Here is a 227915-nt window from a genome sequence, read left to right as displayed (position 1 = left end):
GATCGCACGCTGCGCGTGGCGAACCTGGGCATCTCGGGCGCGACGTTGGGGCTTGCCATCGAGTCGGAGCTGCCGAGGCTGGCGAAACTCGACCCAGACATCGTGACGGTGTGCATCGGCGCCAACGACGTCGCGAACTTCGACGAGCGCAGGTTCGAGCGCGAGATCGCCGTGATCCTCGACGCGGTGCCCTCGCACGCGATTGTGGCCGACCTGCCCAGCTTCTACTTCACGTCAGGGCAGAAGAAGGCTCGCATCGCGAATAGGTTGATCCGGGCGGCCGCCGCCGAGCGCGAACTCACCGTCGTGAACCTGCACCGGCTGACCGACCGCCAGGGACTGTGGGGCATCACCACCCAGTTCGCGGGCGACCTGTTCCACCCCAACGACCGCGGCTACCGCATCTGGGCGGCGGCGTTCGAGCCGGCCGTGGCGCGGCGGCTGGCAGCGCTACAAGCTAGCGGCGACGCGGACGCCACAACATCGCCAACAGAAACAGCGACGCGAAGGTGAGAACGCCGCCCGTCGTGATGAGCGACACCCCCGGCCCGGGTTGGAAGTAGTCATACGAGACGAAGCCGCCATCCCCGTCTGTGAATACGCTCCGACCCGAAGTGCTGCTGACTGCCAGAGGATTCCCGACGTACTCGGCGATCGTAAACGCCAGCACCGCGATTCCAAGCAGTGCGACCGCGATGCCGGCGCCGAGAAGCGCCAGGGGCACGCGAGTCACTCCGCTGCGCGCCAACGCACGGCGTGCAGGAAGACGACGCCGACCAGTGCGGCGAGTCCGATTAGCACCATCCAGGGGCAGATCGACTGGGCGACCGCGGGAACGATGTAGCTCGTGACGACGTCAGGCCCGTTGCTGCTGAAGCCTCCGAACATCCGCGACTGCGCCCATGCCTGCCCCGCCAGGCCGCCGATGATGAACACCGGTGCGATGATCCACAGCACCCTGATCCACGGGTTTCCTACCAGTGACACGGCGGGCGATTCAGGATGCGCCTGGAGCTCGCCCACCGCTGCCGAGCGCGCATCCGGTGCGGGCGGAGCGGCCGCCGCCAGCGGCTCCGGTGGCAGGCCGACCGCCGGAGGACGCTGCACCCGATTCGGTGCAGTCGAGGCGCCCTCCACATATCCACGTTGGAACGCCGGGTCGAACCGCGGGTCGAAATCTCGGGTATCGCTCACACTGTCACCCTATCCGCGGGCATGCCGCCCCTCCAGTGTCGTCCGCCCGATCTAGGGTTGCAGCATGGCCAGAGTCACCACCAACTTCCGATGCACCGAGTGTGGCTGGCAGAGCATCAAATGGGTGGGTCGCTGCGGCGAGTGCCAGCAGTGGGGCACGGTGCAGGATTCCACGCAGCCCGCCGCGCGGGTCAATGCCGTCAGCATCCCCGAGTCGCGGGCCGCGCGCTCCATCACCGACATCGGCGCGGAGTCCGTCGCCCACTGGCCCAGCGGTATCGCGGAGTTCGACAGGGTGCTCGGCGGCGGCGTCGTACCGGGCGCGGCCATCCTGCTCAGCGGCGAGCCCGGTGTCGGCAAGTCCACACTGCTTCTGGAGGTGGCATCGCGGGCGGCGGCCTCCGGGCAGCGCGTGCTCTACGTCAGCGCCGAAGAGTCGGTCAGCCAGGTTCGGCTTCGGGCCGAGCGCACCGGCGCGCTGCAGCCGTCGCTCTTTCTGGCGGCAGAAACAGATCTCGCCACGATCCTCGGCCAGATTGACCAGGTGCAGCCCCAGCTGGTCATCGTCGACAGCGTCCAGACCGTAGCCTCGGGGCTGACCGACGGGCTCGCTGGCGGTCCGTCGCAGGTGCGCGAGGTGGCATCCACTCTCATTCGGGTCAGCAAAGACCGCAACCTGCCGGTGTTGCTCGTCGGCCACGTGACCAAAGACGGCTCCATCGCAGGTCCGCGGCTGCTCGAGCATCTCGTCGACGTCGTGTTGCAGTTCGAGGGTGACCGCCAGTCCAGCCTGCGTTTCGTGCGCGCTCACAAGAACCGGTTCGGCCCGACGGACGAGGTGGGCTGCTTCGAGATGACCGGCGACGGCATCGCCGAGGTTGCTGACCCGAGCGGTCTGTTCCTGTCCAGGGCTCGCACGCCCACCAGCGGAACCTGCGTCACGATCGCGGTCGAAGGCAGGCGCGCGCTGCCCGTGGAGGTGCAGGCGCTCATCGTCAAGACGCAGGCACCCCAGCCGCGCAGAGTCGTCAACGGGGTGGATTCGTCGAGGGTGGCGATGCTGCTCGCAGTGCTTGAGCGTCGCGCCGGTTTGCCGTTGTCGAGCTTCGACGTATACGTGTCAACGGTCGGCGGCATCCGCGTGACAGAGCCGGGCGCCGACCTGGCCATCGCGCTGGCCATCGCGAGCGCATATCGAGACAAGGCGTTCCCGGTGACACAGGCCGTGATCGGTGAGATCAGTCTCGCGGGCGAGATCAGGCCGGCATCCCATGCGAAGCAGCGGGTGGCCGAGGCGCGGCGGCTGGGCTTCTCCACCGTCATCGACTCGGAGGCGATGCATCTCCGTGAGGCGATGCGTCTCGCGTTCGCGAGCTCAACGGCCGAGCGCGTCGACGTCCCGGACTTCTAGCCGGGACGGCTAGTCTGCCGTCAGAACCCAGGAGCCCCAGTCCTGCACACGCCAGACGATCCAGCCGTTCTCGCGCTCAAGGGCAATGGAGACGGAGTCGGTCTCGCCACTCGGCTTCGACGCGACGCAGGTGAACGTGTCACCAACGAGCAACGGCGGCGACGGGCAGGCGAGGGTGATGTCGCCGCCAAGAGACATCGCGGTGGCGCGTGCCGATGCGGCCGCTTCGTCAGCAAACGGCCCCGGCAGGGCCGCGAGAAGGATGCCAGGAACCACGAGGATGCCGGCCACTACCGAGAGACTCGCTGTTGCGAACACGACGAGCGGAGCGAACCCCTTCCCCGTCTGGCGATAGGTGCGGACCGATCGGACGATGAGGTAGCCGAGTGGGGTCAGGAGCGCCCAAAATCCGTTGGCTGGCTTCACGTGGCCACGAACCTGCAACACCAGGCGATCGTACGAGGCGAGGCCCAGCACGACGAAGTAGGGAAGCGCGATGGTGGCGATGACGAGCGGCCAGTTGCTTCCCAGCCCGAGCACGGTGACGAGAACAATGCAGGCCACCACCTGGAAGAACGGCATCAGTGCGATGGCCCACACCGCCACGGTGTAGGTGCGCACCTTCTTGATCGCGCGAACCGGGGCCTCCTCGTCGGCTTCCGGCGTTTCAGCCATGGCGGAGAGAAGGGGCGTCGCCGGGAGGGCGTTGGCATGAGTGCTCGCGCGGCGCGGGCCCGGTGTTCCGTCGTCGACCGTCTCGGTGAGCGGCGGTTCGAGCTCCCGCAGGGTCATCGCGAGCAGAGGTCGGGCGCTCAGCTCGTTGCGGTCGTCGTCGACATGAAGCCCGAGATCGATCTCGACGTCCTCAGCGGATTCCGAACTCGCTGGGGTCTGCTGCTCGGCAGACGCCTGGAGCAGGTCGCCATTTTCACGGCGCTCGCGCGCACGTTGCTCGCGGCGGGAGGGAAAATCGTCACCCTCGAAATCCGGGGTACGTTCGTCGTCGCTGTCATCGTCGGCAAATCCGAGAATGGTGGTGGGATGAAGCACGATCGGTGCGCGAGCCTCGGAGGTGTGCTCCGTCCACGAGACCGAGTCCCACCAACGAAGTTGGGGGAGTCCGAGCGGATCGGGATACCAACCAGCCGCCACACCGAAGTTGTCGTCCACCAGTCCAGAATAACGGGGCGGCAACATGATAGAAACCCTGTTCTACCCTCATTGCACGCCCAGAACGGGGGACAATCCCCCCAAAACAGGCGCTCGCTGGCACACTATTCGCGTAAATCCAACAGATACCCGTTCATAGCGGCGGTGAGTTCTGAATCGACGGGAAAGGTCTCGCCATCGAGTTCGCGGATGGGTGCCACGAGCCTGACGCTGGAAACCAGCCACGCGGCATCCGCCTTCCGCAGCGCTTCGAGCGGTGATCTCCCGAACGTCGTCGTCATGCCCTGGCGCTCCGCAAAACGGAACAGGTTCGCCTGCGTCGTGCCGTCGAGAATCCCCAGGGCCGGGTCTGGGGTGATCAGCCTGTTGCCACGTTTGAAGATGAGTGTCGAGGTCGGCCCTTCGAGCAGGATGCCGTCACTCGAGAGGTAGACGACGTCGTCGGCGCCGCGACGCGCTGCCTCACGCATCGACGCCTTATTGATCGCGTAGCTCAAAGTCTTGGCACCCGCGAGCAACCACGGCGAGGTCTCGGAGACGTCGCAACGATACCCGCGATCGAGGACCGCGACCGAAATTCCGCGTGTTCGCGCCGCAGTGTGATCAGGCGACAGTTCCCCGTAGGCCCACCCGGTGGGCACACCAGACCCCTCCACCCCGCGCGACAGCACGATCTTGACGAAGGCTTCCTGGGCGGGATCGAGCTCAGCGGCTGCGGCAAGGATGGCGGCGCGGTAGGCGTCGAGATCCGGGGCGGGCAACTCGAGCATGGCCGCGGATCGTGCGAAGCGAGCCAGATGGTGATCCATGGCCTGCGGGCATCCCCCGAATACGCTCAGGGTTTCGAACACCCCGTCACCCCGGGTGGCGGCGAGATCCATGACACTCAGGTGCGGCAGGGCGACGTCGGCGAGCGCAAACGGGGCTCCGTCGGGATCGTGCGCCGGGGCATCCGTCGATGGTCGATTCAGGATGAAAAGCGTTTCGTCTGGCACCGGTTCATTCTCTCAGGGCTTGGGCGAGTCAGGGCTCCCGCTGCACGGGGATACTCGACGTGTCGTACCGCTGCACGCGCTGCGGGATGAAAAGCGAAATCATCAAACCGATCAGTACCACCGTCGCCCCCATCACAAAAACCCAGCCAAACCCTTCGCGCGTGGGCACCTCACCGCCGTCGGTGACCACCACGTGTGTTGCCAGAATGACCCCCACCAGTGTCGCCGAGAAGGTAGACCCGAGGGTGCGCATCACCGAGTTCAGCCCGTTCGCGGCGGCGGTTTCGTGTGGGGGAACCGACTGCATGATGAGGGTCGGCATGGCGGCGTAGGCAAAACCGACCCCGATGCCGGTAATGGTGGACACCAGGATGACGTGCCAGACCTGGTCGAGGAAGAAGATCGCGAGGATGAAGCCGGCGGCCACAATCGCCGAGCCGAGGATGAGGCTCGTGCGAGCCCCGCGTGCGGCCGAAAGCCGGGCGGCTACCGGTGACATGAAGAACATCACGAGACCGAGCGGCATCAGGCACAGGCTGGCGAGAATCAGCGGCAGTCCCAGACCGTAACCGGTGGCAACCGGAGCCTCGAGCACGAGCGGCAGCGAGGCGTTCACCACGAAAAAAGCGAAACCCACGGCGATCGAGGCGAGGTTGGTCAGCAGCACTGCACGCCTGGAGGCAACCCGAAGATCGATGAGTGGATTTTTCGACCGCAGCTCGAACACGCCCCAGCCGATCAGCACCAGTACACCACCGAGCAGCAGGGTGAGCGTCAACGGGCTAAGCCAACCCCACTCCGCGCCCTTGGAAACGGCCATGATGATCCCGAACAGGCCGATAGCGAGACCCACGGCTCCGGGGTAGTCGAAGGCTCCCCCGGTGCGCAGGGTGCTGACCGGGATGACCATCGCAACGGCGACGATGGCGACCAGTCCCAGCGCCGTCGCGAGGACGAACAACCAGTGCCAGTCCGCGAACTCCGCGATCGTGGCGGCGAGAGGCAGACCCACCGCACCGCCGACGCCCAGGGTGGCACTCACGAGAGCGACAGCCCCGCCCAGATTGCGGGGATGGATGACGTCGCGCAGGATGCTGATGCCCAGCGGCACCACGCCGATGCCGATTCCCTGAAACGCGCGGCCGATGACCAGCGGAATGAGGGTGCTCGAAATCGCACAGATGATCGAGCCGCCGACGAGGATGGCGAGCAGAAGCAGAAGAATGCGTCGTTTGCCGAACATGTCGCCGAGTCGGCCGCTGATGGGGGTCGAGATCACAGCGGAGAGGAGCGTGGCCGTCAGCACCCACGAGACGTCGGCGGGCTGGGCATCCAGCAAACCGGGCAGCCGCGGATAGATCGGTATGACGAGCGTCTGCATGAAAGACACCACGAGTCCAGCGCCGGCCAGCGTCGCGATGATGACCCTGTCGCTTCTGACAGTGGTGAGCGCTCGGCGTTGCCGTGCGGTGAGTGATCCTGAATCGTCGGTTGCCGCACCATCCACCACGGGCTCAGCTTACGCTCGCCCCGCCGGGCGTCAGTCAGGGAGCGTCGAGCTGAAGGGCGTCGAGCACATCCTGCGGAGCCGCCTGCATGGCGTGAGGGCCGGCGACGTCGAACCAGACCGCCTCCAGTACGCCGATGTACTCGGTCAGGAACTCACGCAGGGCTGCGGCGTCGTAGGCGAGCACCCGGTGGTCGTCCTCATCCGGAACCATCTGCCTGTATGTCTCCGGCGACGAGAACAGCAACAGCATGTAGCGGTCGGCATCGCCGCGACGGAACACGCGCACCTGCGGCGGGCCGTCGACGGGCAGCATCGGCATGACCACGTGGTCATTGCGAAGGGCAAAGGCCACGGCCGCAACATCCTGAGCCTCAAGAGCCGCCGCGAGCTGCGCGGAACCGGGCTTGGGTGTTTCGCTGGTCATTAATTCAGGATGAAGGCGCGCGAGTCGCCGGATTTTATGTCGCCGACCTTCACGTCGAGCCGATAGGTCGCACCGCTTGCGTCGACCTGGTCCCGCTCGGTGTCGCAGGTGTCGGGCGTTGAGCGGGTGCGATCCCAGGTGAGCGAGGAACCTGCGAGCGGAACACCGGGCAGCAGGGTCGCGGTGGCCTCAACCGGGTCGACCTGGCAGTCTTTCGAATTCCAGATGAGATCGCTGCCGCTGGTGATCACGAACTCCTGCAGGTTCGAGCCCGCCGAGATAGTGCACGGGTTGGTCATTCGGCTCTTGAGGCTGAAGGACAGCACGGGGTTGACCCCCGAGTCGTACTCACCGGCGTCGGTCGTCGCCTCAACGGTAACCATCGCCGGGTCGCAGACCACCGTCTCACCCGGAGCGGCCGCCGGCGGGGCTTCGGCCGTTGCGGTCGGTGACGTCGGACTGCTTGAGGTGGCGGCCGGGGTAGGCGCGCTCTCGCCAGGACGGTTCACGATGAGCAACACGATGATGATGACGGCAACCAGCCCCAGCGCCACGATGAGCCGGCGACGCCAGTACACCTTGCTGGACTGGGGGCCGACCGGTGTTCGAAACGTCGACATGCACACAGGCTAGGCGCGTACGAGCCCTGGAGGCGCGAGGGCACGCCCACTGCGACCGGATCTTCAGGCAGCTACCTTCTCGAGAAATTCCAGATGGGCGCCGAGAGTCTGCTCGGTGGTAATCGCACGGAGCACCACCTCGTCGACGTGAGGCGCATACTCGGCAACTCTCGCGGCCAGCTCACCCGGCACCGAGCCATCGATCGTCGTGTCCTTGGCGGTTGCCCCGATCCGCTCGAAGTTCGCGGCATACGCGGGATAGCTGCTGTAACGATCGGCTTCAGCGTGGAGCGCACCACGGGCATCCTCGGTCATGGCGGTTCGCACGTACAGCACGGCCCGCACATCACGACCGCGGGCGTCGCGGCGCAGCTCGGCCGTTGCATCGGCGGCGGCCGCCGGGGTGAGCCAGTTGAAGAGCACACCGCCCGCAGCTTCGGCTCCCATCCGGCGCATCCTCGGACCAAGAGCACCCACGACGATGGATGCCTCGCTGCGCTCGGTGAGCTCCCGAACTCCGCGCGCGACCACACCCAGCGGATGCCGGGCACTGCCCGAACCGACGCCGATCGACAACCGCTCCTGGGGCAGGCCCCTCATCGCGCCGACGATCTCGTTCGGCCCGCGTCTGTCGAGAGGGATCACCCCGGTGCCGAGCTTCAGCGTGCTCGTGCCAATGGCGGCAACCTCAAGCCCCGCGAGGGCGTCCCCGTCTGGGGTGTCGTTGAGCCACAGGCCGCGGAAGCCGAGCGATTCGATGACGGGCGCGAGGTGCGCGACGATCGTGTGGTCGAGCGCGCCGGGCAGCCCGATAGACATCCGTGAGAGATCCATCACAGCAGCTTCAGCATTCTGGTGTTGCCGAGCGTGTTCTGTTTGACCCGGGACAGGTCGAGGAATTCGGCAACACCCTCGTCGGGGGAGAGCGCCAGCTGAGCGAAAACCTCGGGGGCAACGACGTCCTCGGCGATCGGCGTGAAACCGTGCCTGCCAAAGAACGCGGTCTCGAAGGTCAGACAGAACAGCCGGCTGAGCCCGAGTTGTGCGGCGTGCTTCTCGATGTCCTCGAGAATGGCGTGGCCGGCGCCGGTGCCCAGCCAGTCCTGCGCAACCGCGAGTGTGCGCACCTCGCCGAGGTCTTCCCACATCACGTGAAGCGCTCCGCAGCCCACCACCTCGCCGTCGGCATTCTCGGCGATCCTGAATTCCTGAACGGCCTCGTACAGCACAACCCGGTCTTTTCCGAGCAGGATGCGCTGCTGCGCGAGCGGTTCGACGAGGCCCTGAATCAGGGGAACATCGCTGGTTCGGGCTGGTCTGACGGTAAAAGAAGCCACGCCCCATGTTAGGGGCTGCCCTCCGGGCAAGAAAAAGGGGGCGGTGGGTTTCCCCACCGCCCCCTCTCAATTTCTTACGCTTCTACCGCTTCCGGCTCCTTCTCGGGGAGGCCGGCCTGGCGGCTCGTGGTGAGCACGAACTGTCCGTCGATGTAGTCGACGTGCACGTGGTCACCGGCGTTCAGCTCGCCGTGCAGGATCTTCTCGCTCATGCGGTCTTCGATCTCGTGCTGCACAGCACGGCGCAACGGCCGGGCTCCCAGCGACGGGTCGAAACCGACCTTGATGAGCTGCTCCTTGGCCGGCAGCGTGAGCTCGACGGTCAGGTCGCGATCCATCAGCCTCTCGCTGAGGCGCTTGATAAAGAGGTCGACAATCTGCAGCAGCTCCTCCGGGCTGAGCTGCGGGAAGACGATGGTCTCGTCGACACGGTTCAGGAACTCGGGCTTGAAGTGCTTCTTGAGCTCCTCCACGACCTTGCCGCGCATCCGGTCGTAACCGGTGGCGGTGTCTGTCGCCGAGGTGAACCCGATCGGGGTGCCCGTGATGTCCTTCGTACCGAGGTTGGTGGTCATGATGATCACGGTGTTCTTGAAGTCGACCACGCGACCCTGGCCATCCGTCAGGCGTCCCTCCTCCAAAATCTGAAGAAGCGAGTTGAAGATGTCGGGGTGAGCCTTCTCGATCTCATCGAACAACACCACGGAGAACGGCTTGCGGCGCACCTTCTCGGTGAGCTGGCCGCCCTCCTCGAAGCCGACGAATCCGGGAGGAGCACCGAACAGTCGCGAGACCGTGTGCTTCTCGCCGTACTCGCTCATGTCGAGTGAGATGAGGGCGTTCTCGTCGTCGAACAGGAATTCCGCGAGCGCCTTGGCGAGTTCGGTCTTACCCACACCGGTCGGGCCGGCGAAGATGAACGAACCGCTGGGGCGCTTGGGGTCTTTGAGGCCGGCACGCGTGCGGCGGATGGTCTTGGCGAGAACCGAGATGGCCTCTTCCTGGCCGATGACGCGCATGTGCAGCGCCTTCTCCATGAAGATGAGCCTCGACGACTCCTCCTCGGTCAGCTTGAAGACCGGGATGCCCGTCGCAGCGGCGAGCACTTCGGCGATGAGACCCTCGTCAACCTCAGCGGTCGTCGACACGTCGCCCGACTTCCACTGCTTCTCGAGACGAAGGCGCTCGCCGAGCAGCTTCTTCTCCTCATCCCGGAGCGAAGCGGCCTTCTCGAAGTCCTGGTCCTCGATGGCGCCCTCTTTCTGGCCACGCACTGCCGCGATCTTCTCGTCGAATTCGCGCAGCTCCGGCGGCGCAGACAGGATCGAGAGACGCAGGCGTGCGCCGGCCTCGTCGATCAGGTCGATGGCCTTGTCTGGGAGGAAACGGTCTGCAACGTAGCGGTCTGCCAGGTTCGCCGCAGCCACGATCGCGCCGTCGGTGATCGACACCTTGTGGAACGACTCGTACTTGTCGCGCAGCCCCTTGAGGATGTTGATCGTGTGAGGCAGGGACGGCTCGTGCACCTGCACGGGCTGGAACCTGCGCTCCAGAGCGGCATCCTTCTCGAAGTGCTTGCGGTATTCGTCAAGGGTGGTCGCACCGATGGTCTGCAGTTCACCGCGGGCCAGAAGCGGCTTCAGGATGCTGGCAGCATCGATTGCGCCCTCAGCGGCACCCGCGCCGACCAGCGTGTGGATCTCGTCGATGAAGGTGATGATGTCACCGCGCGTGCGGATCTCTTTCGTGACCTTCTTGAGGCGCTCCTCGAAGTCACCGCGGTAGCGGCTACCGGCGATGAGCGAACCGAGGTCGAGCGTGTAGAGCTGCTTGTCCTTCAGCGTCTCGGGAACGTCGCCGCGCACGATCGCGATGGCGAGCCCCTCGACGACGGCGGTCTTACCGACGCCGGGCTCGCCGATCAGGACAGGGTTGTTTTTGGAACGGCGGGAGAGGATCTGCATGACCCGCTCCATCTCTTTCTCGCGGCCGATGACCGGGTCGAGTTTGCCGTCGCGCGCCGCCTGGGTGAGGTTGCGGCCGAACTGGTCGAGAATCTGGCTGCCCTTGTCCGGGGTGGCGTCGTTGCCTCCTACGGCGACGGCCTCCTTACCCTGGTAGCCCGAGAGAAGCTGGATGACCTGCTGGCGCACGCGGTTGAGGTCGGCCCCGAGCTTGACGAGAACCTGTGCTGCAACGCCCTCGCCCTCGCGGATGAGGCCGAGCAGGATGTGCTCGGTGCCGATGTAGTTGTGGCCGAGCTGCAGTGCCTCGCGCAGCGAGAGCTCGAGCACCTTCTTGGCGCGCGGGGTGAAGGGGATGTGGCCGGTCGGCTGCTGCTGGCCCTGGCCGATGATGTCCTGGACCTGCTCGCGCACAGCGTCGAGCGAGATGTTGAGAGACTCGAGGGCCTTGGCGGCGACGCCCTCACCCTCGTGGATCAGCCCGAGCAGGATGTGCTCAGTGCCGATGTAGTTGTGGTTGAGCATCTTGGCCTCTTCCTGGGCCAACACGACAACACGACGAGCTCGGTCTGTAAATCGTTCGAACATCTTCTTCACTCCTTAGGCACCGGGCAGGATTCGGTGCCGATATAAAGAGAGTAACTTCGTGACCTCCCAAAAAGACCGGTGTTCGCCCTAGGCGTGACGGTGTTGGACTCGACTGCCAAATTCGGACTCGATCCCCATCGAGAGTGCAACTCTGGTCGCTTCGGGAGCGCTATAGCGACAATTAGCGCGCACTCGATGCGCGCGGAGGGCCGGGTCAGGCCTTCGGGTCGGCGGGTCAGGCCTTCGGGTCGGCGGGAACGGCGATCTTCGCGCGCTCCTCGGCCTCGATGCGCGACCGCACCTTGCGCTCGTTGCCGTCGGCCTTCAGGATCGCGCGGATGACGAACCAGAACACGAGCCCAACGAGGATCGTCGGGGTCACCGAGTAGATCGCGTTAGACCAAAATTCCTGAGGCACCTATCCAGCGTAACTGGTGAAGATGAAAGCCACCGCAATGAGCACGAGCATCCCCGCCAGGGCGAGGCCGGTGACGAGGCGCGAAGTCTTTCGGTTCATTGGTTCGCTTTGACCAGGATCCCGATGACGCCCGAGACAATCAGGTAGAGGCCGACGCCCCCGACGATCACCCAGAGCACGATGCGGTTGAAGGAGGGGCCCTTCTTCTTGTTGTCTTCGCCAGGAAGTTTGAGGTCGCTCATCACTTCACCAGCGGGAAGAGGATCGTCTCGCGAATGCCCAGGCCGGTGATGGCCATGAGCAGTCGGTCGATTCCGAGTCCGATGCCACCGGTGGGCGGCATCCCGTGTTCAAGCGCCCGCAGAAACTCCTCGTCGAGCCGCATCGCCTCAACGTCGCCCTTCGACGCAAGCTGCGCCTGCTCGACGAAACGTTCCCTCTGGATGACCGGGTCGATGAGCTCGGAATATCCCGTGGCCAGCTCGAAGCCACGAATGTACAGATCCCACTTCTCGACGACCCCGGCGATGGTGCGGTGGTCGCGCACGAGGGGGCTCGTGTCGACGGGAAAGTCCATAACGAACGTCGGACGGGTGAGCCCCGGCTTCACGAAGTGCTCCCACAGCTCTTCGACGAGCTTGCCGTGGGTGGGGTGATCGACCTCGATGCCGACCTTCGCCGCCTCGGCGACGAGGTAGTCGTAAGGGCTGTCGGGTGTGATGTCGAGCCCGGATGCCGCGGACGCCGACTCATACATCGACACCCGGTCCCAGTCGCCGCCCAGGTCGTACTCGGTGCCGTCGGCCCACGTCACGACGAGTTGGCCGGCCACCGCAAGCGCCGCGTTCTGAACGAGCTGCTGGGTGAGGTCGGCCATGCGGTTGTAGTCGCCGTACGACTCGTAGGCCTCGAGCATGGCGAACTCGGGAGAGTGGGTGGAGTCTGCACCCTCGTTCCGGAAGTTGCGGTTGATCTCGAACACCCGGTCGACGCCGCCGACCACGGCACGCTTGAGGAACAGCTCTGGTGCGATGCGCAGGAACAGCTCGGTGTCGAACGCGTTGCTGTGGGTTGAGAACGGTCGGGCCGAGGCGCCACCGTGCATCACCTGCAGCATCGGGGTCTCGACCTCGAGGTAGTCCTGGGCGGCGAAAGTCGCGCGCAGCGATGCGTTCACCTTCGCGCGGGCGCGCACGGTGAACCGTGCCTGCTCGCGCAGGATCAGGTCGAGGTAGCGGCTGCGCACGCGCGACTCGTCACTGAGGTCGGTGTGCAGGTTGGGAAGGGGCAGCACGGCCTTGGATGCGATCTGCCACGTCTTCACCATGACGCTCAGCTCGCCGCGTCGGCTGGAGATGACCTCGCCGCTGACGAACACGTGATCGCCGAGGTCGGTGAGCTCTTTCCACTCGTCCAGCGAATCCTGGCCCACCTCGGCCAGGCTCACCATCGCCTGCACACGTGAGCCGTCGCCGGCCTGGAGCGTTGCGAAACACAGCTTGCCCGTGTTGCGGGCGAACACCAGGCGACCGGCGATGCCGACGATGTCGCCGGTGGTGTCATCCGCGACGAGGTGCGCGTACTTTTCGCGCACGGCGGGAATCGTCGTCGTGACGGGAACCGCCACCGGGTACGCCTCGCGGCCGCTGGAGATGAGCCGCTCGCGCTTGGCAAGCCGCACGGCCTTCTGCTCGCTGACCTCGGCGGCGCTCAGTTCGGCAGACTCTGGTTCGGCGGGCGTGGTGGGCGCGGTGGTTTCGTTGCTCATAGCGCTCCCATGTTACCGGGGCATTCCGCGCGCTCAGGGGGCGCAGGCGACATGGGTCGTCGCGGAAGGTCGGGCCTCCAGGCGCTCGGCCGGGATGGGCAGCCCGCAGATGACGCAGATTCCGTAGGTGCCGGCATCCACCCGCGCCAGCGCTGCGGTGAGGTCGGCCAGCTGGCGCCGCACGTCGGCGATGGTGGCATCCAGTTGTGCGCGCTCGAAGGCGATGGTCGCGCCCTCGGGATCGTGTTCGTCGTCGGCGTTCGATGCTTCGGATGCCTCGACCAGCGCCGCGCGCTCGCGCCCGAGTGTCTCCGCGAGCGCCTCGGCGTGCCGCCGGCGCTGCTCGAGTCGTGCGCGCTGCCCTGCCGCGGCATCCATGTCAGTCATCAGGCGGGCCAGCCTACGCGCGTTCCCTTCCCGCACCCGCCGTCGAGACCTCCACTTTTGTTGCCCAGGGCGCGCTGCAGGCAGCAAAAGTGGCGATCTCGGCGGGCCCGGGCCAAAAAACGGGATGTCAGTTGCGACTGATGTCAGGCTGAACTGACATCGCGGAAACGGCGGAAGGCGCCGGGCGGACCGGCGAGTACCGTCGGAGCTATGACATTCCAGCGAATTGCGCCGGTCTTTCCTGTGAGCGATCTGGCTTCCGCAATGACGCACTACGAGAAGCTCGGGTTCTCAGTCCGTCGATACGAGGGCGCTGAACCATACGCGTTTGCGGAGCGTGACGGCATCGAGCTCCACCTCGCTCAAGTCGTCAACCTGAAACCGAGAAAGAACATGAGCGCCGTGTACCTCTATGTTTCGGACGCAGATGCGCTCTATGTGGAGTGGAAGAACGCCCGTGTCGAGGGGCGACTCGTCCAACCGACAGACACGAGTTACGGCCTTCGCGAGGGCGCCTGTCTCGACCCAGACGCCAACCTCATCCGGTTCGGATCGCGTATCGACACCCCTGCCCCGCCGGCTCAGCCGATGTAGATCGACTCGTTGTCGATGAGGCGGGTTGTGCCGAGCACTGCGGCGACGATGACGATCGCGGGGCCGCGGTAGCCGTCATCCACCGGCATGAAGGTACTGGGATGCACGATCTTCAGGTAGTCGAGCTGAACGAGTGCCTCACCCATGAGTGCACCCTGCGCGGCGGCAAGTGTGGCGTCGAGCCCACGCTCCGCCGAGGATGCTGCCGCCTCCAGCGCGATGGACAGGGCTCGCGCCGCGCGGCGCTGCTTCGGGTCGAGGAAACGGTTGCGGCTGGACAGCGCCAGGCCGTCCGGCTCGCGCACGGTCTCGATGGACTCGATGCGCACCGGGAGGTTGAGGTCGCTCACCATGCGGCGCACGAGGAACAGCTGCTGCGCATCCTTTTGCCCGAAGGTGGCGACATCAGGCGCCACGATGTCGAGCAGCTTGGCGACAACGGTGAGCACACCGTCGAAGTGGCCCGGGCGGGACGCCCCCTCGTACAGCGTTCCCAGCTTGCCGGCGCTGACCTTGGTCTGGGTGAGGCCCTGCGGGTACATCTCGTCGACACTGGGAGCGAACACGTAGTCCACCCCGGCCGCCGTGAGCGCCACGAGGTCGTCGTCGAGGGTGCGCGGATACTTGTCGAGGTCTGCGGGGTCGGTGAATTGCGTGGGGTTGACGAAGATCGACACCACCGTGATGTCGGCGAGCTCGGCGGCGCGCTCGAGGTGCGAGAGGTGCCCATCGTGCAGGGCCCCGAGCGTCGCCGTGAGTGCCACAGTGCGTCCGGCGGCGCGTTCTGCGGCGAGCGCCTCTCGGATTCCACGGATCGTCTCGATCACGACAGGCCTCTGTGTTGCGCGCACCGCTGATCCTCCTGCACTTCGACCCTGAGCCCGGAGGGGCCAGCGTGGTCTCCTAGATCGTATAAGCCACCGACCGAAGCGATTGACCGCCTGATACTGTGTGTGCGTCTCCGTACCGCGACCCGCGTTTCGCGAAAACCCCTCCGGCGATGTTTTCCCCTGGTTGGAGCACGCTGTGTTTTATCGAACCTGCGACGTCTTTGTCGATGGCGGACGGCTCAGGGTCGCCGAATGGGGTCCGCCCGATGCGCCCGCGATCCTCGCCATCCACGGAATCTCCGGATCTCATCTGGTCTGGGCGGCGGTCGTCGACGCCATGCCGGAGATTCGCCTCATCGCGCCCGATCTGCGGGGGCGCGGCGCCAGCAGCGAGCTGCCGGGACCGTGGGGGATGACGCAGCACGCCGTCGACGTCATCGCGGTGATCGACGCGCTCGGGTTGGACAGCGTGGCCCTGATGGGGCATTCGATGGGTGGATTCGTCGCCAACGTCACTGCCCACCAGTACCCCGATCGCGTCAGCGGAGTGCTGCTCGTTGACGGCGGGCTCACCCTGCCGCTTCCGCGTGGCCTTTTGCTGGAGGATGCCGCGCAGGCGCTGAACCCGCCGGTGGACCGGCTCAGCCTGAGCTTTCCCGACCGTGAGGCGTACCGCGCATTCGCCGCCACCCACCCAGCGCTGCAGGAGAACTGGACCCCGCTGGTCGAGGCGTACGTCGACTACGACCTCGTCGGGGAGCCCCCAGTCATGCGCTCACGAACGTCCATCGACGCGATGAGGCGGGATGCCCCCGACTTCTACGGCCCCCCAGAGGTCCAGGCGGCCGTCGCCGCCATCCGGCCGGGAACCACGCTGCTGGTCGCCCCGCTCGGCCCACGCAACGAGCGACCAGCGCTCTACACCCCCACCGCGCTGGAGCGATGGCGCACCACATTGCCCGAGCTGAACATCCTCGTGATCGACGACGTGAATCACTACTCGATCCTCATCGAGGAACGCAGTGCCGGCATCATCGCCGACCACGCGCGCCGGCTGTTGGGGAGCTAGTCCGGCATCCCCCGCAGCAGGTCGGAGTCTCCCCCGGCCTCCTGCAGTGCTGTTTCGACTGACGACCGCAGCAGCGGGCCCAGCACCTGCGCGGCAGACTCGATACCGAGTTCGGCGAGCATGGCGGTCGACTGGCGCACGATGGACGCCGAGAAGTTCGTCGCCGTCGACACCGCTTCCGCGTAGGCAGCGCGGTCGGCCTCCGCGATGATGATCGGCTCGCCGCCCATTTCGACCACGAGAGCCTGCCCGATGGGCAGCACCGGGGTGGGCGCGGTGACGGCGAAGAAACTTTCGCGCATCCTGACCAGGTCGAGCGAGGTGCCGGTGAAGACCATCGTCGGATGCACGGCCAGCGGGATCACGCCGGCGGCAACCGCGGGCGCCAGCACCGTGTAGCCGAGACCGGGCGCCGTGTGCAGCACGAGCTGCCCCGGATGCCACGAGCCGGTGGCCGCGAGCCCCGCCACGAGTGACTCGATCTCTGCCTCCGGGATGGCCAGGATCACCAGTTCGCTGCGCTCGAGCAGCACGGGAATCTCGAGGATGGGCACGTCGGGCAGCAGCGCCCTCGCCCGATCCCGGTTGTCTTCGGAAATTGAGGCGATGCCCACGATCATGTGTCCGGCGCCGGCCAGGGCGGCTCCGACCACCGGCCCGACGCGGCCCGCTCCGATTATCCCGACGCCGAGGCGCCCCGATTGCGACGCCATCACGGCTGCTCTGCCACGGGAATCTGGGGAGGCGCTGGCGGCAGCGTCATGCGCCAGCGATGGCTCGTGTCGATCTCGGCCGAGCTGACCGCTGCCGCGCTGATCGCCCCGAACGCGTCGACGGCCTCGGACTTGTCGATCGCGCCGAGGCGTGCCACCACGGGACCCGCAACTGTGTGCACGCTCAGCGTGGCCAGCCGCAGTCGTCTCAACAGCGGACCCTGTCGCATTCCGAGACTCTGCAGTCGCGCCTGAGGCACCACCACCAGCTCGCGCCAGATCGCTCCGCTGCGGAACATCACGGCGCCGGGCACGACCGCGAACCCGTTGCGGTTCCACGAGAACCAGCGGAGGATCCGGGCACGGCGAGGCGAATTCGTGAAGCCGTCGTCGCCGCCCTTCGACAGCATTCCGCGCTCCAGCATTTCGATCGCGGCAGGGTCGACCAGACCGGGCAACACGAGCTCAAGCACCTTCATCGTGTCGGAGAGGTTACCCACGGGGAGGATCGTCGTGTTCGCCTGACCGGCCGCACCGCTCGCCGATGATGAGGATGCGCGGTTGATCTTGACTTCCCACCATCCCGCCGGACGCCATAGCAACGGTTGGCTGACCTTGACGGCGTGGATCCGGCCGGGCGGAAGCGTCTCATTGCTGGTCGACAGCAGGCCGAAGCCGACCCGAATTCCGTCGGGCGTCGAGGCGATGCTGTACCGCAGCGAGCGGGTGAATCGCGAGATGTAGAAGCCGCCCATACCGATGATGGCCGGCACGAATCCGAAGAGGAAGAACGGCTGGCGCGTCGTGGTGGTGACGACGACGAGAGCCACGATCCCGCCGATCAAAACGACGGTGAAACCGCTCAGCAGCAGGGATCCGATGAGTCGGCCGAGGTGCATCTGCACCACCGACTCAGGTGGGGCCGCGTCCGGGTCGAGCTCGGGCGAGAGCAGCTCACTGACCCTCTGCCCGATGACCCCGCCGGCGGAAGGGGCGGCGTCCGCGGCCGCGGAGTGAGTGCCGGAGGCGCGCAACAGAATCTCGCGCCTCAACTCATCTGCCGCCGCCGACCCGAGATAGGCAAGCTGCACATTCGCGTTCTGGCCCGCGACGCTGACCTCGAGTTTGGCCGCGCCGAACAGTCGCGCCAGGAAGGGCTTCGAGATATTGATGCCCTGGATGCGATCGAGGCGACCGCGACGATTGGTGCGGAACAGGATGCCGCTCTGCACCTCCACCTGCTCGTCGGTGACCCGGAACCTGTGCATGCGCCACGACAGGTAGAACCCACCGACGAACAGCAGCACGCCGGCGAGCAGGGCGAGCGCGAACAACCCGGCGAACTCGTGCTCGTAGATCCACACGAGGGGGTCGCGGTCGCTGGGAACGTCGCCACCACCGATGACGACGTCGATCAGGATGTCGCGGATGTTGACGATAATCACACCCACAATGGCCAGCAGCGCGATGCCGCCCTTCAGCACCGGTGTGGCCGGGTGAAGCCGATGCCACTGCCCGTCGGCCAGCCTCGCGCCTGGCTCGATGATGTCGCGGACCGTCACAGCCCGGCCCTCCGGCTCTCCGCCAGCTGCACCAGCCTGTCTCTCAGAGCTTCGGCATCTGCCGACGTGAGACCGGGGATGACGACACCGGTGGATGCGGCGGCTGTCACGAACTTCAGTTCGCTGAGCCCGACCGCGCGGTCAAGCGGCCCGCGATTGATGTCGACGAGCTGCATCCGCCCGTATGGCACGGCAACGAACCTCTGGAACATGAGTCCGCGCCGGAAGAGCAGGTCGTCGTCGCGAAGCTGGTATCCAATGGATCGCACCCTGCGCGGGGTGAGCGCCAGCGTGATGATGAAGATAACGGCGAGCGATGCGGGGATCGCCCACAACAGCACGTTTCCGAAGAGGAGCGCCGGCAGCGAGGTGGCCACGCAGGAGATAATCCCGAAGACCAGGGTGCCGACAAGGTCGACGACGATGTAACGGGGAGAGACTCTGCGCCACTCGATGTTGGGGATTTCCAGCCTGTGCGTCATGCGATACCTCGGAGATCCGGGCTGCCGTCATCCCTTTTCGTGTCGTCGGGTGGAATCGTGCACATGTGTTCGGCGACCAGCCCTGCCACCAGCAGCAGTATTGCACCCACGGTCGCCGTGATCGACATTGTCACGGGCGCCCCGACCACCGATCGGCTCACCAGATAGCCAACGATGCCAAGGCCGCCGCCGCCGAGAACCGCACCGCCGAGGCTGGATGCCTTTGCCAGCACCAGCACCCTCGTGGCGTAGAACGGATCGATGCGCGCGTGGGCAACGCCGCGTGCGACCCGGCGCACGGGAAGCGCCATCACCACGATGATGATGCCGATGAGCAGCAGCGCGAGGCCGAGCGTGACCGGGGGGATGATGACGGCGCGGCCGGATGCGGCAAGCGCCGTCTCGACGAACCACATCACTCCCCCGCCGAGAACGGCGAGCAGCAACAGGGTGGCGGGCGTGGTGCGCTTCACAGCAGTGCCTCCGCCGGGTATTCGGCAGGCGATTCGAGTGGGGCGAGAAGTTCGGCGACCCGGCCGCGGCCCGTGATTGTGGCATCCGGGTCAAGTTGCAGCCAGGGGGCCAGCACGAAAGCGCGGTCGGCGGCCCGGGGATGCGGAATGGTCAGGGTCGGCGTGTGCAGTTCGAGGTCGGCGAACGCGATGATGTCGATGTCGAGGGTGCGATCGCCCCACCGCACGTCTCTCACCCTGCCGTGCTCGGTCTCGATCCCGTTGAGCGCGTCGAGCAACGCCTGCGGGGCGAGCGTCGTGCGAACGGTCACGACCGCGTTGAGGTACGACGGAGCATCCAGGTCGATGCCGTCCGGCTTGATCGCCGCGGTCTCGACGATTCCGGATGCGGCGACCGCCACCACCCCGTCGAGCATCGCGATGTCGCGCACGGCCAGCCGAAGGTTGAGTTCGCGGTCACCGAGGTTGCTCCCCAGGGCCAGGATCGCAGGACTTACCGTCATCGTCAGCCGAACCCGATCGTCTGGGCGGTGGCGGGCGCGGCGCGCGTGATGGTCACGGCGACATCGTCGAAGGGGACGGTGATCGGAGCGTTCGGCTTGTGGATGGTCACCACGACGAGCTTTACCGCCGGGTGGGCGAGCACGACAGCCGCCACCCGCTCGGCAACCGTCTCGATGAGGTCGACGGGGTCGCTTTCCACGGCCGCGACGACCTCCTCGGCAAGCACCCCGTAGTGCAGTGTCTGCTCGAGGTCGTCCGTGCGCCCGGCGGCCGCGAGGTCGAGGTGCGCGACGACGTCGATGATGAACACCTGCCCGTCGCGCCGTTCGTGGTCGAAGACACCGTGGAAGGCGTTCGCCCGAAGCCCGGTGAGCGTGATGGTGTCAAGCGGATTCATGAGTCGCGTCCCGTCTGCCAGGCCGACCACACACCGAACGCGGCCACGGTGGATGCCACGTCGTGCACTCGCACCCCCCACACACCGGCGTCGGCGGCCAGCGCTGACACCACGGCGGTGGGCAGGTCGCGCGCGGCGGGGGTGGCGTCATCCGCCAGCAACGAGCCCAAAAACCTCTTGCGGGAGGCTCCAATCAACACCTTGCATCCGAGGGATTCCAGGGCGGGAAGAGCCGCGAGCAGCCGCCAGTTGTGCTCTGCAGTCTTTGCGAAGCCGAGTCCGGGGTCGATGATCACGTTCGCGAGGTCAGCCCCAGCGGCCGTGAGCGACTCGAGCCGCAACCCCAGCTCGGCCCGGACTTCGCTCACCAAATCGTCATACTCGTCGATCGCTCCTGCGCCGGCGTCGGGCGACCGCCAGTGCATGGCGATGTACTGCAGGCCTGTCTCGGCGACAACACGGTGCATGAAGGGATCGGCAAGCCCGCCAGACACATCGTTGATGATGGATGCCCCGGCAGCCGCAGCGGCGAGCGCCGTGTCGGCGTTCAGGGTGTCGACGCTCACCGGAACGCCGGCAGCGACGAGCCCCCGGATCACCGGCAGCACGCGTTCCTGCTCATGCTCGAGTTCGACGCGCGAGGCGCCGGGCCGGGTGGATTCCCCGCCGACGTCGACGACGTCAGCCCCACGCTCGTGCAACTCGATGCCGTGCCCGATCGCCTCGGCGAGGTCGGAGTACTGGCCACCATCGCTGAAGGAATCGGGCGTCACGTTGAGGATGCCGAACACCTTCGGCCTGGTGGGAGTCACGATTGGCCGCCGATCAGCGTGAGGACGCCCGCGCGCTGCACGGGGTCGGTGAGTGAACCGCGCGAGGCGAGCGTCACGGTTGAGCTGGCCGTCTGTCGATGGCCACGCGCGGTCATGCATCCGTGCACGGCATCCACCACGACGAGCACCCCCTTCGGTTCGAGTCCTGACTGTACGGCGTCGGCGATCTGCTCCGTCAGTTGCTCCTGCAATTGCGGTCGCGCCGCGACAGTGTCGACGACGGCGGCCACCCGGCCGAGGCCGATGATCCGCTCGCCGGGAACGTAGGCAACGTGGGCGACGCCGAGGAACGGCAACAGGTGGTGCTCGCATATGGAGCGGAACTCGATGTCGCGCAGCAGCACCAGCTCACCCAGTCCGTCGCTGGGAACACTGTCGGCGAGCAGGCCCGAAGGGTCGACGCCCACCCCAGCGAAGAACGTGGCGTACGCCTCGGCGACCCGTTTCGGGGTCGATGCCAGACCCGGTCGCGTCGCATCCTCACCGATAGCAGCAAGGATTTCGGCAACGGCCGCCTCGATGCGTCCGGAGTCGACAGGCATGGCCGGCCTAGGCCGTGGCGATGCCGGGCGTCTGACGCGGTCGCGCCGGTCGCGCGGCCTTGGTGTCTGACTCCACCCCGCCATCGACCAGTCCGGAGTCGACGGGAGCCTTGGTGGGCACCTGCACGGGCGGCCGGTCTGACAGCGGCCGAGTGTCGCTCGACAGCCAGAGCGGACGCTCAGGCAGCTTCTCGATGCCCACGAAGATCTCGGCGAGCTGGACGTGGTCGAGCGTTTCCTTCTCGAGCAACTCTGTGGCCAGCCGGTCGAGGGTGTCGCGGTTCGTATTGAGCACCTGCCAAGCCTCATCGTGAGCCTGGTCGATCAGCGTGCGCACCTCTTCGTCGATGGTCTCGGCGATGGTGTCTGAGTAGTCGCGGCTCGCGCCCATGTCCCGACCGAGGAACGGCTCGCCGGCGGTGAGGCCGAGCTTCACGGAACCTACCTTCGCGCTCATGCCATATTCGGTGACCATGCGGCGGGCGATCGCCGTCGCCTTCTCGATGTCGTTGGACGCCCCGGTCGTCGGGTCGTGGAACACGATCTCCTCGGCAACACGGCCGCCCATGGCGTAGGTGAGCTGGTCGAGCAGTTCGTTGCGGGTGACCGAATACTTGTCTTCGAGCGGCAGCACCATCGTGTAACCGAGTGCGCGGCCTCGCGGAAGGATGGTCACCTTCGTCACGGGGTCGGTGTTGCGCATGCTGGCGGCAGCCAGAGCGTGACCACCCTCGTGGTACGCCGTGATGAGCTTCTCTTTGTCGTTCATCAGTCGTGAGCGGCGCTGCGGGCCGGCCATGACGCGGTCGACAGCCTCATCCAGCGCACGGTTGTCGATGAGCTGGGCGTTGCTGCGTGCGGTGAGCAACGCGCCCTCGTTGAGGACGTTCGCAAGGTCTGCACCGGTGAAGCCCGGTGTCTTGCGGGCGAGCACCTCGAGGTCGACACTGTCAGCCATCGGCTTACCCTTGGCGTGCACCTCGAGGATCTGCTTGCGACCCTGAAGGTCTGGCGCGTCGACGCCGATCTGGCGGTCGAAACGACCGGGGCGCAGCAACGCGGGGTCGAGCACGTCTGGGCGGTTGGTGGCAGCGATCAGGATGACGTTCGTCTTGACGTCGAACCCGTCCATCTCGACCAGCAGCTGGTTGAGGGTCTGTTCGCGCTCGTCGTTTCCGCCACCGACGCCGGCGCCTCGGTGACGACCGACGGCATCGATCTCGTCGATGAAGATGATGGCCGGGGAGTTCTGCTTGGCCTGGTCGAAGAGGTCGCGCACCCGGCTTGCACCGACACCGACGAACATTTCGACGAAGTCGGAACCGGAGATCGTGTAGAACGGCACACCAGCCTCGCCGGCGGTCGCGCGGGCGAGCAGCGTCTTACCGGTACCGGGAGGGCCGTACAGCAGCACGCCCTTCGGGATGCGGGCACCAACAGCGAGGAACTTGGCCGGGTCTTTCAGGAAGTCTTTGATCTCTTCGAGCTCTTCGATGGCCTCATCCGCACCCGCGACATCGGCGAAGGTCACCTTCGGGGATTCCTTGCCGACCAGCTTTGCCTTCGACTTACCGAACTGCATGACCTTGTTGCCACCGCCCTGCATGCGGGTGAGCAGGAAGTAGAAGATCACACCGATGATGAGGAAGGGCAGCAGAATGCCGAGCAGGCTCGTGAAGAAGTTGGTCTGCGGCACCTCGTCGTCGAACTTCACGTCTGCCGCGTTGATGGCGGTGACGATCTCCTCGCCGCGAGGGGCGACGTAATAGAACTGCACCTGCGTGCCGTTGTCGCCGGCGGCCTTGGAGAGCGTGAGGTCGACGCGCTGCTCGCCATCCACGATCTTGGCCGACGAGACGGTGTTGCCCGAAAGCAGGTCGAGGCCCTCCTGGGTGGAGATGACCTTGAAGCCGCCGCCCATGAGCAGGGTCGACCCAATCCACACGGCGACGATAGCGAACACGATGTAAACAATCGGGCCCTTGAAGATGCGCTTAAAGTCCATGATGTTTGGGCTGCGGAGCCCAGACCTTTCCTGCTGGAGACACGTGCTGCAAGGTTACCGCTACCGCGCTGCACGGCGGCTGGATGTTCGCCTTGGGCGTTACTCAGGAATAGACGTGCGGCGCGAGCACCGCGATCCCGCGAAGGTTGCGGTACTTCTCGGCGTAATCGAGCCCATATCCCACGACAAAGGCGTTCGGGATGTCGAAACCGAAGTACTTGACGTCGACGTCGACCTTCGCGGCATCCGGCTTGCGAAGCAGCGCGAGAATCTCGAGGGATGCTGGCTGGCGGCTCTCGAGGTTGGAGCGCAGCCAGGCGAGGGTGAGCCCGGAGTCGATGATGTCTTCGACGATGATGACGTGGCGGCCGTTGAGGTCAACGTCGAGGTCTTTCAGGATGCGCACGACGCCGCTCGACTGGGTGCTGGCCCCGTACGACGACACCGCCATGAAGTCGAGTTCGACGTGCATCTTCAGTTCGCGGGCGACATCCGCCATCACCATGACCGCGCCCTTGAGCACCGCGACCAGCAGCACCCGCTCGCCCGCGTAATCCTGCTCGATGCGGCGCGCGAGTTCGGCGATCTTCTCGTTGATCTGCTGCTCAGTCAGCAGCACCTCGGTGAAGTCATCGGCAACATCGGCGAGTTCCATTGGATCCTTATGTTTCGTTCGTTCTGGCGCTGAAGTGCAGCAGCCCACTGCGACGTTCAACTGTAACGCCGGGCAGGTCGATGCGCCCCTGCCCGTGCCAGTCGGTGACCAGCCTGGCGACCTCCAAAGTATGGCTCCGGCTCAGCGAGACATGGAACTCACTCTCGACAGCCAACCGGATCAGCCGCTGCCTCAGGGCTGCCGGGTTCGCGGCGAGCGCCTTCACCGGCAGCGAGATGCCCGCCTCGGAGTGCTCGGCGAGGTCTTCCGCGATCTCCTCGGCAAAGTGGTCGAGCGCCTCGGTGTCTTCGCGCAACTGCTCGGCCGTGCGGGCCAGGGCCTCGCTGATGCCGGGGCCGAGCTCGGTCTCGAGCATGGGCAACACCGTGGTGCGCACCCGCACGCGCGTGTAGGCGGGATCGAGGTTCTGCGGGTCGTGCCATGGCGTCAACCCCGAGTCTGCGCAAAACTGCTCGGTCTGACGACGCCGGATACCCAGCAGCGGCCTGCGGTAGATGCCCGCCTCGGCGGCCATCCCGCTGAGGCTCGCCGCCCCACTGCCGCGCGCCAACCCCAGCAGCACGGTCTCGGCCTGGTCGTCGAGGGTGTGGCCGAGCAGCACCGCGGTCGCGCCCAACTCCTGCGCCGCCTCGGCCAAAGCGCGGTAGCGGGCTGTTCGGGCCGCGGCCTCCGGCCCGCCGTCCACCCCCACGGTGACGGTCTTGACGGTGACCGGGTCGAGCCCGAGGGCGATGGCCTGCTCGCGAGCCTGCGCCGCGGCATCCGCTGACCCCGCCTGCAGACCGTGGTCGACGATGACGGCGCCCGCTTTGGCACCGGCCCTGCTCGCCTCGAACGCGGTCGCCGCCGCGAGCGCCAGGGAGTCCGGGCCGCCCGAAAGAGCGACGAGCACGAGCTCACCGTCGGCGAGAGCGTCGCGCACGGCTCGACGAACATCGGCGATTGCGGGAGACAGTCTCTGACGGGAGTGCGGCATCCGATAACGTTATCGGCAGCAAACACCAGACTTTTTTAGGAGCATGAGCCATGACCGCATACGACGTCGTTGTCGAGATCCCCCGGGGGAGCCGCAACAAATACGAGGTCGACCATGAGACCGGCCGCGTTTACCTCGACCGTTACCTCTTCACCAGCTTCGCGTACCCCACCGATTACGGGTACTTCGAGAACACGCTCGGCCTCGACGGTGACCCCGTCGACGCGCTGATCCTGCTCGACGCGCCGACCTTCCCCGGCGTCGGCATCTCGGTGCGCCCCGTCGCCGTCTTCAACATGACCGACGACGGCGGCAGCGACGCCAAGGTGATCTGCGTGCAGGCGAAAGACCCGCGCTGGGCGCACATCCAGGACCTCGGCGACATCCCGGAGTTCACCCGCAACGAGATCGAGCACTTCTTCGAGCACTACAAAGACCTCGAGCCCGGCAAGTGGGTCAAGATCGATGGATGGGGCGACGCGGCAGAAGCCGACGCCGTCGTGCAGGCCGGCATCGAGAAGCTCGCCGACGCCAAGCACTAGTTTTCGCACGAACAGCAGGGCGGCCCCGGGGTTCCGGGGCCGCCCTGCTTCTGCGTGCGGGGGTGGGGTGGTGGCCGCGCCTACCGCTGCCGCGCCGCCGTCCCTGCCACCTCCGCCCCTGCCGCCCTGCCGTCGAGATTGCGCAAACTGTCGCTATCCGAACATCCATTCCGACGATTCGCGCAATCTCGGCGAGGGATGCGCGTGAAGTTGGGATGGCGGAGGGGCCTGCGGCATCGCCCATAGCCGCCGAGGTTGCGCAAACGGTCGCTATCCGCGCATCCATTCCGACAATTCGCGCAATCTCGGCGACGGATGCGGGTGAAGGACGGGTGCGGGACGCCGCGGTGGGTGATGCGGCGGGACGGCAGCGAGAGCGCGGCCGGGCGGGTCAGCCCGTCGGGCGAGCGACGTAGGACATGAGGTCGTAGCTGCGCACGGTGGCGATCTTCACGGGGATTCCCTCGTACTGGGCCTCGATCATCCTGCCGCCGCCGATGTAGAGACCCGTGTGGTAAACGTATGAGCCGTCTCCCGAGTAGAAGATCAGGTCGCCGCGCTGCATCTGGCTGATCGGCACGAGCCTGCCCTGACCGCTGAGGTAGCGATACTGGCTGGTGGATCCGTGCGCGCCGATGTACACGCCGGCCGCCGCGTACGACGCCTTCGTGAGGCCCGAGCAGTCCCAGGCGTCCGGGCCGTAGCCGCCGTACTGGTACCGGTCGCCGAGCTGGGCGGTCGCGAAGGCGATGGCCGCCTCGACGGCAGAGGGCGCCGGAGCTGGCGCGGGAGCGGGGGTCACAGGCGGCGCGACCACGGGCGGGGCGACGACCGGGGGCGTCACCACCGGCGGCGCAACCACGGGCGGCGTCACCACCGGAGGCGTCACTACCGGTGGCGCAACCACGACTGGCGGCGTGACCACGGGCGGGGTGACGCTGCCTGGGGTGGAGGGCTGCGTAGGTGTGGGCCGCGGAACACTCGGTGCGATCGGTGCCGTCGGCACCACCGGGCGCACGTCGGTCTTGCCCTCGATGTACAGCCGCTCAACCTCAGCGGTGGTGCCCTTGAGGGCGGCGAGCTGCGCGTAGAGCTGATCGGCTGCGGCCTGTTGGCTGGCGATCCTCGCGACGACGACCGCCGAGGCCGCGTTGGCGTCGTCGAACGCCGTCTGGGCATCCTGAGCCAGCGCCGTGCGGGCCTTCTCAGCAGTCTTGGCCTGGGCGGTGAGCGCCGAGGCGACGTTTTTGTCCTGGGTGGCCTCGTCGAGCAGGTGCGCGGTCTGTTCCGTGAGCTTGGTCATCGAGCCGAGGCTGCCGAGCATGTTGCCGGCGTCCGGGCTGAGCACGAGACTCAGGCTGAGGTTTCCGCCACCGGTGCGGGCGAGCTGGGAGATGATCTGCCCCGCACGACGGCTGGACTGCTCGGCTCGCGCCGCGGCATCCTGAGCCTGTTCGTCGAGGCGTTCCGCCTTGGTGGATGCCACATCCAGAGCATCACGGGCGACGTTGTACGACTCGCCCTTGATCTGAGCCGCGCGCCCGAGGTTGGCCGCCTCGGTCTCAAGGGTGACGAGGTAGCGCTCGATCTCGGCCGCCGTTGCTGCCGTGGTCGCCTGGTTCTGCCGGGCGTTCTGCACGTCATCCCATGACGGGTATTCAACTGCGGCGGCGGAACTCGCCAGCCCGAGCGTGAGCATCAGGCTTGCGGAGACGACGATAGTAAGCGCCCCCAGGGGGCGGCGACGCGCAGGCATTAGCGCTCGGAGACCAGGCCACGTGAATTAGCCAAGGCGGATTCCCTTGCCGGACATGAACGGCACTGGGTCGACAAGGTTGCCGTTGACCAGCACCTCGAAGTGGACGTGGCAGCCGGTGGAGTTGCCGGTACTGCCGATTCGCGCGATCTGGTTGCCAACGCCCACTGACTGGCCGTACGAGACCTGGATGCCGCCGTCGATGATGTGGCCGTAGCGGGTTGTCACGCCGTTTCCGTGGTCGATCATCACCATGTTGCCGTAGCCACCGTTCCAGCCCTGGGCCGCGTACACGACGGTGCCCGATGATGCGGCAAAGATGGGGCTTCCGCAGCCGGCGGCAAGGTCTATGCCCTTGTGGAAGTTGCTGCCGTAGCCGATGCTCCAGCCATACACGGACGAGAGGTAGCCGCCTGCTGGGCGAACCCAGCCGCTCAAACTGATCTCGCCGGCTTCCAGGCTGGCTGCTGCAGCAGCCGCAGCGGCCGCAGCAGCGGCTGCAGCTGATGCCGCGGCGGCGGCGGCCCTGGCCGCCTCACGCTCCCGAACACCCTGAAGGTAGCTTGCCTCGGTGACCGCGGTGGCGGCGGTGAGTGCGACTAACTGAGCCTCGAGCTCTTCTTTGTGCTTGGTCTGGGCTGCCACCGCAGCGGCGGCCGCAGCGGAGGCAGCCTGCGCCTCGATGAACAGCCTCTCGGCCTCTTCCTTGAGAACCTTGAGCTCCGTCTTGGCGACGTCGGCGGCGTCGGTTTGGGCCTGTGCCGTGTTGCGGTCGACGATGGCACGTTCGTAGATTGCGTAGGCCTGCTCGCTGACCTTGCTGGAGAGCCCGAGGTTGTCGAGCAGGTTGTCTGCGTCCTGCGCGTTGAGGAGGAGGTTGGTGGTGAGGTCTCCGCCACCGTTGCGTACAAGCTGCGCGGCCATCTGGCCGGCACGCTGCTCTGACGCTGCCGCTTTGGTACTCGAGGCGTCGGCCTGCTCCTGCAACGTGCCTGCACGTGCGGCCGCGGCAGCGAACTTGCTTTCTGCATCCTGCCAGATGGTGCCCTTGGCCTCAGCCTCGGCCTGCGTGCGCACGGCGTCAGCTTCGAGCTGCGCGAGGAGCGATCTGATCTGGTCAACCGCGGCGGCGGTGGCTGCCTGGTTGTTGCGGGCGTTCGTGACGTCCTGCCACGTTGGGTATTCGGCGGCTGACGCGGACGGCGAAGAAATGGTGGTCGCTGTGACAGCGATGCAGAACGCAGCAATGACCGCAATCACGCGATCTCGTTTCGACCGCAAAGTGATACTGGTCGCCCCCCGGCGAATGTACGTGTTTTTCATTACTCCCCAAATCGTGTTCTGCGCAGCCCCGAGTCACGCCAGTAACACTGATAACAATGTTCACAGTAGCAACGTCGAGCGCGTTTTCCCAGAAAAATCTTGAAGAGCCCACTTTGTTAAGGTTCAACAACGGATTGAAACTACCGCGCTGAGGAATGGATGCCTCGGACATCCTCACCTTTTGCCCATTTTGCCTCGGTTTGGCTTTTGCGAAATAGACCCCTATGCTTGTCCCTCGGTAGCTAAGAAAGTCTGTGACTTCGAGGCCCCATCGTTTAGTGGCCTAGGACACCGCCCTTTCACGGCGGCAGCACGGGTTCGAATCCCGTTGGGGTCACCAAACACAGAATTTAATAGCTAGGCCCTGTAGCGCAGTTGGTTAGCGCGCCGCCCTGTCACGGCGGAGGTCGCCGGTTCAAGTCCGGTCAGGGTCGCAAAGCAGAAAGCCTCTTCGAAAGGAGGGGCTTTTTGTGCAGTATGAGTGAAAACTCGTACGGCTCTGTAGCTCAGTTGGTAGAGCGCACGACTGAAAATCGTGAGGTCACGGGATCGACGCCCGTCGGAGCCACCACTAGAAGTGTCGGTCAGCTGGGTGTTTCGAGAGTTGTGCCACCGAAGGCGTTTGATGCGCACGTGTTGAATGACTACATTGCGATTGCAGCTCGCCCCCTCTATCGCTTTGTACGCCCGATTTCACGCAGAGCTTGTTAGGTGCGTTCTAACGTTTCGTGACTACATGGGTTCCAGTCCGGAGAGATGGACGCGCTGCTCATCCTGATTTTCATGGGTTTCCCCAGAACAATACGTCGACTGTAACTAGTCCGGAATTTCGCGGTGGTTCCACGGTCAGAGCTCGTGAGGTCACCGAAGGTACCGTCAAGGCAACCGGCCTTGACCTGACCCATGCCCCACTTGCCCTGTCCTCGCAATGGACGACCATCCTGATGGGGACTTGCGTGGCTCCTCGGGAGCAAATCGGAGGATCGAAGTGTGGGAGCCGGAGCAACGTCAGCATGCACTCCCCCTCCGTAGACTCTTCTATTCGCGATCGGTTTGGTTCAGTGTGGGACGCGAGATTCGAACATGTCGTGTTACCAAGATGCTGCTCAAGAACGCCGAGTCGAGGCGAATCGCTATATGCGAGCTGTCTCAGCATGCGGTTCCGGTGGTTATCGCGACGGCGATCGAGTCAGGCGACCCAGAGCTCTCCGCTGAAGCGCGAGCTTTCATGAACGAGCTCGGTGAGAGCGGAAGCTTCGGCCACGCGAAGGAGGTTCAGGCCGTTCTCGAAGGAGCCCTGAGCGAAGCTGATGTCATCGACTAGGTTCGCCGTGTGAGATCGCGGTCAGGTTAGCGCGGTCAGGCTAAAAGACCCGCAACACCAATCGCTTCTGCCGCCTGCTTAGCGCGAACCGGCATCCAATCCACAACGCGCGCGATCGTGTCCGTTTGGAGCTCGGCGGGCATGTCCGAGGCAGCGTCAGACATGACGTCCCCGATCTCAAGGATTTGCAGTGCTACAACTGACAGCAGGTCATCGCTAGCCATTCGACATTGGCGCGCTACTGTCTCAAGCTCGAATCGAGCTACGTCGCCCGCAAGATTGCTTGCCCCGAAGCGAACCGATAGTTCAATCTCGCTCGCACGTTGCCGGAGAGAGGGGTGGTCGAGTGCTGGATCGCGACCGAGATATGGAAGCACCGAAGAAGCGTCGTACATCGGTGTCAGACTTGCTCCTTCCGGTCCCAGGAAGATCGAGTAGTTCTTCGCGTGCGCGTCCGTCGAAAGAACGATCCACGAGAAGAACAGCATGGCTGCGTAACGTCTGAGGGACTCAGCATCTGCATGCTGGGAGAGCATCGCGGCAATCGAGTCGATGCCGGGACCCCCATGTTTCTCGTACTTGCGCAGCTTCGGCTGGCCGAGCGCCTGGAGTAAGTCTTCTTGGTGCAGCCGAATGGTTTGGCCGTGCTCGACGCGCCGGTCAAATCTCTCGACAACGAGGGAATGCTGACCGCCGCTTGTGAAGAGTTCCACCCTCGCGGTCGGAATCCCCAACAAGTAGGCCGTACGCATGACTAGGTATTCGACTAGCTCGCCGTCTGGGACGCCCTCGACTTGTGGCTTGAACAAGTGTGTTGAGGCATCATCGCCGGAGGTCTCGAACCAGTCTTCGCCATGTCGAGCAAGCGAAAACTTCCTCTGGGCGCCGCCGAGTGAGAATTGCCCGGGCGCCGGTTGTCGGTCGTCGTGCCATGCGGTGTCGTCACTACGGATCTCGCGAATGCGGTCCGCGATCTCGGCACCTGTAATCATGCGCCTCGTCGAGGTCACGGACGCTCCCGAAGACCGAAAGGATGCGGCACCCGCTACGTCCTGCCCGTATTCGCGAAGGAGAAGAAACGGCTCAACGCTGTCGAGCCCCGCATCGGTGGCCCATCGTTGGCGCACATCCGGATTGTCCGGAAGGAGGTTGTCGATGAAGTTGGTCAACCCTCGTCCACGGTGTTCTTTTTGAGACAGAGGAAGAGAAATGGATAGGGGCACAGATTCGTCGGCGCTCGACCAATTTTCGTCGTAAACGAGCAAATAGTCCTCGGTCGCGATTCGGGTCAGAGTCCCAACACGATAGCCATACATATGGACGTCTAGATCTTCAGTCATTCCGCACCGCTGAGTTCGATGAATCTCGGTCGATGAAATGGATCGCCTCGCGGACCTTCGAAAGCTTCGCTGAGTCCATGCGCAACTCGGACACGGTCATGTTGGGAATCAGTAACCGCGGAATTGCGTCGCCACCCGACCTGAGCGCGTCGACCCGCACGACTAGATCGAGTTCCGCGAGCACTGCAAAGGCTTTGGACAAGGCGACTTCGCTACCGCCCTTCTCGAACCGCACCAACCACTGACGAGTCACGCCCGAACGCTCCGCTAGGGCGTTCTGGGAGAGCTTTAGATCGCGCCTCCGCTGTCGCGCGATAGCACCGAAGTCGGTAGGTGTTCGAATGCGCATCTGACCCTTCTTAGCTCCAAGGCATACTCTTGTCACACTCATGTTACATCTGACGCGATGTAATACATACCGTACAAACGAAAAATAACACATACATCAGACAAATCTGCAGATATCTGGGCCAACGCTGCAGGCGAGCGAGCGCTGAGGGTCGTGTCCTATTTCGACCAACTCTTGATTCACCAACCGGGCCTCGAATCGGTAGTCAGAGCGAGCGCAATTATTGCAGACTGCCCCGCCGGGCTCGCTCTGCCTCATCTTGGACTTCGAGTTGTATTTGGTCCGGACGGGTTCGAAGTCCGAGGGGCAACACCGTCAGAGTCTTTTGTGCGGCTAGAAATTGATGGTCATGAAGACAGTGCAGGCGGCTCGGTCTGGTTGGACCGTAGCGGTACTCGTGGCGACCTGGACGACTTCATTCTTGAGCGAATGGCGATCACGGTCAGCGCGGTGGTTAATCGATCGGCCCCCAGCGGCGAAGCGGATTTGGCCGCTGGACTGGCGGACCCCGCTCTGGCTCAACTGCTCGTCAACGAAAAGGCCAACGAGGCAGAGCGGTCTCGCGCGGCCCGGCTGATGGGAATTGACCCGTCGAGTCACGTGCAGTTGATCGCAATCCAGGGCGAGTTCTCCGACTCAACCCAAGTCGAAAGACTCGGAGTGAGCCTTCGCGACGCGTGGCAGCGTCCCGCATTTACTGCTCAATTGTCGCGAGAGATCATCATCGTCGTCACGACCGGTCGAATGCCCATCAGCTGGAGCGGAGTATCGATTGACTTGCGGGCGGCAAGTAGCGGCGTCGTCGAGGTACTCGCTGCGCCCGTCGCCTGGAACCAAGCGCGCAGCGCGCTCCGCTTTGCCGGACTAGGCCGCTCCTGGCCCCGCCAACTCGAGGCCACCCAGGTTGGAGTACTTGGCGCGCTTGCGAAACTAGAGCCGGCCCTAGTCCGCGACGATCCAGACGTCCGCAAGATCGAGTCCCTCGCCGCATCTCCGGGTGGGGATGAATCCATCCGGATACTCGACACCGTGCTGCACTCAGATTCACTTCGCTCGGCGGCGCGCGACGCGAATTTCCATCACAGCAGCATTCAGTCACGACTGGCGACAATTGAACGCCGTTTCGGCCTGTCGGTGAGATCGGGCCTCGACCGCCAGCGTGTCGCGACAGCTCTACTTCTCTGGCAGCTACAAGGCGCGAGTTAGCTCTCGACCAAAGGGGTCGGCACGAGTCACCATTGAACGAACCAGGCCAGGACCTGCTTTTATGCGTCTAACCGAGTTCGCCGGGATAGAAATGGTGGAAGTAGATCATATTCACCACTTTCGCCACGCTCTGCGTCACGCCGGGGTTGGTCTCTCGAGTGAGCCCGTCTGAGCTGTACCAATTCCGATTGAACTGTCGCCCAAAATCGGGGTCAGACAGGTTCGGCAGTTGCAACTCTGCTGTATCTGCTGAGACCGGTTCGCGGGTGAGTTGAACGTACCGACCGAGGATTCTGGCTGTCGTAGTGACGAAGGTCACTCCATCGGTCTCGGCTAGGTCGGGAATCATCCGCCACAGTGCGCTGGGGTTCCAGGCCAGGCGGTGACTGTGGGTTTGAACATAGTCGGACTGGGGCCACCCACTCGCGTCCTCCCCCAAGCCATTCGTGTCGATGGATATGGACGCCCAGATCGAGTGCGCCCCACTGTCGCTCATGTCTATTGCCCCGCCCGAAGCCTCCTCGATGAAGGGGATAACGCCTGCGACGACGCTGCTGTAGTACGGTTCAGCGTCACCTCGCACAGCTACCTGGTCGCCGTTGGATACCGCGATGTACGCAGTCTCGCCCGCGCCAACCCATTGCGCGAACTGCGGAGCCTCGAAGATCTCTCGCAGCTCTTCAAGCCCAGCGACGTTCCCGCGCTGATTCATTCCCCACACGAAAACCATGCCGGCGGTTGCTGCCATGTTCTTGACCGAGGAACGGTCTTCGAGGGCAGCGAACTCCGTTTTCGAGCCCGCCAGAGCACGGTCGCCGTTGTTGTCATCGAAAGCGAGTTCCTGAAGTGCGGCTAGACCAATCGCTTCTGCATACTGCGGCAACCGCTCGTCGCCACTGAAGTAGTAGAGAAAAGGCAACTGCTGCAAGTCTTCGTCGATCAGTGCCGCATCGTTTTGGAATCGAGAAGCGTGATAGGCCACTGTGAGGTATTCAGGCCGAATATTGGCATCGATGATGGCATCACCGATGGCTGTGTATGCGGGGTCTGCAGTGATATCCGCATTCACGTATGCCGCGAGCGCGCGAGCAGTCCAGGCCCGTTCAGCGAGGCTGGAATTGGTGGTCGTGAGGATAGTGTCGTTGAGTTCGCGGATCAGCGGAACGAGGTCATCCTCGAAGGTAACGCCGGGGTCGTCCACGCTTGCAACCAACGGGTTGGCCTCAACGAGGTAGCGCTCTCTCAAGCTTTCTGGATCATCATTGCCGAGAATGGCGAGCGTTGACCAAGTGCGGTCCTGCCGCAGGTAGCGCTCGGCAAACGTCGCTACACCTGTCGATTTGCGCGTCGGGCCACTAAATGTCGCGCGCGCGCCGTTGACCCCGACCGACGTGACGGTATCGACGTTCGACCCTACGACGATTACGGCCGAGGATCCTACGGTGGAAACGACCGCCGTTGCGGTATCCAGACCCGAATCGGAGTCGCCCAGAGCTATGGAGAAATCAGTGGTGCTCAGCGCACCGCCGCCAGGCAGCGTCCACTGTCCATCCAGAACGACGAGGGAGGTCGCAGCAACTGATTCCGGGGCATCGGACACATCGGACGTTCCGCGATATTCCACGGTCTGAGAAATGCTGCTGCCGTTTCGAGGAATTCGGTACTGAACGAGTTGATAAGCCTGCCTGGGAGTACCGCTGACGACGAGCTGGTTCACCACGGTGACAATGACGACGGCAACCCCCGTCTCGACCGCGACGCTGACGTTCTGCCGAGACGACGCGGCAGAGAGAGCCGCTGCCGATGCAGCCGCCTTGTACAGGGTGACGTTGTCGAACCACGCCTTCGCCCGACCCTCCACACCGTGAACGATCTGAACCGACGCCGCGGCTGCGGGGACGGTCAGGGCCCCGGTCACTCGAGTCCATGAAGCATCGACGAAAGCGCCAATCTGCACCAGGCCAATCTCGGTGCCGCTCCCGTCGAGAAACCGTGCGGAAGTGGAAACAATGGCTCCAGGGTCCGCATTTTCTCGAGCGCCCCAGGCGTGAACGGCAAGGCGCTCACCCGGCGCGACAGCTTCCGCCTCCGAAGTCCAGGAACCACCTGGCGAGGCTGACAGTGGCAAGGGGTCTGGCACTGGCACGCCGTGCGGCACGAGCACGACAGCATCGGCCCGGTGACGCGCTGTGTCATCCAGAGTCAAAGCCACACTGCCTGCTGCACCCATAGTAAAAGTGCCGAGGAGCTGGAATGAGTTCGTGGACAACTTTTGGTTGAGCACGACTGTCGAGGTGCCGGCCGAGTGCGCAATCTCGTAGCTCGCGGTGGACGAATTGGAGCCGTTGCTGGTGCCAGCGGCAGGAACCCAGACGTAGACGTCATAGTCCCTTGGTTCCATTCCGGTAAACGACCAGGTGGCTCTCGATCCTGGGGTGATGCTGTACCGATGTGCGCTGGCAGTATTTCCGGGGTAGTTGCTCGTGGCCCACGTGCCCGTCTCCACATAGCCGGCAGAGCCTGTGTCGGCGGCGAACGATCGTGGCATGAGGGGTTGCCCGGCCGGGAGCACGAGAATTGCGTCTGCACGGGTGGTGCTCGTGCCGCCTGCCGCAAGGGCGAGGGTTGTTGCGCCGTCGAGCGCCCAGCTGCCCAGCGGCGCGAACGTGCCAATGCCCTCGCGTTGGTTGTGAGTCACCGCTTGCGGGCCGCCCACAGCCTGCACTGTGTACGGCGCGGCAGCGGGATTGTTCTGTGCGGACGAGACGCTCCCAGGGATCCAGACGTACACGTCGTAATCGCCAGTTGCGACAGTAAAGGAGAACGTCGCCGTCGACCCTGCCGTTGTGCTGTACCGGTGGCTGGGCTGCTGGTACCCAGCGAGCGCACTGTTGCGCCACGTCCCAGTCTCCACGTAGCCCCGAGAGGTGAAATCGATAATGAGAGCGTTGGGGTTGAGGTCGAGTTGGACGGCTTCCGCCGGCGTCGTATCGATCGCTAGCGAATGCGCCCCGCTCGCAAACCGGTCACTCGACCAGCTCAGCACCTCAGGACCTGAGGCTGCCGCCCCCTGCCAACCGGCCGCGCTGCCATTGTCTTCAACCTCGGCATCCGCATTGATGTCGCCGTTCATCATCCGCTCTTCACGCAGGGTCGCCCTGGCAAGCAGGTCGGTCCCGCTCACGCCGAGAGCGGGCGCCGACAAGGTCGATATCGTCCCAGCCTGTGAACCCGTCCGAGGAATGGTGACCTCAAGGTCGGCTGTCTCAATCGTGACCCCGCTCGGTACATCCACTACGTCGATTGGTGCGATGACTGTGGGTACGGATGTCGCTGCAAGGCGCAGCTCATACGTCACCTTCTCGAACGCGTCCACGTCATCCACAACGTAGACATCAGCGGCAACCATTCGCCCAGCCTCGACTCGCTGCCCTCCCACCTGGGTGGGCAGTGGATCCGATTCGCCCTCCCGAACGACGAACAGAGCGTCGGCAGTGATCTGCTCGGCAGCATCAACCACGAGAGGAAGCCGAATCGAGGCCCCTACTCGGGGTTGCCCCGCTGTCTCTGTTACGGTCGCAATTCGCAGGAGAACCCCGCTCACCGGGTCAACACCGTACGCGACAGACGTGTGAGGTGACACCACGGCTCCGATCACCAGAACGGCGAATACAGCAAATGCGGTCGCGCGCGAGCGCACGAGACCACGACGGCCAGATGTATTACTCATCAACAAATCTCCCTTGATTCATGTCAGACGCGAGACGCGAGACGTCCTAGTAGCTATGCAACCTCGGCCAATGGAGCTGCACACCAGTCGTTTCCAGGGTGCGCTGATAGTCGGAAAGAGTCTCATCTGTCGAGAGAACCGCGTGCGGTTCAGTACCTGCCCGAAGGCAGAAGGCCGCAAGTCGACCTGCCGCCTCTCCGATGTTCCACTCGACAGGATGCAGTCGGTAACAGCCATTGGTGATGTGGGTTGTGGCGATGTTCTTCGCCCCCGCAATCACGTTGCGCACCCGTTGCGGAATGAGCGCTCCGAGCGGGATCTCGAAGGGATACGCGGCAATATCGATGTAGTTGTCGCCGCCCGTTGAGGGATGCAGATCGATGCGGTAACTGCCGATGCCGACCGACGAACGCCAGCCCCGCACCCCCAGGCCGTCGCGATCGAGCGCCGAGACATCCTGCTCCACGACTCTTTCAAGGCCAAGGATGCGGCGCGATTCGCGGTGATAGGCCGCCTTGGCGAGGCCGTCGCGGGTGCCCACCACGTCACCTCGAAGCTTCAGACCCGGATAGCCTGCCTCGGTCTGCAACCAATACATGAGTGAGAGGCTTTGCTGTCGCGCCGCCTCGAGGTGAGCCGCGGCCTCCTCGGCAGAATTCTCGAAGAGGTTGCCGCCCAGATAGTCGATTGATGGCCAGTTGACGAGGGTGATATCACTCACTCCCGGCGTGGTGAGGTGTCCACGGGCGAGCACGCGCCGGAATAGCCAGGCATTCGTGCGCGCCGGGAGATCGTCGTCAACGCTCGTTGGCCCGACGGCAGGGTCGAACTCGGGGTTCGGATCGAACTTCATTGTTACGAGCTCGTGGGTAATGCGATGCGGTGCGGTGAACCCGAGTTGAGGCAATCCGCCCCAGGCGCCCGGCCGATAGTCGCGCCAGTACTCATAGTCCCGCGGGCGCTCAATCGTGTTGTCTTCGCCGGGATGGTGCGACATCGCGAAGCAGACGCTCACCGACTGCATATTCTGCGGCGCGGCGATCTGGGGGGCATGAAGCTCCCCGGTGTCAGTTTGGGACTCGGCACCAGTCACATACTCAATGCCAGCCAGGGGCAGCAGTTCGCCGATCTCCGTCGCGTCGACGAACATTCCAGAGCGGAGGCGCGTCGTGCCCCCATCGATAAGGTCGAGCACCTCAACCTCGGTAACACGGTCGCCGTCAACATGGGCGCGCACCAGTCGGTTCCTCATCAGGATCGTGAGCTTTCCGCTCGCGACCCAGGGTGCCAGCATCGCCTCGAGAACCGCGAGCGCGACTCGCGGCTCATGGGTGAGCCCGGACACACGACCCGCGCCGGGGTTGAGCGCGGCCTGGGAGGCGGCGACGGCGGTCAGCGGGTAGTTGCGGCGGTAGTAGTCGCGCACCCCGGCTCGAAATCGGCTGTACTCGCGCGTGGCGCCGAACTGCTCGATCCACGGGTGCTCATCGGGCGGCACAGCCTGGGAGGTAAGTTGCCCGCCTATCCAGTCGGTCTCCTCGGTGAGGATGACGCTGCTTCCGCCGTCGAGCGCCGCCAGAGCGGCCGCAACGCCACCCACGCCAGCACCCAGCACGATGACATCGGCATTGAGCTCGGTCATCCCTTAACTCCAGTCTGGGCAAGGCCCTGTACGAAATAACGTTGCATGAAGACAAAGACCAGCAGTACTGGCCGCACGGTGAGGGTGGCTGCCGCCTGTTGCACGTTCCAGATCGGGAGTCCGACCGAGTCCGTGTATTGGGTGAGGGCAAGCGGCAGCGTGAACTTGTCGCGACTCGAGAGAAAGACGAGTGGCTCGAGAAAGGCGTTCCACGACGCAAGGAAGCTGAGGATAGCGACGGCCGCAAGTGACGGGCGCGCGAGCGGGAGCGCAATTCGGCGGAATATTCCGAAGCGGTTCAGGCCATCCATGGATCCCGCGTCTTCGAGCTCTTGTGGAATCCCGAGGAAGAACTGCCGCATCACGAATGTACCCATCACGCTGGAGGCTCCGAAGATCGGCATGATGATGAGCGGCCAATGCGTGTTGTTGAGGTCGAGTGCTGTGAAGAGTTGGAAGAGCGGGATGATCGTCACTTCGGCTGGCAGCATGAGCCCAAGCAACACCACCAGGAAGAGCGCGTTGACGCCTGGGAACCGGATTCGAGCGAACGCATAGCCGGCCATCGCGGATACCGCGAGTGTGCCAAGAGTCACCAGCACTGCGATGTAAAGGCTGTTCCAGTACTGCAACAGGAACGGCTGCTCGAACACCGCAACGTACGCATCCAGGGTCGGATCACGCGGCAGCAGCGTGGGCGGATACTCCATGATCTGGCTGAGCGGCTTGAAGCTGGACGACACCATCCACCATGCCGGAAACAGGAAGGGAATCGTCAGAAGGATGAGCGCCGAGTAGAGGGCGATAACGGATCCGCGCCACTTCTTCGAGGCGGTGAGCGTGCGGCTAGTTTTCATTGTGAACCCACTTCGTTCTGGCGAGCCATTGCACGAGAGTCAGGCCGAGGACGACGACGAACATGACGACTCCGACTGTGCTGCCGTAGCCGAACTCCTTCACCTCAAAGGCGACTTGATACAGATAGTTGGCCAGCACGTTGGTCGAATTCGACGGACCACCACCGGTCATGATGCGTATCTGCGCGAAGACTTGCAGCGATCCGATCACTGTCACAATCGACACGAGGAGCAAGGTCGGGCTGATGAGCGGCATCGTGATCGAACGGAACACTCTGAAACGACTCGCGCCGTCAATCCGAGAGGCCTCAACGAGCTCTTCCGGTACGTCCTGCAACGCAGCCAGGAGCAGGATCATGTTGAGCCCGACGCCCTTGAACACCTGAACCACAATCACCGAGAGCATCGCCCACCCTGTGTCTTTGAGCCAGTTGGGGCCCTCAAGGCCCACCAGCGAAAAGAGGGCGTTGATGCCGCCATTGTTTTGCAGCAGGAAGGTCCACACCAGGGTCCACGCGACAAGCGAAACCACCACTGGCGAGAAAAAGATCGTGCGAAAGACGGTTGTGCCAGCGAGCTTCTGATTGAGCAGCACGGCGAGCACAAGAGCGATCGACATGTTCAGGGCGACCAGCCCGACGGAGAAGATTCCGCTGGCAATAAGCGAGTCCCGCAGAGTGGTGTCAGAGAGCAGCCGAATGTAGTTGTCCAGCCCGGAAAACTCGGGACCACCTGCGAGCGGTCGCCAATCCTGCACCGAGTACCAGAACAGCGCGACAAGCGGGTACACCACGAACACGGCGGCACCGAGAATAGATGGTGCGATCATCGCGTACGCCGTCGAGATGTCGTTCTTGCGTTGACGTGAAAGCTTCGGTCCCCGTTGGGGAGCGCCGCGCCGGGCGCTCCCCAACAGTAGTGGACGTACAGTTGACAAGGTTTAGCGCTCCAGAAGGGGTTTCATCACGCCACAAACGTCAGCCGCGATACTCGGGATGTCGGAGTCTGCCGTCCAGATTCCGTCGAACAGTGGCTGCACTGCGTTGCTGATTGCCGCGAAGTTCGCGTGCGACGGGAACGTCTGGGCGTCTGTCACCGTATCTACGACGATTTCCTGCAGCTGGTCAGCGCTGAGTACCGGGTTCACCGGACCGAGCACGTCGACGTTAGTGAGTGACAGTCGCGGCGCCGGGAAGAACTGTGCCAGTTTGGCGGCGTTCTCGGGGTTGCTGTAGTAGGCGAGGAATCCGGCCGCCTGCGCGTGGTTATCGCCTGCTTTCAGCACGCCGATGCCTGCCTGACCGATGATGTTGACTTGCCCTGCCGGCCCTTCGGGAAGCGGAAGCACGTCCCAGTCGAAGCTGCCGTCGAGCTTATTGGCCTGGCTGATACCGCCGGCATCCATGGCAGCTCCTCCGCTGAAGAAGTCGAAGTTGCTGCCGGGCTTCGGGAAGGCAGCGTCGACATAGACTCCGTCGCGGATGAACTCGAGAGCCTCCACCATCTCAGGCGAGTCGAACGTGCACTCCGTGCCGTCCTCGCTCCATGGGGATGCGCCGAATCCCTCCCAGATCAAGGCAAGGTACTGCCACACTGCCGGGTCGAGCCGCACAGGGAAGCCGGGCTTTCCCGTGGCGGCGAGGATGGCGGCACTGGAATCACGAATGCCGTCCCACGTCCAGTCACCTGCCTCCAACATTTCGCGCGCGGTCGGGATTCCTGCCGCGTGGAAGAGGTCGTTATTGACCATGAAAATCTGGGGCGTCGTCGAGAACGGGTATGCGTAGGTCGAGTCGCTTTCGGTCCACAGCTTCATCGCGCTCGGATTCAGGTCTTCGAAGTCGTAACCCTCGGTCGCACTGAGGGTCTCTGTGAGGTCAACAAGTGCGCCAGCATCTACGAACTCTGGTGCCGAGCTTTCGAACATCCAGGCAAGGTCGGGCGGGTCACCCGCCGCGATACGGGTAGTCAGCGTGCTTGTATAGGCGTCGAAGGGGATGGTCTCGAACGTGATGGACGAAACGAGGTCGGGATTCGCCTCCACGTACGCGGCGCCGATCTCGTTGAACAGGGCAAGGTGTGCCTCGTTTGCCGACCAGAGGGCGACGGTGAGGTCTACCGGTTCGTCGGGCAGTGCTGGCTCGGTAGAACAGGCCGCGAGGGCGCCCACCATGAGCATCGAAGTGAACGCGGCGCCGATCCGGCGAGCGTGTTTGGTGTGGTTAGTATTCATGTGCAGCTCCTTTGCTGTGGTTGTTTTGCGGTTCTGGTGCTGTGTGTAAACCCCCGCGCGGCCTGCATGCCGTCGCGGGGTCTCACTCCGGCGTTGCTAATAGCCCGAAACTCCTTCTGGCCATCTGCGAGGAATGCCGAAGCGTTCTGTGAGGCCCTGGAAGTCGCCGAGGAGGCGACCGTCGTGCCAGACCTGGTGTGGGGTGCGGCCCGAAAGCGCGCAGTCGGCTGCAAGAAGGCCGGCGACTTCGCCGGCGTTCCACTCAACCGGGTGTAGGCGGTAGCAACCATTCGTCACATGGGTTGTGCCGATGTTCTTGGCGCCCGCCAGCAGATTCTCCATGCGCTCGGGGATGAGAGCTCCAAGCGGGATCTCGAACGGCGACGATGCCACGTCGATGTATCCATCGCCACCCGTCGAGGGATGCAGGTCGATGCGATACATGCCGATACCGATGCTGTCTGGATAGTGCACAGCTCCATGGCCGCCGCGCACGGCAAGCGACAGGTCTTGCTCCACAACGCGGCGGAGCGGGCGGATGCGCCGACCCTCACGGTGGTACGGAGCCTGCGCCAGGCCATCGTCGGTACCAGTCACATCGGGGCGCAGGCGCAGTCCCGGCCAACCGTGACCACCGTCGAGCCTCGGAACCTCGGTTTGCAGCCAGTACAGGAGCGAGAGGCTGAGCTGCCGTGCATCGCCGATCCGGGATGCCATCGTCGCGTCATCCACATCAATGACATGCTCTTCGAGGTAGTCGATCATGCCCCAGTTCACAAGCGAAATGTCGCTGGCATAGGCTCCGGGTTCGAACATGTCTCGGGCCGCGATGCGGCGGAACAGCCACAGGTTGTCGTGACCGGCCACCACACTCTGATCGGCGTCCACGGCAAGGGCGTCGTCGCCAGGGTTCGGCTGGAAGACCTTATATTCTTTCTCGCCAGTTCGGGGATGCGGCGCCTCGAGACTGAGCAACGGCCCACCCCAGGCGGCGGGAGCCGCCGCGCGCCAGTGTTCGTACTGCTCAGGTTTGTCGATCGTGTGGTCGCCGTCGACGTGGTCGAGGGCAAAGCAGACGGTGAGGGCCTGAATATTGTCTGGTTGCGCAACGGCAGGCGCGTGTGGTTCTCCCGTGTCGTCGCGCGACTCGAATCCCGTCACATACTCGGTACCGGTCAGGGGCAGCAGGTCGCCGAGTTCGGTCGCATCGACCACATAGTTTGCGACGACCTCAACGTCACCCGCTGTCTGGCTCAGCAACCGCACGCTGGTCACTCGTGCGCCGTTGACCTCCGCCGCGACTGGCTTGGCCAATCGCACAATCGTGAGCTGGCCGCCAGAGACCCATGGCGCGAGCATTTCTTCGATAACGGCGACAGCGACCTTGGGCTCGTGGCACAGCTTGCTGACCCACCCCGCTCCGGGGTTAAGATCGCCACGGTCCCGCGCCCGTGAGTCGAGGGGAAAACTTCGGCGGTAGTACGCACGAATCCCGTCTCGCAACGCTCGGTAGGTCGCAGTGGCGCCGATGTCCTCAATCCAGGGATGCTCATCGGGCGGCACCGCCTGGGAGGTCAATTGCCCGCCCAGCCAGGGCTCTTCGCAGCTCAGCACTACGGTCGCTCCGCGCCGGACGGCCGCAATCGCCGCCGCAACCCCGCCGAGTCCGCCGCCGATCACTGCGACGTCTGCACGATATGACGTCACAGCTCCACCCCTCGAGAGCTGCTGGTCTCGCTCGACGGCGTTCGGGGCGCGGGGCCCGCGGTGGTGCCGTCGATGACGGCGCAGGGGAAAAGGCGTTGCAAATCGTCGGGGCTCGAAGTACCGTCGATAAGTTCGGCGAGCAGCCTCACGGCCTCAAAACCGAGTTCATCGCGAGGGATGTGGAATCCGGTCCAGTCCACTTCGTCGGCTATCTCGGCGTCACCCAGCTGGGCGATTGACAAGTCTTCCGGTACTCGGATGCCGCGTTCCTGGGCCTCTGCGCGCAACATGCCCGCGATGCCCGTGTTGTCGGTCACGACCGCTGTGAGCCTGTTGTCGAGAACTTGTTGGAGAACGATTGACGGCGTCGTTGTCGAGTCGATGAAGACGCCGGGTTGATCGCCCATCGATCTCATGACATCCCGGTAGACGCGCAAGCGCACATTGTTAACCTGCTCGGGATTGAGATCGCCGACGTATCCAATGCGTCCGTGTCCGTAGGCGAACATGAGATCGAGCACGTCGCGAGTCGCAGGCTCATAGTCCGGCGCTACATACGGCACGGTTCCGGCGTCGGAATGGCGAGCGCCGATGAATACGAATGGGAAGCGCTCGTTGAGCAGGGCTTCGAGGTCGCGAGCGTCGTAGTGCAAGCCGAGGAGGATGCATCCATCGGCTACCGACAGTGAGCGCGCACCGTCGGCGAGCATGCGTCGCCGACCCTCGGTTTTGGCGGCACCCGTGAAGAGCACCAGGTTCCAGCCTGCGGTTTCGGCAGCACGCTCGACACCCACGAGAAACGGGTGGTAGAAGCTGTCGGCCTCCCCCGCGAAGATGGGCTCGTAGGTGAACACACCCACGAAGCCGCTGCGACCGCCGGCGAGGCGCTGGGCGATCGGATTGACAACGTATCCCGTCAGGTCGATGGCCTCGGTGACCTTCGTGCGCAGCTTGTCGCTGACGCGTGACGTGCCGGATTCGAGGCTCGCGATGACATGCGACACCGTTGCCTGGCTCACCCCGGCGAGCCGGGCGACGTCAGCCTGCGTTACGCGTCGCGTTGACGCGTTGGCGTTCTTCTCCATGGCACCTCCTCGTGCGTTCGCCGAGAAGTATCCCGGCCGGTTTTGTAATGCGTATAAATACCGTAGCATGATTATTGACATTGCAAGAGATTTTCTTGAAATACGCAACACAAACAGTTCAATGGAGAATGACATGACAGAGTCCGCGACACTTCAGATCGGCGATCGACTTAGCGATTGGATCGAGGTTGAGCGACTCGGGGCGGTCATGACGCCTGACCCTGACGACCCCCGCGAAGCTGAGGGCGTACTCAACCCAGCATCCGCACGGGACGCAGAAGGGACGACCTGGCTCTTTCCGAGGGTGGTCGGGGGGGGCAACTACTCACGCATAGGTCGAGCGCGCCTCATCGAGACGGACGGCGTGCCCACATCGGTTGCACGCGACGGGTTCGCGCTCGAACCCCAGCTGCCCTTTGAGAAGAATGCGCGCACCGCCGGCACCGAGGATCCACGCATTACCCGCATCGACGCCATCAACATGTGGGTCATGACGTACGCCGCATACGGGCCGTTCGGGCCGCGGATCGCTCTCGCCGCGTCATCCGACCTGCTCAACTGGGAGCGGCTCGGCGTCGTCGACTTCGCGTTCGAGTCGCGGTGGTCCACCGACTTCAACCTCTATCGCAACAAGGACGCGTTGCTGTTTCCCGAGGTCGTAACCGCGCCAGATGGTCAGCCCGCCCTGGCAATGCTCCACCGGCCCATTTGGGATCTCGACGAGATCATCTCGGGTGCCGGCGAGCCGCTCCCCGCTGGCATCGAGGACCCGCGGCTGGGCATTTGGATGTCCTTCCTGCCGATCTCCCGGCGCCGCGAATCCCTCGCCTGGCTGCGCTCCTGGGAGCAGCACACCCTGGTCGCTATGCCAGAGCACGAGTGGGAGCAGCTCAAGATCGGGGGCGGCACTCCGCCCGTCCGCGTACCGGAGGGCTGGCTCACGATTCACCACGGGGTTCGCGGGGAATGGGTGAAGGGAGTCGATCAGCAGGAGAACGTCTTCTACAGCGCGGGCGCGATGCTGTTTGATGCGACGGATGTCACGAAGCTCATTGGGCGCACGGCCCTGCCCATTCTGCTTCCGGAGACTTCCGACGAGCGCGAAGGGATCGTGAACAACGTGGTCTTCCCCACCGCAATCGAGTCGAGGGCTGGAGGCTTTGATTTCTTCTACGGCATGGCTGACACCCGGATCGGTGCGGCACATCTCACCTGGCGGGGGGCGTCGGCATGAGGGTCGTGTTCATCGGCGATAGCATCACCGAGACCGGCCGCTTCGACGAAGCAGACGCACCTCTCGGCCGCGGGTATGTGCGTCTTCTCGCTGACCACCTGGGGCCGGAGACCACAGTCATCAACCGCGGGATCGGCGGCAACCGCATCGCAGATCTGCAACAGCGGTGGTCTGCGGACGCCATGACCCACGCGCCCACCCTTCTCTCGGTGTACATCGGAATCAACGACACCTGGCGCCGCGCCGAGCCAGGTGAGCACACTTCCCCCGACGAGTTCGCTCGGGCGTACCGTGATCTGCTTGATCGAGCACTCGCGAGCGGGCATCCGCGACTCGTGCTTATGGAACCGTTTCTTCTGCCTCTCACGGCGGCTCAGGAAGCGTTCACCGACGACGTCGACCTCAAGAGGGCCGTCGTCGCATCCATCGCCTCGGAGTACGGGGCGACCCACGTCGCGCTGCAAGCACCCTTAAGTGCTGCAGCATCAGGCCAGGGACCGGCGGCGATCGCGTACGACGGTGTGCACCCCACGCCGTACGGCCACTCACTGATTGCCTCGCTCTGGCGAGATGCGGTCAGCTAGATTTCAGATGCCACGATCCGTGCTGAAGATCGCGAGCCTCGAGCAGCACAGGCGGTCGGGGTCCGGCCGCGTTGCGGAAGGCGCCCATAACTGCCTCTTGAACTGCACTTTCCGCGCTCCTCAGATGTCGGGGGTCGCTGCTTGACTGTGTCTATGGAACCCCTCCTACTCGACCCGGCGAATGCAGATATCCGCGTCGAGTTCGGCATGGCCGAGGCCGAGTTCGCCCAGCGCACCCAGTGGCGGGCATCGGCGGAGGTGTTCCGCGCGATCGACGCGACTCTGCGCGAGGCGGCCGCGCATCCTGAGGTGTTCATCGACGCGGCAATGCTGAGGGGCGATGCTGTCGAGTTCGCCGAGCGAGCGGCCGCCGCGGATTTGGCCGTGCGACTCAACATCGCCGAAGCTACGGTCCGTGCCCAGGGCCACGTCGCCAGGACGCTGCGCGAGCGGCTCCCCATTCTGTGGGCCTGGTTCGCCGAGGGCGAGATTCACACTCAGAACGCCCGTGAGGCCGCCTCGATCGTCATCGAATTGCCCGCCGATTCCTGGGCCCACTTCGAGAGCCAGCTGGTGGATGCCGCCCGCACCCTCGCTCCCGCCCGCTTCCGCGCACGCGCGCAGGCCGTCGCAGAGCGGCTGCAGGCCAGCTCAATCGATGAGCGCCACGCGGCGGCGGAGTCCCGCCGAGGCGCATGGACCGAACTCGATCGCGACGGAATGGGCTGGCTGCACGCCTACCTGCCGGCCGAGAAGCTGGCGATGGTCGGCGCTCAGCTCGAGTCGCTCGCGTTCGGGTTGTTCACCGAAGCCGACGAGAAGCGCACCATGACGCAACTGCGCGCGGACGTGCTCAGCGACCTGATGATTGGCACAGGTGAACAGTCGAGCGTCGGGGTCACAGTCGCGCTCACGATTCCCGTCCTCACTCTGCTTGGGCACGACAACCAGCCGGCCGTCCTCGAGGGAATTGGTCCAATCGACATTGACACCGCCCGCCGGCTGTGCGCGACGGCCCCGACCTTCACCCGGCTGCTCACCGACCCGGTCAGCGGCACCGTGCTCCACATGGATCCTCGCCAATACCGTCCATCCGCCGCGCTGCGGCGGTGGCTCGCAATAACCCAGGTCACCTGCGACTTCCCCGGCTGCGGGCGACGGGCCGCGCAATGCGACCTCGATCACTCCACAGCGTGGGCCGAGGGCGGCCCCACCACGGCCGGGAACCTTGCTCATCGCTGCCGAAAACACCACACGATGAAGCACCAAACAAAGTGGCACGTCGAAAAACCACCGCGCGCGCAAAGAGCGGTATGGACCAGCCCCACTGGTCATAGCCGCGAAGCCGACCCGCCGCCGTTCTAGCTGGAGTCGCGAGCGTCGCTTGAGAGCGACATCACGATCCTCACTCGTAGCTCGCCTGACCGCCGCAGTCAACCGCTTCAACGAAGCTCCTCCGGCAGGTAGACCGGAGTTATGTCTGATATCTACACGCCCCGAGACCCACTGACCGCATACCCCCGCCCGCCGTTCCCGCCGCAGCAGCAGTCGGGCTCGGGCGACACCGAGAAGATGGATCCGGTGCCGGATCACGGCGAGCAGAGCTACGTCGGTCACGGACGCCTCGCTGGCCGCCGCGCACTCATCACTGGGGCGGACTCCGGCATTGGCCGGGCCGTTGCGATCGCGTTCGCGCGTGAGGGGGCGGATGTCGCGATCGGATACCACACCCAGGAGGACGACGCGAAGCAGACCGAGGCCCTTGTTCGCGACGCCGGTCGCAACGCGGTGCTGGCGCAGGCCGACATCGGCGACGAGGAGCAGTGCCGCGCCCTGGTCTCAGCGGCGGTGGAGGGGCTAGGCGGGCTCGATCTGCTGGTGATGGTTGCGGGGGCGCAGGCCACCGTCGACAGCATCGACGACCTCGAGACCGAGACTCTCGACCGGATCATGAAGACCAACGTGTACTCGTTATTCTGGCTCTCCAAGGCCGCGATGGAGCACTTCCAGCCCGGCGCGGCCATCATCACCACCTCGTCAATTCAAGCGTTCCACCCGTCCCCTCAGCTGGTCGAGTACGCGACGTCGAAGGGCGCGATCGCCAACTTCACCCGGGCCATGGCGCAGCAGCTTGCCGAGCGCGGTGTTCGCGTTAACGGTGTCGCCCCAGGACCGTTCTGGACCCCGCTGCAACCGGCCACCGCACCTACGGAGAAGCTCGAGCATTTCGGGGAGCAAGTCCCGTATGGTCGACCCGGCCAGCCAGCCGAGCTTGCATCAACCTTCGTGTATTTGGCCTCGCAGGAGTCCAGCTACACGAGCGGCGAGACTATCATCGTCAACGGCGGCGAGCCCGGGCACTGACATCACAGCAGCGGCCGGGCTACTCCGGGCTCGGCCGCTCCAGTGCCTTGGAGCGAGTCGCTCTGGGCGCATCGCCGACCGCCGATTCGAGCGGTACGTAGGTAGACCGACGCGCGGGAGTGCGGCGTTTGGAGCGAAACAATTGCAGGAATCGCAACCACGGTCGAGATTCCTCAGCCGTCTTGGGCCAGACCAGGCTTGTCGCGGCGCGCATGATATTCGCCCTTCCCGATTTCGTCCCGGGCGCCAGGCCCCGCCCGCGGATCGGGGGTTACGCGAGCGCGGCCTGGACCGGAACGATACGTATCGTGCTTACGAGCTTACGGAGGCTTTGGGGAACGAAAAGGGGGTTGATCAATCCCCCAAGTCGTGGTTAGGGCTCAGAGTGCCGGCACGGCAAGGCCGCTGACGAGACCCCGGGCCCACGCAGCGGCTCGTTCGAGTTCCCCGTCTACCAGCGGCCCTTGATAGCCATGAACACGGAACGACACCGGCTTGATGGCGACATCGAACCCTCGCGATCGCAACTCGTGCCGCGCTGCCTTCGCGGCCGATCCCGGCAGGCGGGGCGAGTTCACCCTCGTGTCGAATGCTGCGGACGGAATCGGCACCGTGACGGGGGTGAGGTCATCCAGCCATTCCCGGATGCCGCGTGCCGGCACATGCACGTCAGCATCCTGCTGCCGGGCGCCCTCACGCGTCGACTTCCTGCTCATCGAGAAGGCGTGGGTCGGGCCGCCGACGATCAGCAGGTCGTACCCCTCCACCACGTCCGGTGCGGAGTCGGTGTCCACCACGTCCACTGTCGCGATCGGTTCCAGCGCCCGGGCGACGGCCTCGGCCACCTTCCTCGTGTTGCCCCAGAGCGATTCGTGAACGACTAGAACCCGCATGATTCTCCCTCGTGTGCGTCGGTGCCCCCATCCCACCCCGAAGGCGCGGGCGACGACAGTGCCGTTGGTCCCGAGGCGTTGGATTACCGGCGGGACTTCGCCCGCGGGTAGAACCAGCGCAGCAGGCCGAGGGCGACCACGACTCCGACGAGCTGGGCCGCGATGTAGCCGGGCGCTGAGGTTGGCGCGATGCCGGCGAAGGTGTCGCTGAACATGCGCCCGACCGTGATGGCGGGGTTAGCGAAACTGGCGGAGCTGGTGAAGAAATAGGCAGCCCCGATGTAGGCGCCGACCGCCCAGGGGGTGACGCTGGCGCGATCGGTTTTGGCGAGCACGAAGATGGTCAGCAGCAGCCCGGTGGTGGCGACGATCTCGGCGAGGAAGTGGCCAGGGGTGAGCCTGTCGGTGGTGCTGATGGTGATGGCGGGGTCGCCGAACATGAGGTTGGCGAGGGCGGCTCCCGCGATGCATCCCACGACCTGGCTGGGGATGTAGGCGGCAGTGTCGCGCCACGATCGCAGCCCGGTGACCGAGTCGACGAGCGAGACTGCCGGGTTGAAGTGGGCGCCACTGATCGGACCGAAGATGAGGATGAGCACCGGCAGTCCCATGGCAGTGACGAGGGCATTCTCGAGCAGTTGCAGCCCGGTGTCGGACGGCGAGAGCCGTTGGGCGGCAATTCCGGAGCCGATGACGAGGGCCGCGAGGAGGGCGCTGCCGAGAAACTCGGCGGTCATCCGCCGGGTGAGTGCGAGGTTCACGCGGTGACGAGCAGTCGGGCGACAGAGTCGAGGGCGCCGGGCACGAGCTTGAAGTAGGCCCAGGTTCCGCGCTTGGAGCGCGTGACAAATCCGGCTTCGGTGAGCACCTTCAGGTGGTGCGACACCGTCGGCTGGCCGATGTTCAGCGGCTCGGTCAGGTCGCACACGCACGCCTCCTGGCCTTCGGAGGCGGCGATGATCGAGATGAGCCGCAACCGCGCCGGGTCGGCGATCGCCTTCAGTGACCGGGCGAGGTCGTCGGCCTGCGCCTGGGTCAGCGGGTCACGCGTCAACGGTGCGCAGCAGGCCGCGGCGTCGATCACGGGCAGCAGGGTCATCGTGCTCATAGTTTCCACCCTATCTCGAATATTGACATTCATCGATGTTCTGCGGAACACTGGATGCATCGACAGGAGTCGATATTAAAGGAGTTCCCGTGACGCTCATCGACCTCACCTCGCCCATGGTCCGCGAAGACCGTCTCGACGGCCTGCCGGTGGCGATCATCGGTGCCGGTCCCATCGGCCTGGCCGCGGCCGCGCACTTGGCCGCGCGCGAGGTGGACTTCGTCATCTATGAGGCCGGGCAGTCGATCGCCGAGAGCATGGCGTCGTGGGGTCACATCCGGCTGTTCTCGCCGTGGAGGCATCTCATCGACCCCGCCGCCCGCACCCTGCTCGAGGCTTCGGGGTGGATTCAGCCCCACAACATGCAGACCGCGCCGACCGGTGCCGAGCTGATCGAGAAGTACCTCGCCCCGCTGGCCGCGCTGCCGCAGATTGCCTCGCGCATCCATACGGGAGTTCGAGTGGATGCCGTCACCCGGCAGGGCATGGACCGCACCCGTTCCACAAACCGCGCCACCACCCCGTTCGCCCTCCGCATCACGGACAGCGACGGCGCCATCCGCGAGGTTACCGCGCGGGCCGTGATCGATGCATCCGGAACCTACACAACCACGAACAGCCTCGGATCGAACGGGCTAGAACCGCTGGGCCTGGCGGAGGTCGCAGACCACGTCACCCACGCGCTGCCCAACGTGCTGGGTCGTGACCGCGTGCGCTTCGCAGGCAAGCACATCACCGTCGTCGGTGCCGGGCACTCGGCAGCGAACACTTTGATCAACCTCGCCACGCTCATCCAGACCGAGCCAGACACCCGCGTCACCTGGGTGATTCGCAACAAGCGGGCAGAGCGGGTGTTCACCTCTGAGGATGACGAGCTGACCCGCCGCGCGTCGCTCGGCGCGAAAGTGAAGAAGCTGATGGACTTCGGCGTTGTCGAGATCGTCGACGGCTTCGAGATCACCGGTCTCGCGAAGACCGGGAACCAGGTGGACATCTCGGGGCTGCGCCACGGAAATGTGGAACACATCACCACAGACATCGTGGTCAACGCCACCGGATTCCGGCCGAACCTCGACATCCTTCGCGAGATCCGCCTCGACCTCGATGAGGTCGTCGAGGCTCCGGTCAGGCTCGCTCCCCTGATCGACCCGAACCTGCACACCTGCGGCACTGTCGAGCCTCACGGATTCGCCGAACTCGAGCAGCCCGAACCGAACTTCTTCATCGCCGGAATGAAGAGCTACGGGCGGGCCCCAACGTTCCTGCTCGCCACCGGGCACGAGCAGGTGCGCTCCATTGCCGCCTACCTCGCGGGCGACCTGGCCGCCGCGAGCAACGTCGAGCTGGTGTTGCCTGCGACCGGGGTGTGCTGCACCGACCCGGGGGCAAGCTCGCCCGCCGAGCCTATGCTTTTGGATGTGACTACCGATAAGCCCACAGTCCTGTTCGTCTGCATCCACAACGCCGGCCGCTCCCAGATGGCCGCCGGATTCATGACCGCGCTCTCCGGCGGGGCCGTGGAGGTGCGCTCGGGCGGCTCAGAACCCGGCGACCAGATCAACCCGATCGCGATCCAGGCCATGGCCGAAGAGGGAATCGACATCTCGCAGGGCGTGCCCCAACTTATGACCACCGAGCAGGTGCGCGACTCCGACGTGGTCATCACGATGGGGTGCGGCGACGTCTGCCCGATCTTCCCCGGCAAGCGCTACGAAGACTGGGCGCTGGTCGACCCCCGAGGCAAGAGCATCGAAGATGTGCGCCCCATCCGCGATGACATCAAACGACGGATCGAAGAGCTGCTCGCCGAGCTGCTGCCCGCGACCGCCTGAGAGAGGCCGGCCTGGTTTTCAGTCGATTGGTGTGTCGTCAGCATCTAGAGCGCTATCGCCCGAGGCTCGCTCGCTCAGCCACCAAAACACGTGTGCGCCGAGGAACCATGCGAACAACCCCGCCGCAGCAGGTTGAGCGAGAAGAGAGCTTCCCTGGAACGAAACCATGACCAGCCATGCGGCCAGACCTGCTGCGGCGGCGGTCGCGAACAATGTCAGCAGCCACCACAGGACGCCGCGGGATTCCTGGACGCCCTGTTCGCGCGCTGAGCGCCGTGCTGGCAGCCAACCTTGCGTCAGGACAAACGCGGCGACCAACCCCACCGCCGCGACCAATAAGGGGACGAGCAACTCCCTGGCCCACCCGGAAGTCGCTTCAGCGATCAGATGTGAGAACACGATGACTACCGTCGGCGCAATTCCCGCCAGCAGCCATCGGCGAGTGGAGCCATCCGGCCGGGGCATGTCGAGCCGTCGCGCCTTTCTCAATGATGCAATCAGGGACGCTACCGCAAGCAGCGTCAGACACACCGCCACCGGCTGTGCTCCCCTGTACACGATGGTCGCGATAATCGCGGCTGCGAAGAACGCAACCGAACCGATCCACATTCCCCAGGACCAACTGCGGCTGCTCGCGCCACGTGTGTCAAGCAGCCCTCGCAATTCTCCTCCCAGCTGGTCGTGGGGTGCCGTTACTTCTCTGATTACGGCGGGGCGCCGACGATCCAGTTGGTGAAGCTCTATCGCGCCCCGCACCAGCGCGGCCGAAAGCACAATGGCCACAATCACCAAACCGGCAACCCCCACCACGAACCCGAACTCCGGGTACGGCTGCAGAGTTGCGGGGCCCGACGCGAGGATAGCGACGACTGCTGCGACGACGAGTGCGAGAAGCGCCGCTCGCGCTGGGGCGACGACAAAGGGGAGATTCACAAGCAGCGGAGGCAGAAATGCGGTGATCGCGAGTCGGGCGATAGTCCCCCGACCCGTGCGGGCTGCGCGTAGCGCGGCGCGTGCGGCGCGTGACGCAACCGCGACGAGATATCCGTCGGAGAGGTTGCGCAGACTGTGCGCGCCAGCGGACATCCGACCGGCAACGGCAATCGGATCAACGTCATTGCAGTCCCCCACGAATGGCCGTTCACGCTCGTCTGACCGTGCGGCCTGAGACAGAATCGAAGATTGAGCTGCGCGAGCGTCAGCGGCCGCAGAGGTCGCATCGGCAGAGGCATGGTCGCCGAGAATCCGCACCACCCCTGCGGCCCCGTCAAGTCGCCCCCACCACCAGTCGTTGGTGCGCCACCAGCTCGAGAAGAAGGCGCCGAAGCTCCAGAGTGTGGTGCCTGCAAGCTTGGTAAACGGCTGAAGTCTCCGGTGCCCGGCGGCGTCAATATCCCTCGCGTCGTCGAAATGAGTTCGCGCCGCAAAGAGTTCGTCATCGTCAAGGTGCATCCATTGCTCAGCCAGATCAACGGACTGCGCGAGTTGCAGGCTGCGAAAATCTTCGTCAAGGCTGCAGCGCTCGTTTGCCGAAATCACATCGAATCGTAGAGACGACACCGGCGTTGGGATGCCGATTACCGCGGTGAACGGGGCGAGATCGATGGCCTCTGCGCCATCGATTGCCGCGAAGACCGTCCACGGCACGTCGCGTGTCATCGCCTCCGGCAGTCGATCTGAGAGTTGTTTGATGAGTGCCACGGCCTTGCCGAGTTCGGACCAGTAGATGTCACCGTTCCAGTCGTGGTTGCCGTCTATCCACGTCGCAACGACGAGCCTGGCGGCTCCGACCGCACCCAGGTGATCATCAATGCAGGTCGATATCAGCGCTGCGTTCAGGGCGAGATCGCGGTTGGCTCTGACCGCGGCGGCTATGTCATTTACCCGGCGGCGGGCATCGATGCGCTGGCGCTCGCTCTCCTCGGAAAACCATTGGTCTCTGTCGAACAGGTTTGACTCCAGCTCGCGGAGCCAGGCGATCGCGCACGCCGCGGCGTCGAGAACTGCCTGTGGCCCGAGCAGGATGGCCGCGGCGATCTGCTCGTTGTCGAGCGCCGAGGTCTCGACCCGATCGGGGTCGTAGCACTTAAAGATCTGTGTCTCGAGGGCAACGATGAGCTCTCGAGATGCGGGCGGTACCGCCGTGCGGGTCGGCAGGTCCGTGCCGAGCTGCCAGACAGCAGGATCGGTGAGGGCATCGCTCAGCAGCGACAAGTCGGCGGTTGAACGATAACGCGCGTATCCAGGTCGTGCCTTTTTCGCGTCGTAGCTCACGCCTAGCGACGCGAACGACTCGCGGCGCCCCTGCCAGAGAATCCGCTCACGCCGGAACCGCTCAAGCTGGTTGATCTCCTCATCTCCGGACTCACGAACGCCGCGCAGACTCATCGCATTGCGGATGTTGTCGATCATCCTGATGATCTTCGGCGGTGGCGGTGCCTCAGGGGAGGGTGGCACCAAAGCGGACGGCGTGGGGTCGCGCACCAGCAGCTTCGTCGGGTCGGGTTCAAGGTAGAGGATCGACCGCGAGACGAAGTCCTCGGCGGGCATCCGCTGAACGGACCGCAATGCCCGGTCTATCGGGACATTGTCGGCCACACCGCCGTCGATCACGCGGAACGGGCGCATCCGGCCGGCCTCAACCTCCGCCCGATTCGCCTGTGCCCGGTGATGGCTAAACGCGAAGTCGAAATCGATGTGCGGAGTGGATGGATCAATGCGCTCAAGGCCACCGACGGGACGTGAGAGTATTCGCGCCGGTTCGAACGCGCCCGGGAAGGAGGAGGTCGTGCGGGCGGCGTAGGCAAGACGATCGAACGCGACGTCGTTCGGGGCGTCCCCAGACGGAATCTCGCGCCCTGCTGGTGATATCGGCGCACCGGGCACGGTGGATTCGTGCGCCGGCGATTGGCTGCCGGTGAACCGGAAATGGGCGCGGCCCTCCTGGAATCCCCACTCCGGTTGGGCGTCGGCGTCCACAACGGTTCCGGACAGTTCCACCGAGACTGCCCGGGCCTGATGATCCTCGGATGCCGGCGCCTCAAGTAGCTCGTTGATCGCCCTCCTTGCCTGCCCGGCGAAGTAGTGGTCACCGTCAAGAAGCGATGTGTACTTCTTCGCCCAGGGCTTCCTGAGCAAGTTCCACACTGCACCGGCATCTAGCCAGGTCCGCAGCACTGTGTCGAATGACACTCCGGCGCGCTGCGAAACCCCAAACAAAACGGCATTGAGGCCACCGGCACTCGCACCCGCGAGCACGTCAAACTCGACCTGATCGAATTTGGCGCCAATCATCAAATCGGCATAGATCCTTGCGCGCGCAATCACCTCGTCTGACTCGTCGACTCCAAGATGCACGAGATACGCTGCCGGGTGCTCGGGGGCGCCGAGTACGCGCACCCGGCGAAGCAGATCGAGTTCGGCCACCGCACCACCGATCCAGACTGCCAAACTGATGCCGCCCTTCATCGCCAGGGCTACTCGGAGGGACCGGTTGAACGCGGGTTTCCGCGAGTCCGGGGGAGGCGCATCCCCCGCAATATTCAGCGGGATGAGGGATGCGATGCTGGGTTGCATTTGCCTCTCCGTTACTTCCGGTGGAGCTGGCCTAAGGCCATACGGCGGGTGGGTGAGGAACCTGGACGAGATCACTCTCGACCGTCTCGTGAATCACCGCTGGGTCCGGTGCATAAGCGCATTATCCACCTGCTCATGTCCCTTCGTCCAGAGGGAAAGCGGGCCTCAGCGGAACGCGGCGATCCCCGTGATCGCGTTGCCCAGCACGAGCGTGTGGACCTCGTCGGTGCCCTCGTAGGTGCGCACCGATTCCAGGTTGTTCGCGTGCCGTAACGGTGAGTAGTCCAGCGTGATGCCGTTGCCGCCGAGCATCGCCCGCGCCGAGCGGGCGACGTCGATCGCGACCCTCGTGTTGTTGAGCTTGCCCATCGAGATCTGGTGCGACTTCAGCTCTCCCCTGTCTTTGAGTCGGCCCAGGTGAAGCGCAAGCAGCATCCCCTTCTCAATCTCGAGCGCCATGTCGACGAGCTTCGCCTGGGTCAGCTGGAACGCGGCCAGCGGCTTGCCGAACTGGGTGCGCTGCAGCGAGTACTCCAGCGCCGCGCGGTAGCTGTCGCGGGCCGCGCCGATCACACCCCACGCGATCCCGTACCTGGCTTCGTTCAGGCAGGCGAACGGGCCGCCGAGCCCCTCGGCGCCGGGCAGGAGCGCATCACCGGGGACGCGCACGTCGGTCAGTTCGATGTCGCACTGGATGCTCGCCCGCATTGACAGCTTGGGGGTGATCGGCGTCGCGACGAAACCTTGTGTGTCGGTCGGCACGAGAAAGCCCCGGATGCCGTCATCCGTCTGGGCCCAAATCACGGCAACATGCGCGATGCTCGCCAGCCCGATCCACCGTTTTGCGCCGGTGAGCACCCAGTCGTCGCCGTCACGCCGGGCGAAGGTGGTCATGCTGCTCGGGTCGGAGCCGGAGCCGGGCTCCGTCAGAGCGAAGCATCCGATCACCTCGCCTTTTGCCATGCGCGGCAGCCACTCGGCTTTTTGCTGCTCGCTGCCGTGCTTGGCGATCGCGCTCATCGCGAGCGACCCCTGCACCGACACGAACGTGCGCAGCCCCGAGTCACCGGCCTCCAGTTCGGCCGCGGCAAGACCGTACTCAACCGCGGAACGGCCCGCGCATCCGTGCCCCTGAATATGCATCCCCAGCAGGCCGAGCTCGGCAAACCGCGGCACCAGCTCGACCGGGAACACCGCGTTCTCGTACCATTCGGCGATGCGCGGGCGAACCTCCTCGTCGACGAACGAGCGCACCGTGTCTCGCAGCGCGAGCTCCTCGGCCGTCAGCAGTGAATCAATCGACAGCAAGTCATAGGGGTCGGCCATTCCCTCACTCTACGAACCGCAGGCACGATAGTGATAGCGAACAGCCTCGGTAAGCTCTGGATATCCAGCAGAAGGGCCAACGATGGTCATCCCCGCGCGGCCCCTCGACGGGTTTCTCGTCGCCGACCTCACCCGGGTGCTCGCCGGCCCCACCGCCACCATGATGCTCGCCGACCTGGGCGCCCGCGTCATCAAGGTCGAGCGACCCGGCCTCGGCGACGACACCCGCCGCTTCGGGCCGCCGTGGGCCGGCTCCTCCAGCAGCTACTTCGAGAGCGCGAACCGCAGCAAGCAGTCGATCGCCCTCGACTTCTCTGACGAGACGGATGCGGCCCTGGCCCGCGAACTCACCGATCGGGCCGACATCGTGGTCGAGAACTACCGCACCGGCGCCCTCGCCCGGTTCGGGCTCGACGAGGCGAGCGTTCGCGCCCGCAACCCCAGCGTGATCTACGCCTCCATCACCGGCTTCGGCAGCGGCGACGGTGCTGGCGAACTCGGCTACGACTTCCTCCTGCAGGCGGTCGGCGGTCTCATGAGCGTCACCGGCCAGCCGGACGGCGAGCCGACCAAGGTTGGGGTCGCGATGATCGACCTGCTGGCCGCGAAAGACGCGGTGATGGGGATCCTTGCCGCCGTCATCCACCGGGCGCGCACCGGCGAGGGCCAGCACGTCGAGGTGAACCTCATGTCGAGCGCGGTCGCGTCGCTCGCGAATCAGGCATCGGCGTACCTGGCGACTGGCGAGGTGCCGCAGCGCATGGGAAACCGGCATCCGTCAATCGCCCCCTACGAGACTGTGCGCTGCAGCGACGGCTACCTCGCGCTCGCGGTCGGCAACGACAGGCAGTGGGCGGCCCTCGCTGCCCTGATCGGTGAGCCCGAGCTGGCCGACGACCCACAGTTCTCGACCAACTCGGCGCGGGTCGAAAACCACGCGGCGATGCTGGCCCGCCTCGAGGCCGGGCTCGCCTCCGCCGGCGTCGCGACCTGGACCGAGCGGATGCGCGGGGTCGGCATCCCCGCCGGCAAGGTCAACGACATCGGCGAGGCACTGGCGCTGGCCGAGCGACTCGGGCTCAGTCCGCGCATCGGGGTGGATGCGGGGCATCCGGATCAGATCCGGCATCCGGTGCGATACTCCGCCTTCGAGCCCACAACACCAACCGCGCCACCCGCGCTCGACCAGCACGGCGCCGAGTTGCGGGAGTGGCTGGCTGCACCCCCGAAACCGGCCTAGCTCTGGACAGACCCCGACCGACGCTCCTATCGTCGAAACACACCCGATCGTGAGGAACACCATGAGCTACGCCGTCGTCAACCCCGCGACCGGAGAATCCGTCGCCACCTACGCCACGATCTCGGATGCCGACCTGGCCGCCGCCGTCGATACCGCCGCCGCCGCCCACAGCGACTGGTCCCGCTCGTCAACGCCCGCCGAACGCGCGGCGCTGCTGCAGAAGGTCGCCGACCTGCACATTGAGCGTAGAGAGGCACTCGCCGACCTCATCGTGCGGGAGATGGGCAAGCCCATCGAGCAGGCCCTCGGCGAGGTCGACTTTGCCGCAGCGATCTACGAGTACTACGCCACCAACGGGCCCGAGTTCCTCAAGGACGAGCCGATCGAGCTGCTCGACGGCGACGGCTCCGCCTTCATCCGCCGCAACTCGCTGGGCGTGCTGCTGGGCATCATGCCGTGGAACTTCCCGTACTACCAGGTGGCGCGCTTCGCGGGCCCGAACCTGATGATCGGCAACACGATCATCCTCAAGCACGCGTCGCAGTGCCCCGAGTCGGCCGCAGCGATCCAGCAGATCTTCCAGGACGCCGGATTCCCCGAGGGTGCCTACGTCAACGTCTTCGCGGCATCGAGCCAGATGGAGCAGGTCATCGCAGACCCGCGCGTGCAGGGCGTCTCGCTCACCGGTTCCGAGGCGGCCGGTGCATCGGTTGCCGCGCTCGCCGGCAAGTATCTGACGAAGGTCGTGCTCGAGCTGGGCGGCTCCGATCCGTTCATCCTGCTGAGCACCGACGACATGGATGCCACGGTCGAGGCCGCGGTCGGCGCCCGTCTCGACAACAGCGGCCAGTCCTGCAACGGGGCGAAGCGCTTCATCGTGATCGACTCGCTCTATGAGGAGTTCCTGTCGAAGTTCACAGCGTCACTGACGGCCGAAGCCCCGAACGACCCCACCTTGGCCGACACCGTGCTGGGCCCGCTGTCGTCACTTGCCGCCGCGGAGGGGCTGCAGAGCCAGCTCGATCGGGCGGTGGAGCAGGGCGCGACCCTGGCTTCCGGCGGCACGCGTGACGGCGCGTTCTTCCCGGCGGCAGTGCTCACAGACGTAAAACCGGGAATGGATGCCTACCACGAGGAGTTCTTCGGCCCGGTGGCGGCGGTCTACCGGGTGAGCTCCGAGGAGGAGGCCATTACGCTCGCCAACGACACGCCGTTCGGCCTGGGCTCATACCTTTTCACCACCGACAAGGAGCAGGCGATGCGGGTGGCCGACCGCATCGACGCGGGCATGGTCTGGGTCAACATCGTGCTCGCCGACGGTGCCGAGCTGCCCTTCGGTGGCGTGAAGCGATCGGGCTCCGGGCGCGAGCTCGGCCGTCTCGGCGCCGAAGAGTTCGTCAACAAGAAGATGATCCGCATCGCCGGTTAGGGAACGGCTGGGGCCGCCCTGCGCGTCTTGATCCACCCGATCATGCCCCACGCGGCGACGATGAACCACACGGTGTTGAGGATCAGGAAGCCCCACTGCAAACCGCCCAGCGCGACAACCGCGAGGATCGCCGAGCCCGCGAGGTTGAGCAGCAATGCCGTAAGCGATCGCGGGGTGACCACTCCACGTTGAGTGAGCGTGAACGCGGCAAGAATGAGAAGGGCGCCGAGAATCTGCGCGAAGGTAGCCATGTCGTGAACGTTACAGCGCGAAAGCGCCGGCAGGGTTGTTCAGCAGGCGACCCACGTCTGCCAGGAATCTCGACCCCTGCTCGCCGTCGAGCACTCGGTGGTCGAACGACAGGCTGAGCGTCACCACGTCCCGCAGCGCCACCTTGCCGCGCCACTCCCACGGGCGTCGGGCGACAGCCCCGACCGCAAGGATGGCGGCTTCGCCGTTGTTGAGGATCGGCGTGCCGGCATCCACGCCGAAGACCCCCACGTTGGTGATGGTGAAGGTGCCACCGGTGAGGTCGGGCGGGCGAGTCTCGCCGGCCTTCGCGGTGCGGGCGAGCTGCGTGAGGGCGGAGGCGAGCCCCGCCAGGTCGAGGGTGTGCGCACCCTTCACCACCGGAACGAGCAGGCCGCGCGGCGTCGCCGCCGCGATCCCCAGATTGACGTGATCGAACCGGGTGATGCCCTGGTCGTCCCAGCGCGAATTCACCTGCGGCGAGCGCTGCATCGAACTGCAGACTGCTTTGGCGACCGCGGCAAGGAACGTCAGGCGCAGCTCGCGGAACGGCGCTGTCGAGCGCAACTCGTCGAGCAGCTCGACGGTGCGCGTGACATCCACTGTGAGAAAGACCGTGACGTGCGGGGCGGTGAAAGCACTGCGTGTCACAGCCTCAGCGGTGAGCTTGCGGATGCCCGCAACCGGCACCGTCGTGCCGTCGGGCGACTGTGCGTCAGGGGTCGGCGAGTGGTCCCCCGCCGCTGCCTCCACATCCGCGCGCGTGATCAGTCCGGCCTCGCCGCTGCCGTGCACGTTCGTGAGGTCGACTCCGAGCGACTCGGCGAGCTTGCGCACCGGCGGCGCGGCGCGGCGCTGCGGCACGGTGGCCGCCATGCTCGGCGACGGCTCCGCCGTCGGCAGGTTCCGGGCACGCCGCACGGGCTGGCCCGCCGCCTGCGGGGCAGCGCCATACCCGACGAGGTTAGGCGGGGCCTCCTCGGGGTCGGCCTCCGGTCCCGGGACGGGCTCCGGTGACGCGGGGGCGGCATCTGCGGCATCCACCTCGAACGAGACGATGGTGTTGCCGACCGCGACCGTGGTGCCCTCCGTCACGTGCAACCGGGCGATGCGCCCGGCGTAGGGCGAGGGCAGTTCGACCATGGCCTTCGCGGTCTCGACATCGGCGATGACCTGGTTGAGGGCGACCATGTCGCCCTCGGCGACATGCCATGCCACGATCTCTGACTCGGTCAGGCCCTCTCCGAGGTCGGGCAGCGCAAAATCCTTGACGGTCATGAGATCTCCAGGCCACTGAGCGAGTTGGGGCGGTCGAGCGCGCGGTCGAGACCGTCGAGCACCCGATCAAGGTCGGGAAGGTGGTACTTCTCGAGTTTCGCCGGAGGGAAGGGGATGTCGAAGCCGGTCACCCGCACCGGAGCGTGGTTAAGCGAGTAGAAGCACCGTTCTGTGATGCCGGCGGCGATCTCCGCGCCGAGCCCGCCGGACTCCGCAGCCTCGTGCACGATCACCACCCGCCCGGTCTTGCGCACCGAGTTGGCGACGGCCTCGAAATCGATGGGTGCGAGCGAGCGCAGGTCGATGACCTCGACCGACACGCCTTCCGTGCTCGCCACCTGCGCCGCCTCGACGGCAACCTGCACGAGCCCGCCGTAGCTGACGATCGTCACGTCACGCCCCTCAGACACCACGCGTGCGGTGTCCATGGCGTTCCGGCCCTGGCCACTGCTCTCAAGCTCCACGTCGCCCTTCACGTGATAGCGGCGTTTCGGTTCGAAGAACAGCACGGGGTCGTTGCTGGCGATTGCCTCCTGGATGACCGTGTACGCGTCCTGCGGATTCGACACGCTCACCACCCGCAGCCCCGAGGCGTGCATGAAGTAGGCCTCCGGGGAATCGGAGTGGTGTTCGGCCGCACCAATGCCGCCGCCGAACGGCACCCGGATGGTGATCGGCATCGTCACCGCGCCGGCGGTGCGCGCGTGCATGCGGGCGACCTGACTGACGATCTGGTCGAAGGCCGGGTAGATGAAACCGTCGAACTGGATCTCGCAGACCGGCCGGAAGCCGGCGTAGGCGAGCCCCACGGCGGTGCCGAGGATGGCGGATTCGGCCAGCGGGGTGTCCATCACCCGACGCTCGCCGAACGAATCCTGCAGCCCCTCGGTGATGCGATAGACACCGCCGAGTTTTCCGATGTCTTCACCCATCAGGATGACGCGGTCGTCATCCGTCATCGCCTGGCGCAGTCCCGCGTTGATCGCCTTGCTGAGCGTCATCACCTGGGAAGTCATGACTGCACCGCCGGTCGGGTCGGGGCGGTCTCGAACATGGCGAGGTACCGCGCGTAGTGGTCGCGTTGCCGGTCAAGACCGCGGTGCGGCTCACTGTAGACGTGCTCGAAGAGGCTCAGCGGCTCGGGATCGGGCAGGGCGAGGCATCCGGCGCGCAGTTCTGCCGCAACCCGGTCGGCGGTCTCGTCGATCGTTCCGGCCACCTCGTCGGTGAGAGCCCCCGTGCTGCGAAGGTACGCGCCGAGACGCGCGATCGGGTCGCGCTGTGCCCACTCGGCTAGCTCGGCCGGCTCGCGGTAACGAGTGGGGTCGTCTGCGGTGGTGTGCGGCCCCATCCGGTAGGTGACCGCCTCGATGAACGTCGGGCCGTCACCGCGGCGCGCCCGCTCCAGTGCCTCGCGGGTGACAGCGAGCACGGCCAGCACGTCGTTGCCGTCGACCCGCACCCCGGGCATCCCGAAGCCGGCAGCCCGGTTCACCAGCTGCTCCTTGCTCTGCAGGCCCACAGGCTCAGAGATGGCCCAGTGATTGTTCTGGCAGAAGAACACGACGGGAGCCTTGAAGGTGGATGCGAAGACCATCGCCTCACTGACGTCGCCCTCGCTCGTGGCGCCGTCGCCGAAGTAGGTGACCGACACGACATCCGACCGGTCGTTCTGCATGCCGAGCGCGTAGCCGGTGGCATGCAGGGTCTGTGCGCCGATGATGATTTGCGGGGTTGCCATACCGAAGTCGTATGGGTTCCAGCCGGACTGGGACGTGCCCCGCCAGACTTTGAGCAGATCGACTGCGGGAATTCCGCGGCAGTAGGCGACGCCGTTCTCGCGATAGCTCGCGAAGACGAAGTCTTTGTCTTCGAGCGCACGGGCGGATCCGACCTGGGCGGCCTCCTGACCGAGCAGCGGCGGCCAGAGGGCCAGCTGGCCCTGGCGTTGCAGGGCTGTCGCTTCGACATCGATGCGCCGCACAACGACCATGTCCTCGTAGCGGGCGACCAGTTGCGCGTCGTCAATATCGGTGACCCACGCCTCGAAGAGGGAGGTGGATGGGCGCGAACCGTCGGCCGTGATGAGTTGCACGAACTCCGCGGCATCGTCCGGCATCGCGGCCGATGGTGATGTGGTGACTTCTTGCTGAGGCATGGGGCCCTCATCCGTTTCAATCCGCACGGCGTTGTCCAGATTGTCTTTCAATGCTAAGAACCGCGGGTCAGATAGCGCAATACCTCGCACTGTGACTGAGCATTATGACAACTCAGGCCTCTGGACTGGCGGAGGGAAGAGGGCTAACGTTGCGCATTATGCGTACCCTCGATTCGACCGATCTGCGGCTGCTGCTCGCCCTCACCGCCAGCCCGCGAGCGACGACCGTCGCGCTCGCCGAGCAGCTGAAGCTGAGCCGCAATACCGTGCAGGCGCGACTGGCCAGCCTCGAGGCATCCGGCGCCTTTCTCTCGTTCGAGCGATGCATCGACCAGGCCGCCCTGGGGTACCCGCTCACCGCCTTCACGACCATTCACGCTCACCAGCAGCAACTCGCCACGATCACCCACGCGCTGCTTGAGATCCCGCAGGTCGTCCAGGCGCACGGGCTGAGCGGCCCGTCAGACATCATGGCGAAGATCGTCTGCCGCTCGGCCGAGGAGCTGTTCGAGGTCAACGCCCAGCTGCTGGCGATCCCCGGAGTGGAACGCACCGAAACGGCGCTGGCGATCAGCGAACTCGTGCCCTACAGAATCGCGCCCCTCATCCGCGAGGCTGCTCGCGAACTATAGCGGCGAAGCCCTCTCGCCGACCGGGCCCGCTCTAGTGTCGTCGCGCGGCGATGATGTGGCGTGCCTGTCGCAGCAGCGGCTCGTCAATCATCGAGCCCGCGAAGGCGAAGACGCCGGGAGTTGCGGCGGCCTGAGCAAGCACGGCTGTCGCCCACTGCACCGACTCCTCTGAGGGCGCGAAGGCGGCCCGGATCACGGCGACCTGGGACGGGTGGATGCACATCGAGCCGGCGAAACCGGAGCCGGAAGCATCCTCGGCCTCGGAGCGCAGCCCTGCCACGTCGGCGATGTCGAGGTGCACAGTGTCGAACGCGGGTTTGCCTGCACTCGCCGCCGCGATCAGCACCCGGGATCGGGCGTACCGCGCGACCTCACGGTAGCCGCCGTCGGCCGCCCGACTGGAGCTGCCCCCAAGTGCGGCGACGAGGTCTTCCGCACCCCAGGTCAGGGCGACGACGGAGGGATGCTCGGCCAGCGCCTCGGCATTGCGCACCCCCAGCGGGCTCTCGCACAGCGCGATCACGTCGAAGCCGTCAAGGGCGGCGAGATCGTCCTTCCTCTCTGCCTTGGGGAGCATGACCATCGTGTAGTCGGTGCGACGCAGGGCGGCCAGATCGGCGTCGAAGTGCGCGCTGGTGGCGGGATTGACCCGCACAATCGTGGTCGCTGGGTCGAGGGCAGACGCTGCCAACGCCTCGCGTGCGCTGGCCTTGTTGTCGGGGCCGACGGCATCCTCAAGATCGATGATCACCGCGTCGCCCGCGGCGGCCGCCTTCCCGTAGCGGTCTGGGCGGTCGGCAGGGCAGAACAGCAGCGCCGGGCCGAGGTTCACGCGGCATCCTCCGCCGGACGGCACAACATGAGCACCGAGCGCACGGCCTTGGCCACGATGTCGCCGCGTTGGTTGTGCGCGAGGTGCTCCAGCTGCACGATGCCCTGGCCGGGGCGGCTGCTCGACAGTCGCTTCGACAGCAGCCGGGTCTCGCTCGTCATGGTGTCACCGGCCCGCATGGGGTGCGGAAAAGCGATGTCGGTGAAGCCGAGATTCGCCACGATCGTGCCCTGGGTGAGCTGTGCCACAGAGGCACCGACCATCGTCGACAGCGTGAACATGCTGTTGATGAGGCGCTCGCCGAACTCGGTGTGGCTCGACCATTCCGCATCGAGGTGCAGCGACTGGGTGTTCATCGTGAGGGTGGTGAAGAGCACGTTGTCGGTCTCGGTGACCGTGCGGCCGGGGCTGTGCACGTATACGACGCCATCCTCGAACTCCTCGAAATACAGCCCACGCTGCACGATGCGCTTCTCGGTCATGGTGTGCCATCCTCATCGTCGGCCGGGTCTGACTCTTGCTCTGCCTCGATGGTCGCCACGACCTCGTTGGCGGCGACCTGTGCACCCAGTTCTACTCCCAGTGCCACAGTTCCCGCGTGCGGGGCGCGCAGCACGTGCTCCATCTTCATTGCCTCGATGCTCAGCACCGGGTCGCCTTCGTCGACTCTCTGACCGTCGCTGACGAAGACGGCGACCACGGCCCCCGGCATCGGGGAGCGCAGCGTCGGGGACTCCACAGACCCGTGCGCGGCGGCACGCACCAGACCGGTGTCGGTCAGCGACCAGACGGCGCCGCCCTGCTCGAGGTGAAGCACGTCGCCGTCCCGTGCGAAACGGAACGTCGTCACCACCCCGTCGAGACGAACACGGGCGACGGCGATGCCCTGGCTCGAATCCAGCGTGACCGAGGCGGGCAGTGGCGAGCCCGCGTCAACGGTGATGGATGCCGCGGACGGGGTGCCCGTGACACGCACGACGAGCGGCTCGGCGTCGGCGGCCGCCAGGCGATACACGGCGGCCGCGGCATCCCCGAGCCGCCAACCGGCGGGCTGCTGCCACGCGGCTGGGCCGGCCTGCGCGAAGCTGAGCGCGTGCAGCACGAGCGCCCCCGCGGCTGCGATGGTGGCATCCACCGGCCTGAAGGCAAGGCCGTCAAGTCGGCGCGCGATGAGCTCGGTGTCGAGGTCACCCGCGATGACATCGGGGTCGTCGATCAGCAGCTGCAGAAACTCGACGTTGGTGGTGACGCCCAGCGTCACGGTGTCGGCGAGCGCCCGCCGAAGGCGTCGCAGGGCGGCGCCCCGGCTGGGTGCCCACGCGATGACCTTCGCGAGCATCGGATCGTAGTCGGATGCCACGGCCGGCCCGTCGACAAGCGCACTGTCGACGCGGATACCCTCGCCCTCGGGCTGCTGCAGCGCCAGCACGTGACCGCCCGTCGGCAGGAAGCCGTGCTGCGGATCCTCGGCGTACACTCGGGCCTCGATCGCGTGACCGGTGAGGCGCACCGCCGACTGGTCGAAGTCGAGACGCTCCCCGGCCGCGATGCGCAACTGCCACTCGACCAGGTCGATGCCGGTCACCATCTCGGTGACGGGATGCTCCACCTGCAGTCGTGTGTTCATCTCCATGAAAAAGAACTCGTCAGGAGCGTCGGCGGAGACGATGAACTCGACAGTGCCCGCGCCGAGGTAGCCCACGCTCAGGGCGGTGTCGACGGCGGCCTGCCCGATCCGTTGGCGCGTCTCGTCGTCGAGCAGCGGTGACGGCGCCTCCTCGATGACCTTCTGGTGGCGGCGTTGCAGCGAGCATTCGCGCTCGCCCAGATGCACGGTAGTGCCATCCGCGTCGGCGAGAACTTGCACCTCGATGTGGCGGGGGCGGGAGATGAAGCGTTCGATGAAGAGGGAGTCGTCCCCGAACGACGACGCAGCTTCGCGGCGCGCGGCGGCCACCGCCTGAGGCAGCGCGGAGGCCTCCTCGACCAGGTGCATGCCCTTACCGCCGCCACCCGCAGACGGTTTGATGAGCACGGGGAATCCGATGCCCGGCGCTGCGTCGATGAGCTGCTGATCGGTCATTCCGGGCTCGGCGACGCCCGGCACCACCGGAACGCCTCGCTTCGTGACCTGCGCCTTCGCGCTGATCTTGTCGCCCATCACCGTCAGCGCCTCGACGCTCGGGCCGATGAACACGATGCCCGCCGCGGAACACGCCTGGGCGAAGGCCGCATTCTCAGCGAGGAACCCGTAGCCGGGATGGATCGCCTGGGCGCCGTGGTCGAGCGCGGCCCGCACGATCTTGTCGATGTGGAGGTAGCTGTCGGCGGCGGCCGCGGCACCGAGCCGCACGGCTACATCCGCCATCTGCACGTGCCGGGCGCCGGCATCCGCATCGCTGAAGACGGCGACGGAGCGGATGCCCAGCGCGCGCAGGGTGTCGATCACGCGGCAGGCGATCTCGCCGCGGTTGGCAATGAGAACTGTCTCGAACATGCCCGTCACATCCTGAAGACGCCATAGGAGACGTCCTCCATCGGGGCGCGCGAGCAGACCTCGAGCGCCAGGCTCACGACCGTGCGGGTGTCGGCCGGGTCGATGATGCCGTCATCCCACAGCCGGGCCGTGGCGTGATACGGATTGCCCTCGCGCTCGTACTGGTCGAGCACCGGGGCCTTGAACGCCGTCTCGTCGGACTCAGACCATGTCTCGCCGGCATCCTCAAGCTGCGCGCGTCGCACCGTCGCCAGTACGGAGGCGGCCTGCGGTCCGCCCATCACCGAGATGCGGCTGGCCGGCCACGACCAGAGGAAGCGCGGCGAGTAGGCACGCCCGCTCATGGAGTAGTTGCCCGCTCCGAACGACCCGCCCACGATCACGGTGAGTTTGGGCACGCGTGCACACGCGACGGCGTTGACCATCTTGGCGCCGTGCTTGGCGATGCCGCCCATCTCGTATTCCTTGCCGACCATGAATCCGGTGATGTTCTGCAGGAAGAGCAGCGGGATCTTCCGTTTGTCGCACAGCTCTATGAAGTGCGCGCCCTTGAGCGCCGACTCGGAGAACAGCACCCCGTTGTTGGCGATGATGCCCACCGGATGCCCGTCGATTTTCGCGAAACCCGTCACCAGGGTCGCGCCGAAGTCGTGCTTGAATTCGTGGAACTCGCTGCCGTCGACGATGCGGGCGATGATCTCGCGGGCGTCATAGGGCACGGTCAACTCGGTCGGGACGACGCCGTACAACTGTCCGGGGTCGACCACTGGATCCGCGGGCGCCGAGACTGCCCACGCTCGCTCCCGTGCCGGGGGCAGCTGGGCGACGATGTCTCGCACGATCTGCAGTGCATGCTCATCGTTGTCGGCGAGGTGGTCGGCGACGCCCGAGTGCCTGGTGTGGGTGACCCCGCCACCGAGATCCTCGGCCGTGACGACCTCGCCCGTGGCCGCCCGCACGAGCGGCGGACCGCCCAGGAAGATGGTGCCCTGATTGCGCACGATGATGGTTTCGTCGCTCATCGCGGGCACGTATGCGCCGCCCGCTGTGCTCGATCCCAGGACCGCCGCGATCTGGGCGATCCCCCGCGACGACATGCGCGCCTGGTTGTAGAAGATGCGCCCGAAATGATCCCGATCGGGGAAGACCTCGTCCTGCAGGGGCAGGAACGCGCCACCTGAATCGACGAGGTAGACGCACGGCAGCTCATTTTCGGCCGCGATCTCCTGGGCCCTCAGATGCTTCTTCACCGTCATCGGAAAGTAGGTGCCGCCCTTGACCGTCGCGTCGTTGCAGACGATCATCACCGGTCGTGAATGGATGAAGCCGATGCCCGCGATGACGCCAGCGCCGGGCGCATCGTCGTTGTACATGCCGTCCGCGGCCAACGGCGCGATCTCGAGGAAGGCGCTTCCGCGGTCGAGCAGCACATCGATGCGATCGCGCGGCAGGAGTTTGCCGCGCGAGACGTGCCGTTCACGGGCCGCGGCCGTGCCGCCGAGCGCTGTCGAGGCGAGTTTCGCCCGAAGCTCTGCGACCGCCGCACGCTGTGCGGCATCGTTGCCCTGGAACTCCGCACTGGCGGGTCGCGCCTGACTCGAGAGGGGCTGCATGATCATCCATTTCGGTTAGTGATCGCTAACAAAAATAGGTTAGCGATCCCTAACTGAAATGTCCATCAATGGCTATGGTTGTTCTGTGGCAGAGACCTGGCGGGCTGAAGCGAAGGCGCATCGACGCGAGCGCTACCTGAGCGCAGCCGGCCATTTGTTCGCCCAACGGGGTTATCACGCGGTGTCTATCGACGACCTCGGCGCGGCGGTCGGGGTGAGCGGTCCGGCGCTGTATCGGCACTTCCAGAGCAAGGAGGCGATGCTCATCGAGCTTCTCGTCGGGGCGAGCGAACGGCTTCTCGCCGGGTTCGAGGCCACCATCGCCGAGGGCCGCGACGACCTGGCCACCTTCGTAGACCTGATCGCGTTCCACGCCGACTTCGCCGTCAAAGAGCGCGACATCATCCGCATCCAGGATCGCGAACTGGCCAACCTTCCCCCCGAAGCAAACCAACAGGTGCGACGACTCCAGCGCACCTATCTCGAGGGATGGCAGCAGATCGCCGGCCGGTTGCGGCCCGAGCTGTCTGACGCCGACCTCGCGGTGCGCATGCACGCCATCTTCGGCATCCTCAACTCCACGCCATACAGCGCGGATCAGGATGCCGCGACAAACGTGCGGGCCGTGCTCACCGACGCCGCGCTCGGCGCGATCTTCGGTCACGCCTCCCTCCACGCCAAACAGAGCTAGTCACAACGCGCCACAGACAGGAACCACCATGGTCGAATACCTCGCCACCGGCAATCTGCCCGACGAGTACAAAGAGCTCGCCGATACCGTCGCGGACTTCGCGCGAACCGTCGTGGCTCCGGTCTCCGCTGAGCACGACGCGCAGCACAGCTTCCCTTATGAGGTCGTCGCCCAGATGGGCGAGATGGGCCTGTTCGGGCTGCCCTTCCCGGAAGAGTATGGAGGAATGGGTGGCGACTACTTCGCACTGTGTCTCGCTCTCGAGGAACTCGCCAAGGTTGACCAAAGCGTCGCCATCACGCTGGAGGCCGGGGTATCTCTCGGCGCCATGCCGGTGTTTCGCTTCGGCAGCGACGAGCAAAAACATCAGTGGTTGCCGCGGCTCGTCAGTGGCGAGAACCTGGCCGCCTTTGGACTCACCGAATCAGGTGCCGGCAGCGACGCGGGTGGCACCAGAACGCGCGCTGTTCTGGATGGCGACCACTGGGTCATCAACGGATCGAAGCAGTTCATCACCAACTCCGGCACCGACATCACGTCGCTGGTGACCGTCACCGCCGTGACCGGGACGGCGGCCAACGGTGCCAAGGAGATCTCGACCATCCTCGTGCCGACGCCCACGCCGGGGTTCACGGCTGAGCCCGCCTACAACAAGGTCGGGTGGAACGCCTCAGACACCCACCCGCTGACGATGGTCGATGTGCGGGTTCCCGAGGAGAATCTGCTCGGCCAGCGCGGCCGTGGCTACGCCAATTTCCTGCAGATCCTCGATGAGGGGCGCATCGCCATCGCCGCACTCAGCGTCGGCGCGGCACAAGGCTGCGTTGACGAGAGCGTGAAGTACGCGAAGGAACGCGAGACCTTCGGCCAGCCGATCGGCAAGAACCAGGGCATCGCGTTCAAGATCGCCCGGATGCAGGCCAGGGCCCATGTCGCACGCACCGCGTACTACGACGCCGCCGCCCTCATGCTCGCCGGCAAGCCCTTCAAGACCGAGGCATCCATCGCCAAGCTCGTGGCATCGGAAGCCGCAATGGACAACGCGCGCGACGCGACCCAGATCCACGGCGGCTACGGCTTCATGAACGACTACGTCGTCGCCCGGCACTACCGCGACAGCAAGATCCTGGAGATCGGCGAGGGCACCACGGAGGTGCAGCTCATGCTGATCGCCCGTTCGTTCGGGCTCTGACCGGGGCTACTGCAGCGCCATGACCGTCGCGAGAGAGCGTGCCGTCTCGTGCAGGTGGGGCACGTACTCCTCGAGTCGCTCAACAGACGCGCGGTAGGCCGGGGCTGCGGTGGCCAACGCCGCCACCACCTCGCCGTGCACGAAGACGGGAACCGCAATCGCGCGGATGCCGAGCTCGTGCTCCTCGTCGGCAATCGCGTAGCCGAGCCGACGTACCTTCTCGATCTCGACGCGGAATGCCGCGCGGTCAGTGATGGAGTTGGGGCTGCAGGCGTCGAGGGAAATTGAGGCGAGCAACTGCTCCCTCACGCTGTCGACCGCGAAGGCGGTGAGAACTTTGCCCACGGCGGTGCAGTGCAGGGGTCCGTGCCTACCGGGTTCACCGTTGACGCTGACCTGCTGGGGGCCCGCGATTGTCTGAACGTACAACTGACGATCGTTGTCGCGCACGGTGAGCAGGGATGCTTCCTTCGTTATCGCAGACAGCTCCTCGAGAATGGGACGCGTCATTCCGGCAAAGCCGTACGCCACAGACACGCTCTGCGCGAGTTCGAAGATGCGGATGCCGACAGCATACTGACGCGTCGTCTGTTCGAACTTGGCGAACCCCTCGCGCACCAGGATGCCGAGAAGCCGGTGAGCGGTGCTGAGCGGAAAGCCGGACTCACGGGCGAGCGCTGACGCCACAGCGCCGTGGGGATGCTCGCCCAGCAGTGTCAGCAGGGACAGAGCCTTGCCCACCATGTCTTGCGTGCGGCCGGCTCCATTGTCGGTTGCGTCGGTCATCATCCTTCACTTCGTCGTCGAGGGTGCTGCATCGGAACATCCGGAAATTGGTGGTGGACACAACGTACCCTTGCACTGCTATGCTCTCACACAGCAAGAACTGCTCCCATCATATGGGAACATCCCGCAGATACCAATGAAGCTACCTCTGGAGATTTACACATGCGCAAGTTCAATCTGAAACTCGCCCTCATCCCGGCCCTCGCCGTCGCGCTCCTGCTCACCGGGTGCACATCACCCACCGGCGCCTCAGCGGGTGCGAGCTCGCAGAGCCAGCTCGACAAGGTCATCAAGTCCGGCACGCTTCGCGTTGCCGTTCTCCCGGACTACCCGCCGTGGAGCGTGCAGACGCCATCGGGCGAGTTCGAGGGATACGACATCGACATCGCCACCAAGCTCGCTGAAGCCCTCGGTGTTGAGCTCGAACTGGTCGCGACAGACGGAACCGGGCGCCTGCCCCTGCTGAAGGCCGACCGCGTCGACGTGAACATCTCGGAGTGGACCGCCACGGACGAGCGCGCGAAGGAAGCCGGATTCACCATTCCTTACGTTGCGCACGGAGCGCGCGTTCTGTTCCGCGTTGAGAACCCGGTCAACGGTTACGAAGACCTCGCCGGCAAGTCCGTCTCGGTCGCCCGCGGCAGCACCAACGACAGCATCATGACGAAGTACTTCCCCGACACCAATGTCGAGCGTTTCGAGACAATCGCCGACGCGGCGGCGGCGCTGCTCGCCGGCAAGGTTGACGCTCTCGTCGAGGGTGCCTCCACTGTGAGCAACATGGCTGCGGAGAACGACAAGCTCGCCGTCGTCGACGGCGATGAGTTGAACCCCTCCCTCGTGTCGATGGGCGTGCTGCCCGCCGACCAGGTGTGGCTGAACTACCTCAACAACTTCATCCGCAACCTCAACGCCTCCGGCGCAAACGCCGAGATCTACCAGAAGTGGAGCGACGGCGAACTTCCCGCCATCGTGGGCTAGCCCTGATCGACCCGGCGGCGGTCAATCGGCCGCCGCCGGGCACCACCCCCTGCTGACATGGTGAACGAGAAAGGCCATGCATGACCCTCTACTTCGGAGACATCTTTCCGTATCTCCCCATCATGCTCGAGGCACTGTGGGTGAGCATCTACGTCACGGCGCTGAGCTTCGTCGTAGGCAGCTTCCTCGGACTGTTCATCTACCTGGCACGCGCCAGCAGGTTCCGCGCCCTGCGCTGGTTCGGCCGCGGCTACGTCGAGGTCATCCGCAACACCCCGTTGCTGGTGCAGCTGTATCTGATCTACTTCGGCCTCGGCCAAGTGGGCATCAACTTCAACCCGCTGTGGTCGGTGCTGATCGGTATGAGCCTCAATAACGCCGCATACACCGCGGAAATCTTCCGAGCCGGCATCAACGCCGTGCCGAACGGGCTCCGTGAAGCGGGTCGTGCGCTCGGGATGCGCTACGACCAGACCTTCCGGCACGTCGTGCTCATGCCCGGCATCCGGAATGTGCTGCCAGCCCTCACCAACCAATTCATCATCCTGTTCCTGTTCTCGTCGATCGGGTCGGTCATCTCGCTCGATGAGCTGACGGCCGTGCTCGAGAACCTGAACTCCCAGACGCTGCGCACCTTCGAGATCTTCACTATCGGCGCGCTGTTGTACTTCCTCACCTCGGCTGCGATCGCCTACGGCGCCCGCGCCATCGAGAAGGTGGCATTCAAATGGTAAGGACCATGAACTTCGACTTCATCGAATACCTCCCGCCGCTGCTGGTCGGGGCCGGGCTGACGATTGTGATCTGCACGGCATCCGGAATTCTCGGCAGCATCCTCGGCATCGTGTTCGGCACCGCGAAGGCGTCGCCGAGCCGGATCGCCCGCTGGGTCAGCTCGCTCTACGTGAACTTCATCCGCGGTGTGCCGATCCTCATCATCCTGCTGTTCACCTACTTCGCGCTGCCCCTGATCGTTCCGTCGCTCACGCTCGATCGTGGCGCCACCGCCGTGGTCGCACTCTCGATCTATTCGGGCGCGTACATGGCAGAGATCATGCGCGGCGGCATCCAGGCGGTGCCGAAGGGTCAGTCCGAGGCGGCAACGGCCCTGGGCCTGAACTACTTCACGTCGCTGATCTGGGTGGTAATGCCACAAGCGCTCAAGATGGCCGTGCCCCCGGGAATCGGCTTCCTCATCGCGCTGGTGAAGGCGTCTTCTCTCGTCTCGGTGATCGGCTTCGTCGATCTCACCCGAGCCGGCCGCATCGTGACGACCATCAACCAGGAGCCGCTGACGACATTCCTCGTCGTAGCGCTGCTCTACTTCATCATCTCGTTCCCCATCTCCCTTTTCGGGTCATGGGCAGAACGGAAACTCGCATGAACACCATCCCCCTGTCGATCCACGCAAACGGAGTCATCGCATGATCATTTCAGTTGAAGGACTGCACAAGAAGTACGGCCAGCTCGAGGTTCTTAAGGGCATCGACTGCACCGTGACCCAGAGCGAGGTGCTGTGCATCATCGGCCCATCCGGGTCGGGGAAGAGCACGTTCCTGCGCTGCCTGAACTTCCTCGAGACGTTCAACGTCGGCACAGTCACCATCTGCGGCCACGACCTCACGAAGTCGAAAACCAACCTGAACCTCGTGCGCCGCGACGTCGGCATGGTGTTCCAGTCGTTCAACGTCTTCCCTCACAAGACCGTGATCGAAAACATCATGCTCGCGCCAATGAAGGTGACGAAAGTGAGCAAGGCGGAGGCGCGCACGCGTGGCATGGCGCTGCTCGAGAAAGTCGGCCTGACCGACAAGGCCGACGTATACCCGCGCACACTCTCGGGCGGTCAAATGCAGCGAGTCGCGATCGCCAGGGCGCTCGCCATGGAGCCCAAGGTCATGCTCTTCGACGAGCCCACCTCGGCGCTTGACCCCGAAACTGTGGGCGAGGTTCTTGGCGTGATGAAGAAACTCGCCGAAGAGGGGATGACGATGGTGGTTGTCACCCACGAGATGGGTTTCGCACGCGAGGTGTCAGACCGAGTGATGTTCATGGATGGCGGAGTCGTCGTTGAGGAAGGCACACCCGCCGAGCTGTTCGGGGCGCCGCAACACGAGCGCACCAAGGCATTCCTCAGCAAGATGATCTGATGTCTGCGGCAACACCCGAGCGACTGCGCGTCGCGATGGCGACCCCGTTGGGCAAGCCTCAGTGTGATCGACTGCTGCAGCTGGAACCACGGATCGACCTGCTGTGGGATCCCTCACTCATGCCCGCCATGCGGCACGCGACTGACTACCGCGGAGACCCGGACTTTGCCCGGACGCCTGCCCAGACGACGGCGTTCGAGCGGCTGCTCGACTCCGCTGATGCCCTGTTCGGCATCCCCGATCTGAGCCCCGACGCCCTTCGGCGCGCGGTGCGGGCGAATCCGCGGCTGAGGTGGGTTCAGACAATGGCGGCCGGTGGTGGCGCGCAAGTGAGAGTGGCCGGTCTCGATGCCCACGAGCTCGAACGTGTCGTCTTCACGACGTCGGCGGGTGTGCATGGCGGCCCGCTCTCGGAATTCGCCCTGCTGGGGTTGCTCGCCGGAGCCAAGAACCTGCCCCGGCTGCGCTCCCAGCAGGCGGAACACGCCTGGGCGGGCTGGGAAATGAACCAGCTCAGCCAACAGACGATCGTGGTGATCGGCCTCGGCGGCATCGGCAGCGCGCTCGTGCGTCTGGTGAAGGCCCTCGGATGCCGCGTGATCGGCACCAGCCGTACCGGCCTGCCCGTGGACGGGGTGGATGAGCTTGTGCATCCCGACGAACTGGACAGCGTCGTCGCGCGTGCGGACGCCGTCGTTGTGACCCTGCCCGGCACGGATGCGACGGCCGGCCTGATCGGCGAAGGCTTCTTCGCCGCCCTCAAACCGGGAGCGACCTTCGTCAATGTCGGGCGTGGTTCTGTGGTTGACGAGACGGCGCTGACGGCCGCGCTGCGCTCGGGACGCGTCGGATTCGCGGCTCTGGACGTGTTCGAGCGGGAACCACTCGAGACGGCAAGTGCCCTCTGGGACATGCCCAACGTCCTGATCAGCCCCCACACCGCTGCCGCCTCAGGCAACGAACCAGACCTCATCATCGACCTGTTCGCGCACAACGCGGCCAGCCTTCTCGATGGCCGACCTCTCAAGAATGTGGTGAACACCGTTGAGTTCTATTGATCGCGTCGCCAGAATCGCGACGCGAAGCGGCCCCGTCGCCGTCGCCTTCTCCGACGGCGAATGGGCAGGCATCCACGATCCTTATGCGGATCGACTGACCCTGACCGGTGAGCGATTCGGCATGGATGTCGAGTTTCTCGCGCCATGTGAACCGCGGGTGATCCTCGGGATGGCGCACAACGGCCCGGGAGATCGTCATCTTCCTCCCCAGGCATTCACCAAATCAGCGCGCACCGCAGTGGGGCCGGGAGAAGCAATCCTTCTCGACAGTGCAGCCGGGATAGTAAACGCGGAGGGTGAACTCGCGGTCGTCATGCGTCGCTCATCCCGGCACCTCGCCGCCGACGATGTCGCGGAGGCAATCCTCGGCTTCACCGTCGCGAACGACGTGACGGCGATCGAGCAGGTGAGTCTCGACAGCATGATGACCCAGGCCAAGAACGGTGACGGATTCACACCGCTGGGGCCATGGATCCACCGCGGCCTCGACCCCCACGATGTGGCCATCGACGTCATCGTCAATGGCGAGCGTCGCGTGAGCGGCTCGACATCAGACCTGAGCTACGGAGTCGTCGAGCTGATCGTGTACCTGACCTCGATCATGACCCTCGGGCCCGGAGACGTGGTGCTCACCGGGGCGCCAGGCACGATGACGCCCATCAGCGACGGCGATGAGGTTTCGATCGCGCTGGATGGCCTGGGAGTACTGACCAATCCTGTTGCGAGCTTACGAAAGGATCCGATGGCGATGCATGAGGCAAAGGTGGCTCTGCGATGACGTTCCTGAAACTTCGGCCTGTCGCTGAGTGTGAGTTCGATGCTGTCTCGTTGGGCGAAGTGATGCTTCGCCTTGACCCGGGCGAGGGGCGCATCCGCACCGCGCGCAGCTTCACCGTTTGGGAGGGCGGCGGCGAATACAACGTCAGCCGCGCGCTGTCCCGCACCTTCGGGCTGCGCACCTCGGTCGCCACCTCGCTCGTCGACAACGAGGTCGGACGACTCGTCGAAAGCCTGATCCTTTCGGGCGGTGTCGACACGTCCCTGATCCTGTGGCGGCCGTTTGACGGGATCGGGCGCGCGGCCAGGAACGCACTGAACTTCACCGAGCGTGGTTTCGGCATTCGCGGTGCCATCGGAGTCTCCGATCGCGGGCACAGTGCGGCATCCCTGCTCGCTCCCGCCGAAATCGACTGGAATCATCTCTTCGGAACGCGCGGAGTGCGCTGGTTTCACGTGGGAGGCGTCTTCGCCGGACTGTCTGACTCCGCGCTCGAGACAACGCTTGCCGCCGCGACCGCCGCCAGGGCCAACGGCACCGCGGTATCGGTCGATCTGAATTTCAGGCCCAGCCTCTGGTCCGGCGCCGATGGTGCCCAGCGCTCACGAGAGGTATTCACGAGACTCGCCGAGGTCGCGGACGTGCTCGTGGGCGGCGCGACCGACTTCGTGGTCAGACTCGGCGTGAGCGCGAAGGCGACGGATGACGGGCAGTCGATTCCCGTCAGCGAACTCGCTGCTGAAGTGCTCGACAAGTTTCCGCAGCTGTCGTTGGTGGCCGCTACTCAGCGTGTGGTGCATTCCGCGTCAGTCAATGACTGGAGCGTCGTTGCGCGCACCCGCGGCGGGGGTGCGCTGGCGTCGACCCGCTACGACAACCTGAACATCATGGATCGGGTCGGGGGAGGCGACGGGTTCCTGGCCGGACTGGTCTACGGGCTTCTCGACGGGCGCAGCGCCTCGGAATCCCTGGAGATCGGAGCAGCACACGGTGCTCTCGCGATGACCACACCGGGCGACAACTCGATGGCGAGTCTCCGTGAGGTCCTGACCCTCGTCGATGGAGGATCGGCACACGTGAGCCGCTGAGCCACCGAGCCACAAGCCACAAATTGTCTCAACCATGCGACGCCGCGCGCCTCTACACTCGTGGCAAGGAGTGAATCGCATGAGCCAATACGCCACCTCAGCTGACGGAACCCGCATCGCCTTCGATCGTCTGGGCGATGGCCCCGCGGTCATCATGGTCGCCGCCGCAATGCAGTTCCGTGCCTTCGATCCGGCCACGGTCGCGCTGTCGGCAGCGCTGGCCGATGAAGGCTTTACCGTTATCAACTACGACCGCCGCGGTCGCGGCGAGAGCCCAGCGACATCGCTCGGGCTCAGTCGGGATCTCGACGACATCCGCGCCTTGATCGACGTTGCTGGCGGGAGCGCCGCACTGTTCGGCAGTTCCTCCGGCGCGGCCATCGCACTGGCTGCGGCATCCGCCGGGCTGCCCGCCACGAAGCTTGCGCTGTGGGAAGCGCCCCTGTCGCGAGCCGGTGGGGCCGAGTTCCTCGCCGGGTTGCGGGTGCGGATCGCCGCAGGCGACGGCGACGCGACCCAGGCCTACTTCATGAAAGACATGCCGCCCCAGTGGCTCGAGGGCGCCAAAAATAGCCCGGCCTGGCCCGTCATGACGGCCATGTCAGCGAGCCTCGAGGGTGACGCCGAGGCACTCGCCTGGGCCCAGTCGGCACCTCCCGCCGAACTCTTCTCACGGATCTCGCAGCCGACGCTCGTGCTGGTCGGCGAGCAACCGCTGCCGATCTTTGAGGCAGCGGCCGACACCCTCGGTACCCACCTGCCCCATGCCACGGTGCGACAGATCGCTGGCGCCAACCACAGCTGGGATCAGGCCGCCATCGTCGCGGAACTCGCGGGTTTTCTTCGCCCGGAAGCACCGCGCAGCACGACGTAACACAACAGGGCTCCTCGGTAGGCTTACGAAGTGAAATTGACCTTTGCTGCCATCCCCCTTCTCGTCGTCATCGCCCTCGCCGGTTGCGCGACTGCCGCGCCCGCAGACTCTTCGAGCCCGACTGCCGCTGAATCAGCCGCACCCTGCGAGGTCTCCATCGTGGTCGATTTCGGCGTGCTGGATGCCCCGCAGATCGAGGAGTGCGGGGCAGCCGGAGCGGCCGCAGACGCGGTGGAAGCCGCCGGCATCACGACCGAGGGAACCGTCGACTTCGGTGACCAGGTCGTGTGCCGCGTCAACGACCGGCCCGCCGCAGACGAAACCGTCACGCTCGAGGGCCAGCCCGAGTTTGTCGAAGCGTGCCAGTCAATGCCCTCCGCGAGCGCCTACTGGGCGCTGTGGGTAAAGGCCTCCCCCGACGCGGAGTGGGAGTACGCACAGGAGGGCCTCGGCACCCTTCAGCTCGCCGACGGTGAATCCATCGGACTCGTCTACACCGCGGGCACCGAGTCCACTCCACCCTCCAGCTGATGCTGCACGGGCGACTCGCACCGCTGAGAACGGCGGCACTCATCGCGGGTGCTTTCGTGCTGCTGCGAGTCGTCTACCGCGTGATGTTCGGGGGCGCGGCCGGCTCCGGCGTGACGCTCGCCGATCTGCCGCGCATCCAGCTCGAAGGGCCCTTCTCCCACATCGGCATCCTCGGCCCGATCACGACCGGCGGTTTGGGAGCGGCGGCACTCAGCGCCCTGCCATTCGCCGGGGTCATCCTCGCCTTCGGCGTGCTCGGATCCGCTGTGAACGTGCGCGCGCTGCTCACCAAAGGTGCCGTGAGGGGCCCGGTGCGCACCATCTCCCGCGCCCTCGCCATCGCCTGGGCGACGCTGCCCGCCCTCAGGGATTCGGTGCTCCGCGTGCGGGTGGCTCGCGAACTGCGCGGTGAACGCTCACTGCAGTCGCTCATCGTGCCCGTGCTCGAGCACACCGTCGAGCGCGCGCTCGCGCTCGGGGCATCCATGGAGGTGCGCGGTTTCGCGGCCACCCGCAGCGCCGAACCGGATTGCGAACGACCGGTGGTGATTCAGGATGCCGCCCTCGGCTTCGCCGGCGAACACACCCTCAGCGGCATCAGCCTCAACCTCGCCCCCGGCACCCTCACCCTCATCACCGGCCCGACCGGCTCCGGTAAGTCCACGTTGCTGCACGCCATGAGCGGCCTGTTGCAGCACTATTCCGAGGGCGAGCAGCGCGGCAGCATCGAGGTTGCGGGCGCCGACCGCGCCTCCACCCCGCCGCGCGAGACTGCCGGTTTCGTCGGGGTGGTGTCGCAGTCTGTACGCCTCTCCTTTGTCGCTGCGACCGTCGCCGACGAGCTCGGCTTCACCCTCGCCGTGCGCGGCGTCGCCCCGGTGATCGTGCGGGCGCGCGCGGAGGAGATCGCCGAACGCCTCCTCATCGCGCACCTGTTGGGTCGCCCGGTGGAGGCGCTGTCCGCCGGCGAGGCCTGCCTCGTGGCGATCGGCGCCGCGCTGGTTTCGCACCCCGTTCTTCTGCTGGTCGACGAGCCGCTGGCCGACCTCGACACCGCGGCGCGCAGTCGAATCGTCCAGACGCTCAACCGCCTCGCGCACGAGGCAGGGGTCTGCGTGGTCGTCGCCGAGCACAACATCGCCGCCTGGGACGGGGTCGTGGATGCCCGACTCGAGCTTCGCGATGGCACGGTGCATCCGGCCGATGCAGACGCGGATGCCCCCGTCACGCCCCGCGTCCCCGCCACCGAGGCGGGATCGGTTGTCGCACAGTTGCGCCACCTCCGTGTCGCCCACGGCGATCGGCTCGCCGTCGACGATGTGTCCCTCGACCTGGCCGCCGGCGAGTTCGTCGCCCTGTGCGGGCCGAACGGCGCCGGCAAAAGCAGCCTCCTGCATGCCGTCGCCCGACCCACCAAAGTTGGCAGCGTCGATGTGGGCGGGCTGGACGTGAGTACTCTGAAGCCGCGCCTCAGGCGCCGTGCCGTCGCGCTGGTGCCAGAGGAGTTCGACGACCTGCTGTTCGCGACCACGGTCGACGACGAGTTGCGGCGCGCAGGCGCCCACTCCCGCGAGGTGTTCGCGGGGTTCCTGAGCGACACCGAGCGGCTGATGTCGCGGCATCCACGCGATCTGTCGGCCGGCCAGAGGCTCTGCCTGGTGATCGCGATCCAGCTATCGGCGAGGCCCCGGGTGCTGCTGGTGGATGAGCCAACCCGCGGGCTCGATGCCGCCGCGCGACAGCTCGTGGGTTCCGCGCTGGCTCGCGCCGCCGAGTCAGGCACCGCGGTCGTCGTGGCAACCCACGACGCCGACTTCGCCGCCCGCTTCGCCACGCGCACCATCTCGATGGCGGCCGGCCGCGTCGACCGCCCGAGCCCGGCGGTGGCATCGTGAACGCGATCCGCCAGCGCTGGTCGTCGTGGTCGCTCGTCGTCGCGAGCGCAGCAGCGGCCGCCGGGTTCGCATGGCCGCTCGTCGCCTCTGCGTTGCCGACGGATGCCAGGGCCGCCGCACCCGCCGTCGCCCTCGCCGTCGTTCCAGCACTCGCCGTCGCCGTGGCACTGACCCTTGACCGGCAGTCGTACACCGCCAAGACCGTTGCGCTGCTCGGCGTGCTCGCCGCGGTCGGGGCCGCGATCCGCATCGCCGGCACCGGCGTCGGCGGGGTCGAGGCCGTCTTCATCCTGCTGATCCTCGCCGGGCGTGCCTACGGCGCCCGGTTCGGGTTCCTGCTCGGCATGCTGACCATCGCCCTGTCGTCGGTGTTGTGGGGCGGGTTCGGGCCGTGGACGCCCTTCCAGCTGTTCGCCTGCGGCTGGGTGGGCGCGGGCGCCGGGCTGCTGCCGCGCGTCACGCTGGGTGCGCCGCGCACGGCGGCGCGCCTCGAGATCCTGATGCTGGTTGCCTACGGCGTCGCGGCATCCTATGCGTTTGGTCTCGTGATGAACCTATGGTTTTGGCCGTTCGCGGTGGGCTCGGGAACCGGCATCTCATACCAGGCGGGCGCCCCGCTGGGCGAGAATCTCGCCTCGTTCGGGCTCTACTCCCTCGCGACATCCACTCTCACCTGGGACACTGTGCGCGCGATCACCACCGCCGTCGGCATCGTGCTCGTCGGCCCGGCGACCCTCGCGGCACTCCGCCGCGCGAAGCTCGGCCACGCGCACGTCACACCGAGAAGTACCGCGCCTCGGGGTGATGGAACACGAACGCATCAGTCGACTGCTCGGGATGAAGCTGCAGCTCCTCAGACAGAACCACGCCCATCCGCTCGGGCTTGAGCAGCTCGACGACCTTGCGGCGGTCCTCCATCTCGGGGCAGGCCGGGTAGCCCAGCGAGAACCGGGCTCCGCGATACTGGAGCTTGAACATCCCGGCCAGGTCGTCAGGGTCTTCTGCGGCAAAGCCGAGTTCGGCCCTGACACGCGAATGCCAGTACTCGGCGAGCGCCTCGGTCAGCTGCATGGTCAGGCCGTTGAGCTCGAGGTAGTCGCGGTACTTGTTCTCCGCGAACATCTTCGCGGTGACCGCATCGACCGCAGAACCCGCCGTCACGAGCTGCATGGCCACGACATCGATCTGTCCGGATTCCCGCGAACGCACGAAGTCGGCCAGGTTGAGGTGGCGATCGCGACGCTGGCGCGGGAAGGTGAAGCGCATCCGTTCGGTGCCGGGCACGCCGCCCGACCCGCCATCCGGGGCCAGCAGCCCCGGTGTGCCGAGCACGCCCGTCGGATCGTCACCGTGGTGGAGGATGACCATGTCGTCGCCCTCGGAATACGCCGGGAAGTAGCCGTAGGCCACCGAGGCGTCCAGCATCCCCTCGGCGAGAATGCGGTCGAGCCAGTACCTGAGGCGCGGGCGGCCCTCGGTCGCGACGAGGTCGTCATAGCTCGCGCCATCCTCGGCGCGACTCGGCTTGAGCCCCCACTGGCCCATGAAGGTGGCGCGCTCGTCGAGGAACGCTGAATAGTCGCCCAGTGCGACACCCTTCACGATGCGGGTGCCCCAGAACGGCGGCGACGGCACCGGGTTGTCGCTGGCGACATCCGAACGGGCTGGCATGTTCTCTGGCTCGGTCAGATCGAGCGTCGACTTTGCGTGGATGCGCTTCTTCAGCGGTGGCAGCCCGACGCTGTCGGGGGCGGCACCCCGGGCAATCGCGACGAGCGGCTCCATCAGGGCGAGACCCTCGAAGGCGTCCCTGGCGTAGCGCACCTGCCCGTCGAACAGTGACGCGAGGTCATCCTCGACGAAGGTGCGGGTGAGCGCGGCGCCGCCGAGCAGCACAGGCCACTTCGTGCCGAGCCCGCGGGAGTTGAGCTCGAGCAGATTCTCTTTCATGACGACCGTCGACTTCACCAGCAGCCCACTCATGCCGATCACGTCGGCGTTGTGCTCCTCCGCGGCCCGGATGAACTCGCTGAGGGGCTGCTTTATGCCGATATTGATGACGTCATAGCCATTGTTGGTGAGGATGATGTCGACCAGGTTCTTGCCGATGTCGTGCACATCCCCACGCACGGTGCCGATCACGATGGTGCCCTTGCCGGCGGCCTCCGACTTCTCCATGTGCGGCTCGAGCAGCGCGACGGCGGCCTTCATCACCTCGGCGGACTGCAACACGAACGGCAGCTGCATCTCGCCGCTGCCGAAGCGGGCACCCACGATCTGCATACCCGCGAGCAGATGCACGTTGACGATATCGAGCGCGCTCATGCCACCGGCGCGAGCCAGGTCGAGGTCGGCCTCGAGGCCCTTCGCCTCGCCGTCGATGATGCGGCGCTCGAGGCGCTCGCCCACCGGAAGGCCGGCGAGCTCGGCGGCCCTGGCATCCTTGAGGGCCGCGGAGTCCACCCCGGCGAAGAGGTCGAGCATGGCCGACAGTGGGTCGTAGGTGAGGTTGCCGTCGACGTCGTACTCGCGGCGGTCCCAGACCAGATCCATCGCGACCTTGCGCCGGTCATCCGGAACCGATGCCAACGGCACGATCTTCGCAGCGTTGACGATGGCGGAATCGAGCCCCGCCTCGACGGCTTCGTGCAGGAAGACGGAGTTAAGCACCGAGCGCGCCGCCGGATTCAACCCGAACGACACGTTGGAGACGCCCAGCGTGGTGTGGATGCCGGGGTATTTCGCGTTGATCTGGCGGATGGCATCGATGGTTTCGATCGCGTCGCGTCGCGTCTCTTCCTGGCCGGTGGCGATGGGGAAGGTGAGGGCATCGACGATGATGTCGTCGACACGCATCCCCCACTCGCCCACGAGGGTGTCGATGAGCCTGGTCGCGATGCGCACCTTGTGCTCGGCGGTGCGCGCCTGGCCCTCCTCGTCGATGGTGAGGGCGATCACCGCAGCGCCGTGCTCCTTGACGAGCGGCATGATGCGGCCGAACCGTGACGTCGGGCCCTCGCCATCCTCGAAGTTCACCGAGTTGACGACCGGGCGTCCGCCGATCAGCTCCATCCCCGCCTGCAGCACGGCAGGCTCCGTGGAGTCGACTACCAGCGGGAGAGTGGATGCACTCGCGAGACGCGAGACGAGGGAGCGCATGTCGGCGGCGCCATCGCGACCGACGTAGTCGATACACACATCGAGGAGGTGGGCGCCCTCCCGAATCTGATTGCGCGCGATGTCGATGCAGTCGTCCCAGCGCTCCTCGAGCATCGCTTCACGGAACGCGATCGAGCCGTTCGCGTTGGTGCGTTCACCGATCGCGAGGTACGAGGCCTCCTGATTGAACCCGACGTGCTGGTACAGGCTCGCGACTCCCGGGTCTTCCTCGATGGCGCGCGTGAGGGTGCGGGTGCCGCCGATGCGGTCGACGACCGCCTTCATGTGGGCAGGCGTCGTGCCGCAGCATCCGCCGACGAGACCGAGGCCGAACTCCTTCACGAACTGCTCGTGCGCGGTCGCGAGCTCGTCGGGGGTGAGCGGGTAGCTGGCGCCGTTGGCTCCGAGCACCGGCATGCCGGCGTTGGGCATGCACATCACGGGGATGTGCGAGAACCGGGAGAGGTGGCGAAGGTGCTCGCTCATCTCGGTCGGGCCGGTCGCGCAATTCAGCCCGATCATGTCGATCCCGAGCGGTTCGAGGGTGGTGAGCGCGGCGGCGATCTCGCTGCCCATGAGCATGGTGCCCGTCGTCTCGACCGTCACCTCCACGAAAATCGGCAGCCGGATGCCCGTCTCGGCGATGGCCTGCTTGCATCCGTTGACCGCCGCCTTGGTCTGCAGCAGGTCCTGCGACGTCTCGATCAGCAGGGCGTCGCTGCCACCGCGGATGAGTCCGAGCGCCTGCTCGGCGAAGGTGGACTTGAGGTTCGCGTAGGTGGTGTGACCGAGGCTGGGCAGCTTGGTGCCTGGGCCCATCGAGCCGAGCACCCAACGCATCCTGCCATCCCGGGCCTCAAACGACTCGACGGCCCTGCGGGCGATCTCGGCACCCGCGCGGGCAAGCTCCTCGATGCGATCCTCGATGTTGTAGTCAGAGAGGTTCGACCAGTTCGCACCGAAGGTGTTGGTCTCGATCGCGTCGACGCCGGTCTCGAGATATTCGCCATGGATCGCCTCGAGCACATCAGGACGGGTCACGTTCAGGATCTCGTTGCAGCCCTCAAGCTGCAAAAAGTCGTCGAGGGTCAGCTCGGCGCTCTGCAACATGGTTCCCATCGCGCCGTCGGCGATGACGACACGCTCGGTGAGCGTTGCCATGATTGCCTCTGATCGGGCAGGGCGAACGGCGTGTGAGACGTCGAGCGAAGGCTCCGGCGATGTTTCTGCAGTCGATGGCACGATCCAGTTTAACGCTCACGCCTCCAGCTGCCCCAGACTCAGGAATCAGCGCTACCGTGGAACCATGTTCTTACGCACAATCGGCGGGCTCGGCCTCGTCGCCCTCTCCGGCATCGCACTCGTGGTCATTTTGACCGCTCTCACGCTGATCGCAGCGATCGCGTTCCCGGATCTGGTGCCCAACTTCTCGAACGAGCCGATCCTCACGAAGTAGTGCCGTCGGTGGCCTCCGCCGACTCGCGAAGTTCGGGGTCGAGGTCGTCGCCCGCCTCCAGCAGCCGGGGAAGAAGCTCGCGCTCGAGCGTCAGCGCGCGATAGCTCATCTCCACGGTGACCCTGTGATCGGGACGATGGATGACGGTGATGCCGTCGCCAGCGCCGATGAAACCGGGTGTGACCACGGCCAGGTACGCACCGGGTCGCGCCGCGGCGGTAAACGTCTTCAGCCAGCCGGGCTCGTCCATCCACCCCCGGAAGGTGTTGCACGGCAGCCGCGGTGACGTCACCCGAAGCTCGACCGTGTCGCCGATTCGCCAGATCTCCCCCAGCCGCGCGCCGTTGACATCGATGCCGGAGGTGGTGAGATTCTCGCCGAAGAACCCGTTGAGCAGCTCCCGATCGAGCCTCGACTCCCAGTCGTCAAGATCCTCCCGACCGAAGGCATACAGCGCCTGCTGGTCGCCGCCGTGATGCCGATGATCCCCAATGAAGTCGCCGACCAGACCGCTGCCCAGCCCACCCTGCTTTGGCCCAGGCGCGCGCACCTCCCAGCGCCCCTCACGGGGAACCTTGTTGATTCCGGTCGCGTAGTTCTCCTTGTGCGCATTCGGCTCGGCAGTGCCGATGTTTACGGATTCGACCCTCGCTGCGGTCAAGGGTTGGCGACCTCGAAGGTGTTGCAGGCGCCCGCTCCACCGTTCAGTCCGGTGGTGAACCACTGCTGGCGCTTCTCGCTCGAGCCGTGTGTCCAGGTTTCCGGGGTCACCTGACCCTGCGTCGACTCCTGGATGCGGTCATCGCCGACGGCAGACGCGGCACTCAGGGCGTCGGCGATCTGGGCATCCGTGACCGGATCGAGGAAGGTCACGCCGTCGTCGTTTTTGATGGTGGATGCCGCTCCCACCCACGCTCCGGCGAAGCAGTCGGCCTGCAGTTCCAGTCGCACCGAGTCCGACGACGGTCCGGTAGTCTCGCGGTCGAGCCCGTCCATGATTCCCGTCGAGTTCTGGATGTGGTGGCCCCACTCGTGGGCGATCACGTACATCTCGGCGAGAGGCCCACCCGTCGAGCCGAAGCGGTTCCGAAGGTCGTCGTAGAACACGGTGTCGACGTAGATGGTCTCGTCGGGCGGGCAGTAGAACGGCCCAACCGCGCTGGTGGCGCCGCCGCATCCAGTGTTCGTCTGGTCGGTGAAGAGCACAACATTGGTGGTGCGGTAGCTCTGACCGAGTTCCGGCAGTGTGGCGGCCCAGTAGGTGTCAAGCGAGTCTGCGGCACCGGCAATCCTGCAGTCGATGCTGGAGTTGGCGGCCTCGGCGGTGGTGCACTCGGAGAGAGCCTCGCCCTGCGGCTCGCCTCCGCCGGTGGTACCGCCACCCGCGAGTCCGGTCAGATCGATTCCGAGAAACTGGGAGGCGATGAACAGCCCGATGACGAGCAGGCCACCTCCGCCACCGACGGCAATGCCGGTGTTGCGGCCGCGACGCGAGACCTTATTCGGGTTGATTCGGGCGTTGTCGTTGAACGTCATAATCTGACGCTACTACCAGCGACGCTCCGATGAGCGATGGAAATCTGCCCCAGTTGTGCCCCCGGTAAACCGGGCCGTAATTGCCAGCATTTTTCACTTTATCCAGATGTCAAGGGGTCAGGACGGCGGTGTTCTCCGGCACTACCGTTGCTGGTGAGTCAGGTCATCAGTTCCTGACACCGGAGGCCGTCATGAGAGAAACGCGCGATATCGTCCGCCAGGTCACCGTCGGCGCCAGCGCCGTCATCGCGGTGGTCGGATCGTTCATCGGTTCCGGTGCCGCTGGCGGAACTCCGATCCAGGATGCCGCTGGCGGAGCCCTCAGCGCGACCTCGACCCCGATCGCGCCAGACTCTCCCGCGTTCTCGATCTGGAGCGTCATTTACCTCGGGCTGATCGCGTATGCGGTGTGGCAGTTCTTGCCCAAGCAGTCGAGTGCCGAGCGGCACCGACGCCTCGGGTACTGGGTCGCGGCATCCCTCATCCTGAACGCGGCCTGGATTTTGAGCGTGCAGTTCGACCTGCTGCCACTCAGCCTGCCCATCATCGCCGCGCTGCTCGGCGTGCTCGGTTGGGCGTTCGTACTGTGCCTGAAATTCCGACCGAGCGGGGCGATCGACGCCCTCGTGACCGATGGCACCATCGGCCTCTACCTCGGCTGGGTCAGCATCGCGACCGCCGCCAACGCAGCGGCCGTCTTCACTGCGGCAGGCTTTGAGGGGTTCGGGCTGTCACCGGATGTGTGGGCCGTCGTCGTGCTGGCCGTGGCATCCGCCGTCGGAATCATGCTCGCGATCATCGGCCATGGCCGCATCGCCCCCGCCCTCTCGCTCAGCTGGGGCATCGCCTGGGTCGCCGTCGGGCGGCTCACCGGCGAGCTGATGTCGACCCCGGCAGGCATCGCGGCGATCGTGGCCACCGCGCTGATCATCGTGGTCACCGCCATCATCAGGCTGGTTTCATCGCGCCCCCTGCATTCGAGCGCGGTGCACCCCGGCGCTACCGCCTCCTGACTAAGGGACGGATGCGGCCGCTAGTGGCGGCCGCGCCTGCGGAAGACGCGACGCACCCGCTCGGCGACGTTTGCGGGCGGCGGCTCGTTGTACTCGTCCGCAAATTCCTGGCCACTCATGCGCTGGATCGCCTCCATGACATCGTCGGTGGCCGTGCGCCTGGCGCGCCCCGAGGCGGCCGGGCCGTGGACAGACAGGTCTATGGGCTCACCGAACTCGACCGTGACTCGTGCCAGCCGAACGAACTTCGACCCTGGCGGCTGCAAATTCTCGGTGCCGGTCAGGGCGACCGGTACGACGACACAGCCCGCTGTCAGCGCGAGCCACGCCACGCCGGTGCGGCCCCGGTAGAGCCTGCCGTCGCGTGAACGGGTGCCCTCAGGGTAGATCGCGAAGGCGCCCCCACCCTGAAGAACCTCGAGACCGCTGTTGAGAGCGTCCTGGGCAGCGTGCCCGGCGCCGCGCTCGACGGGGATCGCCCCGATGCCGGTGAAGAAGGAACGAGACATCCACCCTTTGACGCCGGTTCCGGTGAAGTAGTCGCTCTTGGCGAGGAACGAGATGGATCGGGGTGCCACGAGCGTCACCACGACGCTGTCGATGAACGACAGGTGGTTGCTGGCAAGAAGCACAGCACCGGTGGGTGGAACGTTCTGTTTGCCCAGGATGCGCGGACGGAACACCACTCGTGCAACAGGTGCGAAAAACGCCCGTGCAAAGAATTTGATCATCGAGTCAAGCCTAGGTGCGCTTGCCCTTATCGATGTTCTTCTCCTCCACCGGCGCGGTGCCCGCGTCGCGCTGTGCCCGATAGTAATCGCGAGCCTCGTCCTGGCGCGCCTTCTCCGCGCCCAGGGCGATCGGAGCACCGATGTGCTCGGGCATGAACTCGAACGCCGCGACCAGGTCGAGCGCGTGAACGCGCAACCTCGGCAGCAGCCTGTCGTCGATGTACGAGGTGATCGCCTGGGCCCGCTGGCCCGAGATCCGGCCGTGAATGAGGTACCACGCGGCGTTCTTCTCGATCAGCGACAGCCCGAACAGGTCGCGCAGCCAAGTGAGCACCTGCTTGGTTCCGGCATCCTGAACCGCATTCACACCGTCGGTGAACGCCTCCCACTGCAGCAGCTCCCCGTGGGCACGGGCCGCCTCGATGAGGGCGTTCTGGTGGGCGTTGAAGAGCGCCGCCGCGTCGATCTTCGAGAGTTTGGATGCGGGGCGAAGGCGCCCAGCGATCTCGGCGACCATGGTCTGCACCCGGTCGGTAAGCAGCTGGCGCTGGGAATCCTCATCCCGGATGTAGCCCACCGAACGCGCGGTGGAGCCGAAGTCGCGCATGCTCTGCACGAGCCCCCTGAGCCCGGTGCGGTTGATCGCGGCCTCATTGACCTGGTCGACGACGAACTGGGCCATCACCCCGGGGCCGGCGTGCGCGAACTTGCGGCTGTAGTCGGTGAGCAGCCGCTTGGCCACCAACTGCAGCAGCACGTTGTTGTCACCCTCGAATGTCGCGTAGATGTCGAGGTCGGCGCGTAGCGACGTAAGACGGTTCTCGACCAGGAAGCCCTGGCCGCCGCACGCCTCGCGAGCCTCCTGCAGGATGTCGAGCGCGGCCCACGTGCTCAGCGGCTTGAGCGCCGCGGCGATGGTCTCCAGATCCTGGCGGTCGGCGTCGGTGTCGTGCGCACCGCTGAAGACATCGTCGAACTTGGCGAGAAACACCTCGTGCGCGAACGACATCGCGTAGGTGGTGGCCAGTCGCGGCAGCAGTCGGCGCTGGTGGCGCTGGTAGTCGAGGATGACCTCCTCGTTCGACTCACTCCCGGCCGTGAACTGCCGGCGCTCAGACCCGTAGGTCAGGGCGATGGTGAGGGCGAGCTTGCTCGCAACGACGGCCGCGCCGTCGAGTGAGACCCGGCCCTGCACGAGGGTGCCGAGCATGGTGAAGAAGCGGCGACCCGGGCTCTCGATCGGCGAGGTGTATGTGCCGTCCTCCGCGACATCCCCATAACGGTTGAGGAGGTCTTCGCGCGGAATGCGCACGTCGGTGAAGTGCAGCCGGCCGTTGTCGATGCCGTTGAGGCCACCCTTGAGCCCGTCATCCTCTCCACCGATGCCGGGGAGGAATCCTTCTTCGTCCCTGATCGGCACGAAGAAGGCGTGCACGCCGTGGTTGACGCCCTGGGTGATGAGCTGCGCGAAGACGACAGCGGCCCGACCGTCGACGGCGGCGTTGCCGAGGTAGTCCTTCCACGCGGCGCGGAACGGGGTGTTGAGCACGAAATCGCCGGTGTGGGAATCGAAGGTCGCCGTGGTTCCCACCGCCGCGACATCCGAACCATGCCCGGTTTCGGTCATCGCAAACGCCCCGGGGATCTCGAGGTTCATGATGCCGGGGAGGTACTTCTCGTGGTGGCGTTCGGTGCCCAGGTGCATCACAGCGGCACCGAAAAGGCCCCACTGCACGCCCGACTTGATCTGAAGCGAAGGATCGGCGAGCACCAGCTCTTCGAAGCCCGCGATGTTGCCGCCGTGGTTCTCCTCACCCCCGACCGACTTCGGGAACGCGCGGTGAACCGCCTTCTCGGCGACGAGGGTGTGAAGCTGCTCCATCGTGCGCGCCCGGTGCTCGGTGAGCGTCTGCCCTTCGATGCGCTTGATGGCCGGCTGCGCGGCGAGCGCGCGGGCCGTGCGACGGATGCCGGCCCAGTTGCCCATCAGCTGCTCGCCGAGAGCAGCGACGTCGACGGCGGGGGTCACACTTGACTCCGTCGGCGCGTCCTCGGCATTGGCTGGCGAGGAGGTTGAGGGCGTGGTGCTGTCGGTGAGCTGGCTCATAATCCAACGGTACGTCTGAGCCTCGGAGGCCGCACTTTGTCGGTAGGGAGGCACCAAACCGGCGTCGGGACGGCATCGTGGGGGTTGTGGATACCCCACAAGTTCGCGGCGCTCGACTTGTGGGGATGCGACTGCCACGAGCGCCGCGGCCGCCGCCGGCCGCGCGTCGAGCCGCCGGAGAGGGTGGGATCGCGAACCGCGAACCGCGCCATATTGTCGGAGCGCGCAGTCACGCGTGCGATTTGCCGCAGTTCGCGGGACTTCCGGCGCCACGAGGCGCGGCATCGGCTGCCCTCCCGGTCGATTCGACCCAACGCCTAGGCTGGCAGTCGTGCACACGCGCGCGGTTCTGCCGGATCCGGTGGACGGATAGCGAAAGGCAGTCATGACGGAGCTACTGGTCATCGCGCTGGTGGTGTTCGGCTTCGCGATGGTATCCCGGAAGCTGGCGCTGTCGCCGATCACGGCTCCGATGGTGTTCACCGCGGCAGGCGTTTTGCTGGGTGTGGCCGGCGGCGAGTTCTTTCTCCTCGACCTGGAGAGCGAGGCGGTCACCGTCCTGGTGGAGGCGACCCTCGTGCTCGTACTGTTCACCGATGCCGTTCGCATCGACCTTCGGGCGCTCCGCAAGCAGATCCTGCTTCCCGCCAGGCTGCTCGGCATCGGTTTGCCGCTGACGATAGTTCTTGGTACCGCGGCCGCCGCCGTGTTGTTCGGCAACCTCACGCTCGTCGAGGCGGCGCTCATCGCGGCCATCCTCGCGCCAACCGATGCTGCTCTCGGGCAGGCAGTAGTGAGCGACAAGCGATTGCCGGTGCGGCTCAGACAGGGGTTGAACGTCGAAAGCGGCCTCAACGACGGCATTATGGTCCCGGTCGTCACGGTGTTCCTTGCCATCGCCGCGACAGAAACGGGTGCGGCGGGAGCAACCAACTGGGGCGTGTTCGCGGCCCAGCAGATCGGCTTCGGAATTCTGTTCGGCGTGCTGGTCGGAGCGCTCGGCGCCTGGGCGCTCAATCACTTTGCGCGGGCCGGGTTCGTGGACGGCATCTACCGCCAGCTCGCAACCATCGCCATTGCCGTCGCCGCATACGCCAGCGCCGGGGTGGTGGGAGGCAACGGGTTCATCGCCGCGTTCGCTGCCGGACTCGCGTTCAGCTACGTAGCGCGCGATGAATGCCGAAATGTGCAGGACTTCACTGAAGACGAGGGCGAGCTTCTCGGCTCGATCACCTTCCTGATCTTCGGGGCAGTCCTCGCGGCCCCAGTGCTTGGATCGCTGACCTGGCAGATCGCCCTGTACGTGGCGCTCTCGTTGACCGTCGTGCGCATGGTTCCCGTGCTCATCGCGCTGGCGTGGTCGCGCACCCGGTTCGAGACGCGCCTGTATATCGGCTGGTTCGGTCCCCGAGGGTTGGCATCCATCCTGTTCGCTCTGTTGGTCTTCGACCGGTTGAGCGGGGCCGTCGCAGACACGGTGTTCTCGGTCGCGGTGTGGACCATCCTGGTCAGCGTCTTCGCCCACGGGGCGACAGCCAGCCCGTGGACGTCGCGCCTCGCCCGCCGTCTGGCTTCAGCGCCGGCATCCGCACCGGAGTTGAGGGAAGTCGAGGAGATGCCCACCCGCCGACGGCTGTGACGAGGATCGCGGGGAGCGAACATCCAAACGTGGCCGCGATTGCCAACGTAGGGTGGATTCATGGCTACCGTCACACTTACTTCTGAAGCATTCGGCGACACCGTCGCGAAGTCCGGCATCACCCTCGTGGATTTCTGGGCGGAATGGTGCGGCCCGTGCCGCCAGTTCGCTCCCGTCTTCGAGGCAGCAAGCGAGGCCAACCCCGACGTCACGTTCGGAAAGGTCGACACCGAGGCGGAGCGCGAACTGTCCAGCGCCGCCGGCATCAGCTCGATCCCGACGCTCATGGCGTTCCGCGACGGAGTGCTCGTCTTCTCGCAGCCAGGGGCGCTTCCCGCTCCCGCGCTCGACCAGGTGATCGCCGCGGTGCGTGCGCTCGACATGGACGACGTGCACAAGAAGGTCGCGGAGCAGCAGGCCGCAGCAGAAGCCGCCGCTCAGTAGGACGCCATCAGGCGTCGGATGCCACGACCTTCAGCAGCGCCTCGCCGTACTGCTCGAGCTTCTTCTCCCCGACGCCGCTGATCGTGCCGAGCTCGGCCAGGGTCGACGGCTTCGTCACCGAGATGCCGCGGAGCGTGGCATCCCCGAACACAATGTAGGCCGGCACGCCCTGGGCCTGGGCCTCGGCCGAACGCCACGTTCGCAGCTGCTCGAACAGGCCGATCGCGGCCTCGGGAAGCTGGGCAACGACCGCCCGCTTGGCCGCCTTCGACCGCTTGGGAGCCTCGCGGCGCAGCAGCACTGTGCGCGACCCGCCCAGCACCGACGCCGATGCCTCGGTCAGCACCAGGATGCCGTACTCACCTTCGACGGCCAGCAACCCCTGGGCGAGCAGCTGCCGCACGACGCCGCGCCACTCCTGGTCGCTCACATCCTGACCGATGCCCCACGTCGCCAGCGCATCGTGCCCATGTTGCGCGACGCGTGGAGTCTGCTTGCCCACCAGGATGTCGATCAGGTGCCCGGCGCCGAAGCTCTGGTTGCGCTCGCGCTTGAGCCGCACGATGGTCGACAGCAGTTTCTGCGCCGGGACCGTGCCGTCCCAGGTTTCGGGCGGCGAGAGGCAGGTGTCGCAGTTGCCGCACGGGCTGGACTGCTGACCGAAATAGCCGAGCAACTGCACGCGTCGGCACTGGATCGTCTCGCACAGGGCGAGCATCGCGTCGAGGTGAGCCGTGAGGTTGCGGCGGTGGGCGAGTTCACCCTCCGACTGGTCGATCATGCGGCGCTGCTGCACCACATCCTGAAGCCCGTAGGCGAGCCACGCGGTCGCGGGCAGACCGTCGCGGCCGGCGCGACCGGTCTCCTGGTAGTAGCCCTCGACGCTCTTCGGCAGGTCGAGATGAGCGACGAACCGCACATCCGGCTTGTCGATGCCCATGCCGAACGCGATCGTCGCGACCATCACCATGCCCTCTTCCCTCAGGAAGCGGCTCTGATTGGATGCCCGCACCCTCGCGTCGAGGCCCGCGTGGTACGGCAGCGCGGTGATCCCGTTCTGCACCAGAAACTCGGCGGTCTTCTCGACCGACGCACGCGACAGGCAGTACACGATCCCGGCGTCGCCGGCGTGCTCGCTCGACAGCAGCGACAGCAGTTGCTGCAACGGCTGCTGCTTGCTCTCGATGCGGTACTGGATGTTCGGCCTGTCGAAGCTCGACACAAACTGCCGCGCATCCGCCAGGTCGAGCCGCTGCGCGATCTCGCGTCGGGTCGTCTCCGTCGCCGTCGCCGTGAGTGCGATACGCGGGATGCTCGGCCACCGCTCGTGCAGCACAGAAAGTTGCAGGTAGTCGGGCCTGAAGTCGTGCCCCCACTGCGACACGCAATGGGCTTCGTCGATCGCGAACAGGGCGATCCGGCCGCGGTCGAGCAGGTCGGTGGTGGTCGAGACTCGCAGTCTCTCCGGCGCCAGGTAGAGCAGGTCGAGCTCGCCGGCAAGGAACGCTGTTTCGACGCGCAGCCTCTCGTCGGACGACTGGGTCGAGTTGAGGAACTCGGCGCGCGCCCCGACGGCGGTAAGGGCATCCACCTGGTCTTGCATCAGGGCGATGAGCGGCGAGATGACTATGCCGGTGCCCTCGCGCACCAGGGCGGGGATCTGGTAGCAGAGCGACTTACCGCCGCCGGTCGGCATGAGCACGAGCGCGTCGCCGCCGTCGATCATGGTCTGGATGATCTCTGCCTGCTGCCCCCGGAAACTGTCGTATCCGAAGGTCTTCTCGAGAACGCTGAGGGCAGGAGTCACCCCACGAGTGTACGAGCGACGGCTGACGCAGAAACCACGAAGGGCGGACCAGCGCGAACTGGCCCGCCCCCGGCGGTGTCTAGATCTGCCTGACTAGAACCTGATCACCAGGCTCGGGCGGGAGGTCGAACCGTCCACGGTGTCGCTTCCGAGGTAGCGAGCCGTCAGCACGTGGATGCCGCGACCGAGGTCGACCGGAACCGCAATGCGCCCCTTGTCGGCCGCCGTCAGGGTGACCGTGGTGAGCTTGCTGGTTCCGTCGTAGATCGCGACGTCCCCGGTCGGAACCGCGCCGCCCTCCCCGCGCACCGTGACGGTGTACGTGATGGGCTGGTTGCCGAACACGAATGTGCGGTTGGTCGAACCGGACGTGGAGCTGCTGCTCTTCGCAACGGTCACCTCGGCCGAGGTGGCGACCCCATCGGCGAAGCCCTCCTTGCTGGCCGTGACCGTCACCGTGATCTTCGCTCCGATATCCGCGGCAACGACGGTGTACTTCGCTGAGGTTGCACCGACGATCGCCTCACCGTTCCGGTTCCACTGGTACGAGATGTCCGGCTTCTTGACGCTCCACTTGCCCGACTTCGCGTTCAACTTGTGACCGACGGCGGCCTTCCCGTTGATCTCGGGCTGCTTGACGTTCTCGATCTGGATCCCGTTCACCGTGATCTCGATCGGGACCTGGATCGACGTTCCCGCCTCCGGCACGCTCACCGTGAGCACCAGGGCGCCACCGGGGGTTCCCGCCGGGATGGTGATGGCGACGGATGACCGACCACCCTCATCCGTGGTGTCGACGATCGCAGGGTCGATCGGGGCGCTGCCGAGTTCGACGTCACCAGCGCTCACCACCACGGTCCCCGTCAGGGGAGCCGAGTTGCTGAACAGCAGCGACGACAGATCCAGGGTGACCTGGTCGCCCGGCGAGTATCCGTCGGCGTCAGGGGCCGACAGGCTCACACCCACGGCTCGCTGCGCGGGGTCGGGGCTGGCGACCGGGTTGGCCTTGAAGTAGTCGACCATGCTCTGCAGGTCGATCTTCCCCGAGTCCGTCACGCTGGCGCCGAGTGCGAATTCCCCGAAGTTGTCGCCACCGGAGGCCAGGAATGAGTTGGCCGTGACGGTGAAAACATCGGTGGGGGCGATCCGCACATCGTTCAGGTACATTCCCGTGACGGTACCCGTGACCGGCTGTCCTTCCACGAGCGGGTTCACCACGTAGGTGTACTCGAAGCCGTCAGAGACGCCGAGCTTCAGGAACGGTCGAGACGCTGCGGTTGGCTGCCACTGCTGCTCAAGCACGGTCTTGATCTGCGCTCCGGTGAGCCGCATCGTGATCAGCGTGTTGGCGAACGGCTGCACGGCCGCTGCCTCGGCGAAGGTCACGTTGCCGTCTGGATCGGTCGCACCGGTCGACGCGAACGTCAGGTCGGCACGAAGACCGCCCGGGTTCATGAAGGCGATCTGGGAGCCCGCATCCTTGGTCGCCTCGAGCTGCACGTCAGCAACGAAGTTGCCCAGCGTCGACTCGCCACCGCGGTTCTCGCTGCCCGAGGTCTGCTTGCCACGCGTGAATGAGCCGGTGATGTCACCGACCTTCACGGCTCCGAGCACCTTGGCGACTGCCACGGCGTCGGCGACGATGGCCGCAACCTCGGGGTCGGGAGCCGCAGCGCCGACGAGATCCAGGATCTCGGTGGTCATCGAGAGCAGCTCACCCGTCTTCGGATCGACCGTGAGCACGCTGCTGGCGTACTTCTCGCCGTACTGGCCAGATGAGATCACCGGACGCAGCTTGTCTGTGCCTGCGATCGGGATCAGGTGGTTGTACGCGAGGTGGGTGTGCCCGGAGACGATGGCATCCACCTTCTCGTTGGCGCCGTTGACAATTCGGCCGAACGCCGAGTTGTCTGTGGCGCTGGTGATGTTGGTGGTAGCCGCACCTTCGTGCACCAGAAGCACGATCACATCGGCCTCGCCGTTCGACGGGTCGCCGTCGCTGAGGGCGTTCGCAACGCGGTTGACCTCCGGCACCACCGGCCTCACGTCGAGCGACGCAATACCGGCCGGGCTGACCAGGCTGGGCAGCTCCTCCGTTGTCGCACCGATGAATCCGATCGTGACGTCACCGAACTTCTCGAGTGAGTACTCGGGGTATGCCGGCTTGCCCGTGGTCTTGTCGTAGACGTTCGCCGAGAGGTAGTCCCAGTCGACCGCCTTCAGGATGCGGTTGTCGAGATCTGCACGACCCTGGTCGAACTCGTGGTTACCCAGCGCACTCGCATCCAGTCCCATCGCGTTGAACGCGTCGATTGTCGGCTGGTCGTTCTGAATGAACGATGTGAAGGTGGATGCCCCGATGAGGTCACCCGCACCCACGAACACCGTGTTCGGGTTCGCCGCGCGGTACTTGTTCACCGTGCCCGCGAGAACTGCCGCGCCTGCAGCGGCTCCCGACGCCTCGAGGCGCCCGTGGAAGTCGTTGATGCTCAGCAAATCGATGGTGACGGGCGCCACAGCCGAGCTCAGCCCGACCTTGATCGGGTCGTGGTCGCTCGAGCGGAACGGTGTGCCGGCCTCGGCGGCGCCGAACTCGTATCCACGGTCAGACCACTCTGGTGAGTTGATGTTCCACACGTCGACACCGGTGACGTACTCGGCGAGCGCGGGTGAGGTGAACGCGTGGTCGAGCGAGCCGAGCTCGCCATCAAACGTGTAGGTGTACTCGGTGGTCTTGGTGGGGATCAGGTCGACGTAGCCGGCGGCGGTCAGAACCTGGGAAGGATCCTCCTGCGCGTAGGCGTTGAAGTCACCGAGAAGCATGACGTTCGGGCCCTTGGCCGGGTCGGCGATGAGACCATCGACGAACAGCTTCAGGCGGTTGGCCTGGGCAACACGTTCGGTGTTGAAGAAGCCCTGCAGGTCGGCCGGCTCGGTTCCGCCGGTCGAGGGCGGACTCTTCGACTTGAAGTGGTTCGCAACGACAGTGATGGTCTTGCCGTCGACCGTGAAGGTCTGGGCGATCGGCTCGCGTGCGATGTTCCACACTGTCTCGTCCACGTCAGCGACGCTTGCCCCGACCGGGGTGGCTGTCGCCTTTTTGTAGATGATCGCGTTGGTGATGAAGTCGGTGGTTGCGGCATCGAGCAGCGTGGTCGGCGTGGGAACGAAGGCCCAGACCGTCGACCCGGCGGCCGCGTTGAGCGCGTCGACCAGGTTGCCGAGCGCCTCGTCAGCTGGTTCGCCGAGCTTGACGGAGTTCTCGATCTCCATCAGCGCGACAACATCTGCGTCGAGAGCGTTGATGGCCGCGACGATCTTCGACTGCTGGATGGCGAAGTATTCGGCGTTGTCGGCCCCACGGGCATCCCCACCGAACGTGGTGAAGTAGTTGAAGACGTTGAACGCGCCGACCGAGAAGTCGCCTCCGACCTCAGCCGGCGCATTGGTGCGCGGATTTAGGGTTTCGAAGGTGGGCTTGAGCGCCGAGTATTCGGCGGGCGAGGTGCTGCTCAGTGGTCGCTGCGGCTGCAGGCGCCAGTCGGAGAAGCCCCAGCCGAGGATCATGCCGCCGGCGGGCGAGACGAATTTGTCGCCGTTGCGCACCACGGAGGCGGTGTCGAAGTACGGCTGCGTGCCGGGGTGGGCCGCATTGCTCACCTGGATGCTGTAGCCGTCGTCGACCAGCAGGCGGTTGGCGCGGTTGGCTGCCGCGATGGCGTTGGCGGCATCGCCAGCATCCGTCGTCTCTGTGGCCTTGACGGCGAGGGCGCCGACGTTCAGCCACAGGGTGCCGAAGTTGTAGAGCTGGTGGCTCGACGAAATGAGTGCCGATTCGGGGGTGACGAGCATCCCCTCGAATGGCTCGCGGGCGTTGCCTGTCACACTGTCGGGGAGCACGGTCGCGGCGGGAACGCCGACCCCTGCGGTGACAACCTCGTACGCCGCGTCGGTTGTGGCCGTGATCTGGGTTTGCCCGTTGAACTCGCTGGCGGTTCCGGTGACGGTGATGAGGTCACCGATCGAGACCGCGGGGTTCGCGTTGGACGAGAAGACGAAGATGCCGTCTGAACGGTCATCGGCTGGGTCCCCTGCAGGATCCTGCAGGTAGAAGCCCTTGTAGCCGCTGCCTGTGGCATTGCGGTAGTCGCCAGTGACCACGCCCTGCACCGTCACAACGGTTGTTGGGGGAAGCGTCGTGGAGGCGCCGGAGCCCTGCACGTCGGCGATGGTGGTGGTCACTTCGGCGGCGCCCGCGGGCACCGCGGAGAGGCTGGTGACGGCGAGAGCGAGGGCGGTCGCTATCGCGACGGCCGCTGTTCTGCGAGGGGTGCTGGGGAGCGTCTGCTCACCCTGCCTGAATGTAAAAGCGCGCATGACCGGGCAGTCTCCTTTTTGGGGGGGTGCAGCGTTCTACCCCCTTTTGGGGGCAATGTTGTCACCCTAGGGGGGTCCCGAGCAAAAGTCGACAGTCCGTACGAAGTGGTCACCCTACGGTCACCAGTTGGCAACCGGATAGTGTGGGGCGTTCTCGTCTGATTGGTTGCCATGCTCACTGTCATCATCGGGCTGTCGAGCGCGTTGGTTTACGGCGCCGCAGATTTCCTGGGCGGACTCGCCGCCAAGCGGATGAGCGCGGTGCTGGTGACCGCGATTGTGGCCCTCGCGGGCCTCGTCGTGCTGTTGATTGGGCTGCCGTTTTTCGGCGGAAACTGGTCGGTGCCAGCCGTGCTGCTGGGTGCGGCATCCGGAGTGACCGGAGCGATCGCCATCGGGCTCCTGTACGCGTGCCTCGCGGTCGGGCCGATGAGCATTCTGTCGCCGCTCACCGCGGTCGTCTCGGCGATCGTCCCGGTGACGGTCGGCCTCATCGGCGGTGACCGTCTCGGCACTCTCGGCTACGTGGCGCTGGGCCTCGCCTTTGTCGCGATCATCATGGTCGGCTTCGTGCCTGAGAAAGGCGCGGTACGCCCGTCACTCAAGGCGGTGCTCATGGCGGTCGGTTCGGGGGCGGCGATCGGCGCGTTCCTCATCATCATCGACGCTGCTCCGGATGATTCGGGGCTCGTCCCCCTCGTCGTGAACCGGACCGTCAACGCCACCATCATGTTCAGCATCGTGGCCGTCATGGTGATCGTGGCGCGACGCCGAGACATCGGCTCCCCGCTCGGGTCGTGGCGCGGGGGACTCACACTCGCCGTAGCGTGCGGCGTCATCGACGCGACCGCCAACGTGGGACTGCTCATCGGTCTGCGCATCGGCGACCTGTCAGTGATGGCCGTGCTCACTGCGCTCTACCCGGCGGGCACGATCATCCTGGCCGCCATCGTGCTGAAGGAGCGCATCGCGCCCGTGCAGTACGCGGGACTCGCCGTGGCCGTGACGGCCGGGGCGATGCTCGCGCTCAGCTGAGAATCGATTGCCGACCGCGCCATTTAGTGGGGAAACATCATCGCCGGGGCGCCATGGCCGACACCAGCTCGTAGGCGACATGTGCCGCGGCGACTCCCGTGATCTGCGCGTGATCGTACGCTGGCGCGACCTCGACGACGTCTGCTCCCACGATGTTGAGATGTGCCATGGAGCGAAGAATGCGCAGCAATTCTCGACTGGTGAGGCCGCCCGCCTCGGGCGTACCGGTGCCCGGTGCGTGCGCTGGATCGAGAACGTCGATGTCTACCGAGATATAAACGGGCCGGTCACCGACCCGTGCCAGCAGACGATCGATGGCCGGCTGCACACCCTCAGTCTCGATCTCTACCGTCGAGATAACGCTGAATCCCAGTCGCTCATCGTCGCGCAGGTCCTGCGCACTGTAGAGCGGCCCACGGATGCCGACATGGCAACTCGCGTAAAGATCGATCAGACCCTCTTCGCTGGCCCTTCGGAACGGTGTGCCGTGAGTGACGGGTGCGCCGAAATAGGTATCCCAGGTGTCAAGGTGTGCGTCGAAGTGCACGACCGCGACGGGTCCGTGTTGCTTGAACACACTGCGAAGCAATGGCAATGCCACAGTATGGTCACCGCCGAGCACCACGAGCCGAGCTCCAGATGCCCGCAAGGCATCGGACTGTCGCTCGATTTCTTCGACGGCCTCGTCGATCGAAAATGGATTGACCGCTAAGTCGCCAGCGTCTACCACCTGCTGTGCGTCGAACGGATGCACATCCTGCGCCGGATTGTATGGGCGCAGCAGTCGAGAGATCTCCCGAATGTGGCTCGGGCCGAACCGTGCGCCAGGGCGGAAACTCACGCCGGAGTCGAAGGGAATACCGACGACAATGATGTCAGCACTCTCGACATCCTCGATGCGCGGCAGCCGCGCGAACGTGGCGATGCCCGCATAGCGTGGCACGAGACTCGCGTCGATGGGGCCAACAGGCTTACTCATGGAAGCTCCTTGGGTTGTGCAGGCGGGAATGCTCTGTCGAGGTCGTTTAGGTAGGTGTTAACCCGCCTGGAGGCGTGGATGGCGTCGATGGGCACCGTGACGACCGCGACACCTTCGCGATCGTCGAGCAGCGCGGCGTGTCGACCGAAAGGTGTCGCGATGCAACTGTGGCCCGTGAAGCCGGGCCCACAGTGGTTCGCGTAGGCGATGACAACACCGTTCTCGAGCGCTCGGGCTGGCACCTGCAGCATCGAAGTCTGGGTGGCCGAGTAGTGCCACGCCTCTCCCATCCCTTCGATACCTTGCTCCGACTGAGGGACGGCGGTAGGAACAAGCATGACGTCGACGCCGCCGCGCGCCAGGGCACGGGCGAATTCCGGGAATTCAACGTCGTAGCAGATGCCCATTCCCCAGCGTGCGTCGCGCCACTCCCAGGATTCTCCGTAGTTCTCGGCAGCGGTAAGCCAGAGCTGCTCTTCACCGCCGAAAAGGTGACGTTTGTGCACCCGCGCTGTCTCTGTGCCGCTGTTATCCATGAACGAGGCAGCAACGTGATGGCGCGCTCCCGCGCCCCCGGGGCTCGCGGCCACGGTGTCGATCGTGGAGGCGACCAGCGCGATGTTCAGATCTCGGGCGATCTGCGAGAGAGCGGCGCGGATCTCCACTCCGTCATGCTTCCAGGCCCGATCCGGGGCATACCCGGTGGCAAAGAGTTCCGGTGTGACCACCACGTCGGCGCCCTCGGCCTGCGCGCGAGACGCCAACCGGCGCAACGTCGCGAGATTCTGGTCGACGTCGTCGATGATGGCGGCGCCCTGTGCGACAGCAATCGTGTGGATTCGTTCGCCGTCCAACCTGCGTCCCTTCACTAGGACCCGCCTCGACATCGGGGTTGACACGAGACTCTGCGGTGCCCAATGATGACACAATCGAATCGAATTTGGTTTACGCGACAAGGACGTCGCACCTGACCGGCAGGAGAATTCTCATGACCCCGACAGACAAATCCGCCGCCGATAGTGGCATCTCTGAGCGCTTCCAGAGCCAGCTGATCGAGAGTGGGATGCAGCCCGCCGTCGCTGCCGAACTCGAGCGCCGCATTGGGGTGATCGAACGGGAAGAGTTTGACGATGAATCCCGTCGGCCGCTCTCCGGACGAGAGATAGCCGTCTACGTCGGCGTCACGGTGCTCGCTGTCGCCATCGGCGCATTGGTCGTGGCACTGTGAGCGCCGATGGCCGCGGCGTGGTGGACGTCACCAGCGACCCGAAACTGTCGAAGGAGTACCTGTTCGGCACCTTCCCGCTGCTTAAGGGTGAACGCACGTGGAGCGCGCGCGACTTCACCTGGGTGAACACCGCTCTGGCCATCGCTACCTGGGCCTTCCTCGTCGGCGGTTCCACGGCTCTGTTGGTCGGCTTCCAAGCCGGTGTAGCGGCCATGCTCATTGGCAATGCGATTGGCCTGTGCTTCATGGTGTTGGCGTCAGTGGTGGCCTCTCAACGCTGGGGATCAGAGCAGTACACGTTGCTGCGGGGCGCCTTCGGTGTCGTCGGGGTCGGTGTGCTGGTGTTCACCGTCATCCTGATCACTGAGATGGGATGGTCGTCGCTGCTGGCAGTGATGGCCGGTCGGGCGACGAGTCAGGTTGCCTCGACCATGGTCGGCGCTGACCTCGGCCAATACGGCCCGGTGGTGACCATCGGAGGGTTGCTCGCAATCCTGCTGGCTTGGTGGGTGCTCTCACGGGGGCCCGTGACCATCGGCCGCCTCAACTCCGTCATCGCCCCAGGGCTTGCGGTCGTCACGGTCGGCATGATGATTTTCCTGATCGCCAACACGTCATGGGATGCCCTGCTGAGCGCGTCACCGATCGCGCCCTTCGATGACAGCGCACTCAACTTCGTGATCGCGGTGGAGTTCAACGTCGGAGTCGGTGTGTCGTGGTACCCCGTGATGGGCTCGCTCTCCCGACTGACCCGATCCCGCAAAGCTGCGCTGTGGCCCGCCTTCGGCGGGCTCTTGATCGCCACCATGGTTGCCCAAATGGTCGGATTGGCCGCAGCCCTCACGCTCGGTGATTCTGACCCCACAGTCTGGATGGTGCCGTTCGGAGGATCAATCCTCGGCGTGATCGTGCTCATCTTTATTGCGTTCGCGAACATCACCTCGATGTCATCCATCGTCTATTCCACGATTCTGGCCATAAGACAGTCATCGGGACGATTGCTTACTAAAGTGCCCTGGAAGGTGCTCACGGCGGCCTTCTTCGTACTGCCCGCAATCATGACGTTCTTCCCGCAGTTCATGTACGAGCAGTTCATGATCTTCGTCGCGCTCTCTGGTGCCTTCCTCACCGCGGTCTGCGGCATCGCGCTGGTTGACTACTTCTTCTTGCGCAAGCAACGGTTCGACCTGCGCGAGCTTCACCTCGGCCAACGCGGCACGCTGTACTCCTACCCGTTGGGGATCAACTGGGCTGGTCTGGTGGCACTCGCCGCGGGAGCCACGTTCTACCTGTGGATCTACAACCCGATGACGCTGGAGACTCAGCCGCTTTTCCTGGTGATCTCGGCATCGCTGCCAGCAGCGGTGGTCGCCGGGGTCGTGTATCTCGTGGCATCGAAACTGCTGTACGGCAAGCGCCTCAGTGAGGCTCGACAGTGACGACAACCACTACCCGCGCGGCCGTTTACATCGGAACGAATCAACTTCAGATCCGCGATGTGACGCTGCGTGAGCCCGGTCCCGGTGAGGTGCGGGTGCGGATCGGAGCATCCGGCGTCTGCGGTTCTGACCGGCACGTGATCGACGGCGAGTGGCAAATGCCAAGCCCCACAATCATGGGCCACGAGGGCGCTGGGGTTGTCGACGCTGTGGGTGAGGGCGTCACGTCGCTGGAAGCCGGCGACCACGTCATCATGACCTGGTTCTACCCGTGCGGCAGCTGCACGAGTTGTCGCCAAGGCCGAACCTGGGTGTGCACGGGCTCAAACTCAGAAGCCTGCCTGCTGCCCGACGGCACCTCGCCGCTTGAGCTCGACGGCGCCCCCGCTTATCCCTACCTCGCGGTCGGGTCGATGAGCGAGTACGTCGTCGTAGCGGAACAAGCCGCCATCCGGGTGCCAGATGAGGTCCCCTTCGACGTTGCCGCGCTCATTGGCTGCTCCATTGCCACGGGTGTGGGCGCGGTGGTCAACGATGCACGAGTGCAGCCGGGGCGCTCCGCCGTCGTGATCGGAGCCGGTGGCGTTGGGCTCAGCATCATCATGGGGCTCGCCTTGGCCGGGGCAAGCCCCATCATTGCCGTCGATGTCAACGACGATGCCCTCGAGTTGGCCCGATCGTTCGGCGCCACACACACCGTTCGATCCGGAGCCGATCTGCCCGAGCGGGTGCGCGAAATTGTGCAGGATGGGGCGGACTTCGCATTCGAAGCGATCGGGCGCCCCGAGACCATCGCGCTCATGCCAGCCACGTTGCAACGCGGCGGTACCGCCGTGGTCGTAGGGTTGCCCCCGGAAGGGCAGCCAGTGCCGATCGACGTTCTGGCGCTCGCCGAAGAGGGCAAGTCCTTGCTCGGGTCGAACTACGGCGCGACGGTGCCGGCGCGCGACTTCCCCATGCTCGCGCGCCTCTACCTCAACGGGCGGTTGCCCATCGATCGCCTGATTACCAACCGGTTTTCACTCGACGAGGTGAACGACGCGTTCGACCTGATGCGTGCCGGTGCCAAGGGCCGCAGCGTCCTGATCTTTTGAACACATGGGTAGGCCGTCGAAGAACATCCTGTCGTCGAAAACGATCGCATTGGCTGCGCTCGCTCTCGTCGACGAGAAAGGCAACTTCACCATTCCCGGTGTGGCGGCTGCGCTTGGAGTAAACGCGTCATCTCTTTACCACCATCTGCCGGGTGGCCGGATCGCCATCGTGCATCGAATTCGTGAAGAGCTGTATGCCGAAGTTGACTTGACTCCGTTAGTCGATCCATCCACGCCAGCACTTGACCGCCTTCGTGAATGGATGTTCGAGATCCGATCAGCGCTCGCACGGGTGCCCGCGATAGCCCCCATCCTCGTCGCAGCTCCCGTGGAAGATCTGCGAACACTGGAGATCTATGAGGCGCTGTTCGTCATTTTGAAGGATGCAGGGGTTCCCGCAGCCCGCCGCGCCGCATACTCCGCGATGATCGACGCGGTTATCCTGGGTTCCGCGGTTGACGCGGGCTCACCCATCCCGCTGTGGCGCTCCGAAGGTTTCGATTTGCCGGAACTTCACGCGATCGCATCCGCAGACAACCTTCAGAGGGCGAACGACGGGTTTTCTCTGGCTGTCGATGTCGTTGTGGACGCAGTGAGCAAGACAGAGTTCTGATCAGATGTAGTAGATCGCCGAGTCCGCATACGAATCGGTTGCGGCGGAGGCCCGAGGGCGTGGCACCGCGGGTGCACCCACGAGCAGCGACCCTTCGGGCGCATCCGACACCACGACCGCGTTCGCCCCGATCATCGAATGCGAACCGACGGTCACGTTGCCGAGCACCGTCGACCCGGCCCCGACCACGATGTCGTTGCCCAGGGTGGGATGCCGCTTCTCATGCTTCACGCTCGTGCCGCCAAGCGTCACCCCGTGGTACATCAGCACGTCGTCGCCGATGACCGCTGTCTCACCGATCACGACGCCCATTCCGTGGTCGATGAAAAACCGCCGACCGATGACGGCGCCGGGGTGGATCTCGATGCCGGTCAGGAATCTCGTGAACTGCGAGACAGCGCGGCCGGCGGTGTGGAGCCGGTGAGTCCACAGCCAGTGGGCGACCCGGTAGCCCCACACGGCGTGGAGGCCCGAGTAGGTCAGCCAGATCTCGAAGTTGGATCGCGCAGCGGGGTCACGACGTCGAGCATTGGCGATGTCCTCCCGGGCGCGGGAGAACGGCGCCATCAGGCGAGGTCTTCGTACAGGACGGTCGACAGGTAACGCTCGCCGTAGCTGGCGATGATGACGACGATCGTCTTGCCGGCGTTCTCGGGACGACCCGCAAGCTGCACCGCCGCCTCGACGGTCGCACCGGACGAGATGCCCGCGAGGATTCCCTCCTCGGTGGCGAGGCGACGAGCCATCGAGACGGACTGCGCAATGTTGACGTCGATGATCTCGTCGTAGACGTCGCGGTCAAGAATCTCGGGAACGAAGTTGGCGCCGATGCCGGCGATCTTGTGCGGGCCGGGGGCGCCACCGTTGAGAATCGGGGACTCCTCGGGCTCGACGCCCACGACAACAACGCCGGGCTTCTGCTGCTTGAGGTAGTTACCGGTGCCGGACAGGGTTCCTCCCGTACCGATGCCAGACACGAAGATGTCGACGGCACCATCGGTGTCGTTCCAGATTTCGGGGCCGGTCGTAGCGAAGTGGATGGCCGGATTCGCGGCGTTCTCGAACTGTTTCGTGAGCACGGCACCCGGGGTGTTCGCGACGATCTCGGCGGCCTTCGCGACCGCACCCTTCATGCCCTCGCCCGCTGGGGTGAGGATGAGTTCGGCGCCATAGGCCTTGAGCAGAGTCTTGCGCTCCTGGCTCATGCTCTCCGGCATGGTCAGGATGACCTTGTACCCGCGTGCGGCGCCGACCATCGCGAGCGCGATGCCGGTGTTGCCGCTGGTGCCCTCGACGAGGGTGCCGCCGGGCTTCAGCTCGCCCGACTTCTCGGCGGCATCCACAATTGCTACTCCCAGGCGGTCTTTGACGCTAGCCGAGGGGTTGTAGAACTCGAGCTTCGCGAGCACCGTCGCCCCGAGGCCTTCGGCCACCTTGTTCAGGCGCACGAGTGGCGTGTTGCCGAAAACCTCGGTGATGTCGTTGTGGATGCGAGCCATGAGGGCGCCTTTCGTAAGAAACCGGTGGTCACCAGACTAGGCACTTGGCCCTGGGTGAGTCCTCCGGTTACAGCGAATGACCGGCGCCCAGTATTCCCGACGACGCCCAAACTGCGATCGAGAGTGCGAATGTTGCCGCTATCGGGGAGCCATAACGACACTCTCCGCACTCTCGACGCGGCCGGAGAGGCCGAAGGGGCGGCCGCGGCGGCCGCGCCCGGTGTAGCGCTTAACTGACGATGGCACCCACCCTCTCGGGTGAGTGCCATCGATCTACTGCATGCTGTGCAGTCGTGCGGGTGTGAGTACGTTGGTGCTGGAACTACAGCGCTGCGAGCTCGGAGAGCATCGCGTCGCCCGGAGCCGCGAAGACCGAGGTGGCCTCGATCTCGGCGCGGCCGAGCAGCTCGTCCATCTTGCGACGGCGGTTGCGGTTGATCAGCGTGACGACGGTTCCGACCTTGCCGGCGCGGCCGGTGCGGCCCGAACGGTGCAGGTAGGTCTTGTACTCCTCGGGCGCGTCAGCCTGGATGACCAGCGAGATGTCATCCACGTGGATGCCACGGGCGGCGACGTCCGTCGCGACGAGCACGTTGACCCGGCCGCTGGTGAGCAGCTGCAGGTTGCGCGTGCGGCGCGACTGGTTGAGGTCACCGTGGAGGCTGGTGGCCGGAATACCGGCGTCCTCCAGGTAGTCGCTCATCTCTTCGGCGAACGCACGGGTGCGCGTGAAGATGAGGGTCTTGCCCTCGCCCCGTGCGAGCTCCTGGATGATCTCGCGCTTGTCGCGCTGCTCGATGAGGAGCACCTTGTGATCGATGGTGGATGACGCCTGGTCTTCACCGGCGACCTCGTGCACTGCAGGGTCAACGAGGAACTGCTTGACGAGGGTGGCGACACCCTTGTCGAGGGTGGCCGAGAACAGCAGCTTCTGGCCGCCGTTGCTCGTCTCCTTCAGAATGCGCTGGACCGGCTCGAGGAACCCGAGGTCGCACATGTGGTCTGCCTCGTCGAGCACCGTCACGATGACGTTGCTGAGGTCGAGACGACCCTGCTCGATGAGGTCCTCGACGCGGCCCGGGGTCGCGATGATGATGTCGACGCCACGCTGCAGAGCGGAAACCTGCTTGAACTGGGGCACACCACCGACGATCGTGGTGGTGAACAGGCCGACGGAGCGTGCGATCGGCTGCACGGTGCGGTCGATCTGCATGGCAAGCTCGCGGGTCGGGGCCAGGATGAGGGCGCGAGGTTTGCGTCCCATCTGGCGGTCCTTGCCACCGTTGTTCTCCATGAGGCGCTCCACGAGGGGCGCGCCGAAGGCGATCGTCTTACCTGAGCCGGTCTTGCCGCGTCCGAGAACGTCGCGGCCCGAGAGCACATCCGGGATTGTCGCTGCCTGGATGGCGAAGGGGGCCTCGGCACCCATGCTGGCCAGCTGGCGAACGATGTTGCTTCCCAGACCGAGGTCGGCGAAGGTCACACCCTCGACGTCAGTCGCAGTGATGACGGCGGCTTCGAGGCGCTCAAGCACGACATCCTCGACCGGTCCGGTCGTGGTGCGAGCCGTGTAGTAGTCGCTCTCGCGCTTGGGGGCGCGGTCGTCGAAGTCACGACGGGGAGCGCGGTCTGCGCGGTCGTAGCTCGGGCGCTCGGTGCGAGCGCTGTTGTACGACGGGCGCTCGGTGCGCGGGGCGCGGTCGTTGTACGCGGGACGCTCGGTGCGGGCGGGACGGTCGGCGTTGTATGCCGGACGGTCGTTGCTGCGGGCCGGACGGTCCGAGTTGTACGCCGGGCGGTCGCTGCGAGCCGGGCGGTCGTTGCCGTACGACGGGCGCTCCGTGCGGGGTGCGCGATCCGAGTTGTACGCGGGGCGCTCGGTGCGTGCCGGACGGTCGCTGCCGTAGCTCGGACGGTCGTTACCGTACGCCGGGCGCTCGGTGCGCGGAGCGCGGTCGTTGTACGCCGGGCGGTCATTGCTGCGCGCCGGACGGTCGTTGCGGTCGCCGTATGACGGGCGAGCCGGACGATCCGAGTTGTAGCTCGGGCGGTCGTTGCTGCGGGCGGGACGGTCGTTGCCGTATGCCGGGCGCTCGGTGCGCGGAGCGCGGTCGTTGTACGCCGGGCGGTCATTGCTGCGCGCCGGACGGTCGTTGCGGTCGCCGTATGACGGGCGGGCCGGACGGTCCGCGTTGTAGGCGGGACGCTCGGTGCGGCCCGGGCGGTCGCCGTATGACGGACGCTCTACTGCGGGACGGTCACCGTATGAGGGACGCGCGGGCTTGCGGTCGCCGTAGGACGGGCGGGCGCCACGTTCCTGCGCCTGGCGGTCCTGGTACGAAGGCTTGGAGTCGCGGGGGCTCCAGTCTGGGCGACGGTCGTCGCGCGCAGGGCGGGCCGAACCGGTTGAGCGGTCGCCCGTGCGAGCGGCACGGTCATCCCCGGTCCAACGCTTCTTGGGCGCACCGGTTGCGCCGCCGCGGGCGCTGGATGATGGTGTGGACTTGTAGGGCTTCTTGCCGCCAGCGGGCGGCTTGGAGTAATTGGGCATAGTTCTTCCTGGGTTCTGATGTTGTCGTGTATTAACCCGCGTGAATACGTCACGCGTGAGCAAACACAGAGCGCATGAAGGTAGAGCACCGACTGCGTTGGATAGACGCGCCATGCCTTACTGAACCCGGGCGATCTTTGACCGGGGCCGTCACATACATTCGTGTGATTGTCACCAACCCCTGCTCTCGGCAGTAGTTGGCAAACCGGCCCGCAAGACTACAAACCCATGCGCGAACGCTCGCGCTGTCTTGAGCCGACTTACCCACGTTACTCCATGCGGGCCGATACGGCTAGGGCGAGCTGCTCTCGTCCCCACCCAAGTGAAGGAAATTTCGGCCCAGACCCCCGCCGTGGGCCGCTGGGCCGCATCCATTCGAGGTTTCTCCTTCATTTGGGCGGGAATGGGCGGGAGGGGGCGGTGCGCCAGACTGTTGGAATGCAGATCGCGATCGAGCCTGCCAGGCAGCCAGACGTGGAGGAGATGCTGCGCGCGGGCGAGCAGTACGCCCTGAGTGTTTACCCCGCCGAGGAGTGCTTCATGCTCGACATCGGCGAGCTCGACCGGCCGGGCGTGACCGTGTGGGTGGCGCGTCGTGACGGGGTGGCGCTGGGCATGGCGACGCTGGTCACGGGTCGCGAATTCCCCGAGCTGAAGCGGCTGTTCGTGCACGATCACGCCCGAGGCGCCGGGGTCGCGGGCGACCTGCTCGACGTCGTCGAGAAGCATGCCCGGGATGCCTCGGCAGGCGTCATCCGGCTCGAAACCGGTGATCGGTCCGACGCTGCTGTCGCCCTCTACGAGAAGCGCGGCTACCGGCACATCCCCCGTTTCGGCGAGTACGCGGATTCGGCGTCGAGTGTCTGCATGGAGTTGACCCTGTAGCCTCCCGCTACGCCCCCACAACCTCCGGTTCGGCCGCAGCCAGCGCCGCGCGCTTGTCGTCGCGTCGCTCCTTCGCGCCCTCCACGAGGTAGTAAAGCACCGGCAACACCACGAGCGTGAGCAGCGTGGATGACACGAGTCCGCCGATCACGATGATCGCGAGCGGCTGCGAGATGAAGCCGCCGTTGCCGGTGAACCCGATCCCGAGTGGCAGCAGCGCGAAGATGGTGGCCGCCGCCGTCATCAGGATCGGACGCAGACGACGAGACGCGCCCTGCAGGATCGCCTCGCGCACCTTCATCCCTCGCGCCCGGTACTGGTTGATCAGGTCGACGAGCACGATGGCGTTGGTGACGACGATTCCGATGAGCATCAGCACACCGATGAGCGATGCGACGCCGAGCGGGATGCCAGACAGCACCTGAAGCACGATCGCACCGGTCGCCGCGAACGGCACAGACACCAGCAGCAGCAGCGGCTGGCGGAGGCTCTTGAACGTCGCAACCATCACCACGTAGACGATGAGGATGGCGACGAGCAGCGCGAGCCCCAGCTGGCTGAACGCGTCGGCCTGCTGCGAGGTGACCCCACCGAGGGTCGCGTCCGCCCCGGCCGGGAGCGTCAGCGAGTCGAGCGCCTGTGAGACCTGCGCTGACGCGGTTCCGACGTCGTCACTGTTGGGCGTCACGCTGACTGTCGCGCTGCGCTGACCCTTGATCGCGGTGATGTTGGCCGGGCCGTTCTGCTCCTCCACGGTCGCGAGATCGGAGAGCGGCACGAGGCCGGTCGCGGTCGGGATCGAGAAGTCCCGCAGCTGCTGCACCGTCGTCGGCGCAGCATCGTTGAGAATGTAGATCGAGAGTGTCTTCTCATCGATGACCACCGAACCCACCGATGACGGGTTCATCGCCGCGGTGACGATGCCGCCGACGGCGATCTCGCTCAGCCCGGACTGCGCCGCCTTGTCACGGTCGACGGCAATGGAGATGAACGGCTGGTCGTTGGACAGGTTGCTGGATGCCTCGGCAACCACGTCGAGACCCTGCATCTTCGCGAGAACGGCGTCGGCGGCATCCCGCAGCTCTGTCTCGCCTGTTGCGGTGATGTTGACGTCGATGGTGGATGACGCGAACCCTCCGCCAGCGGCCTGCAGGGTGATTTCGCCGGAGTCTGCGATTTTGGCCACCGCCTCGCGCACGTCGGCCTGCAGCTTCACCTGGTCGACGTCGGGGTCGGTCGTGAGTGAGAAGGTGGCTCCGCCTGATCCGGTGAATGCGGAGCGCAGCGAGCTTCCGCTCGAGCCGATCGAGAGCTGCACAGTCTCGACCCCGTCGATGTCGGCCAGCGCTGACTCGACCTTCATCGCCGCGTCATCCTTGGCCTGCAGGCTCGCGCCGAGGGGAAGGGTCTGGCTCACCGTCAGCGTGTTCTGCCCGCTGTCGCCAATGAAGTTGGTCTTCATGAAGGGCAGCAGCGCGACGGTTCCGCCGAGCAGCAGCACCGCGGCAAGAATGACCGCGACAGGGCGCTTGAGCGTGAAGTTCAGCACCGGGAGGTAGCCCCGCTGCAGTCGATTGGGCGCCTCGGCCAGGTCTGAGGGCTGGCCGCCAACCGGCATCGAGCCGGCGTGCTTGCTGGGCTGCTTGTTGCCGAGGAACCAGTAAGCCAGCACGGGCACGATGGTGAGCGAGACGAAGAGGGATGCCGCGAGCGCGATCGTCACCGTGAGGGCGAACGGTCGGAACAGCTCGCCCGTGATGTCGCCGACGAGGGCGAGGGGCAGGAACACCGCGATCGTGGTGGCCGTCGATGCCGTGATCGCCCCGGCGACCTCCTTGACGGCGGCGAGGATGGCGGGAAGCTTCTCCTCGCCGAGTCCGATGTGCCGCTTGATGTTCTCGATCACCACGATCGAGTCGTCCACGACACGACCGATCGAGATCGTCAGCGCCCCGAGCGTAATGATGTTGAGCGAGTACCCGGAGGCCTGCATCCCGATGAAGGTGATGAGAACGGATGCCGGGATCGAGATCGCCGTGACGAGCGTCGATCGCACCGACAGCAGGAACAACAGGATGACGAGCACCGCGAAGACGAGCCCGAGAAGGCCCTCGGTGGCGAGCGAGTTGATGGACTCCTCGATGAAGGGCGCCTGATCGAAGGCGGTCGTGAACTTCGTGTTCTGCCCGAGCGACTTCTCGAGTTCGGGGATAAGGTCACGCACATCCTGAGACACCGCGACCGTGTTGCCGGCGGGGGTCTTGGTGATCGCGATCGTGAGGGCGGGTTCGCCGTTGACGCGTGAAATGCCGGTAACGGGGTCGTCCCGCAGTTCGACGGTCGCGACATCCGTCATGGTGACGACGCCGCCGGTATTGCCGCCGAGGAGCGGGAGCGCCGCGATCTGCTCGACGGTCGACAGCCTGGATCCGGCCTGAACGGTCAGGGTCTTGTCGTCTTCGGTGATCTGACCCGCCGGCAGCAGCACGCCGTTGGCGTCGAGGGCGTCCCGGAGCGCCTGGTTGCTCAGGCCACGCGCGAACAGCTCATCCTGATTGGGTGTGATCACCACGCGCTTCGCCGTGCTGCCCAGCAGACTGACGTCGCTCACATCGTTGAGCTTCTTCAGGTCGACGATGGTCGAGTTCTCGAGCTTCGCCGAGAGGTCGTCCGGGTTCATGTCGCTCGACACGGCGATCTGGATGACCGGAAGGTCCGAGAAGTTGAACGTCAGAACCTGGGTTTGGGCAGCATCCGGCAGGTTGGAGAGCCGGTTGATGGCCAGCTGGACCTTCTGCTCCGCCGTCGCGATGTTGGTGCCGTAGGTGAACGACGCGGTCACGCTGGAGACGTTCGCGCTCGACGTGGAGCGGCTTGACTCGAGGCCGGCAACCCCCTGGATCGCAGCCTCGATCGGGGTCGACACATCCTTGTCGACGACGGCGGGGGCGGCGCCCGGGTATGTCGTGATGATGAAAATCTGCGGCAGCGACAGGCTCGGGATCAGCTCCTGCTTCAGGGAGGTCAGCGAGATGCCGCCGAAAACGCCGATGACGATGGTCACCAGGGCGATGAGCGCCCGGTTTCGCAGGCTGAACACGGAGAAAAGATGCACGGAGAACTCTCTGCTGCTGGGGGTGGCCAGATGGTTGACGACAGTCAGCACTGCTGTGTGCCTGCTATGGATTATCCCCGCGTCCGCTTTGAATTACGTACTCCGAGCGGATTATTCGGCCATCCTTCGGGTCACACCACGCTCGCGGCGAAGTCGTGCACCGGCTCCGCGATCGGATGGCGGCCCACCGACGCCCAGGCGCGCGCAAGGGCATCCACCCCTCGTTCTGTCTCGTCGGCCGAATACGAGAACGGGATGCGCAGGAATCTCTCGAAGGCGCCGTCGACACCGAAGCGGGGGCCCGCCGCGATGACCAGGCCCTCGTTTCGCGCGGCGAGGGCGAGTTGCGAGCTGACCGCGTGCCCGAGGTTCACCCAGGTCGTGAGACCGCCGCCGACGTGCGGAACCGTCCATTCCGGCAGGCGCTCGACCAGCAGTCGTTCGAGCCGCTCGCGGCCCTCGCGCAGGTAGGCCCGTCGTGAGTCGAGAATCGAGTCGAAGTCGCGCAGCAGGTTCAGCACGATCAGCTGTTCGATCAGGGGCGTGCCGAGATCGCCGGCCGACCGGGCCCTGACCAGCCGCTGGATGACCGTGCGATCCGCCCGGATCCACCCGACCCGCACCCCGCCCCACACGGTCTTGCCGACCGAGCCGACCAGGATCGCGCTGCCGTGCGCCGCGAAGGGAAGCACCGGCCCGGTGTCGAGCCCGAGCTCGCCCATCGTCTCGTCGGCGATGAGCGTCGTGCCGTGCCTGGCCGCGAGCGCGAGCACGCGCTGCTTCAGTTCGACCGACATCGAGACGCCGGTCGGGTTGTGGTGGTCTGGCATGAGGTAGCCGAGCGAGGGGCTGGTGCGCTGGATGGCCTGCTCGAGCGCGAGTTCGTCCCAGCCGCCATCCGAAGTCACGCTCACGGGCACGAGGCGCGCACCGGCCGCCTTCAGCGAGTCGATCGCGTGCGGGTATGTGGGGTTCTCGATGAGGGCGCGATCGCCGCGCGCCATGATCGTGCGGGCCACCAGCGAGATCGCGTGCTGGGCGCCGATGGTCACCATGATCTGGTCGGGATCTGTGGGCAGGCCCCTGGCCGTGTAGCGGTCGGCGAGCGCTTCTCTCAGGGCCGGGATGCCCACGGGATCGAATCCGGAATCGCCGAGGTAAGCGGGGAGCTGCTCAACGGCCTCCTGTGCAGCGGCGACGATTCCGGGGATTGCCGGGAGGGTGGCCTTGCTGAAGTCCAGATATCCGGGCTGGAACTCGCTCTGCACGGGAACCCGGTACGGAAGCTGCACCACGCTGCCGGAACCGCGCACGCTGGTGAGGTAGCCGGCATCCCGAAGCTCGGCGTAGGCGGCAGTCACGGTGGTGCGGCTGATCTGAAGTTGCGCGGCCAGTTCGCGTTCGGCCGGCAGACGGGTGCCGGCCGCCACCCTGCCGTCGAGCGCGAGCAGCCGGATGCGGCCTGCAAGCGCCGTGTACGCGACCCCGCCGTCCCGCCATCCGGTCAGCATCGAGGCCAATACGCGCGCGGAAACCAGAGTCATGACGCCACTATACGGAATTGGCATCTTGTTCACAGTCCAATCGTGCAATTGGATTGCAGTCATGCTCCTCATGTCCCGCCGCGTCGCGCAACTGCTCGTCGGCCTGTTCCTCTACGGCTTCGCCATTGCGATGATGCTCGAAGGCGCGCTCGGCGCCTCGCCCTGGGACGTGCTCAGCCAGGGGGTCGTGCTGCACACCGGCCTCAACTTCGCGATCGTGACCAACGCCATCGGAGTTGTGGTGCTGCTGCTGTGGATCCCCATCCGGCAGAAACCCGGGGTCGGCACCGTCGCCAACGTGCTGCTGATCGGCCCGTCCATCGAGGTCGGCCTGTGGATGCTGCCGGAGCCAGACTCACTCGTGGCCCAGATCCTGCTGCTCGCGGGCGGACTGGTCCTGCTGGCCATCGCCACGGGCCTGTACATCGGGGCGCGGTTCGGGCCCGGCCCTCGCGACGGACTCATGACGGGCATCCATCGGCGTACCGGCTGGCCCATCTGGGCCGTGCGCACCTCGATCGAGGTGACGGTTCTTGCGATCGGCTGGGCTCTCGGCGGCACCGTCGGGCTCGGCACTCTCGCATTCGCGCTGCTGATCGGGCCGATGGTCAACGTTGCACTGCCCCTGCTGCGGGTGCCGGGCGGAGACACCGCGGCCGGGCGCGCGCCGGCGACCTCCCCAACCGTTGGAAATTCAGGAGATCCGCTGCCGAACCCTGCCCTGGGCGCGCAAGCTCGTCCGTAGCGTCAGGATTTCCTGAATTTCCGAAGGAGGGAGGGGCTGGCGCACGTGCCGCAGATAACGGTCACGCGCTAGGCGTTGACAGCCCCGTGGCGAGGAGTAGGGTCATCCCTCGTGACGAGTGAAGCACGGTCGCCCAAGAGGTGGATCATCGGGGAGCCTCTCGCCTCCGAAAAACTTGAGGGCCAGCTGCTGCCGAAGCACCTTGCGCTGCCCATCTTCGCGAGCGACCCGCTCTCGTCGGTGGCCTACGCGCCGCAGGAACTGCTGATGATTCTCCTGATCGGCGGGCTCGCCTTCCTCTCGTTCGCGCCGTGGGTTGCCGCGGCAGTCGTGATCCTGCTCATCGTGGTGGTGTTGTCGTACCGGCAGCTCATCAAGGCGTATCCGAGCGGCGGCGGCGACTACGAGGTCGCGTCGAAGAACCTCGGCGAGAAGGCCGGGCTGGTCGTGGCGTCTGCCCTGCTGGTCGACTACGTGCTGACGGTCGCGGTGTCTGTGGCATCCGGTGTCGACAACATCATTTCGGCGATCCCCTCCCTCAACCCGTTCCGGATCGAGATCGCGGTGGGTTTCATCATCCTGCTGGCCGCCGTGAACCTGCGTGGTGTGCGTGAATCGAGCAAGGCGTTCGCGGTTCCCACCTACCTGTTCATCGGCAGCATCGCGGTGATGGTCGTGGTCGGTCTCGGTCGCACCATCGCCGGCGACCCGCCCGTTGCCGAGAGCGCTGGCTACGTCGTGCAGGCCGAGAACCTCACCCAGGCCGGCATCATCCTGCTGCTGCTGCGCTCCTTCGCCAGTGGATGCGCCGCCCTCACGGGCGTCGAGGCCATCTCCAACGGCGTGCCTGCATTCCGCAAGCCGCATATACAAAACGCGCAGAAGACTCTCGTCGCGATGGGCGCGATCGCCATCACCCTGTTCGTCGGTCTCGTCGCCCTGGCACTGATCGCCGGAGTGCACTACGCCGAAGACGCGTGCCATCTCGTCGGCTACGCAAACTGTGAGGACATCCCGCAGCGCAGTCTCGTCGCGCAGCTGGCGTCATCCACCTTCGGCAACAACAGCATCCTGTTCTTCCTGATCCAGGGCGCAACGGCAGCCGTGCTGCTGCTCGCCGCCAACACCGCCTTCAACGGCTTCCCGCTTCTGGGTTCGGTGCTCGCCACCGACCGCTACGCCCCCAAATCGCTCTCCACGCGCGGCGACCGACTGATCTTCTCCAACGGCGTGATCATCCTCGCGGTCGTTGCCGCAGTGATTCTGGTGGTGTACCAGGCCGATGTCACGGCGCTTATCCAGCTGTACATCATCGGGGTGTTCATCTCGTTCACGCTCGGCCAGATCGGCATGGTGCGGCACTGGCTCAGGATGCTGCGCGACGGCTGCGCGGATCCCGTCGGCGTGTGGCGGAGTCTCGTCATCAACGCGCTCGGGGCGACCATGACCGCGATGGTGCTGATCGTCGTCACGGTCACCAAGTTCACTCACGGCGCCTGGCTCGTCTACCTGATCATGCCCATCCTGTTCACCCTGATGCTCGGCGTGAACCGGTATTACCGTGACGTCGACAAGGAGATCGCGGCCGACCCGACCACCATGTTCGGTTCGGAGGGCGACCACGCGATCGTGCTCGTCGGCCGGATGCAGAAGCCCGTGCTGAAAGCCCTCGACTACGCGATCGCCGCCCGCCACAACTCGATCGAAGCCGTGCACGTCTCCATCGACGACGCCGCGACAGACCAGCTCGAGAAGGACTGGATCGCCCAGAACATCAAGGTTCCGCTGAACATCCTCGAGTCGCCATACCGGGACATCAGCGCACCCTTGGCCAAGTACATCCGGTTCCGCCGGGAGCACAACGGCCCCGAGGTCATCACCATCTACACACCGCACTACATCGTGGGTCACTGGTGGGAGAACCTGCTGCACAACCACACGTCGAGGCGCATCCGTCACAAGCTCGCCCTCACCCACGGCGTCGTCATCGCGCTCGTTCCGTGGCTGCTCGACTCCTCGACGCTCATCTACGGCCGCCGCTCGCGCCCACTGCCCGGACAGGATCGGCGCGGCGAGCTCCGGCGACCGGTTGCCAGAAAGCCGATGCCCCCCGCCGCCGCCGTTGTGCGGCCGAAGACCCCGGTGGGTGCCGGTAAGGCCGCAGCCTCGAAGCCCGCTGCCGCTCGGCCTGCCGCTGCGACGAAGCCTGCCGCTGCCGCCAAGCCCGCCGCCAAGCCCTCCGCCAAGCCGAAGAAGGCACCGGAATCGCCGCCCCAGTAGGTGCCGCGCGCGACCTTGCCTCCGTGATCGTGGGTGGCATGGTCGGCACCGGACTGCGCCTCGGCCTGGATGCGGTCATCCCCCACACCGACGGCTCGTTCCCCGTGTCGACGCTCATCGCAAACGTGGTCGGCGCGTTTCTTCTTGGCCTACTTGTTGCCCGGCTGTGGGAGCGGGCGCCGGTCTGGCTTCGCGCCGGGCTCGGCGTCGGCCTCCTCGGATCGTTCACCACCTTCTCGGCGTTGGCGGTCTCGCTCGTCACGCTTTCCACATCAGCCCAGTGGATGACCGCGGCCCTCTACCTCGCGCTGACCCTGCTGCTCGGCTTCGGTGCCGCTGCCGCTGGCCTCACCGTCGGCCGCGGTCGCGCACGGTGGGCCCCGATCGACGAGGTCAACGAATGAACGGGCATCCCGCGTGATCGTCATCCTCGTCACCATGCTGGCCGGCGCGGCCGGAGCTGTGATCCGCTACCTCGTCGTGCTTGCGTTCGCGGGACGCAGCGCGCTGCCCTGGGCGGTGCTGATCGTGAACGTGGTCGGCTCGGCCGCCGGCGGAGTGATCGTGGGGCTCGCTGCCAGTGGCGGCATGAGTGACGACATCCGGCTCATCCTGCTCACCGGCCTGTGCGGCGGGCTGACGACCTTCAGCACTTTCAGCGTCGAGACGATCCAGCTCGTGCACGAGGGAAAGTGGCGCGTCGCCGCACTAAGTGTGGGCCTGAACCTCGTGCTGGGCGTTGCCGCCGCCGCCGCCGGGTACCTGCTCGCGCGCTGAGGCGCCCCGCCCACTCGCTCCCTCGCTCCCTTGCTCCCTCGCTCCCTCGCTCCCTCGCTCCCAAATGAAGGAGATATGGCATCCGCGGGCGAAGTTTGCTGGCAAAACGTGCCTTCAGCCAGAAATCTCCTTCATTTGGATGCCGCGGCGCGACGGGAGCGCGGCACACGGTCGCGCAGCCACACGGGAGCGCGCGGGACTCGGCGCCCCGCCTGCCACTCCCAAATGAAGGAGATATGGCATCCACCCGCGAAGTTTGCTGGCAAAACGTGCCTTCAGCCAGAAATCTCCTTCATTTGGATGCCGCGGGGGGACAGGGATGCCGCGGCGACACGGGAGCGCGCGGCACACGGTTGCGCGGCCACACGGGAGCGCGCGGGACAGGGTTGCGCGGCGCGACGGGAGGGGCGAGCGCAGCGGGCTATCCGCGCAGCGCCTGCAGCTTGCTGAGGGTGGCGATCACCTGGCGGGCGATCATGCGGCCAGCCCGGTTGGCGCCGATCGTGCTGGCCTGGGGGCCGTAGCCCGCGAAGAACACCCGGGAGTCACCGAGGGCGACGCCCGCCGCCACCGACATCCCGCCCTCCTTCTCGCGCAGCTTCAGGGAGGAAAGGTGCCGGAGTTCGGGCCGGAAACCCGTAGACCAGATGATCGCGTCGGCCTCCTGGAAGCTGCCGTCCGCCCACCTCACACCCCGCGGCTCGATGGCGCTGAACATGGGCCGCGGCTTCAGCAGGCCGCGGTCGATGCCGGCCTGGATGCGTCGGGTGCGCGGCACGCCCGTGCCGCTGACGATGCTCGGCAGAGCACGACCGGCCCGAGCCGCCTCATCCTGCAACTTCACGGCCTCGACGCGCGCCTCGAGGTTGAGGCCGCCGTCTTCGAGGAAGTCGATGGGACGTCGGCTGACCCAGGCGATCTCGGAAGCGACATGTTCGAGTTCGAGGAGGAAGCCGATGGCGGAGGTGCCGCCCCCGACCACGACGACGCGCTCGCCCTCGAATTCTTGAGCCGAGACGTAGTCGTTGGTGTGCACGTGCCTGCCCTCGAAGGAGCGAAGCCCGGGGTACCACGGGACAAAGGGGGCTCCCCAGGTTCCCGTTGCGTTGACGACAGTCTCGGTCGTGACCTGCTGCACGTGATCACCGTCGGCGAGGGTCACGATCAGATCGGCGTTGTGATTCTCGACCGCCGTGACATCCGCTGGCCTGACGACCTGGAAGCCGTAGTGCTCTTCATAGCGCTGGTAATAGTCGGCGACGACATCTTTCGCCGGCGCCTGGCGATCGGCCGTCTCGAAGCTGATCCCGAGCTCGTCGAGCCCGGGAAGATCGTTGATTTTGTGCGCGGAACCGATGCGTAGAGCTTCCCAGCGGAACTGCCAGGCGCCGCCGGTTCCCGGCCCGCGATCGAGAAGAACGAAGTCATTTCCGGGATCGAGCCCGAGGCGCCTGAGGTAGTAGGCGACGGACAATCCGGCCTGACCCGCACCGATGACAACCACGGAGGTATCGGTGTTGGCAGTGGTCACCCGACCACGTTACTCGTCGCAGCGGGGATGGGGCATATCTGCAGCAATGTGGGATGGGTCGCATGCTAAACTGGCGGTTGGTTTTCATCCATCCCTGTTCGCTCGTTCGCCGGCCGCGTTGTTTAGCGCGAAGGCTGGTGCACCGGGACAGACATCTGAGGGGGTCTCGCATGGGACGCGGCCGTCAAAAGGCGAAGCACACGAAGGTCGCACGCGACCTCAAGTACTTCAGCCCGGATACCAACTACGGTGCTCTCGCAAAGGAGCTCGGCACGCCGGGCTCTGCGATCGACCCCAGACTCGAGGAAGACCTCGAGAAGTGGCCAGAGTTCGCAGGCGCTGCACCCGCGGATGATGACGACGACCTCTACGTGGATCGCTACGCGACCGACGAAGACGACGAAGACGAGTCGAAGAGCGCCTAAGCGTTGCGTGCGCCGGCGTCAGCCTGCGTAGGTTCCGGTCAGGCGCACTGCGCCGCCGTTGACACCCTTGGCACCCTGCTCGAAGCCGGTCAGGTCGCGTGCGGTCATACCGACGCGGCCAATCTCCCATGACGGGATGCCGTCAGCCGCCAGCTGGGCAATGACGCCGTCCGCCGCGCCGGGGCTGACCACCGCGATCATGCCGATCCCGAGGTTCCAGGTGCCCTCAGCGCTCTCAAGCGTGGAGCCGGCGAGATCAGACAGCACCCGGAAGACCGGCGGCGGCGACCAGGTTGACCGTTCGACCTCGACCCAGGATCCGACAGGGAGCACCCGGGCGAGGTTGGCGGCGATACCGCCACCGGTGACATGGCTGAGCGCGTGGACTCCCCCGGTGGGCAGCACGCGAAGCAGGGGTGCCGTGTACAGGCGTGTCGGCTCGAGCAGAACCTCACCGACTGTGCCGCCGAGGTCGTCAGACCTGTCCAGGTAGCCGATGTCGCGCGACGCGAGGATGTGCCGCACGAGTGAGAAACCGTTGCTGTGCAGGCCCGAAGATTCCATCGCGATGACGACATCGCCATCCTGCACCAGGTGCGCGCCAAGCTGGGCGTCGGCCTCGACGGCCCCGACAGCTGCGCCGGCGACGTCATAGTCGTCAGGACCCAGAAGCCCGGGATGCTCGGCAGTCTCGCCCCCGACCAACGCAGTTCCGGTGGCAGAGCACGCCCGCGCGATTCCGGCGACGATGTCGGCGATGCGGGAGGGCACCACGCGACCGCACGCGATGTAGTCCGTCATAAAAAGCGGTTGCGCGCCCACGACCACGATGTCGTCGACAACCATGCCCACGAGGTCCTGGCCGATGGTGTCGTGCTTGTCGAGCACCTGCGCGATCGCGACCTTCGTGCCCACCCCGTCGGTGGATGTCGCCAGCAGCGGCCGCTCGAAGCTCTTAAGGAACGACACATCGAAGAGCCCGGCGAAGCCGCCAACCCCACCGAAAACGTTGGGCCCGTGTGTCGCAGACACAGCAGACTTCATCAGCTCGACCGCGAGGTCGCCTGCTGCTGTGTCGACTCCGGCGTCGCGGTAGCTGGAAGTTGAGTCGTCAGTCACGCAACAAGAGTACCCGGCCACCAAGTGCACAGACGGCGGTCACAACACGACCAGGTCATTGGCGTGCGCGAAAACGACGACCTGCAGCCGACTGCGGAGGTTGAGCTTGCGGAGTATGGCCCCGACATGAGTTTTTACCGTCGCATCGCTGACATAGGCGGCCGTCGCGATCTCGGTGTTCGACAGCCCCCGCGCAACCAGGAGAAACACCTCGCGCTCCCGCGGGCTCAGCGCCTCGATGGCCCGCTGTCTCGGCGTGGATGTCGCCGCGGCGACCCCGGCAATGAGAGTGAGGGTGGCCGCGATGTCAGGAATCGCATCCCCAGCATGAACCGTCCGGATGCTCGCCAGCACCTGCTCGGTGGTGGCGTCTTTCGTCAGAAAGGCACTCGCCCCAGCCTCGAAGGCGCGCACGACAACCTCGTCCCGGCGCAGCGTCGTCAACGCGATGACGCGGGGGCGATCGTCGGCCGTTCCGCGGCCGAGCATCTCACGCGTCGCGTCGATGCCGTTGAGCCCGGGCATCCTGAGATCCATCATGACGATGTCTGGCGCGAGGTTAGCGGCCTTGGATAAGGCGTCGCGACCATCGCTGGCGGTGTCGACACACTCCATGTCGTCCTGGGCGTCGATGATCATGGAGATGCCCGAGGCGAAGAGCGGCTGGTCGTCGACGACGAGAACCGAAATGCGCTCACACACCGGCGGGCTCCGGCGTGGCCGCGACAGGTTGAGCGGGGATGAAGGCGGTCACCAAAAATTCATGCCCGTCACGCTCCGCCGTCAGCCAGCCACCAGCGAGTCGTGCCCGCTCCTTCATGCCGACGATGCCTACGCCCGGACTGACGACCGACATTCCCGCATCCCCCACCGACCTCGAGGTGATGAGCAGAGCGAGCCCCCGTCCCTGCCAATCGAGAGTCACCCGGGCCGTAGAAGTCGATCCGCCGTGTTTCAGCGCGTTCGTGAGGCTCTCCTGGACAATACGGAACACAGCAAGTTCGCGTGATGGCGTCAGCTCCCGCGGAATCCCCAGACTCTGCATGGTTGCATCCATGCCGACCTTGCGCATCCGGCTGACCACAGCATCGAGATCGAGAATCACCGGCCTGGTCAGGGTGAGGTCATCATCGTGGATGCTCTCCACCAGGCTGCGCACATCGGTCAGCGCCACCCGCCCCACTGACGCAATGTTCGTCAGCGCCTCGGTTGCAACGTCGGGCCGCTTCCCCTGCAGCGCGAGCGCGCCCTCGGCCTGGGAGAGAATCACCGCCAGTGAGTGCGCGAGGGCGTCGTGAACGTCCCGTGAAATCCTGGCGCGGTCATCGGCGAGTCTCAAATCGAAGTTGGACTTGTGCAGCCTGAACCCGATGGCGCGCTCGCGCAGCCGGCTGCGCCCGGCGACGCCGATCGCCCACATCCCGAAGAAGAAGCCGAACGCGACCAGCACCAGAAATATGAACCCTTCCCAATGTGGGCGGTTAGTCACGTTCGAGGTCGTGCCCACCCATGAGGTCCAGTAACCCTGCTGGCTCGGCAACATCATGCGAGCCGCTAACAAGATCGACGCCAATGCACCCATGGGCAGCACGAACCTGCGAACACGCCCCTCGGCACCGAACGCGACAACGAGCCCGACGATTCCTACCGCCTGATACATCGCCCAGCCATTGGCCGACGGGGGATACAGCACATTGAACAGCTGAAGCGCCGGGATGAGCGTGACGAGCGTCAAGGACACGAGGGGGAAGAATCCCGAGAGGCCGATGGCGATCGTGAACAGAACCATCACGAATGCCCCGCCACCCGTCATGCGTGACGCTTCACCAATTGACCAGAGGGTGAGGTAGACCGATGCCCCCAGGACGGGGATCCATCGGAAGTACGCGGTGACGTTCCTTGAGATGTGCGCCGAAAGATTGCTCATGTCAGCAACGCTAGGTCGTGCATCCACCCCGCACCATCGACGGCCGTCTCTTTCATCCCAAGTGATGACCGCGAACCTGTGGGAGAATAAGACGTACTCGCGCCGGGTACGTCCCCTCTAGCTCGGGAGCCCCGCTTATTCATGTGCGGCATCGTCGGAATCGTGTCATCCCAGCCTGTCAACCAGCAGGTCTACGACGCCCTGCTGCTGCTGCAGCACCGCGGTCAGGACTCCACCGGCATCGCCACTGCTGATGGCAACACCCTGCACATGCAGAAGGCCCGCGGCCAGGTTCGCGAGGCGTACCGCACCAGGGACATGCGCAACCTGCTCGGCACCATGGGCCTCGGCCACGTGCGCTACGCCACCAAGGGCAACGCAGCGGATGAGCAGGAGGCGCAGCCGTTCTACGTCAACGCGCCATACGGCATCACGCTCATCCACAACGGAAACCTCACCAACACGCGTGAGCTGACCAAGCAGCTGTTCCACATCGACCGCCGCCATCTCAACACGTCCAGCGACACCGAGCTGCTCGTGAACGTTCTCGCGAACGAACTGCAGTCGCAGGTGTCTGGCTCCGATCTCGACCCCGACCAGGTGTTCAACGCCATCTCGCGTGTGCACGAGCGCGTCGAGGGTTCGTACGCTGCCATCGCCCTCATCGCGGGTCACGGCCTGCTCGCCTTCCGCGATCCGTTCGGCATCAGGCCGCTGGTGCTCGGGCGCCGTCAGGCCGGTTTCACCGGGGACGAGTGGATCGTGGCATCCGAATCGCTGGTGCTCGAGAGTGCCGGGTACGAGTTCGTGCGCGATATCGCCCCGGGCGAGGCCGTCTTCATCGCGCCGAACGGTGAGATGACGAGCCGGCAGTGCGCGGCAAACCCCACCCTTATTCCGTGCTCGTTCGAGTACGTCTACCTCGCCCGCCCAGACTCGATCATGAACGGAATCTCGGTTTACGAGGCCCGCCTCCGCCTCGGCAACAAGCTCGCAGACACGATCGCGAAGTTCACGCCGATGGGTGACATCGACGTCGTCATGCCGATCCCGGACTCGTCCAGGCCCGCCGCCATGCAGGTCGCGCAGAAGCTCGGGGTCGAATACCGCGAAGGTTTCTACAAGAACCGCTACGTGGGCCGAACCTTCATCATGCCCGGCCAGGCCGAACGCAAGAAGAGCGTGAAGCAGAAGCTGAACGCCATGGGCAGCGAGTTCAAGGGCAAGAACATCCTGATTGTGGATGATTCGATCGTTCGTGGCACGACCTCGAAAGAGATCGTGCAGATGGCACGCGAGGCCGGCGCCAACAAGGTCACGTTCACCTCCGCCGCGCCCCCGGTGCGCTACCCGCACGTGTACGGAATCAACATGCCCTCACGGCAGGAGCTGGTGGCCCATGGCCGCAAGATCCCGGAGATCAACATCGAGCTCGGCAGTGACTACCTGATCTACCAGGAGGTTGCCGACATGCAGGCCGCCATCATCGAGGGGTCCGACGTCTCGGCGCTCGAGATGAGCTGCTTCACCGGCGACTACGTCACAGGCTCCGTCTCATCGGAGTACCTCAACTGGGTCGAGCGCACTCAGCTCAGTTAGCCGGCGGCTCTTCTGAGGGTCCGGGCTCACGCTCGGTGATGAATTCGGCTTCTGCCGACTGCGCGCGCAGCTTCGAGCGACGGTCCACGATCAGGGCGAGGATCGCGCCGAGCAGCACGCCGGCGGTGACCCCGAAGAGCGCGAAGTAGGCGAAAAGCGGCCCGAATCCGACCAGCGGATCGACCGGGAACAGCGCGGTGAGGATGAAGGTCACGATCGCACCGACCCCGCCACCCACGATCAGGAAGGCCGGGATCTTGGGCGCGCGGCGCACGGTCACCCTCTCGGTGCCAGACTCTGGCTCGGGAATCTCGGGGGTTGCGTCGCTCACGCGTCCATTCTCCCTCACCACGCTGGGCGCTGCCGCCGAGACCTCCACTTCTGCTGCCTAGACCGGCTCGGGGCCAGCAGAAGTGGAGATCTCGCGCCACACAATCGGCAGGTAGTCCGTGAGGTCGGCTCTTTGACCGGATGCCGCAACACGGCCGGCACGTACGGCATCTGCCCACGCCAGCGCTCCGGTGGCCAGGGCGAGCCAGGTGGCGGCATCCATCTCTACGACGTTGGGCGGAGTCCCGCGGGTGTGCCGCGGTCCCTGAATGGCCTGCACGGCCCCGAACGGCGGCACCCTGATCTCGACGGTGTTGCCCTCGGCGCTGTCGGCGAGAAGCTGCAGAAGGTAGCGGACGGCGGTGGCTGTGGCATCCCGCGTCGGCGCGTCGAGCAGTGCTGCGGCGACCGCGGCACGGCCGGCGGCGTCGGCTATCCGTTTGGGAGGCATACCCATACGGTACGGGCTGGGTAGTGTTGACCCGTGCGAATTCTGGTTCTCGGCTCCGGTGCGCGCGAGCACGCCATCATCACGTCTCTCCTGCGGGAGAGCCCCGCTCATCACATCACCGCGGCCCCCGGCAATGCCGGCATCGCCGCGGTCGTGCCCGTCGTGGCGCTTGACCCGACGCGTGGCGACATCGTCTCGCAGTACGCGCTCGACAACGACATCGAGCTGGTCGTCATCGGGCCGGAGGCACCGCTCGTGGCGGGCGTCGCCGACAAGCTGCGCCAGCGCGGAATCCCGGTGTTCGGCCCCGGCAAGGCCGCCGCGGCGCTCGAGGGCAGCAAGACCTTCGCCAAGCGGATCATGGATGACGCGGGCGTTCCGACCGGTCGCGCGACCAGGGCGGGATCGCTCGAGGAGGCCATCGCGGCCATCGACGAGTTCGGTGCCCCCTACGTGGTGAAGGCAGACGGCCTGGCCGCCGGCAAGGGCGTGCTGGTCACCCCCAACCGCGACGAAGCCATCGCGCATGCCACCTTCTGGCTCGCGCACGGCAGCGTGCTCGTCGAGGAGTTCCTCTCTGGGCAGGAGGTCTCGCTCTTCCTCCTGAGCGACGGCCACAACGTGCTTCCGCTGTCGCCAGCGCAGGATTACAAGCGCATCTTCGACGGCGACGAGGGGCCAAACACCGGTGGGATGGGCGCATATTCGCCGCTGCCGTGGCTGCCCGAATCCTTCGTGGATGACGTGATCGAGTCAGTAGCGCTGCCCACCATCCGTCTATTGGCCAGCGAAGACACCCCGTTCATCGGGCTGCTCTACTGCGGCCTGATCGTCACCGACGACGGCGTGCGCGTGATCGAGTTCAACGCGCGCTTCGGCGACCCCGAGACGCAGGTCGTGCTGCCGCGACTCATCACCCCGCTCAGCGGGCTGCTGCTGGCAGCGGCGTCGGGCGAACTCGGAACCCTGCCCCGCCCGGAGTTCTCGACGGATGTTGCGGTGACCGTGGTTCTCGCGAGTGAGGGTTACCCCGAGAATCCGATCACCAACCGGCCCATCACCGGCCTTGCCGACGTCGAGAACGTGACCATCGCGCATGCCGCCACCGCTCTCGTCGGCGGCGAATTCGTCGCGACGGGTGGACGCGTGCTCAGCGTCGTCGCGCTCGGAGCGGACTTCGCCGAGGCAAGGGCCCGGGCCTACGCGGCGCTCGACACGATCACTCTCGAGGGCGGCCAGTACCGCACCGACATCGCGTTGCGGGTCGCGCAGTGAGCACCGTCCCCGCCGGCTGGGAGCTGTTCTACTCGGGCAAGGTGCGTGACCTGTACCGCTCTGCCGAGCATGAGGGCCGCGTGCTGATGGTCGCCAGCGATCGCGTGAGTGCGTTCGACCACGTGCTCGAGCCGGGCATCCCGGGCAAGGGTGCCCTGCTGACCAGCCTGAGTCTCTGGTGGTTCGATCAGTTGGAAGTGCCGAATCATCTGGCGCAGGATGGCGCGACCGACCTTCCCGCGAGCGCGATGCTCGTGAAGACCCTCGAGATGTACCCCGTCGAGTGCGTCGTGCGCGGCTACCTGTCTGGCAGCGGCTGGCTCGAATACCAGCAGTCGCAGAGCGTCTGTGGAGTGCCGCTCCCCGCCGGGCTCAGCGATGGCGACCGCCTGCCCGAGCCGATCTACACCCCGGCGTGGAAAGCCCCGCTTGGCGAGCACGACGAGAACATCACTTTCGAGCGCACAGTCGAGCTGGTCGGCGCCGAGGCCGCCGCGGCCCTGCGCGACACGTCGCTGGCGATCTTCACCGCGGCGTCGGCGATCGCCGAGAAGCGCGGCATCATCCTGGCCGACACGAAGTTCGAGTTCGGCGCAGACCCGATGACCGGCGAACTGACCCTCGCCGACGAGGTGCTGACGAGCGACAGCAGCCGCTACTGGGATGCGGCCCTGTACGAGACCGGCGACCGCACGGCGAGCTTCGACAAGCAGATCGTGCGCAACTGGCTTTCGGCGAACTGGGACAAGACCGGCACACCGCCCGAGCTTCCCGCCGAGATCGTGGAGCGCACGGCCGCCCGCTACCGCGAGCTGATCGAACGCCTGACCGGGGCGTGATCGTCCGCGAGGTCGAGTGGGGGCATCCTGACTCCGTCGCGATGCGCAAAGGCCAGCGACTGGACCTGGACCAGCGCTACGGCAGCCCCGATTCCGAGCCGGGCCCGCACCCAACGGCAGCCGATATCACCATGTTCTTCGTCGCGTACGCCGACGACGGTGAGCCCATCGGCAGCGGCGCACTGAGGAAGCTCGACGACGAGCATGCGGAGATCAAGCGGATGTTCGTGCATCCAGCCCACCGCGGATCCGGTGCAGGGCCCGCCATCCTGGCCCGACTGGAACAGTTCGCCCGGGACCGGCAGTGGAAACGCCTCGTGCTCGAGACCGGCCACCGGCAGCCGGATGCCGTGCGGTTCTACGAGCGGGAGGGGTACAGCGGCATCCCGAAGTTCGGCTACTACGTCGACAGCCCGAACTCGCTCTGCTTCGAGAAGGTGCTCTGACGCCGCCAAACCGAACGGCGTCATGCTCCGAATCCTGTAACGATGGCCCGCTGGCCCAGACGGCGGGCCATCGCCATGCGCGCCGCGGAATACCCGCGGCGACAACGTGGTTGTGACGACCATGGTCGAACACACTCTCGCGGCAGACACCGCGATGGGGCCCGTCACCCTCAGCGTCGGCAACCTCGACGCCATGACGGCCTACTACCGTGATGCTGTGGCGCTTGAGGTGCTGGATGCCACCACCGACACCGTCACGCTCGGCCGGGGCGCCACTCCCGTCGTGATCCTGCAGCACTCGCCCGAGCTGAAGCACGCCAGCCCCCGCGACGCCGGGCTCTTCCACACCGCGATCCTCTTCGACACGGAAGAAGCCCTTGCTGCCTCCGTCTACTCCGTCGCGCAAAAATATCCGGCGACCTTCACCGGCAGCTCAGACCATCTCGTCAGCAAAGCGTTCTACTTCACCGATCCCGAGGGCAATGGTGTCGAGCTGTACTGGGACCGCGAGCGCAGCGCCTGGAGCTGGGTACACGGAACCCTCGAGATGGGCACGCTCTACCTCGACCCCAACCTGTTCCTGCAACAGAACCTCACCGAAGCATCCGTCAGCGCGCCGATGATCGGTGGCGCGCAGGTCGGACACGTGCACCTCCAGGTCGGCGATGTTGCGACGGCGCGCGAGTTCTACGTGGGTCGTCTCGGCTTCGACGAGACTGTCGCGATCGGCGACCAGGCGCTGTTCGTCAGCGCCGGCGGCTACCACCACCACATGGCGATGAACACCTGGAACTCGCGTGGCGCCGGCCCGCGGCTTCCAGCCCTCGGGCTCGCGCGGGTGGACATCGAGGTGCCAGCCGCAGACGACCTCGGGACTCTGGCCGAGCGGATGACGCATTTCGGCATCCAGACCAGAGATGACGGTCAGAGCCTGTCGTTCGACGACCCGTGGGCGAATCTCATCAGGGTCGGCGTCGCACCGGCCTAAGCGCGGATTCAGCCGCCGAGGCGCTCGTCGATCTGCTGGATGACCTCCCACGCGCCATCCTCGGAGTTGGAGAGCACGACCACGTCGAGCCCCTCCTCGAGGTAGTGACGCACGATGCCGGAGGCCCCGGGGTTGATGCCGTCCTTGTAGTACGAGCGCACGGTGCCGTCTTCGTTCATGTCGAACTCGAGGCCGAACCCGTACCAGGTGGCCTCGTCATGCTCGACCTGCGGGGAAAGGAACTCGTCGGTGAACTCGCTGTTGAGCAGTTCACCGGAACGCACGGCCCTCAGGAACGTCACGAGGTCGGCGGCCGTTGCCTGCGCGCCGCCGTCCGGCGAGCCGATCGGCGGGTAGCTGTAGATGTTCTGCACCCAGGTGCCGTCGACGAGATCCCAGCCCTCGGCGACCCGGGGAGCTGCGTCGCGGCGGTCGTAGAACCCGGAATCGTCCATCCGGGCCTTCGTGAAGACCTCGTCGAACACGTACTGGCGGAACGGAACGCCCGTGACCTTTTCGAGCGCGAGCCCGGCGAGGATGTATCCGGCGTTGTTGTACCGGCAGTCGACGCCGGGGGCAGCCAGCGGGGGCTTGTTCACGAACTGCGGCAGGAAGTCGCGAGTCTCAAGCACCGAGTAATTGGGGGTTTCGCGCCACAGGTCCGCGTAGTCCTCGCCGGCCTCCTCGTCGGCATCATCCGCGATGCCGCTCGTGTGGGTCAGCAGGTGCAGCAGCGTCACGTCGATGCCGATGCTCGTGCCCTCAAGGTCGACGTAGTGGTGGATCGACGTTTCGAGGTCAAGGTTGCCTTTAGCCACCTGCTGCAGCACTGCGACGCTGGTGAACAGCTTCGTGATCGACGCGGTGTCGAAGCGGGTGTTCAGAGTGTTGTGGATGCCCCAGCGCTGGGTCGCGAGCCCGGTCGCGGCCTCGTAGACCGTGCGATTGCCATCGCGAATCAGCACCACCCCCGAGAAATCCTGGTCGGCGAGAAAGTCATCGAGGCCGGAGGTATCCATGGCACGAGCCTACCCAGTGAGAATGCCCAGCGATTGAGCATGCGTGGCGATCTAGCATGGGGCAATGAATGCTTTCCGCAGGCTGAGCAGGGTCGCGATGCTGCCGGCGGCACCCGTGCTCGTTGCGCAGGGCCGGCGCCTCCGACGGGATACCCCCAGACTTCCGGATGCCGCCCAGCCCTGGCAGGGATCACTCGACGGCCCCGACCCGCTGCGGCTGCTCGTGCTCGGCGACTCCACGGCGGCGGGGGTCGGAGCCGCGACCCAGGACGACGCTCTGCCGGGCAACCTCGCGCGGCTCCTCGCGGAGCGCACCGGACGGGGCGTCCAGTGGACGGCGGCCGGCCGAAACGGCGCAACAACGCGCGACATCGTCACGGACTACCTCGACACTGTGGCAGCCCAGCGGTGGGATGTCGTGTTTCTCACGGTCGGAGCCAACGATGCGCTCGGGCTTCGGCGTCGCGCGAGCTTTGCGCGTGACATCCGGGTCATCCTGAACGCCCTCACCGCGGTCAGCCCGCTCGTGCTGATGTCGTCGCTGCCGGCGTTCTTCAGGTTCGAGCTGTTGCCGAACCCCCTGCGCTTCAACCTGTACCTGCACTCGCGCAGCCTCGAGGATGCGGCGCGATCGGTGGTCGCCACGTTCGACACCGTGCACATGTCGCCGCCTCCGCCGCCGTACACCGACGGCTTCTTCGCGACAGACCTGTTCCATCCGAGCGCGCTCGGGTACCGCGACTGGGCCGACTTCGTGATCGCGGATGCCGCGGCCAACGGTGTGCTGTGATCCTCAGCTCGTTCACCGAGGTCGTCGATCTCGTGCTCCAGGCGCGCGCGGCGACTCCTGCCGCGCGGCGCCTTCTCGTGGGAATCGTCGGACCTCCGGGCGCCGGTAAATCGACCATCGCCGCGGCCATCGTCGAGCGGCTGCCGACGGCGGCGCTGCTTCCGATGGACGGCTTCCACCTGCCCCAGGCCGAGCTGCGCCGGCTCGGCCGCCGAGAGCGGATGGGCGCGCCAGACACCTTCGACGTCGACGGCTTCGTGGCCACCCTCGCCGATGTTCGTAACTCCTGCAATTCGGTTGCGGCACCGGGCTTCGACCGCGGAATCGAGGAGCCGGTTGCGGGCGCGATCACCATTCCGCAGGAGTTATCAACCGTGGTGGTCGATGGCAACTACCTCCTGCTGTGGGAGCGGGCCGCCGAGCTGCTCGACCTGACATTCTTCGTTGAGGTTGAGCACGACACCCGGATCGATCGACTGGTGGAGCGCCACGAGCGGTTTGGCAAGACGTCCGAGCAGGCGAGAGCATGGGCGCTGGGCCCGGATGAAGCGAATGCGACTGTTATCGCGGCCACGGCGGCGAGCGCCGACCACGTCATCCGGCTGTGATCCTCAGACGAAGCGGGCCACGCGCGGACGGATGACGCCAGCGGCGCCCAACACCACGAGTACGAGCACCCCCGCGGCCCACGCAAGCCCGGCGTACCCAATCAGCGCGAGCACCGGGCCGGCCGCACCTCCGCCGACCGCGCCCGCGAGGCTCATGATCGTGTCAGTGCGACCCTGCACCCGCACACGGGTCGCGCCGGTGACCAGGTCGGAGACCAGCGCAGACCCGGCGACGGTTGTCGCGCTCCATCCGAGCCCCAACAGCACGAGGGCCACCGTTACGACGAGGGTGCTTTCCGAACCGAAGCCAATCAGTATCACCGCGGCGCCGAGCATCGCCTGGCCGCCGAGGATGACCGGCAGCCGACCCCACCGGTCGCTCGCCCAGCCGAAGGCGGGCGAGAGTCCGAACATTCCCGCCACGTGCAGGCTGATCGTGAAGCCGATGATCGTGAGACTCGCGCCGTAGTGGGTCAGGTGCACCGGCGTCATCGACATCACGGACACCATCACGGCGTGGCTGATGGCGATCGTCCCAATAGCGAACACGAGCGCCGACCGGCCGCGCACTGCTCCGACCTCCGTGACGGGCGTGGCGAGCAGCGCGCGCTCGCGCGCGAGCAGCAGCGGATCCGGGCGCAGCGCAATGACGTAGAGCAGGGCCGCAGCCAGCTGGGCGACGATCGCGATGACGAATGAGCCCGTATGTTCGGGAAGGTCGAGCGCGTCCTGGATCACCACCCCCGGGCCGAAGAGGTTGGGGCCGACGACAGCGCCAATCGCGGTCGACCAGACCACGAGCGAGAGGTCACGTCCGCGCCGCGTCGGGGCCGCGACATCCGTTGCCGCGAAGCGCGCCTGAAGCCCCACAGCGGTGCCGACCCCGAGCATGGCGAACCCGATGACGAGCAACGGGAAGAAGACCAGCCCGGTGGCCACCACCGTGACGATCGAGCCGCCGGCAGCCGTCGCCGCGCCGAGCGCGAGTGCCGGGCGGCGGCCCATTCGTTGCGCGAGCCTTGCGAGCGGGATCGCCGCGATGGCGGCACCGAGGGTGCTCGCGGTGGCGGCTGCCCCCGAAAATGCCTCGCCAGCCACCTCGTTCGCGATCACAGCGCCGATGGCAATGGTCGCCCCCTGCCCGAGCCCCGCGAGAACCTGACCGGCGACGAGCACTCGTACGATGCGCGATTGGATCGCGGTGTCGGTGCTCATCCCCTCAGTCTGTCGCATCCGGGGTGTGGGCGAATGGCGATGACCGCATGGGTGCCCCTTACGGCTTGCCGCGCAGCGCGCGTCAGTTCGAGGCGGTGGCCCGAGGCTGTTTCAGTCCGACGAAGGGGTCGAGAGCACGCGCGTACTCATCCGATCTTCCGGTCGGCACGACCGTGGCGCCGTATCCGAATTGAATGGTGGCGACCGGCCGATCGAGCTCTTCTGCCTCTCGCACGGCGTCACCCGTCGGGTCAAGCGCGCCGTCCTGAATCAGGAGCGACACCCACTGCACACCGTCGGTCGCAAAACCAGTCCACCGCCAGCACTCCTCGGCGGTGGTCCCGCACCATTCGAGTGGATCGTCGAGCACGAATTCTCCCAGCCCTTCGGCTTGAACGGCCTGGTTCGCCGCATCAAAGACGCGCTGCCATTCGCTTGCCTCCGGAGCACCCTCCGACGACAAGTCACAACAGTTGACGGTCGTGAGCATCGAGCGCCCACCGTAGCCGTTGCCCCCTTGCTCGTGCCAGTTGTCGTCATCGAACCAGCGACCTTCGGGTTCGCTCGAGGTCATCGCATACCCGGAAGCATCGGCAATCGCGGTTCGTAACTGCTTGACGAGGTCGCGAGCCACGGGCTCCAGGTCTGCCTGATCCGGGTGGCCCAGTAGCCTCTCCCCGTCGATTCCCTCATACGCCGGGTAGTCGACCCAATCCACCGTGACCTCGGTACCGGCTTCGTCGATGTACGTGGTCGTCGGCGACGGCTCAAAGCCGAGCGCACTGCACCCGGTGAGCATCACAACAGCAACGGTCACGATCCCCACGGCTTTTCGCATCACCACAGTCTTGCACCGCCGCGTCAGAGTTCGTGAACCGTCGCGAGTAGTCGACTATCCACGCACCCGGTTACGCGACGGGCGCTTCCATGCCTTCAGCGGCATACAGCAGATCCTCGCGCAGATATCGGGCGTACCCGCCGGGCGTCCGCCCGAACTTTCGGCCGGATGTCACGACCTCGCAGTCGTCGCTCGCCACAACGCGGCTCACCGCCTTCAGACGCGCGACGAGGTCGACGTCTTCGTGCTCCGGCAGCGCTTCGTATCCGCCCGCCTCCAAGTAGGTGGATGCCCGCACTCCGAGGTTCGCACCGTGCACGTGGCCATTGGGCTGGCCAGGAACGTGCCGCGCCCGCCACGCCCGCTCCTGTTCGACAGAGAGTTCGTCGAACTCGGGTCGCACGGTACCGATCATCACGTCCACGCCCGAGTTCGCCAGACGCACCTGCTCGCTCAGCCAGTTCGGCGGCACGACGGAATCGGCGTCGGTGTTCGCCATCCACACCCGTCCCGGGTCGCACGCGATCAGCTCCAGCGCCGTCCGAGCCGCAATCCCCCGTGCCGTGCCGACATTGGACGAGTCGATCTCCACGACGACAACTCCGTCGAAACTTCGCGCGATCTCGGCGGTGGCGTCGAGGCATCCATCGGCGGCGACAACCACGGTCACCGGAATGTCAACGTTCGCCCGAGCCGCAAGCACAGATTCGAGGCAACGCGCGATGAGCGCCTCTTCGTCTCGCGCGGGAATCAACACCACGAGCTCAGCTACCTGGGTCACAGCAGTCCCGTCGTCCGGGCAACCGACCGGGGGTCGCGACTGAAGACCTCGAGAATGAAGTCCTCCTCCTCGTGACGCACGATCCGGTGAAGACCGATCCCGTCAATGGCGGCATGCACGTCATCGCCGGTGAGGGGATAGTCGGCGACGGGGTGCCGCCAGTGGCACGCGACGAGGGTGCCGTGGGTCGACAGTGCCGCCCCAATCGACGCGAGGACTGTCGCCAGCCCCGAGGCGCCGAAATAGTATCCGACCTCGGACAACACCACGAGGTCGAATTCTCCGCCCGGGAAGTCACGCGTGACATCCCGCACTTCTACGGTCGCCGCCTCGCCCACCCGCTCGCGAGCGCGCTGGACGGCCGCCGCCGAGACGTCCAAGGCCAGCAGTTCGCGGCAGCGACCGGCGAGAGCCTCGGTCGTGACCCCGATGGATGAGCCGATCTCGAGCGCGGTTCCGTACTCCTGCAGCGGCAGCGATGCGAGCAGAAGCTCCCGCTTCCGTGTTTCGTACCAGCGCGTTGCCAAACCCCACGGGTCGTCGTGACGCTGATAGGTCGCGTCAAAATATTCGGCAGGCAGCGCGCCGTCTTCCACGATGAGGTACTCCTTGTCGCCGGCGAAGTGCTCGAGAAAGTCGGGCAGCAGCACGGGATGCTCGCCGCGCGTCTGCGAGCGGAAGCTGGCGAGGGCGCGCTGCTTCGTGGCATCCACGTCGATGGTCGCCATGGTCTGCCACGGGGTGGCCTCGGCGTCCGGATGCGCCCAGTGCCACATCCAGATCGGGTACTCCGCAAACCTACGACCCCCGACAAGCTCTGCGACGATCTCGCCGACGACACGGTGATCGCGGTGCCCGTCTCCCCGCCAGGGCGCCACGATGAGCGCGTTCCGGGATGAGCCGGCGATGTGCGGGCCGAGCGCCGCGGTGATCTCCGCGATGTTCTCCCGCGTGCCACCATCGGCGAAACCAAACTCGATGACCGTGATGTCCCGGCCACCCGCCGCGAGGATGTCGGTGGCTGCCGCCAACTCCCGGGAGCGTTCTGCCACGATTCCGGGCTCGCCGCTGGCCCCGCCGTCCGTCACCACCACAACGGTGACCGGGATGCCTCGGCGCGAGCAGAGCGCGATCAGGCCGCCAGCCCCCAGGGTCTCGTCGTCGGGGTGGGCGGCCACGACGATCAGCTCATCCACCCCGTGCAGGCTCAGCGACGGGCGGTCACGCATGCGGGAGTCTGCCTCCCAGGTCGCGGTGGGGGTACCGGCCAGGCTCGCGTCGAACATCACCATGGCGCTGGCCCTTCCGCGATGGCGCGGCCGAGTGACTCGTCGTCGCGCTCGGCGTGGTGCTGCCTGACGTAGAGCTGGAGGTCTGCGACCCGCTTCGCATGCGCAGGGTCGAGGGCGAGCGGCGCCGGCCCGAGCGCGTGCCCCGCGCGCACAATGATCTCTTCGCTCGCCCTGGCGACCGTCGCACGAACCCGTTTGGCGAGCAGGCGCCCGTCGGTCGATGGGTACCCCACCAGCTGGGTTGCCTCAAGCAGCGCGCGCCGGCAGGAGTGCAGCAGCTCGTCGATCGCTCCGAGATGCGCCAGCAGAAACGGGTTCGGCTTTGCCACCGCGGCCGCGTGCACGGTGCGGCCGATACCTACCGCGCCGCCGAACCAGCACGCGGCCACCCCAATGCCGCCGAACGCGAACCCCGGGCGGTCGAGGTACCAGCCCGGCTCACCGACGGGGGTGGCGGGCACAGCGGTGAACGTCACGGGTCCACTGGGAATCTCGCGGAGACCCCGCGCCATCCACGTCGACGGCTGCACCTGCACCCCTGGTTGCCTGAGGTCGACCGCGAACAGGTGGCGGCTGCCGGTGCTGGTGGTGGCGGTGACCAGCGCAGAGTCGAGACGATCGGCGAGGGAACACCACTGCTTGGTTCCGGAGAGGGTTCCGTCTGTCGATGCCGTCAGCGGTTCGTCGCCGCCCTCGGCAGCGAACACACCCCAGGTTCCTGGGGCGTCTTCGATCCCGGCCTGAGCCAGAATTCCGATGGCATCGAGATGCGGTTCCATGGCACGCACCGCGCCGAGGTCGTGGGCGGCAACCGTTGCGAAGGCCTCCCAGAGGTCACGGGTGGATGCATCGCCCGGCACCGGCCGCGACGCACCCAGTGCACGCGCGAGTTGCAGCGCGGTTTCCACGTCGGCCGGTCGCTTCATGACGACGGCCGCCGTGAGCGGTCCAGGCGCCACGGGAACAGCAGAAAAGGCAACGTACATGTCATCCAGCTTGGGTCGCCTCGCCCTCAGCGACTAGGGGCTTGCAGCGCGGCCGACAGGAGGCCTATGGTTCGCCGCATCGGGCACCCCGGCGCCCGTATTGTGGGGGTATGACGAGCGGCCCTGAGACGATCGGCCTTCTCGCCGAGGTCTTCACGATCGTCGGTTTCTCGTGTGCCGCACTGTGCTTCGTCATCCTTTGCTGCATGCTCCTCGTTCGCGGACCGTGGCAGGCCGCACCGGCGGCCATCTCCGGCGACTCCCTCAACTGGCTCACGCCTGCGGGAGATGTGCGATCGCGACCGCTCACAGACACCGAGCTCGCACTGGCCCACGACCACGACAGCCTCGAGGTGTTCCACCGCAGGCGCAGTAGCCACTGCCACTTCACCAGGTCGTCCCCCGATGAAAAACTTCTTCGCACTCTCGGCATAGTTTTCGCGGGCATCGGCGCGCTCGCGGTGGTCGCCTCAGTCGTGGTTCTCTTCGTCCCGTAGAATCGTGTTATTCGCCCACGAACTCCTGGAGTGTTTCGGTGCCCACAATTCTTGTTGAGGTCATGCCCAAGGCAGAGATTCTCGATCCACAGGGCAAGGCTGTTGCCGGCGCCCTCACCCGTCTCGGTAAAGAGCGCTACACCGGCGTTCGCATCGGCAAGCGTTTCGAGCTGACGGTTGACGGGCCGGTGGATGACGCGATGCTCGCCGAGGTTCGCGAGATCGCCGAAGACATGCTCGCCAATACCGTCATCGAGGATGTCGTCAGCATCACGGTCACAGAATGAAGATCGGTGTCATCACGTTCCCCGGCTCACTCGACGACCGGGACGCCCAGCGCGCCATCCGTCTCGCCGGAGCCGAGCCGGTAGCGCTGTGGCACGGTGATCACGACCTGCACGGCGTCGACGCCATCGTGCTTCCCGGCGGTTTCAGTTACGGCGATTACCTGCGCGCTGGCGCGATCGCCAGCCATGCGCCGATCATGGCCGAGGTCATCGACGCGGCCAACGCCGGGATGCCCGTCCTCGGTATCTGCAACGGATTCCAGATGCTGGCGGAGGCCCGCCTGCTCCCCGGCGCGCACACCCGCAACGCACACCAGCAGTTCATCCGCCGCGACCAGAAGCTGACCGTCGAGAACGCCGACACGGCGTGGACCAACGAGTACGCGACGGGCGCCGAGATCATCATCCCGCTCAAGAACGCCGACGGTCGCTACGTGGCCGACGACGAGACCATCAAGCGCATCGAAGGCAACGGCCAGGTGGTGTTCCGCTACGTCGACGTGAACCCCAACGGGTCGATGAACGACATCGCGGGGGTATCGAACGAGCGCGGAAACGTGGTCGGGTTGATGCCGCATCCCGAGCATGCCACCGAGCCGGGATTCGGCCCCGACATGACGGATGCGATGCGCTCCGGCACCGACGGCCTCGCCTTCTTCACGAGCGCGATTTCGGCCCTCGCCAGGATCTGACATGGCAAGCGCCGCCCGGGGGCACCGCTGGAGTCGACGCGTAGCAAGCCTGCGCGAGTCCATCTCGACCGAACTATGGCCGGTTCCCGTGTTTTGGATCGTCATCGCCGTCGCTGCCGGTGTTGCGATCCCGATCCTGGATCGTCTCGTCGACCAGGACATTGCAGGATTCCTGCAGGGCATCCTGTTCAGCGGCGGCGCCCCTGCGGCACGCGCTGTGCTGGGGGCGATCGCTGGCTCGCTGATCACCGCTACCTCGCTGACCTTCTCGCTCACCGTGGTCGCGCTGCAGTTGGCGAGCAGCCAGGCCAGTCCGAGGCTGCTGCGCCTGTTCGCGAGTGATCGGGCTGTGCACGCGACGCTGGCGATGTTTCTTGCCACGTTTGCCTTCGCCCTGACGGTGCTGAGGACCGTCCGTGACGAGACGGAGGCCGGGGGCGGCTTCGTGCCGCGCATCGGGGTGACCGTGGCATCCGTGCTGACGCTCGCGAGCATCGTCACGCTGACGCTGTTCCTGGCACACCTTTCGAGGCAGTTGCGCGTGGAAACCATGCTGCGGGAGGTGCACGACGAGACCAGCGGCACCATCGCGCTGGTGAGCTCGACGGAGCCAGGTGATGCCGTCGCCGTCGACCGCTCGGCGCTCGGGGAGCCTCACATCCTCACCGCACAACGATCCGGATTCATCAGCGCAGTCGACCACAGCAGCCTCGTGGACACCGCGCGCCGGTATTCGGTCGTCTTCGCCGAAGAGCACACCGTCGGTAGCAGCGTGATTGCCGGAACGGTGCTCGTGTCATGGTGGTCTGATACCGGCGAACTTGTCGACGCGGATGCCCTGCAAGCGGCGGTAAACGACGCATACAGCTTCGAGTACGAGCGCACTGCCGCTCAGGACGTGGGATTCGGCATCCGTCAGATCGCCGACATCGCGAGCAAAGCGCTCTCGCCTGGCGTCAATGACCCCACCACGGCGGTGCACGCGCTCAGCCACCTGTCGGCGATCCTCGGGGCGCTGACGGAGCTGCCTGAGCAGCGCCCTGGGCTTGTCGACGAGGATGGCAACCTGCGGGTGATCCGCGGAATTCACGAGTTCGATGATCTCCTGGAGGTCGCCCTGCAGCAGCCACGGCGGTACGGGGCCGGTGATCCGGATGTCGCGGCTCGGATGCTCGCACTGCTGGACGAAGTCGGCTACGTCGCGCGCACCCCTGGGCAGCGCGAGGCGGTGCGCGCGCAACTGGGCCGGATGGTGGCATCCATCGACGCCGCAGATTACGACCCGACCGAGCGAGCACGCTTCGCCGGGCTTGCCGCCAAAGCTGGGCTCACGCTCGCCGCACACAACCCGAAAGCCTCATGACGATCACCCCACGCTCCCTGTTCCGTACGTTCGCAGTCGCCGAGGCGATCACCTGGACGCTGCTCATCGGCGGGCTCATCCTGCGGGCCACCGCCGGACTGGATGTTGCCGTGTCGATCGGTGGGGGAATCCACGGTTTCGTGTTCCTGGCCTACGGCGTTACCGCCGTTCTGGTCGCGGTGAACCAGCGCTGGGGCGTGGGCACTTCGTTGCTCGCGATCGGCAGCGCGGTCATCCCGTACGCAACGATCCCCGTCGAGCTGTGGCTCGCTCGCACCGGTCGCCTCGACGGAGCCTGGCGTCCCGCGGCGACCGGCGACCCGCGCGACAGCCGCGTCACAGATCGCATCCTGCGCGTCGTTCTGGCGCGCCCCGTGGTGTTCGCCGCCGTCGCTGCTGTCGCCGTCGCCACCGTATTCGGGGTGCTGCTGACGGTTGGCCCACCGAAACTCGGCTAACCGCGCGCGAACCGCGCCATATCGCGCGCGGGAGACGCCGTCCGCAACATTCGCCGCGGTTCGCGGCCGCTACTGCGTCGGAACCGGCACGGTGATGGCGCCGGTGAACTCCTGACCGCGCGCCTCGGCCTCCGGGGTTCCGCTGAACAGCCCGGATTTGGTCGAGGTGTCTGCGGTAGCGCGGGAACGCGGCGTCGGCTCCTGCTCGACCATCATGACCCGGTTGCGTGGCAGGGCCGCCGGGCCCGTCTTCTGCAGCCAGTCGACCAGCTGTTCGCGCACGAGGCACCGCAGATCCCACAGGCGACCGGCGTCGGATGCGCTGACCAGAACCCGCACGCTCACGAGGCCGCCCGTGGCATCCGTCACCTGCACGTTCGCGACGCGACCGTCGAACAGTTCTGTCTCGCTGAGCACCACGTCGAGCTGATCCCGCAGTCGCCCGATGTTGACCCGCCAGTCGAGATCGAACAGGATGGCCCCGGTGAGGGCACTGCCCTTGCGGGTCCAGTTCTCGAACGGCGTCGTCGTGAAGTAGGTGGATGGCAGCACCACACGCCGCTCATCCCAGGTGCGCAGCACGACGTAGGTGAGGGTGAGCTCCTCGATGCGTCCCCACTCCGAGTTGGCGACGACCACGTCATCCACCCGGATGGCGTCACTGAAGGCGAGCTGCATGCCGGCGAACACGCTGGCGAGGGTGGACTGGGCGGCGAGACCGGCGACGATGCTGGCCACACCGGCCGAGGCCAGCAGACTTGCGCCCACGGCCTGGACCGACGGGAAGGTCAGCAGGATCGAGCCGACCGCGATGAGCACGATCACGGCTAGACCGAGACGCCGGATGATCATCACCTGGGTGCGCACCCGACGAGCGACCCGATTGTCGGGAACGTCGATGGGGTATCGGGTGAGTGAATGGTCGACGAGCAGCCCGATCACCCCTGCCAGCAACCACGCACCGGTGGAGATCGCGAGGATACGGAATCCATGGTCCACCACGGGCTGCCAGTCAGGCGCGGGGAGCGTCTGCGAGACAGCGATCCACACCCCAACGATCGCGAGCATGAGGCGCGAACGGCGGCGCACGCTGCCGATCGCGGGCCGAAGTCCGGGATATCTACCGGAGACTGCACGCACCCCGATGGACACGGCGCCGATGATGATCACCACCACGATGAGGGCGATGAGCACGGCGAGGCCGAGACCGAGCCACGACTGCCAGACGAAATCTTCGAGCACAAAACCTCCTGCGACGGCAAAACGTTCAGCCTACGACACGGCCCTGAACGCCGCATGGGAGAGCGTGCGTCTTCTGGGATGCTCTCTGCGCTAAGCAGGCGCAGTCACCCGAACGCCGGCCGCTGCGGCAGCTCGACTGAGTTCGAGGTCGTAGGTGACGATCTCGTCGACGCCCAGCCGAAGAGCCGTCGCCAGGTGGATCGCGTCGTTAGAGCGCAGCGGCGCATGTGTACCCGCAGCCAACAGGTCCCCTCGCGTGACATCCACCAGATCGATCGCATCCAGCACCGTGGTCACGGCCTCGATGGCGATGATGGTTGGATTCCTGCCGGCAGCGCAATGCAACTCGGTGTGCAGAAGCCACGACGCCGCGAGCCGACGATCCGAGCCAGTCAACTCGAGCAGCAGCGCTTCGGACTCCGGCTCCTCAACCAACAGCTTCATCGCTGCAGAGGTGTCTAAGTACGCGATCGTCACCAGCGGCCCCTGCTGTCAGCGATCAGCTCCGCAGAGGTCTTCAGCGAAACCACCCGCTTGATCGACAGCAAAGCCTCCAACCCGGTACGAGCCGGCCGCGCCTCCCCACGGGCGAGCAGCCCGTCCAGCTCGCTGCCGCCCACCGGGACGATGATCGCGGTCGGGCGCCCGTTGTTGCTCACCTGCACCGACTCTCCCGCTGCTACTCGCCGCAGGATCTCGCCGCTGCGATTGCGCATCTCGCGGTGCGTCACCATATCCATGTAGCACACTGTAGCACTCGACGATTTTGACGACGGATCTCGCGTGACCAATCGGCCCTACGGCGAGACGAGGAAGAAGCCGATGATGCCGTCGTTGCGCGCGTGCACAATGACCAGGAACACGACGAGGTCGAACAGCAGGTGCACCGTGAGCACGTACGGCAGCGACCGGGTTCGCGAGTAGATCCAGCCCTGCAGCAGGGCGAACGGGATCGTCAGCAGCGGGCCCCACGCCTGGTAGCCGAGCTCCCACAGGAACGACACGAAGATGACCATCTGCAGCAGGTTCGCCTGCCACACCGGGAAGTGTCGTTTGAAGAGCACGAAGACGGTCAGGATGAAGAACAGCTCATCCCAGGTTCCTACCGCGTTCACCCCGACGAACAGCCTGGCAATCTCGTGCCACTCGGTGACCGCTGGCCAGTTCAGATAAACCTTCGAGGTGATGAAGTAGAACGGCAGGATGAGCCAGCCGAGGAAGAGCACCAAGACGATGTAGCCCCACTGCACCCGGCTCCAGGGCCAGCCGCCCCGCCACGGGAACCGGATGACCCGGTCACCGAACACGAAGCGCGAGATCAGGTACGGAACTGCGACCGCGGCCGCGAGCACGAACCCGAGCAGGAAGAAGTTGCCCCACCCGATGTTCGCCTCGACCGAGATCGTCGACACGATCACCATGCCGGTGGCGATCAGCAGCAGATCGCGGAACAGCCCGTCGCTGCGCTGGGAGCGGTCGAACAGCCACGCGATGACCAGGGCGGCGGCGAGCATCCCGTAGCCGGCGACGGTCACCGCGATCGACGTGCCACGCAGCGAGAAGAGCAGCACCGCCGAGCTGCTCAGCAACGCGGCGGGGATGAGTCCCCAGCTCAGCGCGGGCAGCGGCGCGGCGTCGGCAGCGTTGACGTCGGGCGCGAGGGCGGGAGGCACACCCCGATTCTGTCACGAGCGCCTCTCGCGTAGAATCGTGGCATCCGGCCACCCCTTTTTTCAGGAGCTTCGTGACCCCCTCGCCGTCTATGTCAAGCCCATCTGTTCCAGACACCGTCTCCAACGCGGCAGTGACCCCCGAGAAGGAGCAGCCGTACGCGGCGCTCGGCCTCAAAGAGGACGAGTACCTGAAGATCCGCGAGATCCTCGGTCGTCGCCCCACGAGTGGCGAGCTCGCGATGTACTCGGTGATGTGGAGCGAGCACTGCTCGTACAAGAGCAGCAAGAACTACCTTCGACAGTTCGGCCAGAAGGTCAGCCCGAAGATGAAGAAGAACCTCATGGTCGGCATGGGCGAGAACGCTGGCGTCGTGGATGTCGGCGAGGGCTGGGCGGTCACCTTCAAGATCGAAAGCCACAACCACCCAAGCTTCATCGAGCCGTTCCAGGGCGCAGCGACGGGTGTCGGCGGCATCGTCCGCGACATCATCTCCATGGGAGCCAGGCCGGTTGCCGTGATGGATGCCCTGCGCTTCGGTCACATCGATGACGCCGATACCGCGCGCATCGTGCACGGCGTCGTCTCGGGAATCTCGTTCTACGCGAACTGCCTCGGCCTGCCGAACATCGGCGGCGAGACCTACTTTGACTCCGTGTACCAGGCCAACCCGCTGGTCAACGCCCTCGCGGTCGGCGTGCTGCGGCACGAAGACCTGCACCTCGCGAACGCGCGCGGTGTGGGCAACAAGGTGGTGCTGTTCGGGGCTCGCACCGGCGGTGATGGCATTGGCGGAGCATCCATTCTCGCCAGCGACAGCTTCAGCGAGGGCGGGCCCACCAAGCGCCCGGCCGTGCAGGTCGGCGACCCGTTCGCCGAGAAGGTGCTCATCGAGTGCTGCCTCGAATTGTTCAACCTCGGGCTCGTGGAGGGCATCCAGGATCTGGGCGCCGCCGGCATCTCGTGCGCCACCAGCGAGCTCGCCTCCAACGGCGACGGCGGCATGTTCATCGACCTCGAGCAGGTGCTGCTGCGCGACCCCACCCTCACCGCCGAAGAGATTCTGATGTCGGAGAGCCAGGAGCGCATGATGGCGATCGTGACCCCGGAGAAGCTCGACGGCTTCCTCGCGGTCGTCAAGAAGTGGGATGTCGAGACATCCGTGCTCGGCGAGGTGACAGACACTGGGCGCCTCATTATCAACTGGCGCGGGGAAGAGATCGTCAACGTCGAGCCGCGCACCGTGGCCGTCGACGGACCTGTCTACGACCGCCCGGTGGCGTACCCCAGTTGGATCGACGCGCTGCAGGCCGACACCACGGCCTCGCTGCCGCGCTCGACCGACCTGCGCGCCGACGTGCTCGCGCTGCTCGGCTCGGCCAACCTCAGCGACAAGAGCTGGATCACCAACCAGTACGACAAGTACGTGCTCGGAAACACCGCGCTCAGCTTCCCCGACGACGGCGGAATGGTGCGCATCGACGAGGAATCCGGTCTCGGGTTCGCCGTCGCCACCGACGCCAACGGCCGCTACTGCCAGCTCGACCCATACCGCGGCGCGCAGCTCGCCCTCGCGGAGGCCTTCCGTAACGTCGCGGCAACCGGTGCGACGCCGGTCGCCGTCAGCGACTGCCTCAACTTCGGCTCCCCCGAAAACCCCGAGGTGATGTGGCAGTTCTCCAAGACCGTTGAAGCTCTTTCCGACGGATGCCTCGAGCTCGAGATCCCGGTCACCGGCGGCAACGTGTCGTTCTACAACCAGACCGGCGACGTGCCGATCCACCCCACCCCCGTCATCGCCGTGCTCGGAATCATCGACGACGTCGCCCGCCGCATCCCGTCCGGCTGGCAGGACGAGGGCAACAACATCTACCTGCTCGGTATCACCCGTGACGAGCTCGACGGATCCGCCTGGGCCGGCACGGTGCACGATCACCTTGGCGGCATGCCGCCCACCGTCGACCTCGGCGCCGAGATGAAGCTCGCGGCGCTGATCGGCGCCGGCGGGGAGCAGAGCCTCGTGGCATCCGCCCACGACCTCGCCGACGGCGGTCTCGCCCAGGCCCTGGCGGAGGCGGTCATGCGCTTCGGCATCGGCGCCCGCGTCTGGATCTCCGAAATCATGGAACGCGACGGCGTGGATGCCACGGCAGCCCTGTTCAGCGAATCCACCGCTCGCATGCTCGTGAGCGTGCCGCGCGAAGATGACGTGCGCTTCCAGGGGCTGTGCGACGGCCGCGGCTACCCCTTCCTGCGCATCGGCGTCACCGAGAATAGCGGTGTGCTTGAGGTGCAGGACGAGTTCACGATCTCGCTCGACGAGCTTCGCGGCGTGCACCAGGCGACCATGTCGGACCGGTTCGGCGCGGTCATCGGGCAGTAGTCGGGTCGCTAGCTTTCGTCCAGCAGGCTCAGCCTGTCGGCGAGGTAGGCGTCGAGCCTGCGCGGCGGATCCGTGGCGTGCCAGCGCACCATGATCGCCCCATCCTGCAGGCCCAGGATGCCGCGGCCATCGGCGAGCGCCTCGGCGCTGAGGTCGATCGGGCTGTAGTCGAAGTTCACCACCTCCCCCTCGGCGAAATTGCCACGCGCGGCGGCCCGGCGGTCGTCACGGCGGGACTCCGCCTCGGGTGAGCGGTTCGTGACCGCGCGCAGCGGAACGATCGCGCGGGTGACCGATCCGGTCTCGTAGAGCCGCGCATCCCGGTCGATCAGCAGTACGCCCAGGCGCCACGCGCGACCGGCGCTCAGGATCTTCGTCGACGTGCCGATCGGCCCGAAACTCCGCCCCGCCTTCACGGTGCCGAGAGCCTCGTCGTGGATGCCGCGGGCCTCAAGCTCGGCGACGGTGCGCTGCAGCAGTTCCCCCAGGCCCCGGCCGCCGTCATCCATCCCCCCAGTCTGCCGCAGCCGGCCGGCCGCCGCGCCTCCGCCTGCCGCCGCCGCGCCCGACGCGTCTAACTCCGCCGAGATTGCGCATTCCGCCGCTATTTCCACCGCCGTAGCGACAGTTTGCGCAAACTCGGCGGGGTGGGAGGGGTGAGGAGAGTCACTTGGGGAGAAGTTGGGCGGCGAGGGGCGCCGTGACGGCATACTCTGCGGATGTCACGGCAACCCGCCCCGCTGCCGCCGGGCCTGCGCGACCGCCCTTTCACCACGGCGGAGGCTCGCGAATTCGCGCTCACCGATCGCCGCCTGCGCGCGCTGGACCTCGGCCGTCCGTTTCACGGCGTGCGCGCGCCCGGCACACAGGTCACCCTCGACCAGCTCGCCCACGCCTATGCGGCACGGATGCCACGGCACGAGTTGTTCACGCACACGACGGCGGCGGCCATCCACGGGCTCAGGATGCCCCGCAATTTCGTGGAACTGCAGCTGCACGTGTCGGCCGCCCCGCCCCATCCGGCGCCGCGAAGCCGTGGGGTGATCGGGCACCAGTCGGCGCTAGTGCCCACGATCGTCGGCGGGCTCAGGGTCGCGCGGCCGGTCGACGCGTGGGCTCAGTGCGCCGGCATCCTGAGCCTGGATGAGCTCATCGTCATGGGCGACGGGCTGCTGAAGCGGCACAGCCCCATCGCAACACTGGGCGAGATCGAGAGTCTCGTGGCGGCGCTGAGCGGCGCTCGCGGCGTAGTGAATCTGCGGGAGGCCGTCCTGCTCATGCGCAGCCGCACCGACTCGGCCATGGAGACCATCCTGCGGCTGCTCATCGTGCGGGCCGGATTCCCCGAGCCGGAGGTGAACGGGCCGATCCGCAACAACTTCGGGGCGGTAATCGCCCACGGTGACCTCGTGTTCCGCGCTCAGAAGGTCGTGGTCGAGTACGACGGTGGCGGCCATCGCGAGGAGCGCCAGTACTTTCGGGACATCTACCGGCTCGACGACATCATGGAGGAAGGATGGCGGGCCATCCGGGTCGACAAATTCCTCCTGGCCCGGCCGGCCACCCTGTTCGCGAAGCTCCACCGAGCCCTCGAGGGTGGATGACCACCCGCCGACCTTGCGCAAACTGTCGCTATCGCTGCCGGCGTAGCGGCAGTTTGCGCAATCTCGGCGGGATTTTGGGGACGACGGGACGGGGGGGGAGCGGGAGCGGGAGCGGGAGCGGGAGCGGGACGGGAGCGGCGGCTACACGTCGAAGTCGCGGCCGGTCCACTCCTCGGCGAGGGCCCAGATGTGCCCGCCGAACTCCGGCGACGCGCTCGTTCCGGCGGGATGCGCCAGCACGGGTCGTCCGTGCGTCAGGTACTTCGGGCCGATGAACTCGCCGCCCGTGAGCGCCGGGTCGAGGGCAGCCCGCACGGTGGGCGCCGCTCCGCGGTTCTTGCCCTGAGTTCCGAACGACGCGGCGAGGGCTGCGGCGCGCATGAGCGGGGTTCGATCCGCGATGCCGGGGCGCAGCGGCGTCAGCCCGTCGATCGCGTAGCCGGGATGCGCGAGCAGAGCCGCGACATCCGGAACCCTCCCGAAAACGGTCGACTGATTGGTGCGGCGATCGAGCTCAAGGATGAAGCCGTGCATCGCGTGCTTGGAGAACGCGTACGCGCGGAAGAAGTTGTAGCTGCGCTGGCTGAGCATGTCGCCGGGGTGCGGCGGCACCATGAAGGTGCTCAGGCTTCCGAGGCCGACGACGCGGCTGCCGGCGGTGCGGGTGAGCGCGGGCCAGGCGAGGGCGGTGAGCGCGAAGTGGCCGATGAAGTTGGTCGCCATGGTGAGCTCGAAGCCGTCGACCGAGTGCTGCCGCTCATTCGAGCCGGAGGTGACGCCCGCGTTCAGGATGAGTCCGTCGATGCGGCCGTAGTCGGCGAGCCTGGACCCGGCCTCCCGCACCGACGCGAGCGAGGCGAGGTCAACAGTGAGCGAGTCGACGGATGCCCCTGCCACGTTTCCGCGGATGGATGCCTCAGCGCGCGCCGCCCGCTCGGGGCTGCGTGTGGCGAGCACGACGTGGCCGCCCGCGCGCGCGAGCTGCTCGGCGGCGAAGTATCCGAGGCCGGCGCTGCCGCCGGTGACGACGAAGGTGCGGCCATCCTGGCGAGGAGGGTGTGCGGGGTTCCAGCTCATACTTCGAGCGTACGTGGCGATTCTGGACATCGGGCCACCTTCTGGCTACTTCTGAATTTCTGTCGTTCCGGTTGAGGCGATCTGTTCGTGATGGTGGATGACCTCAGCCACGATGAAGTTCAGGAATTTCTCCGCAAACGCCGGGTCGAGGCGGGCATCTTCAGCGAGCGCCCGCAGCCGGGCGATCTGCACCTTCTCACGCCCCGGATCCGACGCAGGCAGGCCGGTCGACGCTTTGAGTCTGCCCACACTCTGGGTGAACTTGAAGCGCTCGGCCAGGAGGTGGATCAGCGCGGCGTCGATGTTGTCGATGCTGCGTCGAAGGCTCGTGAGCTCTTCCGACGGTTCTGGGTGTTCGTCATTCATGCTCATGCGGTCAAATCTAGCGCCGGATGCCGACCGGGCGAGCGCGGCTCAACCCGCGGCGGACGCAAACTCGGCAACGCGGGCCGCGAGCGCCGCCCTGACCGCGGGCCATTCATCCACGATGATCGAGTAGACGGCGGCATCACGCCAGCTTCCATCTGCCCGGCGCTGGTCGCGCCTGGTAACCCCTTCGAACCGGGCGCCGAGTTTGGCGATCGCAGCCCGTGAGCGCGCATTCTGGGCATCGGCCTGCAGCATGACCCTGCCAAAGCCGTGGTCGAATGCCTCGGTGAGCATGAGTAATTTCGACTCGGGATTGACCCCTGTGCCCCACACGGTCGGCGAATAGGCGGTCCAGCCGATGTGAGCGCGTTCTCGCGGTTCATCGAAGTCGGCGAGGGTGGATGTTCCCACCAGCGTTCCGTCGTGCAGCCACACGCCGTAGACGTTGCCGGCGTCTCGACGGTAGAAGCGGTGCGCAAAGTCGACGAACTCGACCTCGGAGGTTGGCAGTCCCGCCACGCCGCCGCCGTAGCCGGATTCGAAGACCTCCGCGGTTCCGATTGCGCGGTAGAGCGCCGGTAGATGTTCATCCTCGAGGGGAATCAATCTGACGATGTTTCCTTCGAGCACGCGGGGCATCGGACGTTGGGCTGACATAGACCCATTATCCCGGTAACCTACGGACAGCTGAGAAAATGTCAGGCGAATGAAGATTGCTCGCCTGTCCCCCCAAGTGGAGCAAAGGTGCACCCCAATAGGGGATACCCGAGCGGGTGAGTGCACGGGTTAATGGATAGGGCTGTAGTAGTACGCCACATCACCACGACCGCACCATCATGCCCAAGGAGACCGGATGCCTCACCCGATCCGCCACGGCATCCCCAGTTTCGGCGCGGTTGCCACCACCTCGTTCGCCAGCGCCGCCCTATCGAGCCGCGTCCACATCATCCACGATGTTCCTCTCGTGCCCGTGCGCGCGATCCTTGCTGCGTCGTTGGTGTCAGACTCCTCCGACCGGGACGTTGTGTGGATCGACTTCCCGACTCCCCAGGCACAACCGTGGGAGACGATCAGGGCCGCTCTCGCAGACGCTTTCAGCCTTCCGATGACCGGCGACCCCTATGGCGCCGTCGCACACGTCACCCGGGCCCTCGAGCGGCCGCTGCTGCTTGCCGTCAGCCTGACCTCGGCAGTTCGGTCGTCTGTCGACACCGGGCTCCTCGACCTTCTCGCCTCATCCCCGCACCTGTCGATCGTGGCGATCTGTTCCGCGCGGCGCGCTCTCATGGCACGGGGGCGGATCGAGTTCGGTGCCGTCACGGCCGCACCGTCGTCGCTCGTGCTGAATCCTCACGAGATTCGCGAGACCGCGGCAGCGGCCGGCATCCTGCTGACGGAGTCCACGGCGACGGGGCTCGCCCAGACGGCCCTCGCCCAGGCGGATGTGCTGCCCGCGGTTCTGGCCATGATGGAACCGGATGCCGAGGCTGGCGATGACTCCGAAACCTACGCGATTCGCATGCGGGCAGAAACCTCGTACGTGCTCGAGTTGAGGGCGCAGACCATGTCGACCGCCGAGCTGCAGCGGGTCGCATCCCTCGCCATCGCTGGCACTTTCACCCACAAGACTCTCGCCGCCATGACGCAGGGTTCCTTCGACGACCGAGACCTCGATCGACTCGCACAGTCGCGGGTGCTGTTGCGCGACGGCCGCTTCCACCTGGAACCGACGTTGCGCCGCGCGGTGCTGGACGAGGCGGGTGCGCGCATCCCCGACGTCGTTTCCGAGCTGCATTCCGCCCTCGCGCGCGGTCTTCTCTCGTCAGGCAAGGGGCTTGAGGCGCTCACCCATTTCGTGCTCGCAGAAGACTGGGACTCGCTGATAGGCGCCATCGACGATTCGCTCGTCAAGTTCATCGCCGAGGATCAGCAGGCGCTGCAGCGCATCATCCTCGATCTCCCGCGAGCTGTCCGCGACGAACATCCGCGGTTGAGCCTCTACATTGAGTGCGAATGGAACCATGGCGACGCCCTGGCCCGCCCGTATCTCTCGCTCAGCCGCAGAACTCCGGCCACGCTCACCCGGATGCCCGACGTGATGCGGTCATGGGACCGGCTGATTACCTATCTCGCAAAGTCGTTGGTGTATCGGCTGAAGAGTGACCACACCGGCGCGCTCGAGGCCGCCGAAGAGCTCGATGAGTTGCTGGCTGGCGATGACATGATCGATCGGCCGCCTCTTGTGCTGGCCGAGGCGCACTACCAGAGCGGGATGTCGCGGCTGCTCGGCCTCGATCTCGCGGGTGCGCGCGACAGCTTCCAGCGCAGTTTCGACCTGGCGTACGGGCTCGACGACGCGATCCGCCAGTCGTCCGCGCGGGCCCTGGAGGCATTCGCCCTGACTCGTGCCCTCGAAGGCGAGGTGGAGCAGGCCTCCAACCTTCTGCGCTCGCTCGATGATGATGACAACGCCGGCAGCGCAGGCCTCGTCGCCAATGCGCTGGTCGCCATCAGCCGGCTTGACCCGAAGGGTGCGCGCCACTGGCTGGCACAGCTCGCCGACATGCGCGACAACGACGAGTTCTGGGCGTTCGCGGTGCACGCCGGCAACCGTTACGGGCTGTACTGGGGCGACCCCGTCGAGACCGATTCCAATCTTGATCGCGCCTGGGCCGAGCACAGCGACCAGCTTGTCGCTGGCTCGACGGCGCAGGTGCTGCTCACGAGCGACGCTGCAGACCTCGCTCTGCTTCTCGGCCAGCTGCCGAGGGCCGAGGCAGCACTCGACCAGAGCCCGGTTCGCAACACCTGGATCTCGGTGTGCCGAGCGAGGCTCGCACTTCTCGCGGGCAACCCGAAGCACGCCCTCCTGTTCATACTCGAGGGCCAGGGTCGCGGGCGCACCGAGCGCCACGGCCAGCTCGATCTCGCCGTCCTGCGTGCGGCATCCGAACACGCACTTGACCGCAAGGAGGACGCAGCGGCTTCTCTGCTGCGTGCCATCAACCAGTCGAACAAGTCGGGTGTGATCGTGCCGTTCCACCTGCTGCCGCTCGAGACGCTGCGCTCTCTCGCGGAACTGCATCCTGATGCGGGGGCCTTCATCGCTCGCCACGAACTGAGGGGAACCAGCTATCTGGCGCCCTACCAGACGCTTGCAGGCGCACTCAGCGAGCGTGAACTCGTGGTGCTGCGCGCCCTCGATCCCGGTGCGACCATCGAGCAGGTCGCGCGCAAGCTGTTCGTCGCCAGCAATACGGTCAAAGCCCAGCTGCGCAGCATCTATCGCAAACTCAACGTCTCCACTCGCACTGAGGCGCTACTCGTCGCTGCCGAGCTTGGCCTGCTCGACGAGGACTCCCGCAGCGCCTGATTCGGCCGCCTAGTGGTTGACGATCGACCGCGGCAGGATGATGGTGTCTTCGAGAATCTCGTCGAGGCTGGAATCCAGCTCCCGCTGACGTGATTCGAGTTGCTCCCGGATGCGGCGCTCCACGAGCTGCTGCTCGTAGGCGAGGCGTTCGTCTGCAGCCCGCTCGAGTTCACGCGACTTGAGTGCGTAGCTCTCTCTCGCAATGCGCTCACGTGACACGGACGCGGTGATGTCAGTGACGTTGGAGTAGTCACCCACTGTGACCATCCGTGGGCCGGTGCGGTGGGCATCCCTCGCGCGCGCCGCCTGACGCGCGGACGTGTCCTCACCGACATTTTCGCTCGACGGCGGCGTTTCGGCGACCGTCGAGGTGGGCGTTGGGGCAACCCCAGGGCTGCCCTCCGGTCTCGTCGAGCGGCGGGACGACACGGACGTCGCAAGCGGCGGTATTGCCGTGACGAGCTCTGTGGCGCCGCGTGGAGTGACCGACGGGACCGCGGCGCTCTCCGCTGGGGCGAAACGCGATGAGGGCACCTCGACGACCTTGCGGGATGATCGCGGGGCTGTGGGGCGCACGGCGAGCGTCGGCGCCGCCTCAACCACCGTGGGGGTTCTGACGGCCCCGACAACATCCCGCGCTGCCGAGATGAAGCGACGCGCGATAGTTGCGCCGGATGCCTGCACACTGGCCAGTCGCCGTTCGAGCGCTGAACTGGGCTGCACAGGGCGACGCGAGCGCAGGATGACGGGACTGGTGCCAACCGGAGCGGGGGTGGCTCCGGGGATCGCATCGGCTGCCGTTGGGGCTTTCCACGCCGGATCGACGGGCGACCACGATTCCGACGTCGACGGCGCCACTTTCGCCAGCGACACGGCGACACGAGTGGAGACAGACACCGCAGACGAGCGACGTCCGCGACGGCCGGTGGGAATCTTGTTCAACACGATGCCGGCGGGAACGCTTCCCCCGAGCTCGAGTGCTGCGAGTGCATCCACGACGGCGGGGCGGCTGGAGCCAACAGGCACAACCAGCAGCGTGCCACTGCCGAAGAGGGCAAACATGGCGGCGTCTGTCGCCGCAGAGATGGCGGGCGCATCGATCAGCACGACCTCGAATCTGCCCTGCAACTCTGCGAGCAGGTCGCGCATGGCCGGTGTGGCGAGCAGCTCGCTCGTGCGCGGCCGGTGTGTTCCGACGGGAAGCACGCAGACGTCGCCCGAGTCCGACCAGCGCAGCACATCGTCGATGGTGGCCTCACCCGAGAGCACATCGGTCAGACCGCGCGCGCCGCTGGCACCGAACATGGTGCTGAGACGCGGGGAGGCCAGGTTCGCGTCGATGACGACCACCGATGCAGCGGTGTTGCCGAGAGCGAGCGCAAGGTTTGCCGTCACCGTGGATGTTCCCTGGCGCGACGCGATGCCGGTCACGACGAAGCTGTTCAACTCGCCGCGAACGCGCACGTGCTCGAGGTTGGCGCGCAGCGCCCGGAACGATCCCGCGATGCCGCTGTCTGGGGCTTCGGCAACCACGAGCGGCGACATCCTGGCTTTGCGGTCGCCCCGGATGGCGCCGAGGACCGGAGCTGCAGTGATGGCGGCGACTCCGGCGCGGTTGCGGATGCGGCGATCCATCGACTCACGCAGCGACGCGCCGACCAGGCCCGCGGCGAGCCCCAGGAAGCTGCCGAGGAGCAGGATCAGCGCCGTCGAACTCGGGGCGGCTGGAGGCAGGGACGCTTTCTCGATGTTGACGATGCGGATGGGGACGACGGTCACCGGCTCCACCGGGGGCGCTGCCGGGTCGACGACTGCTGCGGGATCGACGGGAACGACTGTCAGGGGCTGCACCTGCGCGGTCACAACCTCGCTGAAAACCCGGCTTGTGGTGTTGGCGATGTCCCGGGCGCGCCTGGGCGTGGCCGCGGTGGCGGTGATGTCGATCACGAGTGTCTGGGCGGGCGCCGTCACGACGAGGTCTGCTGCCAGCTCCTCGACGGTCATGTCGAGGCCGAGCTCGTCGATAACCGGCTGCAGCACCAGACCGCTCGAGGCGACGAGCACGTAGGAGGCGATGCGCCCTTCCGCGAACGTGGTTGCCTGCAGCGACTGAGCGAGGTTGCCGGAGGTGTCCGTGGTCAACAGCTCGCGGGAGGTTGCCGTGTAGGTCGGAACCTGCAGTGTTTGCGCACCGGCGGCCCCGACGAGACCGACAAGCAGCCCGAGCGCGATGAGCGCCCAGCCGCGACGAAGCACGCCAAAGTATTCGTGGATGTCCATTGGGTGGATGGCTCCGGATTCGGGTTATGTGTGATGTAAGAGACCTCGGGTAGGTCTCAATATCGGCGGGCGATGCTTTCGGGGGCAAAGCGGTCGTCGATAGGTTTCAATCTACGGATATTACCCCAGCGGCCCAACGCGCACTTTGAGTAACCGAGCAGCGGTCTGCAGGGTTAAGAGACGGGTTAACGCTCACCTGCCGCCGCTGGGGACGGGCTCTGTTTGTGAGGGAGCCGTCGGCCGTTCGGCATCCGCGAGCTGCCGGGTCGCCGCGCGCAGCGACGCCAGCTGCCAGCCCACCATTATTGCGTTGCCGGCCACCAGCGCCCAGACCGTGTGTTCCGGAGCGACGAATTCGACGACGACGAGAAGCACGAGCGCCACCGGCACACCGACCGCAACCGACGTGACGATGACGCTGAGGCGATTGACCGCCATCAGGCCGACGTTCGAGAGGTAGGGAAACGCGATTTGGGTCATGGCGACCAGTCCGAAGGCCACGGCCGCGGCGACGGTGTAATTGACCTGTCCATGGGTCATTAATTCGCTGAAGGGGCGCAGGAACACCATGAACCCCACGCCAGCCGAGAGCGCGAGACTCGTCGTGATGGTGCCGGAGACGCGCAGCCTGCGCGCGAGCTCCCGGCCGGTGACTGCTGGCACCCAACCCTGGAAAACCTGGCCGAGCGGCGATGCCGCCATGCTGACGAATTTGGAGAGCCTGTCGGCCAACACGAACTGGGGAAGTAGCGTGGGAGATACGACCGCCACAAGTCCGAGCACGGCGGGAGTAAACAGGGAATAGATACCCGTCGCCACGACGCCATGGCGCTGCTCGAGAAGATTTCCGGCGATGACCCTGAACCGCGCTGCGGCTCGGAAGTCGAGTCCTCGCCCGTGCAAAATCACCCACGCGGATACGGCGAGTGCCACCAGCGATCCGAGGAGCTGCGCGAGCGCGAAGAGCAGCAGGTTTTGGGTAAGGATGACCAGCACCAACCCGAGGATGGTTCCCGCGACACGGGGAACCGTGTCGAGAACGAGAAAGCGCCCCGGCCTGCTCTCTCCCGCGAAGAACCAGCCAGCGGATACGCCGGCCAGAAGCATCGCGAGGCCTGCAAAAAACGCGACAGGTTTGGCGTGCGGCACGATGGCGATGGTGGCTACCGCATGCACCACGACGACCGGCAGTACGAGTAATCCCCTGGCAAAAAGCGAGTCGAGAAACAGTTGCTGGCGCAGGTGGGGCGCGAGCCTTGCCACGGTCGCCGGACCGGTCAGGCCCCAGCCGAACGCAACAAAAACTGCGAGGGCGCCACCGATCGATTGACCGGTGGCCATTGATGCCCACTGGTCGGCGCCGACGATGGCGACAACGATCGGAATGCTGACGAGGCTTACGGTGCCATTGAGAACCACCGTGAGTCCGTACAGTCCCAGCGCCCTGACACGAGTCACTCTCGCGGCATCGCGGCTCACGCGAGCGTCGCTGACGTCATGGTGGCTGCGGCACCACTGCCGGCGCGCGGCATGGTCTCTTCGACCAGCGCGAGCAGGTCATCCATCATCTCGTGCCGGATCTGCTCCCCGTAGAGGGAGTGATCCCCCACCGAATAGTTGATGATGCGAACGTCGGCGCCACGACGCGTCAGCCGGTCGACCGCCTCTGGGCCACGGCGGACGGCGAAGTTGACGGCATCCGCCGGGGTCAGTAGCACAGCGACGGTGCTGCCGGGACGGCTGGGAGCCGCGAGAAGCACGGCCGGGTCATGGAACAACTGCAGTCTCGACATCACACGCCAGAGCCAGCCCGGGATGTGCTTTTTCACGGCACCCTTGAGGGCGCGCAGCCGTGATTCCTTTCCTGCCTCGGCCGCGAGCACGGAGTAGTGCCCGGGCTTCAGCGGTGTGGTCTTGTAGTAGTTCGGGCTCATCAGCACTGTCAGCAGCGCCGGGTGCTGCTCTGCAACCCTGGCCCCCACCCAGCCACCCGCGCACAGGCCCACCATCGCGAGCCCGGTCGGAGCGAAACGTGCGAGCAACGCATGGGTATCGTCGACCCACTCCTGCGCGAACATGAGGGTGGGTTCGCCGGGCACGACCTCTGTGGTGTCGCCGGTGATCCTGCGATCGAAACGCACGGCGCGCCGGCCGCGGCCAGCGAGCTCCCGCGCGGCGAGCACCTGGAACCGACTCGGACCCACCCGGTGTTCTGACGCTCCTGGTTGCAGCACCACGAGGTTGTCATCAGCTGCCGCGCTCGTTGTCTCGATGGCGAAAAGGTCGTGCTCACCGACCCGGTGGAGCCTCTCCACGATGTCCCCACCGTCGGGTGCGGTTCCGACGACGGCCTCCGGCGTGATGACCGGAGTGAGTGCGGATGCTACAGCCGGAGCCCGCTGATCGAGCCAGTCGACCAGCGCGCCGATGTCGTCGACCGGAAGTACCGCCAACTCGCCGGGCACTTCGAGAAGGCCCTCCTGGCCATCAATCGACCTGAAATGGATGCTGTCGACCTCCGCCGCGGCGAGCCGCCCGAGTGCCGGGTTCGCCGCGTAGGCGCTGCGGCCGAGCACGAGGGTCTCGATGCCGAGGGCGGTGAGGGACGCAACCGTCGTCTCCCTGACCTTCAGCCACTCCATGGCCGTGGAATGCAGGGAGAACGCCACGAGCGCATTGCTGTCATCGGCCTGGTCCTGCGTTCCGCCCACGGCGAGTTCATACAGCGAACGCTGTTTCCGGATGAACCGCCGTCCAGACAGCTCCGGATCCCACAGCACCAGGCTTGCCACATCCTCCGTGGCCGCCGCCTCAGCCGCCACGAGGCTGCCGCTGCCCAGCCCGAGCAGCGCCACCTGCTGCACCCCTGAATCGCGGAGGTACTGGATGGCATGCCGGATGCTGGCCATCCAGCCTTCAGCGGCATCGGACGCCGCGGTGGACCCGCTCGAGTCGCCCTCGCCGAGGTAATCGAAACGCAATGCTGCGATTCCCCGTCCGGCCAGCTCCTGCCCAACGAACCGCATGGCCCGGTAGGCCTGGACCTGGTCGAAACCAAAGGGCGGGCAGATGACCACGCCACTTCGCGCGACACCGCCATCCGGGAGGTGCAGGAAGCCGAGCAGGGGGGTTTCGGGGTCACCCAGCCACGTGTCGACCATCATGTCGAGCAGAGTCCCAGCAGATCGCGCACGCCCTCGGGCCATTCGGCGGGGTTCAGTCCGTGGGTGCGCAGCAGTGCGAGGGCCGTGCGCTCCATGCCGAAGGCGACACAGGCACCGTGGGCGACGTCACCGTCGTGGGTGAGAATTCCGAATGCTGCCGTCAGGTGATCACGCTGGCAGTTGGCCGAAGCGATCGCCGTGCCCTCGTGCAGGTCGCCATAGAGCGGCACGATGATCTCGACCTTCAGGTTCTCCCGAAGCTGGGCGTTGACGAGCATGCGTCCGGCGCGCCCGAAGAACGGGTCGTTGGCGGGGACCGCATCCACGGCGAGACCCAGCGACGCGAGGGTCTCGATGGCCCGGTCGAGCCAGGAGTCCCGGTAGACCTGGGCGGCATCCGGGGTGCCCACGAAGACGAACTCGCGCATCCGGAATGACTGCATGCGCATGGGATCTTCTGACGGCTCGTGGCGGAAGCCGTAGCCAGCGAGGTCGAAGACGCCGCCTTCCTCGGGGAGCCTGCCCTCGAGGGTGGCGTAAAGGGGATGACAGATGGCGGGAGTCAGCACGACATCGGTCGGGTCGAGCCAGCCGTCCCACGCTTCGCCGTCTGCACGGGCGCTGAGCAGGGCCGCGTGCTCCTTGTCGCCGCGCTCGAAGCTCGAGACGACGCCGCTCAGGTCAGGGAACGATGCGATGTAGTCGGTGCGCTCGAAGTCGACGCGCGGGTAGACGGGCGGGAAGCGCAGCACCTGCGCGTTGAGCGGTGCCGCCATCCGGGCGAGGAGTGCGTCGAGCCCGGTGATGATCGACTCGAACGTCCCGGATCGCCCATACACGCCGGCGACCGACGACGCGATCAGGATGCCGGCGTCGAGCAGCTCATTCCTGAAGGCGATTCGGGCGGTGGCCAGCTGGGTTGCGGTGTCGTCACTGGTTGCGATGTCGGTCATGTCATGACCCCTTCTGGATGAGGATACGGTGGGCGGTGTTGGCTGTGATCCGGTCGTTGTGCACCATCAGGGCGGCTCCCTGAGCGTCGCGGAACAACCGGGAGACGCTGTACGGTCCGTCGTTGCGGAAGCCGGAGATTCCGGTGATGTTCAGGGCACGCGCCACCATGTCTGCCACCAGGGTGGATGCCGTGACCTTCAGGTTGTTCATGCTCACCACGAAGCCAACGCTGCCGAGTGCGTCTCGATCGTCGGCGATTTCGTCGAACCTGTGGGCACTCGACGCGACGAGTGATTCGAAGCGTTCAAGCTCGGCTACAAGTCCCACGAGAGCTGTCGCTCCTGCCGGAATGGTGCCGATGCTTCTGCGGGCCGTCGCCCGCACGTAGCGGCGCGAGATGTCGGTAGCCGAGCGCGCCATCCCGAGCCAGACCGCCGCCCACAGCACATGCGCGGCGGGCAGCATCGTCTCGGTCGAGATGGTTTCGTACGCGACGGGAACGACTCGCTCGGCCGCGACGGTGGCGGTGAGCAGGTAGCCGAAGCTTGACGTTCCGCGCAGGCCCATGGTGTCCCACGTTCCGGTGCGCTCCAGTGCGGTGTCTGCGCGGTCGCACACCACGAGTACCTGGTCGCCCGGGGCGCTATCGGCGTCGCGGCGGGCCGTCACCAGAATGAGGTCGGCTTCTGAGCCGTAGGAGATGACGGGGGTGTTCTTGACGAGCGTTGTCGCCCCGCCGCTTGCGTCGACGAAGCACAGGCTCGAGCGCACGTCCCCGCCGACCCCGAGTTCTGTCGTCGCCGAAGCGACCAGCAGGCCGTCGGCGGCGATGCGCGAGACGACGCGCTCTATCGCAGGCGCGCCCGCCAGATGCCTCGACAGGCTGAGCACCTGGCTGTGATGCATCGCAAACACCATTCCGGTCGACGAGCAGGCTGCGCCCAGCAGCTCAGCAACCTGTGCGAGCTCGGTCAGGCTGGCACCCTCGCCACCGAATCGCCGTGGGACCGACGCTGCGAGCAGACCCGACTCGCGGAGTGCGGCGACGGCCTCCGCGGGGAATCGAGCCGTGACATCCACGTCTGCCGCGAACTGCCCTGCAATACCTGCGGCGTGTTCGGCCCGCTCGAGCAGCGACAGCGGTGCGATCGAGATCAGTGTCATGCCGCCACCGGCGACAGCGCATCGACGGCAGCCGCGATTGCTTCGATCGTGCCGAATGTGGCCTTGGTCAGAAGTTCGTCGGGGAATTCGATCTCGAAGGCGTCCTCGAGAGCGAGCATCACATTGACGCTCGCATGCGAGGTCATTCCGTGGGCGAAGAGGTCGGCACCCGCAGGTACCGTCGCTGCCGCGGAGCCGAGCTTCCCGTGAGTGTCGAGTACGCCGTGGATGGTGTCGAGGCGGCTCATGCTGCACACTCTTCCTGTTCGATTGCGGCGGCGAACGCGAGCGCGAAACCTCCGTCGTGGGTGATGGAAACGTCGATGTGGGAGAGTCCCGCCTGCGCGGCCAGCTCGGCAGCGGGGCCCAGCAGGGAGACAGTTGGAGCACCGGATTCCTCGGCGCCGATCTCGATACTGCTCCACGGCAGCGAGGCCGAGGAAGGCACACGCAGCACTTTTGCTACAGCCTCCTTAGCGGCCCACCGGCCAGCAAGTCTCTCGGCCGAATGGGAGCCGGTACAGAGCGCCCGCTCCACGGGAGTGAAAACGCGATCAAGGTAGCGCGCGCCAAACAACGCAACGCTCTCGCTCACCTCGGCAACGCGCTGCAGATCGCAGCCCACCCGTACGCGCGGGGGTGCGACGGGTGCGCCAGCTCGGGTGCTGTGCATGTTATTCCTTAGCGGTCGCCGGGTCGACGCGCCAAGGACGCGGTCGGTCGCATTCGAGCCGTGGGTCGGTTCGATGAGACGGGCGATATTCGGGTATCGGGTGTGAGTGGGTAGCTCACCTTCAGGCTAGGGGATCGCACCGCAGCCGTGCCATGAGCGCGCCACGAACGGAGGGTGCATCCGGGGCACACACCGTCGGGTTAATCGGAGGGTTAAGCATTCGGCCGCCTCCCCGGTATGGAATGCTGGAGCCGCCCATCACCCCTGCAACGAGGAGCTGCCCGTGCCCCGCCTGAGCGTTCTCATGCCTGCGCGCAACTCCAGCGCCACCATCCGCTCGGCGGTGGTGTCCACACTTCGCGCCATGCCACCAGACTCAGAGTTGCTCGTGCTCGACGATGCCAGCACCGACGACACTGCAGCGATTGCGGCATCCACTGGTGACCCCAGAGTCACAGTGATCCCGGGCGGGAAGCAACGCGGAGTCGCGCTCGCTGGCCAGCACCTTCTCGCGCGCGCCAGCGGTGAATTCGTGGCGCGCATGGACTCCGACGATGTGAGCCTGCCCGGCAGATTCCGGGCCCAGCTGGCGGCTATCGACCAGGGAGCCGATGTCGTGTTCTCCACCTATCAGATGATCGGGGGCGGCCTTCGGAAGCCTGTTCCGCCCATCACTTTCGGGCCGGATGCCGCTGCTGCAGCTCTGCTCGTCGACTGCCCGTACCCTCATTCCACGATGCTCGCTCGCACGGATGCGCTCCGGGACGCGGGTGGCTATCAGCCATCCGCGATCGCAGAGGACTACGACCTCTGGCTGCGCGCTGCGGCGAACGGCGCCGTGCTGAGGCGCCTCGCACGGCCGACCGTGCTGATCAGGGTCAGCGCCACGCAGGTCAGCGGGGCTGCCGGCTGGCGCGAAAGTCTTGCCACAGACCCGACGCTCCGACGCTCATACCAGGCGCTGCTGCAGCGGTTGTGGGGCACAGACTCAATGCCGTGGTTCCCTGAGCTCGCGTTTACGCGCAGCGGACCCCTGACCGCGCATGGGCGCGAACTGCTCGACCCGTTCATCCACCGCTTCACGGCGTCGCTTGGCGCGTTAGCGCCAGTCGAGCGCTGGTCGCTCAGTCGGCGAGCGCGACAGGAATTGGGTAAGCGCGCCGCCTGAGATTTTCGACCTCGACCTGAGGTGGCCGCCAGGGGAACAGGCAGGCAGCGAGCGAAATCCAGATCACCGGCATCGACAGATCAGGAACCGCCACGATCGCGGCGATCAGCACACCGGCGAGGCCCCACGCGGCGGGTGACGCCACGGCGATTCGCAACGCCCTGGTGAGGGCAACGACGACGAGTGCGGCGAGCAACCCAAGACCCAGGATTCCGAGGCAACTCAGCACCAGGAAGAAGAAACTGGATGGACGGTTGCCGCCGAGGCCGATTCCGAGTCCTGCGCTCTCGATCGTGATCTGCAGTGACCGTAAGTTCGAGGCGGTCCTGGCGACGAAACTTTTGGAGTCCGCCTTGTCTTCGGCGGAACCAGCGGCGAGAGAGACCAGCAAGGGAAGCTGCGTCAGCACGAGTCCGATCGCGGCAACGCTGCCGGCGACCAGCAACGGCCGCACACGCTGCCGGGGAGCCGCCGCCAACCTCACGAATGCGAACACCGCCGCAAGCATTCCGAGCACCCCCAGGCCGAGAAGCGCCGTACCGGATTCGTTCATGGCGAAATCGATCGCCACGAGGGCGAGAGCGATCACCGCCGGGATACGACCACCAGCGCTGGGGGCGAACAGCCGCGCCACAAAATACCCGGCAGCCGCCACCAGATACAGCCCGAGCACAGACGGCTCATAAAACGTGCCGGAGAGCCGCTCTGGCGTGGCGTAGTTGAAGGTGGGCATGTTCTGCAGTAACGCGCGGGGCCAAAACGGCTCAGCGACGATCCGCACCGCGGCGAGCACTATCGACACCCACAGCGCGGTGCCGAGGATGCGACGATCGACCTGGAACATCCGGCCAGACAGCAGCAGGAACAGCACGGCAAACGTCAGATAGCCGAGCTGGGCGAGGTTGCCGAGAGACGGCTGCAACATGGCCATATTCGTCACCTGAGCGTCGACGCCCAGCTCTGGCGCGAAAACCCGCATCCCCCGAAATATTCGCGGACCGGCGATGGTGATGACGGCGGCCCACGCGACCAGCGCAAGAGCCAGACGGTCAGGGACCGTGAGCCCGCGCGAGTCGATAGCCGGCACGCGATCCGGCGCGGCGATCGCAAACAGGAGATACGGGATGCTCAGGACAGCGATCATGACGACGGCAAGGTAGAACAGCGGGAACCCGTTGCCGAGCACGATCAGTCCGGCGGTCTGCGGGAACGCCACTGCCACGCCGACCACGAACTGCATCCACTCGCGCTTCAGAAACCAGACGGCACAGACCGCTGCGATCGTAACGATGCCGAGGATGGTGATCACTGCAGTCCGCGGCCTTTCGACCCGACCCCCGAGGCGCCGGGGACGATCTGGTTGTAGAGCCGAACGATTCGGTTGCCGTGCAGGTCGAAGTCGAGGCTGCCGGCGAGTGTACGACTGCCGGATGCCAGCTCGGCTCGACGCGAGCTGCTGAGCATGGTCACCATCGCGCCGCGCAGATCGACCGCGTTCGGTTCAGCCAGCAACCCGTTGCCGCGATGCTCCAGCACGGGCGGGGCCGCGATGGTCGTGCTGATGAGGGGCAGTCCTGCCAAGACCGCCTCGGCGGCAACGAGCGGGAAGTTCTCCGGCCATAGCGACGGCACCACAAGAGCAGACGCGGAACTGAGCGCGGCGCTGCGCTGGGCGGCGTCAACCCAGCCCAAATAGCGAACCCTGCCAGCCGCCGCCGCGCGCAGCACCTCCGGTTCGAGATCGCCCGCTCCGGCAATCCAGAGTTCCGCGCCAGAGATGCCTTCTCCCCACGCCTCAAGCAGGAGTTCGACCCCCTTCGTGGTGACCAGCTTGCCGAGGTACAGAAACACGACAGGGCCGGTCTTCGGCTCAGCGACTGTGGCCTTCATGCGCCAGCCGTGCGGGATCACCTCGGTGCGCTCCGGCATCCTGAGCCCCCACGCGGCGTGCTTGTCTCGCAACCTCCCCGTGGGAAAAATCAGCGTTGCCGTGCGCGCGGTGCGGCCGATCAACGCTGCACGCAGGCGCTGCACGAGTGGGGCATCCACCTGGTTGCCATGCCGCAGCAGCATCGTCGTCGTGTCGACGAGACCGTAGTCGTGCACGGTCATCGCGACGCCGGGGTGGCGAAGAATCGCGGTACCAAAACCGTGGAGCCGGTGAACGTGCACCACGTCGGCGTCGCGCACAGCGCGGTGCAGGGTCGGCGATAGCCGCACGGTTCCGAGGAGGTCGAGCAGGTGGAACAGCACAGCGGCGGGCCGTGGCCCCTTGCGGTCTGGCGGGTAGGGCCTGCGGCTGCGCACGACAGTCACGGGGAGCCCTTCGGCCGCTAGCGACTCCTGCACCTCCGGGGAAATCCATCCGGTCATGATCGTCACGTCGTGACCCTGGTCACGCAGCCAGCGCGAGATTTCGATGCAGTATTGCTCGGCTCCACCCAGTGGTGCGAGCAATGAACTGGTGAACTGGATGATCTTCACGCGGTCACCGGCTCTTTCGCTTGAAGACCGAGGGCGCGGTCAAGAATGGATGCCGCGGTGGAGTCCCAGGAGAACCGCGCGGCGTTGCGGTACCCGCGGGCGACGAGGCGCTGCCGTTGCGCTGCGTCGAGGCCGCGCACCAGGTCAACGGCCTGCTGCGGAATCGTGGGGTCGAAGTACAGCGCGCCCTCACCCGCAACCTCGGGCACCGACGAGCGATCTGAGGCGATGACGGGGCAGCCGAGCGCCTGCGCCTCCACGATGGGCAGGCCGAAGCCTTCATACAGAGAGGGAAATACGAGCGCCTCCGCGCGGGAGATGACGAGGGCCAGTTCGGCGTCGTTCAGCCGCCCTGCGAGCCAGATTCCCGGCTCATCCAACCCGGATTGCTGTGCGTACACGCGGCTCGCGCCACCAGCACCGACAACGATCACGCTGAGCCCGGCGCGGGCGAGCGCCGTCGTCACCGGGGCGAGGTTCTTGTTCGGGGTGAGGTTGCCCACGCACACGACGTAGTCGCCGGTGATGCGAGCCTCAAGCTCGGGATTGTCGACGCCGGCCACAAGCGGGAGGTGACTCGCACCGTTCGGGGTGACGGTGAAGCGATCTGCGGGAACGCCGAGCACCTCGCTGAGCTCCGCGCGGCTGAATTCCGACACGGTGCTGAGATGACGCGAACGTCGCGAGGCCACGCGGTTCATCAGCGAATACCAGAGCACAAACGCCCGCGAGAAGGTGGCGGGGAAGCGGGCGGGCGTGGCGTCGTGCATCACCACGAGTTGCTCACGCCCGACCAGCGGCGCGGCACCCGCGAGGTTCAGCAGCATCGCGCCCCTGGCCATCCACGGCAGCGCGAGTTGTTCGAAGAGCATGCCCCGCAGCCGGGAGCGTGTTGTGCGATCGACCGGCAGCCAGTCGGGAAGCTCTGCGCCGCGAGGAACCAGAACGCGAGAGTCAGGCTCCAGGTCGAGCACGCGCTGGGCTACCTCGCCCGCGAACCGCTGCATCCCGCTCTGGCGGGCGCCCAGCCATTTGCCGTTGATCAGAATCTGCGGTCGTGTCACATACGCGCGCCGAAGGGCGGCAGCCTGCTGTTCCACGGTGTTGCCCGCGAGTAGCGTGCGCCAGGCGTCAAGGTTCCGCCCGGTGGCATCGGCGCCTCCCGCCAGAAGCTCTGCCGCGGCATCCGCCATCTGTGCCGGGGTACGGATGCCCGGGGTCGCGATCGCGCCGGCGAGGGTGGGGACCTCGCGTGCGATGACCGGGATGCCGAGGTCGATCGCCTCAAGAATCGCGAGCGGAAATCCCTCCCAGCGAGCGGTATGCAGGTACAGGCGAGCACCGGCAAGTTCGCGAAACGCGTCAGCAGCGACGAGCCAGCCCGTGGTGGCGATGCCAGCGGCCTCGAGTCTTGCGGTCGCGGCCGCATCGTCACCGGCGCCGATCCATCGTGGCTCGATCGTGTGCCCGCTGTGGCGCAGCAGGTCGACTGCGTCACGGAAGAAGTCGGGATCTTTCTGCGCCCCGACGCGACCCACGGTGACGATCCGCCGCGAATCCTGTCCCGCGCGGGGGGCAGTTGCGGGAATGCGCGACACGTTCGGTACGAAAACGACACGGCGGGATGACGCGCTGCTGGCCTCGGCGCGGGAACAGGCCGCGACCACCGAGGTATTGGCCGCGAGCGCGCGCTCGGCGACGCGCACAGCCGAGCGAACCGCCCACGGGAGATCGGTGCGTTCGAACGCAAAACAGTGCGGGCTGTACACCACCCGACGACGACGGGTGCTCCTCAGCGCGAGCCTGACCGCCATGCCCGCATGGGAAGAGTGCGCGTGCACGACATCCGGAAACAACTGCGCAGCGCGGGAGCGAACGGCCGCCATCGACGGCAACAGCCCGGACGGCAGGTCGTGGATGCTCGCAAACACGGCTTCACCATCGTCGGCGAACTCGCTGCGGGAGACGCCGCGCAGCAGGTGGTGCTCGAACTCCGGGGTCAGAGTCGCGAACTCGAGCACTGCGGCGCGCACACCGCTGCCCCAGCTTTCCACCACGTGCAGCACTCTGGTTGTCGACAAATCAGACAGCCCCGTTGTGGCCGATGACCGCCCGCAAGGTGCGCAGCAGAATGACGATGTCGCTGGTGACCGACCAGTTCTCGACGTAGTAAAGATCGAGGCGGATGCTGTCCTCCCACGAGAGGTTCGACCGGCCGCTGACCTGCCACAGGCCGCTCATCCCCGGCTTCACCGCGAGGCGGCGGCTCGACTTCGAGTCGTACATGCGCACCTCGCCATCAACCTGGGGCCGCGGGCCGACGAGGCTCATGTCGCCGAACAACACGTTGAAGAGTTGCGGCAGTTCGTCGAGCGAATAGCGGCGCAGGATCGCACCGATCGGTGTGACCCTTGGGTCGTTTGCGAGCTTGAACAGCGGCACGTCTGCCGTGCCCTGCTCCCGCAGGAGTGCGGTAAGTCTGGAGTCTGCTCCTGTGACCATGCTGCGGAACTTCAGGATCATGAACGGTGCGCCGCTCAGACCGATGCGCTCCTGGCGGTAGAAGATCGGGCCCGGTGACGACAACGCCACGAGGATGATGGTCAGCAGCAAGACCGGCGCGAGCATCACGATCAACAGGAATGACCCGACGATGTCGAACGCCCGCTTAAGGAACCGCTTGGGTCCGTCGTAGGAGGGCGTCTCGACGTGAATCAGTGGCAGCCCGGCAACGGGACGGGTGTGGATGCGCGACCCCGCGACCCCGACGAGCTGGGGTGCGACCACCAGCTGCTGCCCGGGGTCCAACTCCCAACTGAGCTCGTTGATGGTGGCTGACGAGAGGTCATCCGAGCCGACGACAACGACGGTATCTGCCGAGACATCCTGCAGTCCCTCGAACAGCGAACCGCGATTCGCTGCCCTGACCCTCACGCCGGGAATGGGATCGGGGTCAGAAACGTCCGTGATGAATGCCGCGATGACGCGGTATCCGGCATCCGGGCGCTGGGCGAGGGCCGCCATGAGTTCGCGAACGTTATCCATCGTGCCGATGATCAGCACGCGGAACGTGAAGTCACCGCGGCGACGACGCACATGCAACCAGCGGCGCAACGACCAGCGCGAGACGATCAGCAGCAGCAGTCCGAGCGGGAAAGCGGTGATGAGGTAACCGCGGGCAAAGTCGGTCTGCGTCATTGCTGCGAACACGCCGATCGCGCCGAACAGCAGCAGCGTGCCGTTGATAACTCTCCGGTACTCGGTCAGGTCAGTGCCGAGGATCTGCGGATCCCGCGAGCCGGAGGCGGCGAGCACGGTCATCCACGCGACGACCAGGAGCATTGACACCGTGAAGTAGTTGACGCCGATCGATGAGGGCGCGCTGACCATCACCTCGCGGAATCCGAACCAGGTCAGGTGCGTGGCCGTCGTGGCCATGATGACCGTCACGAGATCGCTTGCCGTCACGATGGTTGAGAACGTCCTGACCCAGCGTGCGGGCTGCACACGGGTGCGCTGCATGGGCCTGCGGGCGGAGTTGGCAGCCTGCCAGGGATATTCGCGGTGGGCGAATTGCGTCATGGGTAAGTCCAATCACCCTTCGGCTCGATGGGGGAATCGAGCCGAAGGGGATTACGGGTTTTGGGGGAACCAACCGTCAGCGTCGTACGGGGGTAAACGCTGCCGTCGGGTTGTTGGCTTTATCAGATTAGAGTCCCCACAAAGGAGGACACCGGTTTACCCGGTCGAAACGCAGGGTCATGCAGGGGTTAAGAAGAGGGTTAAGGCGTCGGATCAGACCGAGGTGGTCGCGAATCGCCCCTGATTCCTGCGCGGGATGGCGCCGAAAGGACGCAAAACGTCGCTAGAGCTCCAGCGCCACCCTCGGTCGCAGGCTCCCTCGGCGCTGGCGTCGCAAGATCGCTGGCGCGATCTTTATAGCTCCAGCGCCACCCTCGGTCGCAGGCTCCCTCGGCGCTGGCGTCGCAAGATCGCTGGCGCGATCTTTATAGCTCCAGCGCGCCTAACAAATCATGGCGGGTGATGATCGCCTCGCGGTCGGGCCCGACGCCGATGGCCGAGATGCGCGAACCGCTGATCGCCTCGACGGCGAGCACGTAATCCTGCGCGTTCTTCGGCAGCTCGTCAAAAGTGCGGGCGCCGGTGATGTCTTCGTCCCATCCGGGGAATTCTTCGTAGATGGGCACCGCGTGGTGGAAGTCGGACTGCGAGACCGGAACCTCGTCCACCCGCACGCCGTCGACGCTGTATGCAACACACACGGGGATGGTCTTCAACCCGGTGAGCACATCGAGCTTGGTGAGAACGAAGTCGGTGACGCCGTTGATGCGTGCCGAGTAGCGCGCGATCGGTGCGTCGTACCAGCCGGTGCGGCGCGGACGCCCCGTGGTGGTGCCGAACTCGAAGCCGCGCGCGCGTAGCCACTCACCCGATTCGTCGTTGAGTTCGGTGGGGAATGGCCCTGCGCCGACGCGGGTTGTGTACGCCTTGACGATTCCGATGACGCGCTCGAGGCGGTTGGGCGCCACGCCGGAACCCGTCGCCGCCCCTCCGCTGGTGGAGTTGGACGAGGTGACGAACGGATATGTGCCGTGATCCACATCCAGCATCGTCGCCTGGCCACCCTCGAAGACGACGGTCTTGCCGGCGTCGAGAGCCTCGTTCAGCAGCAGGCCGGTGTCTGCCACCATCGGGCGCAGGCGTTCGACATAGCTCAGCAGGTCTTCGACGACCTCATCGACCGCAATCGCGCGGCGGTTGTAGATCTTGACGAGCAGGTGGTTCTTGGCGTGGAGGGCACCCTCCACCTTCTGGCGCAGGATGTTCTCGTCGAACAGATCCTGAATTCTGATGCCAACGCGGTTGATCTTGTCCGCGTACGCGGGGCCGATGCCGCGGCCGGTGGTACCGATCTGGCGCTTGCCGAGGAATCGCTCAGTCACCTTGTCGAGGGTGCGGTGGTACTGGGTGATGACGTGCGCGTTGGCGCTCACCTTGAGCTTCGACACGTCGACACCTCGCGACGAGAGCGCGTTCAACTCGTCAAACAGCACCTCGATGTCGACGACGACGCCGTTACCGATGACGGGAACCACCCCGTCGGTCAGGATGCCGGACGGAAGCAGATGCAGGGCGTACTTCTGGTTGCCCACAACGACGGTGTGGCCGGCGTTATTTCCGCCGTTGAACTTCACAACATAGTCGGTGCGTTCGGCCAGCAGGTCGGTTGCTTTGCCTTTTCCCTCGTCGCCCCACTGGGCTCCGATGATGACGATTGCTGGCACGCTGAAGCCTCTCGTAGAAAACGGGATTACACCCCATTCTACCTGCCGTGCGGTGTCATGACCCCGTCTTACGAAGTTGAGCGTTTCCCGACAGTCAGCAAACTATCTTGCACAGTGCTGTGCAAGATAGTAGCGTGAAGAGCATGACCACAACGAGAGCTCCCCGCAGGGATGCCGCGGAAAACCGTGACGCGCTCCTCGCCGCCGCGCGCGTCGAACTCAACCTCGACGCCGACGCTTCGCTTGAGGCGATCGCGACACGCGCCGGACTGTCCCGTCGCTCCGTTTACGGCCACTTCGCAACCCGGGACGAGCTCTTACGCGAGCTGTTGACCAGCGGCGCCACACGCGTATCCCATGCCATGGCCGGCGTCGATCATCCTGACCCCACCATCCGACTCGCCCTCATCGCGTCCCGGCTCTGGTTCGAGGTTGACGACATCCGAGTCATGGCCGTATTCGCCGTGCGGGGTCCGCTCAAAACGCACACCGCCGCCGCACTGCAACCACTGCGCGACCGGGTGCTCGCTGCGGTCGTCGACGGCGTGGCGCTCGGCGAACTGCGTACCGACATCCCCGCAGGCCGGCTTGCCCGTCTGGTCGAAGACAGTGCACTCTCTGCGCTGGCGGCATCCTCTCGCGACAATATTGCTGCTCCCGAGGCGCACCGGCTCGCGATGTTGCTCGTGCTTTCCACAGTGGGGCTGAGTGCCACCGAGGCCGCCGCGGTGATCGACGGCACCCCTGAGCTGGCCTGGCCGGCGCGCTGATGCGTCTCGCCATGGATGCCGCGGCGATCGGCCGCGGGCTGGGCGCCGAGGTGCCACCGATGACCCTGTGGGCGGGCCCGGGTGCCCCCAGCGTTGTGCAGGTCGAGACCGCCGAGCGGCCGATGCTCGTCTCGATGATGCTCGCGGGTCGCATCGGTGCAGACACCGGCGCCATCCGCGTGGATGACCGCACCGATCCTGTCGCGCTCAGACAGCACACGGCTCTCGTCGACACCCCCGTCGTCGCCGAGCCGGTCGCCGGAGTGAGCCTCGCGGGCGTGGTCGCGGAGGAGCTGGTCTTCGCCGATCGTCCGGCAGGCCGCCGGGCCGTGCGCGCCTTCCTCGAGCAGCACGAGTTGCTGCGGTTTGCACGGGTGCCGATGCGCGCGCTTCCACCGAATGACCGGGTGCGGCTGCTGTGCGAGCTGGCCCTGCTGAGACCGGGCGTGCGGGCGATCATCCTGACCTCGCCGGAGCGTCACGGCGGCGAGCCCGACGGCTGGTACGAGTCACTCGAGGCGATCGCGTTTCGGGGAATCACCGTGGTCATCGTGACCGACGCCGTGACCGCAGAAAGACTCCTCGATCTGGGCGCGCGCGACGCGACCGCCGGACCCGACGCTGCACCATCCGAAGAAGTGGCCTGATGACAATTTTCACCCTCATTCGTTCCGAGTTCGCCCGCCTCACCGCGAGCCGCATGGGAGTGACCGCACTCATCGCGCTGATGGCCGTGCCCGTCATCTACGGCGGCATGTACCTCTGGGGTAACGCCGACCCGTACAGCCGGCTCGACCAGATTCCCGCGGCGATCGTCGTTGCCGATACCGGCGCGACCTCTGACGGCGAGCGCGTCAACTACGGCAACGAGGCGGCCGAGCAGCTTCTCGACGACCAGCGCTTCGGCTGGGTGCTCGTCTCTGCCGACGACGCCAACACCGGTGTAACTGACGGAACGTACGACTTCAGCCTCACGTTCCCCGCGAACTTCTCGAACTACCTGGTGTCAGCGGGCGGCAGCGACCCGCAGGCCGCGTCGCTCGTTCTGACCACCAACGACACCAACAGCTACCTCAGCACGACCCTTGCCAAACAGGCGGCAGCGGCGGTGCAGGTCGCACTGGTCGAGAGGGTGGGTGCCGGGGCATCCAGAACCTTGCTCGATGCCGTCGATTCATTGCGCACCGGGCTGGTCGACGCGAGCGACGGTGCATCGAGAATGGCGGATGCCATGGCCACCGCCGCGGCCGGCGCGACGTCGCTCTCCTCGGGTTCGGCGTCTCTCGCCGCCGGGGCCGCGTCGCTGAGCGACGGCCTCGCAACCCTCGACGCCAGCGCCGGAGCGCTGCCCTCGAGCGCGGCCGCCCTCGCCAGCGGGGCCTCCTCCGTGTCCGCCGGAATCGGCTCAGCGTCAGACGCCGCAACGGGGCTCGCCGCCGCCGCATCGCAGGCCGCGGCACTGTCCCCCGCGGTGCGCTCCCAGGTTGCCGCCGCCCTCGACGACGCTGGCGTCTCCGCCGCCGACCAGCAGCCGATCCTGGACCAGCTCGACGCGCTCAGTCGTGCGACGGGCGGCACCAGCGCGATTGCGTCGGCGATCGCGCCCAACATGACCGCTCTGGCCGCCGGGGCAATACAGGTCTCGACGGGAGCTCAACAGTTGAGCGCCCAGGCACCGGCGCTCGCCGAGGCGATCGACAGCGCAGCGGCTGGCGCATCCACCCTGTCTGACGGCGCTGCCAGCGCCTCGGCTGGCGCGACAACGTTGAGCGACGGCATCGCGCAGGTCACCGAGGGCTCGACGACCCTGCGTGACTCGCTCGCCGGGGGCGCTGCGGAGGTTCCCTCCACGTCGGCTGAGTCGCGAGCCGCCACCGCCGCCGCCATTTCAGACCCGGTCGCGGTCGACCAGACGGCTATCACCGAGGCGCAGAACTATGGTGCGGGGCTCGCGCCCTTCTTCATCAGCCTCGCGGCCTGGATCGGCATGTACGCCCTCTTCCTGCTGGTGCGCCCGCTCTCCCGGCGCGCCCTGACCGCGGTTCGACGGCCCATCCGCACCACCATCGCGGGCTGGCTGGCGCCCGCGATGCTCGGAACCGTGCAGATGGCCGCGCTGTTCGGGGTGGTGACCGTGATGCTCGGACTGCGGCCGGCGAATGCCGCCGGTCTCCTCGCCTTCATGATCCTCATCTCGGTGACCTTTGCGGCGATCGTGCATGCGTTGAACATCTGGCTGGGGAGCGTCGGGCAGTTCCTCGCGCTGATGCTAATGATCGTGCAGCTGGTCGTGGCCGGCGGCACATTCCCCTGGCAGACCCTTCCGGAACCGCTCGCGATGCTGCATCAGGTGCTGCCGATGAGTCACGCCGTCGAGGGTCTGCGGCAGCTGATGTACGGCGACCCGTCAAACCTCGGTGGCGCCATCCTGCCGCTTGTGGTGTGGATGATCGCCGCCCTCGCGATCAGCGTGCTCGGCGCGCTGAAGCAGGGCCGCGGCCGCACCCTGCGCGAGCTGCGCCCAACGCCGCTTGCGGGCTGACGACTCGTCTTCTCGTCGAGACCTCCACTTTTGCTGCGTCCCTCCCCCTGCAAGCAGCAGAAGTGGAGGTCTCGGCGGCCTCAGCCGCGCGGAAAGACGTGCTGCAGCACCCAGGCGTGCATGGTTACCGCTGCGGCGGCCGACGCGTTCATGCTCCTGGTCGAGCCGAACTGGCTGATCTCCAGCACCGCATCCGCCGCGTCGATCGCCTCGGGGCTGAGCCCGGGGCCTTCCTGTCCAAACAGCAGCACGCAGCGTTTGGGCAGGTCGAAGGTCTCGATGATGACGCTGCCGGGCACGTTGTCGATGGCCAGGATCGGGACGCCAGCCTCGTTCGCCCACGCGACGAAGGCCGCGACATCCGGATGATGCATCACATGCTGGTAGCGGTCGGTCACCATCGCCCCGCGCTTGTTCCAGCGGCGTCGACCGATGATGTGCACCGTGTCGGCGGCGAAGGCATTGGCGCTGCGCACGATCGACCCGATGTTCATGTCGTGCTGCCAGTTCTCGATGGCCACGTGGAACTCGTGCCGGTGCTCGTCGAGGTCGGCCACGATCGCGGCCATCGTCCAGTAGCGATAGCGATCGATCACGTTGCGCGAGTCACCACGCTCCAGCAGTTCGGGGTCGTAGTGCTCCTCGGTCGGAAGCTCGCCCTGCCACGGCCCGACGCCGTTGGTGCTGAGCTCGACGCTCGGGTTGGGTTCGGTCACGCACTCGAGGCTACCGGCGCTCGCGCACTCCGCCGCGCCCCGCGACCCACCAACCAAATGAAGGAGATTTCTCGAGCGGATGCCACGGAGCCCAGCAGCGCGGCATCCAGAGAACGGTTTCTCCTTCATTTGGGTGTGAGGGCACGGGGACCTTGGGTGTGAGGGCACGGGGACCCTGGGTGTGAGGGCACGGGGACCCTGGGTGGGAGCCGCACCCGGACATGGCGGCACCTGTTAATCTCGCAACATGGACCTGGACCTCGCCCCCGCCACACCGGGGAGCACGCCCTGGACGCCCGACGGACCCAACCTCGTCATCCACGGCGACAACCTCCCCGTGATTGCGGCACTGCCCGATGAGAGTTTCAGACTCATCTATCTCGACCCTCCCTTCAACACCGGTCGAACGCAGACACGAACCTCGATCAAGACAGTGCGCAGCACCAACGGAGTCCGCACCGGATTCCAGGGTCGAAGCTACGAGACCGTCAAGGGCACCCTGACCAAATACGACGACACATTCGCCGACTACTGGGCGTTCCTGGAGCCGAGACTCATCGAGGCCTGGCGGCTGCTGGATGACCGTGGAACCCTCTACCTGCACCTCGACTACCGCGAATCCCACTACGCCAAGGTCATCCTCGATGCCCTGTTCGGCCGCGACAACTTTCTCAACGAGATCATCTGGGCGTACGACTACGGAGCGAGGGCCACAAAGAAGTGGCCATCGAAGCACGACACGATCCTCGTCTACGTCAAGAACCCGAAGACCTACTACTTCGACAACCTGGCGGTCGACCGCGAGCCCTACATGGCGCCGGGTCTGGTCACCGCCGAGAAGGCCGCTCGCGGCAAGCTTCCGACCGACGTGTGGTGGCACACCATCGTCTCGCCCACCGGCAGGGAGAAGACGGGATACGCCACCCAGAAGCCGGAAGGGGTCGTTCGCCGCATCATCCAGGCCTCCAGTGCTCCCGGCGACTGGGTGCTCGACTTCTTCGCGGGCAGCGGCACGACGGGCGCTGCGGCGAGCGCGCTCGACCGCCGCTTTGTGCTGGTCGATGAGAATCCCGATGCGATCACGGTGATGCGGTCCAGGCTCGGCGACAGGGCAACGTTCTCGTAGGGTGCCCCCGGTACGATGGCCGCATGAGTGATCGCGGCGAGATCGAGTGCTGGCTAACCGACATGGATGGCGTTCTCGTCCACGAGAACCAGCCGATTCCTGGCGCCTCCGACCTGCTGCAGCAGTGGCGCGACGAGGGCAAGCCCTACCTCGTGCTCACCAATAATTCGATCTTCACCCCGCGCGACCTGAGTGCCCGACTACGTGCCTCCGGCCTGCACGTGCCCGAGGAATCGATCTGGACCTCCGCACTTGCCACGGCCGACTTCCTCAAGTCGCAGATGCCGGGAGGCACCGCGTTCGTCATTGGCGAGGCGGGCATCACGACGGCCCTGCACGAGGCCGGTTTCATCATGACCGAGAGCGACCCCGACTACGTCGTCATCGGCGAAACGCGCAACTACTCGTTCGAGGCCATCACCAAAGCCATCAGGCTTATCGGGGCCGGCTCCAGATTCATTGTGACGAACCCGGATGCCACCGGCCCAAGCGCAGACGGGCCCCTGCCTGCCACCGGCGCCGTCGCTGCCCTCATCACGAAGGCCACCGGCAAGGAACCGTACGTGGTCGGCAAGCCGAACCCGATGATGTTCCGCTCGGCCATGAACAAGATCGGCGCTCACAGCGAGAACACCGGCATGATCGGCGACCGAATGGACACAGACATCGTTGCCGGGATCGAGGCGGGACTGCACACGATCCTGGTGCTCACCGGCATCAGCGACCAGGCCGAGATCGACAAGTACCCGTTCCGTCCAGACGAGATCCTGAACAGCGTCGCGGATTTGCTGTCGGCAGAACCGGTCGAAACTGAACTCGACTAGCCGGGCGAGCGGTCAGGCGGTCGGTACCGCGAGTGACCCTTCCAGGTCGCCACCACCCGCGCGCGTAACGAAGCAGTACGTGTTTCGCTCGCCCGCGGCCCATGCTTTGGGGGTGGCGGGGAAGCTCGAGTCAAGCTGGATGTCGTCGTATGCCTCGGCCGCGGCATAGTCCAGAACCGTGGTTGCTGAGCATTCGAGCGTTATTCTCGACTGCAGCTCGGTCTCTGACGGGTACGTGGCCGCTGAGTCATCCGGAAGTGTCGACTTCGACAGCAGCTGGCCGGTGTGAGGTTCGGCGCAATCGATCACCGTGTAGGTGTCCTGCCACGGTGACTCATATGCCGTGAGGCATTCACCCCCAAGCAATTCGTCCCACGCATGGTCCCCGTCGGCTAATGGACCCACCGCCGGGGCGGACTGGGTCGCAATCGGCTCCGGGGCCGGGGTGGCGACGGCCTCGGTGACTGCCGATCCGCCGCCGATCCGCATCCCGAGCAGGAAAAGCGCAACGAGGGCCAGCACAGCCACCAGGCCACCAGCTGCACCAATGAGAATCTTCTGCGATCGGGGCATGACGTTCGGCGCCGCACGACGTGGCCCCTCGTACAGTGCGACAGTCGACACCGGGGACGGTGTCCCGAAGGGAAGCGGCGTGTAGGCACTCTGAAAACCCGATTGTGCGGCAACCGCGGGCCACACCTGCTCTCGCGCATACTCCGGGGGCTGAACCAGCGTGGGTGGCATCGCCGTCGTGGGGGTCGGATAACCCGAGTCGACAGGAGTGTCGTAGTTGACGAACTTCGACTCCCCGAAGATCACGTCGATGTCGGATGACTCGAGGCCCTCGTTGACGGGATCAGGCAGTCCGACGGGGTGGGCAGCCAGCAACTCGGTCACCCCGGTCATCGCACTGTCGAGAGGGGGCGGAAGCTGTCGCGCTGAGACAGGTGGCATGTAGGGCGGCGGCTGTGTCGGCGGCGCCAGGGGGAAGACGGAGCGACCGACGACGGGAGACGCAGCGGTTGGCACATCCCAATCATCCGCGGGGATAACAGCGATCGCCTGTGTGGCCTCTGGTTCGGGTGTCGGCGCCGGCGCCTCGGGTGTCGTCGCCGCTGGCTCGGGCGCTGGATCAGTGCCTTTGTGGCTCGTCGGTGTCAGGTTCCACCGGAAGCCGCCAGGTTCGTCCGAACCGTCCGTCATGGGGCGAGACCCAGATCCGCCAATCCAATGGCAGCGAGGTAGGGGTAACCGGCGGCTTCGATCCGTTCGCGAGCGCCAGTATCGCGGTCGACGACGACCGCGACCGCGGCGATCTCGGCTCCGACTTTGAGGAGGGCCTCGACGGCGGCGAGCGGGGAACCACCCGTCGTCGATGTGTCTTCCAGCACAATGACACGCTGTCCCGCAAGATCGGGCCCTTCGACCTGCTTGCCGCGACCGTGGTCCTTCGGCTCCTTGCGCACAACGAAGGCATCGTACGAGAGGCCTCGCGCAGCACCCTGGTGCATGATCGCGGATGCGACGGGATCGGCTCCCATGGTCATCCCGCCTACGGCGCTTACGTCAGCAACGTCGGCGATGAGGTCGAGCATCACCTGGCCGATGAGGGGCGCAACCCTGTGGTCGAGACTCACTCTGCGCAGGTCGACGTAGTAGCTCGCCTTCTTGCCGCTGGTGAGCGTGAAGTCACCATGGAACACGGCATCGGCCGAGATGTAGTCAATGAGCTGCTGCCTGGCGTCCGTCACGGTTCCAGACTAGCGACTGATTCCCCGCACTTCACTCGAGAAAGTCGGCGAAGACGAGCAGCAGGCTGGCGATGACGATCGCCGCGAGCGCGACAATGGTGACGACCATGGCACACTTCGTTTCCCTGCGGGTGGCGGAGGCGGAGTCGTCATCCACACGTTCTTCGCGCGATAACACGTGCTTAGGGTATGGGCGCGGTGGCCTTGCTGTCGCGGCCCAGTTAGGGGGAGGCACGGGCGTGGTTCGGCTCTCGCGCGCGCTTCCGGATACCGTTAGAGCATGCGTGTTGCCACCTGGAATGTGAACTCGATCCGAAGCCGAGCCGGCAGGGTCATCGACTGGATGCTGCGTGAAGACATCGACGTGCTCGGCATGCAGGAAATCAAGTGCAAGGAGTCACAGTTCCCGTTCGAACAGTTCGCTGAGGCCGGGTATGAGGTCGAGATGCATGGGCTCAGCCAGTGGAACGGCGTCGCATTCGCCAGCCGACTGCCCATGGAGGACGTGTCTGTCGGCTTTGCCAGTGCGCCCGGCTTCGGCCGGCCGGATGATGACGGATCACTTTCGCAGGAGGCCCGCGCTCTCGGGGTGACGGTGGCCGGTGTGCGCCTGTGGAGCCTGTACGTGCCCAACGGCCGCGAGCTCGACAATGCGCACTATCCCTACAAGCTCGAATGGCTGGCCAACCTGGCAGCAGAGACTCGCGGCTGGCTGGCCGCTCATCCCGACCAGCCCCTCGCGCTCATGGGCGATTTCAATATCGCACCATTCGACTTCGATGTCTGGGACATCGCCGCCTTCGAGGGACGCACGCATGTCAGCCAGCCGGAGCGTGATGCTTTCGCGGCGTTCGAGACCGCGGGGATGATCGATGCGCTGCGCAGCCGTGGTGTCGAGGGTTACACCTATTGGGACTACCAGCAGCTCAGATTCCCGCGCAACGAGGGCATGCGCATCGACTTCATCCTGGGATCCGCCGCGTTCGACGCGTTGGTGTCTGAGCCGAAAATTCACCGCGAGGAGCGCAAAGGCGACGGACCGAGCGACCACGTGCCCGTGAGTGTCGATCTGGCAGTGGAACTCGACGATGATGACGATCGGCCCATGTTTCTGTAGGGGCTGGGGCGACACCCATGCCTGACCGATCGGACAGGCGTGGGCCGATAACGCATATGATCAAAGGATGAACGACAGCAACGACCCGGAATTCGGGCAGGTGCCTGCTGTCATCACCACCAGCAAGGTGGTCACCACGGTCTACGATCGCATCCTCCAGGCGATCCAGAACGGAACCCTCCTCCCCGGCCAGCACATCAGCGACGGTGAGATTGCTGAACAATTCGGGGTGTCACGCACTCCCGTCAGGGAAGCGATCCAGCGCCTTCGGGAGATCGGGCTCATCGAGGCGTCGTCGGGTAGGTTCACCCGCGTTGTGGATGTGACGCCCGAACAAACCGAGCATGCCTACATCGTGTGGCGTGCCCTCTACGCGGTCCTCATCAACGAGGTGATCCCCGACGCTCCCGCCCGTGCGTTCAACGTGATGATGCGCGACAATGCGAGCTTTTTGGCCGCCGTGCCCACCCGGGACGCCCGGGAGCTCGCGAGGACGAACCTAGACTTCTTCTCCAGACTTCCGCCGGAATCATCCAACGTCGCCCTTCAGCGAGCAATCAACTCTGTGGTGCACATCCTGAGCATCGGCGGTCAGCACCTGCCCACGTTCATCGACCTTCAGGCCCTGATCCAGGCCCAGGAGTTGCTCCTCCAGGCCGTCCGCGATCACGACCTTGTGGTCGCCCGCCAGGCAATGGTGGTACTCGGCGAGATCGAGATCCCGGTCGCCTGAGCGCCGCCGACGCGCTCAGGGGCGCAGCAGCACCTTGATCGCGCGCCGCTCGTCCATCGCGGCGTACGCCTCGGCCACCTCGGCCAGCGGCAACTCCAGATCGAAGACACGACCGGGATTGATCGCTCCCGAGAGCACCTCGGGCAGCAGTTCGTCGATGTAGTTGCGCACGGGAGCCACTCCGCCGTTTGCCCCGATGTTGTTGCCGAACATGAACCCGATCGGCAGCTCGGCCCCTCCGCTCGGCACGCCGACGTAACCGACCGTGCCCCCGGGTCGCACCGATCGCAGGGCCTGATCCATCGACTCCGTCGTGCCCACGCATTCGAGCACGCAGTCGGGGCCGATGCCATCGAAGAGTTCCTTGATGCGCGCGATGCCGTCGGCTCCGCGCTCCTCCACGATGTCGGTCGCGCCGAACTCGCGGGCGACCTCCTGGCGAGCGGCGTGACGCGACATCGCGACGATCCGCGAGGCACCGAGGCGTTTGGCCGCCAGCACTGCGCACAGCCCGACCGCGCCGTCGCCAACCACCACGACGGTGCTGCCGACGGTGACTCCGGCCGAGACCGCAGCGTGGTGGCCGGTCCCCATGACATCGGCGAGGGTGAGCAGGCTGGGGATGAGGTCATCCGCGGGCTGTCCCGGCGTTGCGACAAGTGATCCGTCGGCATGTGGCACGCGCACGCGCTCGCCCTGGGCGCCATCCGCGAAACCGCCGAGCCGATCATCCCGACCCCACCAGCCGCCGTGCAGGCATGAGGGGCTCACGCCATTGAGGCAGTTGGCGCAGGTCATGTCGCAGTCGTAGAAGGGGGCGATGACGAAGTCGCCGGGCTTGATGGTCACGACGTCGGGGCCGACGGATTCGACGATGCCAATGAACTCGTGACCGATCCGGCTCGGGGACGCTGTCGGGGTTACTCCGCGATACGGCCACAGATCCGAACCGCACACGCAGGCTGCGACCACCTTCACGATGGCGTCGCCCCCGGTGGACAACTCGGGGTCGGGAACCTCTTCGAGTCGGACATCTCGTTCACCGTGGATCACTGTTGCGCGCATTATTCGAGCCTAAGCGGGAATGCGCCGACCAGAATGTGTGTTTGCCGTGATGGGTCACCGGAGCCCCACCCGCTCACTGACCCAAAGGATTGACATGACCATCACAGCTGACGACCGTCGCGCCGTCACCGCTCATCCCATCGCCGGAGTCCTCGCCGACCGGTGGAGCCCCCGCTCGTTCGACTCCACGGCCGAGCTCACCGATCAGCAACTCACCACCCTCCTCGAGGCCGCTCGCTGGGCGCCGTCTGCTGCGAATTTTCAGCCCAGGCGCTTCATTGCTGCCCGCCGCGGCACCGCGGAGTTCCACGCCATCGTGGGCATGCTCGCCGAGGGAAATCAGCCGTGGGCGGTTCGGGCCTCCGCGCTCGTCATCGGTATCGCCGTGACCGCTGACTCCGACGGAAAGCCATACCGCTGGGCCGAATACGACCTCGGCCAGTCCCTCGCTCACCTCTCGGTGCAGGCACACACCGAAGGGCTGCACGTTCACCAGATCGGCGGCTTCGACCCAATCGCCGTCGCGCAGCACTTCGAGCTGGACGACTCCCTCGTTCCTGTGAGCGTCACCGCGATCGGGTCGATCGCGGATGTTTCAGAATTGGATGAGCGATACCAGGCCCGCGAGGTTGCAGGGCGCGAGCGCGCATCGCTCGACGACCTGGTACTGGTGTTCGCCTAGCCGCGCTAATCTCCCATCCGAAGAAAGGCTCACGATGAAGTACGCACGTCTCGGCAAGTCCGGTCTCGAAGTCTCCGCGATCACCCTCGGCTGCATGAGTTTCGGCGAATCGCAGCGCGGTGGTCACCCGTGGACCCTCTCGGAAGAGCACAGTCGTCCGCTCATCAAGCAGGCCCTCGAAGCCGGCATCACCACCTTCGACACCGCCAATGTCTATTCGGATGGCAGCAGTGAGGAGATCCTCGGCCGCGCGCTGCGCGATTTCAGCAACCGGGACGACTACGTGCTGGCCACGAAGGCGCACGGGCGGATGCGGCCAGGGCCCAACGGCGCCGGGCTCTCCCGCCGCGCCATCCTGGCCGAGATCGATCACAGTCTTACCCGACTCGGCACCGATCACGTCGACCTGTACCAGATCCACCGCTGGGATCCGCTGACCCCGATCGCAGAGACCATGGAGGCACTGCACGACGTGGTCAAGGCCGGCAAGGCGCGCTACATCGGTGCCTCATCCATGTTCGCGTGGCACTTCGCCACGGCGCAGCACACTGCCGACCTCGGAGGGTTCACCCGGTTCGTGTCGATGCAGGATCAGTACAACCTGCTCAACCGGGAGGAGGAGCGTGAAATGCTCCCGTATTGCCTCGACCAGGGCGTGGGCGTGCTGCCCTGGAGCCCACTGGCCCGCGGCAGGCTCACCCGAGATTGGGATGACTCCACCTCCCGCTCCGAGACCGACGAGTTTGGCAAGTCGTTGTACAAGCAGCAGGAGGCCGGCGACCGCAAGATCGCCGACGCGGTGGCCCTGATCGCGCGCGAGCGCGGAGTTCCGCGGGCGCAAGTGGCCCTCGCCTGGGTGCGCCAGCAGCCCGCCGTGACGTCGCCCATCGTGGGCGCGACCAAAGCGAGCCACCTCACGGATGCCGTCGCCTCCGTTGAGCTCACTTTGACCGAAGACGAGCTGGCCAGCCTCGCCGCCGACTACCTCCCTCGCGCCCCCGAGGGCTTCTAGTGCCCAGTGATCGATTACTACGATGTGAGCTTGTGAACCGCGAGGCCGTCGTTGGCGGAGTTGACTTCCACCAGCACCGTGTCACCGTCACGCACATCTCCCGACAGCAGTGACTTCGCGAGCGAGTCGTCGATCTGGCGCTGCATGAGCCTGCGCAACGGGCGGGCTCCGTACACCGGATCGTAGCCCCGCTCCGCGAGCCAGCTGCGAGCACCCGGCGTCACCGCGAGCTCGAGCCGTCGTCCCACGAGCCGCTTCGCGAGACGGTCGATGTACAGCTCGACGATCTGGCTGAGGTCGTCGGTGGTCAGCGGTGAGAACACCACGATGTCGTCGAGCCTGTTCACGAATTCCGGCTTGAATGCCTGCCGGACGAGCTCGTTCACGGCCGCCTTACGCTGCTCCCACGGCAGTGCCTGATCGGTGATGTACTGGCTGCCGAGATTGCTGGTCAGGATCAGGATGACGTTGCGGAAGTCGATCGTGCGACCCTGCCCATCGGTCAGCCGCCCGTCGTCGAGCACCTGCAGCAGCACGTCGAAAACCTCCGGGTGCGCCTTTTCGACCTCGTCGAGGAGGATCACGGAGTACGGCCGGCGGCGAACGGCCTCGGTCAGCTGCCCACCCTGCTCGTACCCGATGTAGCCGGGAGGGGCTCCGACCAGCCGTGACACTGTGTGCTTCTCGCCGTATTCGCTCATGTCGATGCGCACGAGCGCCTTCTCGTCGTCGAAGAGGTACTCGGCGAGTGCCTTCGCGAGCTCCGTCTTGCCGACGCCGGTGGGTCCGAGGAACAGGAATGACCCGGTCGGGCGATCGGGGTCTGAGATGCCCGCGCGCGTGCGCCTGACTGCCTCGGAGACCGACTGCACGGCATCCCTCTGCCCGATGAGTCGCTTACCGAGTTCGGTCTCGAGATGAAGCAGTTTCTCGGTCTCACCCTGTGTCAGCTTGTCGATCGGAATTCCGGTCCACGCCGCGATGACGCTGGCGATGTCGCCTTCGGTCACCTGGTCATTGACCATGCGATCGCCGATCGGCTCAGCGGATTCGGCCTCGACGATGGCGGTCTCGATCCCGGGGATGGTCTCGTAGTTGAGCTTTGACGCTGCCTGGTAGTCGCCCTCGCGCATGGCCCGGTCGAGCCGGATTCGGGCATCGTTCAGCTGGGACTTCAGGTTGCCAACTCCGGTGAGTGACGCCTTTTCGGCCTTCCACCGCTTCTCGAGTTCCGCCAGTTTCGCTCCGCTGGTGGCGAGGTCTTCCCGCAGCTTCGCGAGCCTCTCGCGGGACGCGTCGTCTTTTTCCTTCTTGAGCGCGACCTCCTCGATGCGCAGCCTGTCGACGGCCCGCTTGAGCTGGTCGATTTCGACCGGGCTCGAGTCGATCTCCATTTTGAGTCGGGATGCCGCCTCATCGATCAGGTCAATCGCCTTGTCCGGCAGTTTGCGGCCGGTGATGTAGCGGTTGCTGAGGGTAGCGGCCGCCACGAGAGCTGAGTCGGCGATCGCGACCTTGTGGTGCGCCTCGTAGCGCTCCTTGAGGCCGCGGAGGATGGCGACCGTGTCTTCCACCGAGGGTTCACCGACGAACACCTGCTGGAATCTGCGTTCGAGGGCGGCATCCTTCTCGATGTACTGGCGGTACTCGTCGAGGGTCGTCGCTCCGATCAGCCGCAGTTCGCCGCGTGCCAGCATCGGCTTCAGCATGTTCGATGCGGCGACTGAACCTTCGCCACCACCCGCTCCCATGAGCGTGTGCAGTTCGTCGATGAAGGTGATGACCTGACCGTCTGAGTCCTTGATCTCTTTGAGCACGGCCTTCAGGCGCTCTTCGAACTCTCCACGGTATTTGGCTCCGGCAACGAGCGCCGCGAGGTCAAGAGACACGAGCTGCTTGTCTTTGAGGGAGTCGGCAACGTCGCCGGCGATGATCCGTTGCGCGAGCCCCTCCACTACCGCCGTCTTGCCGACGCCGGGCTCTCCGATGAGAACAGGGTTGTTCTTGGTCCGGCGGGTGAGCACCTGACTGATCCGGCGGATCTCGGCGTCACGCCCGATCACCGGGTCGAGTTTGCCGCTGCGAGCGATCTCGGTGAGATTCACCCCGTAAGTCTCGAGGGCGGATTTCTGTTCGTCGTCGCTGGCGGGAGCGCCCTGCATGTTCGCCATAATGCCTCCAAAAACTTGAGTTGGTTCGACTCAAGTTTACGACATGATGTCGGTCAGGTGGCGGGACCTACGTCCTGAATATCGGCCGCGGGGCGCATCACATGCGCCATCCACCACCATGACAACCACCCGATCACGGCGGTCGACGCGATGCTCACCAGGAAGGCGATGACGCCGAGCGCGACGCCCAGCGGCAGGGTTTGACTGCTGTCATTATCGAACCCGATGCCGGTGAGTTGAAACGGCACGCTGAGCACACCCGACGCGATCCAGCTCGCAACAATGGCGATACCCGCAGCGGCCCAGGTGACCGGCCATGGCTTCACAATTCCGTGGGATCTGAGGATGCGCGCGCTGACGAACAGGGCAACGGCCATCAGCACCATGCCCACCAGGACCGCAATCACCAGCGGAATCATCCACAACTCGGGGTGGAGCCTGTCTACGAAGACCGCAATCTGGCGGTACCAGTCGGAATTCCCCGACGAGCGGCCGACGGACTGGAATACCAGACTGAGGACGGCCATCATCGCAAGGACCGCGAGGGGAACGCTGAACATCCAAAACCCGAGGCTGAGCAGGAGGAACCCGATGATGCCGGCGAGGCGCGCGCCCGACTTCTGGCGGGGTAGCAGCGGCGGCTTCGGGATCGCCGGCCTCTGTGCATTGGGCTGGTAGACATTGGTCGCGTCGGCCACGGTGGCACCTTTCTCTCGCTCGGCTCCTACGGTATCGGTCAGCGCTTGCGCGACAAGGTCACCGTGAACTTCGGGGTGCGTTCGATCTGACGCGTCCCGCCGATGATGCGCTCCAGGGTCGGGCGGTAGTCCAGGTGCGAGTTGAACACCGTCCACAGTTCGCCGCCGGGCCGCAACATCCGGGTGGCCGCCTCGAAGAGTTTCGTCGAGACGCCCGAGTGGACGGCCGCCCCCGTGTGGAAGGGCGGGTTGAGCACGACGAGGTCGACGCTGCGTTTCGCGACCGTTGAGGCCGCATCATCCCTCGTCACCGTCACCGTCACCGCGAGATCGTTCGCCAGCGCGGTGAGCGTGGCGGATGCCACAGCGGCAGCAGACTCGTCGGTGGCGAGTACCGACGCCGTCGGGTTTTGCCGCGCGAGGGCTGCCGCGAGGATTCCCGTGCCGCAGCCCAGGTCGACCGCGGACTCGAACGGCGCGACGCGGTCGAGCGACCCGAGGAGCGCGCGGGTGCCGATGTCGATGGAGGTTCCGGCGAAGACACCGCCGGTCGCCACCACCCAGAGTCCGAGGTCGGCGTGAAACTTTCGGCGGGGCTCGGTGAGCGTCCCCGTCAGCGGTTGGCGAGCGATTAGTCCGCGCGACTTCTGCCGGGCGTGGGTCACATCCACGGTTCCGAAATGGCGGCGCAGCACCTCGTTCATCGTGACCGTCATGTGCTTGATGCGACCGCCGGCGACCACCACCACGTCGGGTGAGGCGTGCCTGGCGATGAGGGCCGCGATCTCGTCGAGCGCGTCGAGCGATCGCGGCAGCCGGAGCAGCACGAGCGTGGCGCCGTCCACCAGTTCCGGCGTCAGCGGCAGCGACTCGAAACTGCCCTCGAAACTTCCCTCGCTATTAGCGTGGAGCGCGAGTTCTCCCGAGAGCCGGTCCTGGTGCACACGCACGTGAGTGGCTCCACGGCCGAGAGCGCCGAGGGTCAGGGCGCCGTATTCGTCGCCGATCACCACCACAGCACCCCTTAGACGTGCCCCAGCCTCGTCGAGAATGAGGGTGTCTGCGGTATCCCAAGCCCGAAGATCCGGCGATTCGAGGTCCGGCCAGCGGCGCAGGGAATCGAATTCGAGCTCGCTCATTCTGAGCGCTGCCCCAGTTGGCGCCAGACCACGACGGCATTCGAGCGCTTGGAACGCTCCCCGGTGCGCATCGACACAACGTCACCCTCAGATCCTGCAGCGAAGACCCGGCGACCCGGCCGCGCGAGCATTTCGTTGGACAGGGCGTGCTCGAGCTCGCGCACGCGCGCATTCAGCTCGGCTACCTGATTTTCCAGTTCGAGGATGCGCCTGATGCCCTCAAGGTTCAGCCCTTGCGCGCTCAAAGCGGCGATCTCGCGCAATTGCACGACGTCGCGCATCGAGTAGCGGCGCGAGTGCCCGGCGGTGCGAGTCGGACTCACCAGCCCGATGCGGTCGTACTGCCGCAGGGTCTGCGGGTGCATACCCGCAAGCTCCGCGGCAACCGCGATCGCGAACAGGGGCGAGTACTCGTCCATCAGGCGGAGGTGGCCTTCTCGAGCAGTTCTTCGCGGGGATTGCCTCGAGGCATTGCCGCGGCGAACGCCTCGAGATGCTTGAGGGCGTCTTCCGTCAACCTCGCCGGCACGGCGACCTGCACCTCGGCAAGGAGGTCGCCGACACCCTTGGCGGATGTCACCCCCCGGTCTTTCACGCGAAGGATTCTGCCGCTCGGTGTGCCGGGAGCCACGCGGAGCTTGACCGGGTCGCCACCGAGGGTCGGCACCTCGATGGTGGCTCCGAGGGTTGCCTCGACGAAGGTGACTGGAACCACGACGCGAAGATTCAGGCCGTCCCGTTCGAAGACCGGATGCTTGCGCACCGTGATCGAGAGCACCAAGTCTCCGGCGGGGCCGCCGTCATGGCTCGGTTCGCCCTTGCCTTTGAGGCGGATCTTCTGCCCGTCACTGACACCGGCCGGAATCTTGACGTTGATCGCCTTGGCCCCGGCGGGCTGCAGTTTGATCGTCTCACCGCGAATCGCGGTGACGAAGTCGAGGGTGGTGCTGGCCGTGAGGTCGCGGCCCTTGGTGGGTCCACCAGCCCCACGAAATCCGCCGCTGGTTGAGCCGAAGCCGCCACCGCCGAACATCCCGCCGAGTAGGTCTTCGAATGACGCGCTCGACTGGGTGCCCGGGCGCTGTTGCTGCCCGAACATCCCGCCGAACACGTCTTCGAAGCCGCCACCCTGCTGGCCGCCCGCCGAGAAGCGGGCGCCACCGCCCATGGCGCGGATCTGGTCGTACTCCTTGCGAAGAGCGGGGTCAGAGAGCACCGAATGTGCTTCGCTGATCTCCTTGAACTTCGCCTCGGCCTTCGCATCGCCCGGGTTGGAATCCGGATGATACTGCCGAGCGAGCTTGCGATAGGTCTTCTTCAGGTCAGCCTCGCTGATCGTCTTGGAGACGCCGAGTACCGCGTAGAAGTCCTTATCGAACCAGTCCTGGCTCGCCATATGCGTTCCTGCCTAATCTTTGCCGCGGGCTTATTCTGCCGGAACGAACACGGCGACCTTTGCTGGACGAACCAGCCTGTCGCCGAGCACATACCCCGCCGAGATCACGTCGCCGATGGTGTTGACCGTAACCTCGGGGTTCGGCAGCTGCACGACGGCCTCGTGGAAGGCGGGATCGAAGGGCTCGCCCTTCACTCCCACCTGCTTGAGTCCGTACTTCTCGAAAGCGCCCCGAATTTTCTGGGCCACGATCGTCAGCGGCGCACCGTCCTTGAGGTCTCCGTGAGTTTCAGCGAGTGCGAGGTCGTCGAGAGCAGGCAGCAGAGATCTGATGACCTCGGCAATGACTGCGTCGCGGTTGAGCGCACGGTCGCGTTCGACCCGCGTACGGAAGTTCACAAGTTCGGCCTGTGCCCGCAGCATGTCTGATCGCATCTCGGCGACCAGATCAGTTGCCGCCTGGTCGAGGAGCACCTGATCAGCGTCTGTCAGTTCAGCGCCGTCCTCTGTGTCATCATCCGCTGCAGCGCCATCGGTGCCGGCCGCCGGGGCGGATGCCGAAGCATCCACCCCGTCGGTACCGTCACCGGCGTCGGCTGGCTCGCGAACATTGCCGGTCTCCGGGTCGACCCTCCGCTTGTCGCGGATGACGGGCTCTTCCTGGTTGTCGTCGTTGTTCTTCTTGTGAGCCATGGCTACTTCTTGGACTCTGAGTCTGTCGAAGGCTCCTCGTCGTCAACAACCTCGGCATCGACGATGTCTTCGTCGCTGCCCTCGGCCGCTGGCTCCTCGGCTGACGCACCCTCGGCGGGCGCCTCCTGCGACGCGCTGTAGATGGCCTGCCCGAGCTTCTGCTGGCTCTCGTTGAGCGTGTCGAAGGCGGTCTTGACGGCCGCCTCGTCGTCGCCGGCGAGCGCGGTCTTGAGCGCATCCACATCGGCCTGCACTTCGCTCTTCACGTCGTCGGGGAGCTTGTCCTCGTTGTCCTTGATGAGCTTGTCGGTCGAATAGGCGAGCTGCTCGGCCGTGTTGCGCACCTCAGCGGTCTCGCGACGCGCCTTGTCTTCTGCAGCGTGCTCTTCACCCTCGCGCACCATGCGCTCGATGTCATCCTTCGACAGCGACGAGCCGCCGGTGATCGTCATCGACTGCTCCTTGCCGGTGCCCTTGTCTTTCGCAGACACGTGCACGATGCCGTTGGCGTCGATGTCGAAAGTGACCTCAACCTGCGGGATGCCACGGGGTGCTGGCGCGATGCCCTGCAACTCGAACGTTCCCAGGTTCTTGTTGTCCCTGGTGAACTCGCGCTCGCCCTGGAAGACCTGGATGGCCACTGACGGCTGGTTGTCGTCTGCGGTGGTGAACGTCTCACTGCGCTTGGTCGGGATCGCGGTGTTGCGCTCGATGAGCTTTGTCATGATTCCACCCTTGGTCTCGATTCCGAGGCTCAGGGGGGTCACGTCGATGAGCAGAACGTCCTTGCGCTCGCCCTTCAGAACGCCGGCCTGGAGTGCGGCGCCGACGGCGACCACCTCATCAGGGTTGACGCCCTTGTTGGGCTCCTTGCCACCGGTGAGCTTCTTGACGAGCTCAACGACGGCGGGCATGCGGGTCGATCCACCGACGAGAACGACGTGAGCAACATCGGCCAGCTTCACGCCGGCCTCCTTGATGACGTCGTTGAACGGCTTGCGGGTGCGCTCAAGCAGGTCTGCCGTGAGCTCCTCGAACTTGGCGCGCGTGAGCGACTCGTCGAGGTTGGCCGGGCCATTCTCCGTGAGAGAGAGGTACGGCAGCTGAATGGTGGTGCTGGTCTGGCTGGACAGTTCCTTCTTGGCCTGCTCGGCGGCTTCCTTGAGGCGCTGCTTGGCGATCTTGTCCTTCGAGACGTCGACACCGGTCGAGTCCTTGAAGCGTCCGATCAGGTAGTCGACGACGCGCTGGTCCCAGTCGTCTCCACCGAGGCGGTTGTCGCCCGAGGTGGACTTGACCTGGATGGTCGAGAAGTCGTCGTCCTTGCCCACTTCGAGGAGCGAGACGTCGAACGTTCCGCCACCGAGGTCGAAGACGAGGATGAGCTCGTCTTCCTTGCCCTTGTCGAGGCCGTAGGCCAGCGCGGCCGCGGTGGGCTCGTTGATGATGCGCAGCACGTTGAGTCCGGCGATCTCACCGGCCTCCTTGGTGGCCTGGCGCTCGGCGTCGTTGAAGTACGCGGGAACCGTCACTACGGCGTCGGTTACCGGCTCGCCGAGGTACTGCTCGGCGTCACGCTTCAGCTTCGCGAGGATGCGCGCTGAGATCTCCTGCGCCGTGTACTTCTTGGTGTCGATGTCCTGCTTCCAGTCGGTGCCCATGTGGCGCTTGACTGAGGCGATCGTGCGATCGACGTTAGTGACGGCCTGGCGCTTGGCGGTTTCACCAACCAGCACCTCGCCGTCTTTGGTGAAGGCCACAACCGATGGGGTCGTGCGGAAACCTTCTGCGTTGGCGATGACGGTGGGTTCTCCACCTTCGAGGACGGCAACCACCGAATTCGTGGTTCCGAGGTCGATTCCTACTGCTCGAGCCATGTGCTCTTACTCCTTGTTGGTCTCATCGCGGCTTAGTTGAGTCGCGTTGTATCAAGTTTGCACGGCGCGAATTCGAGAGTCAAGTTGGAAACCTGAGACTTGAGTGTGAGTGACTCAAGTTTTCCCCCAGAATGTCGTTCACCCGTCGGCCACCCCCAGCCGCTAGCGTGTCAGCATGACTGACAAGACGGTTCCCACCGCGGCAAACACGGGGGCCATCGCGGCCGTCGGGCTCGATCTGCAGGAGGGAAAGGTCATCCCCCGCAAGCAGGTTTTCTCGTGGGCCCTGTGGGACTGGGCGACACAACCATTCAACTCGGTCATCCTCACCTTCGTTTTCACAGCGCTGTACCTGACAACGGACACCTTCCTGCCGCCGGAGATCGCGGCTCTCGGCGCCGGCAACACCGAGTACGACCTCGCGCTGTCACAGCTGTCGAGCCAATACGGCGTCGCCATCTTCGTCGCGGGAGCCCTGATCGCACTGCTCGCTCCCGTGCAGGGCCAGCGCGCCGACGCCTCGGGCCGACGCAAGCTTTGGCTCGCCGTCAGCACCGGGGTGCTCGTGCTGTGCATGGCCGCGCTCTTCTTCGTGCAGGCGTCGCCTCCGTTCTTCATCCTGGGCATTTCCCTCATCGCGATCGGAAGCGTCTTCAGCGAGATTGCCGGGGTCAACTACAACGCGATGCTCGTGCAGGTATCGACACGTAAGACCATCGGCAAGATCAGCGGACTCGGCTGGGGCTTCGGCTATCTCGGTGGCATCGTCGCCCTGATCATCGTCGTCGTGCTCACCCAACTCGATTGGCTAGGCATGTCGACCGAGAACGGGATGGCGTTCCGCGTGATCGCGGTGGGATGCGCCGTGTGGACTGTGCTGTTCAGCATCCCGATCTTCCTGAACGTGCCGGAGGCCGAGCCAGCACCCGGCCGCCCACAGGTCGGCTTCTTTGCCAGCTACGTCGTTCTCGTGAAGGATGTCGCCCGCCTGTACCGCGAGACCCGCCCGACCTTCTGGTTCCTGCTGGCCAGCGCCGTCTACCGCGACGGTCTGGCCGGAGTTTTCGCCTTCGGCGCGATCATTGCTGCGGTCACCTTCCGGTTCACGAGCAACGAGGTGCTGCTGTTCGGTGTTGTGGCGAACCTCGTCGCCGGCATCAGCACGATCATCGCTGGTCGCTTCGACGACATCTTCGGTCCACGTGCCGTGATCATTTTCTCCCTGTTCGGGCTGATCGTCGCAGGCACCGCCACCTTCCTCCTTCACGACGCGGGCAAGCTGGTGTTCTGGGTCGCCGGGCTGCTGCTCACCGTCTTCGTGGGTCCCGCGCAGGCCGCGAGCAGGTCGCTGCTCACCCGGGTGACCCCGGCCGGGCGCGAGGGCGAGATCTTCGGCCTCTACGCGACGACCGGCCGCGCGGCGAGCTTCCTGTCGCCAGGGCTGTGGGCGCTGTTCATCGCGATCTTCGGCTTCCAGTACTGGGGCATCCTGGGCATTGTTGTCGTGCTCGCGGTCGGGCTCGGCCTCATGCTGCTCGTGAAGCTGCCCAAGCACGTCAGGGAGCGCTAGCAGCGTCCGAAACTCGCCGGAAACTGTCAGGGCACTTCCGGCAGGCTGTGGTCATGACTAATACCGCCGCCCAGGCCGAACTCCTCCGCTCGCTGCACGTCCCCGGAACTCCGCTCATCCTCACCAACGTGTGGGATGCCGTCACCGCAAGAATCGTGGCTGGCGCTCCCGGAGTGAAGGCACTCGCGACCGCGAGTCACGCGGTCAGCTTCGCGCACGGTCTGCCGGACGGCGAAGGACTCAGCATCGAGCAGGCTCTCGACGTCGCCCGCGTGATCGCCTCGGCTGTTGAGATTCCCGTCAGCGTGGACTTCGAGAAGGGCTATGCCCAGGATGCCGCGGGGGTACAGCGCAACGTCGAGGCCCTGATCGGCGTGGGCGCCGCCGGCATCAACATCGAAGACAGCAGCGGGCCGTCGAAGGCTCCGCTCTTCGACCTCGACACCGCCGTTTCACGGGTGGCAGCGGCGCGCGCTGCGGGCGACGCCACCGGTGTCCCGATCGTCATCAACGCACGGGTCGACACGCTCGCCGGAGGGGGCGAATGGGATGACGCGATCACTCGGGCCAACGCCTACCTGGGCGCCGGCGCTGACTGCGTCTTCGTGCTCGGCCTCGGCGACGAGGCGAAGGTCGCCAGGGCCATCTCCGAGATCGACGGGAAGGTGTCGGTCATCTCCAACCCGAGCTCGGTTCCCCTGAAGAAGCTCGCGGAGCTCGGCGTCTCGCGGGTGAGCTTCGGTCCCGGCATCCTGGGCCTCACCCTCGCACACCTGCAGGCGACAGCGACCCAGCTCACCGCCCTCGGCGACTACCCGGCAGAGCTCGGATTCAGCTACTAGGCGGGCATTCACGACGCGCGGCACGCCCGGTGGGGATGTTCCCCTCGCGGCGCCCGAGGAATAGTGTCGGTTTATGGATACCTCTCGACCGATCGGATTCTGGCTCAAGCTCGTCGACCGCATGATCGACGAGCAATTCGCCTCGACACTTGAGGAACACGGCGTCACGCGGCGCCAGTGGCAACTCCTGAACGTGCTCTCCCGAGAGTCCGCGACGGTGGAGCAACTGGATGCCGCCGTGGCGCCGTTCCTGGCTGCGCCGCTCGTGTCAGCAGCCCCAAGTGACGACCCCGCCGAAACCTCGGTCGCCCACCTCGCAGAGCTCATCGAGAGCGCATGGGTTCTCGACGCGTCCGGAACCTATGAGCTGACGGAGCGCGGCAATCTTGCCTTCGAACGACTCGCACAGGTCGTGGCCACCCAACGCACGGTCATGACCGAGGGCATCACCCCTGACGAATATGACGCGACCACGAGTGCGCTCGAGCGCATGGCGCGCAACCTCGGCTGGGACGGCTAGCCGCGCGACTAGGTCGTCAGCCGCCACCAGATCATGAGCATGGTGACGAAGAATCCCGAGATGAAGTTGAGCAGCAGAAACCTGCGCCAGCCACGATTGGCGGTGTCGGCGTCGGCATCCGTCACGTTCCAGAACGGCGCGCACACCGCCGCGTATGGCAACACCAGAATGGCCGCGAGGGGGCCGGGCCACTCGGTGAACAGCAGCAGCACGCCGCCGAGAAGATAGGCGACCACCGCGAGCCTGGCCGTCGCCCGCGCTCCAATCACCGTCGCGACCGACGAGATGCCTCCCTCACGGTCGGCGATCACATCCTGCACCGCCCCAAAGGCGTGCGATGCGACCCCCCACAGGAAGAAGGCGGCCAGCAACGCCCACAGCTGGGGGCTGAATATGGCGCCCGCAAGCACGAGGCCGTACACGGCGGGAGACACGAAGTGTGTGCTGGAGGTCAGTGAATCGAGGAAGGGCTTTTCTTTGAAACGCAGGCCTTTCGCCGAGTAGGCGACGACGGCAAAAACACTGATGGCCAGCACCAGCCAGGACAGCGAGCCACCCACAACGATGAGATATGCCAGAAACGGAATGTTCGTGAGAATCGCGGCGATGATGGTCGGGCGATGCATCCGCCGATCAAGCAACGCGCCCTCGACGCCGCCCTTGCGCGGGTTGCGCAGGTCTGACTCGTAGTCGAAGACGTCGTTGATGCCGTACATCGCGAGGTTGTATGGCACCAGGAAGTAGATGGTCCCGAGCACGAGAGTCAGGTCGATCCGCTGAGTCGTCAGAATGTAGGCGGCAGCAAAGGGGAAGGCGGTGTTGATCCAACTCAGTGGCCTGGATGAGACGAACAGCGCCTTAAGCATCGCCCTGCCTCGTTCATGTCGTCCTCTCCCCAGCAACACCCACAGCGACGGCAAGCCCACGACCGCAGCGACCGCGTACGCGAAGTCCTCAAGCGGGGCAACACCGATGAACGCACCGCTGATCAGTGACTGGTTGTAGGCGACCAGCCCGATGCCGATCATCACATTGTCGAAGACGGCCGTCATCACCAGCAGCACCGCAAGCGTGATACCGAGGGCAGGCCAGTTCAGGCGACGACGCTCAACAATGGATGCGATAACCACGGTGGCAAGCACGACCGCCAGGAAGATCGCGTTGAGGGCCCAGTACGTCACGGTGCGGCCCCCGGGTTGTGCTGACGCGAGGTGAGCGCACCGTACACATTCATGGTCAGGTAGCACAGCAGCGCGAGGAAGAAGATCTCCTCGAGCGGAATCTCGGGAGCCACCTGCAGCCCCGTCATGAACGACGTCTCGCCCCGGAAGAAAATGCCGCCGCCCACGCCCGCGAGATCCCAGGCGAAGAAGAACAGCACCCCGACGGCGAGCACAACCCCGGCCCTGCGGGCATCCCGCCAGAAGAAGAGGGTGAAGCGCCGGTCGAGCATGACCATCCCGAACAGGGCGACGAGCAGCGCCGCAAGGTAGAGCAGGGTCATGATCTGGGGATGAGCGGTTCGGGTAGCGGGCCCGTCGAGGTGTCGCCGCGCAGGCGCTTCACGATCAGCTCCGCGCTGATCAGACACATCGGCAGTCCGATGCCGGGGATGGTCGAGCCACCAACGTAGTAGAGCCCGCGCACCTTCTTCGACACGTTGCCCGCCCTGAAGAACGCGCTCTGCTTGAGAGTGTGGGCCGGCCCGAGGGCGGTGCCCTTCCATGAGTTCAGATCGTGTTCGAAGTCCCCCGGGGCGACAGTGCGTCGGACCGTGATCCGCGACGCCAGGTCGGCGACACCGGTCCAGTCCGCGATCTGCTGGATGACACGGTCGGCGAGCGCCTCGACCCTCGGGTCCCCGTCGCCGCCGACACCCCCGCGACCGATCGTGGGGTCGGCCGGGATCGGCACGAGCACAAACAGGTTCTCGAACCCGTCCGGCGCGACATCCGGATCGACCCCGCTGGGCTTGCAGACGTACAGCGATGCCGGATCGGGAACCGTCGGGTTCGCGCCGAAAATCGCGTCGAATCCCTTCTCCCACTCCCGGGTGAACAGCAACGTGTGGTGTTCGAGTTCGGGCAGTGCGCCTTCGACCCCCAGGTAGAGCAACAGTGCGCTGGGGCCAGCGAGTTTCTTGTCCCAATAGTGCTCGGGATAGGTCTGCTGCCCAGGCTCGAGAAGTGTGGTCTCGGTGTGGTGCAGGTCTGCTGCAGACACCACGATGTCGGCAGCGGCCGTCGTTGTCGTGCCGTTGGCCGTGTACTCGACACCGGTAGTCGCGCCACGCTCGACCAGAATCTTTGTAGCGGCGGCGCCGGTGATGATCGTGACGCCCTCCGCGGTGGCCAGATCAGCAATGCTGCGGATGACGCTGGTGAATCCTCCCATCGGATACAGCACGCCGTCGCTCAGGTCGAGGTGGCTCATCAGGTGGTACAGGCTGGGCGTCAGGTACGGCGACGATCCGAGGAACACCGCGGGATACCCGAGCACCTGCCGCAGCTTGCGGCTCTTGAACGTGTGCGACACATACGACGACAGGGGTTGCAGCAGCAGCCGGAGGAACTTCCCGGCGCGGCCGAGAACGTCCCCATTGAACAGCGGACGGAAGTCGGCGAAGGTCGTGTACAAAAAGTGGCGCTTCGCCAGAGTGTAGGTCTCTTCGGCCGAGTCGAGGTAGCGCTCAAGCTTCTTCCCCGCGCCCTTCTCCACCGACTCGAACAGGGCGACGTTTTCGGCCCGATCCGCGAGAATGTCGAGCGGATCGGCCTCACCCTCGAAAAATACCCTGTAACCGGGATCGAGGGTTACCAGTCTGAGTTGCTCGTCGGCGGTGGTGCCCAGCAGGCGGTAGAAGTGATCGAACACCTCGGGCATGAGGTACCACGATGGGCCGGTGTCGAAGCGGAAGCCGTCACTCTGCCACGATCCAGCGCGACCGCCGACCTCGGGCCGGCCCTCCAGCAGGGTGACCTCGTGACCCTCCCGCGCGAGCAGGGCGGAGGTGGCGAGCCCCGCGATTCCCCCACCGATGACGACGACGCGGCTCATGACTGCACTCCCGTGCCGGGCCGGGCTCCCATGGCTGCCGCGAGCGCGAGGCGAGCCTTCACCGGGTTGGGCACACGAACCCGGGTGTGCACGAGTTCGGATGCCGGGGTGGCGCGCAGGCGCACCGAGAGCTCCGCGAACAGCGACTGGGCGAGGGCGACCGCGCGGCGTGAGCTGCGGGGCAGGTCCGGGACGACGGCGGCCGAGACGGCCAGGTCGGCGTCGATATCGTCGAGCAGCCGCACCTTGGTGGCCTCGTCGAACGAGTCGACCGCGACATCCGGAAAGTAGCTGCGACCGAGTGTCTCGAAATCGGCTGAGAGGTCTCGCAAGAAATTCACCTTCTGGAACGCTGCCCCCAGGGCACGCGCTCCTGTCTCGAGTCGGGCATGGTCCGTCACGGTTTCACCGACCAGGAATGCCTTCAGGCACATGAGCCCGACGACTTCGGCCGAGCCGTACACGTATCGTTCGAAGCTGGCCTGGTCGTGCACCTTCTGGCTGAGGTCTGCGCGCATCGACTCGAAGAACGGCGTCGTCAGCTCGCTGCCGAACGACACCTCCCTGGCTGTGAGCGCGAAGGCGTGCACCACGAGGTTCGCGCTGAAACCCTCCCGCATGGCTCGCTCGGTCTCCTGTTCGAGCTCGGTGAGCACGCGACCGGCGCCCGTCACGTCGAGCCCTGCGTCGTCGGCGGCGCCGTCGACAATCTCGTCGGCGATCCTCACCAGCGCATAGATATTCTCGACGTGCTGGCGAACGCCAGCGCCGAGCAGCCGGCTGGCCAGCGCGAATGAGGTGGAATAGCGCCGGATGATGACGCTCGAGGTCTCCTCGGCGACACGGTCATACAGCGAAAGCCTGATCCTGCTCGCGTCACGCCCACTCACTTGACGCGGCCCAGCACGGAGTCGGCGACCGGATGAAGTTCGGCACGCAGCGCCGGGGGGATGTGCGGCTCTGCGAGCCGCGCAAGGGCACGATTCGCGTAGTAACGCGCGAGGCCCTCAGCAAACGATCGCGCGCCGCACCCGATGAGCACATCGCGCAGCATCTGGGCCTGCTCCTCCGTCAGCTCGGGGTCGCCGAGCAGGTGCTCAACCGCAGCCCACTCGCGAGTGCTCGTCGCATACGCGATCATCACGGTGCGTTTGCCCTCGCGCAGGTCGCCGCTCGTGGTCTTGCCGGTCTCCTCTTCGAGCCCGAAGACACCGAGGAGGTCGTCAACAATCTGATACGCGATGCCAATCTCCCGGCCAAAGTCACCCAGGGTCGTGACGACATCCTCGGAGGCACCGGCGAGGATCGCGCCAGCCTGGAGGGGACACTCAAACGAGTACACCGCGGTCTTGAAGCGCTCCATGGTGAGGATGTCGTCGACGCGAGGCACCTCATCCGCGATCTGGAAGTCGACGTCGATCAACTCGCCCGCCGCGGAGGCGAACAACGCTTCATCCATCACCTCGATCAGGCGCGTTCTGGTCTGGTCTGACACACCACTGCGGTCGATCAGCCTGTACGAGTTGAACAGGGCGAGGTCACCGGCGATGACCGCCGCCGAGATTCCGCTGTGCTCGGCCACCCGAGCCGACGACCCGCCTGCCGTGGCGAGCTCGCGGTAGGTTCCCGCGATGTTGGGAACTCCGCGGCGGATGAAATCGTGGTCGATCACGTCGTCGTGCACGATGAGCGCGGTATGCAGCAACTCAAATGCGGCGCCCACGTTGGCGGCGGCTTCGAGGTCGGTGCCGCCCATCGCCTGATAGGCGCACATCACCATCCTCGGGCGAAAACGTTTGCCGCCGACGGTGTTTTTCTCCAGCGTCTCCCACAGAGCGACGTATTGCGGCCCGAAGGCTGCTGCGCGGTTCTTGGATAGGCTGAAGAAGCGCGCCAACACGGCGTCGACCTGCACTTGCCTCTCGCGTGAGAGGTCGAGCAGCCCCGATCCATCCATATAGGCAGACTACCTCGATGAACCCTCAGCACCCCGAGCAGGTGGTACTGCTTGACAACGACGCAATGCCCATCGGGGTTGCCGACAAGATCGACGTGCATACGACCGATACCGCGCTTCACCTCGCGTTCTCCTGCCACATCTACAACGCGGACGGCGAGGTGCTCGTCACGCGTCGGGCGCTGTCGAAACTTACGTGGCCGGGGGTGTGGACCAACTCGTTCTGCGGGCATCCGGCCCCAGATGAGCCGATGGATGTAGCCATCCGTCGCCGCGCGGAGTTCGAGTTGGGCATCACCGTCGATTCGCTGGAGATCGTGTTACCCGATTTCCGGTACCGTGCCGTCGACGCGTCAGGAATCGTGGAGAACGAGGTCTGCCCCGTCTACCGCGCCGTGACCGCCGATACCGTCGCACCCAACCCTGCCGAGGTTGCCGAGTTCGCATGGGTGACCCCATCGGAACTGCACGCTGCCGCGGCGGCGACGCCCTTCGCTTTCAGCCCCTGGCTCGGGTGGCAGCTCGAACAGCTGACGGCGCCGGACCCGGACTGACCGCTACTTGCCAGCCCCTGCCGGGTAGGCGAGACCCGGTCGGCGAACGGCGAGGCGAAGTCTGTCGCCCAAAGCTGGCAGTTCGAACGGCGCGATCCGCGCACGGATGACGCTCCCGTCGCTGAGCGCACAGCTCACAAGTGCGTCGTGCCCCGCATACGAGATCCCCGTGACCCGAGCATCAGCACTCTCAACGGCATGGGCGATCCATTCTGGCCGAAGGACAATCCACTCGGGTCGCAGGACGAGCACAACCACGTCACCCTCGGCAGGGTCGAAGCCCACGGCGTCGGCTTCGACCGAACCCAGCGCACACCTCACGCGGCCGGCATGCCAGCGGCCCTCAAGCTCGACCGCGTCGCCGACGAAGCTGGCCGCCCATCGTGAACTGGGTCGGTCGTAGACCTCTGACGGTGTTCCGCTGTGAACGATCCTGCCGTCGCGCATGACGGCCACCCGGTCCGCGAGGGTCAGCGCCTCCTCCTGATCGTGCGTCACGAGAATGCAGGTGGTGCGCTGGGCACCCAGGAGCTCGCTGACTTCCTGCCGCAACGAGCCGCGCAGCTGGGTGTCGAGCGCGGCGAACGGCTCATCCAGCAGCAGCACGTCGGGCTTGGGGGCGAGCGCGCGCGCCAGCGCCACTCGCTGTGCCTGGCCGCCCGAAAGCTGCGACGGAGCTCGATCGCCGTAACCGTCGAGACCGACGAGGCGCATCAACTCGGCGACTCTCGCGGTGCGCGAGGCTGCTTTTCTTCGCCCCGGCAGGCCGAATCCGATGTTGTCGGCAACACTCAGGTGCGGAAAAAGTGACGCCTCCTGTGGCATCCAGCCGACGCTACGTTTCTCGGGCGGCACGGTGGTGCCTGCCGCCGACAACTGCCGACCACCGACGCTGATCGTGCCAGCGGTGACGGGGAGGAGACCCGCGATGCTCAGCAGCAACGTGGTTTTTCCGCACCCGCTCGGCCCCAGTACCGCCACGAAGCTCGCTGGCTCGATCTCGAGATCCACGCCGGTGAGCACCTCAGTGTTGCCCTGCGAAATGTGCAGGCCGCTGATGCTGACCCCGCTCACAGGGTCTCCCGCGCGAGCCCGCGCACACCAGACAGCGCCACCGCCGGAACCGCAGCGAGCAACACGAGTGCTGCGGCATAGGGAGCCGCAGCTCCGAACTCGAAGATGACGGTTCGCGACCACAGTTCGGTCGCGAGAGTGGTGACGCCGGTCGGTCGCAGCAGCAGCGTTGCGGGCAGTTCTTTCATGGTCGCGATCGCGACGAGCATCGCGCCGACCCCCACCGATGGCAGCGCGAGGCGAGCCGTGACCCGCCACCAGGCCTGCCACGGGGTGAGCCCCAGGGTGCGAGCAACGGTGGCAAGCCTCGGAGAAACTGTGGAGATACCCGCGCGCATAGTCCCGATCGATTTGGGCAGAAAGAGCACAACATAGCCAAACACGAGCACCGCGACGCTCTGGTACAGCGAAGGAACCACCGCAAGCGCGAAGAAGACAAGTGAAAGCCCCACCACGATACCGGGGAGGGCGTGCCCGACCATGCCCAGTGATTCGATCATCGTTGCCAGCGTGCCGCGGTAGCGAGCCGCAAGAGCAGCGATGGGCAGGGCAAGGATGACGGCGACGATGGCGGCGAGCGCCGCGACCCCGAGCGTCGAACCAATCGCGGCGAACAGACGGGCGAGATCGATCTCGCGGATGGTCTCGGCCTGCAATAGCCGGGCCGCGAGACCACCCAGCGGGATGGCGACCCCCACGATCGGCGAAGCGGCAACAAGAGGGAGGAAGCCCAGCAGGACGAGTTTCGAAATCTGTCTGGGGCGCGCCCGCCGAGCCGACACCGTCGGGATGTGTTTGCGGGAGCGACGCTCACCAGCGACGACAACCAGGGCGATCGCCACCAGCAGCAGGGCCAGAAGCGCTGCCTGGTTGCGGTCAAAGCTCGCACCGTACGCGGCATTGATTCCCCAGGTGAGGGTCTGGAATCTCAGCATGGACACGAGACCGAAGTCACTCAGGGTGTACAGGCACACCAGCAGGGCGCCCGCGGCGGCAGCGGGCCGAACCTCGGGCCAGGTGGCGACAAAGAATGCACGCGTCGGGCCGTACCCGAGGGTGCGGGCGACCCCCTCCATGTCGGTGGGTGCTGCTCGCAGGGCAGCAGCGACGGGCAGGGTGACGTAAGGGGTGCAGACGGCGGTCATCAGCAACCAGGCGGCGAAGAATCCATTCATAGATGGAGACACGACGAGCCAGCCGTACGATGCCAAATACGACGGGACCGCGAGCGGAAGGGCCGAGAACAGCAGCCACGCGCGCGGGAATGGCACCCGCAGCCTCGTCAGAACCCAGGCGACCGCCGTCCCCAGCAGCAGCGACGACGCCGTCACGGCGAGCGCGAGTCCCAGCGAGTTGATGGTGAGCTGGGCGACGCGGGCACGCCCGAGGGTCTCCACGAGGGTGCCAAGTCCGGCTTCACTCGCGCGAACCGCGAGGTAGACCAGCGGAATCGCGGCGATGGCCGCAACAGCCGCGGCGGTGACGATGAGCCACAGCGGAGCGCTTCGCAACGACCGGACGGCGGAGCGCCCGGTCGTGCCGCGTTCTGCTGCCATCGGGCTAGATCAGGCCATACTGCGCGAGCAGAGCCTGCGTTTCCGCGAGAGTGGCGAGATCGGCCAGATCGAGATCGGGGTTGATCAGCGCCTCCAGCTCGGGCAGCCCCTCGGGTGCATCAACACCCGCCACAAGCGGGTACTCGAAGGTCTGCTCGACAAAGTAGTTCTGCGCGTCAGCCGAGATCAGGTAGCGAACGAATTCCAGGGCGTCGGCATCCATCGCACCGTTATTCAGGATGCCGGCTCCCGTGACATTCACGACCGACCCCGCGTCGCCCGTGGCCGGGTACGAGAGCTGTGCGCGCATTCCGGCCGCGCCCGTTTCCGCTGCCTGCGCGAACCAGTAGTAGTGGTTGATCAGGCCAGCGTCGACGACACCATCGTTGACAGCGGCGAGGATCGCCCGATTGTTGTCGAAGATCTGGGGGTTGTTGCCTGCGATCCCGGCGACCCAGGCATCTGCAGCAGCTTCGCCCTTCAGCACGCGGTATGCCGTGATGAACGACTGGAAGCTCGCGTTGGTGGGGGCAATACCGAGTCGTCCGTTCCATTCGGGCTCGGTGAAGGCGTCAATCGAGGTGGGCACGTCCTTCGAGTCCAGCGCGGTGGAGTCGTAAGCGATCACGCGGGCCCGGCCCGTGATACCGACCCAGGATCCGTCGGTGGAGGTGAGGCCGGCCGGAACGGCATCCGCGATGTCGGAGGGCAGAGTACTGAATAGTCCGGCGTTGCTGAGGGCGCCGAGCGCTCCAGCGTCCTGCGACAGGTAGACCTGCGCGGGGGTCGCATCGCCCTCCTCGATCAGCAGCGCCGCGAGCTCGGCGGTGTTGCCGTAGCGCACCTCGACCTTGATGTCGCTCGCGGCCTCAAACTGGTCGATGAGCGGCTGCACGAGCGCTTCGTCGCGACCCGAATAGAGCACGAAGGTGCCGTCGCTGGCGGGAGCAGTCTCTGAGACGTCGGGCTCGACGGCAGGGGTGCACCCGGTAAGAACCAGCGCGCCGGCCAGAGTCAAAACGAGTGCGGAGGGGCGAACAAAGCGCATGTGGAATTACTCCCGATCGAGGGTTAGGTAAGGCAACCCTAAACAATTCACTCGCATCCCGCAATTCGCGCATGGGCGCGCGACGATTACGCCCCCGGCGCACCGGCATCGGTCGAGCGCACGTCGGTGCGGTGGAAGTTTTGGAAACTGCGCGAAGCGGTCGGCCCGCGCTGGCCCTGGTAGCGAGAACCCGACGGCCCCGAACCGTAGGGGTTTTCGACGGGGGAGCTGGTTCGGATGAAGCACAGCTGGCCGATCTTCATCCCCGGCCAGAGCTTGATTGGCAGGGTCGCGACGTTCGACAGCTCGAGCGTGACGTGGCCCGAGAAACCCGGGTCGACGAACCCGGCGGTGGAGTGCGTGAGCAACCCCAGACGCCCCAGCGAGCTTTTGCCTTCGAGACGGGCGGCAACGTCATCCGGAAGCGTCACGAGCTCGAAGGTGGAGCCGAGCACGAACTCGCCGGGGTGAAGAATGAACGGCTGGTCGGCGTCGACCTCAACCAGGTGAGTGAGGTCGGGCTGGTCCTCGGCCGGATCGATGAAGGGGTACTTGTGATTGTCGAACAGTCGGAAGAAACGATCGAGGCGAACATCGATGCTCGACGGCTGCACCATGTCGAGGTCGAGGGGGTCGAGGCCGATACGGCCGGATTTCAGTTCTGCCTTGATATCGCGATCGCTGAGAAGCATGCGCCCAGACTAACGAAAAGCTACAGGTCAAATGATGGGTTTGCCGCGCGCATTGCGTCAAGAGCGGCACCCGCGATCATGCCCGAGAGACTCAGGTCGGTGCCATGAGCAACGATCCACACATCACCGGTGAACAGGTGTGTGTCAGCCCGCGATCCGATCACGGTGTCGAACGTGGCTTCCATGGCCGTGACGGTGCCCATCGTGACGCTCGAAAAGCCCTCAGCGATGAGTTCGGCCTGGATTCGAGCACCATCGACCCCGCTCCCGACGAAAAGCGTGAAACCGCCATCGGAGTTGGGCACGCCCCACAGGCACGCCCTCGCCGGTGTGGCGCCGGCGCTTGCCGCGACAAGTTCGGGGCTGGCGAGGTCGGCGAGGTAGACGGCCGTCGAGAGTTCGCCGAGATACTCGGTGAACTCACTGAACGATGCGCGAGCGAGCTCGATCGACACCATGGCCTCGCACTCCGGTATCGCCAGCGCCGCCGGCGCTCCGGTTGGGCTCGCCGTGGCCGTTGGCACCGCCGAGGCTGTGAACGGCTCGGCTGTGGGGGTGGGCGTCGGTGTCGGGCCGGATGGCGCGCAGCCAGTCAGCCCCAGCGCAACCGCGACGCCAGCGCAGGCTGCAGCCACGCGCATCCTGTTCATAGGCGCGACCATACTCCTCCTGGACGCACCCGCAACAGGCGCATGTAGGATCATTTTCTGGCGTGCAATCGCCAATGCGGATGTAGTTCAATGGCAGAACTTCAGCTTCCCAAGCTGATAGCGCGGGTTCGATTCCCGTCATCCGCTCTGATGTGAGTTCTGGTGCTTCTGGCGCTATCCCTTGGCTACCGTTCAGAATGGCGCCCGGGCGCGCCCAGCCATCGCATACAGTTATGTATGAGCTAGCGCGGCGGCGCGAGGAGGGCTGATGGCAGAAGCACAACGTGAGCGCGCGATGCGCTCGGACTCGCTGCGCAATCGCGACGCGATCCTGAAAGCGGCGGCAGAGTGCCTGACCGCGAATCCACGCGCGACTCTCGCCGACATTGCGCACGCCGCCGGCATCGCCCGCATCACCCTCTACGGTCATTTCTCGTCACGGAGCGATCTTGTCAAGGCGCTACTCAGCTCGTCGATGAATCACGTGGAGGAAGAGCTCTCGTCAGTCGATGTGAGCGGTGACCCCTGGCGCGTGCTGGAAGCACTCGTGGCGTCGTCGTGGCGCCTCATGAACAGTCTGAGCGTTTTGCGCGGAGTCGCGGAACAAGCGCTTCCTGATGAAGACATGCACGGAAGTCACGTCGACACACGGGAGCGTGTCGAGCACCTTCTTGCGCGCGGCCGCGCGGAGGGAGCGTTCCGCTCCGATCAAAGCATCAGGTGGCAGAGCTCGTGTTATTTTGCGCTCGTGCACGGCGCGGCATCGGAAATCAGGGCCGGGACGCTGACGGAGGCCGAGGTCCAGAAGGAACTCATGCCGAGCCTTCGAACTCTGCTGCAAGAACCGCCCACACCGTAGACGTCATCTCGTCAGCCACATTTGACTCTGGACGACCGGCCGCGATGCGCATCGCGCCAACGTGCATGACCGCAAGGATGCAGGCGACCTGCCATCCGACATCCTGATCTGATCGAAATGCGCCGGCATCGCGCCCGCGCTCGAGGATGCTCACGATGCCCGACATCGGTACGTTGCGCAGCCGCTCCAGCTCCTCGGCGCGGAGGTCAACCTGGGCCGCCACCAAAATGCCAGTGAAGTAGCCGAGCTCCCTCCATGAGGTGGCCACCAGTGCACCCAGGGCGTCTTGAGGCGCCAATGCCGGATCCAGGTGGGTGAACACCTCCTTGAGGGCTATCGCAGCGCAGCCCGAAGCCGCGAGCACAAGGGCGCGTCGACTGGGGAAGTGCCCGTAAAGCGTTCCTCGGCTCACGCCTGCCGCCCCGGCAATGTCGGCCATGCTCGCGAACGGCGTCTCACTCAGCGCGTGCAGAGCCGCATCGACAATCGCGACCCGATTGCGGATCGAGTCGGATCGGATCCTCCCCGCTAGCGCTGATGCCACGTCACACCCTTGACTATCTCAAACATTTGTGTTTAGTTTAGCGCAGGAAATTAGACACTGATGTATAAGTAAAGGATCAAGCGCATATGAGCAGCATCAAGCACATCCTCCGCTCGTTTCTTGCCCGTGACTCGGCGACCTTCGCCAGTCGTTGGCCCGGCAAGCTGGTTGTCGCCGCTCTTCTCGTCGGTGCGCCGGCCGCGTTACTGCTGGGCTCGCTCTACCGGGGTACCTACATCAACGACAGTTGGGTCGCACTGTTGACGCTGGTCGTGCTCGGCGTGACGTACCTGGTCTCCACGCGGCTCATTGTGTCGGTGCTCGTCTCAGCGGTCGTCATAGGGCTGACAATGTTTGGCACCGCGCCTCGGCTCGCGACTGAGCGAACTGGTGAGACGGGTGTTCTGGCGGAGTTGGACGTCGCGCGAGACCGTGGACAGCTCGCCGACTTTCGCGACGTGGCGGCGGCAGTGGTCGACCTCAGTGCGACACGTCCGGTTCAATTCGGGGGTTTCGGTGCGGATGCGACCACCCGCTTCGAAGTCGGCTCGCTGACCAAGGCAATGACGGGCCTCGTGATCGCCGATGCCGTTGCACGCGGCGACATCCGGTTGGATGTGCCGGTCGCCACCTACCTGCCGGAGCTCGCTGGAACCGAGGCCGGCACCGTCACCCTCGAGGAACTCGTCACCCACACGGCTGGCTACGCACCGTTCGGTCCGACCGCACTCGGTCGCGGATTCTGGGGCGCCCCGGTCGGCCACAACTTCTTCGCCACGGACGTCGAAGATCTCATTGCTGGGGTACGCGCAGGCACGTTGGACACCCGCGGAAGCTACGTGTACTCATCCCTGGGTGCATCCACCGCAGGAATGGCGGTTGCCGCGGCGACAGGACTGTCGTACTCCGATCTCATGCGCACCCGATTGTTCGAACCTCTCGATATGACGAACACCGCCGTGGAAGACGACGGCAATGCCGTCGACGGCGGCTGGTCGAAGTCGGGCCTTCCCGTCGAACCCTGGATCCTCGGCGCTGATGCCCCGGGCGGCGGCGTGGTGTCGACCGCAGCAGACCTGGCGAAGCTCGCGAGCGCTCTGCTCGACGGAACAGCCCCCGGCATGACGGCGATGGATCCGAACACGCCCACCGGACTGCCTCACACCAGCATCGGGATGTTTTGGCACACCACAGTCTCCTTAACGAACCAGGTCCTCACCTGGCACACCGGTCAAACCGGCGGCTACTCCACCTACTTCGGCCTCGACCGAGAAAACGGCACCGCCGTAATCCTCCTATCCGACGTCTCCAACCCAGCCATCTCGACCATCGGAATCGACCTACTCACTGAACGGAACCCCACATGACCTCCACCAGAAGCACGCGCGGTCGCGCGTGGACCCGCATCCTTCGCATCACCGCCGTGATCGTCGTGACCCTCGCCCTGCTGACGGCAGTGTCAGCCATCGCCAACGCGGCAATCACAGGCACCGAGAAGTCGACCATCACCGCATATGGCCAGAGAGTCACCATCAGCGCGGGCGACATCAACGTCTACCGCAACGGTGGATCTGGCCCGACGATGGTTCTTCTCAGCGGCTTCGGCACCCCTGCTCCCGCCATCGACTTTGCCCCGCTGATTCGAGAACTCGATGACTTCAATGTGCTCGTTGTCGAGGGGTTCGGGTACGGATACAGCGACACCGATATCGCGGACCGCACGATCGAGAACATCACGAGCGAACTCCACGAGGTTCTCCATCACCTGCACGTGGACAGCCCGGTGATCCTCGTTGGTCACTCCATCGGCGGACTCTACGCGCGCTACTACTCGGACGCATATCCGGGCGAGGTCGCTGCATACATCGGCATCGACCCCATGGTCGCGAAGCAATCCAGCCTTGAGGTCGGAACGCCATCGACGACCGAAGGTGTTCAGAACTCGCTCGGCCTTTTCCGCTTAGTGTCATCGATCGCGCCGGACCTCATCCAGCCTCCGGGAACTGCCTACACGGCCGAGGAACGCCGGCGCACGGCAGCAATGACCAACTGGAACTATGGCAACCCGTCGATCTCAGACGAATGGAGCCGCCTCGGCGCGAACTCGACGAAAGCCGCGGCCAAACCATTTTCAACGGACCTTCCTGTGCTCGAAATTCTCTCCAGCGAGAGCATCGCCTCGATCCCCGGTTGGCTGTCGAACCACACCGCGGAACTCACAGAAGTCACCACCAGTCAGCTCGAGGTGCTCGACGGATCGCACTACCTCCACTGGACTCAGTCGCCAACGCTTGCGCGAATCATGACCGACTTCATTGCGGCGCACGTCACCTCTTAGGCCTAACCATCCAATCCCGCCCAAAAGAAAGAAGAGGCCGACCATGACCAGCCGACAAGATACCGCCCGGATCTCGCACGCGGGGGTGGAACTATGACCGCGATTGCGCTCCATGGGACGCTGGCTCTGCTAGCTGGTCTCATGCTGCTGCAGATGCTTCTCATGATCGGTCTGCCGTTGGGCCGGTACGCGTGGGGCGGCCAACACCTGGTATTACCTGCGCGCCTACGCGTCGCGGCCGGGCTGGCGATCATTCTCTACGCATCGTTTGCTGCGGTTCTCATGAGCCGCGGCGGTCTCCTCGACGGCGGAAACTCAGCGCCGATCATCGTGGGGGCGTGGGTGCTGTTCGGCTACGCCGCATTCAGCGTTCTGCCCAACGTGGTGTCCAAGAGTCGCAAGGAGCGAGTCGTACAGATCCCGGTCAGTATTGCGCTCGCGATTGGGATCGGCATCGTCGCGGCCATCGGCGTCGTGTGACAAACTTTCTTCCCACAGGGCCCTCAACGGCGAATTTGGGGGACACTGGCAGGGCTGCGATTGCATATTCTTGGGTTGACATAAAGCTCTCATGTTGCGCGATATTGGAGAAAAGTTCACCGTCGCCACAGCGGAAGGGACAGGATGACCCCCCTGGTACCGATTCCCTCGCCCGGCGAGACCCTGTTCTATGGCGAGCCAGGTAACCCTGCCGTCGTGGTGATCCACGACATGTATGGCCGAATGCCGTGGCTCGACCCTTTCGCAGCCGCTGTCGCAAGCCGTGGTTTCCGAGTGGCCGTGCCCGACCTCTACAACGGCTTCTGCACGACCGATACGGACGACGCGCGCGACCTGATGCAGAAGCTCGACGTCGCGCGCGCTCTTTCGATCATCGACGATGCCGTTGAGCAGGATCAGGAAACCGGCGTCGAGCGGGTCGGGCTGGTCGGCTTCTCCATGGGCGGCTGGCTCGCGTTACTGCACGCGCAGGGCGGTGGAGCGGATGCAGTGGTCGCCTATTACGCGAGCCTCAGCGCAGCAGACCATGGAGTGATTCCCTGCGCAGTGCTTCTGCAGTGGGCGGAGTTCGACAGCTGGCGCCCTGACGAAGATCCCCTGTCGTTCGTCGAGCGACTCAAAGACCACGGAACTCCTGTCACCGAGCACACCTACGCCGGCACCCAGCACTCGTTCGCGAACGCGAGCGTGGCCGACACCGTGGATACCAGGGCCGCCGCGCTCGCGTTCGCCCGCACGGCCGTGTTTCTGGAGGCTCAGCTCATCGATTGACGTCGTACAGGTGATGGATCGGGTCGTGGATGAAATACGTCGCGAACGTTGCAATCGTGAACTGCACACCGTCACTGCGACGCCCCTGCCGCGACCAGTCGCTCACCCGGTCGAACGCATCAGCGAGCGCCTCCGCAGCCTCGGTCAGCTCCACCGAGACGACAGCCGGATCCTGTTCGTTGTAGCGCTCGGCCTCGGCCGTGGCATCCTGATCCCAGTTCGGGTACAGCGCGTTGTCTGCCGTCTGCATGAGTTCGAGGCGCTGGCCGTACAACCTGAACACGTCGCGCACGTGAGCCGCATACTCCAGCGGCGACCACGTCGACTCGTCGGGACGGGTGCGCACGTCCGGGCGCTCGAGCACCGCGGGCCAGGCTGCGGCATTCGTGCGAAGCAGAGCCGCGACATCCGTCGCCTCGAAGGTCGAGGCGTCGAATCCGCACTCAGCGCACGGCTTTTCGATGACCCAGGTCCAGTTCTTCGTATCGGGAGTGATAGGCATGCCACCATCGTCGCGCCTGCCCACCACCAAGTACCGTAGATTTCGTGCCAAACTCGCCCTCCGCCGTGTTTTCCGACGACATCGTTGCCGCGGTGCTCACCCACATGAACAGCGACCATCCCGACGACAACCTGCTCATCGTGCGTGCCTTCGGGGCGCAGGATGCCACGGCCGCCGTCATGACGACGCTCGACCATGCGGGCGGAACGTGGGTGTACACCGCGGGGGTCGAGCGGACCCTGACGGTGCCGTGGTCGAGGGATATCGCCGAGCGCGCAGAGATCCGCCGTGAGATCGTGCGGCTCTATGAGCTGTCGTGCGAGAAGCTCGGCATCACCCCGCGCCCTCACTAGCGGGGCTCACGATCGATACCCCTAGACTTAGGGTGCCCTAACCTGCCGCAGTCTGGAGTCTCGATGAGTGTCATCCCGTTCTCGCAAGCGCTTCGCGACCGCACCCGGACGAACCACGGCGAGAGCGAGGGCGCCGACTTCATGGACGACCTGATGACGGGCAGGGGCACCCGCGACGACTACATCGCCCTCGTCGCCCAGCACTACTTCATCTACTCCGCAATCGAGGCGGCTGCCACCCAGTTCGCCGGCGATCCCGTCGCGGCCCGATTCATCACGCCGCAGCTGACGAGGCTGCCGGCGCTTGAGGCCGACCTCGAGTTCCTGCTCGGAAGCGGGTGGCGCGAGGCGATCACGCCCCTCCCCACCACCGAGCGGTACGTGGGCCGCATCGCGGAGGTCACCACCGAGGGGTGGGCCGGTGGCTTCATCGCCCATCACTACACCCGCTACCTCGGCGACCTCTCGGGCGGGCAGGTGATCCGCACCCTCATGCAGCGCCAGTTCGGATTCGAAACGAACGGGGTGGGCTTCTACCTCTTCGACCAGATCGCGAAGCCGAGGGAGTTCAAAGACACCTACCGCGAGCAGCTCGACCAGGCCGGCTGGGATTCTGCGGAGCGCGACCGCGTCATCGACGAGGTGGTGACCGCATACCGCTTCAACACCGACCTCTTCGTCGACCTCGCCGCGGCCAAGTCCACCGCCGTCGCCTAGCGCTCCGGTCGCCCGCCGCGGGCCCGCGTGTCCCCCTGCCAGCTTCCCGCCCGCGACCCCGACCTTCCCGCGGCCCGACCTTCCCGCGACCCGACCTTCCGAAATGACGGAACATCGGGCATCCCGGGCGCTGTTCCGCCCGTAGTTCCGGGGCAGGATGCCGCGACATCCGTCATTTCGGAAGGGATCGGTGCCACGGCCACCGTGCCGTCCCCGCGCCGGCCCTCGCGCCCTTCCCACCCCCATATGAAGGAGATTTGCGCCGCCACGAGCAGGTTGCACGGAAGCGCGGGGGTCGGCGCCGAAATCTCCTTCATTCGGGAGGAAGCCCGGTTTGGGAGGAAGCCCGGGTTGGGCGGAAGCCCGGGACGGGATGGGACGGCGCCGGGGCAGCCCGCGGGCGCGCAGCCGCGCGGCTCAAGCCGCTGGGCCCGCGCCTAGGCCCGGATGGCCGGGATCGCCGTGACGCGCGACATGAAGCGCACGACGTTTTCGTCGACGATGATGTCGCTCGGGCGCAGCGGACGCGACATGAACAGTCCATCGAGCGCGCTGATCCGGCTCAGGGCGACATAGGTCTGGCCGGGAGCGAATGATCGCTGGCCGAGGTCGATGATCGCGCGATCGTAGGTCTTGCCCTGGGACTTGTGGATGGTCACGGCCCACGCCAGCCGCAGCGGGAACTGCGTGAACTCGGCAACGACATCCTTGCGCAGCGACTTGGTGAGCGACGAATAGCTGTACTTGAACTTCTCCCAGACCGCCGGTCGCACCTCGTGACGCTCGCCGTCGACATCCACCCACACCGTCGAGTCGATCTTGATGACCGTGCCGACCGTGCCGTTGACCCAGCGCTGGCCGCCGTTTTCGTACCCGGTGTCGTTGCGCAGAAACATCACCCGCGCCCCGGTTTTCAGCTCAAGCGCCTCGTCGGCCGGGAACGCCCGCCCGTTGAAGTCGCCGCTCACCTCAGCCTTGGCCGTGAGCACCCGCCCCGGCAGCCGCGCGAGTTCGGTCGCGTTGATGCGGGTGACCGTGCCATTGGTGGTGGCCAGCGTGATCGCGCCGTCGGTCGGCGCGGGCCGAGCGCCCACCTCGTTGAGGCGAGCCGCGATCTCGGCGGTCACCCCGCCGTGTCTCACAGCGTTGAGCATGTATTTGAACTCGGCCTCATGCTGGCGATGGATGGTCGTCAGCTCGTAAATCGTGAGGTCGGTGTCATCCCAGACCTTCGCATCAAAGAACCAGATCGAGCGGTAATGGTCCTCGAAGTAGGCTCGCTCTTCGCCCTCGCCGGGCACCGGAGCCAACTGGTACGGGTCGCCGAAAAGCACGACCTGAACACCGCCGAATGCCTCATTCTTGCGCTGCCGGGCCTGGCGCAGTGAACGATCGATCGCGTCAAGAAGATCGGCGTTGACCATCGACACCTCGTCGATGACCAGGGTGTCGGTGGTGCTGAGGAGCTTGCGCAGTTCGACGCCCTGCTCGATGTCGTGATCTGCGATCACACCGATCGGCAACCGGAACAACGAATGGATGGTCTGCCCGCCGACGTTCAGCGCGGCAACTCCCGTGGGCGCACAGATCACGATCTGCTTGGAGGTGTTCTCCGAGAGGTGGTTCAGCAGCGTCGACTTGCCCGTTCCGGCGCGCCCGGTGATGAACAGGTTCTGCTGGGTCGTCTCGATGGCATCGAACACCGCCTGCTGCTCAGGCGACAGCTGCAGCTCACTCACCGCTTCACTGTACCCGTGGCATCCGGAGCGTGGTGGCGACCATGCCGAGGCTGGGCAGTATGCGGCCGTGTCGGCCCTGTGCAATTTAGGATGGGTGTCGTGCGCCGAGCGATAATCACCTGGACCGTCGTGGCGGCGGTGGTGCTCGGCGCCTTCGCTGGCACCGTCGTCATCCTAAATTCGACCCTGTACAGCGCGAGCGGTTTCGTGAGGAGCTACCTCGATGCGCTCTCGAGCAAGAACGCTCCGGTCGCCCTGGAGCTGGCCGGCTCCGGCCAGCGCAGCACGGCCTCGCGGGCGATGCTCGATCCGGCGGCGATGGGCGACCTGGAGAACATCCAGTTCATCAGCGAGTCGAGTTTCGCCTACGGCATCCAGCGGGTCGTCTTCTCCTACGTCGCCGGCGGCAGGCCCGGCCAATCGAGTTTCGACGTGCAGCGCACCGGGAACGTCCTCGGCCTATTCTCCAGCTGGACCTTCGCGACGGCGCCGTACAGCGTGGTGCAAATGTCTGTGCTCAACTCGCAGGACTTCACCGCGAACGGTGTTGATCTGACCACTCCGGAACAGGGCACGGTGGTGCCGCTGGTGGTGTTCACCCCGAGCGCCATCACGATCACTCACGAGTCGAAGTTCCTGACGGCGAATCCTCTGATCGTCGTGGCCGCGCAGCCCGGGGCATCCGTCGTCGCGGCTCTCGATGTGCGCGCCAACTCCGCCCTCGTCGCGGCGGTGCAGGGCAAGGTCGACGACCTCCTCGACACGTGCACCACCCAGACGGTGCTTCTGCCGACGGGATGCCCGTTCGGCCAGCAGATCTCCAATCGCATCGTTTCGACACCGCAGTGGTCGATGAGCGAGTATCCGGCCGTGAGGCTGATCCCAGGCAGCGAGCCGGCCACCTGGCTGATGCCGGTGACGAACGGTGCAGCCCACCTGACTGTCGACGTGCAGTCGCTGTTCGATGGCACCACCTCATCCTTCGATGAGGATGTCCCGTTCACGGTCAGCTATCTCGTGACGTTCCTGTCGAACGACGACGTGCTGATCACTGCCCAGCGCTAGGAGTTGCGGCGGGCACGACCCGCGAGCATCTCGTTGTACTCCTCGAGTTCGGCGTCGCCATCACGCTCCGCCTTGCGGTCGTAGCGTTTGGACTCCCGCGCATCGCTTCGCGCCCACATGATCGCCACGACGATGGCCAGCGCGACGGTGGGGATCTCCCCAACGCTCCACGCGATCCCGCCACCGATCTGCTGATCCTGAAGTGCGGTGATGCCGGTCTCCCAGCCCATCGATCCGTACCAGTTCGCGAGCAACAGCCCGGTTCCCGACATCAGGGCGAGGCCGAAGAAGGCGTGGAAGGCCATGGTCGCCAGCAGAATCAGCAACCGGATGGGGTACGGCGGCCTGGACGGTGACGGGTCGATGCCGATGAGCGCCTGCACGAAGAGGTATCCGGCGAGCAGGAAGTGCACGATCATCCACTGATGACCGATGTGGTTTGTGGTGGCCCAGCTGAAGACGGGTGTGTAGTAGAACACCCAGAGCGATCCGGCAAAGATCCCGGCCGCCACCAGCGGGTTACCGAAGAAGGCGAAGAGCTTGGTGTGGGTGAGCATCAGCAGCCACTCCCGTGGTCCGCGGCTGCCGTCCGTGCGCTTCTCCATGGTGCGCAACGCGAGCGTGATGGGAGCCCCCGGCACGAGCAACACCGGGATGCCCATCCCCAGGATCATGTGAGCGAGCATGTGTTGTGAGAAGAGGTATTTCTCGTACACGTTGATGCCGCCGTTGGTGATGTAGAACAGCAGGAGCATTCCCGCGATCCACATCACGGTGCGCAGTACCGGCCATGAGTCGCCGCGGCGGCGCAGTCGCAGCACGGCCGCGACATAGAAGAAGATCCCGAATGCGCAGGCCAGCAGCCAGAGTAGATCGAAATTCCACTGGGTGAACAGTCGCTCGAACGTCACCGGCGGTGGTAACGGGCTCCCGGTCAGCAGCTCGGCCGGGGTGGGCCTCGCGAGGTCTGCTGCCGTAATCTCCGGCACGGGGGTCGCGGTCCGGGCTAGCGCCGCGGCGACGCCGGACGCGATGCCCATGAAGGCGAGCTCTGCGGTCACCACCCACCAGAAGTATCCGCGGCCGCTGCCAGGGGAGCGCTTCATCCTGCCGATAAAGAAGCGGCGCTGCATCGCGCCGAACAGGCCCAGCGCCAGGAGCGACGCCGTCTTGACGAGCACGAGGATGCCGTACGGGCTAAGGAGGTTGCCGAGCTCTTCGACCCTGATCTGCGCACTCAGGTAGCCGGACGCCGCGACGACCACGAAACTGACGAGCGCAACGGTGGAGTAGCGCCCCATCACCACAGCGAGTCTGCCCTTCTCGAGGGTCGGTTTGATCAACACGATGGTGACGAGCCCACCCAGCCAGACCGCGGCGAACAGCACGTGCAGGAAGATCGCGGTGGTCGCGGAATCGTGCGATGCGGTGCCACCAGTGTGGCCCTCGAGGGACATCGGAACCAGCCCCACCACGGCAAGCAGCGCCACGAAGAAGACGACCGTCACATTGCGCACCGCGAAGCACAGCACAGTGACCCCCGCCGCGATGAGCGTGGTCGCCAGCCAGGCCTGCCCCAACGCGGTGTCCGTCAAGAATCCTGCCAGCAGATCACCGAAGGCGTTGTCGAGGCGGATGGTCGGCTGCAACACCGTCAGAAACGTGAAGAAGGCGCTGGATGCCGCGGCCACAGCCCACAGCGCTGCTGCTCCTGCTGCGACATCCATCGCCTTCGAAAACTCGGGCCTGGTCGAGTCGAGCGCGAAAAGCGCCAGCACGAGCGAGCCGATCGCAGCGGCGGCCCCAATGTTGACGATCAGTTTCGCGATCGGCAGGCCGTATCGGGCAACGGCGCCGGGGTCGATCAGCTGGGGCGCATCGGCCCCACCGCCGAAAGCGAGTGCGGTCAGGAGTGCGAGCAACGCAACGAGGATGAGGGTCGCGGGGGCGGCGATCCGAACGAGGCGTGGCACCAGAACAGCTTACGTTGGCGGCGCAGGTAGAGAGCCGAGCGCCAACGACGAAGGGCGGCACCCTTTACGGATGCCGCCCTGACGTTGTGTAGCTACTTAGCCCTTTGCTGCGGCCTTCAGCTTGCTTCCGGCGCTGATCTTGACGCCCTTGCTTGCCTTGATGTCGATCGCTTCACCGGTCTGCGGGTTGCGGCCGGTGCGCGCTGCGCGGTCGGTGCGCTCGACGGAGATCCATCCCGGGATGGAAACCTTCGTGCCTTCGCCGACCGACTTGGCGAGAACTGAGAAAAGCGAGTCAACGATGCCGCTGACTGCAGCCTGGGTCTGTCCAGACTCTGCGGCAACTGCCGCGACGAACTCGGTACGGTTTAGTGACTTGTCAGCCATGGGATGTCCTCCTCGGACCTGATGCAGTTATAGGTGGATCTAGTGGATGATCCGGTAATAAAACGCCGGAACCGCTAGGAATCTACCAGCTTGACTTGGTAATTCCGGGCAATTCGCCCCGGTGCGCCATGTCGCGGAAGCGAACACGTGAAACACCGAACTGGCTGAGGAAACCACGGGGGCGTCCGTCGATGGCGTCGCGACCGCGAACGCGCACCGGCGAAGCGTTGCGTGGAAGCTTCTGCAGGCCGAGGCGTGCTGCCTCGCGGGACTCGTCGGTACCCGCCGGGTCGACGAGTGCCTTCTTCAGTTCGAGACGCTTGGTCGCGTAGCGAGCCACGATGACCTTGCGCTGCTCGTTGCGTGCAATTTTGCTCTTCTTAGCCATTGTTAGCGCTCCTCACGGAATTCGACGTGCTGGCGAATCACCGGGTCGTACTTCTTGAGTACGAGGCGATCCGGGTTGTTGCGACGGTTTTTGCGCGTCACATAGGTGTAGCCGGTTCCAGCGGTGGAACGGAGCTTGATGATCGGGCGTACGTCCTGAGCCTTAGCCATTAGATTTTCTCCCCACGGGCGAGAAGGTCCTTGACCACTGCTTCGATGCCACGAGCGTCGATAACCTTGATGCCCTTGGCGGACAGCTGCAGCGTGACGTTACGGCGAAGCGACGGTACGTAGTACTTCTTCTTCTGGATGTTCGGATCGAAACGACGCTTGGTGCGTCGGTGCGAATGCGAGATGTTATGACCGAAACCTGGGATGGCTCCTGTCACCTGGCATGTTGCTGCCATGGTGCTACTCCTGTTCTGGTTACCGCGAGCATCCGTTTCAGGATGCCCGCCCAAGATCACTTGTCTGCGTGCCGTGATCCCACATATTCATGGGGGCATGCGTGTGGGCGGAAATGCCCAACTTGCCTAGATTACGTGGCGGAAGGCAGTTGCGCAATCTCGGAGGCGCATTCCGCGCAGGTGCCGAACACATCGACGACGTGGTGGGCGTCGGTGAACCCGTGCTCGGCCGCGACGGAGTTGGCCCATTGCTCGACCGCATCCGCTTCGATCTCGACCGTCAGCCCACAGCGGCGGCAGATGAGGTGGTGGTGGTGCGTGCCCGGGGTGCACGCGCGGTACAGGCTTTCGCCCTCCTGCTGCAACGAGTCTGCCTCGCCCTCGACCGCGAGGTCTGCGAGCGCCCGATAGACGGTGGCAAGCCCAATGGATGACCCACCCGCCCTCAGCGCGGCGTGCAGTTGCTGCGCGCTCACGAAATTCTCGCGGGTGCTGAGTGCGTCGCGCACCGCGTCGCGCTGCCAGGTGTGGCGCTTCATCCTGTGACTCCCGCCGTCGCTGCGCGAGCGGACGGCTCACGCCGGCGGCGCAGGCGGCTGCCCTTGATGCGGCCCGCGATGCGGCATCCGATGTAAATGAGGAACGAGAGTGTGGTGACGTATGGGCTGATGGGAAGCGAACCGCCGATGGCGAGCAGCACTCCGCCCACGGCCGACACAAAGCCGAACAGCATCGCGAGCAGCGGCACGACCACGGGCGACGACGAGATGCGCAGGGCCGCAGCCGCGGGCGTCACGAGCAGTGCCAGCACGAGCAGCGCCCCGATGATCTGCACCGAGACGGCGACCATCAGACCGAGCAGGATCATGAAGACGATCGACAGCATGCCGGCCGGAACACCGCGTGCCATGGCGACATCGGGGTCGACGCTGTCGAAGACCAGCGGACGCCAGATCACCAGCAGCACAGCGAGCACGACGATGCTGATGCCGATGAGCACCCCGAGCTGCGGGATGTCGACCGACAGGATCTGACCGGTGAGCAGGCCGAACTTGTTGCCGCTTCGACCCGGATACAACGCGAGGAAGAGGATGCCAAGACCGAGCCCGAACGGCATCAGCACTCCGATGATGGAGTTGCGATCCCGTGCCCTCGCTCCCAGCACACCGATGATCGCCGCGGCCAGCAACGACCCGACGAGCGACCCGGCCACGACGTTGGCGCCGAACAGCAGCGCGCCGGCCGCACCGGCGAACGAGAGTTCACTGATTCCGTGCACCGCGAACGCCATGTCTCGCTGCATCACGAAGACGCCGATCAGGCCCCCCACGATGCCGAGGATGGCTGCGGCGATGATGGAGTTCTGCACGAGAACGAGCAGGCGACCGTAGTCGCTGAAATTGAAGATGGATGACCAGAAGTCGGTCGCGAGCACGTCGCTCATCATGCGCCAACCTCCCCGTGGTGGTGCGGAAACTCGGGAACTCCCGCGACAAACACCCGGTTGCCGGTGTGGATGACCTCGACCTCGGTGCCGTACATGTCGCTGAGCACGTCAGAGCGCAGCACCTCCTCGGGCGGGCCGGAGGTGAACTTCCCGGCCGCGAGGTACAGCACGGTGTCGACCATGTCGAGCACCGGGTTGATGTCGTGGGTGACGAAGACGACCGCGGTGCCACGCTCGTGCAGCCCCTTGTCGATGAGCTCAGCGACCCCGCGCTGGTGATGGAGGTCGAGACTCGACAGTGGTTCGTCGCACAGCAACAGCGCGGGATCACTCGCGAGGGCCTGGCCCACCCGCAGCCGCTGCTGCTCTCCGCCCGAGAGCACACCCACCGGAAGGTCTGCGTAGGCTGTCGCGCCGACCGACTCGACCAGCGCATCCACTTTCTCCCGAGAACGCCGTGACGGCCACGGCACACCCCAGCGGTGACCGTCGAGCCCGAGGCTCACCAGGTCGCGGCCCCTGAGCGCGGTACCGGCGGGCATGATCCGCTGCTGCGGGATGTAGCCGATCGCACGGTCACCACGGTGCACCTTCCGCCCCTGGAGCAGAATCTCTCCGGAGTCGATCGGGAGTTGCCCGAGGATCGCCCGGAGCAGGCTGGTCTTGCCGGAGCCGTTGGCACCGAGCACTGCCACGAACTCGCCGGGCTTCACGCTGAGGTCGAGGCCGCTCCACAGGGTGCGGCCGCCGAGCTTCAGTCCGGCCTGGCGGATGTCGAGGATGGGTCCGGTCATGGTGCGACTGCCGTCGCGACGGCGTCCAGGTTGTCGGTCATCCACGACACATACGTGGCGCCCTCTGGCAGTGTCTCGGTGAACTGCACCACCGGGATGCCGGCGGCGGCGGCGGCCTGCTGCACCCGCTCGGTTTCGGGGCTCGACGTCTGCTCGTTGTACGCGAGCACCCGCACGGCGCCGCTGGTGAACAGGTCAATCGTCTCCTCCAGCGCGAGGGGCGGTACGTCGTTGCCTTCCTCGATCGCCTCGGTGAAGTCGCTCGGGGTGAGATTCTCGAGCCCGACCGCCTCCAGCAGGTAGACCGGAACAGGCTCCGTCACCGCGGCACCCCCGCCGTCGATCTCCGCGGCCAGCTCGCTTGCCCGAGCCTCGAGCGCGCCGAGTTTCGCCGTGAGGCCTGCCGCATTCGATTTGAACGTGGCGGCGTTGGCCGGGTCGATGGTGGCAAGTTCGTCGGCGATCCGCGCGACTACCCCGGTCATGCCGCTGAACGAGTACCAGATGTGCTCGTTAAAGGTGTCAGCGCCGTCGGCATCCAGGCCCGACGCGTCGACAGCGTTGATGACGACGGCCTGGGTTCCGGATGCCTCGACCAACGCGTCCATGAACGGGTCGTATCCGCCGCCATTGGCAATCACGAGTTGGGCGTCGGCAATGCTGAGCTGGTCGCGGGCCGACGCTTCGAAGCTGTGCGGCTCGACTGTGGAGTTTCCGATGATGCTGGTGACGGTGCCGAGGTCACCAACGATGGTTTCGGCGATGTCTCCGTATACGGTCGTCGACGCGACGATCGTTATTCCACTGCTCTCGGGGGCGGGCGTAGCCGCACAGCCGGCGAGGGTGAGCGATGCGATAACGATGGCCGCCAGGGCGGGGATGGTGCGCTGCATGAAATGCTTTCTAAAGAACGGTAATGAGATTCGTTATCAACAGCGTACCTCACGAACGCGTTTCTTGAGCAGCGCGCGATCGCTAGTCGAGCAGCAGCGCTGGCTCCTCGAGCACGCTCGCGACATCTGCCACAAAGCGGCTCACCACGTCGCCGTCGACGACCCGATGGTCGAAGCTGCCGCTCAGCGTGGTCACAAATCGCGGCCGCACCTCGCCGTCGACGACCCACGGCTTCTGCTTGATGGTTCCGAGGGCGAGAATGCCCACCTCGCCCGGGTTCAGGATGGGGGTCCCCGTATCCATGCCGAACGATCCGAGGTTGGTGATCGTGAACGTGCCGCCGGCCATTTCGGCCGGCTGCGTCTTGCCGTCTCGCGCCGAGATGGTCAGCTGCTCGAGCGACGAGGCTAGCTCGCGCAGCGACAGGGTGTGCGCATCCTTGATGTTGGGCACGACCAGACCGCGCGGGGTTGCCGCCGCGATGCCGAGATTCACGTAGTGGTGCACGGTGATCTCTTTGTCGGTCCAGGTGCTGTTGACAGTGGGGTTGCGGCGCACGGCCCAGATCACGGCCTTCGCGGCGATGAGCAGTGGCGAAATCCTGATGCCCGCAAAATCCGGGGAATTCTTGAGACGCTTGACGAACTCCATGGTCCTGGTGGCGTCAAGGTCGACGAACACACTCACGTGAGGCGCAGAGAAAGCGCTGTGCGTCATCGCCTTCGCGATCGCCTTGCGAACGCCCTTCACAGGGATGACCTCTTCGCGCTCATCACCCCACTCCGGTGTCTGGATGTTGCGGAAGACGCTCGCCTGCGACGCTTGCCTGATGACGTCATCGCGGGTGACATCACCGAGGGGTCCGGTGGCCACCACGACCGAGAGGTCGACGCCGAGATCCTTGGCGAGCTTGCGGATCGGCGGCTTCGTAATGGTGACGGATGCCCCGGGCGCTGCCAGGGCGGCCGGACGCTTCGGCGCGGCGGGGGCCACCCCCTGCGCCGACGGCGTCGCGGCGGAAACGCCGCGACGGCGGGATCCCCCGTGGCCGCTGACCCCGTAGCCGACGAGCACGGCGCCCGAGCCCTCTTCCTGAGGAGCGACGGTTGCTGCCGTGTCTGCCACGATCGACTCGTCGGCACCGGCAGGTGCGGTCAGTTCAACCTCGGAACCGCCCGAGTCCACCGAGATGATGGGGGTTCCGACCTCGACGGTCTGGCCCTCCTCCACGAGCAGAGCCGACACCGTGCCAGCGAACGGCGACGGCAACTCGACGAGCGATTTCGCCGTCTCGATCTCGACGAGAACCTGGTTGACAACGACGGTGTCGCCGGCCTTGACCTTCCAGGAGACGATTTCGGCCTCGGTGAGACCCTCGCCGACATCCGGAAGTGTGAAATCTGAGTTCGCCATAGTTGCCGTGCTCCTGTTCTGAAAAGTCGTGAACCGGCCTAGAAGGCCATGGCCCTGTCGACGGCCTCAAGCACGCGATCAGCGTCGGGAAGGTAGGTGACCTCGAGCTTGGCAGGGGGGAAGGGAGTGTCGAAGCCGGCGACGCGCATGACCGGCGCCTCCAGTGAATAGAAGGCACGCTCGGTGATCGTCGCCGCGATCTCGGAACCGACAGACACGAAGCCTGGCGCTTCCTGCGCGATGACGAGCCTGCCGGTCTTCTGCACGGATGCCACGATCGGGTCGTAGTCGATCGGGGACAGCGAGCGCAGGTCGATGACCTCAAGGCTCCGACCCTCCGCGGCGGCGATCTCGGCGGCGCGCAGCAGCACGTTCACCATCGGGCCGTAGCCGAGGAGTGTTGCATCGGTGCCGGTACGCACGACCCGCGACGTGTGCAGGTCGCTGCCGCTGGCATCCATCTCGACCTCGCCCTTGGGCCAGTAGCGGCTCTTCGGCTCGAAGAACATCACGGGGTCGTTGCTGGCGATGGCCTCCTGAATCATCCAGTAGCCGTCGTGCGGGGTGGACGGGGTGACCACGCGCAGGCCTGCCGTGTGCGCAAAGTACGCCTCTGGGCTTTCCTGGTGGTGCTCGACAGCTCCGATGTGCCCGCCGTACGGCACGCGTATCACCACGGGCATTGAGAGTGAACCCTCGTGACGGGCCGTCAGTTTCGCCAGCTGCGAGGTGATCTGATCGAAGCCGGGAAAGATGAACCCATCGAACTGGATCTCGATGACCGGACGATAGCCGCGCATCGCCATGCCGATGGCCGTGCCGATGATGCCGGACTCGGCGAGTGGAGTGTCGAGCACGCGCTTCTCACCAAACTCTGCCTGCAGCCCCTCCGTGACACGGAAGACGCCACCCAACGGGCCGATGTCCTCGCCCATGAGAAGCACTTTGTCGTTGTCGATGAGGGCCTGGCGAAGTCCCAGGTTGATGGCTTTGGCAAGACTCAGTGTTTGCGCGCTCACGCGTGGCCGCCTTCCGCGCCGTCGAACGAGGCCTCGTAGGCCTCGAGCCAGGCGAGTTGGGCATCCATCACAGGGTGCGGTTCTGAATAGACGTTGGCAAACATGCTCGAAACCGCCGGGTTCTCCAGGTCATGGATGCGGCGGCGGATGTCTGACGCGGCATCGGCACCCTCGGCAGCGACGTCGGCGAAGAACTGATCGCCCTCACCCCTCGACCGGAGGTACGCCTCGAAGCGGCTGATCGGATCAGCGGCTGACCAGAACTCCACATCCTGGTTGGCGCGGTACTTCGTGGGGTCGTCGCTGGTGGTGTGCGCCCCCATTCGGTACGTCAGCGCCTCGATGAACCGGGGACCCTCGCCGCTGCGCGCGGCGTCGAGGTTCGCCCTCGTCACCGCGTAGCTCGCGAGCACATCGTTGCCGTCGATCTGCACCCCGGGAATACCAAAACCGGACGGGCGCAGATAGAGCGGAGTGCGAGATTGCCGTGTCACCGGCACCGAGATCGCCCAGTGGTTGTTCTGCAGGAAGAAGACCTCGGGGGTCTGATAGCTGGCGGCGAAGACGAGAGCCTCGCTGACATCGCCTTGGCTGGTCGCGCCATCGCCGAAATACACCATCACGGCTTCATCGGTCTCGAGGTTGCCGGTGGCCGTGGCCCCATCCATCTGGATGCCCATCGCGTAGCCAGTGGCGTGCAGGGTCTGCGAACCGATCACCAGTGTGTACAGATGGAAGTTGCCGTTCTCCTTCGGATCCCACCCGCCGTGGCTGATCCCGCGAAGCAGAGCAATCAGCTTGATCGGGTCGACTCCCCGGATGCGCGCAACGGCGTGCTCACGATAGGCGGGGAACAGGTGATCCTGCGGGCGGGCGGCGAAGCCGGAACCGACCTGGGCGGCCTCCTGGCCGAGGCTCGGAATCCACATCGCGAGCTGTCCCTGACGCTGCAGGTTCGCGGCATCCACGTCGATCATCCTGATCACAACCATGTTGCGGTGGAAGTCACGAAGCTGCTGGTCGCTCAGTTGCTCGATGTACGGGAGGTACTCGGCGGCAGCGTCGCTGGCGACGAGTTTGCCTTCCTTCGACAGGAGCTGGACCGTCGCGGGGGTGTATTGCATTGCTCTAACCTAACCCGGCAGCAGTCGAGGGGGTTCGTTGCATCCCCACAACCTCAGCCGCAGCGCTTAGGAGTTTTTCCACAGCTTCGGACTCGCCGACGCTGATCCGGAGTCCATCGACCAGGGCACGCACAACGATGGAGTGGCGTGCAAATATCTCGGCGGCCGCGGTGGTGTTCTCGCCGGTCGGCAGCCACACGAAGTTGCCATGCGGCTGCGGGATGCGCCACCCCTGAGCCGCCAAGCCGTCGACGATGCGCTGCCTCACGTCATTGAGGCGCGCGACGCGCTCGAGCAGCTCATCCTCGTGCTCGAGCGAAGCAATGGCCGCCTGCTGGGCCAGCCCGGTCACAGACAGGGGGATGGCGACGGCCCTGGCCGCATCCATCACGTACTCGGGGCCGACCGCGTATCCGATGCGGAGTCCGGCCAGGCCATACGCCTTCGAGAAGGTGCGCAGCAGCACGAGATTCGGATAGTCGGCTACGAGTGTCGCCCCCCGAACTGCCTCTGGGTCCGTCACGAATTCGGCATAGGCCTCGTCGAGCACCACGAGCACGGACGACGGCACAGCCGACATGAACTCGACGAACTGCTCGCGAGACACGACGGTGGAGGTGGGGTTGTTGGGGCTGCAGACGATGACGATCCTGGTGCGGTCGTTGATCGCCGCCAGCATCGCGGGAAGGTCATGTCCATGATCGGGGGTGTTGGGCACCTGCACGGATGTCGCGCCCGAGGTGGTGACCAGCCCCGGGTACGCCTCGAAGCTGCGCCAGGAATAGACGACTTCATCGCCCTGGGCTGCCGCCGCGGTGATCAACTGTGCGAGCACGGATACGGACCCGGCGCCGACCTGCACCTGCCCGGGCTCCACCCCGTAGCGGAGGGCCAGAATGGAGCGGAGGGCGCCAGCCGTGGCATCCGGGTACCGATTGATGGCCCCGAGCGGCAGGGAAGCGAGCACCGACGGCAGGGGCTCGAAGGGGTTCTCGTTAGACGAGAGCTTGAACGCATCGTCAGCGGCCGGCCTGCCCTGGCGGTAGGGCTCCAGCGTCTCGATCTCCGGGCGCAGTCGTACTCTCGATGAGGTCACCGCCCCAGCCTAAACGGGCGAGTGCGCCGGAGCACCTCTGCGGACTTTACGAGCTTCAGCCCGAACCGGCATAGTTGTTGCATGAAACTCTTCGTGCGCCTGCTCATCAACGCTGTCGCCCTCTGGCTGACGACCCTCCTTGTCGCCGGCGTGAGCGTTCAGGCCTTCGCTCCGGGCGGCACCCTGGAAACGGTTCTCACCTACCTGCTTGTCGCCGCCATCTTCGGCATCGTCAACGGGGTTATCGGCAACCTCATCCGGATCGTCGCGTTTCCCATCTACATCCTCACGCTCGGCCTCATCGCCCTCATCGTCAACGGACTGCTGCTGCTGCTCGCGGCCTGGCTGTCCGGGTTGTTCGGCTTTGGGCTCGTGGTCGACGGCTTCTGGTGGGGAGTGCTCGGCGCTCTCGTACTCGGTCTCATTTCCTGGCTCATGGGGATCATCCTCCGCCCGGTGGTCGGCAACGCGAATAGTCGCTGACCCCGATCAGCGCTCCGGCACTCGTTCGAATCGGTACGTGGTGCTGGTGATGGTCGATGCGCCACGACCGAACGCATCAAGGCTCCCGCTCGCCCCGGTGATTGCCTCGCTTTCGGCCTTGTCCATCAGCCTCGCGGTCTGCTCGTAGTACTCGTAATGATGGGCCGGCACGGCGTAATCCGTGGGCACGTCGCGACCCGCGAACACCTCACGCTCCACCAGCAGTGCGTGCGTGTTCACCTGCTCGCCGCCTAGTGCCGGCACCACATCGTCGGCGTGCTCAACGATCACAGCGGGAAATCCCTCCGGAAGCCGCACCTGGCCCGTGGGGCCGCCGAAGGTCGCCAGACCCTGGGTGTTGTAATCGCCGGATGCCGCCAACCGGGCCGCCGTCCCACCTCCCTGCGAGTACCCGGTGAACTGCACCGGGCTCGACGCGTCAATGCCCGCCAGTTGCATCGCCGCCGCGACGGATGCGTAACTTCCGCCGGTGACCCCGGCCGCGTTGGCCATATTGCTGGTCATGTCCCACGGCTCTGAGTCGGCCATGGGTGAGAACGTCACGGTCCCTGCCACGTAGACCTCGAACCGATCTGGTTCACCGGGGGTGGAGTACTTCTCGATGACCACCTGCGCCCCATCGGTCGCCTCCGTGTCGGGAACTCTCCCGAGCCGTTCGGCGAATCCACTCGGGCTCGCCCCGACGGCCGTTGTGTGGGAGTCGACCAATCTGACGGGGGTCTCGGCGAGTATCCCCACGAGCGAACCTGCGCCCATCATCGCCTTCGAACCGATCGCCACCCCCGCCCCACCGAGCAGGCCCAGCAGCTGTGGAGGCACCCCTGCTGCACCAGCGACCACATCACCAGAGGACTGCGATGCGATCCGCACCAGATCTACCGTGAGCGGATTGGTGATGATCTCGTTGTTCTGCCTCATCCAGTTGGACGGCCGTGGCACCCCGGGACCGCCCGATCTCGGTGCGCCTGGCGGGGGTGCTGTCGTCCCGCCACGAGGGGTGGCTCCTGCCAGCTGCCCGCCCGCCACTCCCAGCACGGCCGTTCCGCCGAGGGTCGCCAACAGCAACATCGGCGAAAACCTGGCCAGAAGCGCAGCCCACTGCCCCGTGAACTCGTGGATCATGCTTCCGACGAAGTGCTCGGCGAAGCCATACCCCTGTGCGGCAGCTCCCATGCCGAAATGCAGAGCCCTCGCCTGCACCTCGACTTCGGCGAGGGTCACCATGGCCCTGTCGATGTCGGCCTCAGCCCGAATTCCGCTCGCCGCGGCCCCCGTCGACTCGAGCTGCCGGCGGGACAGGCTGGAGTCGATCGATGCCAAATCACGATCGAGTGCAGATATTTCTCGTGCGAGTTCGAGCACGCGTTCAGCACAGGCGAAGAGTTCGTCGGTGCCGATGGCAAACGACCCGCCGCCACTGATCACCAGATCGTCACCCATGGTCGGACAGATCTGCCAGTGCGGCACGCGTCGACGAGATAGCGCTGCGAATCGCAGCGATCGCGTCGTCGAGCGTTGCCTCGAGACCGCCCACCGCCGAATCGAATGCGAGGCGTGTCAGGCCGCGCCAGAAATCGACAGGACCGGGCACAAGCACGCGGCGAGCCCGTTCGAGCCTCCACAGAAGATGGGTGAGGTCGCGAGCCTGGCTCTCGAGCGCGATCTGGACGTGATGCACCGCCGCGCCGTCATTGGCAATGGCGGCGGCGGCCTCCGTCGAAGAGTTCATCTCGTTCCTTTCACTCACTGTGCCGTTACGACGAGATCAGCGTGAGCCACCTCGTCGATGCGTGCGCGAGATACCGCCTTTTCGTGGGTATTCGTCACAATCTCCTCGTGTTGAGGAGACGAACTGCGCAACAATGAGCGGGTGAGTTTTGAGCAGACCTCGGGCGAAGCCGCGCGCTTTCGTTTGTGCTTCGTCTGTACCGGCAACATCTGCCGGTCTCCGATGGCCGAAACTGTGATGAGAAGCCTGGCCGCCCGATCGGGCCTGGGCGATCGCGTCACCATCACTTCCGCCGGCACTGGCGACTGGCACGTCGGCGAGCCGGCGGATGCACGCACCCTCGTCGCCCTCGAAAACCGGGGATACGACGCTTCTCGCCATCGGGGGCGTCAATTCGATCCAAGCTGGTTTGATGACCTCGACCTCGTTGTCGTGTTCGACCACAGCCAGGAACGAACCCTCAAATCCTGGGCATCGACAGACCAGGATCGCTCGAAAGTGCAGCTTCTGCTCTCGTTCGATGCCGAGCACTCACAGGCGAACGACGTGCCAGACCCGTATTATTCGGACGCCGCCCTTTTTGATCAGGTGCTCTCGATGATCGAGAAATCCTGCGCGGCACTCTTCCGCCAGATCACACCAGGAATCCGACAGGGAGCACTATGAGCCTGCCCGAACAACCACTGAGCCCGCTAGACGGACGATACCGACCGATGGTGGCCGGACTCGGCGACCACCTCTCTGAAGCCGGGCTCAACCGCGCCCGCGTTCACGTCGAGGTCGAGTGGCTTCTCTACCTGACCGACCACGAGCTCTTCGGATCCCGGCGCGTCGAGCACGAGCAGGCGCGCCAGCTTCGCGAATTCGCCGCCGGCTTCGGACAGCCGGAAATCGACGAGCTCGCGAGGCTCGAAGCGACGACACGACATGACGTGAAGGCCGTGGAGTACCTGGTGCGCGCAAAGCTCGCCGAGCTCGGTCTCACCGACATCGCTGAGCTGACCCACTTCGCTGCGACCAGCGAAGACATCAACAACCTCTCGTACGCCATCACGATCAGCGCCGCGGTGCGCGAGGTGTGGCTTCCGAAGTTGCGCGCCGTGATCGAGTCGTTGCGCACCCTCTCCGTCGAGCTTCGGGATGACGCGATGCTGGCGCACACGCACGGGCAGCCCGCGACCCCCACCACCATGGGCAAGGAGTTCGCCGTCTTCGTGCACCGCCTCGAGCGCATCACGGCGAAGATCGAAGCCACGGAGTTCCTGGGCAAATTCAACGGCGCAACCGGCACCTACGCCGCTCATCTCGCTGCCGATGCCGCACAGGACTGGCCCGAGATCTCACGTGAATTCGTCACGAGCCTCGGCCTCGAGTGGAACCCGCTCACCACGCAG

General features: G+C 65.7%; 220 protein-coding genes and 4 tRNA genes (2 of these 224 cut by a window edge). 87 read left to right on the top strand and 137 right to left on the bottom strand.

The annotated features are described in order from the left end of the window. Positions 1-513, top strand: the 3' portion of a protein-coding gene (locus tag QMG83_RS01680) for an SGNH/GDSL hydrolase family protein (protein ID WP_283503633.1). It extends 270 nt beyond the left edge of the window; the window shows 513 of its 783 coding nt (coding positions 271-783); its start codon lies off the left edge, out of view; it ends in the stop codon at positions 511-513. On the opposite strand, the gene QMG83_RS01675 is transcribed toward QMG83_RS01680, so the two are convergent. After that, a complete protein-coding gene (locus QMG83_RS01675) occupies positions 458-733 on the bottom strand; it encodes a hypothetical protein (protein ID WP_283503632.1) in 276 nt (91 codons plus the stop codon). The two genes, QMG83_RS01680 and QMG83_RS01675, sit on opposite strands and share 56 nt — an antisense overlap. After that, the gene (locus QMG83_RS01670) at positions 730-1194 is read right to left on the bottom strand and encodes a hypothetical protein (RefSeq protein ID WP_283503631.1); all 465 of its coding nucleotides are present in this window, start codon (positions 1192-1194) and stop codon (positions 730-732) included. Before QMG83_RS01670 ends, QMG83_RS01675 begins: the two co-directional genes overlap by 4 nt. 64 nt (positions 1195-1258) lie before the next feature. On the opposite strand from QMG83_RS01670, the gene radA reads away from it, so the two are divergent. Then, the gene (gene radA, locus QMG83_RS01665; protein WP_283503630.1) at positions 1259-2605 is read left to right on the top strand and encodes a DNA repair protein RadA; all 1347 of its coding nucleotides are present in this window, start codon (positions 1259-1261) and stop codon (positions 2603-2605) included. Positions 2606-2614: 9 nt separating this feature from the next. Here the strand turns inward: radA and QMG83_RS01660 are convergent, their stop codons facing one another. The 12 genes from QMG83_RS01660 to QMG83_RS01605 all read right to left on the bottom strand — a co-directional run bounded on the left by QMG83_RS01660 (position 2615) and on the right by QMG83_RS01605 (position 13786). Next, entirely contained in the window at positions 2615-3775 is a 1161-nt protein-coding gene (locus QMG83_RS01660) for a DUF2510 domain-containing protein (RefSeq protein ID WP_283503629.1), read from the bottom strand. A 104-nt stretch (positions 3776-3879) separates the two neighbouring features. After that, positions 3880-4770 carry an aminotransferase class IV gene (locus QMG83_RS01655; protein ID WP_283503628.1) on the bottom strand — a complete coding sequence of 297 codons (891 nt, stop codon included), beginning with the start codon at positions 4768-4770 and terminating at the stop codon, positions 3880-3882. A gap of 28 nt (positions 4771-4798) precedes the next feature. Then, positions 4799-6280: an MFS transporter gene (locus tag QMG83_RS01650; protein WP_283503627.1), complete on the bottom strand. Its 1482-nt coding sequence runs from the start codon at positions 6278-6280 to the stop codon at positions 4799-4801. 34 nt (positions 6281-6314) lie between these two features. Continuing rightward, on the bottom strand, positions 6315-6704 hold the full coding sequence (locus QMG83_RS01645; RefSeq protein WP_283503626.1) for an SseB family protein: 390 nt from the start codon (positions 6702-6704) through the stop codon (positions 6315-6317). Then, a complete protein-coding gene (locus tag QMG83_RS01640; RefSeq protein WP_283503625.1) occupies positions 6704-7324 on the bottom strand; it encodes a hypothetical protein in 621 nt (206 codons plus the stop codon). The genes QMG83_RS01645 and QMG83_RS01640 overlap by 1 nt, the downstream gene beginning before the upstream one ends. Positions 7325-7387: 63 nt before the next feature. Next, positions 7388-8158 (bottom strand): LLM class oxidoreductase, encoded by a 771-nt coding sequence (locus QMG83_RS01635; protein WP_283503624.1) that lies wholly within the window; start codon positions 8156-8158, stop codon positions 7388-7390. Then, positions 8158-8661: an amino-acid N-acetyltransferase gene (locus tag QMG83_RS01630; RefSeq protein WP_283503623.1), complete on the bottom strand. Its 504-nt coding sequence runs from the start codon at positions 8659-8661 to the stop codon at positions 8158-8160. Before QMG83_RS01630 ends, QMG83_RS01635 begins: the two co-directional genes overlap by 1 nt. 74 nt (positions 8662-8735) lie before the next feature. Beyond that, entirely contained in the window at positions 8736-11213 is a 2478-nt protein-coding gene (locus QMG83_RS01625) for an ATP-dependent Clp protease ATP-binding subunit (protein ID WP_283503622.1), read from the bottom strand. Between the two features lie 235 nt (positions 11214-11448). Further along, on the bottom strand, positions 11449-11631 hold the full coding sequence (locus tag QMG83_RS01620) for a hypothetical protein (protein ID WP_283503621.1): 183 nt from the start codon (positions 11629-11631) through the stop codon (positions 11449-11451). 95 nt (positions 11632-11726) lie between these two features. Next, the gene (locus QMG83_RS01615; RefSeq protein WP_283503620.1) at positions 11727-11873 is read right to left on the bottom strand and encodes a hypothetical protein; all 147 of its coding nucleotides are present in this window, start codon (positions 11871-11873) and stop codon (positions 11727-11729) included. Next, entirely contained in the window at positions 11873-13399 is a 1527-nt protein-coding gene (lysS, locus tag QMG83_RS01610; protein ID WP_283503619.1) for a lysine--tRNA ligase, read from the bottom strand. The genes QMG83_RS01615 and lysS overlap by 1 nt, the downstream gene beginning before the upstream one ends. Positions 13400-13432: 33 nt before the next feature. Then, positions 13433-13786 (bottom strand): TraR/DksA family transcriptional regulator, encoded by a 354-nt coding sequence (locus QMG83_RS01605; protein ID WP_283503618.1) that lies wholly within the window; start codon positions 13784-13786, stop codon positions 13433-13435. A gap of 210 nt (positions 13787-13996) precedes the next feature. Here QMG83_RS01605 and QMG83_RS01600 point away from each other — a divergent pair, with 210 nt between their 5' ends. Then, a complete protein-coding gene (locus QMG83_RS01600; protein WP_283503617.1) occupies positions 13997-14380 on the top strand; it encodes a bleomycin resistance protein in 384 nt (127 codons plus the stop codon). On the opposite strand, the gene panC is transcribed toward QMG83_RS01600, so the two are convergent. After that, positions 14368-15207, bottom strand: coding sequence for a pantoate--beta-alanine ligase (gene panC / locus QMG83_RS01595; RefSeq protein ID WP_283503616.1), 840 nt, complete (start codon positions 15205-15207; stop codon positions 14368-14370). The two genes, QMG83_RS01600 and panC, sit on opposite strands and share 13 nt — an antisense overlap. A 199-nt stretch (positions 15208-15406) precedes the next feature. On the opposite strand from panC, the gene QMG83_RS01590 reads away from it, so the two are divergent. Beyond that, a complete protein-coding gene (locus QMG83_RS01590; protein ID WP_283503615.1) occupies positions 15407-16279 on the top strand; it encodes an alpha/beta hydrolase in 873 nt (290 codons plus the stop codon). Here the strand turns inward: QMG83_RS01590 and QMG83_RS01585 are convergent. From QMG83_RS01585 to tilS, 11 genes are all read right to left on the bottom strand, one after another. Beyond that, entirely contained in the window at positions 16276-16992 is a 717-nt protein-coding gene (locus QMG83_RS01585) for a Rossmann-like and DUF2520 domain-containing protein (RefSeq protein WP_283503614.1), read from the bottom strand. The two genes, QMG83_RS01590 and QMG83_RS01585, sit on opposite strands and share 4 nt — an antisense overlap. Next, the gene (locus QMG83_RS01580) at positions 16992-18554 is read right to left on the bottom strand and encodes a PH domain-containing protein (protein WP_283503613.1); all 1563 of its coding nucleotides are present in this window, start codon (positions 18552-18554) and stop codon (positions 16992-16994) included. The genes QMG83_RS01585 and QMG83_RS01580 overlap by 1 nt, the downstream gene beginning before the upstream one ends. Then, positions 18551-19036 (bottom strand): PH domain-containing protein, encoded by a 486-nt coding sequence (locus QMG83_RS01575; RefSeq protein ID WP_283503612.1) that lies wholly within the window; start codon positions 19034-19036, stop codon positions 18551-18553. Before QMG83_RS01575 ends, QMG83_RS01580 begins: the two co-directional genes overlap by 4 nt. Next, the gene (locus QMG83_RS01570; protein WP_283503611.1) at positions 19033-19509 is read right to left on the bottom strand and encodes a DUF3180 family protein; all 477 of its coding nucleotides are present in this window, start codon (positions 19507-19509) and stop codon (positions 19033-19035) included. The genes QMG83_RS01575 and QMG83_RS01570 overlap by 4 nt, the downstream gene beginning before the upstream one ends. After that, a complete protein-coding gene (gene folK / locus QMG83_RS01565; protein WP_283503610.1) occupies positions 19506-20012 on the bottom strand; it encodes a 2-amino-4-hydroxy-6-hydroxymethyldihydropteridine diphosphokinase in 507 nt (168 codons plus the stop codon). The genes QMG83_RS01570 and folK overlap by 4 nt, the downstream gene beginning before the upstream one ends. Positions 20013-20014: 2 nt before the next feature. Next, positions 20015-20410 (bottom strand): dihydroneopterin aldolase, encoded by a 396-nt coding sequence (gene folB, locus QMG83_RS01560; RefSeq protein ID WP_283503609.1) that lies wholly within the window; start codon positions 20408-20410, stop codon positions 20015-20017. Then, the gene (gene folP / locus QMG83_RS01555) at positions 20407-21222 is read right to left on the bottom strand and encodes a dihydropteroate synthase (RefSeq protein WP_283503608.1); all 816 of its coding nucleotides are present in this window, start codon (positions 21220-21222) and stop codon (positions 20407-20409) included. Before folP ends, folB begins: the two co-directional genes overlap by 4 nt. Further along, positions 21219-21785, bottom strand: coding sequence for a GTP cyclohydrolase I FolE (gene folE, locus QMG83_RS01550; protein ID WP_283503607.1), 567 nt, complete (start codon positions 21783-21785; stop codon positions 21219-21221). The genes folP and folE overlap by 4 nt, the downstream gene beginning before the upstream one ends. Positions 21786-21792: 7 nt before the next feature. After that, on the bottom strand, positions 21793-23790 hold the full coding sequence (gene ftsH / locus QMG83_RS01545; RefSeq protein ID WP_283503606.1) for an ATP-dependent zinc metalloprotease FtsH: 1998 nt from the start codon (positions 23788-23790) through the stop codon (positions 21793-21795). Positions 23791-23893: 103 nt separating this feature from the next. Next, complete coding sequence (hpt, locus tag QMG83_RS01540; protein ID WP_283503605.1) at positions 23894-24445, bottom strand: hypoxanthine phosphoribosyltransferase; 552 nt, start codon at positions 24443-24445, stop codon at positions 23894-23896. Between the two features lie 7 nt (positions 24446-24452). Beyond that, complete coding sequence (gene tilS / locus QMG83_RS01535; RefSeq protein WP_283503604.1) at positions 24453-25442, bottom strand: tRNA lysidine(34) synthetase TilS; 990 nt, start codon at positions 25440-25442, stop codon at positions 24453-24455. 50 nt (positions 25443-25492) lie between these two features. On the opposite strand from tilS, the gene QMG83_RS01530 reads away from it, so the two are divergent. Next, positions 25493-25984: an inorganic diphosphatase gene (locus QMG83_RS01530; RefSeq protein ID WP_283503603.1), complete on the top strand. Its 492-nt coding sequence runs from the start codon at positions 25493-25495 to the stop codon at positions 25982-25984. Between the two features lie 391 nt (positions 25985-26375). Here QMG83_RS01530 and QMG83_RS01525 read toward each other — a convergent pair whose 3' ends face one another. Together QMG83_RS01525 and QMG83_RS01520 are read right to left on the bottom strand one after the other, a co-directional pair. Then, positions 26376-27740: a C40 family peptidase gene (locus QMG83_RS01525; protein ID WP_283503602.1), complete on the bottom strand. Its 1365-nt coding sequence runs from the start codon at positions 27738-27740 to the stop codon at positions 26376-26378. Positions 27741-27767: 27 nt separating this feature from the next. Beyond that, positions 27768-29000, bottom strand: a complete 1233-nt coding sequence (locus QMG83_RS01520) for a M23 family metallopeptidase (protein WP_283503601.1) — start codon at positions 28998-29000, stop codon at positions 27768-27770. A 327-nt stretch (positions 29001-29327) separates the two neighbouring features. On the opposite strand from QMG83_RS01520, the gene QMG83_RS01515 reads away from it, so the two are divergent. The 4 genes from QMG83_RS01515 (at position 29328) to QMG83_RS01500 (ending at position 30387) form a co-directional block, all read left to right on the top strand. Next, positions 29328-29403: transfer RNA gene (locus QMG83_RS01515), tRNA-Glu, on the top strand. Between the two features lie 20 nt (positions 29404-29423). Then, positions 29424-29497, top strand: a tRNA-Asp gene (locus QMG83_RS01510). A 61-nt stretch (positions 29498-29558) separates the two neighbouring features. Continuing rightward, positions 29559-29634 (top strand) — tRNA-Phe (locus QMG83_RS01505). Between the two features lie 528 nt (positions 29635-30162). After that, positions 30163-30387 carry a hypothetical protein gene (locus QMG83_RS01500; protein WP_283503600.1) on the top strand — a complete coding sequence of 75 codons (225 nt, stop codon included), beginning with the start codon at positions 30163-30165 and terminating at the stop codon, positions 30385-30387. A gap of 35 nt (positions 30388-30422) precedes the next feature. Here QMG83_RS01500 and QMG83_RS01495 read toward each other — a convergent pair whose 3' ends face one another. Then, positions 30423-31727 carry a HipA domain-containing protein gene (locus QMG83_RS01495; protein WP_283503599.1) on the bottom strand — a complete coding sequence of 435 codons (1305 nt, stop codon included), beginning with the start codon at positions 31725-31727 and terminating at the stop codon, positions 30423-30425. Further along, positions 31720-32076, bottom strand: coding sequence for a helix-turn-helix domain-containing protein (locus QMG83_RS15435; protein ID WP_502948986.1), 357 nt, complete (start codon positions 32074-32076; stop codon positions 31720-31722). Before QMG83_RS15435 ends, QMG83_RS01495 begins: the two co-directional genes overlap by 8 nt. Before the next feature lie 327 nt (positions 32077-32403). On the opposite strand from QMG83_RS15435, the gene QMG83_RS01490 reads away from it, so the two are divergent. Next, positions 32404-33282: a CdaR family protein gene (locus tag QMG83_RS01490; RefSeq protein ID WP_283503598.1), complete on the top strand. Its 879-nt coding sequence runs from the start codon at positions 32404-32406 to the stop codon at positions 33280-33282. A gap of 67 nt (positions 33283-33349) precedes the next feature. Here the strand turns inward: QMG83_RS01490 and QMG83_RS01485 are convergent, their stop codons facing one another. The 7 genes from QMG83_RS01485 to QMG83_RS01455 all read right to left on the bottom strand — a co-directional run bounded on the left by QMG83_RS01485 (position 33350) and on the right by QMG83_RS01455 (position 44536). Continuing rightward, positions 33350-37012, bottom strand: coding sequence for a golvesin C-terminal-like domain-containing protein (locus tag QMG83_RS01485; RefSeq protein WP_283503597.1), 3663 nt, complete (start codon positions 37010-37012; stop codon positions 33350-33352). Between the two features lie 46 nt (positions 37013-37058). After that, positions 37059-38654: an FAD-dependent oxidoreductase gene (locus QMG83_RS01480; RefSeq protein WP_283503596.1), complete on the bottom strand. Its 1596-nt coding sequence runs from the start codon at positions 38652-38654 to the stop codon at positions 37059-37061. After that, a complete protein-coding gene (locus QMG83_RS01475) occupies positions 38651-39511 on the bottom strand; it encodes a carbohydrate ABC transporter permease (protein ID WP_283503595.1) in 861 nt (286 codons plus the stop codon). Before QMG83_RS01475 ends, QMG83_RS01480 begins: the two co-directional genes overlap by 4 nt. Then, positions 39501-40340 carry a carbohydrate ABC transporter permease gene (locus QMG83_RS01470; RefSeq protein ID WP_283503594.1) on the bottom strand — a complete coding sequence of 280 codons (840 nt, stop codon included), beginning with the start codon at positions 40338-40340 and terminating at the stop codon, positions 39501-39503. The genes QMG83_RS01475 and QMG83_RS01470 overlap by 11 nt, the downstream gene beginning before the upstream one ends. A gap of 111 nt (positions 40341-40451) precedes the next feature. Beyond that, the gene (locus tag QMG83_RS01465) at positions 40452-41744 is read right to left on the bottom strand and encodes an ABC transporter substrate-binding protein (protein WP_283503593.1); all 1293 of its coding nucleotides are present in this window, start codon (positions 41742-41744) and stop codon (positions 40452-40454) included. A 96-nt stretch (positions 41745-41840) separates the two neighbouring features. Beyond that, complete coding sequence (locus tag QMG83_RS01460) at positions 41841-43451, bottom strand: FAD-dependent oxidoreductase (protein WP_283503592.1); 1611 nt, start codon at positions 43449-43451, stop codon at positions 41841-41843. Then, complete coding sequence (locus QMG83_RS01455) at positions 43448-44536, bottom strand: LacI family DNA-binding transcriptional regulator (protein WP_283503591.1); 1089 nt, start codon at positions 44534-44536, stop codon at positions 43448-43450. The genes QMG83_RS01460 and QMG83_RS01455 overlap by 4 nt, the downstream gene beginning before the upstream one ends. Before the next feature lie 133 nt (positions 44537-44669). Here QMG83_RS01455 and QMG83_RS01450 point away from each other — a divergent pair, with 133 nt between their 5' ends. The 4 genes from QMG83_RS01450 (at position 44670) to QMG83_RS01435 (ending at position 48718) form a co-directional block, all read left to right on the top strand. Then, positions 44670-45770 carry a glycoside hydrolase family 130 protein gene (locus QMG83_RS01450; protein ID WP_283503590.1) on the top strand — a complete coding sequence of 367 codons (1101 nt, stop codon included), beginning with the start codon at positions 44670-44672 and terminating at the stop codon, positions 45768-45770. Continuing rightward, a complete protein-coding gene (locus QMG83_RS01445) occupies positions 45767-46354 on the top strand; it encodes an SGNH/GDSL hydrolase family protein (RefSeq protein WP_283503589.1) in 588 nt (195 codons plus the stop codon). Before QMG83_RS01450 ends, QMG83_RS01445 begins: the two co-directional genes overlap by 4 nt. Positions 46355-46507: 153 nt before the next feature. Further along, a complete protein-coding gene (locus tag QMG83_RS01440) occupies positions 46508-47719 on the top strand; it encodes an HNH endonuclease signature motif containing protein (RefSeq protein ID WP_283503588.1) in 1212 nt (403 codons plus the stop codon). A 111-nt stretch (positions 47720-47830) separates the two neighbouring features. Next, entirely contained in the window at positions 47831-48718 is an 888-nt protein-coding gene (locus QMG83_RS01435; RefSeq protein WP_283503587.1) for an SDR family oxidoreductase, read from the top strand. A 380-nt stretch (positions 48719-49098) separates the two neighbouring features. Here the strand turns inward: QMG83_RS01435 and QMG83_RS01430 are convergent, their stop codons facing one another. The 3 genes from QMG83_RS01430 to QMG83_RS01420 all read right to left on the bottom strand — a co-directional run bounded on the left by QMG83_RS01430 (position 49099) and on the right by QMG83_RS01420 (position 50719). After that, positions 49099-49611 carry a flavodoxin family protein gene (locus QMG83_RS01430; RefSeq protein WP_283503586.1) on the bottom strand — a complete coding sequence of 171 codons (513 nt, stop codon included), beginning with the start codon at positions 49609-49611 and terminating at the stop codon, positions 49099-49101. An 83-nt stretch (positions 49612-49694) separates the two neighbouring features. Further along, positions 49695-50372, bottom strand: a complete 678-nt coding sequence (locus QMG83_RS01425) for an MIP/aquaporin family protein (RefSeq protein WP_283503585.1) — start codon at positions 50370-50372, stop codon at positions 49695-49697. Beyond that, a complete protein-coding gene (locus tag QMG83_RS01420) occupies positions 50369-50719 on the bottom strand; it encodes an ArsR/SmtB family transcription factor (RefSeq protein WP_283503584.1) in 351 nt (116 codons plus the stop codon). Before QMG83_RS01420 ends, QMG83_RS01425 begins: the two co-directional genes overlap by 4 nt. 89 nt (positions 50720-50808) lie before the next feature. Between QMG83_RS01420 and QMG83_RS01415 the strand changes: the two genes are divergently transcribed. Then, positions 50809-52551: an NAD(P)-binding domain-containing protein gene (locus QMG83_RS01415; protein WP_283503583.1), complete on the top strand. Its 1743-nt coding sequence runs from the start codon at positions 50809-50811 to the stop codon at positions 52549-52551. An 18-nt stretch (positions 52552-52569) separates the two neighbouring features. On the opposite strand, the gene QMG83_RS01410 is transcribed toward QMG83_RS01415, so the two are convergent. Both QMG83_RS01410 and QMG83_RS01405 read right to left on the bottom strand, forming a co-directional pair. Beyond that, positions 52570-56127, bottom strand: coding sequence for a DUF3376 domain-containing protein (locus tag QMG83_RS01410; protein WP_283503582.1), 3558 nt, complete (start codon positions 56125-56127; stop codon positions 52570-52572). A gap of 165 nt (positions 56128-56292) precedes the next feature. Further along, positions 56293-57453, bottom strand: coding sequence for an acyl-CoA dehydrogenase family protein (locus QMG83_RS01405; RefSeq protein WP_283503581.1), 1161 nt, complete (start codon positions 57451-57453; stop codon positions 56293-56295). An 82-nt stretch (positions 57454-57535) separates the two neighbouring features. Here QMG83_RS01405 and QMG83_RS01400 point away from each other — a divergent pair, with 82 nt between their 5' ends. After that, positions 57536-58693, top strand: a complete 1158-nt coding sequence (locus QMG83_RS01400) for a CaiB/BaiF CoA transferase family protein (RefSeq protein WP_283503580.1) — start codon at positions 57536-57538, stop codon at positions 58691-58693. 61 nt (positions 58694-58754) lie between these two features. Further along, positions 58755-60122, top strand: coding sequence for an NAD-dependent succinate-semialdehyde dehydrogenase (locus QMG83_RS01395; RefSeq protein WP_283504501.1), 1368 nt, complete (start codon positions 58755-58757; stop codon positions 60120-60122). On the opposite strand, the gene QMG83_RS01390 is transcribed toward QMG83_RS01395, so the two are convergent. The 4 genes from QMG83_RS01390 to pdhA are packed head-to-tail and all read right to left on the bottom strand — an operon-like array spanning position 60119 to position 63807. After that, entirely contained in the window at positions 60119-60373 is a 255-nt protein-coding gene (locus tag QMG83_RS01390) for a CBU_0592 family membrane protein (RefSeq protein WP_283503579.1), read from the bottom strand. The genes QMG83_RS01395 and QMG83_RS01390 overlap by 4 nt on opposite strands. A 10-nt stretch (positions 60374-60383) precedes the next feature. Continuing rightward, positions 60384-61649 carry a dihydrolipoamide acetyltransferase family protein gene (locus tag QMG83_RS01385; protein WP_283503578.1) on the bottom strand — a complete coding sequence of 422 codons (1266 nt, stop codon included), beginning with the start codon at positions 61647-61649 and terminating at the stop codon, positions 60384-60386. Next, a complete protein-coding gene (locus QMG83_RS01380) occupies positions 61646-62665 on the bottom strand; it encodes an alpha-ketoacid dehydrogenase subunit beta (RefSeq protein ID WP_283503577.1) in 1020 nt (339 codons plus the stop codon). Before QMG83_RS01380 ends, QMG83_RS01385 begins: the two co-directional genes overlap by 4 nt. Next, positions 62662-63807 (bottom strand): pyruvate dehydrogenase (acetyl-transferring) E1 component subunit alpha, encoded by a 1146-nt coding sequence (gene pdhA / locus QMG83_RS01375; RefSeq protein ID WP_502948985.1) that lies wholly within the window; start codon positions 63805-63807, stop codon positions 62662-62664. The genes QMG83_RS01380 and pdhA overlap by 4 nt, the downstream gene beginning before the upstream one ends. 158 nt (positions 63808-63965) lie before the next feature. Here pdhA and QMG83_RS01370 point away from each other — a divergent pair, with 158 nt between their 5' ends. Next, positions 63966-64439, top strand: a complete 474-nt coding sequence (locus tag QMG83_RS01370) for an Lrp/AsnC family transcriptional regulator (protein WP_283503576.1) — start codon at positions 63966-63968, stop codon at positions 64437-64439. Between the two features lie 31 nt (positions 64440-64470). Here the strand turns inward: QMG83_RS01370 and QMG83_RS01365 are convergent, their stop codons facing one another. Genes QMG83_RS01365 through QMG83_RS01350 form a run of 4 tightly spaced genes read right to left on the bottom strand, consistent with a single transcriptional unit; the run spans position 64471 to position 69381 of the window. Further along, positions 64471-65271 (bottom strand): HpcH/HpaI aldolase/citrate lyase family protein, encoded by an 801-nt coding sequence (locus QMG83_RS01365; protein WP_283503575.1) that lies wholly within the window; start codon positions 65269-65271, stop codon positions 64471-64473. Then, entirely contained in the window at positions 65268-65753 is a 486-nt protein-coding gene (locus QMG83_RS01360) for a MaoC family dehydratase (protein ID WP_283503574.1), read from the bottom strand. Before QMG83_RS01360 ends, QMG83_RS01365 begins: the two co-directional genes overlap by 4 nt. Beyond that, complete coding sequence (locus QMG83_RS01355; RefSeq protein WP_283503573.1) at positions 65750-67768, bottom strand: ATP-binding protein; 2019 nt, start codon at positions 67766-67768, stop codon at positions 65750-65752. The genes QMG83_RS01360 and QMG83_RS01355 overlap by 4 nt, the downstream gene beginning before the upstream one ends. A 5-nt stretch (positions 67769-67773) precedes the next feature. Continuing rightward, entirely contained in the window at positions 67774-69381 is a 1608-nt protein-coding gene (locus QMG83_RS01350) for a carboxyl transferase domain-containing protein (RefSeq protein ID WP_283503572.1), read from the bottom strand. Positions 69382-69466: 85 nt separating this feature from the next. On the opposite strand from QMG83_RS01350, the gene QMG83_RS01345 reads away from it, so the two are divergent. Beyond that, positions 69467-70072 (top strand): TetR/AcrR family transcriptional regulator, encoded by a 606-nt coding sequence (locus tag QMG83_RS01345; protein WP_283503571.1) that lies wholly within the window; start codon positions 69467-69469, stop codon positions 70070-70072. A 28-nt stretch (positions 70073-70100) separates the two neighbouring features. Further along, complete coding sequence (locus QMG83_RS01340) at positions 70101-71264, top strand: acyl-CoA dehydrogenase family protein (protein ID WP_283503570.1); 1164 nt, start codon at positions 70101-70103, stop codon at positions 71262-71264. Between the two features lie 6 nt (positions 71265-71270). Here QMG83_RS01340 and QMG83_RS01335 read toward each other — a convergent pair whose 3' ends face one another. Beyond that, a complete protein-coding gene (locus QMG83_RS01335) occupies positions 71271-72053 on the bottom strand; it encodes an IclR family transcriptional regulator (RefSeq protein ID WP_283503569.1) in 783 nt (260 codons plus the stop codon). 159 nt (positions 72054-72212) lie between these two features. Here QMG83_RS01335 and QMG83_RS01330 point away from each other — a divergent pair, with 159 nt between their 5' ends. From QMG83_RS01330 to QMG83_RS01280, 11 genes are all read left to right on the top strand, one after another. Beyond that, entirely contained in the window at positions 72213-73031 is an 819-nt protein-coding gene (locus QMG83_RS01330; protein ID WP_283503568.1) for a transporter substrate-binding domain-containing protein, read from the top strand. A gap of 80 nt (positions 73032-73111) precedes the next feature. Further along, entirely contained in the window at positions 73112-73765 is a 654-nt protein-coding gene (locus QMG83_RS01325) for an amino acid ABC transporter permease (protein WP_283503567.1), read from the top strand. Between the two features lie 5 nt (positions 73766-73770). Further along, a complete protein-coding gene (locus QMG83_RS01320) occupies positions 73771-74415 on the top strand; it encodes an amino acid ABC transporter permease (RefSeq protein WP_283503566.1) in 645 nt (214 codons plus the stop codon). Between the two features lie 40 nt (positions 74416-74455). Beyond that, complete coding sequence (locus QMG83_RS01315) at positions 74456-75181, top strand: amino acid ABC transporter ATP-binding protein (protein ID WP_283503565.1); 726 nt, start codon at positions 74456-74458, stop codon at positions 75179-75181. Further along, the gene (locus QMG83_RS01310) at positions 75181-76239 is read left to right on the top strand and encodes a D-2-hydroxyacid dehydrogenase (protein WP_283503564.1); all 1059 of its coding nucleotides are present in this window, start codon (positions 75181-75183) and stop codon (positions 76237-76239) included. Before QMG83_RS01315 ends, QMG83_RS01310 begins: the two co-directional genes overlap by 1 nt. Further along, on the top strand, positions 76226-77017 hold the full coding sequence (locus QMG83_RS01305; RefSeq protein WP_283503563.1) for a fumarylacetoacetate hydrolase family protein: 792 nt from the start codon (positions 76226-76228) through the stop codon (positions 77015-77017). The genes QMG83_RS01310 and QMG83_RS01305 overlap by 14 nt, the downstream gene beginning before the upstream one ends. Next, positions 77014-78105 carry a sugar kinase gene (locus tag QMG83_RS01300; protein WP_283503562.1) on the top strand — a complete coding sequence of 364 codons (1092 nt, stop codon included), beginning with the start codon at positions 77014-77016 and terminating at the stop codon, positions 78103-78105. Before QMG83_RS01305 ends, QMG83_RS01300 begins: the two co-directional genes overlap by 4 nt. 79 nt (positions 78106-78184) lie before the next feature. Next, positions 78185-78979 (top strand): alpha/beta fold hydrolase, encoded by a 795-nt coding sequence (locus tag QMG83_RS01295; RefSeq protein ID WP_283503561.1) that lies wholly within the window; start codon positions 78185-78187, stop codon positions 78977-78979. A 30-nt stretch (positions 78980-79009) separates the two neighbouring features. Further along, positions 79010-79510: a hypothetical protein gene (locus QMG83_RS01290; protein WP_283503560.1), complete on the top strand. Its 501-nt coding sequence runs from the start codon at positions 79010-79012 to the stop codon at positions 79508-79510. After that, positions 79510-81405 carry an ATP-binding cassette domain-containing protein gene (locus QMG83_RS01285; protein ID WP_283503559.1) on the top strand — a complete coding sequence of 632 codons (1896 nt, stop codon included), beginning with the start codon at positions 79510-79512 and terminating at the stop codon, positions 81403-81405. The genes QMG83_RS01290 and QMG83_RS01285 overlap by 1 nt, the downstream gene beginning before the upstream one ends. Next, positions 81402-82292 (top strand): ECF transporter S component, encoded by an 891-nt coding sequence (locus tag QMG83_RS01280; protein ID WP_283503558.1) that lies wholly within the window; start codon positions 81402-81404, stop codon positions 82290-82292. The genes QMG83_RS01285 and QMG83_RS01280 overlap by 4 nt, the downstream gene beginning before the upstream one ends. On the opposite strand, the gene metH is transcribed toward QMG83_RS01280, so the two are convergent. Beyond that, positions 82180-85725, bottom strand: a complete 3546-nt coding sequence (gene metH, locus QMG83_RS01275; protein ID WP_283504499.1) for a methionine synthase — start codon at positions 85723-85725, stop codon at positions 82180-82182. The genes QMG83_RS01280 and metH overlap by 113 nt on opposite strands. 145 nt (positions 85726-85870) lie before the next feature. Between metH and QMG83_RS01270 the strand changes: the two genes are divergently transcribed. Then, positions 85871-86020 (top strand): hypothetical protein, encoded by a 150-nt coding sequence (locus tag QMG83_RS01270; RefSeq protein ID WP_283503557.1) that lies wholly within the window; start codon positions 85871-85873, stop codon positions 86018-86020. Here QMG83_RS01270 and QMG83_RS01265 read toward each other — a convergent pair. Beyond that, the gene (locus tag QMG83_RS01265; RefSeq protein WP_283503556.1) at positions 86010-86681 is read right to left on the bottom strand and encodes an MOSC domain-containing protein; all 672 of its coding nucleotides are present in this window, start codon (positions 86679-86681) and stop codon (positions 86010-86012) included. The two genes, QMG83_RS01270 and QMG83_RS01265, sit on opposite strands and share 11 nt — an antisense overlap. After that, positions 86678-87556, bottom strand: coding sequence for a KPN_02809 family neutral zinc metallopeptidase (ypfJ, locus tag QMG83_RS01260; RefSeq protein WP_283503555.1), 879 nt, complete (start codon positions 87554-87556; stop codon positions 86678-86680). Before ypfJ ends, QMG83_RS01265 begins: the two co-directional genes overlap by 4 nt. A gap of 191 nt (positions 87557-87747) precedes the next feature. On the opposite strand from ypfJ, the gene QMG83_RS01255 reads away from it, so the two are divergent. Next, on the top strand, positions 87748-88569 hold the full coding sequence (locus QMG83_RS01255) for a TspO-related membrane protein (RefSeq protein ID WP_283503554.1): 822 nt from the start codon (positions 87748-87750) through the stop codon (positions 88567-88569). Between the two features lie 20 nt (positions 88570-88589). Here QMG83_RS01255 and QMG83_RS01250 read toward each other — a convergent pair whose 3' ends face one another. Together QMG83_RS01250 and QMG83_RS01245 are read right to left on the bottom strand one after the other, a co-directional pair. Further along, positions 88590-89300 carry a lysophospholipid acyltransferase family protein gene (locus tag QMG83_RS01250; RefSeq protein WP_283503553.1) on the bottom strand — a complete coding sequence of 237 codons (711 nt, stop codon included), beginning with the start codon at positions 89298-89300 and terminating at the stop codon, positions 88590-88592. Between the two features lie 10 nt (positions 89301-89310). Further along, positions 89311-91407, bottom strand: a complete 2097-nt coding sequence (locus QMG83_RS01245) for an acyl-CoA dehydrogenase family protein (RefSeq protein ID WP_283503552.1) — start codon at positions 91405-91407, stop codon at positions 89311-89313. Positions 91408-91792: 385 nt separating this feature from the next. On the opposite strand from QMG83_RS01245, the gene QMG83_RS01240 reads away from it, so the two are divergent. Then, positions 91793-93046, top strand: a complete 1254-nt coding sequence (locus tag QMG83_RS01240; RefSeq protein WP_283503551.1) for a cation:proton antiporter — start codon at positions 91793-91795, stop codon at positions 93044-93046. Positions 93047-93106: 60 nt separating this feature from the next. After that, complete coding sequence (gene trxA / locus QMG83_RS01235; protein ID WP_283503550.1) at positions 93107-93490, top strand: thioredoxin; 384 nt, start codon at positions 93107-93109, stop codon at positions 93488-93490. Positions 93491-93497: 7 nt separating this feature from the next. Here the strand turns inward: trxA and recQ are convergent, their stop codons facing one another. Then, positions 93498-95297, bottom strand: a complete 1800-nt coding sequence (recQ, locus tag QMG83_RS01230) for a DNA helicase RecQ (RefSeq protein ID WP_283503549.1) — start codon at positions 95295-95297, stop codon at positions 93498-93500. Positions 95298-95390: 93 nt separating this feature from the next. Then, positions 95391-99674 carry an ExeM/NucH family extracellular endonuclease gene (locus tag QMG83_RS01225; RefSeq protein WP_283503548.1) on the bottom strand — a complete coding sequence of 1428 codons (4284 nt, stop codon included), beginning with the start codon at positions 99672-99674 and terminating at the stop codon, positions 95391-95393. Positions 99675-99845: 171 nt separating this feature from the next. Here QMG83_RS01225 and QMG83_RS01220 point away from each other — a divergent pair, with 171 nt between their 5' ends. After that, positions 99846-100709 (top strand): EamA family transporter, encoded by an 864-nt coding sequence (locus QMG83_RS01220; protein WP_283503547.1) that lies wholly within the window; start codon positions 99846-99848, stop codon positions 100707-100709. A 37-nt stretch (positions 100710-100746) separates the two neighbouring features. On the opposite strand, the gene speB is transcribed toward QMG83_RS01220, so the two are convergent. Both speB and QMG83_RS01210 read right to left on the bottom strand, forming a co-directional pair. Then, a complete protein-coding gene (gene speB / locus QMG83_RS01215) occupies positions 100747-101688 on the bottom strand; it encodes an agmatinase (protein WP_283503546.1) in 942 nt (313 codons plus the stop codon). Next, positions 101685-102542 carry a nitrilase-related carbon-nitrogen hydrolase gene (locus QMG83_RS01210; RefSeq protein ID WP_283503545.1) on the bottom strand — a complete coding sequence of 286 codons (858 nt, stop codon included), beginning with the start codon at positions 102540-102542 and terminating at the stop codon, positions 101685-101687. The genes speB and QMG83_RS01210 overlap by 4 nt, the downstream gene beginning before the upstream one ends. 134 nt (positions 102543-102676) lie before the next feature. Between QMG83_RS01210 and QMG83_RS01205 the strand changes: the two genes are divergently transcribed. From QMG83_RS01205 to QMG83_RS01190, 4 genes are read left to right on the top strand one after another with little or no spacing between them, the layout of a single operon-like run. Then, positions 102677-102916 (top strand): hypothetical protein, encoded by a 240-nt coding sequence (locus QMG83_RS01205; protein ID WP_283503544.1) that lies wholly within the window; start codon positions 102677-102679, stop codon positions 102914-102916. Beyond that, entirely contained in the window at positions 102913-104355 is a 1443-nt protein-coding gene (locus QMG83_RS01200; RefSeq protein ID WP_283503543.1) for a cytosine permease, read from the top strand. Before QMG83_RS01205 ends, QMG83_RS01200 begins: the two co-directional genes overlap by 4 nt. Then, positions 104352-105449 (top strand): alcohol dehydrogenase catalytic domain-containing protein, encoded by a 1098-nt coding sequence (locus QMG83_RS01195; RefSeq protein WP_283503542.1) that lies wholly within the window; start codon positions 104352-104354, stop codon positions 105447-105449. Before QMG83_RS01200 ends, QMG83_RS01195 begins: the two co-directional genes overlap by 4 nt. A 4-nt stretch (positions 105450-105453) precedes the next feature. After that, complete coding sequence (locus QMG83_RS01190) at positions 105454-106062, top strand: TetR/AcrR family transcriptional regulator (protein ID WP_283503541.1); 609 nt, start codon at positions 105454-105456, stop codon at positions 106060-106062. On the opposite strand, the gene epsC is transcribed toward QMG83_RS01190, so the two are convergent. From epsC to QMG83_RS01175, 3 genes are all read right to left on the bottom strand, one after another. Continuing rightward, positions 106063-106629, bottom strand: coding sequence for a serine O-acetyltransferase EpsC (gene epsC, locus QMG83_RS01185; RefSeq protein WP_283503540.1), 567 nt, complete (start codon positions 106627-106629; stop codon positions 106063-106065). Next, positions 106629-107561, bottom strand: a complete 933-nt coding sequence (gene cysK / locus QMG83_RS01180) for a cysteine synthase A (RefSeq protein WP_283503539.1) — start codon at positions 107559-107561, stop codon at positions 106629-106631. The genes epsC and cysK overlap by 1 nt, the downstream gene beginning before the upstream one ends. 322 nt (positions 107562-107883) lie before the next feature. Further along, positions 107884-110112 carry a DEAD/DEAH box helicase gene (locus QMG83_RS01175; protein WP_283503538.1) on the bottom strand — a complete coding sequence of 743 codons (2229 nt, stop codon included), beginning with the start codon at positions 110110-110112 and terminating at the stop codon, positions 107884-107886. A 438-nt stretch (positions 110113-110550) separates the two neighbouring features. Between QMG83_RS01175 and QMG83_RS01170 the strand changes: the two genes are divergently transcribed. Then, positions 110551-110997 carry a GNAT family N-acetyltransferase gene (locus tag QMG83_RS01170; RefSeq protein WP_283503537.1) on the top strand — a complete coding sequence of 149 codons (447 nt, stop codon included), beginning with the start codon at positions 110551-110553 and terminating at the stop codon, positions 110995-110997. Positions 110998-111004: 7 nt separating this feature from the next. On the opposite strand, the gene QMG83_RS01165 is transcribed toward QMG83_RS01170, so the two are convergent. Next, the gene (locus QMG83_RS01165) at positions 111005-114112 is read right to left on the bottom strand and encodes an efflux RND transporter permease subunit (RefSeq protein ID WP_283504498.1); all 3108 of its coding nucleotides are present in this window, start codon (positions 114110-114112) and stop codon (positions 111005-111007) included. A 131-nt stretch (positions 114113-114243) separates the two neighbouring features. Continuing rightward, complete coding sequence (gene yczR / locus QMG83_RS01160; RefSeq protein WP_283503536.1) at positions 114244-115656, bottom strand: MocR-like transcription factor YczR; 1413 nt, start codon at positions 115654-115656, stop codon at positions 114244-114246. Positions 115657-115726: 70 nt separating this feature from the next. Here yczR and yczE point away from each other — a divergent pair, with 70 nt between their 5' ends. The 4 genes from yczE to crcB all read left to right on the top strand — a co-directional run bounded on the left by yczE (position 115727) and on the right by crcB (position 119458). Further along, positions 115727-116401 carry a membrane protein YczE gene (gene yczE, locus QMG83_RS01155; protein ID WP_283504497.1) on the top strand — a complete coding sequence of 225 codons (675 nt, stop codon included), beginning with the start codon at positions 115727-115729 and terminating at the stop codon, positions 116399-116401. 111 nt (positions 116402-116512) lie between these two features. Next, positions 116513-118681: an APC family permease gene (locus QMG83_RS01150; RefSeq protein WP_283503535.1), complete on the top strand. Its 2169-nt coding sequence runs from the start codon at positions 116513-116515 to the stop codon at positions 118679-118681. A gap of 23 nt (positions 118682-118704) precedes the next feature. Then, positions 118705-119085: a fluoride efflux transporter FluC gene (locus QMG83_RS01145; RefSeq protein WP_283503534.1), complete on the top strand. Its 381-nt coding sequence runs from the start codon at positions 118705-118707 to the stop codon at positions 119083-119085. A gap of 13 nt (positions 119086-119098) precedes the next feature. Next, positions 119099-119458, top strand: a complete 360-nt coding sequence (gene crcB / locus QMG83_RS01140) for a fluoride efflux transporter CrcB (protein WP_283503533.1) — start codon at positions 119099-119101, stop codon at positions 119456-119458. 421 nt (positions 119459-119879) lie between these two features. Here the strand turns inward: crcB and QMG83_RS01135 are convergent, their stop codons facing one another. Beyond that, entirely contained in the window at positions 119880-120989 is a 1110-nt protein-coding gene (locus tag QMG83_RS01135; RefSeq protein ID WP_283503532.1) for an NAD(P)-binding domain-containing protein, read from the bottom strand. A 170-nt stretch (positions 120990-121159) separates the two neighbouring features. Here QMG83_RS01135 and QMG83_RS01130 point away from each other — a divergent pair, with 170 nt between their 5' ends. Then, positions 121160-121414 carry a DUF3073 domain-containing protein gene (locus QMG83_RS01130; RefSeq protein WP_283503531.1) on the top strand — a complete coding sequence of 85 codons (255 nt, stop codon included), beginning with the start codon at positions 121160-121162 and terminating at the stop codon, positions 121412-121414. A gap of 18 nt (positions 121415-121432) precedes the next feature. On the opposite strand, the gene purM is transcribed toward QMG83_RS01130, so the two are convergent. The 3 genes from purM to QMG83_RS01115 are packed head-to-tail and all read right to left on the bottom strand — an operon-like array spanning position 121433 to position 124460. After that, entirely contained in the window at positions 121433-122533 is a 1101-nt protein-coding gene (gene purM, locus QMG83_RS01125) for a phosphoribosylformylglycinamidine cyclo-ligase (protein ID WP_283503530.1), read from the bottom strand. Positions 122534-122572: 39 nt separating this feature from the next. Continuing rightward, on the bottom strand, positions 122573-123235 hold the full coding sequence (locus tag QMG83_RS01120) for a response regulator (protein WP_283503529.1): 663 nt from the start codon (positions 123233-123235) through the stop codon (positions 122573-122575). Next, the gene (locus QMG83_RS01115) at positions 123228-124460 is read right to left on the bottom strand and encodes a sensor histidine kinase (protein ID WP_283503528.1); all 1233 of its coding nucleotides are present in this window, start codon (positions 124458-124460) and stop codon (positions 123228-123230) included. The genes QMG83_RS01120 and QMG83_RS01115 overlap by 8 nt, the downstream gene beginning before the upstream one ends. A 141-nt stretch (positions 124461-124601) precedes the next feature. Between QMG83_RS01115 and purF the strand changes: the two genes are divergently transcribed. Beyond that, positions 124602-126059, top strand: a complete 1458-nt coding sequence (gene purF, locus QMG83_RS01110) for an amidophosphoribosyltransferase (protein WP_283503527.1) — start codon at positions 124602-124604, stop codon at positions 126057-126059. On the opposite strand, the gene QMG83_RS01105 is transcribed toward purF, so the two are convergent. Continuing rightward, the gene (locus QMG83_RS01105) at positions 126052-126390 is read right to left on the bottom strand and encodes a hypothetical protein (RefSeq protein ID WP_283503526.1); all 339 of its coding nucleotides are present in this window, start codon (positions 126388-126390) and stop codon (positions 126052-126054) included. The genes purF and QMG83_RS01105 overlap by 8 nt on opposite strands. A 57-nt stretch (positions 126391-126447) precedes the next feature. After that, on the bottom strand, positions 126448-126840 hold the full coding sequence (locus QMG83_RS01100) for a sterol carrier family protein (protein ID WP_283503525.1): 393 nt from the start codon (positions 126838-126840) through the stop codon (positions 126448-126450). A gap of 33 nt (positions 126841-126873) precedes the next feature. Between QMG83_RS01100 and purD the strand changes: the two genes are divergently transcribed. The 4 genes from purD (at position 126874) to QMG83_RS01080 (ending at position 130388) form a co-directional block, all read left to right on the top strand. Beyond that, a complete protein-coding gene (gene purD, locus QMG83_RS01095) occupies positions 126874-128115 on the top strand; it encodes a phosphoribosylamine--glycine ligase (RefSeq protein ID WP_283503524.1) in 1242 nt (413 codons plus the stop codon). Next, positions 128112-128954 (top strand): phosphoribosylaminoimidazolesuccinocarboxamide synthase, encoded by an 843-nt coding sequence (locus QMG83_RS01090; RefSeq protein ID WP_283503523.1) that lies wholly within the window; start codon positions 128112-128114, stop codon positions 128952-128954. Before purD ends, QMG83_RS01090 begins: the two co-directional genes overlap by 4 nt. After that, positions 128951-129400, top strand: a complete 450-nt coding sequence (locus QMG83_RS01085; protein ID WP_283503522.1) for a GNAT family N-acetyltransferase — start codon at positions 128951-128953, stop codon at positions 129398-129400. Before QMG83_RS01090 ends, QMG83_RS01085 begins: the two co-directional genes overlap by 4 nt. A 121-nt stretch (positions 129401-129521) precedes the next feature. Continuing rightward, positions 129522-130388 carry a VOC family protein gene (locus tag QMG83_RS01080; RefSeq protein WP_283503521.1) on the top strand — a complete coding sequence of 289 codons (867 nt, stop codon included), beginning with the start codon at positions 129522-129524 and terminating at the stop codon, positions 130386-130388. Positions 130389-130396: 8 nt separating this feature from the next. Here the strand turns inward: QMG83_RS01080 and QMG83_RS01075 are convergent, their stop codons facing one another. Further along, a complete protein-coding gene (locus tag QMG83_RS01075) occupies positions 130397-131407 on the bottom strand; it encodes a serine hydrolase domain-containing protein (protein ID WP_283503520.1) in 1011 nt (336 codons plus the stop codon). A gap of 64 nt (positions 131408-131471) precedes the next feature. On the opposite strand from QMG83_RS01075, the gene QMG83_RS01070 reads away from it, so the two are divergent. Together QMG83_RS01070 and QMG83_RS01065 are read left to right on the top strand one after the other, a co-directional pair. Next, positions 131472-132197, top strand: a complete 726-nt coding sequence (locus QMG83_RS01070; protein ID WP_283503519.1) for an SGNH/GDSL hydrolase family protein — start codon at positions 131472-131474, stop codon at positions 132195-132197. Continuing rightward, complete coding sequence (locus tag QMG83_RS01065) at positions 132194-132805, top strand: nucleoside/nucleotide kinase family protein (protein ID WP_283503518.1); 612 nt, start codon at positions 132194-132196, stop codon at positions 132803-132805. Before QMG83_RS01070 ends, QMG83_RS01065 begins: the two co-directional genes overlap by 4 nt. Before the next feature lie 3 nt (positions 132806-132808). On the opposite strand, the gene QMG83_RS01060 is transcribed toward QMG83_RS01065, so the two are convergent. The 5 genes from QMG83_RS01060 to QMG83_RS01040 form a co-directional block, all read right to left on the bottom strand. Continuing rightward, positions 132809-134020, bottom strand: a complete 1212-nt coding sequence (locus QMG83_RS01060) for an MFS transporter (protein ID WP_283503517.1) — start codon at positions 134018-134020, stop codon at positions 132809-132811. A gap of 82 nt (positions 134021-134102) precedes the next feature. Further along, positions 134103-134858: a hypothetical protein gene (locus QMG83_RS01055; RefSeq protein ID WP_283503516.1), complete on the bottom strand. Its 756-nt coding sequence runs from the start codon at positions 134856-134858 to the stop codon at positions 134103-134105. 70 nt (positions 134859-134928) lie between these two features. After that, positions 134929-135639, bottom strand: coding sequence for a glycosyltransferase family 2 protein (locus QMG83_RS01050; protein WP_283503515.1), 711 nt, complete (start codon positions 135637-135639; stop codon positions 134929-134931). Continuing rightward, on the bottom strand, positions 135636-136931 hold the full coding sequence (locus QMG83_RS01045; RefSeq protein ID WP_283503514.1) for a PIG-L family deacetylase: 1296 nt from the start codon (positions 136929-136931) through the stop codon (positions 135636-135638). Before QMG83_RS01045 ends, QMG83_RS01050 begins: the two co-directional genes overlap by 4 nt. Next, on the bottom strand, positions 136925-137917 hold the full coding sequence (locus QMG83_RS01040; RefSeq protein WP_283503513.1) for an acyl-CoA dehydrogenase family protein: 993 nt from the start codon (positions 137915-137917) through the stop codon (positions 136925-136927). Before QMG83_RS01040 ends, QMG83_RS01045 begins: the two co-directional genes overlap by 7 nt. 110 nt (positions 137918-138027) lie before the next feature. Here QMG83_RS01040 and QMG83_RS01035 point away from each other — a divergent pair, with 110 nt between their 5' ends. Genes QMG83_RS01035 through QMG83_RS01015 form a run of 5 tightly spaced genes read left to right on the top strand, consistent with a single transcriptional unit; the run spans position 138028 to position 141214 of the window. Beyond that, entirely contained in the window at positions 138028-138414 is a 387-nt protein-coding gene (locus QMG83_RS01035; protein WP_283503512.1) for a hypothetical protein, read from the top strand. A gap of 38 nt (positions 138415-138452) precedes the next feature. Next, a complete protein-coding gene (gene purS / locus QMG83_RS01030) occupies positions 138453-138701 on the top strand; it encodes a phosphoribosylformylglycinamidine synthase subunit PurS (RefSeq protein WP_283503511.1) in 249 nt (82 codons plus the stop codon). Then, positions 138698-139393 (top strand): phosphoribosylformylglycinamidine synthase subunit PurQ, encoded by a 696-nt coding sequence (gene purQ / locus QMG83_RS01025; RefSeq protein ID WP_283503510.1) that lies wholly within the window; start codon positions 138698-138700, stop codon positions 139391-139393. The genes purS and purQ overlap by 4 nt, the downstream gene beginning before the upstream one ends. Position 139394: 1 nt before the next feature. Beyond that, positions 139395-140756 (top strand): DUF2254 domain-containing protein, encoded by a 1362-nt coding sequence (locus tag QMG83_RS01020; protein WP_283503509.1) that lies wholly within the window; start codon positions 139395-139397, stop codon positions 140754-140756. Then, positions 140753-141214 (top strand): DUF3817 domain-containing protein, encoded by a 462-nt coding sequence (locus tag QMG83_RS01015; protein WP_283503508.1) that lies wholly within the window; start codon positions 140753-140755, stop codon positions 141212-141214. The genes QMG83_RS01020 and QMG83_RS01015 overlap by 4 nt, the downstream gene beginning before the upstream one ends. Before the next feature lie 69 nt (positions 141215-141283). Here QMG83_RS01015 and QMG83_RS01010 read toward each other — a convergent pair whose 3' ends face one another. From QMG83_RS01010 to QMG83_RS00995, 4 genes are all read right to left on the bottom strand, one after another. Further along, positions 141284-142456, bottom strand: coding sequence for a mechanosensitive ion channel family protein (locus QMG83_RS01010; RefSeq protein WP_283503507.1), 1173 nt, complete (start codon positions 142454-142456; stop codon positions 141284-141286). Between the two features lie 90 nt (positions 142457-142546). Next, entirely contained in the window at positions 142547-142933 is a 387-nt protein-coding gene (locus QMG83_RS01005) for a type II toxin-antitoxin system VapC family toxin (RefSeq protein ID WP_283503506.1), read from the bottom strand. Continuing rightward, positions 142930-143196, bottom strand: a complete 267-nt coding sequence (locus QMG83_RS01000) for a type II toxin-antitoxin system Phd/YefM family antitoxin (protein ID WP_283503505.1) — start codon at positions 143194-143196, stop codon at positions 142930-142932. The genes QMG83_RS01005 and QMG83_RS01000 overlap by 4 nt, the downstream gene beginning before the upstream one ends. A 57-nt stretch (positions 143197-143253) precedes the next feature. Continuing rightward, positions 143254-144129, bottom strand: a complete 876-nt coding sequence (locus QMG83_RS00995; RefSeq protein WP_283503504.1) for a CPBP family glutamic-type intramembrane protease — start codon at positions 144127-144129, stop codon at positions 143254-143256. Between the two features lie 89 nt (positions 144130-144218). Between QMG83_RS00995 and purL the strand changes: the two genes are divergently transcribed. Then, positions 144219-146510 carry a phosphoribosylformylglycinamidine synthase subunit PurL gene (gene purL, locus QMG83_RS00990; RefSeq protein ID WP_283503503.1) on the top strand — a complete coding sequence of 764 codons (2292 nt, stop codon included), beginning with the start codon at positions 144219-144221 and terminating at the stop codon, positions 146508-146510. A gap of 8 nt (positions 146511-146518) precedes the next feature. Here the strand turns inward: purL and QMG83_RS00985 are convergent, their stop codons facing one another. Next, the gene (locus QMG83_RS00985) at positions 146519-147019 is read right to left on the bottom strand and encodes a hypothetical protein (protein ID WP_283503502.1); all 501 of its coding nucleotides are present in this window, start codon (positions 147017-147019) and stop codon (positions 146519-146521) included. Between the two features lie 210 nt (positions 147020-147229). Here QMG83_RS00985 and QMG83_RS00980 point away from each other — a divergent pair, with 210 nt between their 5' ends. Further along, the gene (locus QMG83_RS00980; protein ID WP_283503501.1) at positions 147230-148114 is read left to right on the top strand and encodes a putative endonuclease domain-containing protein; all 885 of its coding nucleotides are present in this window, start codon (positions 147230-147232) and stop codon (positions 148112-148114) included. A gap of 141 nt (positions 148115-148255) precedes the next feature. On the opposite strand, the gene QMG83_RS00975 is transcribed toward QMG83_RS00980, so the two are convergent. The 3 genes from QMG83_RS00975 to QMG83_RS00965 are packed head-to-tail and all read right to left on the bottom strand — an operon-like array spanning position 148256 to position 150217. Further along, positions 148256-149191, bottom strand: coding sequence for an SDR family NAD(P)-dependent oxidoreductase (locus QMG83_RS00975; RefSeq protein WP_283503500.1), 936 nt, complete (start codon positions 149189-149191; stop codon positions 148256-148258). 45 nt (positions 149192-149236) lie between these two features. Further along, a complete protein-coding gene (locus QMG83_RS00970) occupies positions 149237-149563 on the bottom strand; it encodes a chorismate mutase (RefSeq protein ID WP_502948984.1) in 327 nt (108 codons plus the stop codon). A gap of 42 nt (positions 149564-149605) precedes the next feature. Continuing rightward, a complete protein-coding gene (locus tag QMG83_RS00965) occupies positions 149606-150217 on the bottom strand; it encodes a GNAT family N-acetyltransferase (protein WP_283503499.1) in 612 nt (203 codons plus the stop codon). Positions 150218-150413: 196 nt separating this feature from the next. Here QMG83_RS00965 and QMG83_RS00960 point away from each other — a divergent pair, with 196 nt between their 5' ends. Then, entirely contained in the window at positions 150414-152933 is a 2520-nt protein-coding gene (locus QMG83_RS00960; RefSeq protein WP_283503498.1) for a helix-turn-helix transcriptional regulator, read from the top strand. A 9-nt stretch (positions 152934-152942) separates the two neighbouring features. Here QMG83_RS00960 and QMG83_RS00955 read toward each other — a convergent pair whose 3' ends face one another. The 7 genes from QMG83_RS00955 to acpS all read right to left on the bottom strand — a co-directional run bounded on the left by QMG83_RS00955 (position 152943) and on the right by acpS (position 161168). Beyond that, complete coding sequence (locus tag QMG83_RS00955; protein ID WP_283503497.1) at positions 152943-155213, bottom strand: cellulose synthase operon protein YhjQ/BcsQ; 2271 nt, start codon at positions 155211-155213, stop codon at positions 152943-152945. Positions 155214-155405: 192 nt separating this feature from the next. After that, positions 155406-156671 (bottom strand): hypothetical protein, encoded by a 1266-nt coding sequence (locus tag QMG83_RS00950; protein WP_283503496.1) that lies wholly within the window; start codon positions 156669-156671, stop codon positions 155406-155408. 17 nt (positions 156672-156688) lie between these two features. After that, positions 156689-158377, bottom strand: coding sequence for an alpha/beta hydrolase family protein (locus QMG83_RS00945; RefSeq protein WP_283503495.1), 1689 nt, complete (start codon positions 158375-158377; stop codon positions 156689-156691). Then, complete coding sequence (locus QMG83_RS00940) at positions 158374-159330, bottom strand: amino acid--[acyl-carrier-protein] ligase (protein WP_283503494.1); 957 nt, start codon at positions 159328-159330, stop codon at positions 158374-158376. The genes QMG83_RS00945 and QMG83_RS00940 overlap by 4 nt, the downstream gene beginning before the upstream one ends. Position 159331: 1 nt before the next feature. Next, positions 159332-160495 carry an acyl-CoA dehydrogenase family protein gene (locus tag QMG83_RS00935; protein ID WP_283503493.1) on the bottom strand — a complete coding sequence of 388 codons (1164 nt, stop codon included), beginning with the start codon at positions 160493-160495 and terminating at the stop codon, positions 159332-159334. Further along, positions 160492-160743: an acyl carrier protein gene (locus QMG83_RS00930; RefSeq protein WP_283503492.1), complete on the bottom strand. Its 252-nt coding sequence runs from the start codon at positions 160741-160743 to the stop codon at positions 160492-160494. The genes QMG83_RS00935 and QMG83_RS00930 overlap by 4 nt, the downstream gene beginning before the upstream one ends. Further along, positions 160740-161168 carry a holo-ACP synthase gene (gene acpS / locus QMG83_RS00925; protein WP_283503491.1) on the bottom strand — a complete coding sequence of 143 codons (429 nt, stop codon included), beginning with the start codon at positions 161166-161168 and terminating at the stop codon, positions 160740-160742. Before acpS ends, QMG83_RS00930 begins: the two co-directional genes overlap by 4 nt. 283 nt (positions 161169-161451) lie before the next feature. Here acpS and QMG83_RS00920 point away from each other — a divergent pair, with 283 nt between their 5' ends. Continuing rightward, a complete protein-coding gene (locus QMG83_RS00920; protein WP_283503490.1) occupies positions 161452-162336 on the top strand; it encodes a glycosyltransferase family 2 protein in 885 nt (294 codons plus the stop codon). Here QMG83_RS00920 and QMG83_RS00915 read toward each other — a convergent pair. The 5 genes from QMG83_RS00915 to QMG83_RS00895 all read right to left on the bottom strand — a co-directional run bounded on the left by QMG83_RS00915 (position 162293) and on the right by QMG83_RS00895 (position 170126). Continuing rightward, the gene (locus QMG83_RS00915; protein ID WP_283503489.1) at positions 162293-163645 is read right to left on the bottom strand and encodes a hypothetical protein; all 1353 of its coding nucleotides are present in this window, start codon (positions 163643-163645) and stop codon (positions 162293-162295) included. The genes QMG83_RS00920 and QMG83_RS00915 overlap by 44 nt on opposite strands. Continuing rightward, entirely contained in the window at positions 163642-164820 is a 1179-nt protein-coding gene (locus QMG83_RS00910; protein WP_283503488.1) for a glycosyltransferase, read from the bottom strand. The genes QMG83_RS00915 and QMG83_RS00910 overlap by 4 nt, the downstream gene beginning before the upstream one ends. Continuing rightward, complete coding sequence (locus QMG83_RS00905) at positions 164817-166901, bottom strand: glycosyltransferase (RefSeq protein ID WP_283503487.1); 2085 nt, start codon at positions 166899-166901, stop codon at positions 164817-164819. The genes QMG83_RS00910 and QMG83_RS00905 overlap by 4 nt, the downstream gene beginning before the upstream one ends. 1 nt (position 166902) lies before the next feature. Beyond that, on the bottom strand, positions 166903-168402 hold the full coding sequence (locus QMG83_RS00900) for a sugar transferase (RefSeq protein WP_283503486.1): 1500 nt from the start codon (positions 168400-168402) through the stop codon (positions 166903-166905). Between the two features lie 425 nt (positions 168403-168827). Further along, positions 168828-170126 carry an adenylosuccinate synthase gene (locus QMG83_RS00895; RefSeq protein WP_283503485.1) on the bottom strand — a complete coding sequence of 433 codons (1299 nt, stop codon included), beginning with the start codon at positions 170124-170126 and terminating at the stop codon, positions 168828-168830. Positions 170127-170269: 143 nt separating this feature from the next. Here QMG83_RS00895 and QMG83_RS00890 point away from each other — a divergent pair, with 143 nt between their 5' ends. From QMG83_RS00890 to QMG83_RS00880, 3 genes are read left to right on the top strand one after another with little or no spacing between them, the layout of a single operon-like run. Next, positions 170270-170896, top strand: coding sequence for a TetR/AcrR family transcriptional regulator (locus QMG83_RS00890; protein WP_283503484.1), 627 nt, complete (start codon positions 170270-170272; stop codon positions 170894-170896). Continuing rightward, positions 170896-171543 carry a hypothetical protein gene (locus QMG83_RS00885; protein ID WP_283503483.1) on the top strand — a complete coding sequence of 216 codons (648 nt, stop codon included), beginning with the start codon at positions 170896-170898 and terminating at the stop codon, positions 171541-171543. Before QMG83_RS00890 ends, QMG83_RS00885 begins: the two co-directional genes overlap by 1 nt. Continuing rightward, positions 171543-173438: a YhgE/Pip family protein gene (locus QMG83_RS00880; RefSeq protein ID WP_283503482.1), complete on the top strand. Its 1896-nt coding sequence runs from the start codon at positions 171543-171545 to the stop codon at positions 173436-173438. The genes QMG83_RS00885 and QMG83_RS00880 overlap by 1 nt, the downstream gene beginning before the upstream one ends. Before the next feature lie 80 nt (positions 173439-173518). Here the strand turns inward: QMG83_RS00880 and QMG83_RS00875 are convergent, their stop codons facing one another. Continuing rightward, the gene (locus QMG83_RS00875; protein WP_283503481.1) at positions 173519-174154 is read right to left on the bottom strand and encodes a TrmH family RNA methyltransferase; all 636 of its coding nucleotides are present in this window, start codon (positions 174152-174154) and stop codon (positions 173519-173521) included. A gap of 247 nt (positions 174155-174401) precedes the next feature. Here QMG83_RS00875 and QMG83_RS00870 point away from each other — a divergent pair, with 247 nt between their 5' ends. Together QMG83_RS00870 and QMG83_RS00865 are read left to right on the top strand one after the other, a co-directional pair. After that, positions 174402-175280 (top strand): DNA-methyltransferase, encoded by an 879-nt coding sequence (locus QMG83_RS00870; protein WP_283503480.1) that lies wholly within the window; start codon positions 174402-174404, stop codon positions 175278-175280. Positions 175281-175303: 23 nt separating this feature from the next. After that, on the top strand, positions 175304-176104 hold the full coding sequence (locus QMG83_RS00865; RefSeq protein WP_283503479.1) for an HAD-IIA family hydrolase: 801 nt from the start codon (positions 175304-175306) through the stop codon (positions 176102-176104). Between the two features lie 12 nt (positions 176105-176116). On the opposite strand, the gene QMG83_RS00860 is transcribed toward QMG83_RS00865, so the two are convergent. The 3 genes from QMG83_RS00860 to QMG83_RS00850 are packed head-to-tail and all read right to left on the bottom strand — an operon-like array spanning position 176117 to position 178033. Further along, complete coding sequence (locus QMG83_RS00860; RefSeq protein ID WP_283503478.1) at positions 176117-177307, bottom strand: septum formation family protein; 1191 nt, start codon at positions 177305-177307, stop codon at positions 176117-176119. After that, a complete protein-coding gene (gene pyrE / locus QMG83_RS00855; RefSeq protein ID WP_283503477.1) occupies positions 177304-177855 on the bottom strand; it encodes an orotate phosphoribosyltransferase in 552 nt (183 codons plus the stop codon). Before pyrE ends, QMG83_RS00860 begins: the two co-directional genes overlap by 4 nt. Positions 177856-177886: 31 nt before the next feature. After that, entirely contained in the window at positions 177887-178033 is a 147-nt protein-coding gene (locus tag QMG83_RS00850) for a hypothetical protein (RefSeq protein ID WP_283503476.1), read from the bottom strand. 102 nt (positions 178034-178135) lie between these two features. On the opposite strand from QMG83_RS00850, the gene QMG83_RS00845 reads away from it, so the two are divergent. Both QMG83_RS00845 and QMG83_RS00840 read left to right on the top strand, forming a co-directional pair. Beyond that, the gene (locus tag QMG83_RS00845; protein ID WP_283503475.1) at positions 178136-178972 is read left to right on the top strand and encodes an exodeoxyribonuclease III; all 837 of its coding nucleotides are present in this window, start codon (positions 178136-178138) and stop codon (positions 178970-178972) included. Between the two features lie 67 nt (positions 178973-179039). Continuing rightward, positions 179040-179705, top strand: a complete 666-nt coding sequence (locus QMG83_RS00840) for a GntR family transcriptional regulator (protein ID WP_283503474.1) — start codon at positions 179040-179042, stop codon at positions 179703-179705. A 15-nt stretch (positions 179706-179720) separates the two neighbouring features. On the opposite strand, the gene QMG83_RS00835 is transcribed toward QMG83_RS00840, so the two are convergent. Further along, positions 179721-180770 carry a zinc-dependent alcohol dehydrogenase family protein gene (locus QMG83_RS00835; RefSeq protein WP_283503473.1) on the bottom strand — a complete coding sequence of 350 codons (1050 nt, stop codon included), beginning with the start codon at positions 180768-180770 and terminating at the stop codon, positions 179721-179723. 94 nt (positions 180771-180864) lie between these two features. Here QMG83_RS00835 and QMG83_RS00830 point away from each other — a divergent pair, with 94 nt between their 5' ends. Both QMG83_RS00830 and QMG83_RS00825 read left to right on the top strand, forming a co-directional pair. Continuing rightward, positions 180865-181452 (top strand): nitroreductase family protein, encoded by a 588-nt coding sequence (locus QMG83_RS00830; RefSeq protein WP_283503472.1) that lies wholly within the window; start codon positions 180865-180867, stop codon positions 181450-181452. 34 nt (positions 181453-181486) lie between these two features. Next, positions 181487-182464 (top strand): aldo/keto reductase, encoded by a 978-nt coding sequence (locus tag QMG83_RS00825; protein ID WP_283503471.1) that lies wholly within the window; start codon positions 181487-181489, stop codon positions 182462-182464. Positions 182465-182481: 17 nt separating this feature from the next. Here QMG83_RS00825 and QMG83_RS00820 read toward each other — a convergent pair whose 3' ends face one another. Genes QMG83_RS00820 through dnaK form a run of 7 tightly spaced genes read right to left on the bottom strand, consistent with a single transcriptional unit; the run spans position 182482 to position 190438 of the window. Continuing rightward, positions 182482-184635, bottom strand: a complete 2154-nt coding sequence (locus tag QMG83_RS00820) for an ATP-dependent Clp protease ATP-binding subunit (RefSeq protein ID WP_283503470.1) — start codon at positions 184633-184635, stop codon at positions 182482-182484. A 53-nt stretch (positions 184636-184688) separates the two neighbouring features. Next, entirely contained in the window at positions 184689-185333 is a 645-nt protein-coding gene (locus QMG83_RS00815; protein WP_283503469.1) for a hypothetical protein, read from the bottom strand. A gap of 38 nt (positions 185334-185371) precedes the next feature. Next, on the bottom strand, positions 185372-186472 hold the full coding sequence (locus QMG83_RS00810) for a class I SAM-dependent methyltransferase (protein ID WP_283503468.1): 1101 nt from the start codon (positions 186470-186472) through the stop codon (positions 185372-185374). Then, complete coding sequence (locus tag QMG83_RS00805) at positions 186469-186891, bottom strand: heat shock protein transcriptional repressor HspR (protein ID WP_283503467.1); 423 nt, start codon at positions 186889-186891, stop codon at positions 186469-186471. The genes QMG83_RS00810 and QMG83_RS00805 overlap by 4 nt, the downstream gene beginning before the upstream one ends. Further along, on the bottom strand, positions 186891-187868 hold the full coding sequence (locus tag QMG83_RS00800; protein ID WP_283503466.1) for a DnaJ C-terminal domain-containing protein: 978 nt from the start codon (positions 187866-187868) through the stop codon (positions 186891-186893). The genes QMG83_RS00805 and QMG83_RS00800 overlap by 1 nt, the downstream gene beginning before the upstream one ends. A 30-nt stretch (positions 187869-187898) precedes the next feature. Beyond that, complete coding sequence (locus tag QMG83_RS00795) at positions 187899-188561, bottom strand: nucleotide exchange factor GrpE (protein ID WP_283503465.1); 663 nt, start codon at positions 188559-188561, stop codon at positions 187899-187901. Between the two features lie 2 nt (positions 188562-188563). Next, positions 188564-190438 (bottom strand): molecular chaperone DnaK, encoded by a 1875-nt coding sequence (gene dnaK / locus QMG83_RS00790; RefSeq protein WP_283503464.1) that lies wholly within the window; start codon positions 190436-190438, stop codon positions 188564-188566. 175 nt (positions 190439-190613) lie between these two features. Here dnaK and QMG83_RS00785 point away from each other — a divergent pair, with 175 nt between their 5' ends. From QMG83_RS00785 to QMG83_RS00775, 3 genes are all read left to right on the top strand, one after another. After that, positions 190614-192008, top strand: coding sequence for an MFS transporter (locus tag QMG83_RS00785; protein WP_283503463.1), 1395 nt, complete (start codon positions 190614-190616; stop codon positions 192006-192008). A 53-nt stretch (positions 192009-192061) separates the two neighbouring features. Next, positions 192062-192850, top strand: a complete 789-nt coding sequence (locus tag QMG83_RS00780; RefSeq protein WP_283503462.1) for an isocitrate lyase/PEP mutase family protein — start codon at positions 192062-192064, stop codon at positions 192848-192850. 73 nt (positions 192851-192923) lie between these two features. Beyond that, entirely contained in the window at positions 192924-193370 is a 447-nt protein-coding gene (locus QMG83_RS00775) for a winged helix DNA-binding protein (RefSeq protein WP_283503461.1), read from the top strand. Between the two features lie 8 nt (positions 193371-193378). On the opposite strand, the gene QMG83_RS00770 is transcribed toward QMG83_RS00775, so the two are convergent. The 5 genes from QMG83_RS00770 to QMG83_RS00750 are packed head-to-tail and all read right to left on the bottom strand — an operon-like array spanning position 193379 to position 198384. Continuing rightward, entirely contained in the window at positions 193379-194551 is a 1173-nt protein-coding gene (locus QMG83_RS00770; protein ID WP_283503460.1) for a prenyltransferase, read from the bottom strand. Then, a complete protein-coding gene (locus QMG83_RS00765; RefSeq protein WP_283503459.1) occupies positions 194548-194874 on the bottom strand; it encodes a lycopene cyclase domain-containing protein in 327 nt (108 codons plus the stop codon). Before QMG83_RS00765 ends, QMG83_RS00770 begins: the two co-directional genes overlap by 4 nt. After that, positions 194871-196427, bottom strand: a complete 1557-nt coding sequence (gene crtI, locus QMG83_RS00760; RefSeq protein WP_283503458.1) for a phytoene desaturase family protein — start codon at positions 196425-196427, stop codon at positions 194871-194873. The genes QMG83_RS00765 and crtI overlap by 4 nt, the downstream gene beginning before the upstream one ends. Further along, positions 196424-197317 carry a phytoene/squalene synthase family protein gene (locus tag QMG83_RS00755; RefSeq protein WP_283503457.1) on the bottom strand — a complete coding sequence of 298 codons (894 nt, stop codon included), beginning with the start codon at positions 197315-197317 and terminating at the stop codon, positions 196424-196426. Before QMG83_RS00755 ends, crtI begins: the two co-directional genes overlap by 4 nt. After that, complete coding sequence (locus QMG83_RS00750; protein WP_283503456.1) at positions 197314-198384, bottom strand: polyprenyl synthetase family protein; 1071 nt, start codon at positions 198382-198384, stop codon at positions 197314-197316. The genes QMG83_RS00755 and QMG83_RS00750 overlap by 4 nt, the downstream gene beginning before the upstream one ends. Positions 198385-198401: 17 nt before the next feature. On the opposite strand from QMG83_RS00750, the gene idi reads away from it, so the two are divergent. Continuing rightward, positions 198402-198938 carry an isopentenyl-diphosphate Delta-isomerase gene (gene idi, locus QMG83_RS00745; RefSeq protein WP_283503455.1) on the top strand — a complete coding sequence of 179 codons (537 nt, stop codon included), beginning with the start codon at positions 198402-198404 and terminating at the stop codon, positions 198936-198938. Between the two features lie 3 nt (positions 198939-198941). Here the strand turns inward: idi and QMG83_RS00740 are convergent, their stop codons facing one another. The 5 genes from QMG83_RS00740 to QMG83_RS00720 form a co-directional block, all read right to left on the bottom strand. After that, the gene (locus tag QMG83_RS00740) at positions 198942-200012 is read right to left on the bottom strand and encodes an ABC transporter ATP-binding protein (protein WP_283503454.1); all 1071 of its coding nucleotides are present in this window, start codon (positions 200010-200012) and stop codon (positions 198942-198944) included. After that, positions 200009-201568, bottom strand: coding sequence for an ABC transporter permease (locus QMG83_RS00735; protein WP_283503453.1), 1560 nt, complete (start codon positions 201566-201568; stop codon positions 200009-200011). The genes QMG83_RS00740 and QMG83_RS00735 overlap by 4 nt, the downstream gene beginning before the upstream one ends. A 4-nt stretch (positions 201569-201572) precedes the next feature. Then, positions 201573-202616: an iron ABC transporter substrate-binding protein gene (locus tag QMG83_RS00730; RefSeq protein WP_283503452.1), complete on the bottom strand. Its 1044-nt coding sequence runs from the start codon at positions 202614-202616 to the stop codon at positions 201573-201575. 86 nt (positions 202617-202702) lie between these two features. Beyond that, positions 202703-203308 (bottom strand): dCTP deaminase, encoded by a 606-nt coding sequence (gene dcd / locus QMG83_RS00725; protein WP_283503451.1) that lies wholly within the window; start codon positions 203306-203308, stop codon positions 202703-202705. 20 nt (positions 203309-203328) lie between these two features. Continuing rightward, positions 203329-203958 carry a hypothetical protein gene (locus tag QMG83_RS00720; RefSeq protein WP_283503450.1) on the bottom strand — a complete coding sequence of 210 codons (630 nt, stop codon included), beginning with the start codon at positions 203956-203958 and terminating at the stop codon, positions 203329-203331. 76 nt (positions 203959-204034) lie between these two features. Here QMG83_RS00720 and QMG83_RS00715 point away from each other — a divergent pair. Together QMG83_RS00715 and QMG83_RS00710 are read left to right on the top strand one after the other, a co-directional pair. Continuing rightward, positions 204035-204105 (top strand) — tRNA-Gly (locus QMG83_RS00715). A 121-nt stretch (positions 204106-204226) separates the two neighbouring features. Continuing rightward, a complete protein-coding gene (locus QMG83_RS00710) occupies positions 204227-204817 on the top strand; it encodes a TetR/AcrR family transcriptional regulator (protein WP_283503449.1) in 591 nt (196 codons plus the stop codon). On the opposite strand, the gene QMG83_RS00705 is transcribed toward QMG83_RS00710, so the two are convergent. Beyond that, positions 204771-205361 (bottom strand): TetR/AcrR family transcriptional regulator, encoded by a 591-nt coding sequence (locus QMG83_RS00705; protein ID WP_283503448.1) that lies wholly within the window; start codon positions 205359-205361, stop codon positions 204771-204773. The two genes, QMG83_RS00710 and QMG83_RS00705, sit on opposite strands and share 47 nt — an antisense overlap. Positions 205362-205447: 86 nt before the next feature. Here QMG83_RS00705 and QMG83_RS00700 point away from each other — a divergent pair, with 86 nt between their 5' ends. The 4 genes from QMG83_RS00700 (at position 205448) to QMG83_RS00685 (ending at position 208971) form a co-directional block, all read left to right on the top strand. Further along, a complete protein-coding gene (locus QMG83_RS00700; RefSeq protein ID WP_283503447.1) occupies positions 205448-206728 on the top strand; it encodes a serine hydrolase domain-containing protein in 1281 nt (426 codons plus the stop codon). Beyond that, a complete protein-coding gene (locus QMG83_RS00695) occupies positions 206725-207699 on the top strand; it encodes an alpha/beta fold hydrolase (RefSeq protein ID WP_283503446.1) in 975 nt (324 codons plus the stop codon). Before QMG83_RS00700 ends, QMG83_RS00695 begins: the two co-directional genes overlap by 4 nt. 93 nt (positions 207700-207792) lie before the next feature. Further along, positions 207793-208179, top strand: a complete 387-nt coding sequence (locus QMG83_RS00690; protein WP_283503445.1) for a hypothetical protein — start codon at positions 207793-207795, stop codon at positions 208177-208179. Positions 208180-208323: 144 nt separating this feature from the next. Then, positions 208324-208971, top strand: a complete 648-nt coding sequence (locus tag QMG83_RS00685) for a dienelactone hydrolase family protein (protein ID WP_283503444.1) — start codon at positions 208324-208326, stop codon at positions 208969-208971. On the opposite strand, the gene QMG83_RS00680 is transcribed toward QMG83_RS00685, so the two are convergent. Next, on the bottom strand, positions 208961-209473 hold the full coding sequence (locus tag QMG83_RS00680) for a DinB family protein (protein ID WP_283503443.1): 513 nt from the start codon (positions 209471-209473) through the stop codon (positions 208961-208963). The two genes, QMG83_RS00685 and QMG83_RS00680, sit on opposite strands and share 11 nt — an antisense overlap. A 44-nt stretch (positions 209474-209517) precedes the next feature. Here QMG83_RS00680 and QMG83_RS00675 point away from each other — a divergent pair, with 44 nt between their 5' ends. After that, positions 209518-209826 (top strand): DUF2470 domain-containing protein, encoded by a 309-nt coding sequence (locus tag QMG83_RS00675; RefSeq protein WP_283503442.1) that lies wholly within the window; start codon positions 209518-209520, stop codon positions 209824-209826. Between the two features lie 63 nt (positions 209827-209889). Further along, positions 209890-210543, top strand: coding sequence for a biliverdin-producing heme oxygenase (locus QMG83_RS00670; RefSeq protein WP_283503441.1), 654 nt, complete (start codon positions 209890-209892; stop codon positions 210541-210543). Positions 210544-210980: 437 nt separating this feature from the next. Here the strand turns inward: QMG83_RS00670 and QMG83_RS00665 are convergent, their stop codons facing one another. Continuing rightward, positions 210981-212282 carry an ATP-dependent DNA helicase gene (locus QMG83_RS00665; protein WP_283503440.1) on the bottom strand — a complete coding sequence of 434 codons (1302 nt, stop codon included), beginning with the start codon at positions 212280-212282 and terminating at the stop codon, positions 210981-210983. Positions 212283-212381: 99 nt separating this feature from the next. Here QMG83_RS00665 and QMG83_RS00660 point away from each other — a divergent pair, with 99 nt between their 5' ends. After that, positions 212382-213347: a hypothetical protein gene (locus QMG83_RS00660; protein ID WP_283503439.1), complete on the top strand. Its 966-nt coding sequence runs from the start codon at positions 212382-212384 to the stop codon at positions 213345-213347. Here QMG83_RS00660 and QMG83_RS00655 read toward each other — a convergent pair. The 13 genes from QMG83_RS00655 to QMG83_RS00595 form a co-directional block, all read right to left on the bottom strand. Beyond that, positions 213344-215320 carry a bifunctional copper resistance protein CopD/cytochrome c oxidase assembly protein gene (locus QMG83_RS00655; protein ID WP_283503438.1) on the bottom strand — a complete coding sequence of 659 codons (1977 nt, stop codon included), beginning with the start codon at positions 215318-215320 and terminating at the stop codon, positions 213344-213346. The genes QMG83_RS00660 and QMG83_RS00655 overlap by 4 nt on opposite strands. 96 nt (positions 215321-215416) lie before the next feature. Then, positions 215417-215707: an HU family DNA-binding protein gene (locus tag QMG83_RS00650; RefSeq protein WP_283503437.1), complete on the bottom strand. Its 291-nt coding sequence runs from the start codon at positions 215705-215707 to the stop codon at positions 215417-215419. 82 nt (positions 215708-215789) lie between these two features. Further along, on the bottom strand, positions 215790-216095 hold the full coding sequence (gene rpsN, locus QMG83_RS00645; RefSeq protein ID WP_097061545.1) for a 30S ribosomal protein S14: 306 nt from the start codon (positions 216093-216095) through the stop codon (positions 215790-215792). A 2-nt stretch (positions 216096-216097) separates the two neighbouring features. Continuing rightward, on the bottom strand, positions 216098-216265 hold the full coding sequence (gene rpmG, locus QMG83_RS00640) for a 50S ribosomal protein L33 (RefSeq protein WP_141881247.1): 168 nt from the start codon (positions 216263-216265) through the stop codon (positions 216098-216100). Then, positions 216265-216501: a 50S ribosomal protein L28 gene (gene rpmB / locus QMG83_RS00635; RefSeq protein ID WP_283503436.1), complete on the bottom strand. Its 237-nt coding sequence runs from the start codon at positions 216499-216501 to the stop codon at positions 216265-216267. Before rpmB ends, rpmG begins: the two co-directional genes overlap by 1 nt. 131 nt (positions 216502-216632) lie before the next feature. Then, complete coding sequence (locus tag QMG83_RS00630; protein WP_283503435.1) at positions 216633-217040, bottom strand: Fur family transcriptional regulator; 408 nt, start codon at positions 217038-217040, stop codon at positions 216633-216635. Continuing rightward, on the bottom strand, positions 217037-217948 hold the full coding sequence (locus QMG83_RS00625) for a metal ABC transporter permease (RefSeq protein WP_502948983.1): 912 nt from the start codon (positions 217946-217948) through the stop codon (positions 217037-217039). The genes QMG83_RS00630 and QMG83_RS00625 overlap by 4 nt, the downstream gene beginning before the upstream one ends. Next, positions 217945-218742, bottom strand: a complete 798-nt coding sequence (locus tag QMG83_RS00620) for a metal ABC transporter ATP-binding protein (RefSeq protein WP_283503434.1) — start codon at positions 218740-218742, stop codon at positions 217945-217947. Before QMG83_RS00620 ends, QMG83_RS00625 begins: the two co-directional genes overlap by 4 nt. After that, positions 218739-219635 carry a metal ABC transporter solute-binding protein, Zn/Mn family gene (locus tag QMG83_RS00615; protein ID WP_283503433.1) on the bottom strand — a complete coding sequence of 299 codons (897 nt, stop codon included), beginning with the start codon at positions 219633-219635 and terminating at the stop codon, positions 218739-218741. Before QMG83_RS00615 ends, QMG83_RS00620 begins: the two co-directional genes overlap by 4 nt. 82 nt (positions 219636-219717) lie before the next feature. Further along, entirely contained in the window at positions 219718-221049 is a 1332-nt protein-coding gene (locus QMG83_RS00610) for a dihydrolipoamide acetyltransferase family protein (protein WP_283503432.1), read from the bottom strand. 38 nt (positions 221050-221087) lie between these two features. Beyond that, a complete protein-coding gene (locus tag QMG83_RS00605) occupies positions 221088-222068 on the bottom strand; it encodes an alpha-ketoacid dehydrogenase subunit beta (RefSeq protein WP_283503431.1) in 981 nt (326 codons plus the stop codon). Then, complete coding sequence (locus tag QMG83_RS00600; protein ID WP_283503430.1) at positions 222065-223192, bottom strand: thiamine pyrophosphate-dependent dehydrogenase E1 component subunit alpha; 1128 nt, start codon at positions 223190-223192, stop codon at positions 222065-222067. Before QMG83_RS00600 ends, QMG83_RS00605 begins: the two co-directional genes overlap by 4 nt. A 4-nt stretch (positions 223193-223196) precedes the next feature. Beyond that, complete coding sequence (locus tag QMG83_RS00595; protein ID WP_283503429.1) at positions 223197-224288, bottom strand: histidinol-phosphate transaminase; 1092 nt, start codon at positions 224286-224288, stop codon at positions 223197-223199. An 81-nt stretch (positions 224289-224369) separates the two neighbouring features. Between QMG83_RS00595 and QMG83_RS00590 the strand changes: the two genes are divergently transcribed. Then, the gene (locus QMG83_RS00590) at positions 224370-224771 is read left to right on the top strand and encodes a phage holin family protein (RefSeq protein ID WP_283503428.1); all 402 of its coding nucleotides are present in this window, start codon (positions 224370-224372) and stop codon (positions 224769-224771) included. A gap of 6 nt (positions 224772-224777) precedes the next feature. On the opposite strand, the gene QMG83_RS00585 is transcribed toward QMG83_RS00590, so the two are convergent. Both QMG83_RS00585 and QMG83_RS00580 read right to left on the bottom strand, forming a co-directional pair. Then, a complete protein-coding gene (locus tag QMG83_RS00585; protein WP_283503427.1) occupies positions 224778-226232 on the bottom strand; it encodes a hypothetical protein in 1455 nt (484 codons plus the stop codon). Continuing rightward, positions 226225-226521 carry a hypothetical protein gene (locus QMG83_RS00580; protein ID WP_283503426.1) on the bottom strand — a complete coding sequence of 99 codons (297 nt, stop codon included), beginning with the start codon at positions 226519-226521 and terminating at the stop codon, positions 226225-226227. The genes QMG83_RS00585 and QMG83_RS00580 overlap by 8 nt, the downstream gene beginning before the upstream one ends. A 141-nt stretch (positions 226522-226662) precedes the next feature. Between QMG83_RS00580 and QMG83_RS00575 the strand changes: the two genes are divergently transcribed. Then, positions 226663-227187 carry a low molecular weight protein-tyrosine-phosphatase gene (locus QMG83_RS00575; RefSeq protein WP_283503425.1) on the top strand — a complete coding sequence of 175 codons (525 nt, stop codon included), beginning with the start codon at positions 226663-226665 and terminating at the stop codon, positions 227185-227187. After that, positions 227184-227915: the 5' portion of an adenylosuccinate lyase gene (purB, locus tag QMG83_RS00570; protein WP_283503424.1), read on the top strand. It continues 651 nt past the right edge of the window; the window shows 732 of its 1383 coding nt (coding positions 1-732); its start codon is at positions 227184-227186; its stop codon lies off the right edge, out of view. The genes QMG83_RS00575 and purB overlap by 4 nt, the downstream gene beginning before the upstream one ends.

This window comes from Salinibacterium sp. G-O1 (assembly GCF_030063305.1).
Taxonomy (GTDB): domain Bacteria; phylum Actinomycetota; class Actinomycetes; order Actinomycetales; family Microbacteriaceae; genus Rhodoglobus.
Note: the sequence above shows the minus strand (reverse complement) of the source record. Positions and strands in the feature narration are given on the sequence as shown.

Bases quoted from the DNA above. Each gene is read 5' to 3' on its own strand.
- radA (WP_283503630.1), top strand. From the start codon at position 1,259: ATGGCCAGAGTCACCACCAACTTCCGATGCACCGAGTGTGGCTGGCAG.
- QMG83_RS01645 (WP_283503626.1), bottom strand. From the start codon at position 6,704: ATGACCAGCGAAACACCCAAGCCCGGTTCCGCGCAGCTCGCGGCGGCT.
- QMG83_RS01640 (WP_283503625.1), bottom strand. From the start codon at position 7,324: ATGTCGACGTTTCGAACACCGGTCGGCCCCCAGTCCAGCAAGGTGTAC.
- QMG83_RS01635 (WP_283503624.1), bottom strand. From the start codon at position 8,158: ATGGATCTCTCACGGATGTCTATCGGGCTGCCCGGCGCGCTCGACCAC.
- QMG83_RS01625 (WP_283503622.1), bottom strand. From the start codon at position 11,213: ATGTTCGAACGATTTACAGACCGAGCTCGTCGTGTTGTCGTGTTGGCC.
- QMG83_RS01615 (WP_283503620.1), bottom strand. From the start codon at position 11,873: ATGAGCGACCTCAAACTTCCTGGCGAAGACAACAAGAAGAAGGGCCCC.
- lysS (WP_283503619.1), bottom strand. From the start codon at position 13,399: ATGAGCAACGAAACCACCGCGCCCACCACGCCCGCCGAACCAGAGTCT.
- QMG83_RS01605 (WP_283503618.1), bottom strand. From the start codon at position 13,786: ATGACTGACATGGATGCCGCGGCAGGGCAGCGCGCACGACTCGAGCAG.
- QMG83_RS01600 (WP_283503617.1), top strand. From the start codon at position 13,997: ATGACATTCCAGCGAATTGCGCCGGTCTTTCCTGTGAGCGATCTGGCT.
- QMG83_RS01585 (WP_283503614.1), bottom strand. From the start codon at position 16,992: ATGGCGTCGCAATCGGGGCGCCTCGGCGTCGGGATAATCGGAGCGGGC.
- QMG83_RS01575 (WP_283503612.1), bottom strand. From the start codon at position 19,036: ATGACGCACAGGCTGGAAATCCCCAACATCGAGTGGCGCAGAGTCTCT.
- folK (WP_283503610.1), bottom strand. From the start codon at position 20,012: ATGACGGTAAGTCCTGCGATCCTGGCCCTGGGGAGCAACCTCGGTGAC.
- folB (WP_283503609.1), bottom strand. From the start codon at position 20,410: ATGAATCCGCTTGACACCATCACGCTCACCGGGCTTCGGGCGAACGCC.
- folE (WP_283503607.1), bottom strand. From the start codon at position 21,785: ATGCCTGTCGACTCCGGACGCATCGAGGCGGCCGTTGCCGAAATCCTT.
- ftsH (WP_283503606.1), bottom strand. From the start codon at position 23,790: ATGGACTTTAAGCGCATCTTCAAGGGCCCGATTGTTTACATCGTGTTC.
- hpt (WP_283503605.1), bottom strand. From the start codon at position 24,445: ATGGAACTCGCCGATGTTGCCGATGACTTCACCGAGGTGCTGCTGACT.
- tilS (WP_283503604.1), bottom strand. From the start codon at position 25,442: ATGCCGCACTCCCGTCAGAGACTGTCTCCCGCAATCGCCGATGTTCGT.
- QMG83_RS01530 (WP_283503603.1), top strand. From the start codon at position 25,493: ATGACCGCATACGACGTCGTTGTCGAGATCCCCCGGGGGAGCCGCAAC.
- QMG83_RS01525 (WP_283503602.1), bottom strand. From the start codon at position 27,740: ATGCCTGCGCGTCGCCGCCCCCTGGGGGCGCTTACTATCGTCGTCTCC.
- QMG83_RS01500 (WP_283503600.1), top strand. From the start codon at position 30,163: ATGCTGCTCAAGAACGCCGAGTCGAGGCGAATCGCTATATGCGAGCTG.
- QMG83_RS01495 (WP_283503599.1), bottom strand. From the start codon at position 31,727: ATGACTGAAGATCTAGACGTCCATATGTATGGCTATCGTGTTGGGACT.
- QMG83_RS15435 (WP_502948986.1), bottom strand. From the start codon at position 32,076: ATGCGCATTCGAACACCTACCGACTTCGGTGCTATCGCGCGACAGCGG.
- QMG83_RS01485 (WP_283503597.1), bottom strand. From the start codon at position 37,012: ATGAGTAATACATCTGGCCGTCGTGGTCTCGTGCGCTCGCGCGCGACC.
- QMG83_RS01480 (WP_283503596.1), bottom strand. From the start codon at position 38,654: ATGACCGAGCTCAATGCCGATGTCATCGTGCTGGGTGCTGGCGTGGGT.
- QMG83_RS01475 (WP_283503595.1), bottom strand. From the start codon at position 39,511: ATGAAAACTAGCCGCACGCTCACCGCCTCGAAGAAGTGGCGCGGATCC.
- QMG83_RS01470 (WP_283503594.1), bottom strand. From the start codon at position 40,340: ATGATCGCACCATCTATTCTCGGTGCCGCCGTGTTCGTGGTGTACCCG.
- QMG83_RS01465 (WP_283503593.1), bottom strand. From the start codon at position 41,744: ATGAATACTAACCACACCAAACACGCTCGCCGGATCGGCGCCGCGTTC.
- QMG83_RS01455 (WP_283503591.1), bottom strand. From the start codon at position 44,536: ATGGAGAAGAACGCCAACGCGTCAACGCGACGCGTAACGCAGGCTGAC.
- QMG83_RS01450 (WP_283503590.1), top strand. From the start codon at position 44,670: ATGACAGAGTCCGCGACACTTCAGATCGGCGATCGACTTAGCGATTGG.
- QMG83_RS01445 (WP_283503589.1), top strand. From the start codon at position 45,767: ATGAGGGTCGTGTTCATCGGCGATAGCATCACCGAGACCGGCCGCTTC.
- QMG83_RS01440 (WP_283503588.1), top strand. From the start codon at position 46,508: ATGGAACCCCTCCTACTCGACCCGGCGAATGCAGATATCCGCGTCGAG.
- QMG83_RS01435 (WP_283503587.1), top strand. From the start codon at position 47,831: ATGTCTGATATCTACACGCCCCGAGACCCACTGACCGCATACCCCCGC.
- QMG83_RS01430 (WP_283503586.1), bottom strand. From the start codon at position 49,611: ATGCGGGTTCTAGTCGTTCACGAATCGCTCTGGGGCAACACGAGGAAG.
- QMG83_RS01420 (WP_283503584.1), bottom strand. From the start codon at position 50,719: ATGAGCACGATGACCCTGCTGCCCGTGATCGACGCCGCGGCCTGCTGC.
- QMG83_RS01410 (WP_283503582.1), bottom strand. From the start codon at position 56,127: ATGCAACCCAGCATCGCATCCCTCATCCCGCTGAATATTGCGGGGGAT.
- QMG83_RS01405 (WP_283503581.1), bottom strand. From the start codon at position 57,453: ATGGCCGACCCCTATGACTTGCTGTCGATTGATTCACTGCTGACGGCC.
- QMG83_RS01400 (WP_283503580.1), top strand. From the start codon at position 57,536: ATGGTCATCCCCGCGCGGCCCCTCGACGGGTTTCTCGTCGCCGACCTC.
- QMG83_RS01395 (WP_283504501.1), top strand. From the start codon at position 58,755: ATGAGCTACGCCGTCGTCAACCCCGCGACCGGAGAATCCGTCGCCACC.
- QMG83_RS01390 (WP_283503579.1), bottom strand. From the start codon at position 60,373: ATGGCTACCTTCGCGCAGATTCTCGGCGCCCTTCTCATTCTTGCCGCG.
- QMG83_RS01385 (WP_283503578.1), bottom strand. From the start codon at position 61,649: ATGACCGTCAAGGATTTTGCGCTGCCCGACCTCGGAGAGGGCCTGACC.
- QMG83_RS01380 (WP_283503577.1), bottom strand. From the start codon at position 62,665: ATGACTTCCCAGGTGATGACGCTCAGCAAGGCGATCAACGCGGGACTG.
- pdhA (WP_502948985.1), bottom strand. From the start codon at position 63,807: ATGCCTCAGCAAGAAGTCACCACATCACCATCGGCCGCGATGCCGGAC.
- QMG83_RS01370 (WP_283503576.1), top strand. From the start codon at position 63,966: ATGCGTACCCTCGATTCGACCGATCTGCGGCTGCTGCTCGCCCTCACC.
- QMG83_RS01360 (WP_283503574.1), bottom strand. From the start codon at position 65,753: ATGACCGAGAAGCGCATCGTGCAGCGTGGGCTGTATTTCGAGGAGTTC.
- QMG83_RS01355 (WP_283503573.1), bottom strand. From the start codon at position 67,768: ATGTTCGAGACAGTTCTCATTGCCAACCGCGGCGAGATCGCCTGCCGC.
- QMG83_RS01350 (WP_283503572.1), bottom strand. From the start codon at position 69,381: ATGCAGCCCCTCTCGAGTCAGGCGCGACCCGCCAGTGCGGAGTTCCAG.
- QMG83_RS01340 (WP_283503570.1), top strand. From the start codon at position 70,101: ATGGTCGAATACCTCGCCACCGGCAATCTGCCCGACGAGTACAAAGAG.
- QMG83_RS01335 (WP_283503569.1), bottom strand. From the start codon at position 72,053: ATGATGACCGACGCAACCGACAATGGAGCCGGCCGCACGCAAGACATG.
- QMG83_RS01330 (WP_283503568.1), top strand. From the start codon at position 72,213: ATGCGCAAGTTCAATCTGAAACTCGCCCTCATCCCGGCCCTCGCCGTC.
- QMG83_RS01325 (WP_283503567.1), top strand. From the start codon at position 73,112: ATGACCCTCTACTTCGGAGACATCTTTCCGTATCTCCCCATCATGCTC.
- QMG83_RS01320 (WP_283503566.1), top strand. From the start codon at position 73,771: ATGAACTTCGACTTCATCGAATACCTCCCGCCGCTGCTGGTCGGGGCC.
- QMG83_RS01315 (WP_283503565.1), top strand. From the start codon at position 74,456: ATGATCATTTCAGTTGAAGGACTGCACAAGAAGTACGGCCAGCTCGAG.
- QMG83_RS01310 (WP_283503564.1), top strand. From the start codon at position 75,181: ATGTCTGCGGCAACACCCGAGCGACTGCGCGTCGCGATGGCGACCCCG.
- QMG83_RS01300 (WP_283503562.1), top strand. From the start codon at position 77,014: ATGACGTTCCTGAAACTTCGGCCTGTCGCTGAGTGTGAGTTCGATGCT.
- QMG83_RS01295 (WP_283503561.1), top strand. From the start codon at position 78,185: ATGAGCCAATACGCCACCTCAGCTGACGGAACCCGCATCGCCTTCGAT.
- QMG83_RS01285 (WP_283503559.1), top strand. From the start codon at position 79,510: ATGCTGCACGGGCGACTCGCACCGCTGAGAACGGCGGCACTCATCGCG.
- metH (WP_283504499.1), bottom strand. From the start codon at position 85,725: ATGGCAACGCTCACCGAGCGTGTCGTCATCGCCGACGGCGCGATGGGA.
- QMG83_RS01270 (WP_283503557.1), top strand. From the start codon at position 85,871: ATGTTCTTACGCACAATCGGCGGGCTCGGCCTCGTCGCCCTCTCCGGC.
- ypfJ (WP_283503555.1), bottom strand. From the start codon at position 87,556: ATGACGTTCAACGACAACGCCCGAATCAACCCGAATAAGGTCTCGCGT.
- QMG83_RS01255 (WP_283503554.1), top strand. From the start codon at position 87,748: ATGAGAGAAACGCGCGATATCGTCCGCCAGGTCACCGTCGGCGCCAGC.
- QMG83_RS01250 (WP_283503553.1), bottom strand. From the start codon at position 89,300: ATGATCAAATTCTTTGCACGGGCGTTTTTCGCACCTGTTGCACGAGTG.
- QMG83_RS01245 (WP_283503552.1), bottom strand. From the start codon at position 91,407: ATGAGCCAGCTCACCGACAGCACCACGCCCTCAACCTCCTCGCCAGCC.
- QMG83_RS01240 (WP_283503551.1), top strand. From the start codon at position 91,793: ATGACGGAGCTACTGGTCATCGCGCTGGTGGTGTTCGGCTTCGCGATG.
- trxA (WP_283503550.1), top strand. From the start codon at position 93,107: ATGGCTACCGTCACACTTACTTCTGAAGCATTCGGCGACACCGTCGCG.
- QMG83_RS01225 (WP_283503548.1), bottom strand. From the start codon at position 99,674: ATGCGCGCTTTTACATTCAGGCAGGGTGAGCAGACGCTCCCCAGCACC.
- QMG83_RS01220 (WP_283503547.1), top strand. From the start codon at position 99,846: ATGCTCACTGTCATCATCGGGCTGTCGAGCGCGTTGGTTTACGGCGCC.
- speB (WP_283503546.1), bottom strand. From the start codon at position 101,688: ATGAGTAAGCCTGTTGGCCCCATCGACGCGAGTCTCGTGCCACGCTAT.
- QMG83_RS01205 (WP_283503544.1), top strand. From the start codon at position 102,677: ATGACCCCGACAGACAAATCCGCCGCCGATAGTGGCATCTCTGAGCGC.
- QMG83_RS01190 (WP_283503541.1), top strand. From the start codon at position 105,454: ATGGGTAGGCCGTCGAAGAACATCCTGTCGTCGAAAACGATCGCATTG.
- epsC (WP_283503540.1), bottom strand. From the start codon at position 106,629: ATGGCGCCGTTCTCCCGCGCCCGGGAGGACATCGCCAATGCTCGACGT.
- cysK (WP_283503539.1), bottom strand. From the start codon at position 107,561: ATGGCTCGCATCCACAACGACATCACCGAGGTTTTCGGCAACACGCCA.
- QMG83_RS01175 (WP_283503538.1), bottom strand. From the start codon at position 110,112: ATGCCCAATTACTCCAAGCCGCCCGCTGGCGGCAAGAAGCCCTACAAG.
- QMG83_RS01170 (WP_283503537.1), top strand. From the start codon at position 110,551: ATGCAGATCGCGATCGAGCCTGCCAGGCAGCCAGACGTGGAGGAGATG.
- yczR (WP_283503536.1), bottom strand. From the start codon at position 115,656: ATGACTCTGGTTTCCGCGCGCGTATTGGCCTCGATGCTGACCGGATGG.
- yczE (WP_283504497.1), top strand. From the start codon at position 115,727: ATGTCCCGCCGCGTCGCGCAACTGCTCGTCGGCCTGTTCCTCTACGGC.
- QMG83_RS01130 (WP_283503531.1), top strand. From the start codon at position 121,160: ATGGGACGCGGCCGTCAAAAGGCGAAGCACACGAAGGTCGCACGCGAC.
- QMG83_RS01115 (WP_283503528.1), bottom strand. From the start codon at position 124,460: ATGAGCAATCTTTCGGCGCACATCTCAAGGAACGTCACCGCGTACTTC.
- purF (WP_283503527.1), top strand. From the start codon at position 124,602: ATGTGCGGCATCGTCGGAATCGTGTCATCCCAGCCTGTCAACCAGCAG.
- QMG83_RS01100 (WP_283503525.1), bottom strand. From the start codon at position 126,840: ATGCCTCCCAAACGGATAGCCGACGCCGCCGGCCGTGCCGCGGTCGCC.
- QMG83_RS01080 (WP_283503521.1), top strand. From the start codon at position 129,522: ATGGTCGAACACACTCTCGCGGCAGACACCGCGATGGGGCCCGTCACC.
- QMG83_RS01075 (WP_283503520.1), bottom strand. From the start codon at position 131,407: ATGGATACCTCCGGCCTCGATGACTTTCTCGCCGACCAGGATTTCTCG.
- QMG83_RS01070 (WP_283503519.1), top strand. From the start codon at position 131,472: ATGAATGCTTTCCGCAGGCTGAGCAGGGTCGCGATGCTGCCGGCGGCA.
- QMG83_RS01060 (WP_283503517.1), bottom strand. From the start codon at position 134,020: ATGAGCACCGACACCGCGATCCAATCGCGCATCGTACGAGTGCTCGTC.
- QMG83_RS01055 (WP_283503516.1), bottom strand. From the start codon at position 134,858: ATGCGAAAAGCCGTGGGGATCGTGACCGTTGCTGTTGTGATGCTCACC.
- QMG83_RS01045 (WP_283503514.1), bottom strand. From the start codon at position 136,931: ATGGTGATGTTCGACGCGAGCCTGGCCGGTACCCCCACCGCGACCTGG.
- QMG83_RS01040 (WP_283503513.1), bottom strand. From the start codon at position 137,917: ATGTACGTTGCCTTTTCTGCTGTTCCCGTGGCGCCTGGACCGCTCACG.
- QMG83_RS01035 (WP_283503512.1), top strand. From the start codon at position 138,028: ATGACGAGCGGCCCTGAGACGATCGGCCTTCTCGCCGAGGTCTTCACG.
- purQ (WP_283503510.1), top strand. From the start codon at position 138,698: ATGAAGATCGGTGTCATCACGTTCCCCGGCTCACTCGACGACCGGGAC.
- QMG83_RS01020 (WP_283503509.1), top strand. From the start codon at position 139,395: ATGGCAAGCGCCGCCCGGGGGCACCGCTGGAGTCGACGCGTAGCAAGC.
- QMG83_RS01015 (WP_283503508.1), top strand. From the start codon at position 140,753: ATGACGATCACCCCACGCTCCCTGTTCCGTACGTTCGCAGTCGCCGAG.
- QMG83_RS01000 (WP_283503505.1), bottom strand. From the start codon at position 143,196: ATGGATATGGTGACGCACCGCGAGATGCGCAATCGCAGCGGCGAGATC.
- purL (WP_283503503.1), top strand. From the start codon at position 144,219: ATGTCAAGCCCATCTGTTCCAGACACCGTCTCCAACGCGGCAGTGACC.
- QMG83_RS00985 (WP_283503502.1), bottom strand. From the start codon at position 147,019: ATGGATGACGGCGGCCGGGGCCTGGGGGAACTGCTGCAGCGCACCGTC.
- QMG83_RS00980 (WP_283503501.1), top strand. From the start codon at position 147,230: ATGTCACGGCAACCCGCCCCGCTGCCGCCGGGCCTGCGCGACCGCCCT.
- QMG83_RS00975 (WP_283503500.1), bottom strand. From the start codon at position 149,191: ATGAGCTGGAACCCCGCACACCCTCCTCGCCAGGATGGCCGCACCTTC.
- QMG83_RS00970 (WP_502948984.1), bottom strand. From the start codon at position 149,563: ATGAGCATGAATGACGAACACCCAGAACCGTCGGAAGAGCTCACGAGC.
- QMG83_RS00965 (WP_283503499.1), bottom strand. From the start codon at position 150,217: ATGTCAGCCCAACGTCCGATGCCCCGCGTGCTCGAAGGAAACATCGTC.
- QMG83_RS00960 (WP_283503498.1), top strand. From the start codon at position 150,414: ATGCCTCACCCGATCCGCCACGGCATCCCCAGTTTCGGCGCGGTTGCC.
- QMG83_RS00955 (WP_283503497.1), bottom strand. From the start codon at position 155,213: ATGGACATCCACGAATACTTTGGCGTGCTTCGTCGCGGCTGGGCGCTC.
- QMG83_RS00945 (WP_283503495.1), bottom strand. From the start codon at position 158,377: ATGATGGTCGACACGTGGCTGGGTGACCCCGAAACCCCCCTGCTCGGC.
- QMG83_RS00940 (WP_283503494.1), bottom strand. From the start codon at position 159,330: ATGACCGACATCGCAACCAGTGACGACACCGCAACCCAGCTGGCCACC.
- QMG83_RS00935 (WP_283503493.1), bottom strand. From the start codon at position 160,495: ATGACACTGATCTCGATCGCACCGCTGTCGCTGCTCGAGCGGGCCGAA.
- QMG83_RS00930 (WP_283503492.1), bottom strand. From the start codon at position 160,743: ATGAGCCGCCTCGACACCATCCACGGCGTACTCGACACTCACGGGAAG.
- acpS (WP_283503491.1), bottom strand. From the start codon at position 161,168: ATGCACAGCACCCGAGCTGGCGCACCCGTCGCACCCCCGCGCGTACGG.
- QMG83_RS00900 (WP_283503486.1), bottom strand. From the start codon at position 168,402: ATGACGCAATTCGCCCACCGCGAATATCCCTGGCAGGCTGCCAACTCC.
- QMG83_RS00890 (WP_283503484.1), top strand. From the start codon at position 170,270: ATGACCACAACGAGAGCTCCCCGCAGGGATGCCGCGGAAAACCGTGAC.
- QMG83_RS00885 (WP_283503483.1), top strand. From the start codon at position 170,896: ATGCGTCTCGCCATGGATGCCGCGGCGATCGGCCGCGGGCTGGGCGCC.
- QMG83_RS00880 (WP_283503482.1), top strand. From the start codon at position 171,543: ATGACAATTTTCACCCTCATTCGTTCCGAGTTCGCCCGCCTCACCGCG.
- QMG83_RS00870 (WP_283503480.1), top strand. From the start codon at position 174,402: ATGGACCTGGACCTCGCCCCCGCCACACCGGGGAGCACGCCCTGGACG.
- QMG83_RS00865 (WP_283503479.1), top strand. From the start codon at position 175,304: ATGAGTGATCGCGGCGAGATCGAGTGCTGGCTAACCGACATGGATGGC.
- QMG83_RS00860 (WP_283503478.1), bottom strand. From the start codon at position 177,307: ATGACGGACGGTTCGGACGAACCTGGCGGCTTCCGGTGGAACCTGACA.
- QMG83_RS00845 (WP_283503475.1), top strand. From the start codon at position 178,136: ATGCGTGTTGCCACCTGGAATGTGAACTCGATCCGAAGCCGAGCCGGC.
- QMG83_RS00840 (WP_283503474.1), top strand. From the start codon at position 179,040: ATGAACGACAGCAACGACCCGGAATTCGGGCAGGTGCCTGCTGTCATC.
- QMG83_RS00835 (WP_283503473.1), bottom strand. From the start codon at position 180,770: ATGCGCGCAACAGTGATCCACGGTGAACGAGATGTCCGACTCGAAGAG.
- QMG83_RS00830 (WP_283503472.1), top strand. From the start codon at position 180,865: ATGACCATCACAGCTGACGACCGTCGCGCCGTCACCGCTCATCCCATC.
- QMG83_RS00825 (WP_283503471.1), top strand. From the start codon at position 181,487: ATGAAGTACGCACGTCTCGGCAAGTCCGGTCTCGAAGTCTCCGCGATC.
- QMG83_RS00820 (WP_283503470.1), bottom strand. From the start codon at position 184,635: ATGGCGAACATGCAGGGCGCTCCCGCCAGCGACGACGAACAGAAATCC.
- QMG83_RS00810 (WP_283503468.1), bottom strand. From the start codon at position 186,472: ATGAGCGAGCTCGAATTCGATTCCCTGCGCCGCTGGCCGGACCTCGAA.
- QMG83_RS00805 (WP_283503467.1), bottom strand. From the start codon at position 186,891: ATGGACGAGTACTCGCCCCTGTTCGCGATCGCGGTTGCCGCGGAGCTT.
- QMG83_RS00800 (WP_283503466.1), bottom strand. From the start codon at position 187,868: ATGGCGAGCCAGGACTGGTTCGATAAGGACTTCTACGCGGTACTCGGC.
- QMG83_RS00795 (WP_283503465.1), bottom strand. From the start codon at position 188,561: ATGGCTCACAAGAAGAACAACGACGACAACCAGGAAGAGCCCGTCATC.
- dnaK (WP_283503464.1), bottom strand. From the start codon at position 190,438: ATGGCTCGAGCAGTAGGAATCGACCTCGGAACCACGAATTCGGTGGTT.
- QMG83_RS00785 (WP_283503463.1), top strand. From the start codon at position 190,614: ATGACTGACAAGACGGTTCCCACCGCGGCAAACACGGGGGCCATCGCG.
- QMG83_RS00780 (WP_283503462.1), top strand. From the start codon at position 192,062: ATGACTAATACCGCCGCCCAGGCCGAACTCCTCCGCTCGCTGCACGTC.
- QMG83_RS00775 (WP_283503461.1), top strand. From the start codon at position 192,924: ATGGATACCTCTCGACCGATCGGATTCTGGCTCAAGCTCGTCGACCGC.
- QMG83_RS00765 (WP_283503459.1), bottom strand. From the start codon at position 194,874: ATGACCCTGCTCTACCTTGCGGCGCTGCTCGTCGCCCTGTTCGGGATG.
- crtI (WP_283503458.1), bottom strand. From the start codon at position 196,427: ATGAGCCGCGTCGTCGTCATCGGTGGGGGAATCGCGGGGCTCGCCACC.
- QMG83_RS00750 (WP_283503456.1), bottom strand. From the start codon at position 198,384: ATGGATGGATCGGGGCTGCTCGACCTCTCACGCGAGAGGCAAGTGCAG.
- idi (WP_283503455.1), top strand. From the start codon at position 198,402: ATGAACCCTCAGCACCCCGAGCAGGTGGTACTGCTTGACAACGACGCA.
- QMG83_RS00735 (WP_283503453.1), bottom strand. From the start codon at position 201,568: ATGGCAGCAGAACGCGGCACGACCGGGCGCTCCGCCGTCCGGTCGTTG.
- QMG83_RS00730 (WP_283503452.1), bottom strand. From the start codon at position 202,616: ATGCGCTTTGTTCGCCCCTCCGCACTCGTTTTGACTCTGGCCGGCGCG.
- dcd (WP_283503451.1), bottom strand. From the start codon at position 203,308: ATGCTTCTCAGCGATCGCGATATCAAGGCAGAACTGAAATCCGGCCGT.
- QMG83_RS00720 (WP_283503450.1), bottom strand. From the start codon at position 203,958: ATGAACAGGATGCGCGTGGCTGCAGCCTGCGCTGGCGTCGCGGTTGCG.
- QMG83_RS00710 (WP_283503449.1), top strand. From the start codon at position 204,227: ATGGCAGAAGCACAACGTGAGCGCGCGATGCGCTCGGACTCGCTGCGC.
- QMG83_RS00700 (WP_283503447.1), top strand. From the start codon at position 205,448: ATGAGCAGCATCAAGCACATCCTCCGCTCGTTTCTTGCCCGTGACTCG.
- QMG83_RS00695 (WP_283503446.1), top strand. From the start codon at position 206,725: ATGACCTCCACCAGAAGCACGCGCGGTCGCGCGTGGACCCGCATCCTT.
- QMG83_RS00690 (WP_283503445.1), top strand. From the start codon at position 207,793: ATGACCGCGATTGCGCTCCATGGGACGCTGGCTCTGCTAGCTGGTCTC.
- QMG83_RS00685 (WP_283503444.1), top strand. From the start codon at position 208,324: ATGACCCCCCTGGTACCGATTCCCTCGCCCGGCGAGACCCTGTTCTAT.
- QMG83_RS00680 (WP_283503443.1), bottom strand. From the start codon at position 209,473: ATGCCTATCACTCCCGATACGAAGAACTGGACCTGGGTCATCGAAAAG.
- QMG83_RS00670 (WP_283503441.1), top strand. From the start codon at position 209,890: ATGAGTGTCATCCCGTTCTCGCAAGCGCTTCGCGACCGCACCCGGACG.
- QMG83_RS00650 (WP_283503437.1), bottom strand. From the start codon at position 215,707: ATGGCTGACAAGTCACTAAACCGTACCGAGTTCGTCGCGGCAGTTGCC.
- rpsN (WP_097061545.1), bottom strand. From the start codon at position 216,095: ATGGCTAAGAAGAGCAAAATTGCACGCAACGAGCAGCGCAAGGTCATC.
- rpmG (WP_141881247.1), bottom strand. From the start codon at position 216,265: ATGGCTAAGGCTCAGGACGTACGCCCGATCATCAAGCTCCGTTCCACC.
- rpmB (WP_283503436.1), bottom strand. From the start codon at position 216,501: ATGGCAGCAACATGCCAGGTGACAGGAGCCATCCCAGGTTTCGGTCAT.
- QMG83_RS00630 (WP_283503435.1), bottom strand. From the start codon at position 217,040: ATGAAGCGCCACACCTGGCAGCGCGACGCGGTGCGCGACGCACTCAGC.
- QMG83_RS00625 (WP_502948983.1), bottom strand. From the start codon at position 217,948: ATGATGAGCGACGTGCTCGCGACCGACTTCTGGTCATCCATCTTCAAT.
- QMG83_RS00620 (WP_283503434.1), bottom strand. From the start codon at position 218,742: ATGACCGGACCCATCCTCGACATCCGCCAGGCCGGACTGAAGCTCGGC.
- QMG83_RS00615 (WP_283503433.1), bottom strand. From the start codon at position 219,635: ATGCAGCGCACCATCCCCGCCCTGGCGGCCATCGTTATCGCATCGCTC.
- QMG83_RS00610 (WP_283503432.1), bottom strand. From the start codon at position 221,049: ATGGCGAACTCAGATTTCACACTTCCGGATGTCGGCGAGGGTCTCACC.
- QMG83_RS00600 (WP_283503430.1), bottom strand. From the start codon at position 223,192: ATGCAATACACCCCCGCGACGGTCCAGCTCCTGTCGAAGGAAGGCAAA.
- QMG83_RS00590 (WP_283503428.1), top strand. From the start codon at position 224,370: ATGAAACTCTTCGTGCGCCTGCTCATCAACGCTGTCGCCCTCTGGCTG.
- QMG83_RS00585 (WP_283503427.1), bottom strand. From the start codon at position 226,232: ATGGGTGACGATCTGGTGATCAGTGGCGGCGGGTCGTTTGCCATCGGC.
- QMG83_RS00580 (WP_283503426.1), bottom strand. From the start codon at position 226,521: ATGAACTCTTCGACGGAGGCCGCCGCCGCCATTGCCAATGACGGCGCG.